The sequence below is a fragment of the Paenibacillus sp. BR2-3 genome (assembly GCF_046529485.1).
In the GTDB taxonomy this organism is placed as follows: domain Bacteria; phylum Bacillota; class Bacilli; order Paenibacillales; family Paenibacillaceae; genus Paenibacillus_AQ.
In genome coordinates, this window is sequence record NZ_CP126311.1 from 4,671,391 (window position 1) to 4,902,076 (window position 230,686).

Below are 230,686 nucleotides of genomic sequence, written 5' to 3' on the forward strand. Positions count from 1 at the left end.
GAGCCATCAAAATGATGTTTGGCGGTTTTACATTCAAATAACGTCTTTAAGCTCACATCTGCTTGGCCGGAGCCGGATAAGAGGTGTTCTTGGGGAATTCCTCTTCAATCTCCTGCCCGTGAAGGCGCACGCTCATTACCAGGCCAATGCTTGCCATATTAATCAGCAGAGACGTGCCTCCATAGCTGATAAAAGGCAGGGTAATCCCCGTTAACGGCATCAGCCCGATAAAGGCGCCAATGTTCTCAAAAATTTGATACAGCAGCATCGCTACAATGCCGACAATCAGAAACGGCCCGCCGCGATCCCTGCTTTCCAGCGCAATCAGAATCATCCGGTGGATCAGTATGAAGTACAGCAGCAGCACCGCTGCCGAACCGACAAATCCGAACTCTTCGGCAATCTGCACAAAGATAGAGTCAGAGTAAGTGTAAGGGACACGATCCGTTTGCACGGAGGTACCCTCCATATAACCTTCCCCGCTCATGCCCCCGGAGGCAATAGCCAGCATGGCATTTTTGGTGTGATAGCTTGCTTTGGCAGTTGCTTTGTCCGGCACGAGCCAGGGGTCAAAGCGCTCCACCCAGTGGGAACGGTTAATATCTGTTAAGAAATTCTTAATCTCATCATGAAAATGAATATAGCTCATAATTCCGGCTGCCGCAGAACCGCCTATGATCAGCAGGCCGATCAGCGCATGCATAAATTTAATGTTGCCGATCCATAACAGCCCGATAAGAATCACAATGTAGGACAGGGCGTTTCCCAAATCATTTTGTGAAATAACGATCAGAAAAGGAAGCAGTGTGATTAGCCCCAGCGGTAAAATGTCATGCAAGAAGGAGAGCTTGTTTTTATTCTTCCGGAAAAGCACGGCCGCCAAAAAAAGAATCAGAACCAGCTTAAACAGCTCGGCCGGCTGAAGACCGACGGAACCGAACTTGATCCAGCCTTGAGCCCCATTCTCTTCCTTTCCGATAAAACTGACGAGCACCAGCAAACCGACGCCGGATATATAGGCATATAAGGCATACTTGACCAACAATCGGTAATCTACAAAGGTTAGTCCGAGGAACGCAATAAACCCGAGCACATAAAACTTGATCATCTTGATCTGAAAGCCGTCCAGCTTGTCTCTTCCATTGGTAACACTGTAGATCGCAAAGATGCTGATAACCATAAGCAATACAAGGATAACGACGATAACGCCGTCAATTTTTTTTATCTTCTGAAGCATGCTCTGCCTCCTTGCTCTGTACTGGCGTCCCGGCGACTTTTCAGGCACCGGTCAACCGTCTTCTATATTGTAAGGGAAGCGTCCGTCAAAATACAATTTTCTCAGGGCATGCCGCTGAATCGGAAACGGGTTCAGATTTAACGCGAAATGCCCAGTACATGGCGCGGAATACCGGCGAGATCGTTAATCGTAACGATCTCGCTCCAGTGGCCGGCCGCCGCAAGCAGGGCGGCCACCTGCTCCGCCTGGCCGAGGCCGAGCTCGAAGCCGACCAGCCGCGGCGGAGCCGGGAGCAGCGCCAGCTGCTCCATCATGCGGCGGTACGGGTCGAGCCCGTCCGCGCCGCCGTCCAGCGCCGTGCGCGGCTCATGGTCGCGCACCTCGCGCTGCAGCCCGGCGATATCGCCGCCGGGAATGTACGGCGGGTTGGAGACGAGGATATCCGTCTCCATCCCCGCAAACGGCCCCAGCAAATCGCCGAGCCGGAAATCCACGGCCGTGCCGTGGCGCAAGGCATTGCGCCCGGCCACGGCCAGCGCAGCCGGTGAGATGTCGCCGGCGCAGACCCGCCACGCCGGCGCTTCCGCCGCCAGCGTGACCGAGATCGCGCCGCTGCCTGCGCCGATGTCGACAGCGGCCAGCGGGCGCGCGGCGCAAGCGCCAGCCGCGACATGGCCGCCCGCGCGGCCGCCCGGCCACAGCTCCGCACCGTAGTTCAGGATCGCCTCTACGAGCAGCTCTGTCTCCGGCCGGGGAATAAGCACATCCGGCGTCACTTCAAAGCTCCGCCCATAGAATTCCTGCTCGCCTATGATATACTGCACCGGTTCGCCCGCCCCGCGGCGGGTAACTGATTCTTCCCAGTCCGGGCGCAGACCAGCCGGAAAGGGATCGGCCTGCGTCATATAATAGGCTGCGCCGGACAAGCCCAGCGCATGCTCCAGCAGCAGCTGGGCACTGCGCTGCGGCTCATTGCAGCCTTGCAGGCTCAAAAAAGAAGAAGCCTCCGCAAAGGCTTCCCGGATGCTTTGCACTTCCGACATGACAAAAGCGCCATATTCCAAAGCATTATTCTCCTTTTTCCATCAATTCCGTCTGCTCTGCAATCGACAAAGCGGAAATGATCTCCGTAATATCTCCGTTCATGATCTGCTCCAAGCGGTGCAGCGTCAAGCCGATGCGATGATCGGTTACCCGGCTTTGCGGAAAGTTGTACGTGCGGATGCGCTCACTGCGGTCGCCTGTGCCGACTTTGCTTTTGCGTTCCCCGGCATACTTTGCCTCTTCCTCTTGGCGTTTCAGATCAGAGATACGGGCACGCAGAACCTGCAGCGCCTTTTCCTTATTGGAGTTCTGTGATTTACCATCCTGACAGGTCGCCACGATTCCGGTTGGAACATGCGTTACGCGTACAGCAGACTTGGTTGTATTAACGGATTGACCGCCCGCGCCGCTGGAACAGAACGTATCGACACGAATGTCTTTATCGTGAATTTCAATTTCGAAATCCTCTGCTTCGGGCATAACCGCTACTGTAGAAGTAGAGGTATGAATCCGTCCGCCGGATTCGGTCGTTGGAATACGCTGCACACGGTGTGCGCCGCTTTCGTATTTCATCTTGCTGTATGCTCCCCGGCCGTTAATGAGGAAGATTACCTCTTTAAATCCGCCCAGGTCATTTGTGTTCACGTCCATGATCTCCACGCGCCAGCCTTGGGTATCAGCATAACGTGTGTACATACGGTACAAGTCGGACGCGAACAACGCAGCTTCATCACCGCCGGCTGCACCGCGGATTTCCACGATTACGTTCTTATCATCATTAGGGTCTTTAGGCAGCAGAAGAAGACGAATTCTCTCCTCCAGCTCCACCTGACGACCGGACAAGTCTTCGATTTCCATCTTGACCATTTCCTTCATTTCATCGTCAAGCTTCTCGCCCTGCATCATTTTTGCGGCTTCGAGTTCTTCCATTACATTTTTATATTCGGCATACGCCTCGTAGGCGGACTGCAGATCGGATTGTTCTTTGGAATAGTCCCTCAGTTTTTTACTGTCGTTTGCAACGTCCGGGTCACAAAGCAGTTCACTGAGTTTCTCATAGCGGTCCGCCAGGGCTTGCAATCGGTCCAACAACAAGGGAATTCACCTCTCCTGATTCAATTTAAATCTTTTGGATACACGACTTTATATTATAGCACCGATTTGACAAAATGGCTACACTTCCCGCCGTCTCTTGTCAAATTTTCCTGCATCGTAAACAATAGAGACATAGAATCCTAAGAGAGCAGGGATACCGATGACCAGCTTTACCTTTGAAGCAGAAATTCTGAAGCATGACGGTATGGATGCCGCCTATATTATATTCCCCTATGACACCAAGGAAAAATTCGGAACCTATGGACAAGTTAAGGTGAAGGTTATCTTTGACGGAACTGCGGAATACAGAGGCTCACTGGCTAAAATGGGGCTGGAGAAACACTGTTTGGGTATAACTAAAGAGATCCGTTCCCTGATCGGTAAAAAACCCGGTGATGTTATTCAGGTGGTGCTTGCTGAAGACACGGAACCCCGAACCGTGGATATCCCGGAGGATCTCCTTAAAGAGCTTGGGGATCTCAACCTTCTGGAGTCATTCTCCGCTCTCTCCTACAGCAAGCAAAAGAAGATGGTGGATGTCATCCTCGGCTCCAAAAGGCCGGAAACCAGAGTTCGCAATATTCAAAAGCTGGCAAAAAGTCTGGTGTAAGAAGGATAGGATGAAACCAAAAAGGGCCATCCCTTCAGTAGAATTGAATCTACCTTTGCGGATGGTCCCTGACTTTCAAAAATATTACTGTGCAGCTTACATTATACGTTAAATCGGAAATGCATAACGTCGCCGTCCTGCACCAGATATTCCTTACCTTCAAGACGCAGCTGGCCGCGTTCCTTGGCACCGTTCATAGAACCCGCAGCTAGCAGATCTGCGTAGGCTACAACTTCCGCACGGATAAAGCCGCGTTCGAAGTCGGTGTGGATTACACCGGCTGCTCCAGGCGCTTTTGTTCCGCGGCGGATGGTCCAGGCGCGAACCTCCTGCACACCTGCGGTAAAATAAGTATACAATCCAAGCAGCTTGTAGGCCGCTTTGATCAGACGGTTCAGGCCGGACTCCTGCAGCCCAAGCTCTTCGAGGAACATCGCCTTATCTTCGCCTTCGAGTTCAGCGATTTCAGCCTCTACCTTGGCGCTGATCGGCACCACTTCGGCATTCTCTTCAGCGGCAAAATCACGTACCTGCTGCACATAAGGATTGTCGTCCGCACTCGCGACTTCATCCTCACCCACATTGGCCGCATACAGCACTGGCTTCAAGGTCAGCAAGTGAAGGTCACGCACGATAAGGCGTTCATCTTCAGACAATTCGACGCTGCGGACAGGCTTATCGTTATAGAGCGATTCCTTGATGCGTTCCAGCAGTTCAACCTCCTGTGCGTATTTCTTGTCGCCGCCCTTGATGTTTTTGCGGGAACGCTCGATCCGCTTCTCCACGCTTTCCAGATCGGCAAGAATCAGCTCCAGGTTAATGGTCTGAATATCGCTGATCGGATTCACTTTACCGTCAACATGTGTCACGTTCTCATCTTCAAAGCAGCGCACCACATGCACGATCGCGTCCACTTCACGGATATGGGCAAGGAACTTGTTGCCAAGCCCTTCGCCTTTGCTCGCACCGCGTACGAGTCCGGCAATATCTACAAATTCAAAAGCTGTTGGTACCGTTTTGTTCGGCTGCACCAGCTCGGTCAGTTTGTCCAGACGTTCGTCCGGCACTTCCACGACACCCACGTTCGGGTCGATGGTGCAGAATGGATAGTTCGCGGATTCAGCTCCCGCTTGCGTGATTGCATTAAACAAAGTGGATTTCCCTACGTTGGGAAGTCCGACGATTCCAGCTTTCAAAGCCATTTATATGACAACTCCTATTTTCACTTGGATTGATCATCTCAATAAGCCACACGATCTAGACCATTATATATTAGAACAAATGGTCCAGCAACACCGGATGTAAAGCGGATGTGCCGGCGTCTGGGCCGCGGGTTTCATTTTGCAGAGAATCACCCCCGGTTATCTCGACGCTTCCGTAACTTTTTAATTGCGTTTTATACAACTATTTGGGGTAGTAACGCTGCTTATTTGACTTTAGGTGTATTCCGTACAAGTATAATGCCACAAGAAGCCGTAAACCGTAGCATTCCGGAGATTTAACTGTACAGAGTACAATTAAAAAGTTTTTCAGGGGAAATACAGCTGTTTTAATTGTACATTTTACAACTAATAACCAAGAAGGCGGCGCACCGGGCCCGCTTAAATAGAAGTAATTAAAGAGGCGACAAAAAAGAGCAGCCCGTAAAGGACGCCCTCTGATATTCTTACCTATGAAATTTGAGGCTACAGCTCCTTGGACATCGTAATATCCGTGACCACGTAGCCCATTTTTTTGTAAAGTTCGAACGCACGGCTGTTCTGTCCGAAGACATGGAGGCCGATTTTGGTTATGTTCATCTCACGGGCTTCTTCGTCGAGTGCAAGCATGGCCTGTTTGCCGTAGCCCTTACCCTGAAACGGTTCAAAAATATAAATGTCATAAATGAAGGCTTCCCGGCCCCCCCGGCCCTCGGTTACATTGAACCAGATATAGCCGGCCTGGGTTTCGCTCTCGACCTCCACTACCGAATATAAATAGGCGCCTTCCGTATGCAGCCCTTTGGGCAGAAAACGCGTCATTTCTTCCTTGGATTGCCTCAGTGCGTTTACCGCATCCCATGCTCCGGCTTTCACCTTGTCTTCCGCATAATCACGGGTGGATTGACCTAAAAAGAATTGAAAAGTTGATTCGTCCATTTGGACCAGTTTGATCATGAGTGTTAGCCCTTCCCTATCCAATTATATTCATCCTCTTGTGATCTGCCGCCGTATCAGGCGGGGAGTCTCGCGCAGCACTGTAAGATCGGGAGCCCCGATACCGAACATTGCCGTCCGCAGTTCCAGCTCAACCTGAGCCAGGGCGGCATCCAGTGCCTCTTCGGACTCTACAGCCGGGCCGAGCAGGCTCCGTCCAAAGCCGGCCAGATCGGCCCCGAGCGCCAGCGCCTTCGCAGCGTCAACGCCATGCTTCAGCCCGCCGCTGCCGATCAGAGCACCCTGCGGCGAAGCTGCACGCACCTCTGCGATGCAATCGGCGGTCGGGATGCCCCAGTCCGCAAATGCCTCAGCTGCGGCGCGGCGTACAGGGTCCTTGCTGCGGAATTTCTCGACCTGGCTCCAGGATGTTCCGCCTGCACCCGCCACGTCAATGAAGGCCGCTCCGGCATTATACAGCCGGATCGCTGTGTCACCGTCGATGCCCCAGCCGACCTCCTTAATGCCAACCGGCACTTCGAGCGTCCGGCATACCTTCTCTATCTTCGAGAGCAGGGAGGCAAAACCGGTATTGCCTTCCGGCTGGAACACCTCCTGAAGACCGTTCAGATGCAGAACGAGAAAGTCCGCACCGGCAATCTCCACTGCGCGTCGGCACTCTTCTACGCCGAACCCGTAGGACAGCTGCACAGCTCCGATATTGGCGATGACCGGAATGCCGGGAGCCTTATCGCGCACATGGAAGGATGCCGCCAGCTCTGAACGCTCGACGGCAGCCCGGACCGAGCCTACTCCCAGCGCCCAGCCGCGGCGCTCCGCAGCTTCAGCCAGCCGCGCATTGATTGCCCCGGTGGCTGCGCTGCCTCCGGTCATCGAGCTGATCAGCAGCGGCGTACGCAGCTGGCGTTCCAGGAAGACCGTGTTCAGTGATATGTCGTCAAAATCCAGCTCCGGAAGAGCATTATGCCGGAAACGGTAGTGTTCAAAGCCTGTTGTAATCCCTGTGCCGCCCACATCTTCGTTCAGACAGAGGCGCACATGCTCAATTTTCCGCTCTCCTGTAGGCGTACGATTCATGATGTCTTCCTCCCGTTCCTTTTCGCAATACGCTTCATTATAACACATCCCTGTGCAGGAATTTACAATAAGAGGATATTGATGAAAGCTGACCTGGATGCTTCACTTTTTAGTTATGGGCGGTAATAAGGGAGTAGGATACTGGCAACAGTACTCCAGAACACTTTCAGGAGGAACTCCCATGAACTCAGATTCTCAGAACCTTTCCGTCTCCACTTTACCGTTGCAGCATTCATCAAAGACAGATCCTCCCACAAAAAATAAGCGCTCACTCACCCGCTTATGGGCATTAAGGGCAGCTGCCCTTCTTGTACTCTGGCTGGTTGGTGTAATGGTCTACCAGACTCACAAGCCTATCCCGCCGGGAATTTCTTATGAAAGTCCGCTTTATCAGGTGAACAACGTGTCCTTTTGGCATGATTTAACTTACCCCGACGGAAGCCCCACCGGGAAGCAGGAGGCTCAGATTTTACAGCGGATCCTGCAAATTATTGAAGAGTCAAGACAGTTCCTCGTTATCGATATGTTCCTTTTTAATGACTATACCCACCAGGATCAGCAGTTTCCGAAAGTCAGTCTGGAGCTGGCCAACAAACTGATCGCCCAAAAGTCGGCCTATCCCGACATGGACATTGTCTTTATCACCGATGAGGTTAACACCAATTACGGCTCTGCTCCAAACCCGCTGCTGGAAAAGATGAAGGCTGCCGGAATCAACGTCATTCTGACCGATGTGGACAGTCTGCGGGATTCCACTCCCGCCTATTCCGCCGTATGGCGCACGTTTATCCAGTGGTTCGGCCAGTCGGGGGAGGGATGGATTCCCAACCTGATGGCTAATGGAGGACCCGATATTACAGCCCGCTCTTATCTGAAGCTGCTGAATGTAAAGGCAAACCACCGCAAAGTGGTCCTTAGCGAAAAAACGGCACTCATCACTTCCGCAAATGTACACGATGCAAGTACCTACAACTCCAATATTGCCCTGGAGGTGCAGGGACCGGTTATTGCCGATATCCTGCATACGGAGCAAGCAGCGGCTAATCTTTCGGGAGCGGGTCCGCTGCTGAGCCAAGATCCTGTATATGCAAAAGAGAGCAATCAGCCATCTTCTGGAGCTTCAGGGGGGCTTCAGGTTCGCTATTTAACGGAGGGAAAAGTATACAAATATGCGCTGCAGGAAATACATGCTGCAGCGCAGGGTGATACGATCTGGATGGGGATGTTCTATCTGGCCGACGACGGAATTATAAAGGCGCTCCTCGAGGCTTCCGACCGGGGAGCCCGGGTGCGGCTGCTGCTGGACCCGAATCAGAACGCCTTTGGCCGCGACAAAATCGGCATTCCCAACCGGCCGGTGGCCATGGACCTTAACCGCCGCTCAGACGGTAAAATCGCCATTCGCTGGTACAATACCACCAAGGAACAGTACCACCCGAAGCTGCTTTTCATCGCTAAAGCGAGCGGCAGCTCCATCGTACTCGGCGGCTCCACGAATTTTACAGCGCGTAATCTGGACGATTACAATCTGGAGAACGATTTGTGGGTAGCGATGGAACAGGACCAGCCGCTGTTCACAGAGCTGGAAACCTACTTCAGCCGGCTGTGGAATAATGAAGGAGCAGAATACAGCCTGCCGCTCGAAGACTATCAAAGCGATATTACCTGGCTCAAATTTATAGTGTTCCGGGTGCAGAAGGTGTTGGGATTCACAACGTTCTAGGAGCTGCTTGCCTGTTACAGAAGCGGAGACATCAGCCGGGCGGCTGATTCGAGCAGCCGCTCATGCAGGCGTTTATCCATAAAGGTCTCCTCCACAATCTGCCGGGTAGACAGCAGGTCACGCTCGAAATCGGCCACGATCCGCTTGACGCTATCGGTCTGCAGCAGCAGCGCATTTACTTCGAAATTAAGATGAAAGCTCCGCATATCCATATTGGCAGTGCCTATGGTCGCGATCTCGCCGTCAACAATAAGCAGCTTGGAATGAATGAAGCCCTTTTCATATTCGAAAATTTTCACTCCCGAATCCAGCAGTGCCGGAAAGTAAGAGTGGGAAGCCAGAAATGGCAGCCACTTATCCGGTTTGGCCGGGAACAACAGGCGTACATCCAGCCCTGACATTGCCGCTACCCGCAGCGCGGTCAGAATATCCTCATCGGGTATAAAATAAGGGCTGGCTATCCACACGGATTTCTGTGCGGAGGTGATCATGGAGAAGAAAATATTTTTGAGTGAACGGCGTTCGTTGTCCGGACCGCTGGCAATAATCTGCACCGCTCCGTCACCCGCCACATAACGCAGCTTCGGCGAAAGATAATCCTGCTCCATAATTTTTTCGCCGGTAGTATGCATCCAGTCTTGCAGGAAGATGATTTGCATCGTCCTTACAGCCTCGCCTCTGACAAGCATATGCGTATCCCGCCAAAACCCGTAAGTCTTACTGCGGCTCAAATACTCATCACCCACATTCAATCCGCCCAAAAAACCTACATCCCCGTCGATGACGACGATTTTGCGGTGATTCCGGTAATTTACGCGGCTGGATAAGAACGATGTAGACTGGCCGTATGCGGCCACCTGCACTCCGGCATCGATTAACTCCTTCAGAAAAGCCTTGGACAATCCCAGACTGCCTACGGCATCATACAAAAACCTGACTGTAACCCCTGCCCGGGCCTTTTCGATCAGCACTTGCTGAATGCGTGTACCGATATGGTCCGAACGAAAAATGTAATACTCCATATGGATATGATGTTCCGCCTGCCGCAGCTCCAGCAGCAGCGTACCAAACGTCTCTTCGCCATTGGTCAGAATACGAGTCTCCGACGTGAAGGATATGGGCGTCCGCGCCAACCGCTGTGCCAGTCCAAGCAGTTTCTGGCGGGCAGGATCAAAGATCGACCAATCCTGATGCATTCGCAAAACGTCATTTTCAATGCGCTCGTAGGCCAACAGATCACGCTGGGCTTTTTTATCAAATTTACGGCGCTTGAACACGTTCTGTCCGAATAAAAAGTAAAAAACGAGTCCCAGCACCGGAATTAAGGCAAGCAGCAAAATCCAGGCCATGGTGGTCGATGGATTACGATTCTCCATAAATATAGCCAAACTAATGGAAATGACGGTCAGAGTTGAAAAAATACTGATAATCGTTCCGCCTGTACTGCCGAATATGCCAAAGCCGAAATAATAAAAAGCAACTAGAGCCCCAATAATGACTAAAGCCTGCAGTCCTCTTCTCATAGACAACCTACCTTCTCTTCTATAGCCAGGATCACGGAATTGACACATTTATATATTACAGGAAGAAGCACATACTTCCTACTTGTATCCCGTCCAAAACTACAAATAATTCAATATTGTAACCTCTTTGCATCGTTATTTGAAATACCGCAGAACTTATAATATAATCGGTCTGACCAATGAGTCAAATCAAGAACCAGCAAGTCAGAAAGGAGTTCGCAGCGTAGTGGCCGACAATACAGTGGATAAAAAAGAGAAAATCATTAAGACCGCTATGCAACTGTTTGCCGTAAAAGGTTCCTCCGCCACCTCCATGCAGGAGATCGCTGAGCTGTGCGGCATGTCCAAGGGCAGCCTGTATCTGGTGTTCAAATCCAAGGAAGAGCTGGAGCGCAGCATTTACATATATTGCTTCCGGATGATTCGTGACCCCCTGCTGCATGAAGAACAGCAAAGCACTAAAACCCCTCAGGAGAAGCTGCGCAAACAGATTGAAATTCTGCTTAATCATGTATATGAGCTGCGTGAGTTTTTGCAGCGGCAAATTCAGGATTTGGCCGGCAGCGGACGTACCGATGCACCCGAATGGGTACGAAAGAGCAGTGTCCCTGTCATGAAATGGTTCAGGTTGAAGCTCGAGACGGCTTATGGCAGAGAAATTCTTCCCTACACCGGTGACTTATGTCTGCTCGTACACGGCATGATCAGCTCCTATGTACGTGTTATTTTTCACCCGGATGCTCCCGTGTCTACAGCCTCCATGGCGGATCATCTCGTAGACATAATGGATATGGTCGCAGCCGGCCTGCTTGCAGGAAAGCCTCACCCGTTAATACCCGAGGCTATTATCTCCAGCTGGATGGAAGATGGCGAAGGCAGTCTCCGCAAAAATCCGCTCCAGCTTATCAAAGAAATGAAGCAGCAGCTCAGTACTTCCTCCACCATAGATCCACGGCAGCTGGAAGACGCCATGGAATCACTTGTTATTTTGGAGAAAGAAATCCTTGTGACCCATCCCCGCAGAGCTATCGTGCAAGGGATGCTGTCGAATCTGCAGTCCTGCCCTGAACTTGCGGAGATCTCCAAAGAGTTGAAGAAGCTGGTTTTCCCGGATATGGACAATGTGTGCCCATCACTGGATAGTGAGATATAAGTATGTGTACCCGAGAGGAGCAAAATGTAATCCATGAAAAACTTTATTCATTTCTCGCTCAGAAACAAATTTGCAGTTTGGCTTCTGACGATCATCATTGTGTTTGCAGGTCTTTACAGCGGCCTGACGATGAAGCAGGAGACGCTGCCCAATATTAGTATTCCCTATCTTAGCATTACTACCATTTATCCGGGGGCTGCGCCCGAGGGTGTCGTTGAAGAAGTCAGCAAACCCCTGGAGCAGCGGCTTCGTAATGTAGACGGAGTAAAGACGCTGACCTCTACGTCTCTGGAGAATGCCTCCAGTATCACGATTGAGTTTGATTACGGCACCAACCTGGATAATGCCACAGCAGCAGTAAGAGAGGCTCTGAATGAGGTAACCCTGCCGGATGAAGTGCAGAAGCCGAAGATTTCCCGCTTCAGTCTTAGCTCTTTGCCCGTTATCTCTCTTAGTCTTACCAGCGGCAGTTCCGAGGGTTTAGAGGGACTGACGACGATTGCCGAGAATGATATCCGTCCCGCTCTTGAGGATCTGGAGGGTGTTGCCTCCGTGCAAATCGCCGGACAATATGTTAAAGAAGTCTCCCTCAAGTTCAATCCGGACAAGCTTGCACAATACGGACTGACAGAAGACACTGTAAAAGGAATCGTTCTGGGCTCTTCTGTTCACGTTCCGCTCGGACTATTCGAGATGGAGCAGTCGGAAAAGGCTGTGGTCGTGGACGGCAATATCACTACTATCGAGGATCTGAAAAACGTTAGCATCCCGCTCGTTCCCGGCGGAACCGGAGCCAGCTCGGGCTCGGGCAGTGCGGGAATGGATTTCGGTGCCGGAGCTGGTGCCAGTGCTGGTGTTGGGGTTAACGAGGCTGCGCCAGCCGGGCTTCCGGATGGCTTAGGGCTGCCAACCGTGAAGCTGGGGGAGCTTGCCTCTATAGAGGTTGTCGGCAAGTCGGATTCCATCTCACGCACCAATGGCAAGGAATCCATAGGTATCCAAATCGTCAAGGCCAATGATGCCAATACGGTTGATGTGGTAAACAACGTCAAGGATACGATTGAAGAACTGAAGAAGCAGTATGACGGAATTGAACTGACCGTGCTGCTGGACCAGGGCAAGCCGATTGAGGATTCCGTTAGTACGATGCTTTCGAAGGCTGCTTTTGGCGCTTTGTTCGCCGTAATTATCATCCTTATTTTCTTGCGGAATATCCGTTCGACGATCATCTCGATCATCTCGATTCCACTGTCACTGTTGATTGCGGTCCTGTCTCTGCGGCAGCTGGACATTACACTCAACATGATGACTCTGGGGGCCATGACGGTCGCCATTGGCCGGGTAGTCGATGATTCGATTGTCGTCATCGAGAATATATTCAGGCGGCTATCGCTGTCTGAAGAGAAACTGCGCGGCAGAGAATTGATCAGTACAGCCACACGCGAAATGTTCGTACCGATCATGTCCTCTACCATTGTAACCATCGCAGTGTTCCTGCCGCTCGCTTTTGTCAGCGGTATGGTAGGCGAGCTATTCATGCCTTTTGCGCTTACTATGGTATTCGCGCTGCTGGCTTCACTGCTGGTAGCTATTACTCTCGTTCCCGCAATGGCACACTCCCTGTTCCGTAACGGCCTGAAGAAGAAACATAATCACGAAGATAAGCCGGACAGAATGGCTGCAGGATATCAGAAAATTCTGAACTGGTGCTTATCGCATAAGCTGATTACTTTCGGAGCAGCCGTAGCCCTGCTCGCAGGCAGCCTGTTCCTGATTAAGCCGATTGGGGTAAGCTTCATGCCCTCCCAAGAAGAGAAGAACATTACGCTAACTTTCTCGCCGAATGCCGGTCAGCGTCTTGAGGATGTTCAGCAGCAGGGTCTAAAAGCGGAGAAATATATTTTAGCCCAAGAGCATGTAGATAAAATGCAGTATTCCATCGGCGGCAGCAGCCCGTTCGGGATGGGCTCTTCCGGCGGGAAGTCAGGATTGTTCTACGTCGCCTATGACAGCGATACTCCCGATTTCGAGAAGGTTAAGGAGCAGTTAATAGAAGGGTTAACGAAGGAAGTTCCGGAAGGCGTATGGGGCGATATGTCCGGTATGTCCGGCGGCGGACTCGGCGGCAGCACCTTGACTGTGAATATATTCGGAGACAGCCTGAAGCAGCTCAAACCGGTTGCCGACCAGATTGCGGGAATTGTCCAAGCGGATACCGCGAACTTCAAGGACGGAGATACAAGTCTGTCAGAGGCTTACGAACAATATACCATCGTGGCGGATCAGGAGAAGCTGAGCGCTCTCGGCCTTACTGCGGGACAAATTGCTATGAAGCTTAGTCCGGTAAGTGCACGGCCTGTTCTGACCGAGGTTGAACTGGATGGCAAAAACTATAATGTTTATATCGAAACAGACAAAGATACGTACGGCAATATCAAGGAAATGACCGAAGCAATGCTTACCTCACCGCTGGGCTTCACCGTGCCTATCGGAGAAGTTGCCACCATTAAGCGGGGCACTTCACCGGACTCTATTACACGTATGGACGGTAAAATGAAGGTCGACGTTACAGCAGAAATTGTGGCGGAAGACGTAAATAGCGCTTCAAACAGCGTGAAAGATAAAATCGACAAGCTGGATCTGCCGGACGGGGTAACTATAACCTTCGGCGGTGTCACAGAACAAATCAATGAAACGTTCGGCCAGCTCGGCATTGCCATGGCAGCGGCCGTTGCCATCGTGTACTTCGTGCTTGTCGTCACCTTCGGCGGCGGACTGGCGCCTTTCGCGATTCTATTCTCGCTCCCCTTCACTGTAATCGGAGCCCTTGTCGCCCTGCTGATTTCCGGGGAAACGCTGAACGTATCCGCTCTGATGGGCGCATTAATGCTGATTGGTATCGTAGTCACCAATGCGATTGTGCTCATCGACCGCGTTATTCACAAGGAAAAGGAAGGGCTGTCCATCCGCCAAGCACTGCTTGAAGCAGGGGGAACCCGTCTGCGTCCTATCCTAATGACGGCACTGGCTACTATTGGTGCTCTGCTGCCACTCGTTACCGGACTGGAAAACAGCGCAGGAATTATCTCCAAGGGGCTGGGCGTAACCGTTATCGGCGGCTTGATCAGCTCCACGCTGCTGACACTTGTCGTGGTACCGGTTGTGTATGAATTCCTGATGAGATTCCGCAGTAAACGGGTTTATGAATAAAGACGAAAGGGGTAAGGTATGATTACAACCGTTACGTTAAATGCGGCCATCGATAAAATATATACCGTGCCCCGGTTCCGCACCAATGAGGTATTCCGGATTGCAGAACCACTGACTGTCCCGGGCGGCAAGGGCGTTAATGCGGCCCGGGTGCTGCATATTCTCGGGTCCCCGGTAACGGCCACCGGATTCGCTGCCGGTTATACAGGCGACCGGCTGCTCGCAGGTCTGGAAGCGGAAGGAATTGCCGCAGATTTCGTAAGAGCTTCTTTTGGTGAAACAAGGCTTGCGCTTACGGTCCTGGACCCGGATCAATCGACACAGACGGAATTGATTGAGGCGGGACCGGTTATCCGGGAGGATGAACTGCTGGCTCTCCGCAGCAAGGTCGAAATGCTGGCCAGCCGTTCGCAATGGGTGCTGCTCTCCGGTAGTCTCCCTACTGGATGCCCGCCGTGGATCTATGCCGAGCTGGCTGAAATCGCCCATATGTGCGGAGCCAAGGTCATGCTCGATACCAGCGGCGAGGCGCTGAAGCTCGGCCTCGCCGGGAAGCCTGAGCTCGTCAAGCCGAACGAGCAGGAGGCTGCTGAACTCGCCGGATTGACCTCCTCCGGCAGTGACAACGATGCGCTCCACTGTCTTGAGGCGCTGCTAACGCTCGGTGCCCGGGCTGCCATTGTCACGCTGGGTGCGCGCGGGGCCGCAGCTGCCGTAGACGGTCAGCGCTACCGTGTGTCGTTGCCGCCCGTTGCTGCGGTAAGCCCGCTTGGCAGCGGCGATGCTGCGGCGGCCGGTCTGCTGGCAGCCATCGTACGCGGTGAAGCTTGGCCGCAGGCGCTAACGTTCGGCATAGCCTGCGGTACAGCGGCTGCACTGCAGCCTGCCGCAGGCGTGATCAATCTCACCGATGTGGAGCGAATTAACACTGGTGTCGAAGTACGCCAGCTGTCCCTCTGACCGCGCTGAGAGTTAGCGCACCGATTGTTTCTGCTTAGATTTGGATGCAAAAAAGCCCGGGAATCTCCCGGGCTTTTTTGCATCCATTACATCATCGCGGCTGAGCTGGTCTCCAGCGCGGTTCTCCATGCCCGCAGCATATGTAAATCCTGCGGCAAAAATTCCTCAAGCATATGGCTAAGTCCCAGATAAAGCGGACTGTCAGTCGCAGCGTTTAGTTCCTTACAGAAATGCGGCGTCCAGCGGAGTAAATGCTCCTCCAGGAAGGTCTCCTGAATGTCCAAAAGCTCCATGGCACTTCTAACAGAGAAGCTGTTGTACAGCATGCGTTCATGCAGCACGGCCATGAACTCCAGTTCAATCGCAATATGATCGTCAGCTTCGCCGTTACATTTATTAAATACGATGCCCGCGGAAGCATACACATCGGAGATTACGTTGCAGAACTCTTCCGTATGGCCCAAATGGGCGGCTTCCCGAGGTACAAAGGCATTTACAGCACCTTCAATCATCAGGCGCTTATACTCCCTGCTCTCTTTCTCGCATATGACCGGAAGACCCTGCGGCTCTTGGCTGCAGAGGTAGCGCTTCAGCTCACGGCCTCCCTCAGTCATCTCGGCAGCAACGCTCATCTGACGGTTGCGGCTCCATTGCGCAACAAGTGAAAGCGAAGGTTTTCGTCCGAAAAAGTCAGTTAACAGCTGATATAATAGTCCTCGGCTTTCCAGCCAACGGCCAAAAGCTTCCGGTACGTTAAGGGTTGCAACAGTCTGTAAGGTCATTTTGCAAATCCTCCTCAAATAAGTTTACCCGGTCTTCTGCATCGTTATTATTAACGCTGCGCAGATCCGGTTTCATAGTTGACTTCGCAAAAGTGAAAACTCTGTACTTAAATTATAACGGACATTGAAAGCGCTTTTCGTGAGCATTTTATGTCGATTCCCTCCAATTGTCGTATTACTGTCAAATTTAATGTTATGCCGATGTTGTCTCCCTTATTAAAAATATCTATCGTCAGGATTGAAAACTGCTATGAGATTCTCCCTTGCTCTTGTTATATAATGAGTCTTTATCACTTCACACATTGACGCCGACGTTCACAATCTTTAAAATTTAAAATATATAACCCGCTGATGAAGGGAGCAACGCCATGAAGCCGTTAACGGACCCTTTTGGACGTATTCACGATTATCTCCGCATTTCGGTTACAGACCGCTGCAACCTGCGCTGTATTTATTGTATGCCTGCCGAAGGAATGCAATTCCAGCCTCAGGACGAGATTATGAGCTATGAGGAAATTACAGCTGTGGTAAAAGCACTCGCACCGCTGGGCCTGCGCAAGATCCGGTTGACGGGAGGCGAACCTCTCGTGCGCAAGGATTTAGAGAAGCTGGTCGCCATGCTGGCAGCGATTCCCGGTATTGAAGATATTGCACTCACGACAAATGGACTGATGCTGCCCGCCAAAGCCCTCCTGCTAAAAGAAGCCGGATTGTCGCGGGTGAATATCAGTCTCGATTCTTTGCGGCAGGACCGCTTTTCCATGATTACACGCGGCGGCGATGTCCATAAGGTGCTTAAAGGAATTGAAGCTGCGGACGCCGCCGGACTGCATCCGATCAAGCTGAATGTAGTGTTAATGAAGGGCATCAACGATGATGAGATTAAGGATTTCATCTCTCTTACGCTGAACAGCCCGCTTAATGTGCGGTTTATTGAATATATGCCGATTGGCAGCGCCAGTGACAGCTGGCGTAAATCCTATCTGCCGCTGGAGACCGTGCTGGCTGCCTGCAATGAAGCCGGCTGGGAGACGGAAGAGGCGGAGGTGCCTGCCGGAAACGGCCCTTCCCGGAACCGCCGGGTTATCGGTGCTCAGGGTACCTTTGGGTTAATCCATCCGGTTAGCGATCACTTCTGCGATAATTGCAACCGGCTGCGCCTCACTGCGGACGGGCATATCAAAGCCTGTCTCTATTGGTCGGACGAATATCATGTGCGGCCGCTTACAGGGGACCCAGAGGCTATTCAGGCCTTATTCCGCAAGGCGCTTGGCAACAAGCCCCAAAACCATGAAATGGCGCTCGCACTGGAGCAGAAAGCTCAAAGCCATACCCCAACAGTGCGGCGGATGTCACAGATTGGCGGTTAACTGCATGCCCATATAAATGGCCACTGCCCAAATGAGCAGTGCGGAAATCTTGTTAAGAAGCCGCACAAACCTGCCGGATGAATCGGCTCTGCCCAGCAATCTGCCGGCTCCGGCCAGACCTGTGAACCATAACCAGGAGACTCCTGCTGTTGCGGCGGCGAACGCCCAGCGTTCCCCGCCGCCATACTGCAGAGAACTGGTGCCGATGACGCCAATCGTATCCATGATCGCATGCGGATTCAAGAGGGAAACCGATAATGCGTAAACGACCTGCCCCCTCATCGAAAGAACCTTCACTTCTCCCTCTTCAGGAATCCCCGTCCACGTCTTCCAGCCCATGAAACTCAGAAAAACTACTCCAGCACCATATAATACAGGCGCCACCCACTCCACCGATAAAACAATCAGCGAGACACCGCCAACCGCGGCAGCTATCAGCAGCGTATCACATAAAGATGCCGTAATGATGACTGGCAGCGCACTGCGGAATTTGGGATGAAGCGCTCCCTGATTAAATACGAATATATTCTGCACGCCCAGCGGCAAAATAAGCCCGAACGATATAATCATTCCATGAATAACAGCTTCCAACATGTTTAGTCCCCCTGCCGAATATTTCCATTCAATATTTTCATGATCTTTCAACTTTCTCATGCTGCACCTGTCAAATCAAGAGTAGATTTTGGCGTTAATCCCTTATCAATATCAAATGACAAATAATATTATTTGTCATTTGTAACTTCATATGCTATATTCTCATTACAGGAGGTGAGAAACAACGTTTAACCGTTGTTGCCCCATGAATAAACCAAGTACATTTTTAAGCAAAACAGAAATCCTGGACGCTGCAGAACAAACCCTGCGCCGCTATGGTCCTGATAAGACATCGGTAACGGATGTTGCCAAGCTTCTCGGGGTTAGCCACGGCACCCTTTACAGACATTTCCCGAGTAAGGCAGCTTTAAGGGAAGCGGTCACCGAAAGATGGTTGGTCGAGAAGATTATTGCCCCCCTATCAGAAATCGCCGGCAGTGAAACCGGGTCCGAAGAACCGCTGCGGCAGTTGCGGAAATATATTTTGAAATTGGTTGAGCTTAAACGCTTTTACGCCGAAGAAGATCCAGAGATGTTTAAGATGTATGCCGCGGTCACAGCCGAAGCTGCTGAGCTTATCGAAGATCATATTGATCGGATTGTGCGACATTTGGGCCTGATCATCTCCAAAGGCTTTCAAAGCAAGAATATTCAAAGGATCAATGAACCGGAAACACTGGCCCGTTCAATCTTTCATGCTACCGCCAGGTTTCATCATCCCGCTCATGCCTACGCATGGCTCAGCCCCAATACCGGGGAAGAATTCAACGGTCTCTGGACATTAATCGAACAGGGTCTCTCAGGCCCGCATAATAAAGGAGGAACATCCAAATGAGTAAATCCTTACAAGGCAAGGTCGCACTGGTAACCGGATCATCCAGAGGCATCGGCCGGAAGGTTGCGGAGCAGTTAGCGGGGCTTGGCGCAAGTGTAATTATTAACTATTCGAGCAGCCCGCAGCAGGCGCAGGAAGTCGTAGAAGGAATTGAGGCAAAAGGCGGTGCTGCGGCAGCCATCCAAGCGGACATCAGCCAGCCTGCCCAAATCGAAAGATTGTTCCAGGAGAGCATCGCTTTGTACGGAAAGCTTGATATTGTAGTGAATAATGCCGGAATCATGATCAATAAAAGCATTGCAGAAGCAACAGAGCAGGACTTCGACAAACAGTTCGCCATCAATGTAAAAGGAACCTACTTCTCCTGCCAGCAAGCGTTCCGCCATCTGGAGCAGGGCGGCCGGATTATTAATTTTTCCACCTCTGTGAATGGCCATATGTTCCCTGCATATAGTATTTATGCCGGAACCAAAGGGGCGGTTGAGCAGTTTACACGCCAGCTTGCCAAGGAATTCGGAGCCAAGGGCATCACGATTAATGCGATTGCCCCCGGACCCGTTAGCACAGAATTGTTCCTGGAAGGGAAATCGGAACAGCAATTGGAGAACCTGAAGAAAAGCAATGCGCTTGGCCGATTAGGCGAGACAGAGGATATTGCCAAGGTCGTCAGCTTTTTGGCGGGACCTGACTCGCAGTGGATTACAGGCCAAACTATCCGTGTAAACGGCGGATTTATTTAAGGCTATTCCAGCCGGTCGGATTCTCGCTGAACAGCTGCACGATAGTCGTCCGGTGTATTCATATTGAGCAGTACGTCATGCTTATCACTATGGGTGCCCGGGAATTGTTCCTCGGGTACATAGATGACGTTCAGTCCTCCGAGCCACTCCATGACCCGGGAACGCTGCTGCTTCAGCGCCTCCTCCAGGCTGGGAACAACATTTCTATGGTAGAGCGCGAACAGCGGCTGGGCTTTACCGCTTGCAGCAACGGGGACGATAGCCTGAACACTGCTCCCGGCTTCCTCGGCTAAACTCACCATGTATTGAAGCAGTCCGCTCGGCGCAAAAGGCAAATCACAGGCGACTACAGCATTCCACTCCGTTTGGGAGTTGCTTAAGCCTGCATGCAGACCCGCTAACGGACCCAGTCCGGGATACAGGTCGGCTGCGATAGGCAGCCCCAGAAAACGATAGAGTTCCCTGTCTTGTTCACTGGAGGAGATAATGACGTTGTCCGCCGCCGCCGACAGCCGGGTTGACACTCGTGTGATTAGTGGAACCCCTCCGATTTCCAATAACGCTTTGTTGACCCCCATGCGCCGGGAGCTTCCTCCTGCCAACACTATTCCACTTATTACCACTATTTTTCCACCTCTTTCCTGGGCTTGTCCTCCCTAAATGCTCTGTTCTTGTATCCCCTTTCAACACGTGTTACAGTGATAGAGGCGGCCTTTGCAGGCCGTATTCAATGAACGATAGGCATTTTGCGGGAAAGGAGTGCCCAATTTGCGGGAGAACTTTGACAAGCAACCTTCTTTCACGTCTTTGAAATGGTTTAACTTTTTTGTATACGGAACTATGGTGCTGTTCACCAGCTTCTTTCAACTATACCTTCAGGATGTCGGAATGAACAAGCTGGAGATCGGAGCCCTCATGTCCTTGGGTCCGTTCGTCTCGATCTTTGCCAATCCGTTCTGGGGAATATGGACTGACCGTTATCAGAATATACGGCGGATCGTGCTGCTTATGCTAACGGGGACATTGGTGCTGTCCCAGCTGGCTTTTCAGGCGAATACATATGAGATGATCTATATCTCCATGATTTTATTCTATTTTTTTCAGACGCCGCTGTTCGCCCAGAGCAATACCCTGATTCTTAGCTATATTGACGGCACAGACCGCCGTTTCGGTTCCTTCCGGCTGTGGGGCTCGCTGGGTTGGGCGCTGACTGCAGTTTTGGCCGGTCCAGTCATTCAATCCATGGGTATATCTGTATTATCTTATCTATTCGCGGCATTGCTAGGTGCGGCTATGCTGGCTTTAGCTGCGCTGCCGAAGCTTAGCCATTCCATCGGGATAGCTCCGCTTCCGTTTAGAGGGTTTAGCAAACTCTTTTTAAATCCGTTTTTCTTATGCTTTATTTTCTTCGGCATTCTGGTGTCGATACCCAATACCATGAACAATACCTTCATGTCTCTGTACATTACGGACCTGGGCGGCTCCAAGGCGATGGTCGGGCTTGCTGTATTCCTCTCTTCTATTCTGGAAATAGGGGTGCTTGTCCTGTGTGGCCGGTTCCTGCGGCGCAAAATATCGATCCTTATCGGCTGTTTGGCACTCGTTAGTGCACTGTTCGTTCTGCGTTGGTGGCTGATGGCAGGGGCGACTACCCCGCTTCAGGTGGCGTTTATTCAAATTCTGCACAGCATCACGTTCGGCGGCTTTTTCTATGTGGGTACCCAGCTGACGATGCTTCTTGTTCCCCGCCCGTACCGTTCTGCGGGACAAGCTCTCTATACGCTGACCTGGAGCGGTGTTTCGGGAATTATCGGCGGTATACTGGGCGGCTTTCTGTTTCAATATCTCGGGGCACAGAGCATGTACCAGTTCGGGGTGTTTCTGACAATGATCGGGTCTATAGGCTTCGCCTTTATGTGGCTTTTCGTAATAAGAGGCGGTTATCGACCCGCTGTAGATATGGAAGATGATTTATCCGACATAGAGCAGTTGTGAACAAAAAAACAGGCTTGGTTTCCGTAAAGGAACGCCAAGCCTGTTTTTTGTTTAAGTCAGCCGGAAAGGGGATTATCCTTGTTTGGGCGGCTGAAAGGAGCTTTTCAATGAAACTACGAGATTGAATACCGGATGTCCCGGAGTAGAGTATCTGCTGTCCACATTGAAATAGCCATGACGGAAAAATTGGAATTTGTCCTGCGGCACAACGTCCCTAAGGCCGGGCTCAACAAATCCTTGCAGGATTTCGATTGAATTCGGGTTGAGCTGATCAAGGAAGCTTGGTTCCGGCTTCTCTGCGGCCCCGTCCAGTCCTTCTGCCTCTAATTCCTGTTCCGGTTCCTCGGCAGAAATCAGCGGCTCATACAGGCGGAATTCCGCCGGAACAGCCTGACTTGCCTCCACCCAGTGGAGGGTACCCTTCACCTTACGGCCGGTAAATCCGCTGCCGCTCTTCGTTTCAATATCATAGGTACAGTGCAGCTCGATAACCTCGCCGTTCTCATCCTTGATCACTTCATTGCACTTGATGAAATAAGCGTGTTTCAGGCGCACCTCATTGCCGGGAAAAAGGCGGAAATATTTACTCGGCGGATTCTCCATAAAGTCGTCACGCTCGATGTAAATTTCACGGGAGAACGGAATTTGGCGGTTGCCCATTTCCTCATTCTCACTGTTGTTTTCGGCTTCCAGCCATTCGGTTTGACCTTCGGGATAGTTCGTGATTACAACTTTAAGCGGACGCAGCACCGCCATGGTACGCGGCACCTTCAGCTTGAGATCCTCGCGGATGAAGTGCTCCAGCATTTGCAGGTCCACCAGACCCTGGCTCTTGGAAATTCCCGCCTCGTACACAAAGCTGCGGATCGCCTCCGGGGTATATCCGCGGCGGCGCAGACCCGAGATAGTCGGCATACGCGGATCGTCCCAGCCATCCACATGTCCCTCATCCACGAGCAGCTTCAGCTTGCGCTTGCTGGTCATCGTCTGGGCCAGATTCAGACGGCCAAATTCATATTGATGCGGTACGAATGGCATTTCGCATTCAGCCACGACCCAATCATAGAACGGGCGCTGGTCCTCGAACTCCAGGGAGCACAGGGAGTGTGTTACGCTCTCAATCGCGTCTTCCAGCGGATGGGCATAGGTATACATTGGATAAATACACCATTTATCGCCTGTGTTATGGTGATGGGAATGGGAAATACGGTAAATGACCGGATCACGCAAATTAATATTCGGGGATGCCATGTCGATTTTGGCGCGCAGCACCTTTTCGCCGTCCTTGAATTCTCCGGCACGCATCCGGCGGAACAGATCCAGGCTTTCCCGGGCACTCCGTTCACGGTACGGACTGTTCTGTCCCGGCTGCGTCAGTGTACCGCGAAGCTCACGGATTTGTTCTGCGCTCAGGTCGTCTATATAAGCTTTGCCTTTGGTTATCAAGAGTTCAGCCCGTTCATACATCTCATCAAAATAGTCCGAAGCAAAGCGCAGGTTATCCCATTCATAGCCGAGCCACTTTACATCCTCCTGAATCGATTGAACATACTCCGTGTCCTCTTTAACCGGATTCGTGTCATCGAAACGGAGATTGGTTATGCCGCCGAATTCGTCAGCCAGTGTAAAGTTAATCCAGATCGCCTTGGCATGTCCGATATGTAAATAACCGTTCGGCTCCGGCGGAAAGCGAGTGATCACTTCCTTTACTTTGCCCGAACGGAGATCTTCGGTAATAATATTTTTGATGAAATTGGAGGGGGTGCTACGGTTCTCCACACATATCAACCTTTCGTTCTGTAATGTTACACCTCTTCAGGGTACAAACATGTTTCCTACTAATATACCCGTTAACCGGGGATTGTTCAATAAAAGCGCCCTTTTGACTTCTCTCCCGGCGATAGAGTAGCATGAGGATTATACAGCCTAGTACCGCAAAGGAGAGGGGTACAGCATGTTCAATTATGTTATTGATGAAGAGTTAATGCTGAAGCCGCTGTCCCCGGAGCATTCCCGTCACCTGTTCCTGCTGGTGGAACGCTCCCGCGACCGCCTCAGGCAATGGCTTCCCTGGGTGGACGGAGCTACCGAACATGCCGACATCGTCAGATATGTCAAAAATGCCATCAAGCAAGCCAGCGATAATGGCGGCTTCACCGCCGGATTGTGGGTTCACGGGGAGCTTGCCGGGATTATCGGGTATCACGAGATCGACTGGCCAAACCGGTCTGTCGGCATCGGCTACTGGCTCGGCCAGGGCTATGAAGGCAAGGGCTACATGACCAGCGCCTGCCGGGTCTTCGTGGACTATGCGCTGCTGGAAATGGAGCTGAATCGTGTCGAAATCCGCTGTGCGACGGGTAATACACCAAGCCGGGCGATTCCGGAGCGGCTTGACTTCGTGTTCGAAGGCGTGATCCGGGAAGCCGAGAAGCTGCCCTCCGGGTACGTGAATCATGCCGTGTACGGATTATTGCGCAGTGAGTGGCGGCTGATGAGTTAACCTTGCAGCAGGCAATGCAAAAGGAAACTGAAGGCCCGGCGCCCTCAGCTTCCTTTTGTTATAGAAGCCATTCCCTGAATTTGGTGCGGATTCCTTCCGCAAGGCTATTCAGCTCGATCAGGTCTGCCAGACCGGCTGTGTCCTTTCGTCCAACTTCCATGAAATGCAGGACTCTTGATACAGAAGCCTCAGCGTTTCCGCTCTGCTTCTTAACGATGGCATTACCAGCTGCAATTTCACCTTCACGCAGTACCCGGAAGTAAAAACCGCTGTACCCGGTGGCCAGCACCTTCGCGGGCAGATCGGCAGGACCGTGCTTTTGCGAGAGCTTGAAGCATGGATAACGAGGCTGGCTAACCTGAAGAAGCGCGGTCCCGATTTCGTAAACATCACCGATGCATACCTCCGTCTCCATCAATCCGGTGGTCGTCATATTCTCCCCGAATGCAGCGTATTCCAACCTCTTCCCAAGCTGCTCCTCCCAGTGGGAATAGTGCTCAAACGGATATACGCAGATGGCCTTGTCCGGGCCGCCGTGGTTAACCAGATCAGCTTGTCCATCACCATATAGTCCATTTACCGAAAGCTGCAGCGGCCCTTCAGCCGGGGTTTTATAAATCCCTGTCTCTACCGGCTTTCCGCGATAGTCCACCGTTATGGGTCTGCCAATATTAAGCGAAATGATCTTCATCGTTATTCCCCCGCTCATCCTTCCGGATGCTGCGCGGCAGCAGGAAGTGCATGAATACCTCATCCACATAACGGCCGCCGAGATAAAATTCCTCCATCAGCCGTCCCTCCTCCTGAAAGCCGCACTTTCTATAGAAAGAGATTGCCGCCACATTGCAGGACAACACCCGCAGCCGAAGCTTACGTATTCCCTTGTCCGCAGCAAACCTCTTTATCGCCTCTATCAACTTCCATCCGATACCTGAGCGCTGACAGCTCGGATGTACTGCAATATTAATTTCGAATACATGCCGGTTGCTCTCCATCCCGGTGGGATGACCAAAGCCGACATAACCGCATAACTTGCCTTCTTCCACTGCCACCAGCTGAGAACCAGGGGGAGCGTGCAGCAAATAATCCTCACGCGAGCACCAGCTTAGGCGGCCCGGAGTGATGTCCTCGGTCCAGATCATATGATCCAGAGTAATCAGGTCACGGGCATCTTTCATCTCCGAAGGACGTATGACCAGACGATCTCCCTTGATTTGCCCCATAGCTTGATTCCCCCTTGTCTTCTCTATTGATCATCCTTAAATAATACCACTAATTCGTTATGATGACTTATGCCGCTGCGGATCTGTCAGTCAAGCTGCTACGGCGATTGCTGTAGGCATGAATCACAAAAAAACCGACAGACAGCAAGGACATGCCGCAAGCAAGCCAAGCCGTAGGCGCGAGTCCTCCGCTGTCATACAGACTGCCCATGAAATAAGGACCGATTACCCTGCCAACCGCACCAATCCCGCCGGTTAACCCCAGGTAGAAGGGAGCGCTGCGGTCTGCATGATCTGAAATAAAAGCCGGCATAGCCGGTGAAATCAACATTTCTCCGAGTGTAGTCAGCACCATGGCGAGCAGCAGCCCCGGATAATTCGGCAGCAGCAGAATCACAGCGTAGCCGCTCAGGTAAAAGACGGCGCTGGCTGTCATTTGTGCTGTTGTCGTTCCCGCAAACCAGCGCTTGATCAGGGTGATTAGCGGTTGGGCGACGAAAATAAGAATACCGTTCAGCGTCCAGAGAAAGCCGTACGATTTCTTGGCCCATCCCTCCGAAATAATAAATGGCGATACTCCAGTGTTCCAGATCGAATTTCCGATCAGCAGGAACATGGCCCCGAGGGCCATATACAGATAAATACGCGTATTGCCCATCAGCTTCCAGTTCGACGAAGGGTGGGACTGCACTTTTTTGTACGCGTTACCCTCAGCAGGAGAGGTTCCGCCAACCTTTTTAAGATAAAGAAAGAAAAATCCCGCAAACACTGCTGAGGTCGCACCGTTCATAACAAAGCTCAGCATATAGGAAATGTCGGCCAGAAAACCGCTTAACGCCGTACCCAGCGCCACGCCAATATTATTGGCTACATAGATGATATTGAACAATTCACCGCGCTGCTTCGCGAAGCGGAAACCGATAAACGCCTGAATGGCCGGCATCGACAGCGAACTGAACAAACCCACAAGTCCCATCATTACCATAAACAGCATCCAGTTGTGACTTGCGACAGGCAAGGCGAACAAAGCCAGCGCATTCATGGCCAGCCCCCCGACTATAAGCCGGTTAACACCAACCTTATGATACAGCGACCCGCCCAGCAACTGTCCGGCAATTCCGCCGAGCGACTGAATAAGAATGACCAGCCCCGCGTCCTTCATACTGCGTCCCAGTTCATCAAAAACATACATCGTAACGAGCGGCCACATCAGCGCACTGCCGGTAGCGTTAATTAGACTTGCAATAAGAAATACCTTAACTTCTTTGGGATACTGCTCCAAAAATTTCATGATTCGTGTACATCCCCTATAATATATATATCGACAATTCCATCCAGTATCATCCAAAACAGGGTGCAGGGCAAGCATTCGCATTAATGCTTTATCGCTTTACCTCAACTGTGGAGGAGAAAAAAGTCGCCCCATTGCCCATATCGCTCAGGCGGTCAGGAGTAAGCACATTGCTTCGCTGCGGCCGGTCTTTGCCTTCCCACCACAGCCCTTGGCTGATAACGGTGCCGGGCAGCATTTTATCTGTTACCCTGGCTCTAATCTTCACTATTCCGCGTCCGTTAAATACGGTTACCTCGTCTCCATCCGATATTCCGCGGGCGGCTGCATCCTCGGGGTGAATCTGCAGCATGGGCCCCTTCTCCAATTCTTGATGCTTCTGCACATTGGAGAAGGTGGAGTTCAGAAAGTTATGGTTCGGCGGCGATATGAACATCAGCGGATAAGCATCGGCAGGCTCCGGCCGCCGCACTCCGTCGTAGCCTTCCTTCAGCGGGCTGTATTCCGGTAATGGAGGCAAGCCCGCGAGTTCCAACGACTTGGAATACAGCTCGATTTTGCCGGACGGTGTAGGCAGATTATCGAGAAAAGTCTCCTTCGGCGTCATATCAAGCTTCACATGCCGTTCCTCCTGAAGCCGCTCCAGCGTCACCCCGTTCAAATACGGATTGCGCGGATAGTCGAGAGCCTCCCGGATCATCTCTTCCTCCGTCTGGCTAAAGGCCTCTTCATCAAAGCCCATCGCCTGTCCAAGCAGGGAGAACACCTCTACGTTGCTCTTGCACTGACCCGGTGCACGCAGTATAGGCTCCTGAAGCTGAATGTAGTGGTGCCAGTAGGAGCTGTACAGATCCGTATTTTCAAAAGTAGAAGTCGCCGGCAGCACGATGTCGGCATAACGGGCTGTATCGGTCATAAACAAATCATGTACAACCGTAAACAAATCTTCGCGCTCAAAGCCCGCGCGTACCCGTTCGGCATCCGGGGCGACAACGAGCGGATTGCTGCAATAGACGAACAGACTCTTCACCGGCTGCTCCGTCATTTCCAGCGCTTCGCCGATCCGGTTCATATTAATGTGACGCGCCCGCGGATTCGCCCGCAGCTCCGGCCGTTCCAAGGCCCGTGAGTTCATGGAGGCATAGCCGCTGTTCGATTTGGACGCACCGCCTCCCGTCTTCAGCCATTGTCCGGTCAAGGCAGGCAGACAGGCAATACTGCGCACATTCATGCCGCCATTATCATGATGCTGAAGTCCGTTGCCGATATGAATATACGAGGTTCCGGCCTCGCCGTAGAGCTTAGCCAGCTTCTCTATATCATCGGCGGATATACCTGTAATAGCCGACACCCTCTCAGGTGTATAGGATGCTGCCTGTTGGCGCAATGCATCGCTGCCTATTGTATACTGCTCCAGAAAAGCATCATCGGTCCGTCCGTCCCGGAAGAGGATATGCATCATCCCCAGCGCCAGCGCCGCATCCGTTCCGGGATAGAGAGGAAGAAACCAGTCGGCCCACTCCGCTGTCCGGTTACGGTGAACATCAATGACTACCACCTTGGCTCCGCGTTTGCGTGCTTGTTCTGCCAGTATGACCTGATGCATATTTGTACTGACGATATTCCCGCCCCAGACGATGATCACATCGGCTTTCACCGTATCTTCCGGACTCGCCCCGCCGTTAAAACCCATGGTAGCCTTCCAGCCTGCGGTACCCGCAGAATTACAAATGGTTCGATCAAGGAGACTTGAACCTAATGCATGAAAAAATCGCCGGTCCATTCCCTCCACACTCAATACGCCCATGTTTCCGTAGAAACTGTAAGGCAAGATACTCTCCGGCCCAAATTCTGCGGAAAGCTCCTTAAACTTACCGGTGATTTCCCGGATCGCTTCCTCCCAGCTAATCACTTCAAATTTGCCTTCCCCTTTGGGACCGACCCGTCTTAGCGGATTCATCAGCCGCTCCGGGTGATGTACCCGCTGCGCCATATACCTGACTTTATTACAAATCGCTCCCCGGGTAATGGGATGCTGCGGATTTCCTTCTATTTTCACAATTTTACCGTTCTCTTTATGCACTAAAAGTCCGCAGGTATCCGGGCAATCCAGCGGGCATACCGCCGGAAATATACCATCTCCATTATGATTCATGACCGCAGTCCTCCCTCTCCATTTTGCTATTTTATATTGTATAGTTGGTGAAGTTTTGCGTAAAGGAATACCTGAAAAATAAAGTGTTTCGATGCCGGTGTGCCCGGGTAAATTAATAATATGAAACACTCCCTAATGCGTTCGCCGTGAATCCGATTTCGTTCCCCCGAGTCGGTATTTCACGGCGAATTATTTATGTGCAGACACAAAAAACACCCCCCGGAGCTTCCCATCAACCCGGCGGGCTGACAGTTAGCGCTTCAAGGAGTGCTGTATATTTTACATAAGTATTAGGCGTGTTTCTTAACTCCGGCAGTAACTCTATTGTCCACCGATTGGATAGCCGAAGGCTCTTTGCGCAGGTAAGCGGCCCAATAAGCTGCGCCTACGAAGAGTGCACCACCTACGAGATTGCCAAGCCATACCGGAATGAAATTCATCAGATACTGGGACCAAGTGAAGTGGCCTTCAAAAATGGCCGCGGGAATCAGGAACATATTCGCTACAACGTGCTGGAAGCCGATGGCTACGAAAGCCATAGTCGGGAACCAGATCCCCAGGATTTTGCCGCTGAAATTATCTGCTCCATAAGAGAGCCATACAGCCAGCGCAACGAGCCAGTTACAGCCGATACCGGAAATGAAAGCCTGAAGGAAAGAGTCATCCAGCTTGTGTTCTGCTATGGATACCAATTTGTCCAGATAGACGCCATCTGCTGTCAGGCCCACGATATGTCCGAAGAAATAAGCGACAAAGAGTGCTCCTGCCAAGTTGCTAATTGTAATAAGAATAAGATTCTTTATGGTTTCCCAAAGTGTAATCTTTCTGGCGATGAAAGCCAGCGGTACGGCCATCATATTGCCTGTCAACAGCTCGCCGCCTGCGAGCAATACCAGAATTAGTCCGAGCGGGAAGATCGAAGCGCCGATAAAGCCTGCAAAGGAACCCCACTCCGCCGGTGCACTGGCAATGACACGAATATCGAGCAAAAATCCGAGAGAGATGAATGCCCCACCAAGAAAACCAAGAATAAGTACAGCGCTGAGCGGATTATGTGCTTTTTTAACTCCGTTTTCAACCGTGACTTCAGCAATTTGCTGCGGTTTATTATAAGCCATGATTCCTATCTCCTTCTATTTCTATTTCTATTTCTATTTACTTCAAATTTGTTCCTTTATGCATTGTAACGCGAGTTAAAACACATTGACGTGACAATTATCACTACTAGAAAACGTAAGTGAAAACTTTCACTAACATGTCAAAATTACAGCACAAAAAAACGAAGCCATATCCAATGGCTCCGTTTTGCTGGGTTTTATTCTATTTTTATACGGTTACGGCTTCTTTCTGCGTTCCCAGCTTCGGCAGCGCTTGAAGTCCTGCTGTATTCAGGAAATTCCAAGGCTTATTGTAATGCGGCTGGAAGAAGAAATCGATAAAGGCGAGCTGGTCTATCGTCATTTTATTCTGTATGCATACCGACACGGTGTTGATCGATTGCGTAAGATCCATCTTGGACATGATCTGAGCGCCGAGAATACGGCGGGTTGCGCGGTCAAACACCACTTTTAAAAGAACCTGCTCGAAAGTCGGCATAAACTCGGGACGGTAATTGTCAGTGATGAGGGCGGTTTCCACATCCATTCCCTCGGCCTTGGCGGCTTCTTCGGTAAGTCCGGTGCCGGCTATGTTATCCTCGTATATTTTGATGCCTGATGTGCCCTGTGTGCCCATATATGGAATTGTGTTGGATACCAAATTACGGGCTACTAGTGTACCCATCCGTACAGCGTTCGTTGCCAATGGGATATAGGCGTGTTTCCCTGTAGGGTTGTAGTGAATGGCACAGCTGTCACCTGCAGCAAAAACATCCGGCATACTGGTGTGCATATAATCATCTACAATTATCGCACCGTTAGGCAGCATATCGACTTGGCCTTTTAACAGTTCTGTGTTCGGACGGAAGCCGATGCATAGGATCACCAGATCAGTCTCATGCTCCCCTTTACTGGTTATCACCTTCGTAACTTTACCGCCTTCTCCGGCAAAAGAGCTGACCTTTTCACCCAGTGCGAGTTTGATTCCATGATCCTCCAGCGATTGCTGGATAGGCGAGGTGAATTCCTCGTCCAGGTATTTGCTCAATATGCGCTCTTCACCATCGATCAGGGTCACCTGCTTGCCGTTCATTTGAAAAGCTTCCACCAGCTCAACGCCGATGTATCCGGCACCCACGACAGTAATTCTCTTCACCTGCTGCGCTTTTTCAATAATGGTGTTGGAGTGGCTATAGTTCTTGGAAAGCAGAATCCCCTCCAGCTCCATGCCTTCCAGCTTTGGAACAATCGGCCATGAGCCGGTAGTCATGATCAGCTTGTCATAGGAATCGTCAAATTCCTGGCCATTGTCCAGATTTCGAGCCCGTAAGGTTTTGCGTTTCGTGTCGACAGCAATGACTTCGTGGCGCATTTTTGTCTCTACTCCAAGCTCAGCCAGCTTCTCCGGCGATGAATAGAACAATCCCTGCGGGTCCTGGATCACTCCGCCCACATACAGGGCAATTCCGCATGATAAAAAGGAAATATTATCATTTCGCTCATACACCGTTATCTCTGCATCCGGGTAAAGCTGGGCGGTATTAACAATTGCGGCGGTTCCGGCATGGGTACATCCTATGACTGCTACTTTCATGATTTCTTCCTCCTCCAGTTTGAAAAGCCTTTATATACTTTGACATGTCCTAATGTGATTTATTTCACTTTGTAACCTGATTATATTGTGATTATTATCACATTGCAAGCCTTTTTCCCTCTATTACCAAATTGTTCACAATTTTGAGTATTTTTCGCCTGCCCTGCCGGACATGATTGCTTTAGCTTTTCCACGCGGAAGTGACATTATGTCTCTTTGCAGCAGGAAGCCGCAGGAAGCTCCGTTTGACCATGCAAAACGGGGCCTCACCGTTCTAACGAACGGCAAAGCCCCAAGCTTATTAAGAGATAAGTTTACACGTTACACGAGCCCCTGAAGCTGGCCCTCTTCGTCAATCCATAGCTGCTCTGCGGCGGGTCTTGCCGGAAGTCCGGGCATCGTCACAATGCTCCCGGTGATCACGACAGCAAATCCGGCGCCCAGCGACAAGGTAATATCACGGACTCCCATCGTAAAGCCCTCCGGCGCTCCAAGCAGGCGCGGCTGGTCGGAGAAGGAATACGGTGTTTTGGCCATACAGACCTGGAGATGATGCAAGCCGAGCCGATCAATAACCGCCAAACTGCGTTTGGCCGCAGGGGAGAAGGTAATATTCGCACCATGATAGATTTCGCGCACAATTTTACTGATTTTTGCTGGGATATCCAGGTTATCTTCGTATAAGGGAGCAAATTCGCTGTTATCGCCGCGGTCCAGCATTTTTTTCAGTTCCTTAGCCAGGTTAATTCCTCCGGCCCCGCCTTCCGCCCAGACCTTGGATAGTGCAGCAGGCACATTCAACCGGCGGCAGGCCTCCAGCACATCATTAATCTCGGACTGGCTGTCGCCTTCAAAGTGATTAATGGCAACAAGAACAGGTACGCCGAATTTCCCCAGGTTCTCAATATGGCGCTCCATGTTCGACAAGCCCGCAAGAAGTGCCGCCCTATTCCCGTTGTAGAGCTCTTCCTTAGGCACACCACCGTTATATTTCAGTGACTTCACGGTTACAACAAGTACGGCCGCAGAAGGCGTAAGTCCAGCCTGGCGGCATTTAATATCCATAAACTTCTCTGCACCCAGGTCTGCCCCAAAACCAGCCTCCGTAACTACAACCTCACCCAGCTTGAGCGCATAACGGGTACCCATTACGCTGCTGCAGCCATGCGCGATATTTGCAAAAGGACCCCCGTGTACGATGACCGGCGTTCCCTCCAGCGTTTGCACCAGGTTCGGCTTAACCGCGTCTTTAAGCAGCGCCGTCATCGCCTCGACCGCTTTCAGCTCCTTGGCGGTTACAGGCTGACCCTGATGGTCATAACCAATAAGCATACGCCCCAGGCGCTTTTTCAGGTCGTCCAGATTATTGCACAAACACAGCACAGCCATGATTTCGGAGGCCGTAGTGATCTGGAATCCACTCTCCCGGACGGTACCGTTGCCATCGCCAAGCCCCGTCACAATGCTGCGTAAGCCGCGGTCATTCATATCCATAACCCTTTTCCAGACGATACGCTGCGGATTCAGGTCCAGCTCATTGCCTTGGAAGATATGATTGTCAATCATCGCGGACAATAGATTATGCGCGGATGTAACCGCATGAATGTCGCCTGTAAAGTGCAGATTAATATCATCCGCCGGAACAATCTGCGACTTCCCGCCGCCGGTAGCTCCGCCCTTCATACCCATGCAGGGACCCAGTGAAGGCTCCCGCAGCGCGGCTACCGTTTTGACACCCGCTGCATTCAGCGCCTGCGCAAGCCCAATCGTTGTTAACGTCTTGCCTTCCCCGGCGGGAGTGGGATTGATTGCAGTGACCAATACCAGCTTGCCATTCGGCTTATTCTTGATTTCATCCCAAAGAGATGGGGACAGCTTGCTTTTATATTTCCCGTACAACTCCAAATGTTTCTCGTCAATGCCTGCTTCTGCCGCTACCTCTGTAATTAATCTCATGCTTGTATAAAACCCTCCTGCCGTTATTATCCTGATTATTTCTCTCTTTATGCAGTACCTGTGTATGTGATGATTCCTATTCAAAGGATACAAGGTCTTTGAAAAGCGTCAAGGATTATTTTCATAGTACAATCCAAAAAATCCTTCCGGGACTTCCTTCGGCTCAAAACGGGCCACTACATTCCCGCTGCGGTCAACAAGAAACTTCGTGAAATTCCACTGGATATCCCTGCTGTCTCCTGATCCTGACTGCTGTCCTTTCAAATATTTAATGAGGAGGCTTGCATCCGGTCCGTTAACATCCACTTTGGCAAACACCGGGAAGGTCACACCGTAATTGAGTTGGCAAAATTGCTTTGCTTCCTCGCGTGTACCGGGCTCCTGTCCGGCAAATTGATTACAAGGGAATCCCAGTACTACAAGACCTTGATCGCCATATTGCTCTCCTGTTCACAGTTCAGAGCATGCAGGTTCGTAAAAAGTCCCCCTCCGCCAAGCCGGAGAAGGACTGCTAAATGCCTTCTATTTCACTTCTTGTGCCAATTTCACCAGCATGTGCGCCAGCTTATGCCTTTCTTCCTTGCTGCCTACCCTCCACAGCTCCAGAAGCAGTTTTTCCTCACTATTACGCGGCTCCTCGTGTTCCGCCAGATAGTCGGCTACCTTTTCAGCCGCAATAGCCAGCTGCTCCTCACTCAATCCGATTTTTCGCGCTAGCTGTATGCGCTTTCTCAAGTAGCTCTGGAAGGTTTGAAAATGCTCCAATATAGCTTCCTTCTGTTCCGGTTCAATTCGTTCCAGTGCCTCGTTAACCCTGTTCATAGCTAAACTTCCGTCTTTGCTCACCACATGATTGTGTTCGGACACGTGATCGCCTCCTTATAAGATCCTTGCGGTTGTCATCTACTTAACCGGAACGGCAGTAATTGAATCAAATTCCGTTACTTCTGCTGCCAGCAAAAAGCAGCCCTGAAGGCCAGGACTGCTTGCTGCTAACTCAGGTTTATGGCTTCCCGTAGAAAGTGAGGTAACTCGTGTTACCGGGACACCGGTATGGCGTCGTAATATTCCTCTAACGTAATGCCTCTCTCCGCAACGGAGCGGGCTATCTCTGTCCCTACATACCGGATGTGCCATGGCTCGTATTTGTAGCCCGTAATCGACTCTTTCCCTTCAGGGAAGCGGATAATATATCCGTAATCAGGTGCGTACTTGGCCAGCCAATCCGCTTCCTTCGTCCCGGCAAAGCAGCTCTCGGCGGCACATTTGCCGTCACTTCCTGAAATATCGATAGCCAGTCCGGTCTGATGCTCACTATGTCCCGGTACAGCGCTGTAAGTCCGTGCTTTGGCCTCTCCATCACGTTTTACGTAACGGTTGAACAATGTGGTTTGAGTGGATTGGGAACGAAAGGCGGACACTCCCGCCAAGTTTACGCCATCCTTCCTTGCACCGGCAAACATTTCCTCCAGAGCCTTTGCCGCAGACTTGCGCAGCATGCGTTTCTCAATCTTATCGCTGAAAATAAACGGAACCTCCGGGTACACGAGATCAGCCGGTTTATAGTTGTCCGGTAATTTGTACAGCTTGTTTACTAGTACAGTAAGACTTTCCGGCTCTGCAGCGGTTTGTTCGGAATCTTCGCTGTTGCCCGTTGAACCTTTGTCTCCGGACGCTGGTTCTGCTGTAGCGGCTGGTTTTGCCGTGGCTGGTTCTGCTGTAGCTGGTTCTGCTGTAGCTGGCACGGCAGTTGGGACTGCATTCGCATCTACACCTTCGTCCTCTACAGGAGATGAAGGCGAGGGGACTACGGCCGAAGGCTCTTGTACAGCGGGCGCTCCTTGCAGACTTGGCTGCTGCGCTATACTTGTCCCTTCTTCCTGCGAAGCAGATGGGGTCGTATACTCACCGATTACCCAACCCGCAGCAATGACGACTATAAAAAGGATGGGAATCCACAATTTTTTGGACATTTAGGCAGGTCACACTCCTCTTGCTGATTCGCTATATTTATCTATTAGACAGGCTTCCGGTCTTAAATGTTTCACATGCCCTTGAACTACTCACCACTTAATCTGTTTGAAGGACCTCCGTCAAGAAAGTGGACACTAAAAAATTAATTATGCAGATTTCTTCTTTTTAAAAGTGGCGGCGAACTGAGCAGGCGATTCGTAGCCTAACGCGCCATGGATTCGCTTGCGGTTATAAAAAAATTCAATGTATTGAATTCATTCTAGGCTTGTTGCTTGGTTATGAACTGGGTGGCCGTGGCAAATTGCTGGTTTAGCAGGTTTGGAGCAATCGGTAAATCATGCTTGGAATCGGTCGTGTTCACTCAAAATTGTTTCGCCACGCACGAACGCAAACCCAGTTCCTGCATGTATTTTCCGACGGTACGTTCGCTCACTTTATGGCCTTCACGCTGCAGGAGAATCGTGATTTTCAGGCTCCCATAACGGCCCTTAGAGTCGTTGAAATGGTAGGTAATTCGTTCGAGTAGCCCCTTCTTGCTGACAGCCTGGGGGCTTTCCGTAGAGCCCCTCCATTTGTAATATCCGCTCCGGGATACTTCGAGCACGCTGCACATCTTCTCCACTCGAAACTCGGAGCGATGATCTTCGATGAACTGAAATCTCAGTTCTTTGGTTTGCTGAAGATGTGCACGGCTTTTTTTACGATCGCGATTTCCTCTGCCATGTCGGCGATTTGCTGCTCTTTCTCTTGTAACAGTCGTTCCAGCTCCCGAACTCTTTCAATGCTGGCTGCGGGCTCATCCGGGAACTGCCGGTACTTTCCTAACCATTGATGCAAGGTTTTCGCTGGGATATCCAGTTCCAGGGCCAGTTCCGCCACCGTATTCGTCTGCTCCTGGATGTACTTTACCGTCTGTCTTTTAATCATCATTATAGTTCTTCCGTGTTCCACTCATGTGGACACCCCTCGTTAATTCTATTATTGTCGTTCTCTTAACGGGTGTCCACTTTTAACTCTACAATCAAAATTCCCGTTAATTGATTTCCTGGGGGTGTTATGTCTCCATTAGAGGGAGAAATTCCCGTTAATTCATTTCCTAGGGGTGTTATGTCTCCATTAGAGGGAGAAATTCCCGTTAATTCATTTCCTGGGGGTGTTATGTCTCCATTAGAGGGAGAAATTCCCGTTAATTCATTTCCTGGGGGTGTTATGTCTCCATTAGAGGGAGAAATTCCCTTTAATTCATTTCCTAGGGGTGTTATGTCTCCATTAGAGGGAGAAAATCCCGTTAATTCATTTCCTAGGGGTGTTATGTCTCCATTAGAGGGAGAAATTCCCGTTAATTCATTTCCTGGAAGTGTTACGTCTCCGATAGAGGGAGAAAATCCCGTTAATTGATTTCCTGAGGGTGTTATGTCTCCATTAGAGGGAGAAAATCCCGTTAATTCATTTCCCGGGGGTATAGCGTCTCCATTAAGAACGATTAAACAATTGTTACCATAAGCACTTAGCTGTAAAAGCTAACGGTGCCTATGGTAACAAGGTTTATCTATGATTGTACTATATCCTTATTTCCCCCGGCCGCCTTGACGTCCTGGACCGTTGCCGCGCCCGCCGCGGGATGGTGCACCGCCACCGCCTCCGCCACTCCGGCTGCCTGAACCAAAACCGCCTTTACCGCCTCTCGATCCGCCTGCACTGTAGCCGCCGCCTTCTTCGGTTCTGGGCAGATTCGCTCTATATTTAGGGCTGCCTTTGGAGCCGCCTGGATTATACCCGCTTCCCTGACCGGCGCCTTTGGACGCGCCTACACTGTAGCCGCCGCTTTCTGCGCCTCTGGCTACATTTGAGCTATAGCCGCTGCTTGGGGCACCTTTTGATGCGCCTCTGAAATCGCCACGCGGGCTCCCGCCTCTGGCTCCACCTGCGGCGCCTCGAGCTCCACCTGCGCTGCTGCCTGGTTGGCTTTCCCCTCTTGCCGCAAAAGTGCCGTAGCCGCCGCCGACTCTTGGTTTGGCCGGGCTGCCGCTGGCCTCGCCGCCTCTTGACGCGCTTGCACCGTAACCGCCGCGTGGATTGCCGCCTTTGGCAGCCTCTGCATCCCTGCTGCGGCCACGGCCGCCGCTATCCCGGCGCGAGGACACTTCCGCGCGCGGAGTTCCCCCGCTGCGCCCTTGACCGCGTCCGCCCGCCTTAGGCCCGCGGCCGGTCCGTGCCGCTTCAGGCGTCCCGCCCGGGCGACCACCGCTCTGACGACCGCCGGTCTGTATAGCAGTGAATTCGCCAACGCCGAATTCATCCTTCTCGTAGCGGCGCCGATCCAGCCGCTGCGAAATCCCATGCTCAATCTCCTCCAGCCCTCCGCGCTCACGCGGGGAAGCAAAAGTAATGGCAAGGCCTTTGCCTCCCGCACGGCCTGTCCGGCCGATCCGGTGGATGTAGCTGTCCACATCAAGCGGCATATCATAGTTGAATATATGCGTAACACCCTCAACGTCAAGACCGCGTGCTGCCACATCGGTTGCCACAAGCAATTGCAGCTTCGCATCGCGGAATCTCTTCATCACGGCTTCGCGCTTGCCCTGTGACAAATCACCGTGCAGCTCGTCGCAATCATAACCCGCTTCACGCAGCGCCTCGTTCAGCTTGGACACCCGACGCTTCGTCCGGCAAAAAATTATAGCCAGGTAAGGACGATCCCGTTCGATTAACTGCTTCAATGCCTCTTCCTTATTGCGGTCCGAGCATTCCACTACCTGCTGACGGATATTGTCGAGCGGAATCGGTGAGCCGCTCTTAATGACGATATCCAGCGGTTCCTTCATATAGTTTGAAGCCAAACGTTTAATTGGGTCCGGCATAGTAGCGGAAAAGAGCATCGTCTGCCGGCGGTAAGGCACCGCCGTAATGATCGTCTCTACATCCTCCAGAAAGCCCATATGAAGCATTTGGTCAGCCTCATCCAGAACTAGCATTTTGACACCGTTCAAATCCAACGTTCCACGGCGCATGTGATCGAGCAACCGTCCTGGTGTTCCAATAATAAGATGTCTGCCGCCTTCCAGCTTCCGGAGCTGCTTCTCGACATCCTGTCCGCCATATACAGCCAGAATCTTTACATCCGTATGCCGGGCCAGCTTCCGTGCTTCTTCCGTAATCTGCAGCGCCAATTCGCGTGTCGGAGCCATGATCAGAGCCTGTGGATAAGCACGCTCCGTCTGGATCTTGTCCATAATTGGCAGCAAAAAGGCCAACGTCTTCCCGGTTCCCGTCTTTGCTCTGGCAATCACATCAAGGCCTTGAACAAGCGGCGGAATCGCTTCCTCCTGTACAGGCGTCGGCTTCACAATCCCTTGGCCCTGCAGCAGTGTATTTAATATCTCCGAAACTCCCAATTGTTTAAAACTCGGCAATTTCTCCACCTCACTATTTCCTCAAAATTGGTTTCTCACACTTGATTTCTACACTTTCAGCCCTTTATCAAAGGCTCCTTCCAAGAAACAATGGCATTTCTTATATTCAAACAAAAGCGGAAGAACCCACTACAAGGGTCCTTCCGTCCCATTAAGAAGTATAGGCCGGGCTTAGAAAGCATCAGTTCCATTGTACTTTATAGAACGCCCTTTGTGTGCACCGCTGAAAGAATATATTTCTAGGAAGGCTGAACCCCTCTAAAATCTGCCCGATTTAATGATCGAGTACAGCAGCCACAGGAACATCAGCAGCGCGATTACCGAGCCGATTTCTACCGTAGGGAAATCCCACAGCAGCGAGGGCTCGCTGCGCAGCGACGAGCCAATAATCAGACCGACCATAATAATGCTGAAAGCCAGCAATACAATACTGAAGGATAAACGGTTGCCGATCCGGTCGAGCTTGCGCTGCAGGCCCTGCAGCTCCGGTAGGCCAACCTCCACCTTCAGCTTGCCTTTGCTGATCAGCGAAGACAGCTTTCTTGCCTGCCCCGGCAGCTCCACCAGGGTCTCGGCCAGCTCGGCCACCCCTCCCCACAGCTTCCTTTGCAGGCGGGTGCTGCTGAAGCGCTCCTTCAAAAGCTGGCGGCCAAACGGCTCCGCCATCTGCACAATACTGAAGGTAGGGTCCAAGCTGGCGACCACACCTTCCAGTGTCAGCATGGTTTTCCCCAGCATGGCCAAGTCCGGGGGAATGACCAGATGGTGTTTGCGGGCTATTCTGAACAGATCATTCAGCGCCTTGCCGATGCTGACCCTGCTGAAGGGAACATCATAGTATTCCTCACGCAGCATATCCATATCATCGTGCAGCGCTGCCCGGTCCGAATCGTCATGCAGGATCCCCAGGCGCAGAATCGCCCGCACCATCGCATCCGTATTCTTGCGCATGAGCGCGATGATGAATGCAGACAGATGATCTCTCATCTCCCCGCTGAGTCTTCCGACCATCCCGAAATCAATTAAAGCCAGCCTTCCGTCATCCATCCGCATCACGTTCCCGGGATGGGGATCGGCATGAAAAAAACCGTCAATAAAAATTTGCCTCAGCATGATATCCACAAGCTGCTCGGCCAGCCGCTTCAGATTAACGCCCTTATCCAGTAGCTCCGCACGGCGGTTCAGTGTCGTTCCCTCCACAAATTCCATCGTCAAGACCCGGGCAGACGTGTAATCCCAATATATTTCCGGTATATATACCCTTCCATTACCTGCCAGCTGCAGAGCTATTTTCTCTGCATTACGCCCCTCGTGGCTGTAATCCAGCTCGGCCAGGAGCGATCTTGAGAACTCCTCTGCCATCCGGGCCAGCCCGTATTGCTTCGCCCAGTCCAATCTTCTCTCGGCAAGAGCCGTCAAATCCTTGAGGATCTCCAGATCACGGCTCATCATCCGCAGAACGCCTGGGCGCTGGATTTTGACGGCCACAGTTTGACCGCTTCTTAGAACTGCACGGTGTACCTGACCAATCGAAGCCGCGGCAAGCGGCACATTCTCGAAGGAAGCGAAGACCTCATCCATCTGCTGATCCAGCTCCTGCTCCACAATACCACGCGCACTTTCCGCCGGGAACGGAGGTACATTGTCCTGCAGCTTTACCAGTTCCTGAATAATGGAATCCGGCAGCATATCCGAACGGGTACTGGCCAGCTGGCCCAATTTAACAAAGGTAGGTCCCAAATCCTCCAGCACCCGGCGAATCCGCTCCCCGAGTGTAACGCCTTCATACACCTCTTGCGTCACCAAACGGCGCGGAAGGGATAAAAGGTTGTATAATCCGAGTTCCTCCACCATATAGCCGAAGCCATGACGCATAAGCGCCATGGCGATTGTCCGGTAACGTCCGGCATATCTGATACGGACCGCCATTTAATCGGTACGCATTTCCGGCAAAGTTCCCTCTAGTTGGGAAATGCCCTCCAGCTCAGCCACACGGCGCTCTAGTACGTCAATACGCGATTGCAATGCGGCTATGTCGCTTTGAACGGGAACCTTCAGATCCTTAAGTACACGCTGTACCTGCTCCTGAATGGCTGATTTAAACACTCCCCGTTCTTCTTCACCTCGCTCCACCAGACGGTCAACCAGTGCTTTTGACTCCGATGGGGCGAGTTCTCCGCGTTTCACCAACTCTTCAACGACTTTCTCCACTTTTTCCTTGCTGACAATGGTGAGGCCCACTCCTAAAGAGATCGCTTTTTTAAACAAATCACTCATGGTATCTTTCCTCCCAAGGATTCCGTTATTGATAAACAGAGTTTATGGTTAAAGTATACCCCACTAGCCAGGCATTTCACAAAGTTCCGCAATTCTCTCTACCTGTTTTGATTCTTATCTCGGTATACGGGCAGCCCATTTGGCAGCCTTATAAATCAGTTCACGGACAGCCTGGTTGTGAAACGAAGGTTCATGATGCCCTGGCATCAAATAGACAACACGTCCAAGACCGTAGCTGTGGCACCATGCAGCCGGAAGCCATTCTCCATCCGCTTCATACTCCAGCAGCAACGTCTTCTCTGTAAAAGGATCGAATTCGAAGCGGTACGGCTCCTCATCCAGCTGAAAATCCTGTATGCCCTCTGTAATATCATGGTCCTGAGTCCGGAAATTCAGTGGACTGTAAGGAGGATGACCTGTAAATCTGCCGCCGATTAATTGGGCCAGCTCGTAACGCTTCGCCAGGGAAACACCCGTATGAAGGACAATGAGGCCGCCACCGCCGCTTACATATGAGATTAATCCCGCTGTTTGCTGCGGAGAAACCGTTTCGTTCCACAGTTCATTGTAAGCAATGCACAAATCGTATCCGCTCAAATGTTCCCCAAGCAGCAGCTTTTTATTCTCCGAGCATTGAACCGTCATCAGATCATTCAAGATCACGCTGATTTGTTTATCCACACCCTGCAGCGGATGAAAACGGGGATGAGTATAGTCTCCAAGCAACAAACATTTTCTCTTGTCCATAAGGTCCTCCTTCATGCGTCGTTCCAAATTAGATAAACGTTGCCTATATTTTAAGGAAAACTGCCCGGAATGTCCATTGATAACGACGTCCAGCCCATCCTTGCAGTCTCCTCATCTTGTAAAAAAAGCATTCCCGCCCTGTGATTCTGCGGGAATGCTTCTGTATTGTTCCCCTGCTACATTCTGACAGCAGCACTTAGCCCTTGGCGGCCAAATAGCGGCCAAGCTCAACGAACATACTGCCCATCCGTTCATGCTCCGGCATCACAATCCGCTGAACGCCCTCTTCCTTCAGCGCCTCAGAGGTAATACGGCCTACCGAAACCGCAAGAACCTTATCTTCGAAGGCCTTTATCATATCTGCAAGCTTACCCTGAGTGCGGGCGTAATCCGCCAGAAAACGGAACTGCGGAGCGCTTGTGAAAGCCACTGCGTCAAGCTTGGCCTCCAGGATCTCGGAGAGCAGCCTTTCCAGCTCTCCGGGCAGTGGAGGCGTGTGCCGATAAGGAAGAACCTGGCGCACGACCGCGCCGGATTCTTCCAGCCAGGAGACCAGCCGGGGAGACGGGTCGCCGTGAAGCTGCAGGACAACTTCTTTTCCCCGCATATCAAAAGATTGGAGTCCGCGAATAAGTCCCGTTGTACTGCCGTCATCATCACGAACCTCGGGCACAAGTCCCCGCTTCTTTAGCGCATTTACGGTTTTATAGCCTCGTGCCGCAATCAGGGAACGGGAAAGTACATCCAGAAAAATGCCGGCGTTTCCTGCGCTTTCCGCCTTCTCAAACAGTGCATCCAAGCCCATGCCTGTAGTTAGGATCGCCCAATCCGGGGGCTGCTCTATCCACGAAGCCAATCCCTTGCGCAGCTCTTCGTCATCAAGAAATACGGTACCCTGGGCTGGCCGGTGAAGCGCAGTACCGCCCATATTGTGCACCAGCTTGGCCATCTCCTCCGCCTTTCGCGGACCGGCTAGGGCGACGATGATACCTTTCAATTGCTCTGCCATGAAGACTCGCTCCTTTTGTAACCCTTATTGTTGTTAATCAGTATACTTGCTAAGGGCGGTAAAAGGAAGGCTGTTTACCTGGACACTGTTGAATCGCCAGCCGGCTCTTCCACAGCTTACAGCTCAGGCGCTCCTGCTTCAGCAGCTGTTTCTGTTGCCTGCAGCTTGAAACGTCCCACAAGCTTCTGCAGTTCCTCAGCCAGATGGCTGAGATCTACGGACGAGGAAGCGATCTCTTCCACGGACGCCAGCTGCTCCTGCGCAGCAGCTGATATCGTCTCCGTATTGCCTGCGGCTACCTCGGAAATCCCGCGGATATCCCCAATCGCCTTTTCCATGCTTTCCGCTTCTATTGACAGGGTGCGTACCGCTCCGTTCATCGCCTCAATTTTTTCCGCTGCACCCTTAACAGCTCTACGGATACGTGAGAAAGATCGGCCGGTGGTATCTACCGCCATGATTCCTTCAGTTACACGTTCTTTCGCCTGTTCCATGGTTTCTGCAGCCAGTTTCATCTCACCGTATATAGAGCTGATCTGATCGGAAATCAGCCGTGCCGATTTCTCGGATTCCTCGGCCAGCTTGCGAACCTCCGCAGCTACAACAGCAAAGCCGCGTCCTTGTTCACCGGCTCTGGCCGCTTCGATAGAAGCATTAAGCGCCAGCAGATTCGTCTGCCGCGCAATGCCGGTGATGATGCCGACAATTCCGACAATTTGTCCGGTACGGTTGTTTAGCTTGTCGATCACATCGCCAAGCTCCTCAACCGTTATTTGAATACTATTGATCTTGTCTACAACACTGATAACCGAATCATTGCCTTCCGAAGCGGACTGAGAGGTTTTGCCCATCATTTCCGAGACCTGCACCATATATTCAGCAATATTGGCTACCTCGCTGGTTGTAGCGGCGGTGCTCTCCATCCCTTTTTGTACGCTTTTAACCTGCTGCTCACTGCCTGCGGCTACCTCTTGAATCGCTATGGTGACATGCTCGATCGCCTTGGTTGTCTGCTCGGCACCTGCCGTCAGTTCCTCTGCTGAGGAGGACACATCATCTGTCATTTCCTGCACACTTGTAATCATCTCGCGCAGGTTCGACACCATGATTCCGAAGTTCTCCGCCAGCATCCCTATCTCATCACGCCGGAAGGAACCGATATCCTTCGATAAATCCCCTTGGCTAATTACTTCTGTCGCTTTACGTAGCCGGCGAAGCGGCTCCAGTATGGAATGGACATTGAAATAAATAAGTACTAGAGCCAGCAATATTGATATGGCAATAACCATGATAGCTGTTGTGCGGATATCCTTTGTGGCATCGACGACCTCATCTTTGCTGATGGTACCGGCAATTCTCCAGCCTGTAAGCTCATTCTTCATATACGTCATTTTCTTAGGAGAATCATTATAGGTATAATCGAAGGAATCTTTTTCTTTCTCGAACATCGTCTTGACAAAATCCCGGGTCGATTCCTGACCGATGGTCTCAGTAGGATGCACAACGTATTTCTTGCTGCTGTCAATGATAAAAATGTAGCCTTCCTTACCTACCTTGATGTTGGTCAGATTTGCCAGCTCGGACAAATTGAGATTCAGCGCCATAACCCCGCTGCCACCCTCAAGCACTGCCGATATCGCGATAGCGGTTTCTTTATTGATCGTTTGAAAAGCCGGTGATATCACCATGCCTTTGCCATTCTTAATTGCATTTACATAGGAATTGTCCTTGCGCGGGTCATAGCCTTCAGGAAACTTCACGTCAGAAGAATGAATTGCTTTCCCTCTGCTGGTACTCACATAAATGTTCAACACATCGGGATGCAGCGATGCATACTCCTTCAACCTGGCCTTTACAACAGCTGAAGCTTCCCCATTAACTTCACTGTTCACTGCCTCGGCTGAAAGCTGCGCCGCAAAATAATTGATATCGTTAATCTTGGATTGGAGATTAGCATTAATGATCTCATTAACCGCCACTACGCTTTCGGTAGCACTGTTCACCAGCTGATCTTCCATTTCATTGCTGGCTGAATTGTATGTCAGCGAGCCGATGATCATACTGGGCACAAGTAATACGAGCAGGTATGTAAGAATTAACTTCGCACGGATGGTCATACGAACATTTTTGTTCATGTAGTGCAATCACACTCTCTTTCTTTCAGTCATAGTAAGTAAAAGGAAATATCCTAGCTAAATATATAATTATATAGCAGGTTTGGGAACCTTTTTTTCTATTGAATTTCTATATGATTCTCATATAATCCTTCAGAATTATGTATTACGCACAAAAAAAGTCCGTTTTTGAAAACGATCTTTTCTTATACGTATTTATTTCGGTTTAGCTCAAGGGTTTACTTGTGCAGGCTTGGCACATTCCTCCAAAAACAACATGGGCATGCCCGATTGTGTACCCGGTCTCCTTGGCCACCGTATTCATCCAGTCCTCAGGAACATGCGTCATTACCTCATCCACCTTCCCGCACACCTCACATATAATGTGCTGATGATCATCCATACGGGCATCGTAACGGCTGGCAGCTTCACCCAGTTTAAGCTCCCGGATCATCTGTTTATCCGAAAGATAGCGAAGAGAGTTATAAACCGTGCCATATGCTAAATTATGTCCCTGCTCTACCAGACGGTTCATTACCTCTGCAGCAGTGGGATGGTCATGGGATTGACGGACGATATCATAAACGGCTTTACGCTGAGAGGTTAAATTCAGGGTTTTCATCTCTGATCATCCTTTTTATTTTTGATTTTAAATAAGTTATTTTTAGATCAAGTATAAATGTCCGGGGTGATCAGGTCAATGAAAATAAAGTGTGATCTTTATCTTAATACATATCTTAAAAATCCAGCTAAAATAAATAGTTAATACACTTTTTCAAGGAGTTTACCGTGCTGCTGCCGGATTCTCCGCTTGCTCAGGCAGCGAAGGCAGGAGAGCAGATCCGTTCCGCTGTGGAGAAAGACAGCTTCTCGCTTCCCTCCGGCATTAAGGTTCAAATCACTGTTTCTATAGGAGCTGCCTCGTATCCCGAAACTGTACCGCAAGCTGATGGTAATCTGTTGAATTATTTTGCAGATCAGGAACTGTATCTGGCTAAAAATACAGGCCGGAACAAGGTCAGTGTAGCTGAGCTGATTTCAGCCGCCAATTAATTCAAAACTTTTAATAACGCCCTTAATCTTGTACCTGCATGTTGTTAGCATAGTTTCTTTTATTGGAACAGTGGTAATAAATGAAAGGAGCATTTACAGATGGAGGGATAATGGTATGAACCCAGAAAACAAATTATCGCAAAGCCTGCCTCAGTTCCCGGAGTCCTTATGGCGGGACACTACAGATTTGCCTTCCTTTCCGAAGCTTGCCGGGGATCATGATACGGATGTTGCTGTAGTCGGCGGCGGAATTACAGGGATTACGACTGCCTATCTTCTCTCCAAAGCCGGTTACAAGGTGACACTGCTGGAAGCGGGAGTACTGCTGAACGGCACTACCGGGTTTACGACCGCCAAAATTACTGCGCAGCACGGCATGTTCTATGATGATCTGATCAAGCATTTCGGAGAGGAGAACGCCCGCCTCTATTACCAATCCAACAGTGCAGCCATAGAATGGATAATAAGTACAGCCAAGGAGCTGAACCTGTCCTGCGGGATGGAGCGCGAGGCGGCCTACCTCTACGCTGATGCTGGGGATGAGAAGACGCTGAAACAGCTGGAGAAGGAGTTTAAGGCCTACGAGAAATTAGGCTTGCCCGGAGAATGGCTGGAGCACGTACCTCTGCCGTTAAGGGTAGAAGGTGCCATAAAGATGCCCGGACAAGCCCGGTTTCACCCGCTGCAGTATCTGCAAGGCTTGATTAAGGCTTTTCTGGACAACGGCGGAGTGATCTATGAGCACACGGTGATTGGTGAAAAGGTGGAACAGGACGGCGGCGGTCTTACCTTGATCACCGAAAAAAGTCAGCATCGCATCTCCTGCCGTCATGCGGTGTCGGCCTCCCATTTCCCCTTCTATGACGGGGGAGATCTGTATTTCACGCGCCTGAAACCCGAGCGTTCCTATGTTCTGGCGATACAGCCCGAAACGGACTTTGAGGGCGGCATGTATTTAAGCGCCGGAGGGCCTACCCGCTCCCTGCGGGCGGTGGAATGGGAAGGAAAAAGGCTGGTTCTCGTCGGAGGCGAGAGTCACAAGACAGGTCAAGGCATCTGCACGTTCGGCCATTATGAGAAGCTGGAGCAGTTCGCAGGCCAGTTGCTTGGCATCAAGTCCATTCCTTACCGCTGGTCAGCCCAGGATTTAGTAACGCTGGACAGAGTCCCCTACATCGGCAGAGTCTCGGAAAAAGAAGAGATTTATATCGCTACGGGCTTCAAGAAATGGGGAATGACCAGCGGCACGATGGCAGCGCTAATGATATCGGATCAAATCCAGCGCAAGGACAACCCTTATACAGAGCTGTATGACCCTTCCCGCTTTAAAGCAAGTCCCAGCATCAAAAATTTCATCGTGACGAATTCCAATGTCGCCAAAGAGTTCGTGGCGGGAAAACTTGATTTTGTACACAGGAAGACAAGTGATTTGAAGCCGGATGAAGGGGCGGTTGTCCGCCATGACGGCAAGCGTGCGGGTGCCTACAGAGATTCGGAAGGCAAGCTGCACCTGGTAGACACAACCTGTACCCATATGGGCTGTGAGGTGGAATGGAATGACGGGGAGCGCTCCTGGGATTGCCCTTGTCACGGCTCCCGTTTCTCCTACGACGGGGAAGTATTTGAAGGTCCGGCAACGATGCCGCTTACCAAGCTGGACCCTGAAGAGTGAAGTCCAACGTTCACGTTTGCTTCCTTATCCCCAAAAAGGTGGAATCCTGAATCCGTCCCTGGGCCGGCGTGATTGTCTCCTTCTACTCAGGTATAATAAGACCTGAAGAAATACCCACATTACTAATAGTCCAAGGGAGAGTGACGCAGGTTATGGATTTAAGAGGGAAAAGTGTTGTAATTACCGGTGCAGGCAAAGGGATCGGGAAATCCTTGGCACTGGCGCTGGCCAAAGAAGGCGCTAATCTGGGGCTGATCTCCAGAACAGAAGGTGATCTCGAGGCCATAAAGTCGGCCTTGACCGAAGTATATGACGTTAAGGTCAGCATTGCCGTGGCCGATATCTCCGTGCGTGAAGAAGCGGAACGGGCCGTTGTATCGCTGCAAAACGATCTTGGAGCATTCGACGCGTTGATCAACAATGCGGGAATCGCCAAGTTCGGTACTTTTGTGGAAATGGACCCTTCGGACTGGGAACAGCACATCAATATCAATCTGTTCGGCACCTATTATGTGACCCGTGCGGCTCTGCCAGCTATGATTGAACAAAACAGCGGCAATATCATTAACATCTCATCTACAGCAGGGGAACGCGGCTTCGCTACAGGCTCTGCCTACTGCGCCTCCAAGTTCGCCCTGATGGGCATGACCGAAGCGCTGGCACAGGAGGTGCGCAAGCACAACATCCGTGTCGTTGCCCTGACACCGAGCACCGTCAATACCGGGCTTGCAGAGAATGCCGGTCTTAAGATCGGCGACGAGGACCGGATGATGCAACCAGAGGATGTTGCCGAGCTGGCGCTTACCGCTCTGAAGCTGCCGGATCGTGTTTTCCTGAAAACTGCGGGAATCTGGACCACCAATCCGCAATAACGTAAATGGATATATGGGAGGAGGCCTTGGAATGCTGGTAGTAACAAACACTATTAAAGTTAAAGAGGGTCAAGGGGAAACTATTGCACAGCGCTTTGGCGGCTCTAACGGCGTACAGGATATGCCCGGCTTTGTCCGTATGGAGGTTTGGCACGGCAGCGCCAAGGAAGGTGTAGAGGAATTGAAGATTTGCACCGTGTGGGAGAACGAGGAGGCCTTCAAAGGCTGGACCTCCAGCGACTCCTTCCGTCAATCTCACCGGGGTGCAGGCGGCAATGAAGCTATCCTCGGAGCTTCGCTCGATAAGTACGAGCTTCTGATCAGCCGTACACCGGGGAACTAGGGCGCTCGTATTAGGCTACCTGTATCTAAATAGCCGGGTGTTCCTCAAGAAAAGCAGCAAGCCTCCGTAGACTGGAGACTTGCTGCTTTTCGATTTTCTATAAAGAGGTGAGGTGCTTTGTACAATTCAGAAGTTCACAGCGCCATTTCGACGTTTCAAGTATGGTTACAGACAAAGACATATTACCGAAATGCTCTTGCACGTCCGCACCGAATCGATTGGCTAGAACAGGTTCGATGAACCCTCCATGGCTGATGAGCAAAATCCGTTTTTCCTTGTGAACCTGTTCCATTTCTTCAAAAAAGGCGTCCCAACGTGCCAGTAAGGAATCGAGCGGCTCCCTTCCAGCTGGCCAAACCCGCGTTCGCGAAGCCGGACATCCGTACCCCAGAATGGGATTTCGGACGAGGAGGACAACAAATCGGCTGTTTCCCTCGCCCGCATCAAATTACTGGACCATATGCCGTCCCACTCGCTATATTTAAGCCGTTTTGCCAATAATTCCGCCTGAGCTCTCCCTGGTTCGGCAAGCGGCGTATCCTTCTGACCCTGCATTCGGCCGAGCAAGTTCCACTCCGTCGTACCATGGCGTATAAAACCAATTCTGTTCATGCTTTTGGTGTATTCTCCTTCACAAGCTCCGAAGCGATAAAGTATTTGGCGTGCTGTTCCAGCATCTCATTGGACTGGTCGGTGATAATAATGCACTCCTCTAGCCCAAACGCTCTGCAGAAATTGATTCTGTCTGCCTTGGAACTATCCGCCAAAACATAAGTGTCCGCAGAATTATTTTTGACGATTTCCTTCTTCTTGGACTCCTTGAGGTCATGGGTGTTAATTCCGCTCTTCAAGCTGTATCCGCTCGCCCCCAAAAAAGCTTTGTCAAAAAACATACTGCCAAGCATCGTTTCGGTGATAGGGCCCGCTATAGAAGCGATGGACTTCGTGATTTCCCCTCCAAGCACAATACAGGAAAATACAGCGTCATCCAGTTCGGCAATGACTTTAGTATTGGAGGTTATCACCTTGATATTTTTATGTTTAAGATATTTGATCATCTCAAAGACAGTCGTCCCCGAATCAATATATATGACGTCACCGTCGTTGACTAAGGAAGCAGCAAATCTTGCGATTTGATCTTTCTTCTCGATATTCAACATTTTCTTGGTTTCAATCGGCGTTTCGTAAGCGTCTTCTTTAATGCGCACTCCGCCGCCTCGAAGCAGCTCGATCTGTCCTTCTTCGGCAAGCGTGCGCAGATCCCGTCTGATGGTGGACAAAGACGTGTTCTCCATCGTTTGCGCGAGTTCTTCCAAGTATACAATTTCCTTCTTCTCGACCTCTTCAAGGATCTGTTTTCTTCGTACATACGGTATCATAATGGGTCTCACCTCAGCTCTGGCACAATTCCTGTTATTGAATAAATATATAGAAAATTATAACATAATGCCTGAATTATAACGAATATTTCGTTTCCAGCTCCGCCATTGTAGGCATGGCGGGCTGCGCCCCGATTCTTGTAACGGTTATTCCGGCAACCTTCGATGCGAAGACGGCTGCTTCCGCAATTTCTTCTCCTTCGAGGAGCTTATAGGCGAACGCGCCTATATAGGAATCTCCGGCTCCAGTCGTTTCAATAGCTTCGGCATCCGCTGCTTTAACGTGAAGCATATTGATCCCGTCATACAGAAGGCTTCCGCCTTTCCCGAGCGTAATGATAAGCAGGCCGCCAATTTTCCGGAACAGATCCCCGCAGTGCAGCATGGCGGAATCCAGGTCGTCGATCACCGCGCCGCAATAGAAGCTCGCTTCCGGTTCATTAACGACCAGGCAATTCACCTTCGAGAGCGCTTCAGACGACAACTCTGCCGCAGGAGCCGCATTCAATATGACGTAGCACCCATGTTCGCAGGCTTTATGGATACCATATTCCACTACGTCAGCAGGCGTTTCCAATTGAAAGATGACGATGGAGCTCTTTTTTAGCAACGGCTCGGCATCCTCTATGTGTTGTCTGGTCAACGTGTAATTCGCACCTTTGGATATGGTGGCCGCGACCGTTCCATCCTCCAAAGCCTGAACCACGCCCACGCCGGTTGTTTCCTCCACTCTGTTCACAAAGTCCGTGTTTACCCCGTATTGCCCCAGGCTGTATAGCAAAAAGTCACCAAATCCGTCACGGCCCACCGCGCCAACAAGATAAGTCGAAGCCCCGAGTTTCGCGCACTGCACCGCCTGATTCGCGCCTTTGCCCCCGCCAGCAGTAGTAAGACTGTCCGCCGCGTACGTTTCTCCTTTTGCCGCCAATCGTTTCTGTTTGAAGATCATATCGAAATTCAGACTGCCAATGACAGTAATGATTTTCTCTTTCATAGTATGGGCTCCTGTCCGATCACAATGCTGCTGATCCCTTTTTGGCAAATAGTTTTTTTCGGATTCCGCCGAACTTCCCTTGGAACGCTTCAAAATAAGCTGCGACCGCAATGATGGCCCCGGTTGCGATATACTGCCAAAAGGTATCGACACCGACCACTACCAGGCCGGTTCTCAGAGCCGACAGCAACAACGCTCCCAAGAGGGTTCCCAGAATGCTTCCTTTTCCTCCGGCAAGACTCGTTCCTCCGATCGCTGCCGCGGCAATGGCATACAGCTCATAGCCTTGTCCTGCGGTCGGTTCGCCCGTACCGAGTCTAGCCAGCATGACCATACCCGCCAGTGCGCCCCCTACGCCGCAAAGCGCATAAGTTACCACTTTATTGAAGTTAACGTTTATTCCGGACAATCGTGTGGCCTCTTCGTTGCCGCCGATCGAAAAGACAAAAGTTCCGAAACGGGTTTTCTTGAGCAGCACATGACCGACAACGGCAAAACCAAGCAAAATCGGTATGGATATGGGGAAGTTGCCTACCAGATCGCCGTCCATAATCCTCCGGAAATCCGGGGGAATATCCAGTACCGGCCAGCCTTTGGTGATGATGTAGGCGACGCCGCGAAAGGCGCTCATCGTAGCCAGGGTGGCTATGAACGGCTGCAGTCTGATTTTGGTAACCAATAAACCGTTCAATGCTCCGATCAAAGCCCCGATAATCACGCCCAGCAGAATAGCTAAATATGGGTTAACCCCGTATTTGGTCAACAAAAGCCCGACGCTGACAATCACAATCGCCATAATCGAACCGATGGACAAGTCGATTCCGCCCGTAATGATGACAAAGGTAATACCGATGGCAAGCAGTCCGTTAATTGTACTTTGATCCACTATATCAAGCAGGTTGCCAGGACTCAAATAAATAGGGTCGATGGCGGTAAAGATAAGAATCATGAGTGCCAACGAAACGACTAATCCCATTTCTCTGCCCATTTTTAATTTAAATCGGTTGAAGTTATTCATGACGTCTGCTCCGTTCCTCCCATGGCATAATGTAATACGGTTTCTTCGTTCAGCTCACTGCGCTGAAGCTCCTTGATCATCTTTCCTTCGTGCATAATGATAACCCGGTCGCTCATTCCGATAACTTCAGGCAACTCCGAGGATACCATAATGATCGATTTCCCCGCTTCCAGCAAGTCTTCCATAAGCCTGTAAATTTCCGCTTTCGCCCCGACGTCCACTCCTTTGGTCGGTTCGTCGAAGATGAGAATATCCACGTCGGTCGTAAGCCACTTTCCGATGACAACCTTCTGTTGATTTCCTCCGCTGAGGTTATAAGTCAAGTAGGAAGGGTCCTTCCGGTTCAGCTTGATCTCCTCGATAAAATGGCTGCAATTCTCAAGCTTTTTCCGCTCATTGACAAACCCGAACGGCGAGAATTTGTCCATAGCGGCCAATCCCATATTATCGGCGTTGTTTAATACGCCCACAAATCCCTGGGTCTTCCGGTTCTCTGGAATGAGTCCGATCCCATGCTTTAAGCCTTGCTTCGGCGAACTGATTTTCACCTTTTTGCCCCGGATATAAATATCGCCCGAGGATTTCCGGTCCGCACCGAACAAGGTTCGTACTACGTCGGTTCTCTTGGAACCAACCAGGCCGGAGAAGCCGAGGATTTCACCCTTCTTCAAGTGAAAGCTCACATCATGGAAAACGCCGTTCTTGGACAATCGCTTGACTTCAAGAATGACCTCATTTGTTTGCAAGCCCGGTTTTTTGCGTTCCGCGAAAGCCGCTACATCCCGTCCCACCATGCTTTGAATCAATTGCTTCCGGGTGATGCTCTCCGTAGAGAATGTCCCCACATACTTGCCATCGCGCAAAACCGTAATTTGATCCGAAATTTTAAACAGTTCATCCAGCCGGTGCGAGATAAAAAGGACGGTTATGCCGTTCTCCTTCAATTCTTTAATGATCTCGAACAGCGCGGCGGTCTCGTTTTCCGTAAGGGCAGCTGTAGGCTCGTCGAACGAAATGATTCGCGACTTATGGAACAGCGCCTTTGCTATCGAGAGCATCTGCATTTCGCCGGTGCTTAATTCGCTTACCAAATCCGTACTCCTGAATTTGCATCTGAGCCGTTTCAGAATGTCATCCACTTTGGCGTGGAGTGCCTTGAAGTCGATAAAGGGTCCTTTCAGCGGCTCGCATCCGAGGGCGACATTCTGCCCAACGCTCAGGTCCGGAATCAGGCTTACTTCCTGATGGACCTTGGATATCCCCAGATTTAAAGCATCCTGTGCATTTTTAAATGCCACTTTCTCTCCTGCAATCCAAACTTCTCCATCATACTCGTTATAGATGCCGTGAAGAATATTCAGTAAAGTCGATTTACCGGCGCCATTCTCCCCGATCAGGGCATGCACTTCTCCCTCTCTTACATCAAAGCTGATGTTGTCGAGCGCCTTTTGCCCCGGAAAAGTTTTCGTTACACCCCTAAACTGGATAATCGGATTCTGATTCATTCTGTTCACCCTTTGATTAAAGAGGGAGCCGGAAAATCGGGATATTGCCTTTCCCGGCTGCTTCTCCAAGATTTACTTGTGCTGTTATTCGAAAGTGGCGGATTCCCAGCCGATAATTTCTTCCGCAGGCGTATTTACATTCGTGCTGTCGATTAATGCCTGCGGTGTCCAAAGGACACGGGGAATTTTTTGACCTCCTAAAATTCGTACCGTAACTTCGACTGCGATTTGTCCTTTATATTTAGGGAAGGAATCGACGGTCGCCGATAATTCCCCTCTTTTGATGGAATCATAAGCCTCTCCAATTCCGTCGACTCCCACAACCAGGATGTCTTTGCCAGATGTTTTAACGGCCTCTACCACACCAAGTGCCATGGTGTCATTGTTCGCAAATATCGCTTTGAGGTCCGGATGCTTTTTGATCCATGTCTCCGCAAGATCCTTTGCTTTCGCGCGATCCCAATCCGCGTTTTGTTTCTCAACGATGGTTACATCCGGAGCGTTTTCTTTCATCCATTGCTCAAATCCAGCTGTCCGCTGACGGGCTGCAAACGCTTTCGGCATACCGATTACGATGGCAACCTCTCCTTTGTTGCTAATCTTGCCGGCAATCCATTCCGCAGCCAATTCACCGTTCTGGATGGCTTTGGGACCTACATAATTGGGAGCGATTGCAATAAGTCCATCATTAACGTTCACCACCGGAATTCCGGCCTTGTTGGCGTCTTCAACACCCGGTGTAAGATTTCCGTCGGAGATCGGAGACAGAAGCAGCGCGGAATACTTTTTGTTAATCATATCCTTGACTACGGAGAGCTGACCTTGTTCGTCACCCTCCCCCTGAGCTGCCTTAACGTCAATACTGACATCGATTCCTTTGGCTTTCATGTCCTTCGCGCCGATCTCCATGCCCTCTTTCAGGGTACGCCAATACTCGTTCTCGAAGGCCTTGGACACACCACCCAGCTTGATCGTACCCGCAGGTTTCGGTACGGGGCCGAATTGCTCCCGCAATTGTTTAAAGTCGATGCCGTCAGAAACCTCATCCGGATTGAATGCAGCCGTATCCGCATTTACAGCCGCATCTTTCCCTTGATTCTGACCGGTTGAATTTGAAGCACAGCCCGTTGCAAAAGTGGTTAGAGACAAGAGTAAAACAAGCGCTTTCAAAATACCTGTTCTTTTCATGTTTATTCCCCCTAAATATAATGATCTAGCGATTGAACCCTTCTTTTACTTCAGACAGGCAAACATGATTTCCTGTGCTGCAATGGCGTCGTTACTGTCCACAATGGACTGGAGTTTTGGCAGCCCCATTTGATCGATCAATGCATCTATTTTTCTATACATGGCGATATTTGCTTTTAGCTCATCGAGCGGGTTCTCTCTTTCAGGGAATGTATCGAAATAAATGACACCGTTGTAATTGTATTTCTTAAGATAAAAGATAAATTCCAGCGATTGCATGAAGTTCACAGATCCCACCATCAATCCATCATCGTTCAACTTATTGCCGTCATTGAGATGTACACCGTACAGTTTGTTTCTCTCTGCGACTAGACTGAGACCGTAAGAGGGGTTCTCCGCCTTCATTAACATGTGGCAAAAATCCAGTGTTACGCCCAGATTGGAAGCTCCTACATCGTTCACCATGAGCAGCGTGTCGCCATAGCTGGAAATAAAAGAATAGGCGCGAGGCTGAAACGGTTTATACTCAATGCTGATTTTAAGATCTGAACCGTATTCGCAGATTTCCGCAAACGCCTCGGTTACTTGTTTCCAGACCTTCGAATAGTTGATTTGAAAAGAATAATCAAACCCTTCGTACCCTAACCACACGATAATGTTGTTCCCGCCGAGCTCGCGGCAGACGTCAATGGATTGTTTGCACAGCTCGATGGCCTTTCGCGAAATTTCGGGGTCCGCGTTGCCAAGCTCTCCGTTGATGAACTGTCCTCTGAATCTCGGGGCGATCGCATTTAGCTTGAGGCTGTTCCGCTCCAATCCCGCTTTGATTTCTTCTACAGAATTGGTTTGAAAATGCTCGGGATAATTAAGGTCCACATGGGTTAGCCCGGAAACCTTTCCGATTTGGTCAAACGTATCAACGATAGACATGCCTTTGAACGAATTTAATCGAGTTGCGAATTTCATTTTATAACTCTCCTTGTCGGTTTGGATCTCTCTTGGCTTCTTAAAAGGAGATAACCGCGATTGAATTAGTTAGCGCTTACAATCACTTGATGAAATTCGGCATCATCTCCTTCACACAGGCTTCGAGACTGTTAAACTTGAAATTTAATGATACTAACTAAAACAAATGGTATACCTATGATCATTTTTTGTCAATATTTTTTATTTATAGTCATAAAATAATGATCTAATTTGGAATTAAATGAATAAAACATTGCATTAATGGTTTTTCGCAGAAAAATAGTGGAATAAAGTGGAAGGTCCGATAAACCACCGATAAACCATTAATCCTGCGCTATAGTTAGGGCATAGAAAAAAGACGTAAAGTGCTCCCCATATATCTGGAGCGTCTTTACGCCATTTTTACTTGAAATCAGTTTTTTACCCTGCCGAAAGCACCGTAATGACTTATAACTCTACCTCTTTAGTTCTTATAGTGGTAAAACAGTTAATCAATGTTATGTAAAAAGGTAAAAATATCGCAAATCCTATCAGGACTAAACCAACTCCAACATAAAATCGAGAAAAAAATACGATAAACATTTACCAGAAGTTCAGCTTGAATAAAAAAGCCGAGGGCATATAAAGCGCTTATGACATTAAGTTTCAGAAAAGTTAAGATAATATAACCACCTCATCCTGACCCATCTACTCTACGCAAAACAGGGTAAATATGGTATACTTGACGTGCGCCAATTCTACCCTCTTTTTTAACTCTATTTTAATAGAGGTTTTAAACATCATTTAGGGGGCATAATTATAACCAAGTGAATAACTACTTGGGAGGTGTGAATGAATGAGTGACAAAGAGGAGGAAAAAGATATGTCAACAATAGCTAATTCACCAATTAAAAATCGGGCAAAACTTTGGGAAAAAGCTAATAAAAATACTGTTAAGAATTCAGACGGTTTGACTGTTGTCTCTAAAGATAGTCCATATCGAAAAGAGTCTGGTTGGGAATCAACCATTAAAGGTTAGAAAAAACTAACTACAATGCCCAAGAATCTAGTTGTCGGAGATGTCTGGTATGCAAAATTCCCTCTTGAAGAGGACTCATCTAAGTATATAGAAAGACCAGCAATTATTGCAGATGTACATTTGCCCGATGTTGCAATTATCAAGGTCACCAAACATGATCCCAGAGAAAATGATCAATACGATACAATAATCGTCCACTATAATCAGGCAAAGTTAAAAAGACAATCTACAGCTAGAGTTTCAAAACTTGTTACGGTAGATATAAGTCAAATTTTAAACCGCAAAGGTACTTTGCATCCAGAGGATTTCAAAAATGTCTTTGAACAATTAGACAAATTCATTGATGAAGAATAAGGTATTAAAGTCACTTCACACGTTGGAGTGGCTTTTTTGATTGTTTATCTCTCTCTTCTTTACCACTATTCATTCGAGTCTAATTTATTATAAAGTTATTTTACTTTGTATATGGTTTGTTCATGGTTATCCCCAGTTTTCTCATTGGTTCGTCTAGATCATTCTTACAAAGAACGCCCCTCTCCTCACATATTAAACATCTGTGAAAAAAGGGGCTCAGCTCTGTTTAACCTACTTCGGGCAGATCTTCCTCGGAGAACTGGCTGTTATAAAGATCGGCGTAGAACCCGCCTTTTTCCAGCAGCTCTGTATGGGTACCTTTCTCAATTACGCTTCCCTGATTCATGACCAGTATGAGATCCGCGTCACGGATCGTCGACAAACGGTGGGCGATAACGAAGCTTGTTCTGCCCTTCATCAGCGTGTTCATCGCCTTTTGAATTTGCACCTCGGTTCGGGTGTCAACACTGCTTGTCGCTTCATCCAGAATCAGAATAGACGGATCAGCCAGGATGGCCCGGGCAATCGTAAGCAGCTGCTTCTGGCCTTGCGAGATATTGGAGGCTTCTTCATTCAGAATTGTGTTATAGCCCAGAGGCAGCGTGCGGATGAAGTGATCCGCATGTGCAGCCTTGGCAGCCCGAACTACATCCGCCTCCGTCGCGCCCTCACGGCCATAAGCTATATTATCGCGGATTGTACCGTTAAAAAGCCATGTATCCTGAAGCACCATACCAAATTTGCTCCGCAGATCACTGCGTTTCATATCGGTAATGTCAACACCATCAATAACGATTTCGCCGCCGCTTAGCTCATAGAAACGCATCAGCAGGTTGATCAGCGTTGTTTTGCCGGCACCGGTTGGGCCTACGATCGCAATGGTCTGTCCGGGTTCAACTTCAATATTCATATCCTGGATCAGAATAGCATCCTCTTTGTATCCGAATTTCACATGACGGAACTCCACAGCGCCTTCTTGAGCTCCCTCTTCCTGCTGCACCAGTGATCTGGATATTTCAGGAACTTCCTCTTCCTCGTCGAGCAGTTCAAACACGCGTTCTGCGGATGCAATAGTAGATTGAATAATATTAGCGATATTGGCTGTTTGCGCGATTGGCATGGTGAATTGGCGCGAATATTGAATAAAGGCCTGAATATCACCGACTTCTATTGCTTTTTTAGTCACGAAAATACCGCCGACTACACAGACAAGCACATAGCCCAGGTTACCTATAAACATCATAAGCGGCATAATCATCCCGGACATGAATTGGGCCCGCCAGCCGGAGTCGTATAATTTATCGTTAATTCCGTTGAAATCACCAAGCGACTGCTTTTCGCGTCCGAAGGCCTTGATAATGCGGTGTCCGGTATACATTTCCTCCACGTGGCCGTTCAGCTGTCCAAGCGATTTCTGTTGGCTGATAAAGTAGCCTTGCGATCGCTTGCTGATCCCCATAATGACAATAAAGCTTAGCGGCAGAGTCACCACTGTAATCAGGGTTAGCCAGGGACTGATGGTCAGCATCATGATAATGACACCAATAATCGTAACAATAGAGGTGATCAGCTGGGTCAAGCTTTGCTGCAGGGTCGTGCTGATATTATCAACGTCATTGGTCGCGCGGCTGAGAATTTCCCCATGCGTCCTGGAGTCGAAATATTTCAGAGGCAAGCGTTCCAGCTTGCTGTTGATTTGCTCACGCATATCATAGACTACCTTCTGCGCTACACCGGACATTACATATTGCTGGATATAGCTGAACAGCGAACTGAACAAATACAGGCCTGCCAGAAGAAGCAGGATATCATTGATATATCCAAAATCAATGAATGCTCCCTCTACGCCCATTAGTTTACCGTAGGCTCCCTCAAAGAGCTTGGTCGTCGCTTTCCCCATAATTTTAGGGCTAAAAATGCTAAAAACGGTGCTGGCGATAGCCATAATAAAAACGATAAGCAGCTGTGCCTGACTCGGGCGCAAATAACGGATCAATCGGCGGAGCGTGCCCTTGAAATCCTTGGCTTTCTCCGCAGGCATCATCATTCCAGGTCCGCCTCCGGGTCCGGGGCCTCTATGCTGCTGCGGTGCGGGTTCAGGGCGCTTGTATTCTCTGTTCTGTTCGCTCATGCTATTTCCTCCTCTGACAGCTGCGAGGACACGATCTCGCGGTACACATCACTGCTCTCCAGCAACTCACGGTGATTGCCCATTCCGGCAATTTCACCATCATCAATAACAATAATCCGGTCTGCATCCATCACCGTACTCACCCGTTGGGCCACGATCAGTACGGTCGATTGTGTAGTTTCTCCTTTAAGGGCGGCACGCAGCTTGGCATCCGTCTTAAAATCAAGCGCCGAGAAGCTGTCATCGAACAGATAGACCTCGGGCTTTCTTACCAGCGCACGGGCAATGGACAAACGCTGCTTCTGACCACCGGAAACGTTATTGCCGCCTTGGGCAATTTGCGAATTAAAGCCTTCCTTCATCGCGGATACAAAATCGAATGCTTGAGCCACTTTTGCGGCATGAATAATTTCCTCATCCGTTGCATCCTCTTTACCGTAGCGGATATTCTCATTAATCGTTCCGGTGAACAGCACGGCTTTCTGCGGAATATACCCAATCTTGCTACGCAGCTCTTCCTGTGTCATATCACGCACATCGACTCCGTCCACGCGTACCGAACCTTGATCCACATCGTAGAATCTTGGAATCAGGCTAAGCAGGGTGGATTTACCTGACCCTGTACCGCCGATAATAGCCGTAACTTCACCCGGACGCGCACTGAAGCTGATTCCCGATATGGCGGGCTGCTCCGCACCTGGGTAGGAGAAGGATACATTCTCGAACTCGACATAACCGTGTAAATGATCCCGCCCGTCTTTACGGGTGGCGGCAGCGGTCGTTTGAAGTTCAGTCTGTGTAGGATCTATAATTTCAGGCTGCATATCCAGCACCTCGTTGATACGCAGGGCGGATGCAGAGGCACGGGGAATGAGCACGAACATCATGGAAACCATAATCAGGGAAAACATAATCTGCATGGCATATTGAATGAAAGCCATCAGCGAACCAACCTGCAGGTTACCGTTGTCAATCCGTATTCCGCCGAAATAAAGAATGCCGATCATGGAAAAGTTCATTACAATCATCATTAACGGCATCAGGCCAGCCATAATCTTATTTACTTTAATAGCCGTCTCCGTCAGATCACGGTTCGCTTCGTTAAACCTATTATTCTCAAGCCCGATCCGGTTGAAGGAGCGGATGACGCGAATACCGGTCAAATGCTCGCGCAGCACGAGATTTAATTTATCCAGCTTGATTTGTATCGCCTTGAACAGCGGCAAGCCCTTCATTCCGATCAAAAGAATCGCCCCGACGAGCAAGGGAATGACGACCACAAAGATCAAGGAAAGCTTGGCATCCTCCGATACCGCCATAATGATACCGCCGATCATCATCATCGGAGCACCGACCATCATGCGCAGCATCATTGTAAGCACAGTCTGCACCTGCGTAATATCATTCGTCGTCCGCGTAATCAGGGACGCTGTACCCAGCTTGTCGAACTCATGCAGTGTAAAATTCTCTACATGGTTGAACATACGCGACCGGATATTTTTGCCGAAGCCTGCAGCGACTTTAGCCGAAAGAAAACTGGCAATCACGGAGCACAATGCGCCTCCGCCCGCTACAAGCAGCATGAAAAAGCCAATTTTCCAAATAAAGCTGCGGTCCCCCTGTACAATCCCTTTGTCGACAATGTCGGACATCAAGGTAGGAAGGTACAAGTCGCCCATGGACTGCAGGAATACTAGGATTAGTACAGCCGTAATAGCGAGCTTAAAGGGCTTCAATTGTTTAAATAACTTAATCAAGCTTATCATCTCCGTTCAGTTGTAACCGGTCCAAATCAGGGGGCGGATTCTCTTGCGCAAAGGCATGCACCTTCAGCAGCAGCTCGGCAAGCTGATTGCTCTCCTCTTCACCCAAATATTCAACCAGTTTGTTTAAAGAAGTGTCCATATGGGCTTTGGCCCTCCGCGTAACAGCTTTACCCTGCTCTGACAAAATGACGCGAACGACTCTCCGGTCCGAAGAATCCGCCTGTCTCTCCACCATATTTTTGGCTTCCAGACTGTTTATCAGCTGGGTGACGGTAGGGGGCGTAAGACCAAGATAGCGGCTGATCTCCGACACCTTAGGCCCCTCTTTTTTGAAATGGTTATGCTTCGCAATACATAGCATCAAAGTCATCTCGCTCGGCTTGTTGCCATCCATGGAATGCTGCCATTGCGCTTTATGCAGTTTCCGGAGGGCGGCCATCAGCTTGTGAGCGACTGTATTTTCTTCATTTATCCCAATGTCTGCCACCTCAAGTTTAGTTAGGTTTACTAATTAATAAACACTATATTAATTAGGCTACCTAATTATATTTTCGCCACAGTGCTTTGTCAAATAAGGGAGTACTCTCTCAGCTATTACAGACAAGCAAAAAAACTCCCCCGCCTCATACGGCAGGAGAGATCAATTACCACTTATATTTTAAAAAATACCAAAGCGGCGGTCATGGTCAACAGCATTTTTTTCAAAGAGTCTAACTTCCTTTATGAGTTCATGATATTCATCCCGCTGCTTCGCGGAAGCATACCGTCTATTCAACTCAAATAAGGTGATACATTGTATGAGCCCTTTACCGTTGTTCATGGAAATGGACATTCCCATACACAGTAAAGCATAATCGACTCCCCGATCATACTGCTCTTTATCCAGCAAATAGATCGCTAATTGATAGTTCAGTCTGAACCTGCGGTCCACATTAATCGGGTCCTGGAACCGTTCGAATCTTAGCATTTCCCTAGAAAACCGCAACAATATTCCGTCAACTGAATATCCATAACGGTTGGCCGATTCTATAATTGTAACGAGTCCAGGCAGAATCTCGCCCGGATGCGCACCCAAAAAATCAGCATAGCTGGACAAAATCCCGGTATTGCCCAATAACAATTCCAGCGTATAGCTGTTTGCCTCAGCAAACAACCTGAACTTGTCCACCTCCACCCGGCCCTGCTCATCCAGCAGCTCGAACCAGCTTAAGTCGGCGTAACCGGCGGTGTACTTCTTGGCTTCCTCATAATTACCTTGTTTGGTAAGCGCTACTGCCTTTAACAAATAGCTTTGCCCATAATACAGTACCAGGGGCTTCATTAACTCCCGCGATTCGCTGCGTCTGCCATTTCTGCGTTTGCTGACTTCTTCGCGGTAGATCCCATTCGCCAGCGCCCTTAATTCATCAGCGTATTTCTCTACCTCTTTCCATTTGTACAGTGTGAAGCTGACGTTCGCCAATTTAAGCAGGCCATCGAGTGCCAAGTTCTCCGGGAGACGGCTGCGAAAGGGTTCAAAGGTAATTACCGCGCGCAGTTTTTCCTCCATATCCACCACAGCCTGGAGAGATTCGAAAATACGGTACTGGCTGATGGCCAAACGTTCAGAATAGCTGTCCGGCTCGTTCTCCGTTACGGTCGTATAGAAAATTACAGATTCCTGAATTTCCCCTTGTGCGAACAGCTTCTCGGCGACAGCAAATACAAGTTCAAGCGGCTTGGGGTATTCCAAAATTCTATTTAGTGTTTCCTCAACACACTGTGTTTTGCCCATTTCAGCGCATCGGATCAGAAAAGGCTCCGTCCTCCGGCGTGATATCTTATTTTCGTGGAAACACTCCTCAATATAGAGAGGATACAACCAGCCTTCCGGATAACCAAAGGCTCTGGTGAGTGCATCCAGCTGTCCCAACGAAATAGGCTTAGGGGGATTGGCATGCAGAATAGCACTTAGACTGCCCCGGTTCAGGCCGGAAACCTTCGCAAACGAAGCAAGATTATGACCGGAGCGGGACAGATGTCTCTCGATCTCTGAGCGTATAGTCGTTAGGTTAGCCTCCACCCGGTTCTCTCCCTCTGCAGGTCATAGATGACTTGAATATATTTACATAATTATAGGGGAAGCCTTGTGAAAGCACAACAAAAAGGGGAGCTTCACCCCCTCCTCATGCGGTACCTCTATATGTTATTTAAGGTTGTTTTATGGAGGGCAGTTTTGTTTCTGGGGTTCATCTTCTTCGAAGTCGTACCGTGAGCAGGAGCTGCAGCCTTCCGGCTGCGCAGGCCTTCCATCATCTTGGTCTGTGCAAGCAGGATATATCTGTCTAGACGCTCGCTCAGTTCCACAACGGTGCGGTCGCTGAGACTACGCTGCTGCGCCACCTCAAGCAGTTCGCATCTGAGGCTCTCTATCGTCATATACAGTTCGTCTTCTCTGTAGTCTCTTCGATGTTCGTCACGTGAAAAAGCCGGAACAAGCATCACGTTCACCTCTCTCTATCACCTTCGTTCTTTTATCATAAATGATGATACCAAAAATCATATTTTGCAAATAAAGAAAAAAATGTCGATATATCAATCATTGGAGGAAAGATACTGCTCTTCCAATAGCCCCCGGGCAAAAGATACCCATTCCCGGGCCGCAAAGGAAAGATATCGATCCCTGCGCCAGATCATCCCCAGCTGCCATGGTATAGCAGGCTCCGTCAAGGGAATTACAGCTATGCGCGAGCGATCCATATCCCGGCAGATGGTCTCTGGCAGCAACGCGATTCCAAGCCCGGCAGCAACCATCCGGCTGATCAAATCCCACTGCGAGCTTTCATACACAACCTTCGGCTGGAATCCCGCCTTCACACATTCCGTAATAATCCGGTCATGAAGCGTAAAATCCTCACGGAACAGAACGAACTCCTCCCCGGAAAGTCCGGACATGGGTACAGACTTTGCTTCAGCCAGCCGGTGCGATAGGGGGACGAGCAGCTGCAGCTTCTCTTGAACAAAGGAGAAATAATGAAAGCGGGCACTGTTCACAGGAAGTACGACTACACCAATATCGAGCAGACCGGTCTCCACATCATTTTCTACTTTCTTGGCTCCATCCTCATGCAGCCGGATCGTAACCTCCGGATATTTCTTGTGAAATTGGCCAATCACGGCCGGAAAAAAGCTTGCCCCCACCATTGGCGGGAGTCCGATCCGTATATGACCCTTTTTGAGATTGCGCAAGCTGTCCAGCTCAGAGGAGAGGCTGTGAAACGATTCTACAATATTTTGGGCCTTCGTTAACAAAATTTCTCCGGCATCCGTCAGCCGGATGCTTTTCCCCTCGCGGTAGAACAGATCAGCCCCCAGCTCCACCTCCAGATTACGGAGCATTTTGCTGATGGTAGGCTGGGTTATATATAAGGATTCTGCCGCCTTTGAGAAGCTGTTCAATCTCGCCGCTTGCACAAAATACTCTAATTGCCGGATATCCATTCTCCAACCTCCATACATAGACAAAAGGAATGTCATTTATTCTGTATATTCATTTTACCTATGAAAACAATTGATGTAAAATTTCATTATTATGAAAGGGGCGGAGCCTTATGAAAAAACTAGCTATAATTTTACTGCAAATCGCAGGGCTGGCCGCATTCTCTCTACTAATAAACGGTCTAACGTCCTTACTGCATCTGCCTATTCCCGGTAGCATTTTTGGCATGGTACTGCTGTTTATTCTGCTTGAGCTTGGTGTCGTCCGCCTGAGTTGGGTGGAAATGGGGGCATCCTGGCTGCTTGCCGAACTGCTGCTCTTCTTTGTTCCTTCTGCAGTCGGGATCATGAAATATGTTACCGTGCTGGAAACCGACGGCCTGCGTGTGCTGGCGGTTGTCGTTATAGGAACCTTTGTGGTCATGTCCTGTTCCGGGCTGCTTACGGGCGCTATTTATAAAGTAAAGGAGCGTAAAACATTATGACGATCGGCCTGCTGCTTCTCGTACTTACTGCCGGTATCTACCTGGCGTCCAAACGGGTTTATGTTCTAAGCTCCAAAATGTATGCATCCCCGCTCATCATTACGCCGCTGCTTATTATAAGCTTTTTGCTGATGACAGGGATTTCCTATGATTCTTACAATGCGGGAGGTAAATGGCTGACCCTGCTGCTGCAGCCGGCAACTGTCGCCTTTGCGATCCCTTTGCATAAAAACTTCAAGGTACTTAAAAAGCACGCCGCCGAAATTGCGGCAGGCGTGCTCTCGGGCTCGGTAGCCGCGGTAATCTCCTCGGTATTTTTGGCCAAATGGCTGCATCTCAGCAGTGATTTGGCTAACAGCCTTGTACCTCGTTCGGTTACTACACCGATTGCCATGAGCATTTCGCAAAGTATCGGCGGCGTTCCGAGTATTACGGCAGTTTTCGTCATTTTGACCGGGATATTAGGGACGATGATGGGGCCGTCTGTTCTGCGCCTTTTCCGCATTGACAATGAAATCGCACGCGGTGTATCGCTGGGAACCGCTGCGCATGGTACGGGCACCTCCAAAGCCTTCGAGCTAAGTTCGTTGACCGGAACCATCTCCAGTATTTCGATGATCTTGTCGGCGGTGTTCACGCTTGGCGTGACCCCGTTCCTGCTGTCGGTTTTCCTCTACTAGATCGGCCGCCCCGGCTTGGGCCGCAGACACGTCCTTCAGCTTATAGCTGAGGGGGCGTGTCTTTTTTTTAGAGCTTTACAGGCATTCCCGATTGAGCGGAATCATAGGCTGCACAGGTAACCTTCAGTGTTTTATAGCCGTCCTCGTAGTCACTTAGAATTCGTGAGCGGTCGCCGGTACGGACAGCGTGCAGAAAGGCCTCGCTTTCTTTCAGATACGGGTTTCCCGTGCTCACATGCTCGGTGCTGTCACCGCTGCGCACCTCCAGCAGCCGCTCCGGATTCCAGTCCAGCAAACCACGATCATTGTAGAAGCTGAGTCCTACACGGCTTACTTCTCCCGGCAAGACGCATGTATTGGAAATATTGGCGACAATTCCGCTCTCTAGCTTAAGGGATACCGTGCCTACATCCGCCACGCTAACGCCTTCATGCTGCTCGTGCATAACCCGGTTTCCGAACATGCCATATACCTCGGCAACCTCGCCCCCCAGGTAGCGCAGCAAATCTACAATATGTGTGGTCTGCTCCGTGAACTGCCCGCCGGATTGCTCCTGATTGCGCCACCAGGCTACCCCCGGCATACTGCCCATCCACTGCCCTACGATCATGCCGACCTTGTCCCCGCGCAAGAGCTCCTTCAGCCGGGCAACATTCTCCTGATAGCGGAAATGGTAACCAACCGAGGTCAATAATTGGCGTTCCTTAATGTCCTGAAGAAGACTGGCTGGAATCTCCGTGCTTACACCCAAAGGCTTTTCTATAAAGAATGGAATGTTCCGGCGTATAATGGTGCGTTCGATGGCTCCATGCGAATGCGGGGGGACACAAATATAAACAGCATCCAGCTTCTGACCTTCCAGCATTTCCGTTACATCCCCGTATCCTTGTGCCCCATAGGGGCGGGCCATGTCCTCGCCTTTTTCTGTACTGGTGCCGCACACGGCCTGCAGTTGCACGCCATCCATACCTGCCAGTAAATCCGCGTGTACTTTCGAAAACCAGCCTGTACCAATGATTCCGATGTTAAGTGTCATCGTTGTACCCTCCCGTAAACCTGTGATGAATGCCTTTTCATAGATTATACGACGTTATTTCCAGACCCGGTAGTGTCTCCATTCCTCCGGCATCAGCTGCCGATAAGGATGATGCAAAAAACGGTCATCTGCGAGCAGAATCACACCGGTATCCGACAGCTCAAATGGACAGACACTATGCTTTCTTGCATACCGTGCTATAGTATCCCGCGTCATCAGGGTTTCCTGACCCAGCAGGTCCAGCAATGCTTCGTTAATCCGATCATAATAACCATCCGCAAAAGGACAGTACTCCTTTGTACAGAGACCTTCCTCACGGAAACATGCCTTTTCTTTGGCAGTAATAGTAATGGCGTGCAGCCACAGTCCTTGAGACAGGAGCAGAGAGATGGCCTCCTCGGCCGCGAGGCGGGTAACTGTTTTCGCTGTCAAATAGAACAGCATCCGTGCCTGGCCCTCGCCCATGGCCTTGATGACCGGGAATAACGTAGAGATCGTCTTGCCGATACCGGTCGGCGCCTGGGCGAACAAATTCACACTTTCCGATACCGACTTGTACACCGCCCCTGCAAAATGCCGCTGCCCCTGCCGGTAAGAGGGGAACGGAAAGGTTAAATCACGGATGCTGTTGTCCTTGCGTATATTATGGCGCAGTAATAACTCCGCATAGCGGGCATATCTGGATACAGTCTCGGCTGCAAAAGCAGTCAACTCCTCCATGTAGAGTGTCCTATTCAAGCTTCGCTGCTCTTCACTCCCGCTTTGTACGTAGGTAAGCCTGACCTCGATAGCAGGGAGATTCTCTTCTACTGAAATCATATATGCGTACATAAGCGCTTGGGCCCAGTGGACAGGGCGCCCTTCGCCCATCTTGTCCAGAGACTCCGAGGTAGACTTAATCTCCTCGACGACCAGGCCTCCTGTCTCCGAATACTGCTTCTGTACCTTTTGGTGAATGCGTGTTCCTTCAGCCAGGGAAGCAGTGGTGCGGAATCCGGGTTCTATGCTGCCGCTGCGGTAGGCATACTCCACGAGCGCTCTTACCGGGATCGTTACGGTGTGGTTTATGCCCTTCCCCTCCCTCCATATGCTGGTAGAACAACTCTAATTATTGCAAAGGTGGATTTAGCTCTAATAATTTTGACATTCAAGGGAATGCACTTCATAATAAATTTATTATTGTGGAGTGCTCTGTCTTTTCATCATGTAGAAAGAAGGCGAAGCCGTGTTATTGATTAACGGTAAACGTTGGATTGTGAAGCCCTTTATATTTTTTACGCTTATTTTTATTCTGAAAAGCTTTTTGGCCTGGGGAGTCATCTTTGGAGATATGCTGCCCTGGAAATCATTGCTTACCGAGATCCCCTTTGTTTGGGCCCTCTTTTGTATTATTGAGCGCTTCTCTTCCAAACGTAAGCTCGGATACTATATGACGGTTAATTTGCTGGTAACTGCGATATTTTTTGCCGCCATTATGTACTTTAAATATTATGGGGTCATTGTCACTTACCATGCACTGGAGCAGGTGAATCAGGTTACGGCCGTCAGCAACAGCGTATTCTCACTGATGGATCCTTACTATCTGCTTATCTTTATGGACATCATCGTGCTTGGCTACTATTTCTTCCGCAATAAGAAGGGCCGTGACTTGAAAAAGAGAATCAACCGTTCGGGCCGCAAAGGCTTCGTAACCGTTTTGTTCATACTCTCACTGGGTCTGTGTCTCTTCAATGTACTACCCAATAAGGCCAGTATGAATGAGATCAAGAAGGCTCAGGAAATGGGTATCCTCAATTATGAGGCTTATACCATTTTTGCTCAAGACAAAACAGAGGTTATCAACACACGTGACATTACGCAGGATACGATCGATAAGCTTAAAGGAACCCGTCCGCTGGTCAACCCGCAGCTGCAAGGTGCGGCTAAAGGCAAGAATCTCATCATTCTTCAGCTGGAATCCTTCCAGAATTTCCTGCTGGGGCTTAAGCTGGACGGCAAAGAAGTGACACCCAACCTGAACCGTGTCATGGAAGACAGCCTTTATTTCACTAATTTCTATCAAATGGTCGGTCAGGGCAACACCTCTGATGCCGAGTTTGTGGTGAACACTTCTTTCTATATTCCTCCGCGCGGGGCAGCTACGATGTCGTATGTAGATAAGGCACTTCCGAGTCTGCCTCGTTTGCTGAAGGCGAACGGCTATCAGACGGCGACGTTCCACACCAATGATGTGGAATTCTGGAACCGCGGTGAGCTTTACAGCTCACTTGGCTGGGACCAATATTATGACCATCAGTTCTTTGGTGAGGAAGATGTTTTCTTCTTCGGAGCCTCCGATGAGGTGCTGTATCGTAAAACATCCGACAAGCTAAAGTCAATGAGTATGGAAGGCAAGCCTTTCTATGCTCAGATCATTTCCATGTCAGCCCATCATCCATTCACAATCCCGGAAGAAAAATACCGGATGAAGCTGCCCGAGCGTTATGAAGGAACCTTTGTCGGGGACTATATTCGTGCCCAGAATTACGCGGATGTAGCGTTCGGCCAGTTCGTAGAGGAGTTGAAGGCGAACGGCCTTTGGGATAACAGCGTGATTATGATTTATGGAGATCACATGGGTCTGCCGATTTACTCCCTCGATCATGACGACAAACAGCTGATTAATGAGATTTACGGCCATGAATACGGCTACGCCAACATGACGAATATCCCGCTCATTATCCATGGCGGGGGCAATACAGAGCCGCAGACTCTGGAGCAGGTTGGCGGAGAAGTCGACATCCTGCCAACGGCAGCCGGGCTGCTGGGCATCTCTCTGGAGAACCACCTGCATTTCGGCCAAGATTTGCTGAACCAGACATACAATATTCTGCCGGAACGATATTATTTGCCTTCCGGTTCCTTTATCGGAACCTCGGGATTGCTTATCCCCGGCATCAGCTTTGAAGACAACACCCAATATCCTATCGCTGCCGGAGGCAAAAAGCCTGCTGCAACCGAGGATGAATATAACCGGGCTTTACGGCTGCTTCAGCTGTCTGACAGCTATGTCACTCAACTGCCGGACAAATAACAATGTATCTAAGAAGAAACGGCTTTGCCGTCCTTAAAGGGACGGCACCCGTTTCTCGTAAAAATATAAGGAAAAAGTATGGAGTGAAACATATACTTTCTTATATTTTTAAAAAGACGGCTATGCTCCCGGTTCGGGGCATGGCCGTCTTTTTGTTTACAGACATGGACTCTAACGTTCTTGCCTTTCCAGCATATCGAAATACTCGGCGAAGCTTTTCAGCTCCTCCGGCTTCAGGATGGACAAATGTTGACCCAGCAGCATCGTGGAGCGTCTCTTCCCTTCAGCCTGTACGCTGCGGCCTTTGTCTGTAATAGTAACCACAACGGCTCTGCGATCATTCTCATCTATCTCGCGGCTGATCAGGCCCAGAATTTCCATCCGGTCCAGCATTACAGTAACTGCACTGGATTTAACCTCCATCTTCTCAGCGAGCTGCACCACCCGCGATTTGTCTGCTTGGGCAATCATGCTAAGCAAGGAAAACTGCGGGAAGGTAAGACCCAGCTCTTTGTTTGTGGCCATTTCGGATATAATTTTTCGCTGCACCCTCCACATGGATAATCCGATACGTTCGACCAGCGGATCGATTTGTTGCGACATCCTGCTCAACTCCCGATTACATGTCATACGCTAAGCGTACCATCAAACCTGACATGGATTCAATGTTTTAGCCTTATTTTAATTTGTTCCAGATATTAACTGCGCTTATTGATATTCTATATACTTTGAGTGAGTGTTTCCCTTATACTTAAGGTACAGTTTTCTTACATAAAAGAGCAAAATCCGACACAAATATACCACATCCAATTATGCTCTCTTACACTGATGCACAGAAATAGCAGCAGTGCTTATAAGAACCACTGAAAATTAATGGATCAAGGTTGGTGGAGTAAAGGATGAAATTGGCAACTAAATTAACGTGGATGATGCTTATTGTTCTGCTTCTCGTAGGTTCATCCATAGGCTTCTTCGGCTACCGGACTGCACATAATCAGGTCGATGAAGCAGCCGGAATTGAATTGGTAGGATGCGCCAATATTACAACAGGCCTTATTGACCCGGCTGATATTTCCGCACTGGTTGGGGGAGATACCAGCAAGCTTAGCGCTATTGAAGACCGGATCGGCTGGATTATCAAAAATAAGCCTATCTTTAAGGAGGCCTTCATCCTGTCTTTGGATGGAAAAGTGCTGGCTGCCGACAGCAACTTCCAGAAGAGAGGGTATAAGGCCGGAGACACCTTCTATTTCAACGAAGAAGACAAAAAAATGATTACCACCAAGAAGCATTCAACCTACTCCAAAATGTACACCTATGAAGGCACCTCGCTCAAAACAGGCTATGGCCCCATCTATCAGGATCATGACCCCAATAAACCTATCATTGCTTTGATGGCTATCAGCTTCGATGGTCCCCTGATTCAGGAACGGACTATGGATATCATTGTTCAACCCTTTATTATTGGAACATCTATCTTAATCATTGCTATTCTAATTGCCTACCTGATGATACGGCGTATGGTTAGTCCACTGTCCAAGCTGTCGAATTCCGTCAATCTTGTAGCGAAGGGCGACCTTACCCATGATCCGATTTTATTTAAAAGCAAGGATGAGATCGGTACTTTGGCTCGTGATTTCAATGATATGACACTCAACCTGCGCAAGCTCATCAGGGAAGTAAACGATACGTCCCTGCAGGTGGCCTCCTCGTCAGAGCAGCTGTCCTCAAGTGCCCAGGAGACGAATCGGGCAGGAGAACATAGCGTCAACATTTCGATAGAGCTTGCTGAAGGGTCACAGACTCAGCTGCAGAATCTTGAGGGCAGCTATCAGGCGGTGCAGAACATGTCAGACTTTATTACCCAGATCGCAGGAAATGCCGATAATGCCATGAACAATGCTGCCAGCAACGCCGATAAAGCACGAACCGGCCGGGAATCCATGGATTCCACTACAGGCCAAATGAGAGTAGTAAGTGAAAGCATCACCGATCTTTCCGGCATTATAGTAACCTTATCCAGCCATTCCAAGGAAATTGAGAGCATTATCGGTACGATTGCAAGTATTGCGGAAGAAACGAACCTGCTATCGCTGAACGCAGCCATTGAAGCTGCACGTGCCGGCGAAGACGGCCGGGGGTTTGCAGTTGTTGCCAACTCCGTACGCAAGCTGGCTGAACGTTCCGCTAATTCTGCGGGACAAATCGGCGAACTGGTCAGCTTGATCGTGAACCAGATGGATAAAGCGGGGGAAACCATGAAACGCTCTACGGAAGAGATGGAGCAGGGCAAGGACATGATTATGGCCGCAGGCCGTTCATTCTCCGAAATCGAGGCATCCGTATCGGATATGGCTGCCCAAAGCCAGCAGATATCCGCAACGGTCCGCCAGCTGTCCGACATCTCTGACGGACTCGTAGAATCCATTCAGAACATCGTGACCGTATCCAATCAAACCGCTGAGGGTGCCGAGAGCCTGTCTGCTTCTTCGCAAGAGCAGCTTGCCGCTATGGAGGAAGTGGAGGCATCGGCTGCCTTTCTGTCCTCACTGGCGGATAAGCTTCAGATTCTGGTGGACCAATTCAAAGTGTAATTAGCCGTACTCACCTAATAGCGCAAGAATCAAAAAAAGCAAGCCCCCAAGATCTGGGGACTTGCTTTTTTTGCATGGCCGGACTTTGGCAGTAAAAAGGTGCCCCGGCCATCACGGCTTGGGGCACCTTCAAAGAGTTATGTATTAGACATACTTCAGACAGCAGCCTTGTTGTCCGAAAACCACTGCCCCAGTTCATTCACGGGCATAGGTTTACCGTAGTAATAGCCCTGCATGACCCGGCAGCCCAGGGACTGCAGCAGTTCAATTTGCTCTGGCGTCTCTACGCCTTCGGCAATAACCTCCATATTGAGATTAGCAGCAATTGCAATGATATTACTGATGATCGCTTTCTTGGAATGCATTTTACTTTTGCGGATGAACACCTGATCAATCTTAAGCGTGTTTATCGGTATTTCGTCCAAATTCCCCAGTGATGAGAATCCTGTGCCGAAGTCATCCAGGGACACTCTTACTCCGAGCTTCCGGAGCTTGGTCAGCAGTGCCACCGTCTCTTCCATATTGTTCATGGCTATCGATTCGGTAATCTCCAGCTCCAGAAAATGAGGTGCAAGACCCGAACGAGTCAGAGCCTCTTCCACAATGTCATACAGGCTTTCACCCTCAAACATTCTTGCTGACATATTGATCGAGACCGCAACATTCGCTATGTCTTCCTTATGCCAAAGCATATTCTGGCTGCACACCTCATGCAGCATCCAATAAGTGATCGGTACAATAAGGCCTGTCTCCTCCGCAATCGGAATAAATTCCACCGGAGAAATAATACCGTGCTCGGGATGCCTCCAACGGAGCAGCGATTCAAGTCCGACCGTAACATTCATAACGGAATCCCATTTGGGCTGGTAGACAACCATGAACTCGGAGCGGGCCAATGCTTTGCGCAAATCCTTCTCCAGCGACATTCGGCGCAGCTGGTGCCGGTTCATCTCCTGATCGAACACGCTGAATTTATTCTTGCCGGAATCCTTTGAGGTGTAAAGCGCAGTATCCGCAGCTTTCATTAGAGCAGAACGGTCGATTCCATGGGCAGGTGTTAGGCTAATCCCAATACTTGCAGTAACATACAGCTCATTATCCTGGATACTGTAGAATTTCTTGATCTCCTGTAAAATGCACTGTGCGCTCGCCACGGCCGCTTCTATCGTGCAATGAGGCAGAGCGACCAGAAACTCATCGCCTCCCAGCCGGAACACCTTCCCGCTGTTACCGATGCTGTCCCGCAGCCTTACTGCAACCTCCTGCAGCAGTACATCGCCAATATCATGGCCCAAGGTGTCATTGATGGACTTGAACCGGTCCAGATCAAGAAAAAATACCGCACCCGAAGTCCCGCTGAAAAAGTCACTGTCGAAGTACCTTTCCAATCCATGCCGGTTCGGCAGCCCTGTCAGCGGGTCGTGATAAGCCATCCGCTCCAGAACATGACGATCCAGAAAAACGGCTCCGCCGGAAATCGCGAACATAAATAGCGTTACAACAGAAACACCCGTCAGCAGAATAATATCCGTCGGCATTAGAAACGGCTTGCCCCCCAGCCACGCGTCATACTCAAAATGACTGGCCTGAATACTGGTATAGTGCATACCGGTAATAGCAATCCCTATTAAAAGTGCGGAATACAGCTTCCATTTGCTGAACCCGCAGTAGTCCTTGAACCTTCTAAATAGATAAAGAGCAACATAGGAAGCCAATACCGCGATCATTACAGAAAGCGCCTGTGTCAGCAAATAATAATGGATGGTCGCCTCCATCTTCATGGAGGACATGCCTACATAATGCATTCCAGAAATGCCGCCCCCGAGCAATAAAGCACTGGCTGCAAGACGCCAAAACCCAGGACGCGGTGTGAGGGCGAACCGGAGCGCCAAATAGCAGGACAACATGCCAATAAGCATCGACAGAACAGCTATCCCCGGGTGGTATCCAACATCAAACGACATACGGCTTGCCAAAATGCCGGCAAAGTGCATCGCCCAAATGCCGCTTCCAAGCACACACGATCCCGTCAAAAGCCAAAAACTGCGAATTCTGCCTGTCGATCGGGCAAACTGCGAGATCAGATTAAGTGCGGTATAAGCTGCCGTTACCGCCAACGCAAAAGATAATATAACAATCCAAATATTGTAGTGGATTTCCATTTGATCCATCTGTCAACCTCTTCACCAGTGATATAATTATCATGATCGCTGCAGTTCTATTTCTTAGTAGAATCAGTACACGAACATATTGGATAAAAGGAAGAGTGTGTAAAGATTATAGTTTTTTGAAATACAAGAAAGTATAAGTTTCACTCCATACAGAAAAGTCACTTCAGGTGTATTCTACCTTGTATTTGCCGGGCTGTCTAAGAAAAAACTGGATTTTGCACCCTTTTTTTAATGTCGGCAATAAATGTCCATATTTGAGGACACTTACAGGCCGATCAGGCAGGTTTTGACATGTTTTTGGGAATGGTGTTCTATCCGTCCTTTTTACAGCAGACTTATTCGCATCCGTTCTTTGGCTGAGAGTAGACAGGCTTCGACCAGACTCATATTGCGCACCGCATCCTCCGGCTCAAAGAGCGGTTTTGCTCCAAAAACTGCAGCTGCGAAATCATCCACCTGTCGGACATAGGGATTTGCGCCGGCGGCTTTTACCAGACGTTCAGCGCCCCCGATATGTACAACGAAGTCAGCATCCTCTTCTCTGGCATTGAACGGCATCGGAACCTCTATCCTGCCTTCCGTTCCGGTGATCTCCAGCAGCTGACGGTTATACGCCCACATACCGCAGTCAAAAATCAGGCTCAGTCCTCCCGGAAACTCCACCAGACCCGATGCCATCATATCCACGTTATCATGCTCCGGGGAAAAGATCGCATGAACGGTAACGGCTTCGGGTTCGGTTCCATACAGCAGTCTTGCAGCACTAAGGGGATAGCATCCGATGTCATACAAAGAACCTCCGCCCCATTCCGACCGGAAGCGTATATTGGTCGTATCTGCCGCAGCATTATAGGTATAGGTACCCCGGATCGAGCGGATATCTCCGATTTCACCGCTAATCATTTTCCCAAATTATTTAGCAGTACTGCTGCACCGAGAACCGCGATACGCGCGGCATTCATCAGCACGAAATTTTTAACAGACAGAATAAAGGTTGTTGCTTTATCAGGGTTCTGTGTAAAAGCGGCTATATTTCGGCGAAGGGGAATCAGTGTCAGCAGCAACAACAGCACTAGGCAGCACATTCACCCAGAGTAGAAGCAGTACAACAAGATCAATATAGGACACATAATAGAGCAGCTTGAACAGCAGGAGCGCATTGTTTTTGCCGATGTAGACAGGAAGTGTGTACCTGCGGTTCTCGATATCAACTTCAATATCGCAAATATTGTTGGCGAGCATGATCCCTGCAATCTCCAGAATCGCCGGAACTGAGAACCATAAAAGATAGATTACCTCCACAATATTAATATGCAGCTGGACCCATCCCAACTGGATCAGCAGCGCCACCGACACTATCATCCGTATGGATATACGCCGAGATAAAAATAATCACAAACCCCATAAACAGTCCCGAGAACAGCTCACCAAGAGGCATCCGCGATATAGGGATCGGCCCGAACGAATATAGGATTCCAATCAGAAACGATAACCCCCCGAGCAGGAAAACAAGCATTCCGGTCTGTGTAACGAATGCGATTCCTGCACCCGCCGCGAGCAGCAGCAGCGTCACAATGGTGGCCACTACAACGCTCTCTTTCAGTTTGTGATGGACAATGGCGTTATGCGTTTCATAACCGTAGCCAGGCGTTTTGGACGCTTTTTTGAAGTCATAATAGTTGTTGATCGCCGTTGTCGCCATTTTCATCAAATTTCACCCGTTTGGGATGATTTACGATGCCAATTCAGCCTAATCATGCTAAACTAATTTAGTTGGAACTATCTTCCTACTACGTCAGGATTTGAGGGGAATCTATGAAGCTGCGCAAAAAAATTGCTCTATTTATCGGTATTATTGCCTTGCTCGGATTAGGAGTTACCTACCTCTTTTTGCATCTTATATTATTGAACCGCTTTGACCGTATGGATGAGGCTGATCTTCGCAGGGCAATGGATGATACACTCTCTTCCTATCAAAATGAATTGAACATGATGAAGACAAGCTTGCTAAATTATTCATTTCGGGATGATCCCTACATTCTGAGCAACTATGATATCTCAACTTACCAAATCAACCGTTTTCATATGATAGCGCTTTTAAACAGCAAGGGAGAGGTGGTTTTTGGTGGTTCTTATCACCCCGGGGATGAGGCCGTCTCTCCCCTGTCAGCCGAAATGCACAGCCTCATCTCATTGGTTAACCTCAACCTCCCCGCCTTTGCCGGATGGGATGACAGCAAGTCAGGGATTATTACTTTGGATGAAGGTCCAATGCTTGTTACCTTATTACCCATTATTAACAATAATAAAAGCGGACCGATCCTTGGAACAGCAATTGCCGGCCGAATGCTTAACGAGGAAGAAATTCAGTTGATTGGCAGTCACAGCCCTCTTGGCATCCGTATTGAAACCGCTTCATCGGAACGGCTCGAACCAAGTGGAGGCAAAGATACCTGGATGTCAGCCAAAACCGGGGACATCCTCACTATTCATACCGTTATTAATGACCTGTTCGGAAACCCCTCTATCGTTATTTCATTGGATCACCCTCGTCAGATTTACAAAAGCGGGCTAAAATCGGTTGTAAGCTTCCGCCGGACCTACTTTATAACTACACTACTGATGTGTATCGCCAGTCTCATCTTTGTAAACCGCTTTATACTAAAGCGCATGGCGTCGTTGATCCGAAATATTCGCACCATCGGCAGCAGCCATGATTTATCCTTTCGGATCAAGAACATCGGCAGAGATGAATTCAGCGATGTGGAGCATGAATTTAACCGGATGATTTCCTCTTTACAATCCGCCCAGGAGAGGCTGAAGCTGCAAGCCACGCTCGATCCTCTCACCCAACTGCCCAATCGATCCTTCTTTTTTGCGAAGCTGAATGAAGCGATAGAAAAAGCACGAAAGAACAACTTGCAAATTGCGCTATTATTCATTGATATAGATAACTTTAAAACGGTTAACGACAGCTGGGGTCATGATTACGGCGATGCCATCCTGAAGGAAATTGCCAAACGTATAACATCTGCAATGGGCGATAATGATTTGGTCTCCCGTCTGGGCGGTGATGAGTTCACCATTCTTTTGGCTGATATCGGGGAGAAAGGGGATATTACGGCCCATTTGTCACGGATCCAAGAGGCTCTATCGGCTCCGCATATGATTCACGATCATCTTTTATATATTACTGCCAGCATCGGTGTAAGTGTTTATCCCCAAAACGGCAAGGATGCCGATTTTCTGGTCAAGCAGGCGGATTTGGCCATGTTTCATGTGAAGCAAACCGGTCGTAATAATTTCTTCCAGTATTCAGACACCTTGGAGGAAAGCGTACGCCGGAAAAAAGTACTTGGGCAGCAGCTATTGTCGGCAATAGCCAACCAGGAGCTGGAGATTCATTATCAGCCCATACTTTCTGCCGGTACGCTTGAGGTTATCAAGGTGGAAGCACTGTTGCGCTGGAATAGTCCAACCTACGGCTCTGTCTCTCCTGCTGAATTTATTCCGCTGGCTGAATCAAACGGTTCAATCGTAAACATTGGCCGTTGGGTATTTAAGCAGGTATGCGCGGATCTGTGCAGCTTTCATAAGCAGGGCCTTCCATTAAAAGCCGCTGTTAACATCTCTGCTATGCAGTTGATGCAGCCCCGATTGCTGGATGAACTACTGGAAGCGCTAGAGGAAAGCGGTCTTACCCCTTACAGTCTGGAACTCGAAATTACGGAAAGTATTCTAATGTCGGGTGACAGCTTCTTTACGACCTTGCAGCAGCTTAGAGAACACGGCTTCCGGATTTCTCTGGATGACTTTGGCACAGGCTTCTCATCATTAAGCTATCTGCGCCGCTTTCCGGTAGATGTAATCAAGATCGACCGTTCCTTCATCTCAGAAATCACGCCCGGGCAATCCGATGATACGCTGGTCAAGGCGATTATTGAGCTTAGTCATAATCTGGGGCTGCTGGTTGTATCCGAGGGTATAGAGCTGATGACACAATTCGACATGCTGCGTAGTCTTGGAAGTGATGAATTACAGGGTTACTTCATAAGCAAACCGCTGAAAATATCAGGGATTATTTCCTTTTTGTCACAGAAGACTCCAATTTACGTCAAAACGCGATAGTATCTCATAGGCAAATTTATGGTGTTATGATATAATAGGCAAGCCTATAACAGCGCCCGCAGGGGTGCTGTTATTTCGAGCGGACACTTTTAATGATATTGGAGGCTTTTACTTTTATGTCATCGCAATCTGCACAATCCGTCAAAATTGTCAGTGCCGACCCTAGTGCTATCGGCCTATTCGGACTGGCTATCGTTACCCTGGTTGCTTCTTCACAAAAACTCGAAATCACAACAGGACTTAGTTACGTCATTCCTTGGGCAATCTTTCTCGGCGCCTGCGCCCAGTTGTTCGCCTGCATTCAGGATGCCAAGCACAACAACACCTTCGGCATGACCGCATTCGGAGCCTATGCTTTCTTCTGGTTCAGTATGGCCGGCAGCTGGCTCATCAAGCTTGGCGTATTCGGAACAGCACTGGCTGAAGCTGTTGATCCCAAGCAGCTGGGTTTTGCCTTTCTGGGTTATTTAATCTTCACATTGTTCATGACGATCGGTGCAGTAGAGACCAATACAGTACTGCTCACCATCTTTGTATTGATTGATTTTCTCTTTCTTGGCCTGACCCTCGATTCCTTCGGAATCGCTCCAGAAGCATTCCATAAGCTTGCTGCTGTTTCAGAGCTTGCCATTGCTATTGTTTCGCTTTACGGCTGCGGCGCATCGGTGCTTAATGCTCATTTCGGACGTACCTTCCTGCCGATTGGGGCCCCGCTTCGTATTTTCAAGAAATAGTAGAGAGATATTGCAGATTAACGGATTCTCGTGGAATCGCACGATTGTGCGAACCTCGTGTATCCTTTTTTATTTTATAAGGCTTAATAACTATGATTTTTCTTGCGCAAAGGCAAAAAAAATGACATGCTAGACTCACCTACGACAATACTCGACATATTTCTTGCAGCGTGGGATAGGTTCCTTAAAAGTGACGGCAATTTAATGTTGATATTTTGTATATCGGAGGAAATTCATGGCTTTCATTAATAAAAAGCCTTTAACAATCATCCTCGGCTTCATAGTCGTTCTTCAAATCTCTCTACTCTACTACTACAACTTATCGGTGGATCGTGAATACCAGGCCCTGCAGTCCGATTTGTCCTCACAGGCAATCATGCTAACATCGAATCTTGAAGAGAGAGTATCGATTGTCAAAGGTGTCAGTTCTTTCATCCATACGGTTGGCTTTGACGCTGATCCTGACGTTATTAACCGTTATCTCGCCGTGGCCTACGGTAACTCAAACCATGTAATGAACATTATGGTGGCCCCGAATGGGATTATAAGCTACCTCCATCCCCTCTCCGGCAATACAGCGATTAAGAATAAAAGCCTGTTTCTGGACCCTGAGCTGTCTACACCCGGCCTTATCCAAGAAACGATCCGATCCCGGATGATTACGGTAGATGGTCCACGAATCCTTGCTCAGGGAAATAAGGGCATGGTGATCCGGCAGGCGCTGTTTAAGGACAACAAATTTTCCGGTATTGTATCGGTCACTTTGCGTATTGATGACATTGTGCAGCAGTTCCTGCAAAAGGATTCAAAAGTAATAGTTACAAAGGAGGACGGCACCTACCTTTTCGGCAATAAGCAAAGGGTGAACGGCAAGGAAATCACGGTTCCCATCCGGCTCTATAACCAGCACTGGTTAATGGGGATGACAATGGATCCGCAAAAGAAACAGGAAGTACTAAAAAGCGTTCTGGCGATCGACGCAGCCCTTATGCTTGTTCTCGCCTTCATATTGTATATATTGTGGCATCAAAGCCGGTTTAACCGGGAGCTTGAGCGCATTGTCAGCATCCGGACCCGTGATCTTCGGGTATCCGAGCGGTTATATGAGAAGCTGGCCTATTATGACAGCCTGACGGAAATTCCGAACCGGCGTTATTTCATGGATGAATTTGACCGGCTGCTGCAATCTGCGGAACCTACGCAGACATACACCCTGTTCTTTTTCGATCTGAATAAATTCAAGGAAATTAACGATACGCTTGGGCACTCCACAGGTGATCAAGTACTCAAGACGCTGGCAAAGAGGATCGTGGACGGGAAATTGCTTTGCAGAATGTTCGCGCGTACGGGCGGCGATGAATTCGTTATGCTGTTCGAGGATTTGCCGCGGGAGAGCATCTCCTTGATCGCCGGACTAATCAGCTCGCTTATTTCACAAACGCTGTATATTGCCGGCACACATCTTAATGTATCCACAAGTATAGGAGTTTCCCTGTATCCGGAGCACTCTTTGGACAAAGAGGATCTGCTGAAATTTGCCGATATGTCTATGTATCAGGCTAAATCCCAGGGCATTACGGACTGTTTTGTATTCAACCGGGAGCTTGCGGAGAAGCTCGAACAAAAAACGACGATAGCCAAATTCCTGCATTCCGCTTTGGAGACCAACGAGTTCGTGCTCCATTATCAGCCTCAGGTGAACGGCATCACCGGGGAAATCATAGGCTTGGAGGCACTAATCCGCTGGAACCACCCCGAGAAGGGGCTGATCGGACCGGGTTACTTTATTGCCGCTGTAGAAGAGGCCGGACTTATGATTCAGCTTACGGACTGGGTCATCCGTGAGGTATGCAGGCAGCTGTGCCAATGGCGGGCAGACGGTATGCCTTTGCTGCGGACATCCATAAACATTTCGAATAGCTGGTTCTCGAACCGCAATCTGATTGAGGATCTGTTCTCCATTTTGGAGCAGTATCAGTTAGAGACGGATGTTCTGGAATTTGAGATTACGGAGAGCATCGTTCTTCTGGAGGAGCACTATCCGCTCCTGCAGCAGATGCGCGAGCGCGGCATTATCGTATCCATTGATGACTTTGGCACAAAGTATTCTTCTCTGAATTATTTGAAGCATTTTCCCGTGGATAAGATTAAGATCGACCGCACGTTCATTACCGGTATCGGAGTCAGTCCTATTGATGAGACGATCATCAAATCCATTGCTTTTGTTGCATTCCAGCTAGGGTATGATCTGATTGCTGAAGGTGTAGAGACACAGGAACAGGCGGATTTTCTGATAGGGCATGATTGCAATCATATCCAGGGCTTCTTCTTCTTCACTCCGCTGCCCGCGGATGAAATTCGCAAGCTTTTCAGGTAAAGAACTCTTGCAAGTTGGTAAACAACGAAAGTCCGGCTATAATATAAATTATAATCCAATGGAACATAGAAAGGACTTTGAAAGAAGATGAATGTCTTTACCACTTCCGAACTGATCGGGACAGCGATTTTTGCTCTGATTCTTGCAATTCTTGCTTATCGTATCATTCGTGGCATGCCCACGATGACTGGAGATATTTCGGCCTTGCGCAAAAGAACTCTCATCTGGATGCAGGTTGCACTGGTGCTGACCGTCCTTCAGCTGAATTTTAAAGCAGGCGATTGGCGGTTTGCCATTATCCTGGGAATGATCGTGATATTTACCGGCAGCGTCTGGCTTGCGGCCCGCCACTATGATTTGCAGCGCCCGGCAGAGCCGGAACAGCCGACAAACACGGAACAGAAATAACGGAACTGTGTGATTTGTTCTCAATAATAAAGGGTGTACCCATAAGCCAGTAAATGGCTCTGGGTACACCCTTTGCTACGATTACATCATCTTCTCGCCGGGCACACGCCGGGCAAAATCAACAAATTGAAACTTGTCCAGCCGGTGCCTCGACTCGGTATACTGGAACAACGTCGTATCTACCAGGTATACATAATTGCGGACGACGACGACATGACTTTGGCCGTGCAGCTGGAGCAGCTGCTTGTCTTCCTCTTTGGAGGGCTCCACCGAGATCACTTTTTTGGCATAGCTGATATGAAGGTGGAGCTGGCCTTCCAGGTATTCATAAATCGATCCGCCGGAGATTTCCGCGCTCAGCACAGGAACGATTTCCGGGAGGAAGTAGTCTTTGTCCAATATAATACGTTCCCCTTCAATCTCCCTGGCCCGGATCACCTTCCATACAGGATCGCCTTCTTTAATATTCAGCTGAGCTGCAATTTCCGCCGGGGCTGGAATCCGGCCGGTTTCATAGACGATGGTGCGGGAGGGCCGGCCGATTCGTTCGGACATTTCCTTGAAGCTGATCAGTCCCGTCACAGGAAAATCCATACGGCCGATATCAAGCACGAACGAGCCCTTGCCCTGGATTTTGTGAATATATCCGTTCTGGGCCATCAGATGGAGCGCTTTGCGGACTGTCTCCCTCGACGTCCCGTAATCTGCGGCAAGCTCACTTTCGGAAGGCAGCTTCGTCCCTGGAACCAGCGAGCCCGCTTCTATTTTTTCTAAATATTCATTATAGATTTGCAAAAATATATTCTTCTGCAACCTTCATCACCGCGCTCTATAAAATCAATTCGCTCTATTATAGCATATCGCAGCAGCTTTACCCTTTCAGATGAATTCTCAGGATGGTCTCCCGGCTCCGGGTTGCATCTCCAGCGACTTCTTCCACGCGCTCGATCATATCCTGTCCGTCCGGAACGATAATAGGCGTAATGAGCGGATACCCCGCCTGTCCAATAATATCCCGGTCGAAGGCAAGCAACTGCTGCCCGGCCTTGACTTCGTCTCCGGTCTCCACATAGGCGGTGAATCCTTTGCCTTTGAGAGAAACGGTGCCTATTCCGACATGAATCAGGATCTGTACGCCTGTAGCATGCTCCAGAATAATTCCGTGCTTGCTGTTGATGAGGGCTGCGACCTTGCCGTCAAATGGCGCAAATACTTTTCCTTCGCCAGGTTCGATGGCAATTCCCTGTCCCATTTGCTTCTCTGCGAAGGCCGGATCGGGAACCTGCTCCAGCGAAACCGCTTTGCCGAGGATCGGAGCGGGAATATCCAGCACATTCAGCAGACGGCTTGGAGCCGTCCGGGCCGAAACAACAGATACAGCGGCGTCCTCTTCCGAACCCATGCCGTCCCGTTTGCTGCGGAGCTTGCCATAGATAACGGTTAATACGAAGGGAACCACCAGCACAACAGCCATCCCCAGGAAGAAGGTACCCCATTGATTAGGGAAAATCGACAGGAATCCGGGAATTCCGCCTACCCCGATGGAGGATGCAAGCACATCACCGACAGTCAAAATGACACCGGCGATAGCAGAGCCGATCATGCTGAAGATAAACGGATATTTATAACGGATATTCACACCGAATATGGCCGGTTCGGTAACGCCGAGAAATGCGGAGACGGAAGACGTAACCGCCAGGCCCTTGCTTTTCTGATTGTTCACGACAAACATCATCGCCAGAGCAGCCGCGCCTTGGGCAATGTTGGAAAGTGCGAGCATCGGCCAGAGGAACGTTCCCCCTTGGCTCCCGATCAGCTGCACGTCCACCGCCAGGAACGTATGGTGCATACCGGTAATGACCAGCATTGAATAGAAACCGCCGTAAATGAATCCGCCCAGTGCCGGAAAAGCATCAAAAACATAAATGAGTCCTGAAGTAATCGCATTGGCAATAGCAAAAGTAACCGGGCCAACGATTGTGAATGCCAGAAATCCTGTAATCAGCAGTGTGACCGGAGCCACGACAAGCAGCTTGATTGAATCGGGCACCCGTTTATTGAGAAACTTCTCGATGGTCGCCAGAATATAGGCGGATGCGAGCACCGGCAGCACCTGGCCCTGATAACCAATCTTTTCGATGTGCCAGCCGAACAGGTTCCATGTCGGCACCGTTCCCTTGAGGGACGCGTCGGCATAACCGTAAGCGCTGAGCAAATCGGGATGAACCAGTATCAGACCCAGAACAATGCCGAGCAGGGGGCTTCCGCCAAACCGGGTGACCGCCGACCAGCCGATTAATGCCGGCAGGAACGCAAAGGCGGTGCTTGCAATTGTGTTGATAATGGAGGCAAAGTCCTTCCAGTGCGGATACACCTCAACCAGTGATTTGCCATCAAAGAAAATGCCGGGGCCGGTCAAAATATTATTGATGCCCAGAAGCAGACCAGCGGTGACGATAGCCGGCAAAATCGGAATAAAGATGTCTGCCAGCGTCTTGATCGCCCGCTGGAGCGGGTTTTGCTTTTTGCCCGCAGCATTCTTCACATCTTCCTTCGAGGACCGCTGCCCTCCGGTCAGCCCGATCAACTCGTCGTATACCTTCTCAACCACGCCGGGACCGATAACAACCTGGAATTGACCCTGATAGGAGAACTGCCCTTTAACCAGGTCATTCGCTTCCAGCGCCTTTGCATCGACCTTGTTATCATCATAAAGTGCAAACCGCAACCGGGTAACGCAGTGAGTAACGACTTCAATGTTTTCTTTCCCGCCAACGGCTTGAAGGATTTGCTCTACATTTCTTTTGTCGATAGCCATGATCATCTCTCCTTTATATCTCTTTTTCGGTAAGCCGTTATCCTAACGAATGACCCACATATAGGAAGCGTAAGGCGTAAGCTTGATCTCCTGCGCAAGCTTCGGAGTATGTTCCGCATTGCCAATCAGCAATTCGCTGCTTTTGCCGTCAATCTTGCTGCTCCAGAAAAGTTCTTCAAAGGTAAAGACGGTGTCTGTTTCACTGAAATTGGAGATGACGATTAGCAGTTCCTTCGCGTTGTCCCGCGCATAGGCGAATACCTGCGGATGGCCGATGTCGAGTCTTTCATACGCTCCGTCGATGATAACCTGCACCTTCTTGCGCAGCGCGATTAATTTCTTGTAATGGTTGTAGACCGAATTCGGATCGTCCAATTGGGCCTTAACATTAATTTCAGGATAGCGCTCATCGACTTTGATCCATGGCGTACCTGTGGTGAATCCGGCGTTGTCACTGTCGTCCCACTGCATCGGTGTGCGCGAATTGTCGCGCGAGCGTTCGCATATGATGTGAAACGCTTCTTCCGGCGACTTGCCCTTCTCCAGCAAAATGCGGTACATATTCGTGGATTCGATATCCCGGAACTCGGATACATCGTTCCACACTGGATTCGGCATCCCGATTTCTTCCCCTTGAAACACATACGGGGTACCCTGCAGTCCATGCAGTGTCGTAGCCAGCAGCTTGGCGCTTTCGGTACGGTACTCCCCATCATGGGTGAACCGGGACAAGGCCCGGGGCTGATCATGATTATTGAAAAAGAGAGCGTTCCACCCTCCTCCTGCACGCATCCCCACCTGCCACTCTGAGAACAGGACTTTCAACGCTTCAAAATCGTAAGGCATCAGTTCCCACTTTTGTCCGTTGGGATAATCCACCTTCAGATGATGGAAGTTGAAGGTCATCGAAAATTCGCGTTCTTCCGGATTCGAATACTGGATGCAGTGCGCCATTGTCGTAGAGGACATTTCACCTACCGTCACCAGCCCGTAACGCCCGAATACACGGTCGTGCATGAGCTTGATATATTCATGAACCCGCGGCCCGTCCGTATAATATTTCCGGCCGTCGCCCGGGGATATGCTCCCGTCATCGTCGGGAAAGTCCTGATTTTTGGAGATCAGATTAATGACATCCATCCTGAAGCCGCTGACACCCTTTTCAGCCCAGAACGTCATCAGCTTGATCACTTCTTCTCTGACCTTTTCATTTTCCCAGTTCAAATCGGCCTGGGTTTTATCGAACAAGGTGAGGAAATATTGACCTGTCGTCTCATCGTATTGCCAGGCTGTTCCGCCGAACTTCGACTGCCAGTTATTCGGAAGCCCTCCGCCTGGAGCTGGGTCCTTCCAGATGTAATAGTCCCGGTAAGGGTTATCCTTCGACTTCCTGGACTCCTGAAACCACGGATGCTCCGTTGAAGAATGGTTTACTACGATATCCAGCATTAAATGCATTCCCCGGCTGCGGGCCCCGGCGGAGAGTTCATCGAAGTCGTCCATCGTGCCAAATTCGGGGTTAATGCGACAGTAGTCGGCGACATCGTAACCGTTATCATTTTGCGGGGAGACATAAACCGGCTGAAGCCAGATAATATCAATCCCGAGCCCTTGCAAATAGTCCAGCTTGCCAATCAGCCCGCGAATATCGCCGGTACCGCGGCCCGTTGTATCGTTGAAGCTTTTGGGATAAACCTGATAGACCGTAGATTTACGCCACCAGTCGATTTCCTGTTTATGATTCATACGTCTGCTCCTCCATTGTATGGGTTGCTATCTGAAAGCCCTTTCGTTTCTATCAATTCTTATTGATTTATCTGTATATACAAGTTTACACTTGTATATACAGGATGTCAAACACACAAAGATTTCCTTTGTTCTACTTCTGCATACCTTCCCTCACCCTGACTCATACTAAACCTTACTGTTGAAATTTTCAGGCGAAGGAAGGGACGTAAAATGGCTAAAAAGATGAATCTGCTGATGTTCAGCGGGGAGTACGACAAAGCAATGGCAGGACTGATTCTGGCAAATGCAGCCAGGGATATCGATGTGGAAGTAACAATGTTTTTTGCCTTCTGGGGATTATTTCTGGTGCGTGACCCGGAGTCGATGACACTGGAGGACAAAACGATCTACGAAAAGATCATGGATGTTGTTACTCCGAAAGGTCCGGAGCATCTGCCGCTCTCGCGTATGAATTTCAGTGGGCTCGGCCGAATGATGCTGGAGGAAATGATTGAAGATCAAGGCGCGCCGAAGCTTATTCACTTTCTGAAGGGCGCCCGCAAAAAAAACATCAAATTCTACGCCTGCAAGCTATCGGTGGAAATTATGGGCTTCAAGCCGGAGGAGTTGCTCCCCGAGGTAGAGATCATTGAGGCTTCCGCCTATTTGAAGGACGCGCTGGAAAGCGATATGCAGCTGTTTATATAGTCTTTCATGGGCATTAACCTATTCCCTTAAGCGGGCATATACTGAGGCCAAGAAGAAACGGCTTCGCCCTTTCTTATATCTCAAGAAACCGCTGGCTGGAGGGACTGTCCATGCTGAATATCATCCCCGCCTCAACCGCTCAGACGCCGACTTCGCTGCAAGAGCATTTTGGGACTTTTCGTGAAAATACAATTGGCATACGGCAGCACATTTCCACTCCATATGGCCGTCTGCCGATGCTGTATGCAGACTGGACCGCAAGCGGACGCCTGTATGAGCCGATTGAACGGAGGCTGCAGGAGGCATTCGGCCCTTATGTCGCCAACCCGCATACGGAGTCCAACACGACGGGTCTCACCATGACTTTGGCTTATAACGAAGCCCGCAGCATGATCAAAAGGCATGTCAACGCCTCCCCGCAGGATGCCCTGCTCTTCTGCGGTTATGGCACGACCGGGGCCATTAATAAGCTGCAGCGGGTACTCGGTCTGAAGAAGCCGGAATGGCTGCGGGAACAGGGCATGATGCCGCAGGAGAACCGGCCGGTTATTTTTATCAGCCATATGGAGCATCATTCCAATATCCTGCCTTGGCAGGAGAGTATCGGAGACATGGTTATGATCCCCCCGGGGAAAGATGGGAATGTAGATCCCGAGCAGTTGGAGGCCTTGCTGAAGCTTTACCGGCACCGCCGCTGGAAAATCGGCAGTTTCACGGCCTGCTCCAATGTGACGGGTATCCGAACCCCTTATCACAAGCTGGCTGCTGTCATGCACAAGCATGGCGGTTATTGCTTTGTTGATTTTGCCGCCAGCGCTCCCTATACGGCTATCAACATGCATCCTCCATCTCCGCTGGAGAAGCTAGATGCTATTTTTTTCTCGCCACATAAATTCCTGGGGGGTCCGGGTGCGGGCGGAATATTGATTTTTGATGCACGGCTGTATAACAGCCGGTTTCCGGATGAGCCTGGCGGAGGTACAGTCGTTTGGGTCAACCCTTGGGGCGGAAGATGTTATACAGGGGATATTGAAACACGCGAGGATGGGGGAACTCCGGGATTTCTGGGGGCTATTCGGACGGCGCTTTGCCTCAATTTGAAAGAGGCCATGAATATTAAATATATAATGACCCGGGAGCGGCAGCTCTGCCAAATGCTGCTCCAGGGCCTGGTCACAATCCCCGGCGTCGGGCTGCTCGCGAGTCACCACCCGCAGCGCCTGGGTATTGTATCTTTTAATATAAAGGATATTCACTACAACCTCGTTGTCCAGCTGCTCAATGACCGCTTCGGTATTCAAGCCCGCGGGGGATGCTCCTGCGCCGGTCCGTATGGGCATTATCTCCTCGACATTGACCAGGAGCTGTCCTCCCATATTTCGGAAACCCTGAATACCGGTGATCAGTCGGAAAGACCGGGTTGGATACGTATTTCCCTTCATCCAATTATGACGGACAGGGAAATCCACACGATTATATCTGCCATCCGGTCGATTGTCCTTCATATTCAAGAGTGGAAAGAGGAGTATCGCTACAACGCCTCAACCAACAGCTGGGTTCATAAGAACGCTTGCGCCGGTGGTGAAACCGAGGCGAAGATCAGAAGTTTTTTCAAATTGTAGCCTTGACCATATCCAAATCAGCAGCCTCGGCGTTGGAAATCACCTGCTCCACATTCTTGCAGCCCGGAATTACACTGGTCACTGCGGAATGCTGAAGGCACCAGGCCAGCGCCCACTGCGCCATATTAATGCCTGACGGTACTTCATTCGCAGCAATTTCAGCCACAGCCTGCAATTGCTTCTGCTTGGTATCTTCATTATGGTTAGCCCGGACATCGCCCGGCTGGAACACAGCATCCGGCTTATACTTGCCGCTCAAATAACCGCTCGCCAGGGGAACCCGGGCCAGTACGCCCAAATTATGCTCTTTACACAGCGGAAAGATCTGTTCTTCGGGCTTGCGGTCCAGCCGATTATACACCACCTGTATGACCTCTGCCTTAACATCCGGCGCCGAAGAAGTCTGAAATACACCCTGGTTGGAGGCGCTGATGGAGACGCCCAAATGGCGGATTTTACCTGCCTGCACTTGTCTGTCCAGCATGCTCCACAGCTTGTCGTTGTTAAAATCCTGATCCGTTCCGGAGTGGAATTGATACAGATCAACATACTCACTCTGCAGCGCACGCAGGGAATCGTCAAGCTGCTTCAGGACGTCCTCTGCGCTCCACAGCTGCTCCCGCTCCAAGTGCCCCTGGAAATGATGGCCAAACTTCGTGGCAACTACCCAATCCTCACGGTTCCGGCGGGCCAAATAATTGCCGATGAATTTCTCCGACAGGTGGTCCCCGTAGCACTCTGCTGTGTCAATCAGATTGATGCCAAGCTCCCCGGCCTTATCCAGCATGGCATCCACTTCAACCTGAGCAAAGTCTTTGCCCCACTCCCCGCCAAACTGCCAGGTGCCCAGTCCGATTACCGACACATTCATTCCCGTACTTCCAAGCTTGCGAAATTTCATAAGTCACCTCTTCTATTGGTTTTTGTGCCGTTCTGTGCCGCTCTGGCGAAACGGGCTTCTATCGCCTTAACGCCCCATAGTGACAATCCGACAAACAGCAATACATAGATTACTTCCCAAGGGTGGCGGATGAATCGGTCCACGTCATTACCGATGTACGAAACAGCGAATACCATGATGGCTTTCCCCGCACATAGCGCAATTAAGTAGGTGCGCAAACGCATACCGGCAAGTCCTGCAGCCATATTAATAACAACGAAAGGCCCCACCGGAAAAAGACTGAACAGAAAAACATAACTAAAACCGCTCTGCCGCACCCAGACCATGCCTTTTGCCACTTTGGGCCGCAGCGCCCATGTCCGCAGGTACCGGTGGGAGGATATCTTACGTATAATCAGAAACGTTGTCAAACACCCCGCCACAAGTCCGAGCCAGGAGTACAAAAAACCAAGCCATAATCCATATACAGCAGCATTTAATCCTACGAGCGCTATCGTCGGTAGCGGCGGCACGAATGACTTCATAAAAGTAAGTCCGATCCCGGGAAGGGGTCCAAGCAAACGGTATTGTTCCAGCATCTGCCGCAGATTGTCCTCTGTCAGCCATGACATGATATCCAGTGGGTACATAAAATCGGTCTGCTCCTCATCCGTTTATATAAGATGAACTAAAGATTTTACTCTTAGGGGTCGTTCGTAACTACGGAGACTGTTTGGACTTCCGGCCGCTGTTGTCTCCCGATTTCTTCAATTGTACCGCTGTTCGCGGTTGAAATCCGGAGACAAAGGCGGTCGCTATCGCTCCTACAGTTCCAAACCTCTCCTTCGTTACTCCTCACCCTAATATCTTTTTTTAGTTCATCTTATAAAGTAATCTCGATATCTCTATTATACATGATTGGCTGAGAGATTCCCGTGGTTCTCTTCTCTTATGCATCCCTCTGACGATAGATATCCTGCAACGCAAAAAAATCCCCTCCAGTCAGCAGCGCCTGAATTCATCGTCTAATGAACTCTTTTTCACTGTCTGCCATGAGGGGATATCGTCATGTTAACTTACTGGCGGCACCTTAACCGATGGAAGCTCTGAAGGCCTCCACATATTGAGCCGATTTTTGGGCAATCAATCCGTAATCCTGCAAGCGGACAGCTTCAGACGTTAAATCGGAGCCGATCCCGACAGCAAAGGCACCTGCCTTCACCCAGTCTTTAAGGTTGTCGAGGTTTACGCCGCCTGTCGGCATAATGTTGGCTTGGGGAAGGGGGCCTTTGATGGCGCGGATCATGGACGGCGAATATAAATTCCCCGGAAACAGCTTCACCACATCCACACCAAGCTCCAGCGCTTCCTGAATTTCCTTGGCTGTCATAACGCCCGGCATCACCGGAATACGGTACCTGTTGCACAGCTTCACGGTCTCGGGATTCAGTGACGGTCCGACTACGAATTCCGACCCGCTTAATATGGCAGCGCGAGCGGTTTCGGGATCGAGTACCGTTCCCGCACCAATAACGGCATACTTTTGCGGGTCCTGAGCGGTGCTGGAATAGATAGAAGCCAGCTTCTCAATCGCTCTCAGGGCGAACGGAACCGTCATGGTTATTTCTATAATTTTAATACCGCCTGCTATGGCCTGCTCCGCCATCTCCACCACTTCTTCGGGAGAGTCTCCGCGGAGAACCGCTACGACACCCTCCTCATGGATTTGGCGGATAATTCTAAGCTTGTTCATGTCCTGTTCCCCTTTGCACTGGTAATATTTTATTTCTTAACCGGAAACTTTGGCTGCTCTCCGGACAGTACCCGGATCACTTCCTCCGCAGCCATGCGGGCCATACGGTAACCGGCCTCTACGGTGTTGGAGCCGACGTGGGGCGATGTCACAACATTGGGCAAACCGACGATATTGAGATTTAACGGCGGCTCTTGAATAAAGGTATCCAGACCCGCGCCTGCGATTACCCCTTTGGACAAGGCTTCGTATAAATCCTCCTCGACGACCAGATCCCCCCGGGCAGTGTTGATCAGGTAGGCCGTTTTCTTCATTTGGGACAGGGAATCCTTGTTAATCATCCCTATGGTTTCGGGAAGAGCGGGAGCGTGCAGGGTAATGATATCCGACTGCGCGTACAGCTCCGGAAGAGTTACATACTTCACGCCGTATTGATCGATCAGATCCTGACGGGGATAGGCATCGTAGGCAATGATCTGCATATCAAAAGCGGCGGCGCGCTTCACTACCTCGGCGCCGATGGCTCCCAATCCGATGATGCCCAGCACCTTTCCTCCAAGCTCCGTACCGGTGATGCGATTCCATCCGCCGTCTTTTATGCCGGCATTCATCTGGGGAATATGACGCGCTACACTCAGCATCAGACTCAAAGCCAGCTCTGCAACCGAACGGGTAGGCGCCCCCGGTGTAATGGTCACCGGAATGTTCAGCTTGTCAGCCGCCGCAACGTCAATGTTGTCGTAGCCAACGCCGTATTTGGCGACAATTTTCAAGGTCGGAGCTCCGGCTTCCAGCACCTTCCCGGTCACCTCGTCGATACCGGTTATGAGCGCATCGGCGCCCTGAATGGCTTCCAGCAGCTCCGACTCTTTCAAAGGCCGTCCTTCCGAATTCCAAATGATTTCAAAACCGGCCTGCATAAGCAGTTCCTTCGCTTCTTCCGAACGGGAGAATGAACGCGGCAGCGCAACTACTTTTGGCATAATTACAGTTCCTCCTTAAAGATACGGACTCCGCCGCGGGCGGCCGAAGAGGCATGCTCCGCGTACAGGCGTAGAAATTTGCTCGCTTCACGTTTGACTTGCTCCAGCTTCTTCGCGCGCTCGGCCAGTTCTTCCTCCGAAACGTGCAATTGAAGCTTACGGGACGGTACGTCGATTTCTATCCTGTCCCCATCCATAACCAGGGCAATGGTTCCGCCTTCAGCCGCTTCAGGGCTGGCATACCCGATGGACAAGCCGGAAGTAGCTCCCGAAAAGCGGCCGTCTGTAATTAACGCGGCGCGTTTGAACTTGCCAAGAATTTCTGTGCACCGGTGAAGCTCGCGCATTCCCGGTCCGCCTTTCGGCCCCTCGTAGCGGATAACAACCGCATCGCCTTCCTCAATAAGTCCAGCTTCATAAGCATCCGAGAATGCCTCCTCGGAATTGAAGACCTTGGCCGTTCCCGCGAAGCTTCTAAGCTCCGGAGCTACTGCCGATTGTTTGATCAGAGCGCCGTCCTCCGCCAGATTTCCTTTCAGTACAGCAACTCCGCCTTCCTTGTCAATCGGCTGATCCAGCGTACGGATAATCTCACGGTCCAGTACAATGGCATCCGCGATATTGACCCCTACGGAGTTACCGGTAACGGTCATAGCCTCCGTATGCAAGTGAGCACCCAATTCCTTCATCAAAGCAGGCATCCCTCCGGCACGCTGCAGATCGTTGGTCGTGTATTCATTGTTGTTGGGAGTGACTCCCGCCAGGAAAGGCACACGGCAACTGATGTCGTCAAACATGGACATCGGCAGATCGATTCCGAGCTCATGGGCGATAGCTGGAAGATGCAGACAGGCATTCAGCGATCCTCCCATGGCAAGCAGTACGGAAATGGCGTTCTCAAAGGCTTCAGGCGTCATAATCTGCTTCGGCGTCAAACCCTGTTTCACCAAGGCCACTGCCTGCCGGCCCGCTTCCTCCGCAGCGTCCAATTGTTCATCGGACAAGGCCTGCATCCAGGATGTGCTCGGCATAGCCATGCCCAGGGCTTCAGATAACCCCTGCATCGTGTTAGCCGTGCCAAGGAACGGGCAGGCTCCAGGACCGGGATAATACTGGTTCGTAACTTCAACCAACCCTTTTTCGTCCAATTCCCCGTCCAGAAACTGTCTTCTTGCCGCTTTGGATTCTTTGGGTTTAATATGGTTCGGCATCACTCCGCCCAGAACGACCAGGCCCGGGAGATTGAGGCGGGCCGCCGCCATCAACATGCCCGGGACAATTTTGTCGCAGGAGCTTAAGACGACCATTCCGTCAAAAATACCATGGGCCTCCACCATTATTTCAACGCTGTCGGCCACGGTTTCCCGGCTCGGCAGCGAATATTTCATTCCTGAATGACCTTGGGCGATACCGTCGCAAACCGCGATGGTATTGAATTCCAGTGCCAACCCCCCGGCCGCTTCGATCCCGGCCTTGACCCGGTCAGCAAGCTGGCGTAAATGAACATGTCCCGGCACGATTTCGTTCCAGGAATTTGCGACTGCGATGACGGGCTTATCCATTTTGGAATAATCCACCCCGCAGGAACACAGATGTGCCTTCAATATGGCTCTTGTGAAAGGTGATATTGTAGAAATACGGTTACTCATCGTAACTCCTCCTGTACAGCTCTATTTATCTATGGCTCCGGTTCTGCGTAAGCTTCCCCGGAGCCTCTGTTTTTGTATGATTTGAGATTAAGCCGCCAGTTTACCGTTAGGTACCGTGCTGGACGGAGTTTTGACCACAATAGTCATAATTACCGAGACAACCAAAGCGACTGCCATGAACATGTACGATGCATCTGGAGAACCCGTGGAATCGTTCAAATATCCGACTATATAAGATCCGACAAACGAACCGAGTGCGCCAAAGCTGTTAATGAGTGCAATTGCACCGCCGGCAACGTTGCGCGGCAGAAGCTCGGGAATAATGGCGAAGAAGGGTCCATAAGGCGCGTACATTGCACCGCCTGCCACTACAAGAAGAGCGTAGGACAACCAGAAATTAGACGGTCCGATCAGGTATGAGCCATAGAAGCAGATCGCGCCGATCAGCAGGCAAATCCATACGATGCCTTTGCGGTTCATGGTACGGTCCGCATAATAGGAAACGGACAGCATCGAAATTACGGCGAGCAGATAAGGAACAGCGGAGAGCCAGCCAGCCGCGACAATCCCGGTATTGCCTGCATTCTTGATAATGGACGGGAGCCACATCACAAATCCGTAAACGCCGATGCTCCAGAAGAAATATTGAACGGAGAGCATGATTACCTTCGGGTTCTTGAACGCCTCGCGGTAGTTTTTAACTTCTTTCATGCCTTGCTGTTCTTCCAATAGAGCGGTCTCGAGCTCTTTCTTCTCACTCTCGGACAGCCACTTTACGTCTTTCGGCTTATCCTTAACAAGCTTCCACCAGAAAAATGCCCAGATAATAGAAGGCAGGCCTTCCACGATGAACATCATGCGCCAGCCTAATCCTTGTACCAGGTATCCGGAAACGATGGACATCCATAATACGGTTACCGGATTGCCCAGGATAAGAAAAGTATTGGCCCGGGAACGTTCGCCTTTCGTAAACCAGTTGCTTAAAAAGATCAGCATAGCGGGCATAACAGCGCTTTCTACCACGCCAAGTGTGAATCGAATAATATATAAGAATTTGATATCGGTAACCATCCCGGTTGCGGTCGCACAGAGCCCCCAAAGGATCAAACACCAGAACACCAGCTTTTTCGCACTTTTATTAGCGGCATAGGTTGCCCCCGGTATTTGAAAGAAGAAGTAGCCCAAAAAGAACAATGCTCCCAGTAAAGATGACGATGCTGCGGTAATGTTCAAGTCTTTGGCCAAGCCCGATGCCGCGCCGAAACTGTAGTTCGCCCGGTCAAGATAAGCCAAGCTGTAAGTAATAAATACCAAAGGAATGATTTTCAGCCACCGGCTGGGCGCCAGTTTTTTATTTTCCATGTTATTTTCTCCCCTTATTAATTGGTACAGGCTGATGTCATAAACGCTTCCAATTGGGCACGGGTCGGCAGACCTTCCGCATCACCCGCTGCCGTCACAGCCAAGGCTCCGATGGCATTTCCCCGCCGAACCGCTTCTTTTACCGGCAGTCCGTCCAATAATCCGCTGATCAATCCGACCGCAAAACCGTCTCCCGCTCCGACTGTATCCACTACCTGAACCGGGAAGCCATCGACAACCCCTTCTTCAGTCGGCGTACGATAATACGCGCCATCCGGACCCAGTTTGACCGTTACAAGCTTGACGCCCTGCTCCAGATAAAAAGCCGCGATATCCCTAGGCTCGGAGTAGCCGGTCAAAATCGTGCCTTCTCCAGCTCCCGGCAGAACCCAATCTGCCTGGCAGGCCATGGAGTTCACGACCTCAACCATTTCCGCCTGGCTGCTCCACAGTTTGGGACGGAGATTGACATCAAACGATATGGTCCGGTTCGCTTCCCTCATGATCGTAAGAGCCTCATAAGCCAGCTCCCTGGCGCTTGCAGAAATGGCCGCAGGAATCCCGGTCAAATGAAGATGCTTCGCGCTTGTAAAAGCTGCCGGATCGACATCGGCGGGACAAATCGTGCTTGCCGCAGATCCTTTACGGAAATACTGCACCTGAGGGTCGCCATTCTCGACCTTTGATTTCAATTGAAACCCGGTCGGGTACCGTTTGTCTGTGAGGACAGCATCTACATCCACATTTTCTTTGCGAAGAGCTTCAATGATAAATTTGCCGAAGGAGTCATCCCCGACCTTGCTAATCCACCGCATGTTAAAGCCCAATCTGGCCAACCCGGTGGAAACATTCGTTTCTGCTCCGGCTAGCGCCTTGGTAAACTGCTCTATGAGATGCAGCTCCCCGGGGCGGTCAGCGATAAACATGGCCATGGCCTCGCCGAATGTTACAACATCACATGCCTTCATACTTAAGTCCTCCTATGCTTCCGCTATCATCGCTACGTACTGCTTCAAGGCCTGAATCAGGTCCTCTCCTTCGACCGGGAACTCAATCGTCCGAGGTACGTCCTGGGGAAGCAGGCTCAGAATACTCCGCCATAAGCTTCCGGATTCTTCCGGCAGGGCCAGAGTAACGAACTTTCCGTTTACGGTCTCTACATGCTTCAAGTGAATATACCCGACGTAGTTCCCCAGTGCAGCCGCAGCTTGCAGCCCTTCTTCACCGGTCCAGTTCCAATTACCGATATCAAAGGTCATGCAGATCGGCAGCCCAGCCTGCAGGCAATCCCCAAAAAAACGCTGGAGCTTGCGCACATTGCCTCCGTGGGGCGTTTGATCATTTTCAACCGTCAGTTTTAAAGCGCTTTCTGCGGGAACATGGCTTGCCCAATATTGCTCCAGTTCAGCAAGGTCGGATGTTCCGGGCTGATAATGGCCGAGCGAGGTTTTGAGCCACACCGCTCCGATGACCAGCGCTTCGGGAATGACAACATCCAGTTTCTCCGTATTCAGCGATCCATCCGCATTCCATAATTCCACCGGAGCCGAATAGACGCTCACGAGCCGCCCTGTTTTGATTTCCTTCTCCAAAGCAGCCAGACTGGGGTTTTCCTCCTGAAAGAGCTCTCTTCGGATTTCAATTCCGGCACATCCTGCAGCCTTGGCTACCGGAACACAACATTCCTGTCCATGACCGCTGGCCAATGGGCCGAGAGAAGCTGTAGTGGTAAAAACCTGAATCATTGCAATTTCTCCTTTAATCTACAAAGTCATTCCGAGCTAAATGGAAGCGTTTTATGGTACCGATAAACGGAATCGGTTCCATAAATGGCCTAAAGGGAAGCCGCCTTATATATAGGACGACTTCAGTTGGTTTATACATCAATTTGCGCAAAATTGATTGTTGATGAAACCGTTTTACGAAATCGGTTCCATTGGCATAAACATACAATAGGTACAAGGTCTCCGTCAATACATTTCACAAGATGTTTTAACTTTTTAGCGGAGTTGAGCCTCTTATGATTAAGTTCGCAGACAACGCAAAGTGACTCTCCGGAGTTTTATCGCCGGCGATACGTTCAAGAACTCTTTCCATCGCCTTTTGTCCGATTTCATAGGTAGGCTGGGCTACAGTTGTGAGACCTGCACCGATTACGGGAGCCCAATCCGAATCATCAAAGCCGGCAATGCCGATATCTTCAGGTATGCGCAGCCCTCTCTTCTGCAGAGCATTAATCAATTTGAGCTGCGTGACTGCGTTTACCGCGAAGAGCATGCGGAATTTGCCTGCGGTTTCGATAAGAAACTGATCCAGCTTTGCCTCGAACTGCTCCTGATTGCGGATTTCGAACTCATAAATATCATTTACACTGGGATGTCCCGCTGCTCCAAGCACCTCCGTAAAAGCCTGGGCACGTTCGTAACGCGAGCTGACATGCTCGATAGGCTGGGAGAAAAAACCGATTCTTTGATAGCCCTGCCCCAGAAAGAAACGAGTGGCTTCAGACATTGCGTTAATATTATCCGTTGCGACGGTGTCAAATCCCAGACCCGGAATACTGCGGTCGATAAATACGATAGGAATTTGGTCCTCAGCCATTTCCTTCAGAATGTCCTGGTTATAGCCGGTAGGATGGATAATCAGACCGTCGATGCGGTGCGCCTGCATCATGGCGATATAATTTTTTTCTTTTCCCGGATCGTTATCCGTATTGCATACAATCATGCTGTACCCCTGTTTGGTGCATACGTCCTCAGCCCCCCGGAGTACGGAAGTTGAATACGGATTTGAAATGTCAGCAAAAATCATCCCTATGGAATAGCTCCGGTCCGCCCTGAGCCCTCTGGCCAACCGGTTCGGCCGATAACGAAGCTCGGACACCGTCTGCTTGATTCTCGTAAGGGTAGTCTCGGAAATCGATTTATAATCTCCGCTCAAATAGCGGGATATCGTTGTTTTGGAAACACCCGCTGCCTTGGCCACATCGGCAATCGTTGCTTTATGCGGCGGCTTAGGGGGCTGGTTCATCGTGTCCATGGCTTGTCCTCATTCTTGGATAGGTTGTAAAGATGCTTTATTATATCATACCAGAATATCACTTAATGCAGCGTTCTCCCTATTCTAGCAGCAGATGGATGACCATAGGGTCCGCTTATAATATAATTTATGGAATACATATGAGCGAGAGGGGTAAAAACAGTGATATTTTCAGAGTTAATTAAGCTGAGAGAGTCGGCGGAGCAGGATTTGGAGTTCGTACTCGCTGCAGAGCAGGGACAGCACAATCGGGCTTTTATCGGCCAATGGACCAAAGAACAGCACCGTGCCGCGTTCCAGGACGAGGATATGCTGCATCTAATTATTGAAGACGCCGCAGGTAAGCGGGTTGGATATGTCATAGTGACAGGCCTGCTAGAACCCAATCTGGCGGTTTGCATCAAACGTATTGTGATCGAGTCCAAAGGGCTTGGCTACGGCAAAATGACGCTGAGGCTTCTCACGGATTGGGTGTTCCGGAATACGGAGACTCACCGGCTCTGGCTGGATGTCAAGGATCATAACAGCAGAGCGCGGCATGTGTATGAGGGAGCGGGCTTTATTTTTGAGGGTACGCTGCGGGATTGTGTGAAGGTCGCGGACGGCTTCGAATCCCTGCAAATCATGTCCATTCTCCGGACAGAATATTTAAGGTAATAGGGGGGTCAATCAGCTCTCCAGATACTCAAGTCCAGCTTTGCACAAGAAAGGCTGCAGGAAAGTTATCCCGCAGCCTCGTTGTCATAGCTATTACAGCGCATCTGTCTTCTGTCCTGCAAAAACGAGAGTTGTTACATACTTCCGGGCATCCGCTGTCAACAGGTTAAGCTTTACACTCCCCGGCGCCGGTTCTCCCCTGACAAACTTGACTGCGGCACCATCCAGATTCTCCACAATGCTGGCGACGGCATAGCCTTTGAAGAGAAGGTCGTTGATTTCCTGCTGTTCTTTTGCAAACTCTGCATAGGCGGACATCACACCACTCCCTCACTGACCTTCGGCTTGGAAAGCCCGGGGGCTGCCGTTTCAAACCGTTTCCGCTGCAGATATCTCCCTGATCCTGCTTTACCGACGAATTGCTTGTCACGGATGACAAATTCGCCCCGGCTGAGGACGGATACAGGCTCTCCTTTTACCTCGAAGCCCTCAAAGGCATTGTAGTCCACATTCATATGGTGCGTATCTGCGGAAATAGTTCTTTCTGCATTCGGATCAAAAATAACAAGGTCAGCATCGCTACCTACGGCAATGGTGCCTTTTTGCGGAAATAATCCGAACAGCTTGGCGCTGGAGGTAGAGATTATGTCTACAAATTTATTCAGGGAGATCCGGCCCTTTTGCACACCTTCGGAATACAGGATGCTGAACCGGTCCTCTATGGTAGGGCCGCCGTTCGGGATTTTGGAGAAGTCGCCCAGCCCCAAATCCTTCTGACCCTTGAAATTAAAAGAGCATTGGTCGGAGCCGATCGTTTGCAAACTGCCGTTCCAAAGCGCATCCCACAGAACATCCTGATTCCACTGCTCGCGCAGCGGAGGAGACCATACGTATTTGGCACCTTCAAAATTCGGCTTCTCCAGATCCGTCTGGTCCAGCACCAGGTACTGCGGACAAGTCTCACCGTAAATGCGCAGCCCTTTTTTGCGGGCTTCGGCAATTTTCCATACCGCTTCCGCGCAGGTAACATGCACAACGTACAGCTGCGAGTCGGTTAACTCCGTCAAATAGGCAGCCCGGCCCGTAGCCTCGCCTTCCAGCTCCGGCGGACGGGTCAACGCGTGATAGATGGGATCTGTGTTCCCTGCGGCCAAGGCCTGCTCCACCAAATACTCAATCACATCGCCGTTCTCGGCATGCACCATGACGAGTGCGCCTTCTTTTTTGGCAGCCTGCAGGGTCTTGAACAAAGTACCATCGTCAGCCTGGAAGGTATTCTTATAAGCCATGAACACCTTCAGTGATGTGATGCCTTCATTCTCGATAATTTGCGGCAGTTCTCCCAGCACGGCATCGTTTAATTCGGAAACCATCAGGTGGAAGCTGTAGTCAATGACCGCCTTATCCTGCGACTTCTTATGCCAGGTATCCACAGCCTGCTGCAGCGGCTTTCCTTTGGTGGTCAGGCAGAAATCAATAACCGTTGTCGTACCGCCGAAAGCGGCAGCAATCGTCCCCGTCTCGAAATCATCCGCTGTAACCGTGCCGCCAAATGGCATATCCAGATGGGTGTGAGGATCAATGCCGCCAGGAAATACGAAACAGCCTGCCGCATCAATAATTTCAGCACCCTCAGCCTCCAGATTTAGACCGATCGCCGTAATGATTCCGTTCTCAAGCGCAACATCACCCGTGTAGGTATCCGCTGCGGTAACGATGGTTCCGTTCTTGATTATTTTTTTCATGATTAAACCACCTCCGCTTTCGAATAGGAGCCGTTCAACGTACTGATTACCTTCTGCCGTTCATTCCAGGTCATCGGCGCAAGTCCGCTATCCAGAGAAATCATATCGATCGCACCTTCAGCCGGGCACACGATAGAACAGAGATTACAGCCGACACAGTCTTCTTCCCGTACCTGCACAATCCCTTTGCCCTCTGCATTCGTCAGCATATCGATACATTGATGCGAAGCGTCCTCGCAGGCAATGTGGCATTTATTACAGTTGATGCAGTTCTCCTGATTAATTCGCGCTACAACCTTATAGTTAAGGTCCAGATCACCCCAGTTGGAGTATTTGGGTACCGATTTACCGATCAGCTCGGTGACAGAGGCCAGACCCTTTTCATCCAAATAGTTATTCAGGCCGTCAATCATCTCCTCGACGATCCGGAAGCCATGATGCATAACCGCTGTACAAACCTGGATGCCTGTGGCTCCCATCAGCATGAACTCAACGACATCCTGCCAGGTGGAGATGCCTCCAATACCGGAAATCGGTACGCCTACGGCTCGGTCACGTGCGCATTCGGCCACCATGCTCAGCGCAATCGGCTTCACAGCCGGTCCGCAGTAGCCGCCATGTGCGCCTTGCCCGCCGACATGAGGAATCGTATTCCAGCTGTGAATATCCACGCCGGCGAGGCTGTTGATCGTATTGATCATGCTGATCGCATCGGCACCGCCCTTAACGGCATGCCGGGCAACAACGGTAATGTCGGTAATATTCGGCGTAAGCTTGACGATAACCGGCGTGGTCGCCACTTCCTTGACCCATGTCGTCTGCGCCTGCACCAGATCGGGCTGCTGCCCGGAAGCCGCGCCCATACCCCGCTCCGCCATCCCGTGCGGACAACCAAAGTTAAGCTCCAGCCCATCTACGCCGATGGCTTCCACACGCTTGACAATTTCATGCCATGCCTTCTGCGTCGGCTCTACCATCAGGGAGGCGATAACCGCATGGTTTGGGAATCTTTTTTTCGTTTCATAGATTTCTTTCAGGTTCACTTCCAGCGGCCGGTCCGTGATCAGCTCGATGTTGTTGAACCCGGCTACCCGCTGTCCATTGAAATGCACGGCGGCAAAACGGGATGAGGTGTTAATGATCGGATCGCCAAGCGTCTTCCATACGGCGCCTCCCCAGCCGGCTTCGAATGCGCGCTGCACCTGATAGCCTGTATTTGTAGGCGGCGCCGAGGCCAGCCAGAACGGATTGGGTGACTTGATTCCTGCGAGATTAATACTCAAATCTGCCATGTATAGTTCCCTCCCTATCATTAATCGCCATGCTTAAAAAAATAAGATCGGTGACTGTCCGCAACTACGGTGAATGTTTGGACTTTCGGCCGCTGTTGTTCCCAGATTTGCCTACACAGCCGAGCCGACCACACTGTCCTGCTGCGGCAGAAACTTCTGAATAATAGCGTGGGCGGCATCCTTGCCTTGCTGGGCGGCGGATACGACCATTGCCTCGCCTTTGCCGGAGCCAAAGACAATATCTCCAGCCGCATAGATTTGCGGGTCGGAGGTTCGATATGTTGTCTCATCGATCTGGACAACACCCCACTCATGCCGGAGGCCCAGGGCATCGATCAGGTCGGTGCGCCGTTGTTGCCCGATAGCCACAACAACCGCATCCACCGACATTAAGAATTCAGAGCCTTCGACAGGCATCGGGACTAGCCGTCCATCCTTGCCAAGCTCACCGGTGAGCTTCATCTGAACACATTCAAGACCGACGACTTTACCCAGTTCATCGCCGACAATGCGCTTGGGCAGTGTAAGCCAACTGAATTCCACGCCTTCCTGCTTGGCGAATTCATATTCGAAATCATAGGCCGTCATTTCTTCCCGGGTCCGGCGGTAGACCATCTTCACGTTTGCTGCTCCCAGGCGCACCGAGCAGGTAGCCCCATCAATCGCTGTATTGCCCGCGCCGATTACCGCGACACGCTGACCCATCAGCGAAAGTGTCGGAACACCGGTTTTGGTGGTCTCTACCAATTGGATAGCATCATACACGCCTGTTAACTGCTCACCCTCAATACCGATTGGAGGGACATAACCCATCCCTGCAGCCAGTACGATGGCATCATAGCCCGACTTAAGCTCCTCTACGGAAACATCCACACCGACTTTTACACCTGTACGGATTTCTACACCCAGCTTCTCCACCTGTTCTACTTCCCATAGCGATACGGACTGCGGCAGCCGAAACGATACGATTCCGTGCGTATCCAGTCCTCCGGCCAGCGGCTTTGCTTCATAGATAACAACGGAGAAGCCCTCCCGGGCCAGCTCGCGCGCTGCGGATAATCCGGCAGGTCCGCCGCCGATAATCGCGACTTTTTTACCATTGGATTCTCCCGCTGTAAATAATTGAACTCCGCTATGGATTGCCCAATCCGTCGCATAACGCTGCAGCAAACCGATCTGAATCGGCGCGGAAGCGTCATTCAGCACACAAGCACCCTCACACAATTCTTCGGTGGGACAGACACGGGCACAGCTTGCGCCTACGGGGTTGGAATCCATAATCGTTTGAGCCGAGCCTTTTAGATTATCCGTGGCAATTCTCTTAATAAAGGAAGGAATATTAATACTGGTCGGGCAGGCTTTGATACAGGGGGCGTCATAACAATAGAGGCAGCGGTTAGATTCATCAATGGCACCTTTACGGGTCAATCCCGGCTGGGCCTCGGTGAAATTACGCATAAACATATCCGGTGAAAATGTGGTTAACGGAGAATCATGTCCCATCAGCTATCCCTCCTTCATGTATAAGTTATTTCTATGCCGCAGCACAGGGCTTTCTGTCGATACGCTGCAAATTCCCATCCGCATACATGCTGTAATGCCGCATATTATCTCCCCCAAATCAGGTTTGTGTTATATAATATAACATAATTACGATATACGCCTTAATTTTTTGCTCACTCAAGCTCATTATTATAGTAGAATAGATAACAACACGGGCTAATTTATTCAACTTCTATCCGTTTGGGTTATATATTCTAACACGTTATATACAAACTATAGTCAATTCATAATTTCGTTACATTAGACATATTGTCTAATTTCAAAAGTTTATTTTTTACGAATTCGGAAAGCGAGGGGGAACCACATGGATTGGGAGCTTGTATTTACAATTCGCGACGCGCTGAAAAGACCGTTATTTGAAGAAGCAGAGTTAATCGGAGGAAAAAATGGCCTTAACCGGTCGATTCGTTGGGTGCACGTGCTGGAAAGTGCCAGCTTCGAAAGTCTGATTCATGGCGAGGAAATGATTTTGACTACCGGTATTGGAATCGGTGTCGATCTGCCCTCTTCCTTGGCTTTTATGGAGAACCTGATCAACAAAAATGCAGCCTGTCTGTGCATTGAGATAGGCACCTATTTCAGCACAGTTCCACGAGAGCTGATCGAGCTGGCTAACCGGCACGATTTTCCGCTGATCATCTTCACACGGACCGTCCGCTTTGTCGACATCACACTCGATCTGCATTCACTCATCATCAATCGTCATCACCGGATGCTCCAGGAGCTGGAGAGTATTTCCCGCGAATTTCACCGCTTGACCCTGACCTCGCAAGGGGCACTCAAAGTGCTGCAGCTGTTATGCAAAAGCACCCGAACACAAATCGCCTACATGCAGTTGCAGGGCAAGCCTCTATTCTTTCCGGCGCTGTCACCCGAGGATCAAGCTCCTCTTCTGCGTGCCTTTGCCGCCTTCAGCGAAGAGATGGAGGGCAGCCAGCCCGATGCTGCACCTTATATACGTGAATACGGAAATAAAACGATGATGATAAAGCCGGTGGGGGCACTGGATCAGACCTGGGCGTATATCCTGATGGTTTGTAACCACAAGCCGCAGGAATTCGACTGTCTGCTTCTGGACTCTGCATCATTGTCCATCGCTCAGGAGCTGCTTCGTACGCGTTACATGGAGGAGCGCAAGCTCTTTTCCGAAAATCTGTGGGTGGATGAGCTTATTAACGGCCGTATTGAAGATGATAACCGGCTAAAAAGCCTGATCGGGCCGGATTTCAATGTCGCGAACGAATTCCCTTACCGCGTATGTCTGGTCGAACTCGAGAATCCCCGGGACGTCAAATGGAACAGCTCGGAAAATGATTGGGAATCCATCACCTTCCATCTGTCGCTCATCCTGCGTTCCATTTTCGAGAAATATTCCCTCCGGCCGCTGATCACGCTCAAAAATAACCGTCTGACCGTCATTGCGCTGGATATCCAGTCCAAGCTTCCGGGCAAGCCAAGACTTCAGCAGGCACTCGATTCCCTGCAGCATATCCGTTCCGACGAGAAACTAAAGGACCTGCAGCTCATCATAGGCGTCGGCAAGTCCCATACCGGTCTCAAGCACGCTTATGCCGGCTATCAGGAAGCCGTTCAAGCGCTGTCTCTTTATCCCTGCTACCAAAAGTCACTGTTATTCTATGAAGAGCTCGGCGTCTTCCAGCTGCTGCTCAGCTTAAATGACGGCCACACCCTTCAGGCCTTTATCCGCAGCTACCTCGGCCCTCTGATCGATCACGATCAATCCAAGGGCAGTGAGCTGATGCTTACGCTGCGCGTCTATTTGGACCACGACGGCTCCAAGCAAATCGCAGCCCGGAATTTGTTCATTGTCAGACAATCCCTTTATTACCGTCTGGACAAAATCACCGAGCTGCTCGGTGAGGACTTCATGTCACCCGAGAACCGAATTTCCGTTCAGGTTGCTTTGCGCGCCTACCAATTTCTTTATCCGGAAAAATTCGCGCTCCCTAGCTCCCGCTCATTACAGATTTAAAGGTATCTATGATAAACTGTAAATCCTCATCGGTCGATGAAAGCGGCGGAGCAAAGGTCAGCACATTATTAAAACCTGCGACGGTATCGCCATTTTTACCGATAATAAGCCCCTTGGCTTTGCACTGGGCAATGATGCCTTTTACCGTATCCAGATCGACCGGTTTTTTGCTGACCTTATCTTCAACAAGCTCAATCCCTGTTACCAGTCCGAAGCTGCGGATGTCACCTACAAGTCTATGATCCAGCAGTTCAGACAGCTCACTGTTCAATCTTGCGCCCAGAATGTCGGCTCGCTCCACCAGATTCTCCTGCTCTAGGATCTCAAGATTACGCAGCGCTAACGCACAGGAGGCCGGGTTTCCTCCAAAGGTGTTCACGTGGCGGAAATAACCGTAATCATCACTGTTATCCTTGAACACTTCATAGATGTCCTTGCGGACCGCCGTCGCAGACAAAGGAAGATAGGCACTGGTCAGCCCCTTGGCCATCGTCACGATATCAGGCTTCACATTGAAATTGTGATGGCCGAATTTACGTCCGGAACGCCCAAAGCCGCAAATCACTTCATCAATAATGAGCAGCACGCCATGCTTGCGGCAGATTTCCTGTACCCGGTCCATATAAACCTGATGGGGAACAATAACGCCCCCACCCGTGATTACCGGCTCCATAATAACCGCTGCAACCGTCTCGACACCTTCCCATACAATCGTATCCTCAATGGCCTGGGCGCACTGGAGATTGAATTCCTCTACCGTTTGACCGGCAGGCCGGCGATAGCTGTCCGGCGGGGCTACATGCAGAAACCCGCCGCTAAGCGGCTCGTACTTATACTTCCGCTGTGCCTGCCCTGTTGCGGACAAAGCACCCATGGAATTTCCGTGATAACCGCGGTAGCGGGCAATGAATTTATGCCGGTAATGCTGACCGATCTGCTGCTGGTACTGGCGGGCCATTTTGAAAGCAGCTTCGTTCGCTTCCGATCCGCTGTTGGAGAAGAAGATTACATAATCGTCTCCCAGCCATTCGTTCAGCTTCTCCGCCAGCGCTATAGCAGGCAGATGGCTTTGCGTCAGCGGGAAATACGGCAGACTCAGCAATTGATTGTAGGCAGCCTCCGCCAGCTCTTTCCGGCCGTAACCGACATTTACACACCATAAACCGGACATTCCGTCCAAGTATTTGTTGCCATTGATATCCGTAACCCATGAACCGCTGGCCGAAGTTGCGATCATTGGCGGGTTGGTTTCGCTGTAAGGTGTGATATTGTGCCATAAGTACCTCTGATCTTTCTTAATCGCCAGCTCACTCTCAGTCCCCACGCTTTGCATGCCACTCTCTCCTTTCAAACTCTGTTTTAGCTAATAACGGGCGGTGATCATTTTTTTGCGGGTATAGAATTCAACGCCATCGCGGCCGTTCGCATGCAGATCTCCGTAGAACGATTTCTTGTAGCCCGAGAACGGGAAAAAGGCCATGGGGGCCGGTACGCCCAGGTTGACACCCAGCATCCCCGCATCAATCTCTTCCCGGAACTCGCGGATCGCCTTGGCGCTGTCCGTATAGATGCAGGCTCCGTTGGCAAACGGCGATTGATTCGTTACGGCTATGGCCTCACCCAGATCCTTAACGCGAATTACCGCCAGCACAGGCGCGAAGATTTCATCCTTCCAAATCACCATACCCGGCTTCACATGATCAAAAATCGTCGGACCGATGAAATAACCCGTGCCGCTTGCGGCGGCATCCTTTCTTCCATCCCGTACCAAGGCGGCATTCTCACGCTCACCCGCCTCGATGTACGATAAGGTTCTTTCCTTATTCGATTGCCGGATAACAGGGCCAAGGAATACGCCTTTCTCCAAGCCGTTTCCGATTTTGAGCTCATCCGCCGCCGATTTCAGACGGTTCACCAATTCATCAGCGATGTCTTCATGGACGACCACTACCGAACAAGCCATGCAGCGTTCACCCGCAGAACCGAAGGCGGCAGAGATAATGTTCTTCACGGCATTATCCAGATCCGCGTCCGGGAGTACAATAGAATGATTTTTGGCGCCCGCCAACGCTTGAACCCGCTTGCCATGGGAGGTTCCCGTCTTGTAAACGTATTCCGCCACAGGCTGCGAGCCGACAAAGGAGATGGCCTTAACCTCGTCATGCTCCAGCAAGCCGTTCACAACCTCATGCGCGCCATGCACAATATTAAGCACTCCCGGCGGAAACCCGGCTTCCGCAAACAGTTCTCCGAGGCGGTTTACCAGCAGCGGCGTGCGCTCCGAGGGCTTCAGTACAAAAGTGTTGCCACAGGCGATCGCCAGCGGGAACATCCAGCACGGCACCATCATCGGAAAGTTGAACGGGGCGATGCCGCCGATGACACCCAAAGGATAGCGGTACATGCCCGACTCCACTCCGGTAGCAATATCGGGCAGTTGGCTGCCCATCATAAGGCTAGGAATCCCTGCAGCGAATTCCACACACTCAATGCCGCGCTGCACCTCGCCTTGCGCTTCCTCCAGACTTTTGCCGTTCTCGAGTGTAATCAGCTCCGCCAGCTCATTCCAATGCTCCACCAGCAGCTGCTGGTATTGGAAGAAGTAGCGGGCGCGCCGCGGTACAGCTACTTTTTTCCAGGATTGATAGGCCAGCCCGGCAGCCTCTACAGCAGCGTCCAGCTCTTTCCGTCCGGAGATCGGCACATAGGCAATCACTTCACCCGTCGCCGGATTGAACACCTCTTCATCCCGCCCGGAGGCCGATTCCACCCAAGCTCCATTCACGTAATTCTTAACCCTCGCCACATCCGTGACCAATAGAGACATTCCTGGCACCTCACTTCTCTATTTTGATGTAAAATAGTCGATGATTGTAAGAGATGACCGCCAAAATGACGGCCATCCACTGATAAATATGCTGCGATTAGAACTTACTTGCCAGCCATCTCCACAATCTCATTGGTGTAGGCCTCATCAACTTTGGAAGCCGTTTTGATAACACCGAATTTAAGGGCAATATCGGCAGTTTGCTGGAATGAAGCAGCATCGGTATAACCCATCTTGCTGCTGTCAAAGCCTTCCGGCAGGATCAGCTTGGCAACTTCGTTCATCATGGTCAGCTGATGCTCCTTCGTTGTACTGCCCGCCTCCGCCAGCTTCATCACGCTATCTACAGCAGCCTCAGGATCAGCAATGGCATCCTTCCAGCCCTTGAGTGAAGCACGGACGAATTTTGCTGCAGTTTCCTTGTTCTCCGCCAGCCATTCCTTATTGGCGAACAGGTTATCTTCCAGCATCGCTACGCCTTCAGTATTCATATCAATAACATTCAAGTCCGCAGCCGGGATACCCGACTCCAGCACCACCTGATACTCGTTGTACGTCATAGCCGAAGCGGCATCAATCTCCCCACCCAGGAACTGGTCCATCGTAAAGCCCTGCTTCGTGAAGTTAAGATCCTTATTGGAATCCAGCTTATATTTATCAAAAAGGGCCAGAATTTCAAACTCATTGCCGCCCATCCAGTTGCCAACCTTCTTACCTTTCAGATCGGCAGGAGTACTAATGCCTGCCTCTTTTTTGGAAACCAGTACAAGTCCGCTCTTTTGGAAGATTTGCGCAATCTGTACCAGCGGCATTTCCTGTTCCTGGCTGGTCAGCAGGCTCGCCACCCAGTCCACGCCGATGTCAGCTGATCCGCCTGCCACCTGCTGCTCCGGTACAATATCAGGACCGCCCGGCAGAATTTCTACATTGAGACCTTCTTCAGCGTAGTACCCTTTCTCTTGGGCAACAAAATAGCCGGCAAATTGCGCCTGCGGCACCCATTTGAGCTGCAGCTTGACTGTTACGGGTTCAGCAGCCGGTTCAGTCGTTGCACTTGCACCCGGCTCGATTGAGGCAGCAGCACTTGGCTCCGCTGATGGAGCGGCATTATTATTCCCTCCACAGCCAGCCATTACAGTCATCACCAGCATCATAACTGCCAGCAGCACCACACCACGAAACTTGCGATTTATTACGTTCATTAACAATCTCCCCCTACCGTAAATTTTTCTTCTCATGTCTTTAAAAGCACGGACAGTATGGTTACCATTGTGGTGCCTATGCAAACGGCCGAGGGAGACTTCTCTGTCCTTATCCACTGCGGCCGGATGTACTGAAGTGAGCTCTTACATTCAGGATCTCGCGGACGAATGCCACTTGATAAAAACCTTCTCCAATCTCTCCACAATCAGGTAAAACAGCACACCGGCGATCGCAGCCAGTACAATACAGGACCAGCCCAGCGGCATTTTCGCTACCTTAATCGAGTTGGAAAGCAAATATCCAAGACCCCGGGAGGAGAAGAAAAATTCCCCGACAATCGCCCCGATCATACTGGCCGTAGCATTGATCTTAAGCGCAGTGAATACGTAGGGCAGACTGTTTTGAATCCGTAAATACCGGAACACAGCCGACTTGCTCGCCGCATAGGAATGCATAAGGTCGAGCGCCAGCGGGTCGACGGCGGCCATCCCCTTGTACGCATTAATGGCCATTGCAGCCATAGTAGTGGCGGTTACTATCGCAATCCGCGAACCGATGCCGTCCCCGAACCACAGATTCATGATAGGGGCAAGCGCCACTATGGGCACGGCATTCAGGGCAGCTACGAGCGTAAGACTGCCGCCTCCCCAGCGGGGCCAGGCCGTTGCGGCCAAAGCGATCAGGAAGCCGATGCCCGAACCAACCAGCATTCCAAGAACGGCTTCAGCCAGCGTGTATCCGGTGTAGGACAACAGCAGACTGAAGTTCTCCTTCATGGTCTCCGCTATCGCGGACGGCAGCGGCAGCTGATATTTCTTCAGGTCAAAAATAGAGTGAAAGAACTGCAGCTCCCACAGGACCAGGAACAGGATTCCGGCCAGCAGCGGCAATGTCAACCCGGGACTCAACCATCTCATCCAACCTCCGGGCTTGCCACGTTTCCCGGACTTCACTTCAGCATCCGGCTGTAAGACGGAGTTTTTCTGCTCGGTTACAGCCGAACGCTGTGCTCCATCTTTGCCGGGAGAGGGAATAAATGCCGTCTCCCGTACAGAGTTGCTCTCCATTAGCGGCTGCCTCCTTTCGGGCGGAATTCAGGCTGCCAAGGCGCAGCTACACGCTCAATCAAACCCATTAACCAATAACTCAAGATACCCAGCAATGCTCCGACAATCACCGTTGACCAGAACATGTACGTGTGAGAGGGACCATAATAGAGATTCCGCAGCATGATGACGCCAATTCCGTGCTGGGCACCCATCAGTTCAACCAGAATGGCGCCGGTTACCGCAAGCGGAGCGGCAATTTTCAGTCCGCTGAACAGTCCGGGCAGCGCTGCCGGAAGGCGCAGCTTCCAGTATACAGCCCACGGTTTGGCCGCATAGGAATGCATTAATTCCAGCGCCGAGAGATCCACACTGCGCAATCCGCGCAGCATATTAAGCGAGACGGGGAAGAAGGTGATATAACCCGAGATAATGATGCGTGAAATCTGCTCATCCCGCACAATCCCGTAGATAATCGGAGCGAGGCCCAGAATGGGAATCATCTGTGAGGCCACCGCATAAGGAAAGGTCAACTTTTCTATGATCTTCGATATACTCATCAGTACCGCCAGCACAACTCCGGCTGCAGCGCCGAGCAGAAATCCGACACCGGCATTGCTGAAGGTCGCTCCGCCCTCTTTAAGAAGCGTGCCCCCATACTGCCAGGAGGTTGCTAGCACTTCATGCACATAAGGCAGCTTGGACTGAGCCAGCGGCGTCTTCGTTACATTCAAGAGCAGCCAGGAAACAGCTTCCCATATCAACAGCAATCCAAATATCCATACCAACAGCGGCAGCACGCGGCTTCGCATAAACAGGCTGTTCCCTCTCATAGCTACACCCCTTCGAAACTATCGCGGATTCGTGCGATCAGTTCAAAAAACTGCGGACTGTTTCTCATCTCGGCGGTACGCGGACGCGGCAGAGGAATATCAACCACCGAGGACAGCCGTCCCGGATGCGGGGATAACACAAATACCCGGTCAGAGAGAAAAATAGATTCAGGAATACTGTGTGTAACGAATACTACGGTGCTTTGAACCTTGCTCCATACAGACAGAAGCTCTTCATTAAGCCGTTCGCGGGTAAACTCATCCAGCGCCGAGAACGGTTCATCCATTAGCAAAATCTCAGGTTCCATGGATAAAGCTCTGGCGATGGCAACCCGCTGCTGCATGCCTCCGCTGAGCTGCCAAGGATATTTATCCGCAAAGCTCTGCAAGCCGACCAGCTCCAGCAGCTCCAGCGCCTTCTCTTCACGCACGGATTTCTTGATCCCCATCATTTCCAGCGGGAGTGTAATGTTGTCTTTGACCTTTCTCCAGTCATAGAGTACAGGACTTTGAAAGACGATGCCGTACTTCTGGGCCAGCCTTGCTTCTTTAGCACTTTTACCGGCCACAGTGAGGCTGCCGCCTGTCGGTTCAATGAGATCAGCCATCAGCCGCAGAAGTGTTGTTTTGCCGCATCCGGAAGGTCCGAGCAGCGACACAAATTCTCCCTTGGCAATATCAAGACTAACCTGATGAAGCGCCAATACATCTGCCGTTTCCGTTTGATACCTCATTTCAATATTTTCCAATTTAATTTCAGGAATTTCCGTCACTATTGTTGACATCCCTACTCCCCCTATTCCTGAATCAATTAATAATGTTACATTATATAACGCAGTTAAGCTTTAATTTCGAGATATACTCCCTTTCATGTAGCTTTAACTAACATGTTACACTTTGCACTCCATTCTCACATTAGACAAAAAGTAAAATACCTCTGCCGAAATTCCGTCATTATGTCCATAGCTACATGTTTTAGGAGAACACGAGTACTTCGACATCCATCCCCATCGCGGAATGGAGACCGTTACGTATGTAATTTCCGGCCAAATTGAGCATTATGATACGCATAGTGGTGAAGGCGGGGTGCTGAAACCCGGGGATGTGCAATGGATGACAGCAGGAAGCGGTGTCGAGCATAATGAAGTACCTTCAGAGGGAGTTACCGCGCATTCCCTTCAATGCTATACAGTGACGCAGGATTTGCCTGGCACCTACAATGGATTTATTTATGTTCTTGAAGGCAGTGGGACATTTGGGCAAAATAACATCATGGCTTCCAAAGCCCAGGTATTGTGGTTAGAAGAAGGCGGCAGTGGAGAAAGCGAAGTTGACATCACCGCCATCAACCCGCTGCGGGTATTGCTGTATGCAGGTGAACCACTTAAAGAACCGGTGGTCGCAAGGGGGCCGTTCGTAATAATATCACTTCATCCCGGCCATGAAATATTCCAGTCCCTGAAGTAAATCCTTCGGGAGCTCTTCCACCTTCAGATATGCCTTCATCTCGAGCACAACCCGCTCGCGGTCATGCCCGAATACATCTACTATGCGGGCCAGCCGCTCCCAAGGGGACAGGTCTTTGCGGAATTCCTCCTCATTCATGGGGATTCCGTGAGACTCTACATACCACGCAGCCTTATAGTTGTACGCCAGCCCGAGCAGCTTCAGGAAGCCGGTACTGCTGTATTTACGCGGGCCGCCATAAACAGAGGGACCAAGGGCATCTCCAAGGAACAAAATACGCTCCTCTTTAACATACAGAAAACAGGAATCCCCCGCATGATCTCCACCTACATGAACCAGCTCACAAGCGATTCCGCCAAGGTCAATCGAAATGCTGTCTTTAAACAAAATATCCGGCTCCAAAATAGTGATGGCCCGCTTCTCCCCGAATTCCTTGCGGATATCGGCAGCGCTTTCGTTACTAAGGATGCCTTCTGCAATAAGCTGCTCCAGACAATCATCCGACCAGTCCAGCCCCACCAGGTAGGCAAGTGCTTTAGCGGTCTTTTCATGAGCTACTGCGGGCAAATTCCAGGCCGACATGCCAAAAGTATGATCCCAGTGCCAATGCGTCAGCGCCAGTATATCCGGCTGTTTATATCCCCTTTTGGACAACTCATCCCGGAACAGCTCCGCGTGAGCCGGAGAATTGCCCGCATCCATCAAAAGCGTACGTCTGTCCCCCATCACCGCTGCCAAAATAGGACGATCCGTATCATGCTCTGCGTGCATAATCATTACGCGCTTGCTCAACTGCTGAAACTTATGCTCCATAGGTAGCTCCCTTTAACGGTAAATTTACCTTCATGTTGCATGAATCCGGGGCTGAAATCAACTGCGATGTTTTTCAGACCTTGCTTTCAGTTTAATAAGGAATAGCTGAACTTTCATACAGATTCTATGACATGCAGAAAAGAGAGATAGACAGTTCTTTTTATGCGGTGCAGCCCGTTAAAAATTATGCCAAATGGGTAGACCAGACACCGGACGGCTTCAGCTTCATTGTTAAGGCCTATCAGGGAATGACCGGACATTTGCGCGGCAAGAAAAATTATTTCGAGACCCAAGAGGAAATGTTCAAAGCCTTCCACACCTCCATTCAACCGGTTATAAGCGGCGGCAAGCTGGCGATGGCCTTATTCCAGTACCCGCCCTGGTTCGATTGCACCAGAGAAAACGTTGAAATCCTGCACGAAACGAAGGAAATGATGCTGGATGTGCCCTGTGCGCTTGAATTCCGCAATAGCAGCTGGTACAGCCCCGAATTTCGGGACAAGACACTTCAGCTCATGGAACGGGAAGATTGGATTCATACGGTTGTGGATGAACCGCAGGCAGGGTCAGGCACCGTGCCTATTGTCGCTGTGGCTACTTCGCCGGAGACCACTTTGGTGCGCATGCATGGCCGTAATGTCAGCGGCTGGCATCAGAACAGTCATCCCGACTGGCGCAAGCTGCGTTACCTGTACCGATACAGTACCGAAGAGCTTCAGGAGTGGCGGGACCGTCTGCTCCAGCTTGAGAAATCCTCCAAAAATGTGTATGTAGTGTTTAACAATAATTCAGGCGGCGATGCTACTGATAATGCCAAAGAACTTCAAGGGATGCTGGGGATTGACGACGATGGGACGGCCCCCCGCCAGCTGGACTTATTTTAGAGAAAGCCCTTTTTACATAAAGGTTGCCTGAAGGAGGCCAATGTTGTGAAACGAAACCATACGATGATGCAATTTTTTGAGTGGCATGTTGTCGCGGACGGCAATCACTGGAAACATCTTAGCGAGCTTGCGCCGGAGCTGAAAGCAGCGGGAATTGATTCGGTGTGGATTCCTCCGGTTACAAAAGCAATCACCGCAGAGGATACGGGGTATGGCATTTACGATTTGTATGATCTAGGTGAGTTTGATCAAAAGGGAACCATTCGTACAAAATACGGGACAAAGCAGGAACTGATTGAAGCGATTGCCGAGTGCCAAAAAAATGGCATTGCCGTCTACGTCGATCTTGTTATGAATCATAAAGCGGGTGCAGACGAAACGGAAGTCTTCCAGGTGATTGAGGTGGACCCCAATAACCGCATGGAAGAAATCTCCGAGCCTTTCGAGATCGAGGGCTGGACGAAATTCACCTTTCCTGGACGGGGGGATGAGTATTCCGCCTTTAAATGGGATTTCACTCATTTCAATGGTACCGATTTCGATGCCAAAGAGCAGCGCAGCGGCGTCTTCCGGATTGCGGGCGAGAACAAATGCTGGAATCCAAATGTCGATAATGAATTTGGAAACTACGATTATCTCATGTTCGCCAATATTGATTACAATCATCCGGATGTTCAACGAGAAATGCTGGAATGGGGAAAATGGCTGGTCGATACCCTTCAGTGCAGCGGCTACCGGTTGGACGCGATCAAGCATATCAACCATGATTTCATCAAAGAGTTCGCAGCGGAGATGATCAGGAAGCGCGGGGAAGATTTCTATATTGTCGGTGAATTTTGGAATTCCGACTTAAACGCATGCCGTGAATTCCTGAATACCGTCGATTATCAGATTGATTTATTCGATGTGGCGCTACATTACAAGCTTCACTCCGCTTCCTTAGGTGGCAGGGATTTTGATCTTACCCAAATTTTCGAGGACACTCTAGTACAGACCCATCCCTCCCATGCCGTTACCTTTGTCGACAATCACGACTCGCAGCCTCATGAGGCCCTCGAATCGTGGGTAGAGGACTGGTTCAAACAAAGCGCCTACGCGCTCATACTGCTCCGTCAGGATGGGTACCCTGTTGTTTTCTATGGCGATTATTTCGGGATCGGCGGACCCTCACCCGTGGATACCAAGAAGACAGCCATTGACCCCCTGCTCTGTGCCCGCTATCAAAAGGCATACGGTGAACAGGAGGATTACTTCGATCATCCCAACACGATCGGTTGGGTTCGCCGCGGAGTTGAAGAATTCGAGGGCTCAGGCTGTGCGGTCGTTATTTCCAACGGCGACGAAGGCGAGAAGCGGATGTTCGTAGGCGAACACCGTGCCGGTGAAGCCTGGATGGATTTCACCCATAACCGGGAGGGTGCCATAACCATTGAAGAGGACGGCTGGGCAACCTTCACGGTGAACGGAGGCAGTGTCTCGGTTTGGGCTCTTCCCGCTCCCCTCGAAGAAGATGGAGCCTGCGTGAAGAATGATGAGGTAAATAATACAGCAGAGGTTAAAGAGTAATCTTACACTGCCAGATGAAAAGCCTCCTATCTGCTAAAGAACAAGCAGATTAGGAGGCTTCACGATGAATACAGCTTCTTATTGTGACTCTATTTAACGACGACCAGTCAGCGTCTCCTCATCCGCAGACCAAACAACTGCGTTGCTGTTCAAGATGCGTTCTATAGGATACACCTTCCACACAGCCGTTACGACGGCTGCACTCAGGACGGCTTTTATCAGATCACCCGGCAGGAAAGGCCACATTCCCGCAGTCAGCGCTTTCGACAGAGAGTCCATATGCGTGGCGTAAGCCAGCCAGGCCACCCCGCCCGGATACACCAGCAAAGAGCCAAAGACAAAATGGACGGCAAGCAGCTTGAAGAAAGTATACTTATTCTGACCCATGCGCTGAGCAAACCATCCGATCAGAAAGGCTGCGAATGGCCAGGATAAAATATATCCGGCCGTTGGTCCAGTCAGTACGGACATGCCGCCTCTACCGCCCATAACCGGAAATCCGGTGGCGCACAGTCCGATAACGATCAGCACGGCTAAAGTCCCGTAGCGGGCGCCAAGGATCGATCCGATCAGCATAACCGCCAAGGTCTGCATCGTAATCGGCACAGTTGTAAAGGGCAGAGTGATTTTCAAATAGCTCAAAGATATCATAACTCCGGCGAATAAAGCACTAAATATTAAACCCCGAATAGACCATTCTTTCATAGTAGAGTAATCCCTCCATTTTTTAAGGATCACTATATCATCCCTCATTACATACATCAATCAATAAATATTTGCTATAATCGAAAACAAATGTTGATTACAGCTACAGGGAAGCAGGCACAAAGATGATTCAAGCACACAACCTAACGTTATTCTTCCGGGACGGACAGCAAAAGCTGCCTGTCCTGCAAGGAATCGATCTGCATATCCGGCGGGGTGAATGGCTTGCGCTTACCGGCGCTAACGGGTGTGGGAAATCGTCGTTCATCCGCACCTTAAATGGTCTGCTCACGCCTTCCGGGGGAAGTCTGACCGCTGCCGGCCTTGATATGCGTGCTCCCGAAAACCGGAGGGCTGTCAAAGAGCGCATTCAGCTTGTATTCCAGAACCCGGAATCGCAATCTATCGGCTCCACACCTTCCGAAGACATCGCATTCGGGCTGGAGAACCGGGGCGTACCCCGGAAGGAGATGCGGGAGCGAATCGGGGTGCTTTTGGAACAAGTGGGCTTGGCTCACAAAGCGGGGGACGACATTGCCACCCTTTCCGGCGGGGAACGCCAGCGGCTTGCCGTTGCCAGCTGTCTCGCTCTGGATGCCGGGATGATTATATTCGATGAGGTTACATCCATGCTCGACCCTGCCGGACGCAGGGACATCTTCTCCCTCGCCCGCAAGCTGTGGAATCAGGGAACAACCGTGCTTTGGGTTACCCAGCGCATGGAGGAACTGTGTGAAAGTCCGCGAATTGCAGTGATGGAGGCAGGCAAACTTATTTATGACGGAGAACCTCGTACGTTATTCTATGAATCTTCTCTTCCGGGTAGCCTGGGCTGGGATCTCCCGCCTGCCATTGGCATTGGGCACTTGCTTAAGGCTCAGGGCTGGGCCGACGAGCTGCTGCCCCTAACAGAAAATGATCTTGAGGGAATACTATGATGATTCAGTTAGAGGATGTTTCTTTTTCTTATGATCAAAAAAGGGTGCTGCATAACATCAGCCTCGACATCGCCGAAGGCGGACTAACCCTGGTCTGCGGTGTGACCGGCAGCGGCAAGTCAACCCTGCTCCGCCTGCTGTCCGGGCTGGAGAGACCGGCTTCCGGCAGTATTATCTATCGGCAAAATGATGAAAATCCCTTCGTTTCCATGGTGTTCCAGCAGCCGGAGACCCAGCTGTTCGCCAGCAGTGTATATAAGGATATCGAGTATGGCCTGGAGCAGCGGGAAGTGCCTAAATCCCGGCGGCCGGAGCTAATCCGCAATGCCATGGAGCAGGTGGGACTTCCGTATGATCCATTCAGCCAGCGGTCTCCCTTTCTGCTAAGCGGCGGCGAGAAACGGCGGCTCTGTATCGCCGGAGCTATTGCCTCACCCCCAGGTTTGCTTGTACTGGATGAGCCCACAGCAGGCCTCGATCCCCCGGCAGTCCGCGGTTTACTGGACACGCTTCAGGATTTGCGCCGATGCGGGCTGACCCTTGTCATCGGCACCCATGATTTGGACAGTTTCTTCCCGATTGCCGATGAGGTCATTGTGATGACACAGGGTACCGTTCATTATCAAGGTCCTGTGGCACCACTAACCGCCGATCCGGACAAGCTGGGTACTGCCGGTCTGGAAACTCCGGCTTATGCCCGAATGGGTCAAAAGCTTATTGCACAAGGACGCCTTTCGTTTATTCCGGATAGCCCCGAGAGCTTGCTTAGGGAGCTTGAGTCCCAGACTTTTCCTGTTCCATGCAGCAGCAACAGAAAGTTGGCTGAGGATAAGTACAGCAAGGAATACATAACATTAGCACGGAATGAGAGGGACGGGGAGCTTTCTGCTGCGGAACCGCCGAGTAACATTTCCGGACGGATATCGCGCTGGCAAGGTCTTGATCCACGCGTAAAATGGCTGGGAATGGTATTATGGTCGCTGGTGATTCTGGGGATGAATTCTCTGCCGCCCCTACTGCTTGCAGCAGGACTTATTGCCGCATTGATCCGGTCTGCCGGCATTTCCTGGAGAAGAACAGCGGAATTCTTTCAGCCGTTTCTGATCATGTTTCTGTTTCTTTGGCTTCTGTCGTCCGTTTCCTTTCAAAAAGCCGATTGGCAGCTTGGTCCCGTTGGTATTTCCTACTCGGGTGCTGTTCAGGGGGGACTAAGCATTCTGCGGTTTGTGCTGCTGATTGCGCTCGGATTTCTCTTTACGGAGACGACCACCGGCGCCCCGCTGCGCGAAGCCTTGGAGTGGGCGATTACCCCTCTGAAAAAGCTAGGTATCCGCACGCGGAATTGGTCACTCGCCGTCTCGGTCACCCTGCAGTTTGTTCCCTGGATTCTCCGCAAATTATCCCAGCTGCAATTGGCGCTGAGATCGCGCGGACGCCAGAGGAACACGTCCAAACGCTGGACGCCAAGGCAAATCTCCCTGTTAATGGTGCCTCTGCTTATTCTGGTCATCGGAATGGGCGATGAGCTGGCGACAGCCATTGAGTCGCGCGGCTATGATCCCGCGAAGGAACGAACCGCCTGGTATGTCCTGATCTGGCAGCGCAGCGATACATTGGCGCTGATCTTTATCCTGCTGACAGCAGCCGTATTGTGGTTAATCTCCTGAGTGGCTGCTGCCTGGACTCAAGCTCCAGCTGGCAATATACTCGGTATGTTGGTCTTTAACGTTTAACTGCGGGTCGTTTATGACCCAGGAACCCTTGATTCCCAGTTCGTAACGGACCAGATCGAAATTACAGGCGGCAATACCGATGTCGATCCGCTGCATCTCAAATCCCAGCTTATTGCCGCTGTAGTTAGGGGTATGAACCAAGTAAAAGTGTACCGTCCTCCGGTCTCCGGACAGCACTATTCTCCAAGGCTGCTTGTTGGAGGCAGACGGCCCCAGCCTTACCATTTCCAGCGGAGATACCAAAGCTCCGGCCGCTTCCCGGGTCAATGGCGTCTCAAAGTCAGAATCATAAAAAAGCTGCTCCCATGGCTTCTTGTTGTCGGCTTTGACTACATAGCGCAAGGTAGTATCTAGCAGCCGCTGTTTCTCCCGGGCATAACCGACGGGGGTGATGCAGGGGATAATTTCATCCTGTCCCAGTTCAATCTCACGCGCGAATGAATTGCGGTTAAACGTCCCGCCAACCCAGCAGGTACCCAGGTTGAGTCCGGTCAGATACAGAATAAGCTTGTGGAAAATATAACCGAACTCTACCAGCGCCTTTTTCTCATTTTTGATCCGGCCAACCAGATATGCCTGCGGATTCTGTATTAATCCGTACGCTCCAAGCTTGATTCCTTTTTCCCCGTTATCGCCTTTGGCCCAAATCCATTCGATATTCGCTTTCCCTCCGAACAGTCCGGTCAGATTCTCTTCAATCTCCAAATAAGCCAAAACCGCATGGTAGATTTCCCCGTCAATAGGCGTGGACTCATAGGCCCTTACAGATTTACGCTTTTCAATAATTTCGATGACCGAGCTTCCCATACGTTCACACTCCCCTAGTATTATTTATTATACAAAAAGATGTCCCCGCATAACGCAGAAGCCATCTACTAAGTATCTATAGTATTTATTCCTCGATCTTAATTGCGGCCGGTTTAGTATCTCCGATTGAGCCTGGGGGAGCAGCTGCTCCGCATGCCCTGAGCCGTATACATCGGCTGTATCAAAGAAATTAACGCCGCTGTCTATCGCCTTCTCCAGGCCTTTTAACGCATCGATATCGCTGGAGCCTCCCCAATCCTCGCCGATCCCCCATGTCCCGAAGCTGACCTCACTGATTGAAAGTTCTGTATCTCCCAACTGCCGGTAATTCATGTCTCCGTTACTCCTGCTTACGGGTTCTGCGATTGACCAAAGTGACACTCAGTAGAATAATAACAAGTCCGATGATAGTGTTCAGGTAGAGTGCTTCCTTCAGAAAAAGGACGCCCCACAGGATGCCGAAGATCGGAACAAGGAAGGTAACACTCAACGTCTTCACGGCACCTACATTTTGAATTAGACGAAAATACATTAAATAGGCCACAGAAGTACAGAGCAAAGATAAGCCAAGTACGGATAAAACGGCAGAAGCAGGCGGCAGGTGGCGCGGAAAATAAATTACCGCGAGCGGCAGCAGCACAACGCTGGCTCCGAGCTGCTGTCCGATGGCAAGCGTCAGCGGCTCTATTCCTTTACCGGCATGCGAAGCATATAAACCGCCGAAGCCGTAAGATAAGGCGGCCCCGAGCGAAAATACTACGGAGGCAAGGATTTTGCCCTCCATAGGGACCGGACTCCAGCCGACCAGAACAGCGACTCCGGCAAGCCCGATGACAAGACCTGCGCTCTTGGACCAACCGGGTTTTTCCTGTCCCATACCCCAGGCCGCAAGCGCCGTGAACATCGGTGTCGTTGCATTGAGGATGGCAGCCAGAGAAGCGCTCAAATGCAGCTCAGCCATACTAATCAGCGTGAAGGGAAGCGCGGCATTCAGCCCGCCGAGAATAAGGAAGGCCTTCCAATGCCTCAGGATTCCCGGCTTAAGCCCGCGCAGAAAAGCAAATAACAGCAGAGCAGCCGCTGCCAGACTTACACGCAGCTCCGTCGTAAAGACCGGACCGAAGGCCGGAGAAGCAATTCTCATGAATAAGAAGGAAGCGCCCCAAATCAGGGCCAGTGATAATAAGGCAGCCAAATCTTTACCTCTCATATCAGGCTTTACCCCCTCTTACCAGAAAACTATACGCCGCAATGGAGCAAATGCCCGCAGAGGCAATGACAATCGCCATCGGGAGCGCGGTTTCTCCACCGCCAAGACCCACTAACGGAGCCACACTACCGCCAAGCAGCAGCGGCAGCAGTCCAAGCAGCGCCGAAGCGCTTCCTGCGGTGTCCCCTTGATCCTGCATCGCCAGTGAGAAACTGGCCGCCCCAACCATGCCTACACTGGAAACAACGGCAAACAAACAGATGAGGATGGGCGCAAGCCCTCCCCCGGCCAAAACCGTAACCAGCAGCAGCACACCGCCGGATGTACAAAGCAGCAGGCCGCTGAGCAGGAGTTTGCGCTCACCCACTCGACCGGATAATCTGCCGGCAACCTGCCCGGACAGAATAATGCCCACTCCATTCATGGCGAAGATCAGACTGTACATTTGGGGCGAGACGCCAAAAATATTCTGCAGAACGAAGGAAGACCCCGAGATATAGGCAAACATTGCAGAAGTAACAAAACCCTGCGATAAGGCATAGCCCATAAATTTCGCATTGCCCAGCAGGGAGCGGAAGGTTCTGAGAGTGCCTTTCAACCCGTTACTGGACCGCCTCTCCTTCGGCAGTGTCTCCGGCAATCGCAGTAAAATAGTAGCAAAAAAGAGAAGTCCGGCCACAAACAGCACCACAAACACACCCTGCCAGGAAGTTACCCGCAGCAGTTGTCCACCGAGAACGGGCGCCAGGATGGGACCGAGTCCGTTCACTATCATCAGGAGGGAGAAAAACTTGGTCAGCTCAGAGCCGGTATACAGATCCCGGACCGCCGCCCGTGAGATAACCACTCCTACAGATCCGGCCAGTCCCTGGACGAAACGAAGTGCAATAAGAAGCCCGATCGAAGGGACAAAGGCGCAGAGCAGCGATGAGATTGCATAAATCATCATTCCAATGAGCAGCGGAAGCCGGCGTCCATATACATCGCTGAGCGGTCCGGCGATCAGCTGTCCGAGGGCCAGTCCCAGTAAAAAAAAGGTCAAACTTAGCTGCACAAGTGCAGCTGTCGTACCGAAATAGCTGCTGAGCGCGGGCAGCGCAGGCAAATACATATCAATCGACAAGGGACCGATCGTTGCTATGGACCCCAAAATGACTGCCAGCTGCAGTCTCTGCTTCCGTGAAGGAGCAAATGCGGCAGCAGCGTTCCTATCATTCAGTTTCTCTATCATGCAGAATACTTCAACCTTTCTCATGCAACCCTTACGGCCGTTTTTGTATTCTTCATACTACCTGAAAGGGGCTGAAAGATTCAATCCTTTTATCCCCATCCTTTGAGTGTATTTTCAGCAAATGCTATTCATAATAGAGTGCATACTTAGCTTCGTCCTGTTGTTATCCTTGGGGCTATTATTAGATAGATACTTTTTTCTATATAAGTTGAAATTATGAATTTTCTAAAATGGCTTACTCGTAACTACAGTGAATGTTGAACTTCTTGGCCGCTGTTGTCGTAAGAAATTCTTGATGTGTACCGCTGTCCGCGGTTGTAATCCGGAGATCCATGCAACCGCTGCCGCTTTTCGGCAATCGTCCCATCCTCTCTGCTTGGTTCAGCGTAACCCTTAAGGTCCATCTCAAGCATTGCTCTTTGGTTTACTGGCCTTGCCTTGGCGTATGAGCATTAGCAGGAAAAACTCCTTTTAATTCACTTCGTGGGGGCGTAACGTCACCGTTAGAGGGAGAAACTCCCTTTAATTCAGGTAATAAACCGTTCCCAAGAGAATTAAAGGGAAATTATACCACTAAATCCGGCCATAATGAGGAGAACACTCACATTAGAGGGAGAAAATCCCGTTAATTCATTTCGTGGGAGAGTTACGTCTCCATTAAGAGGAGAAATTCCTCTTATTTAATAACCCGCCAACACAGCGGAGGGCCCTACGGGATTCTGGGGCTACGATAGTTTTCGGCTATAACCGCGATCGGAAGACTCCTCCGAACCCTTAGCAGCATGATTCACGATCGGTTAGCCGCTGATTTTGGTTTTGAGCCGGTATTCTAAAATGGTTTTACTCATAATTACAGTGAATGTTGGACTTCCGGCCGCTGTTGTTGTAAGAGGTGGTGAAGGTTATGTGGGATCTGTCCCGCAAAACCAGGTCAAATGAGACACTGCTCCCTGCGGGTACGGCTGCCGCCAGTTAAAGGATTACAACAAGAAGGACCTCCATTATCACTTACTTCAAGTGATAATGGAGGTCCTTTTTAGATTAATGCAGGCAATGAACACAGTTATGCTTATATTAGGTTCCGGATTCACTCCGCTTTTGCAGCCAATGTCTGGCCGCTTCGGCTTCCGCCGCGCTGAGCCGGTGACCCTGGTTGTCCCAGTGCATCGACACCGCTGCCCCTGCCCCTTGCAGCAGTTCCTCCAGCTCCTGGGTCTCCTCCGAAGGAATGAGGGGATCATTCAGGCCCGCTCCGATGAAGACTGCAACCCCGCTCATAGAAGGAAGCGCAAGCCCACGCAGCGGAACCATCGGATGCAGCAGAACCGCAGAGCGGAAGATATCCTTATAATGAAACAGCAGGCTGCCGGCGATATTCGCACCGTTAGAGTAGCCGACAGCAGCCAGTTGATTGGCATCGAACCCGTACTCTGCCGCTGCCTGATCGAGGAATTCCTTGGTCTCACGGGTGCGGAAGATCAGATCTTCTTCATCGAATACCCCTTCGGCCAGGCGCCGGAAGAAACGGGGCATGCCATTCTCCAGAACATTGCCCCGGACGCCCAGTACAGACGAGCCAGGAGACAGCAACTCCGCGAGCGGCAACAGATCATTCTCATTCCCTCCTGTGCCGTGGAACAACACGAGCGTTGGCTTGGTTACGTCCGTACCCTTGCGGAATACATGAATCATCCTTACTTCACCTCTATTTCACGTATTTGAATAGGACTCAGATTCTCTTCGATAGCCGCGCGGTGCGGCTCGAACCAGGACGGTAGCATCAGCTTTTGTCCCAAGGCATCCGGCGCTTCATCACGGGCAAAGCCCGGAGGATCGGTCGCAATCTCGAACAGGATTCCGCCTTCCTCGCGGAAGTAGATGGCATTGAAGTATTGACGGTCCTGAACAGGGGTTGGCTGATAGCCGTGACTTTGTACGCGGCGGCCCCACTCCAGCTGCTCGGAGTCATCTTTTGCCCGCCAGGCGATGTGGTGGACCGTACCTGTGCCTCCTGATCCCTGCGGAACAGCCGCCGCCTTCAGATCTATAATATTACCCAAATCTGCAGTTGTTCTATAACGGATATACCCGTCTCCTTCAGCGATCCGTTCCATTCCCAGCGTACGGCTGAGGGTATCCGCTGTTTTCAGCGGGTCCGTACTGTAGAGGACAGCACCGCCAAAACCTTTGATCGCATGCTGCACAGGAACTCCGGCGAAGGACCACTGGCTAAGCGGACCCTCCTCCCGTTCCACCAGCTCAACCCGCAAGCCGTCGTAATCCGCGAAGGAAAGATAGGCTTCCGAGATTCTGTTTACTTTGGTAACCGCAATCCGGTACCCGGCAAGCCGCTGCTCCCAGAACTCCAGTGAGCCAACAGGCACCGCGTAAGTCGTTACGCCAACCTGACCGCCGCCGATTCTTCCTTTGCGCCCTGTCGACCAAGGGAAAAACGTAATAATGGTTCCCGGTGCGCCGCTTTCATTCCCGAAATACAGATGATACACCTCGGGAGCGTCGAAATTAATTGTCTTCTTCACGAGCCGCAGCCCGAGAATACCGGCGTAGAAATCCGCATTCCGCTGGGCATCGCCAACGAAAGCCGTAATATGATGTATGCCTGCACTTTGAAGCGTCGTCATTATGATTAATCCCCTTTCTTAGTTGAAAAAGAGTGCGTCGAGTGAAATCGAACCCGGGCCTGACAGCGCCACGCCAGCCGCGACCACCAGCAGAATCAGCGGAAACTCATACCCATTAGACGTAGACCAGAAACCGTTGGGACCGTGAACCTTAACAATAGCGCCAAGCATAGTAGCGATAAGCAGCACTGCCGCAATTGGAGTCAATAGACCGGCTGCGAAAAGCAAGCCTCCAACCAGCTCCATCAGACCCGCCAGCACGGCCATGGTAACCCCGGGTTTAATGCCGACCGACTCCATCCAGCCGCCGGTACCTTTCGGGCCGTAGCCACCGAACCATCCGAACAGCTTTTGTGCACCATGCCCAATAAATGCAACCCCGATAACCAATCTTATCAACAATAACCCTACACTAACCATTTTTAATCCTCTCCATTCTCTTTGATTTAATTATCTTAATGTTAAGATATTAGGTAAAAAATTTTTGACTTAGATCCTATTGTATAAGTTTAACTGAAGGCGTGAGTCTTATTGAACACTCTATACGCCTTTGCCCAGCTTTTTCAGCAGCTCTATAGCCTGGTCCTTCTCTTCGGTGTTTAACCCGCCCATAAGCCCATGAATGGAAGAGACATGACGGGGAAATATTTCGTCAAAAAGCTTCCGGCCCGCTTCTGTAATCTCAGCATAAGTAACACGCCGGTCTTCACTGCAAGGCACGCGCTTCAGCAATCCCTTATTCTCCAGCTTATCGATATTGTACGTAATACTTCCGCTCGTAACGAGAATCTTCTCCCCGATCTGCTGCAGCGGAATGCGGGTGCGGTGATACAGCACTTCCAGCACCATGAACTCTGCTGAGGATAGCCCGTGACTCTTCATATCCTTGACCGCCTGATCCATCAGACTCTTGTACGCTTTCGACAATACCACAAATAATTTCAGCGAAGAAGCCTGATCCTTGTCGCTCATTGTTCCACCTCCGATCCTATGTTTGCATGTAAACCTTATGAGATACTTCGGATAATTAATTATCTTTAAGTTAATTATCTTTAAGTTAAGATAAATATATACCTTTGCAGGGGTATTGTCAACGGCTTTTTTGCAAAAAAATGACCTTCGTTTGACCTCGCCTCCAAAACGGCGTATCCTTTTCCTTGCGTATCCAAGCTAAGGGTGCCCATATTTCAGCAGATATTATTCTTATGTATATAAAAGGGAGGCGGAGAATGGACTCACACTTTGGCGATTCCACCGGAGAAGCGGTGGAGGGACGTCGTGTGCTGATCGTGACGGCAGTCGCGGCGGAGCGGGACGCGGTCCTTCGCGGCCTGCAGGGCAGCGACAGGTTCCACGTTGTCGCGGCGGGCGCAGGCACCGCAGCTGCGGCGGCGGGAACCGCCGCGGCGCTGGCAGCCGGGTCCTACGGCTGCGTCATCAGCGCCGGGATCGGCGGCGGGTTCCCGGGGCGGGCGCCCGTAGGCTCGCTGGTCGTAGCCAGCGAGATGATTGCCGCCGACCTCGGGGCGGAGACGCCGGAGGGCTTCCGCAGCGCTGCCGAGCTCGGCTTCGGCAGCGTGTCCGTGCCGGCCGACCCCGGCACGGTGCAGGCGGTTGCGGCCGCGCTCGCAGCGGCCGGGCTTGCGGTAAGCACGGGACCCGTGCTTACCGTCTCGACGGCGACCGGCACGGCAGAGACGGCCGCCGCTCTGGCCGCGCGGGTACCGGGCGCGGCCGCCGAGGCGATGGAAGGCTACGGCGTAGCCGTCGCCGCCCATGCGCTGGGGCTGATGGCGCTGGAGCTCCGCGCCATCTCGAACCCGGTCGGCCCGCGCGACCGGGCCGCCTGGCAGATCGGCGAAGCATTGAATGCACTCGCGGCAGCCGCCGCTACACTATTGGAGGTGCTCAAATGACCGTAACAACCAGCGAGCTTAACATTGCATTCTCTCCTTGTCCCAACGATACCTTTGTATTCCACGCCTTGGCTCACGGACTTGTGCCGGGTGCTCCCAAGCTGAATGTCACCTATGCCGATATCGATATTACGAACGGCCTTGCTGCCGAGGGCAAAGGTCCCGAAGTACTCAAAATCTCCTATGCCGCCCTGCCCTGGGTGCTGGAGCGGTACAAGCTGCTGCCTTGCGGCGGAGCGCTTGGCCGGGGCTGCGGGCCTCTGCTGCTGACCAATGGCGGCTCCAGATCAGCGAAACGTCCGGAAGGGCTGGCCGGACGCAGAATTGCCGTGCCAAGTGAGCGTTCCACCGCATATTTGCTGTTCCGCTTATGGGCAGCACAGCACGTAACGGACGGGATCGGTGAAATTGTCGTCATGCCTTTCGATGAGATTATGCCTGCCGTGCGTGACGGCCATATAGATGCGGGACTTGTTATTCATGAAGCCCGCTTCACCTATCCTTCCTACGGTCTCCATATGCTGACCGACCTCGGCAGCTGGTGGGAAAGCGATACCGGCCTGCCGATTCCGCTCGGCGCCATCATTGCCCGCCGCGATCTCGATACGGAGGCCATTACGGGCTGGATTCGCAGCTCCCTTCAATATGCCTGGGATCATCCCCAGGATTCCAGAGAGTATGTGCTGAGCCACGCACAGGAGCTGGCCCCGGAGGTAGCAAAATCACATATCGATCTTTACGTGAACGACTTCTCCATGAACCTAGGTGACAGCGGCTATGCGGCGATATCCGCCCTGCTGGATCGTGCCGCCGCTGAAGGACTTGTGCCTGTGGTAGATCCCGCGCTGCTTCGGTAGTTGGAAGCTTATAGTGAAACAAAAGAAACGAAGAACGTCCCGTATCCACTCCGACAGAGTGGGCACGGGACGTTTTCTATTTTTCCGGAAGGAATGATCCGATACAGTAGTCCGGTGGCGGCAAGTGATGTGTACAAAAGGCCTGGCTGCTCCCCTCCTATCTCGGCAATCAGGAACGCATTGTCCAGTACGAGTGCGCCTCTCGGCGTGTGTTGGATTATTTTACTTTACAGGAAAAATTCCCTCTAATTCGCTCAATTTCGACGATTTAAGTGAATTAGAAGGAAAAATTCCCCTTAATACTATTAATTTCGGCTGATACCTCGATATAGAGGGAAATATCCCCGTTAATTTTTCTAGGCATTCTGCCCAAGCCTAATTAAAGGGAGAAATTCCATCTATTTTTGCCGAATACCTTAGGGGAGCCCGTTGGTGAGCAGGCGAAGATACCTTGCCTCGCAATGTGCGCCTTACGAAAAAAGGGACTCCCCCACAAGCTTACAGCCCAGGAACAGCCTGCATTCCATCGCGATTTTACATTCCTGCACGCGCGGTACCTTTACCGCTTGTCCGGGAACGGTTGTCAGCCCGGCGAGACTGATTTCACTGATGCCGCTTGGAGCATTGATGGAGGTATGATTCACCTTTTCAATATTCTCCTCATCCACAATATGAACCGCAAACTCCTTGCTGCCCAAAATATTGCGGGAGGTATCCTTCAGCTCCCCGTTCTTCAGCCGTCCACACGAGAACATAATCATGGGCGGATCATTATTGACGATGTTGAAGAAACTAAACGGTGCTGCGTTGACGATCCCATTTTCATCCACCGAAGTCACAAAGGCAATCGGTCTGGGCACAATACTGCCGATCAGCAATCTGTAATTATCATGCGCCGACTGCTCATCCGTACGGATAAACATAATAATCCCCCTTAGTTACCTTTAGTACTCAGCCTGCTTTTCCAGGACTGGACGTCCAATCTTTACATTCACCAGAATAATACTGCACACAATAAGCACCAGCCCAACAACAAGATTCCAAGTGATCCGCTCGTTCAAAAATACCACACTTGAGCCTATGGAGATTAACGGGATCAAAAAGGTGAATGAACCCACCTTGCTCGCTTCCCCCTCATTAATCAGCTTGAAATACACCAGCCAACCCAGGGCAATTACAAATATAGCAATAAATAACGTATTCGCTATAAATTCAGAGTTCCAGCTAATATCGGACCACTGCTCCGAGAAGCTTCCGGTAATCAGTAAAAGCACGCCTCCGATCAGAATCTGCATTGCAGTCATCCACAGCCTATCGACACGGATTGCGTTTCTCTTCATATACACGGTTCCGAGCGCCCAGCTCAGGGCACTGGCCAAGGCAAGCACAATCCCCCATAAGGAGACACTTCCTGTAAATCCCCCCATGCTAAGTGAAACTACGCCTAAGAAGCCAATCAGCAAACCGGCAATTTTCAATCCATACATCGTTTCCCCAAGCCACATCCAGGAAAATACACCGAGCAGAACCGGCTGCAGGAAGACAATCGCGGAAAAGAGTCCGGCAGGTACGTACTGCAAACCGATCGTCTGAAATCCATAATAAAAGACGATGCTTAATATAGCGGAGGTTAAATAGATTGGCCACCGCTCTTTTAAGTGAAGCTCCTTAATCCTTGGCAGGGCAAACAAGGTGAGAAGAATTCCTCCTATAATCGTTCTGAGCCCCGCAAACAATATAGGTGGTGCATAAGCTAAGGCGATTTTGGATATAGGCCAATTAATACCCCATACCGTTACTAGAAATGTAAGATAAATAACCGTTTTTCTTTGGGACTGCGGCATAGGGACACTCCTTGTCTTAAGTTTATCCCCTATGATACGACAACTTCCGTCATAAACAAAATAAATGTTCCCCAAAATGAATTATACTTGAGATATCATACCGGATTTGCTATGCCTACTAAAAAGGAGTGATTCCCCTGAAATTTCATCAGCTTGGAAACAGTGGACTTGAAGTATCCCTGCTTGGACTTGGTACCAATGCCTTCGGGAAACGGGCCGACCCAAAAACTTCGATACAGATTATTGACGCTGCTCTAGATCAGGGCATTAGCTTTATGGATACGGCCAATATTTATGCAGGATCAGAATCCGAGAGAATTATTGGATTGGCTCTGGAAGGCAAGCGTCAGAAGGCAGTTCTGGCAACCAAAGCCGGACTGGTCAAAAACCCGGGCCCGAACGGGAGCGGCTATTCACGTTATCATCTCATGCAGGAGCTGGAAGACAGCCTCCGCCGCTTAAAAACGGACTATGTAGACCTGTATCAAATCCATACTTTTGATCCCCGTACTCCACTTGAGGAAACGTTGCGGGCATTAGACGATATGATCTCCTCAGGGAAGGTACGCTACATTGGCGCCTCCAACTATACGGCCTGGGAATTGATGAAAGCCCTCAGTATCAGTGAAGCGAGAAACTTCTCCCGGTATATATCCATCCAGTGCAGCTACTCCCTTGCCGACCGTACTCCTGAAAATGAACTCCTCCCGCTCTGCCAGGATCAAGGTGTCGGTATAATTCCCTATTTTCCACTTGCCGGCGGCATTCTGACCGGAAAATACAATACTGGCGGAGCAGCTCCCGCTGGGTCCAGAGCGGATACAGACCCCAACTTTTCCAGATTCCTCTCCGATAGCCGCATTCAGCTGGGGGAGACGGTAGGGCAGATCGCCACAGAGCTTGGGCATTCTCCTACCGCCCTGTCATTAGCCTGGCTTATGAGCAGACCTGCCGTTTCCACTGTTATTGTGGGCGCCACTAAGGTCGCACAACTCCAGGAAAACTTAAAAAGCGTCTCTATTGCATTGGATTCGAATACACTGGAAAGACTCGATCAGGCCAGCAGCTCCTTTCGTTATGGCGAGCCGTTCGCCTTTTACCGTCTGCCGAAATAAGGCAATCCCAACGCCTATCCAAATAGTGAATGGAGTGTTTTTCAGTGTCACAACTGACTTCCCGTAATATAGAGGACATGCTTGAGGAACATAAGCAGTTTTTTGATGGCGGCCATACCAAAGAAGCTTCCTTTCGGATTCAGCAGCTGCAGAGATTGAAGGATGCCATCCGCCGCAATGAAAGCCGAATCATTTCCTCCTTGAATCAGGATTTGCATAAAAGTGAGTTTGAGGCCTACGCCAACGAAATTGGCTTTGTGCTGGACAGTATCGGATCTGTGCTCAAGAAGCTGAAACGGTGGATGAAGCCGGTGAAGGTCCGATCACCGCTGCATTTATTTCCGTCCAAAAGCTATACACTTAGCGAGCCTTATGGAACCGTCCTTATCATAGGCCCTTATAATTATCCGTTTCAATTGCTCATGGAACCGCTGATCGGAGTTATGGCCGCAGGCAACTGCGCTGTCCTGAAGCCTTCGGAGAGCACACCCACGGTCTCGGCTGTCATTCGGGAAATGATCGGTGAAACCTTCGATAAGGCATACATACGGGTCGTGGAAGGCGAGAAAGAAACGACCTCTCTGCTTATTCATACTAAGTTTGATTATATTTTCTTCACCGGCAGCGTGCCTGTGGGCAGGATAGTGATGGAGGCTGCAGCCAAAAACCTCACTCCCGTAACCCTGGAACTCGGCGGGAAAAGCCCTGTCATTGTCGATAAGAGTGCCAATCTGGATCTGGCGGCCAAACGCATCGTCTGGGGGAAGCTGATCAATGCCGGCCAGACCTGCATCGCCCCGGATTATTTACTTGCCCATCAGGAGATCGCAGGTGAGCTTATCACCAAAATAAAGCACTATATCACTGCTTTCTACGGTTCGGATGCGCAGAACAATCCCGATTACGGCCGGATCGTGAATGCCCGGCAAGTCCAAAGACTCGCCGAAATCCTGAAGCGTGATCAGGAGAAGGTAATTATGGGCGGTAAAGTCGTACAAGAGGATCTTTATATCGAGCCGACGCTCCTTTACCCTGTGAACTGGGATAATGCCGCTATGGAGGATGAAATTTTCGGACCGATTCTCCCCATTTTGGAGTACCGCCATCTGAATGAAGCCATCCAGACCATTAAGGATCATCCCAAACCGCTGGCGTTATATCTGTTTACAGAGGACAAAGGCGTTGAACAAGAGGTTCTGAGCAAAGTTTCATTCGGGGGAGGTTGCATTAACGATACAATCTCCCATATAGCCAGCCCTAACCTGCCCTTCGGCGGAGTTGGCGGCTCGGGAATTGGCGCTTATCACGGCAAGCACAGCTTCGATCTCTTCTCCCACCGCAAAAGCATCGTAAAAAGAAGCACAAAGATTGACTTCGGGGTCGTGTATCCCCCTTACGGAAACAAGGTGAAGCTTGCGCGTAAACTATTGAAATAAAAACCAAGCAAAAAAGGCCATCCCATCGGATGGTCTTCTGGTCTTCTACCTTTAAGAGACTGCAGCTTCACTCTCTGGCACTTCGGATTCATGTAGAATTCTTATGTATTTAGGAAATATATATCCGTAAAAGACGGAAAATCCGATCAGCATGAAGCCTAAAAATAAGAATAGCGATCCGACAGATACGAAAGCCGGAAAAACAAAATAGAGAACCAATAAACTGGTAACCTGTGACATTACGATAAGCGGAGTCATGAGCCCCCCGACTCTCCCCATTTTCTGAGGTTCAACAAGGGCAGGCAGCCAACCCCCAATCCCCATATTAATTAAGGGAAGAAAGAACGCTATAGCGAACATGCACAGTAGAAACATAATAACATGGGTCGAAAATGCAATCACTACAGTAAACAAGCCGGTAGTAAATAATCCCAGAATAATTAACTGGTATGGTTTTAACCTTCGCGCCACTAACGCAACTATGTAGCTACCTAGAATAATCCCCAAGCCTACAGCAAAACCTTCATACATCACGATCGTTTCATAATTGCCGGGCGCTAATTTATATTTCAACAAAAATATAGGCAATAGCGCAAAAAAGGAATTCAGCACGCCAAACACCAGGCAGCCGGACAAAAGTATTTTGATCACCTTGTTCCCCAGCGCATATTGCAGACCTTCTTTATAATCACTTACTATTGAGGATAGATGAAGATCCTTCCAAGTGGATTCACCATTAGGCAACAGCAGTTTTTTATCAAATGTACAGGACAGAATCAGCGAACCGGCCAGAATAAAGGAAATGGTGTCTATCAATATAGCACCCGTTACTCCGCACAACCAGAATATAAAAACCCCCAGAGATTTCCCGAATAGATCAAGTGAGCTCTTTAACATTTGGTTTAGCCCGGATGCCACAATATAATCCTCTTTCGATAGAACGCCTTGAACAAGCGACGCTTGCGCAGGGTTAAAGAAGAAGTGGACCGAAGTTCTTAGGAACAAGCATATAAAAATGAACGGAATAGATTTCAAGATAACAGCAAGCATCAAAAGTACCGACACACCTGCACTACAGTACAGACTGTAGGCGGCAAGCTTTTGACGATTAAACCGATCCGTTACGACTCCCACAAAGGCAAACACTAGCAAAATGGGAAGAGCGGACATAAGCTCTGAAAGTGTGGTCAAAAAAGGCTTCTCAGAGAAACTCCGCAATAGATAAACTATAAAAGCCGTAGCCCCAATCATCGTACCCATCTCCGAAACAAAGGAGGCGAAGAGTAGACGGCTGTAGTTTTTGTTTTTTAATAGCTTGATGAATTGTTTCATAAACAAACTTACCTTCCTAAAGTCAATATGTATAAAATAGTCTTTATTCCCATTTATACTATAATATCTTAAAAAGGGTTTGATTACCATTAGTTAATTTGTCGTCGAATGGATATCGTCATTACACAAAAAAAGCCACCCGCTGGATGGACTTCTTTGTCTATTTCTTTAAAATCCCGTCTAAAATCAATGCTTTTTCGAAGAGATCAACAAGGTGCGAATCATAGTGAATTCCGGACAATCTCTTTAATTCTGCCATAGCTATGGTAGGATCAAGCCCTTTACGATACGGTCGGTCGGATGTCATTGCATCGAAGGTGTCAGCGATTCCTATAATCTTTGCCTCCAGCATAATATCATCCTCCTTAATACCGTAAGGATATCCTGAACCATCCAACCGCTCATGATGCTGAAGAATAATATGGCTAATATTAGTGTAGTAAAGATCTTTAACCATAACGTATCCATCATAGGAATGCCTTTTTATGATGTCAAACTCCTCTTCCGTTAAACGTCCGGACTTATTGAGTATCTCCTCCGGAATATTAATCTTCCCCACATCATGAAATACGGTTGCTAAATATAGATCCTCCAGACGATCCTTTGAGAGCTTTAGCATTCTGGCTATCTTGAATGAATATTCCTGCACTCTGCAACTATGTTGGTACGTGTAATTATCCTTTTCCTCAACTTGCTTAACAACACTGGTTAATTTCACTATTCTGTGGCTAAGCAAATGAAAGGCAGGTTGAGTAGTATACCACAAAATTTTCATATCTGTTAGCGCACTAAAAAAAACCGATTCCTGCAAATGTTGAACATAAAAATAATCGCTTTGTTTTAATGTTATATTTTCATCATCGTTTTTATAGATGCACTCGCCTTCAAGTATGTAGAAAAATTCCATCGTTTCAGCTTCTTCAGCAGGATGCACATAAAACATTTTGCCTTGCTTAATCGTTTGGAAAATCACTTCCGAGCCATCACCTCTTGCTAATAGTGAAAAGTCGGAGTCGCCATGCTTTTCTGTTTCAATTCTATCTCCGCCTTTTCCTAGTTTCAGGCCCGTCATGTGCAAATTCCTTTCTTATAAGCCGACTACCAACGGATCAATCCAAACACTCTGATCGGCCAGCTTCACCAATACCCAAGTGCACTCTGCCTTAACACCAAGTTCAGCGGCTTTTTGGATCGCTTCGTTGGAGATTTCCAAGGTTTCATCATATAGCTTTGTAATGATTTCGTTTAATTGTTCGTTATATTTCTCTGTGCGTTCCGCCAGTTTTGAAGGCTCAATGTCCTTGATATCGTTCAAATATTTTTTCTGCAGCGAATCGGCCTTTTCAACCGCCTTTTCGATCTTCTGGTTGATTTCATTGTTAGCTTTCTCAATAATCTTTAACGCTTCCTGCTGATCTTTAGTAGGAGCTTCATTTGTTGCAGCAAACACGGAAGTACTCACTAGAAATAAGGCCAAAATCATAATGGAGCCGCTTGCCAATAATTTTTTTAACATATACGCCATCCCTTCTAATTATCAAACTCTTTTTATATTATTATAGTATGGGTTGGGCATGTTTACCAGTTATAAACCTCCTAATTTATAATAATCTTTATGAATATTTATGCTAGATAAATTGAACTGGAGATTAACTATAAGGAGTCGGCCGTAACTGCGGGGAATGTTTGGACTTCCGGCCGCTGTTGTCTCCAAATTTCTTAAATTATCCCGCTTTTCGCGGATGAAATCCGGAGACAAAGGCGGTCGCTACCGCTCCTACAGTTCCAAACTTCCCCTCCCGTTACTTCTCACTCTGTTGTCGTTTTGCCAGTTCATTTTATATAGAACTTAGTTTTGATAATTCGTTGCCACCCGTTTCTTGATCCAGCCCTCAACCTCCGGTTCGGGAATCGGTTTGCTGATATAATAGCCTTGGACTTTATCACAATTCGTCCGTTTGAGAAAAGCAAGCTGCTCCGCCGTTTCAACACCTTCGGCAGTAACTCTGAGACCCATATTATGGCCAATGGTTACGATCGAGCTGGCCAGTGACATGTTGTTCGGCGCATCGATACGGTCGATAAAGGATTTATCTATTTTCAAGGTGGTTATCGGCAGCTCCTTCAAATAACTAAGCGAGGAGTACCCTGTCCCAAAGTCATCCAGAGCAATTCTAATTCCCTTATCTCTTAACATCTTGAGCTTCTTACTGATCGCTTCAAAGGACTCCATAAAGATAGACTCCGTAATCTCCAGCTCCAGATATTGAGGAGACAGCCCTGTATCCTCCAGAACCGCAAGGACGCCATCCGCGAAATCCTCCAGCATTAATTGAATGACTGAAATATTAACCGAGATACGATATCCCGCATAGCCTTTGTCGTGAAGGTCTTTCATAAAGCGGCAGGCCGTCCTCAGCACCCATTCCCCGATCGGAATAATCAACCGGCAATCCTCGGCAATTTTGATAAAAGAAAGCGGGGACACAAATCCGAGCACCGGACTATTCCAGCGCAGCAAAGCTTCAAAACCCCAAATTTCTCCTTTACCCAGGTCAATAAGCGGCTGATAATGCAGGGTAAGCTCATTATTGGCTATTACATTTCTTAGGTGCTTCTCAATAATCATCCGCTCATCGAAATGCTGCTGCATGTTTTGTCCATAAACGACATAGGTTCCTTTGCCCGCCTCCTTCGCTTTGTACATGGCGATATCGGCATTTTTCAGCAGCTCTTCCGCATTGCCTCCATTCTCAGGATAGGCAGCAATTCCTATGCTTGTTGAGATGTGAACAGTGCTCGCGCCCAGCTGGAAAGGCTCTTTAAAGCCCTGAATCAAAGCCTCCGCATAAGCGGTGGCCTCTTTGGAGCCTGTAATATTCTTAAGTAAAATGACAAATTCATCGCCGCCGAAACGAAAATGCTTGCCTCTTCCATTGTTCAGTCCCAGCAGGCGTTCCCCGACTTTAACAAGCAATTGATCGCCAAAGGTATGCCCCATCGTATCATTGATATACTTGAAGTTATCAACATCCAAAAAGAACAGAGCTGCATGGCCGCCTGAGCGCTTCTCAATGAAGGTTCTCAGCTCCTCCGACAAGGACAGCCGGTTCGGCAGGCCGCTTAACACATCATTATAGGCCAGAAGCCGGTAATTTTCCTCGCTATTCTGTAGCAGTCCCTGATTCTCGACCACCTTGTTATACTGCTCCAGCAGCTCTTCCTGCAGCGCCGTAAGCTCCTCGTAAGTCGATTCCAGCTCCTGATAGCTCATTTGCAGCTGACTTTCATAGACTTTACGATCCGTTACATCAATCATCGACCCGGCAAAACGGATATATTCCCCGCTTGGGCTCCGTAATACTTTACCTCTGGCCTGAAACCATTTATATTCTCCCGATTTGCCAAGCATCCGGTATTCACTGTAGTAGTAGGCCGAGCGTCCCTCCAGATGCAGGGTCCGCTGGCGGTCTTCCTGTTCAATATCTTCAGGATGAAGTATTTTTCTCCACCCGCCATGGGATTCATCCACCTCATCCTTTTCATAGCCAAGCAGCTCATACCAGCTATCCGAAAAGTAGTAGACCATCGTGGACATATCCACATCCCAGATCACCGCATTGGATCCATAAGTTGCCAATCCAAAACGCTCGTTGCTCTTCTCCAGGGTTCTTCTCATCCGCTTGACCAGTCCCACATAGAACAGAAGAATGGCAATGAACGTTATGAGAATAACAAAAGCGCCTATAATACTGAGCACAAGAGCCCGATACGTTTCATAGAAGGAGAAAGGCTTGTTAATGACCTCACTGCCCTCCGGCAGCTTCTTTAAAGAAATTTGGAACCGCTGCAGTTCATGATAATCAAACACTTTGCGAACTGTATTTTTGGAGGCCAAAGGTATGTTATTGGGTGTTTCTCCCTGTAGAACACGCAGTGCCATTTCAGCGGCCTTCTGGCCCTGGATTCTTCCGCTGATCATACTCCCGCCAAAAGCCCCATGATTCAAGCCGAAATCATAAATATGATATACCGGAACGCAGCTGCTCTTGCTAAGATCACTGGAAAAACGGTCAAACTCGGTAATTCTTCCTGTAGAGTCACTATAGTATGTAGTCATTAGTATGATGCTGTCCGAAGAGAGCGAGGAGGCTTTGACCATAATTTCTTCTCTGGACATGCGGTTCATCGGAAAAGCCTGCAGCCCAAGATCCAGGTTGAGAATTTTATCGATCACCATTTTGCCCGTGGATAAGCCGCTCTCTGAATTGTCAAAAACCACATAAACACGCTTAACAGCAGGATTGATCTCCAGAGCCATGTCTATCGTTGCAGTAGGGTCAATTTCTTCCAGGACACCTGTAATGTTATTGCGGTCGTTAATGTTGTCCACGCCCACCTGATTAATACCGCTAAAAATAATAGGCGCGTCGCTTAGCAGTTCCTCCCGATATTTCATGGCAAAATCCAATGCGCTATTATCGGTGGCAATGATAACGTCAATATGTATGGTCTGATATTTGGCCTTGATCATGGTATAGAAATTATTCAGGTTTTCATTCGTTGGGTAACGCTTCCAGTCCATATATTCGCTATAGATAGTTGGGATCGTATCTGCGCCTTTCAAGCGCTCTTCCATACCCTCACCCTGTTCATCGGTCCAATCAAAGCCTTTATGGTATGAATTGAGGATCAATACATTCTGTACGGGTTTTGTTTCCGCGCTGGCTGCTGCCGGTTTGTATAGTGTCGATATGAGTACGATCAGTACAACAGCGAGGCAACAATTGGACAACTTGAGACGGTCTCTATCTTCGCCCATAACTACACTCCTATTCATCTATGTTCCAGGTCATACTTTATACCATAAATCGGGAAAATTCGACAATATATTAATTCGTTGCCCTATTCCTGATTCCTCTTTTGCGCAAAAAAAGCTTTGAATTTAGAGAATTCTTCTTAAAAAAATATTTACGCCACTATGTCAACCGGTTGACATACGGCTAACAGCTTCATTATAATGGGATTGTAAGGGTTATCATAATTACTAAATCCTATATGACAGGGGAGTATGAAATTGACGATTAACAATAAGGTTATGCTCATTACTTATGCAGACAGTATGGGCCGCAATTTACAGGAAACTGCGGAGCTGCTGGAGAAGCATTTTACCGATACCATTGGTGGCGTACATATTTTGCCGTTCTACCCGTCCTCTGCGGACCGTGGGTTTGCACCATTGACTTATGAGGAAGTAGATCCTGACTTTGGCTCCTGGGATGATATTGCCTTGATGAACAAGAACTTCTATCTGATGTATGATTTCATGATTAACCATATTTCCCGCAGCTCCGAATACTTCGCCGATTTCCAGAAGAATAAGGACGAATCCCGCTACGCCGATCTGTTCATCCGTTATAAGGATTTCTGGCCCGGCGGCGAGCCGACTCAGGAAGATGTGGACGCTATCTATAAACGAAAGCCACGCGCACCCTACATTGACGTAACCTTTGCCGATGGAAGCAGCGAGAAAATCTGGTGTACCTTTGACGAAGAGCAGGTTGACCTGAACCTGTACACAGAAACCACCAAACAGTTCGTGAAGCACCATCTGCAGGGGCTGTCCGAGCGCGGGGCTTCCATTATCCGTCTGGATGCATTCGCCTACGCTACCAAGAAGGTTGGCACCAGCTGCTTCTTTATTGAACCGGATACCTGGGAGATGCTGGACGAGGTAAAAGCCATTCTTGAACCCTACGGAGTCGAGCTGCTGCCGGAAATTCATGAGCATTACAGTATTCAAATGAAGCTGGCGGAGAAAGGCTACTGGGTATACGATTTTGCCTTGCCTATGCTAGTGCTTCACGCGCTTTACAGCGGCAAGTCGGAACGTCTTGCCCACTGGCTGACCATCTGTCCGCGCAAACAGTTCACCACACTGGATACGCATGACGGCATCGGCATTGTCGATGTAGCCGACCTGCTTACTCCTGATGAAGTTGAAGAAACGAAGAACAACCTGTTCTCTCAGGGCGCCAACGTCAAAAGAGTATACAACACCATGGCCTACAACAATCTCGATATCTATCAGCTGAACTGCACCTACTATTCGGCTTTAGGCGACGATGACGACGCCTACGTGCTGGCACGGGCGATCCAGTTCTTTACACCCGGCATTCCGCAGGTGTATTATGTCGGCTTGCTGGCCGGCAAGAATGATATCGAGCTCCTGGAGGAGACAAAGGTCGGCAGAAATATTAACCGCCACTACTATTCCAGAGAAGAGGTTGAGCAAAATCTGGAGCGCCCGGTGCTGAAAAGACTGTTCAGTCTGATGAGATTCCGCAATACCTATCCTGTCTTTGACGGAGAGCTTACCGTTGTGGACACCGGTGTGCCTTCCAAGTTAGAATTAACCTGGAATCACGGGAAGCTGCGGGCAACCCTGCAGGCTGATCTGGTTACGCGTCAGTTTTCGATTCATTATGCCGACGAGGTTACTGGAGAGGAATCCCTCCTTAAGGAAGTATAATTTTGAGGAGACGACTGAAATGCCTACAATAAAAGATGTTGCACTGAAGGCCGGCGTTTCGGTCACCACCGTATCCAGAGTGCTGAATAACAGAGGCTATTTGAGCGAAGAGTTAAAAACATAGGTGTACGGAGCTATGGAGGATCTGAACTATCGTCCGAACGAGCTGGCCCGTTCACTTAGCCTTTCCAAGTCCAATATTATCGGGTTAATTATTCCTCACGTATCCCATCCGTTTTTCGGTGAATTGGCAGGCCATATTGAAGATCACGCTTACCGTAAAGGGTATAAGCTGCTGCTATGCAATTCCCTATTGGACAAAAGCAAGGAAATGGACTACATTGACATGCTGCGTGCCAGCAGGGTAGACGGTATCATTATGGGCAGTCATACGCTGGAGGTTGAGGCTTACCAGCAAATTCATTTACCGGTTGTTTCGTTCGACCGGAAGATTTCGGAGGATATTCCCTATATTTGTTCAGATAACTATAATGGCGGAATACTGGCGACTGCCCTGCTGGCAGACAAGGGCTGCCGGAAGCTGGCGCATATCGGTGGACATCCGCACTTGAATTTATTGTCCCAGGGGAGATATAAGGCGTTCCAGGATATCGCGGAGCAGCGGGAAATTTGGCACACCTCCCTGCATACGGATATCAACGGCTTTAACTTTCAAGAATATGAGGTATTGCTGGAGCAGCTGTTTCTGGAGCATCCTGATGTGGACGGCATATTTACAAGCAGCGATATGATTGCCGCCTATGCACTTAAAGCGTGCCGCGAAAGCGGTCGAAGGGTACCTGAAGACGTGAAAATTGTGGGATATGACGGAATTTCTCTGCGCAGCCTGCTGACCCCTTCCATCACGACCATTCGCCAGCCTATTGAGGAAATGGGCAAGCTGGCCGTAGATTTAATCCTTGAGCAGGTGGAAGGTAACGCTGTTGCTATGGAGAATGTTTTACCGGTTGAGCTGATAGAAGGCGGTACTGCTTAGGGTTTCTGAACGGGCGCTCCGCGGGACAGGTGCAAAGGCAACCACACAAATCGAGTAAGAAGGGGAGGCAAGCCCCCGCCTTCTCACACCACCGTACATGCGGGTCCGAATACGGCGGTTCCAAAAGGTTAACCAAGCTCCAGATAACGAGAAAGCAAACTTTTCAGCCCTTTCGATTCCCAATAGGAATTCGGAAGGGCATTATTGGTGTTCCGGGACAATTTCCATGCGCCTTGCCGGGAGTTTGCCATCTTGAAGCAAGCCCACACGGGAACGCCGAGCACTCGCAGTTCGCGAATGCGTGCCATTGTTTCCACAGGCACATCCGAAGTCTTCTCCGAATCCACTGGTCCAGGTTTGGAGGTGCGTCTTTGCCGAGGTTAGACGGAAATAACTCACCCATCCATCAAATAGCGGTTTAATCGGCTAATTCTCTCCTCCATAGAAATTGACCATGTCCGGTTCATTAGTTCTCGAATCTTCTTTTTCAACTGCGAGATCGACTTCGGCACTAAGCAATCATTGCATGTTTCTGGATGAGGAAACTAAATTTTAAGAACTTTCCAGCTTGTTCGGGCAAGTAGAGGGATATTATCCCTCTACTTGCCAGGGTGACCCTGCTTCAGAGTGTGTTCCAGGGATATTACAGGGAGGAATTCCCTCTAATCCACGCCGTATGAGGTGAATTTGCTGATTTACAGGGAGGAATTCCCTCTAATCCACGCCGTATGAGGTGAATTTGCTGATTTACAGGGAGGAATTCCCTCTAATCACGCCGTATGAGGTGAATTTGCTGATTTACAGGGAGGAATTCCCTCAAATCACGCCGTATGAGGTGAATTTGCTGATTTACAGGGAGAAATTCCCTCTAATCACGCCGTATGAGGTGAATTTGCTGATTTACAGGGAGAAATTCCCTCTAATGCACGTCGTATGAGGTGAATTTGCTGATTTACAGGGAGGAATTCCCTCTAATCCACTCCGTATGAGGTGAATTTGCTGATTTACAGGGAGGAATTCCCTCTAATCACGCCGTATGAGGTGAATTTGCTGATTTACAGGGAGGAATTCCCTCTAATCACGCCGTATGAGGTGAATTTGCTGATTTACAGGGAGAAATTCCCTCTAATCACGCCGTATGAGGTGAATTTGCTGATTTACAGGGAGAAATTCCCTCTAATGCACGTCGTATGAGGTGAATTTGCTGATTTACAGGGAGGAATTCCCTCTAATCCACTCCGTATGAGGTGAATTTGCTGATTTACAGGGGGAAATTCCCTCTAATCCACGCCGTATGAGGTGAATTTGCTGATTTACAGGGAGGAATTCCCTCTAATCACGCCGTATGAGCTGAATTTGCTGATTTACAGGGAGGAATTCCCTCTAATCACGCCGTATGAGGTGAATTTGCTGATTTACAGGGAGAAATTCCCTCTAATCCACGCCGTATGAGGTGAATTTGCTGATTTACAGGGAGGAATTCCCTCTAATCCACTCCGTATGAGGTGAATTTGCTGATTTACAGGGAGGAATTCCCTCTAATCACGCCGTATGAGGTGAATTTGCTGATTTACAGGGGGAAATTCCCTCTAATCCACGCCGTATGAGGTGAATTTGCTGATTTACAGGGACAAATCCCCTCTGATCAACGGTTCCAGGTTCTGGCTACCGCGCTTTTCTCCTGGTTCACCTTCAGTTTCAGCTTTCCTTCTACAAATCTACTTACCGACTCCATAACACGTTCACCTGCACGTTTGCTCGCCACAAAGATCTGACAATCGTCCGCATAGCGGACGAATCCCTATCCTCGTCTGGACAGTTCTTTATCCAAGTCATCCAGCAAAATGTTGGCTAAAAGGGGACTGAGAGGCCCACCTCGTGGCGTTCCTTCTTCCGTCTTCTCTAGCTCTGCCATTCCTCCGGCTTTCAAATAGGCGCAAATCAGTTTCAAGACCTCTTTGTCAGTTACCTTTTGCGCGATTCTAGCCATCAGACTTACGCACTATGGCCTCTGCTGACACCTGCCGGTTCAGCGCAGCCTCTCGGCTGCGGTTACGATTTTTTTCTACGCTTATCCGGCAGGCCTCCTAAGAATAAGAACGTCATCTGTCTGCCCGCGGCCCCCCAAGTTTACAGAGCTAGCCTTTGGCGGCTCGGGATTTCGTTGTGTAGTGGCAACTCATCCAACTAACCCTGCCTCGAATTGGGTTCGTGTACCTTGACCCGTGCATTTGCCTCCGGTTCCCTTCAGATTCCACCTCGCGATGGACACCCTTGCCCTTGGCTAACGGTTGGCGCTCGCCAGCCCCCGTTCGGGACTTTCACCCTAAAGATGACGCCCATGCTGGGCGTACACCAAAAACAGCAAGTCTCCAACAATCGGAGACTTGCTGTTTTTCTAATATATTGCAAATATTTAGATCAACCTATTTACCTTCTTCCATCAGCCTCAGCAGCTTCTCTACAGTCAGCTCAGAAGTGGAAGAAAGCAACAGGTCGGCAGCTCCAAGCTGCTCCAGGGACCCGATACCCACCGCTTTCATGCCCGCGCCTTTGATCGCGCTCACACCGGCTTCGGCATCTTCAACACCGATACAGTTCCCGGGGTCCACACCCAGCATTTCTGCAGCCTTCAGGAAAATCTCCGGATCAGGCTTGCCCTTACGGATACTTCCCGGATCGGCTACAGCCTGGAACCAGTGACCAGCCTCTAATCTGTCCAGAATTAACGGGGCATTATGACTGGCCGAGGCTAATCCGATAGAAATCCCGCGTGACTGCAAACCTGTCAACAGCTCACCAATCCCCGGCAATAAATCCGCAGGCGTAATGCGTTCAACCATCAGCTTGTAGTTGTCATTCTTCTTCGTAGCCAAAGCCAGTTTCTCTTGCGCGGATAAATGGAATCCGCTATTCTCCAGCACAATTTCCAGAGACTCCATTCGGCTGACACCTTTAAGCCGCTCATTCTTTTCCCGGTCAAAGACAAGTCCGAGCTCTTCAGCCAGCTCTTTCCATGCCAGATAATGATATTCCGCAGAGTCCGTAATGACACCGTCGAGGTCAAAAATTACAGCCTCCAGCTTCTGCGCTAGCGAAATCCTTACCGGCTCCTGTAGTGTAAGCGTCAGAGGATGTCCCTTATGTTTGATCATAAGGCCGTCCCCTTCCAGAAGGGTGTAGACCACTTCTTCACGGCTGACAAAAATATCAACCAGTTGACCCAGACTTACAATCTTGAAGCGGTAGCTATCCCACTGGGCCGGAAGCGCCGGTTTAAAGCCTAACACTCCATCGTTAAGCCGCATTCCCCCGAATCCATTTACAATAGACATCCACGAGCCCGACATCGCAGCCGTATGAAGTCCGTCTTTGGCGTTCCGGTTGATATCATCGAGATCCATCCGCACTGTGCGGTCGAAATACGAGTAGGCCCCTTCCAAATCTCCTATTTCCGCAGAGACAATACTATGAATGCAAGGCGACAGCGATGAATCATGGGTCGTTAGCGGCTCATAATAGTTATAGTTCCTGATTTTATCCGCCAAGGTGAATTTTTCACCCTGCAGGAACATGGCCATAACCAGGTCCGCCTGCTTCAGCACCTGATGCCGGTAAATGACAAGCGGGTGGTAATTCAGGAGCAGCGGGTACTTATCCGCAGGTGTATTGTCGAAATCCCACTTCTTCTTGGTAAGGAACGTATCATCCTGCGCGTAAATTCCAAGATCCTCATCAAAAGGAATGAACATCTGCCGCGCCGCTTCCGCCCAGCCTTGAACTTCTTCCTCAGTCAGACCGATGGACTGCTGGAGGCGCTCATAGTCCTGCGGATATTGCGTGCGCAGCAGCCCTGCAGTCTCAACCGCAAAATTCAATTGATCCTGCACCATCAAATTGGTATAAGCATTATTGTTAACGATAGCTGTGTATTCGTCCGGACCTGTCACCGCATCGATGCAGAAAGCCCCGCCGCGCGCCGGGTTGAAATGACCCATGTCGGCCCAGAAACGGGAGGTTTCGAACAGAATCTCCGCGCCCTTGGCGGCCAGAAAATCATAATCCCCTGTAGCTTGTACGTATTGCTTCAGCCCATAGGCGATATCGGCATTGATATGCGCCTGTGCCGTGCCTGCCGGGAAGTAGGAAGAGTTCTCTTCTCCGTCAATCGTGCGCCATGGAAATAACGCGCCTTTCTGGGACATAACCGCAGCCCGCTCCCGCGCCTTGCCAAGAGTGGCATAGCGGAAATCCAGCAGTGCCCGGCTGATCTCCGGCTGGGTATAGGTGAAGAAAGGCAGCACGTACATTTCGGTATCCCAGAAGTAATGACCTTCATAGCCTTCACCGGTCAAACCCTTGGCTCCAATATTCGTAACTCCATCTCTTCCCACCGATTGCAGCAGCTGGAATGCATTAAAGCGTATCCCCTGCTGCAGCGCAGGATCACCGTTAATTTCCACATCCGTCCGGCTCCAGAACGCATCCAGGTATACCTGCTGTTCAGTAGCAAGACCGCCGAAGCCGAGATTCTCCGCCATCTGCAGCACATCTGCAGTCCGGTTCATCAACTCGCCTTCCGGATAATCCTTGGAGGTATGATACGAAATATATTTGGTAAGCGATACGGTCTCCCCTTTGAATACCGGCACTGCAAATTCGGCGGAGATGCGCTCTCCCTCCTGCTTCTCCGTCATTTCATGACCGGATGCAGAGTGAAGTCTATGACTCATAGCGGTTAACAGCGCAAATTGGGTATGCCGCGTACGCTGCTTCATCCATATAAATGACTCACCATGGCCGGCACCTTCCGGGAGAAGGCTCGGTTCTGCACTCCCAGCCCCAAGCCGGGGATCGTCGGTAGCCTCTTGCTTGGCGATTTTGCCGTCCATAACCGAATGGAACGTAACCGTACCGTCAAAATTCAGCGCGGTAACCTGATAATCCACAGCCGCCAAATGCTTATGCTGCAGGGTGATCATCCGCCGGATCTGCAAGAGTACCCGGTGGCCCGCAGGAGACTCCCATTCGACCTGACGGTGCAGAATACCATTTTTCATATCGAGAGTCCGCTCATAACGATGCACTTGCCCGCTATTTAAATGAAAGAGGTGACCTTCGATACTGAGTTCAATAATTTTGGCATCGGTAACGTTGAGCATAGCCTGGTTGCGGGAAGGATATCCGTACGCACCTTCGGGATAAACAATCGGTTCAGAATCGAAAAATCCGTTCAGATAGTTGCCGGTGACCGACGCCCCTGCAATCCCATGATATCCTTCTTCAAAATTGCCCCGCATGCCGATATATCCGTTGCCGAGTGCAAACACACTCTCGCTTCTTTGGTTGTTCTCATCATCATAGGCATCTTCACCCAGGCTCCATTCATGGTATGGGTATAAGGCTTCTGGATGTTCGTATGGTTTCATCTTCATCTGTAAGTGGCTCCTCCTAGCAGCAGACTGCTCCTGTTCATGTTTTCTTTTAATTCTGTTTATACGGCCGCCATTAACCTTTTACCGATCCGCCCATCAAACCTCTTACGAAGTACTTTTGCAGCAGGAAGAAAATAGCCAGCGGCATCAGCATCGAGATAAACGCAGCCGAGGTGAGCAAATGCCAGTCATTGCCGCGTGATCCAACGAGGTCAGCGATTTTCATAGACATAACCTGTACGCCCGGCTGATTTCCGATAAAGATAAGAGAAACGAGGTAATCATTCCATACCCACAGGAACTGGAAGATTCCGATGGATGCCAGCGCCGGCACGGACAAGGGAAGAATCAGTCTGCTGAAAATAGTAAAGTGGCTCGCTCCGTCAATAAATGCCGATTCAAACAAATCTTTTGGCAGTTGGCTGATGAAGTTGTACATAAAGTAGGTGACCAGCGGTAAACCAAAAGCGGTATGCGCCAGCCAAATGCCTAAATAACTGCCGTTCAGTCCGAGCGATGTATAATCCTTCAGCACCGGAATCAGTGCTACCTGAATCGGGATTACAAGCATTGCAATAATAATGACGAACAATGTTCTGCGTCCCGGAAACCGCAGCCATGCGAAGGCATAGGCGGCAAAAGAAGCGATCAGTACCGGTATTACGGTTGCTGGAACGGCTATCGTGAGCGTATTCCAGAAGGCTTGGGACAGACCCGAACCCTTTTGCACAGTTTCACTGCCGTCTGCTTCCTTGAGTTTGTACTCTTTGCCGGAAAGCACATTGTTATAATTATCGAGCGTAAGCTCAGGCTTCGTTACCCAGCCTTGCACCTGCTCATTCACCGTCCGCGCTCTGCGGTTCTCCCACATGAGACGGCTGCCGTCTACGGTAACACCCGCTTTTAACTGATCATCACTGTAGGTCTTGCCGTTCACCTCTATAGGCTGCCGGAGATCCACATCTTTGGATAATTGCACTGTCTTGCCTGACTTCCATTCCTGATGCGGGAATACCTTCCACCAACCGGTGTGCAAAATATCTGCCGCAGGCCGGAAGGATGAGATGAACAGCCCCAGCGTCGGAAGCAACCAGATAAAGCAGATGATTCCCAGCGCAATATTAACAACTGTCTTGCTACCTTTTCTTTTCTTCTTGCCGACCATTAGAATCCCCCCTGCTTGCGGAACTGACGCAGATTAATAATAATTACAGGCAGGACTGCAATCAGCAGAACGATAGCCAGCGTTGAGCCGTAACCGAAATTACGGTACATAAAGAACTGCCGGTAGAACTGAGTCGCTACCACCTCTGTATCGTATTGACCACCCGTCATCACCATGACGACGTCAAATATTTTCAGCGTAAAGACAATAATGGTCGTTGTGACCGTCAGGATCGTGGTTGAAATGTATGGAATCATAATACCAAAAAAGATTTTGATCTCAGTCGCGCCATCCACACGTGCTGCTTCCATGATATCTTCGGGAACACCCTTGATTGCTGCGGAGAAAATAACCATCGCAAAACCCGTCTGCATCCAAATCAGAATGACAATGAGGAAAAAGTTGTTCCACGGCTGCAGCATACTGGTCCATGCCTGCGGCTCGCCCCCGAAAAAGGTTACGATCGCATTAAGGAAACCAATCTGTTCTTCACCCGGCTGGTAGTAGTAAACAAATTTCCAGATAACCCCTGCCGCAACAAAAGAAATGGCCATTGGCATGAAAATGATAGATTTGGCAATTTTCTCATAGCTGCTGCGGTCCGCAAGGATTGCAATTAATAATCCAAAGGTTACGCAAGCCAGGGTCCCAACGAACACCCATAGCAGATTGTTACGCAGCGCAGTCGCCATGAGACGATCGCTGAATATTGCCGCATAGTTGCTCAGACCGACAAATTCCTCTGAAGAGGCATTGAAAAAGCTTAAGTACAGTGTCCGCAGTGCAGGCAAAATCAATAACCAGCCCAGGATGAGAACTGCGGGTCCGATAAAAATGTAAGGAAGAACCTTCCTGCGGATATAATCAGGGTACTGTTCAACCGCCCATGTCAGGGTATAGTAAATCAGATAAACGCCTAGAACGCCCCAAAGGACGGCAAGAATCGCAGTTACCAGCGGATTTAGCGTCGAATCCCGGAAAAACATGAAAATCAGCCCGTTAATTACGATATTGGCTAATAATACGACCAGGGATAAGAGAACCGCTTTTATGCTGATTCTTTGCTTTGCTTGTGCACCCATATTAGCTCCTCCTATAAGTTTTGCTCGGCAAAACTCTCTTCGTAAGCATGTTCACAACCTTAATTTGGAAAAATAAAAAGAGGGGCAGTTTTTCCTTCAAATTCTCGCTGCCCCTCTTCATGTGTAGTGCTAATCGATCAAAAGATCATTGTTGCCTGATCCTTTTTTATTAGTTCTTCCAGCCCGACTGAATTTGCTCGAGTGCTTGATCCAGGGTAGCTGTTCCACTCACATAGTCGGTCATGCCTTTCCAGAACGTTCCTGCGCCTACTTTACCAGGCATCAAGTCAGAACCATCAAAGCGGAGTGTGGAAGCATCTTGAACCAGCTTCGCCATACGGCGGTCGGATTCGGAGGCGTACCAGTCAAGAGAAGCATCTTTCATTGGTGCGATCATACCACCGGATTGAACCCAAGTCTTAACGGATTCGCCTGTAGTGAAGAATTCCATAACCGCACGAACCTCAGGACGGTCATTGAACATAGCGTAAATGTCGCCGCCTACAAGTACTGGCTTGCCGTACTGCGGATCAATAGATGGCAGGTAGAACCAGTCATAATCCACATCTGCTTTAACTGTTTCAGGGAAGAAGCTTGTAATAAAGTTGCCTTGACGGTGGAACCAGGCTTTCGGCGGGTTGTCGAACATTGGTTTTGGAGCATCGCCGAAGGCAGTAGTTACGATGGATTTCGTGCCGCCATATACATAATCTTTGTTCATCCAAATTTTGGACATCACTTCAACCGCATTTTTAACCTCTGGGGAAGTGAATGGAAGCTCACCCTTAACCCATTTGTCATAGTTCTCAGGGGTAGTTGTACGAAGCATAATATCCTCTACCCAGTCCGTTGCTGCCCAGCCTGTTGCTGCGCCGCTTTCAATACCAATAGCCCATGCAGGGTCGCCGTCTTTAGCAATTTGCTCAGTCAAAGCTAACATTTCATCCCAAGTTTCAGGAACTTTGTATCCGGCTTCCTCAAATTGTTTCTTAGGATACCACACAAGGCTCTTTACGTTACTGCGGCTCCAGATACCGGACAAGATCTTACCGTCTTTGCCGTCCATAGTACCCATATCAAGCCAGCTTTGGTTGTAGTTCGCTTTCAATTTCTCCTGATCCAGAACATTGGTCAGATCGACTACTTTGCCGGTCTTTGCAATGGCTGCCAGCAGACCCGGCTGCGGGAAGTCGGCAATATCCGGAGCGTTGCCTCCGTCAACACGAATGTTGATGGTAGCTTCGAACTCTTTGGAGCCTTCATATTGAATATCAATGCCTGTTTTAGCTTCGAAATCCTTAATGCTGTTCTCAAATTTCACTTGGTCGGCATCTACGAACGGGCCGAACATCGTTACCTTTGTTCCTTTATAGTCACCCTTCATCGCCAGTTCCAGTGGTGAGCCAGCTGTTTCCTTACTGGCATTATCTGTCGATGGCTGGTTGTTAGCTGCTGAGTTGTTCGTTGCTGCTGGAGGATCTGTCGGCGCGGCGCTGTTATTGCCTCCATTACCGCATGCGCTAAGTATCATTGTGAATGATAGACCAAGCACCAAAGCTAACGACATTTTACGTCCTGAAGCTTTTTTCATCTTTTCATACATCCCCTTTAATTGGTTTGGAAAATTGCAGCTTGATTCGATCTGCTAATCTGGATGCCAGAGCCTCGTGTGGCTGATCACCTCCTTGCAAAGCTTTTCAAAAAGATTCATATACATCGTTAAAAATTTGAATCTGCTCTTGGAACGATAATAATAACGCTTTCATTCACATGATAACACACCGTGAATGCGTTTCCAATACTATAATTGATATATATCCCCTTTAATTCTCAATCTTTACATCTCGCGAATCTATTAATAAAGGGTTAAATAACATTGGAACTCGACTATGGTGAAAAGCTTTTCAAATTGTTCAGAAAAGAAAATGAGAGATTCTCATTTTTCCCGTGATGATTCTCTTACAATTAATTTATGCTCCATCTTCTCGCGCTTTACCACAACGGTCCCTGTAGAGAGCAGTTCATGTATCTTCTCGGCTGCGCGGTATCCCAGTTCATAAATCGGCTGGGCGATGGTAGTCAGCTTCGGAATAAACATACTGGACATGCGCAGGTTATCAAATCCTACGACTGACACTTGCCCTGGAACAAGGATGTTCCGGTCTTTCAGATAAGAAATAGTGCCCATAGCGAATTCGTCAGCGACGCAGAATACGGCTGTTACATCCGGATGCTCGGTGAATAACTCATGCGCTGCTTGATAGGCATGTTCAAAGCGGTGATTGGCGTATTTGATCTTCTCCACGTTGTGATCCAAGCCGAATTCAGTCAAAGCTCTTACAAATCCATCGTAGCGAGGCGGACCAGATATGGAGTTATCATGGTTAAAACCGATCATCCCGATTTGCTTGTGGCCCAGCTCAATCAGAAATTTCACCGCATCGTAAGCTGCAACCTCATCATCGACTTCCACACAAGGAATCTCATCAAATTCATCAGAGTGGGAGGAGAGAAGCACAAAGGGAATCCGGCAGCCTACCAGCTTGTCATAATACTCAGGGTACAAAACATCACTGGCGAACACAATTCCGTCTACCTGTTTCTCATGAAAGGCATCAATGTAAGATAGCAGACGCTCCTTGTCACGGTCCGTATTACAAATCATCAGACTATAACCGAGCTTGATGCACGCATCCTGCATTCCCCGGATCACACCTGCAAAGTACAGGTTCTCAATATCCGGGATGAGCAAGCCGAGCGTGAAAGACTTCTTGTAGATCAGACCCCGTGCAAATGCATTGGGCTGATATTTCAGCATCTCAATTGCATTTATTACCCTGCTGCGTTTACTTTCCACCACGGTTTCCGGTGCATTCATCACACGTGATACGGTGCTGATGGATACTTGGGCCATCTTGGCGACATCTCTTATTGTTGGCTTCATAAGTGTTTACTTCCTTTTTAGAAAACCTTTTCAAGGTGATTATAGCAAGGTGCCCACAAAAGCACAAGCACTTTTTAAAACCGCTTACAATTGTTTTTTTCTCCTAAAAAATAGAACTTTATCTATACCATGACGGCATAATATGCACCGCCAAATAATAATGATAGGAAATTGGGCAAATTTTCATTCCGTTAACCCTACTACTTACGACCTGCTATGGCTTAATTTGAAAACCTTTTCACCAGTACATTCATAGATGATTGCAGTACAGTAATTTTCCGCGATGTCAGAGGTCCTCCAACTTACTTAAAGTATGTAAATGATTTAATTTCATGTTATACTAGCGGTGTAGATCAGTTCCAAGCTGCAAATACTGCTTAAGATATAGAAGTATTATTACAGGAGGGATCGTATTGAAGCAATTGCACGACATTCCTATCTCCGTACTGGATCTGGCTCCCATAGTGGAAGGCGGCACAGCTGCGGAATCACTTCATAACACACTCGATTTGGCCCGTCATGCCGAGGTGTGGGGATACCACCGATACTGGCTGGCGGAACATCACAATATGCCCGGTATTGCCAGCTCTGCTACTTCGCTCGTAATCGGGCATGTAGCCGCCGGAACGAAAAGTATCCGCGTGGGTTCAGGCGGGATCATGCTGCCTAACCATGCGCCGCTTGTTATCGCCGAACAATTCGGCACACTGGAATCCTTATTTCCCGGGCGCATTGATCTTGGACTCGGACGGGCTCCGGGATCCGATCAGCCAGCTTCCCGGGCACTTCGCCGGGGTCTTGGCAGCGATGGCAGTGATTTCCCGGAGCAGCTTAGCGAGCTGCGTGCGTATTTTGACCTTGCCGGGGGCGGCTCCCGTCCCCCGGGTGTTCGCGCGATTCCCGGTGAAGGCCTGAATATTCCCATTTGGCTGCTTGGCAGCAGCGGGTTCAGCGCACGTCTGGCTGGCCAATTGGGTCTGCCCTTTGCCTTTGCCAGCCATTTCGCGCCCGATTATCTGCTTCCCGCTCTGCATTTATACCGGAGCAGTTTTCAGCCTTCAGAGCATCTGGATAAACCACATGTTATGGTCGGACTAAGCATTACTGCAGCGGAAACGGTCGAAGAAGCCCGCAAACTGGCTACCTCTCAGCAGCAGCAATTTCTAAATATCATCCGCGGCCGTACCGGCAAGCTGCAGCCTCCTGTCGAAAGTATGGAAGAATTATGGTCTCTTCAGGAGAAAGCCATCCTCCAGGATAAACTCCAGTATTCCATTTCCGGAGATAAAACGGCGGTACGCGCAAGAATACAGCAAATCCTTACGGAAACAGATGCCGATGAATTTATCATTGCGTCACAGATCTACGACCATTCTGCCCGCTTGCGCTCCTATGAGCTTGCTGCAGCAGCAATTAAAGGGGAATAATTCCTTGAACTAACCAAATTATAAGTAAGGCTGACCGCCGGAAGAGAGGGACCGCTTCTCTCCGGATGTCAGCCTTACTTTTATTATGAATAATAGCCATAAAAGTATCCGTGGTTCTCTTGACCACCACTATTCGACAAAATTCCACACTAAAAAAAGGGAGGAACAACGATGAAAGCGCCATAATCATCTGTAAAGAACCTCCCCGAAAGCATGAAGATGAGACTAATCGCAGAAAATGATACTATATATCTACGACTATACAGAGGAGATGGGTAAGTTGAAGCAAGAGGTTATGAACCGTTTTATTTCCTACGCCAAAATTGACACACAATCGAATGAGGATAGCGAAACCTGCCCCTCAACGCCAGGACAGCTGGTGCTTGCCCGCAAGCTCGTAGAGGAGCTTCAGGAAATTGGCATGCAAGAGGTTAGTATGGATAAAAACGGGTATGTGATGGCTACTCTTCCCGGTAACAGCGACAAAGAAATTCCGGTCATCGGTTTCTTGGCCCATTTGGATACGGCTACCGATTTTACGGGCAAAGATGTAAAGCCGCAAATCGTGGACAACTATGAGGGTGGGGACCTGATTTTAAACCAAGATTTGAACATTGTCCTTTCCCCGGTAAGCTTTCCTGAGCTTAACGAATATAAGGGTCATACACTGATCACAACAGACGGCACTACCCTGCTTGGTGCGGACAACAAAGCCGGGATTGCTGAGATTATGACCGCTATGGCTTATCTCATTAACCATCCTGAAATCAAGCACGGCACCCTGAGAGTGGCGTTCACTCCCGACGAGGAAATTGGACGCGGACCGCATAAATTTGATGTTCCGGCCTTCGGTGCGACTTATGCGTATACCGTGGACGGCGGACCGCTGGGCGAGCTGGAATATGAGAGCTTTAATGCGGCGGCGGCTAAAATCACTATCCGTGGTGTAAACGTCCACCCAGGCACCGCCAAGGACAAGATGCTCCATTCCACCAAAATTGCCATGGCGCTGCACCTTAGACTGCCTGCCGGAGAAGCTCCCGAGTTCACAGAGGGGTATGAAGGATTCTACCATCTCATTTCTATGCAGGGCAATGCGGAACAGAGCAAGCTGCATTACATTATCCGCGATTTCGACAGGGAGCATTTTGAGAGCCGGAAAGCTGTTGTTGCCAGTCTTGTGGATGAATTCAAGAGCCTCTACGGCCAAGACCAAATTTCGCTTGAAATGAATGACCAATATTATAATATGCGTGAAAAAATCGAACCTGTACGCCAGATCGTTGATATTGCCCATGAAGCCATGGAGAATCTGGGAATCGTACCGGTTATCCGCCCCATTCGCGGGGGAACCGACGGCTCACAGTTATCCTATATGGGAATGCCGACTCCTAATATCTTTACCGGTGGAGAGAACTTCCACGGCAAGTTTGAATATGCCTCTGCGGACAATATGGTCAAAGCAACGAAGGTCATCATAGAGATTGCCAAGCTGTTTGAGCAGAAGGCCTAATAGCTGTAACAGTCAGATTCGCCTTCACAACAAAACACCTTTGCCGGAAAATCCCCAGGCAAAGGTGTTTTTAAGTTTCCTGCTCTGATACGTTCGTTAGCCCTTGATCGGCAGCCATCCAGGTGTATGGATCAGCGCACCCCAGAGAGGATCGGGGATCACAAGGTCAGACTGTGCTGAAGGGTCCAGCTCTGTCTGGATTTCTTCTTCATTGCCTTGCTCTACCTTTTGAACCCAGTCCGGATCAATCAGGAGCGGGCGGCCCAGGGCCACAAGTGCAATACCGGTCTCCAGAGCCTTCAGCGCATCGTCAGCACTGTAGAGTGACCCTACGCCGATGACCGGCACCTTGCCGGCAACACGGTCGAGAATCTGCTCGATGCGCGGACGCGGATCTTCCGTCCCGCGGCGGGGAAGAGCCCAGAAGTCCTGCAGTGAAACGTGCAGATAATCCAGATCTTTCTCCTTCAGCGCATCAATCAGTGCAAAGGTCTCCGCCATTGTAATGCCCGGTGTCTCAGGCTCCTCCGGCGAAAAACGATAACCGACGAGGAGTGAAGAATCTGCATGCTCCGATACCGCGTGTTTCACTGCGTCCACAACAGCTAACGGGAATGTCAACCGTTTCTCCAGACTGCCGCCCCAGCAGTCATCACGAATATTCGAATGCGGGGAGAAAAACTGCTGAATCAAATACGTGTTGGCGGGCAATTCTGCCGGAACTGCGCTGGCGCTGACCGTTTGACCGTCAGGAAGCAGTACAGGGGGACACTGGCGGCCGCCGTGGAAAATTTGCAGGATGGCCTTTGCCCCCTGGCCCTTGATGGCCTCAGCCAATTTCCGCAAGCTTGGAAGCAGTTCATCCCTGTCGGCGCCAAATTCACCATGAAATCCTTTGCCGCCCTCATTTACGTATACACAAGCCGTAATTACCATACCCACGCCTTGTGAGCGGCGGATATAATATGCTTCTTCCTGTTCGGATACCATTTTCCTATATATCTCATTCTTTGCAAGCTGTCGGATTATCTTTCCAGATCACATTCTCCCCGTAGTTCTTGCCCCAATCATACATCATACGCAGCACGGGAAGCAGGCTTTGACCATATTCCGTTAAAGAGTATTCTACTCTGGGCGGGACCTCCGCATACACTTTACGCAGGACAAGCTGATCTTCCTCCAACTCCCGCAGCTGGTTCGTGAGCATTTTTTGCGTAATATGGGGAATGAGCCTTTTCAGCTCGCTGAATCGCTTCGTACCTTCAAGTCCGAGATGCCATAGAATAATCAGCTTCCATTTGCCGCCGATTACAGCAAGCGTAAGCTCTTTCTCGCAGTTGATTTCCTTCAGGTTAATCCGATCTTTAATTTCCGTAGCCATCTTGAGCAGCCTCCTCTCCCCTACATCATACTACACTTCGTGTGCAGTTCCGAGGCTACTCCAAATTGGCGTGTTTGCCGAACATCTGCTTGGTAGTCTGTCCCGTCTTCTCCATCATGCGAAGAATAACTGCATCATAGAATACCAGCATCGTTTGCTCGAATAACGATGCCATGGGCTGAATGGTACTGTAATCTCCACTATCCTGATCCTTGGGAGAGCCCGGCAGTTTTACAATGTAGTCCGCCAAGGTTCCAATCGTCGATGTCGGTGTTATCGTTACAGCAACCACTGCTGCACCGAGAGATTTGGCCTTCTCTGCCATGGAAATCAGACCCTTGGTCTCTCCCGAACCCGAACCGAGAACCAGTACATCCTCCTTGTCGATACCTGGCGTAACGGTCTCTCCTACGACATATGCTTCTTTCCCGGCCTGCATCAGCCGCATAGCGAATGCCCGTCCCATCAGTCCTGATCTTCCCGCACCGGCTACAAAAATCTTGTTCGAACGAAGAAGAAGCCCCGCAAATTGCTCGGCCTCTTCTTCTTCAAGCTGTAACACTGAACGTTGAAGCTCATTTACAATTTGCTGCGCATACTGTACGGTCTCCATAAAATCTTATGCCTGGCTGACGAGGCGCTTCATTTCCGCTGCCGCAGCCTTCATATCCGCTTCGCCGGTAATGCCGCCGCCAACAATAACCAGATCCGGGTTCGCACGAATAACTTCAGGCAGAGTTGCAAGCTTGATCCCGCCGGCAATGGCTGTTTTGGCATTTTTCACAACACTTTTGATTGCGTTCAGATCATCGAAGGAATTTTTTCCCTCCGCTTGATGATCGTAACCGGAATGCACACAGATGTAATCTACGCCAAGTGCATCAACCTCTGCAGCTCTGGCCTTGATATCCTTGACGTTGATGAGGTCCACCAGAATTTCCTTGTTTTGTTTTTTGGCTTCTTCTACAGCACCTTTGATCGTGGAGTCATCGGATACACCCAGTACAGTTACAATATCCGCGCCGGCTTCGACAGCCTTCATTACTTCATAACCGCCGGCATCCATAATCTTCAGATCCGCCAGGACAGTCAGTGAAGGAAAGGTATCTTTGATTGCTTTTACCGCATGCAGTCCTTCGTTAATGACAATCGGTGTTCCAATTTCGACAACATCTATATATTCGGCGACCTCGGCCACCACTTCTTTTGCTCCGGCAATATCTACAAGATCTAGCGCTAATTGCAGCTTCATAGGTTTTAGTTCTCCTCGTCGATATATTTTTGTAAGTTCTACACTTATTGTAGTTGCTTACATTCCAAAACGGAAGTAGGCACTTCATTGTGCTGTAGTTACCTGTAGGATACTATTGGGTAGCTGCAGGCTCTAACACTGCGTAATATTATGCTTTATTTGAGGAAAACTGATGCATTTTTATAAAAGCTGTGCTAACATTACCCTTTGTTTAAAACATCCACTGCAATCAAGTATATTTTATAAGAAGGTGCAATTTTGAAACCTAAAGAAATGAATCTTGTGCGGCTGACCTGGCCGATCTTCCTGGAGCTGTTTCTGTTCATGCTGATGGGCAGTGTCGATACCTTTATGATCAGCTCCGTTTCGGATAATGCCGTTTCGGGCGTCGGGGCAGCGAATCAGATTATTGCCATGGCCATCCTGGTGCTAAGTGTAATCGGAAATGGCGCAGCGATTGTCATATCCCAATATCTCGGTTCGAAAAGGCCGCTGGAAGCCGCCAAGGTGATCGGCAATGCCTTAACTCTAAATTTGGCCGTGGGCCTTATTCTTAGTGCATTGTTGTTCCTGTTCGGAAAAAACCTGCTGCTCGCTTTAAATGTGAAGGGTGATATTCTCGTTCATGCCCAGTCCTATATCAAGATCGTTGGGGGCTTTATCTTTTTTCAGGCCTTGATCAATGCACTGGCTGCCACCATCCGCACCCACGGATTTACGAAACAGACCATGGTGGTTTCCCTGCTGATGAACATCATTCATGTAGTCGGCAATTATGTCTTAATCTTCGGCCACTTTGGCTTTCCAGCGCTTGGAGTCCAAGGGGCGGCAATCTCAACCATAACCAGCCGCTTTATCTGTCTAATCCTGTTCTTTCTGCTGCTGTACAACATTATGGAGGTAAGGGTACAGTGGAGCTATTACCTTCATCTTTCCAAAAAATATGTGCTTCAGATTCTGAAGATAGGCATTCCGTCTGCTTTCGAATCCATAACCTATCAGTCCTGCCAGCTTGTATTTACATTGTATATTACGTATTTGGGGGCTGAAGCTATGGCTGCACGCCAATATGCGCTTAACATCTCCAGCTATATTTTTCTGTTCAGTGTAGCGGTATCCATGGGTACTTCCATCATCGTCGGCCACCTCGTCGGGGCAAAAAGGCCGCAGGAAGCCTATACGCGTGTGTTTTCCAGTGTAAAATGGGCACTGCTTGCTACGGTCATCATCGACGCTCTCGTCATTATTTTCCGGGTACCCCTGCTTGGCCTCTTTACGGAAAATGAGAACATCATCCTGATGGGAGCGCAGGTTATTCTGCTCAGCTTCTTCCTGGAATCGGGCCGCACCTGCAATTTGGTGATCATCAACTCGCTGCGCGCCTCGGGTGACGCCAAATTCCCCGTCTATATGGGGCTGCTCTCCATGGTCTGCATGAGCCTGCCGCTAGGTTATTTTCTGGTTTTCCAGCTTCACCTCGGGTTAGCGGGTGTCTGGCTCGCTACGGCTGCGGATGAATGGGTCCGTGCTGTTATTATGTACTTCCGCTGGCGGAGCCGGGCTTGGGAGAAGCATTCCCTGATCCGGCATGAGGCTGAAGAGGAGCAGGGCAACACTGCCCCTGCCGCAGGGTAATTATTATTTCAGTTCGCACACTAAAATAAGGCTGCTCCCGTTGTCCATGAGGACTTGGGAACAGCCTTATTTGCTGACAAAAAAGGATTAGCCAATCATTATACTCTTCTTGATTGCCTTGATATCGGTGTTCTTGTTCACAAGCATCGGCAGAATCTTCATACTTCTGATCATAGGAGAATTACATTGCCAGCAGGTAGGCACATGCTCAAATGCAAAATTATCGCGCATCCAGCCGATGCAACCCTCCTGTGTACAGGACCAAATAGCCGTGTCCTCAGTCGGAATATCCTCTAATGATTTTTTACGAAAATACATACATTCCCCTCCTTGGTTCGAATCGAGACGAGTTCACTTCCCCTAAGGGATAGGCAGGACATGCTGATACGAGAATTATTGAGAAGGAATAAAAAAACGGCCCTTAACTCATGTTAAGGGCCGTCTTGCTTTCAAATTACAGTTTTACTACGTTTTCGGCTTGTGGTCCACGAGCGCCTTGAGTTACGTTGAACTCAACGCGTTGGCCTTCGTCCAAAGTCTTGAAACCGTCGCCAGTGATTGCGCTGAAGTGTACGAATACGTCGCTTCCGCCTTCAACCTCGATAAAACCGAATCCTTTGTCTGCGTTAAACCATTTTACTGTACCTGTTTGCATGATATTACCTCCAATATTTTATTTAACACATGTCCTTTTATTCCTACGTATTGTACGAACAAATAAAAATTCACACATTGTGTAAGGTTCCACAGACACAAATGATAACCTTTTACAATATGTGAATTAAGGTTTAAATTTGATTAATTTCATTGTAGCACACTTATTTATCAAAAGCAAAGAACTCACCCATAAAATTCGATTTCGGCTCATTGCCTATTACACCAGGCTCTGAGCCGAGGCATAACCTATTTAATCCACATATCCTGCGAGCCCTTTGTCCATCAGATAATCCATTTCTGCATCAAGGATGGTTTCCACAGTCAATTCGTCCAATTTAACATCACGCTGGCCTGTCACATAATCAACCAGATCGTCATTGTCGATATCGACCTCTCCCTTGGCATTCGCCTTGGAATTATTAATAAAGGTCTGCTCATGTTTCAGCACCAGCATGATCAGCTTGGGATCTACCTTGGTCTTGCCGGCTATAACCGCTATCAATTCCTGCTCGTTTACTTTATCGCTCATGCGGGTTGTCATCTCCTTCTGTTATGGCAAAACTATTGTAGCATATATGGCCGGGATCACGCCTCTGACCTTATCCTTCAGCTATGGATAGAATCATTAACAAGAGGGTCATAATGGTCATAAAACAGTTGTGGGAAGCGTTGACTTATGCCAAGATAAATATATTTCCAGCGTAAAATCAAATCCACTATAAGTAAAGGCGGCTGAATTCAATGAGTTTCGTCCCTACTCTTGATACTGACAATAATAGCAGCAAAGCCCTGCGCTATATCGAAGATGTATACGCTCAGCTTGTTGCCCGCAATCCGCAGGAGCCTGAATTTCATCAGGCGGTCAAGGAAATCCTGGCGTCCCTTCTCCCTATTCTTGCCGCGGAACCGAAATATCAGAACCAAGCCATTCTGGAGCGGCTGGTCGAGCCGGAACGGATGATTACATTTCGGGTTCCGTGGACGGATGACACAGGCAAGATCAGGGTGAACCGGGGCTATCGAGTGCAATTCAACAGCGCCATCGGCCCTTATAAAGGCGGACTCCGCTTTCACCCTTCCGTCAATGCCAGTATCATTAAATTTCTCGGCTTTGAACAAATATTCAAGAACGCACTTACCGGCCAGCACATTGGAGGGGGTAAAGGCGGTGCTGACTTTGACCCCAAAGGAAAATCGGAAGGCGAAATTATGCGGTTTGCCCAAAGCTTCATGACGGAGCTGCAGAATTTCATCGGGCCGGACCAGGATGTCCCCGCAGGCGATATTGGCGTAGGAGCGCGTGAGATCGGATACCTGTTTGGACAATACAAGCGGATTCGCGGCGGATATCCAGCCGGCGTACTAACCGGGAAAGGCATCCTCTACGGCGGAAGCCAGGCGCGTACAGAAGCTACCGGTTACGGCACTGTTTATTTTGTGAGTGAAATGCTCAAAGCCAAAGGGCTTTCCGTTAATGGAAGCAGGGTGGTCATTTCCGGATCAGGAAATGTAGCCATTTACGCGATGCAGAAGGCCGCCCAGCTGGGTGCCAAAGTCGTTGCCTGCAGCGACTCGGCAGGATATGTCTATGATGAAAACGGCATTCAGATGGATACGGTCCGGCGTTTGAAGGAAGTGGAAAGAAAACGAATAAGCGAATATGTGAAGGAGCATCCTCAGGCAACCTATTTCCCGAGCTCCTCACAAATCTGGACGATTCCATGTGATATTGCGCTTCCGTGCGCGACCCAGAACGAAATTGATGAGAAGATGGCCCGGACGCTTATAGCTAACGGTGTGAAGGCTGTAGGGGAAGGTGCCAATATGCCATCCACCTTGGAAGCCATTCATCTGTTCCAGCAGGCGGGAATACTGTTCGCGCCAGCCAAAGCAGCCAATGCGGGAGGCGTAGCCGTATCGGCGCTGGAAATGGCACAGAACAGCATGCGGTTATCCTGGAGCTTCAATGAAGTGGATGCCAAATTGCAGGAAATTATGGGTAGTATCTACCGCCAATCCGTAGATGCCGCTCAGCAATACGGACAGCCCGGCAACCTTCTGGCCGGCGCCAATATCGCCGGGTTTAAGATGGTGGCAGACGCCATGCTTGCCGAAGGTGTTGTTTAACATACAAGGGCGGAGCTGAACACAGCTCTGCACTCATCATAGGGATTTTAACAGGAGGCCAGTCGATCGGCCTCCTTTCCTATGTTCGGTTCAATTTCCGAATCAGAACAATAATAAGCAGCAACGATACGGTAATGATAACACCGTTGAACACTATTTTACTCTGATACCAGTTGGATTTAGCCGAGATATCGGCTGTCTCCCCAGGTGCAGCACTCTCCGCTCGCACAAAAAATCCGCCCTAAAGCAGAAATTCTCTGCTCCAGGACGGATCGCTGCATTCAAAACAAATATTAGAACTTGATTATACCTGCAGAGTGCAAAAAGACGAACAGCACAAGGATTGGGGCCACAAAACGGAGCATAAACAGCCAGACACGGAACCAGCCCGCCGTAAGGCCTGCCTCTTTGCCGACACCCTTCCAGAAGTAACCCGCAAACACAGTTACGATCAACCCGCCAAGCGGCAGTAGAATATTGGAGGCCAGGAAGTCCATCCAATCAAAGAATGATTTACCGCCAAAGGTCAACCCCGGAATCAGTCCAAAGGACAGCGCCGAAGGGAGACCGAGCAGGAAGCAGCCTGCGATAATAATCCATACTGCCTTGGAACGCGACAAGCCCCAACGTTCCATGGAGAAGGCAACAGGAACTTCTATCAAAGACACGGTCGAAGTTAATGCAGCTATGGCTAGCAGTACAAAGAATAAACCGCCGAACAATGATCCAAGCGGCATGGCCGAGAAGGCGGCCGGCAGCGCAATAAATACAAGCGTTGGTCCCTGCGCCTGGTCTATGCCAAAGGAAAAGGTGGTCGGGAAAATAATCAAGCCGGCAATAAAGGCGTAGAACAAATCTCCCCCGCCGATAGCAAGCGTTGCCGAACCCAAGGATTGTTTACGGTCGACATAAGAACCGTAGGTCATCATGGCTCCCATACCGAGGGAGAGAGAGAAGAAAGCGTGGCCCAAAGCAACCAGTGCAGATTCAGGAGTCAGCTTGGAAAAGTCAGGCTTCAAAAAGAATTCAACCCCCGCAGCAGCTCCCGGCAGGGTCAGCGCACGAACCATCAGAATAATCAACAGGAGCAGCAGTCCCGGAATGAGGACCTTGTTGAATTTTTCGATTCCCCCGGAGATTCCTCTGGCTACTATCCAGCCTGTAATCAGGAGCACGACAGCCTGCCACAGAATCGGGGTATATCCTGAAATGAATCCGCCGAACTGGGCTCCAAAATCACTATTCGAAAACAATTTTCCGCTAAAAGACCGGATCGCGTAATGAAATGTCCAGCCCGCTACTATGGCATAAAAGGACATAATCATAAAGGACCCGATAACAGACAGCATCCCCATACCGCCCCATGCCTTATGTCCGCCAACCTTGATAAAAGAACTCGCCGCGCTTCCCCGGCCTCCACGGCCGATTGCCAGCTCTGCCAACAGCACCGGCAGGCCAACAGCCACCAAACAAACGATAAACAGCAGGAAAAACGCCGCTCCGCCGTATTGTCCCGTAATGTACGGAAACTTCCACATATTACCCAGACCTACTGCACTGCCGATGGCAGCCAGTATGAATCCCGATTTGGAAAACTGGTCTGCTTTGCCCCCCGGCTGGTTTTTATTCATTTTCTCTGTATTCATGATGTCCTCCCCATTCATTCTTCTTTCATTAGCTTGTCTCACAGCCTTTCCTAGTATACTAATGGAGATATGATGGAGTACAGTGAAAAATTATAAAATTCACAAGGAATTACACATCATACTCCAGCTGCTTCTTGGCTTTCACAATGAAATCAAGCGGTGATTCAATCGTTTCAGGGTGATACTCCACTGCGCCTATTTTGAGTCCCAGGCTGACCTTGTATTTTCCGGTTAATCGGGAGTCGTTCAGCTCATCCAGCTTGACCTTAATCCGCTCGATAACGATTTTGGCCCCTTCACGGTCCGTGAACAGCATAAGTCCCCATGTCGCATCCTCTTTATCCAGCAGATATAGCGCATCATTGGTCCGGATACTGGACTTACTAAGCTGGGACACATCATATATCGCCTCTGACAGCTGCTCCTCCGGAATCAAACGCCGGATCTCATTCCAGTACTTCACTTTAACCACAAGCAGCGTTAACGGAATTTGATAGCGTATGGAGATTCCCGTGAACAGGCTGGCATCCTTTTGAAAGGACACGATGTTCCGAAGATCGGTATTCTGGTCCACCGCAGCCATACTGACGCTATGCTTCCGCAAGCGTTCATTCTCCAGTTGCAACTGACGGTTCGTGAACGTAAACAGCCAAGTGGCCACCGTCATAAGCGGGGTCATCAGCAGCCAGAAATACGTATTCACGCCAATGGTTTCACCCTGCGACACCGTTTGATAGAGGATGAAGAAGCCGTAGCTGAAGATAAAGACAAGATTCAGAACAAGCCCTGCGGTCACATTCGTAAAATAAGTAACCATCGCCAGCAGAAAAGCAGCATTCAGGATCATGATGTTCTGGAGGTATTGATCCGGATTTCCGGCTATAAACACAATCGAGATATAAATAAGCACAAGAAACAACAGGAAGGCGACATCCGACACCAGACCGCTGCGGTTACGTCTCACGCTTATCACCACGTTTCTTGAAATGTTTGCGAAGCAGCAGGATTAGGGATAGCAGAACCAAAGAAAGGGTTAAGACTGCGGCCACAACGAAGCCGAGGACATCGGGGCGGTCCATAACCTCTTGAAGGGCAGAATCCTTTTCTCCCCCGGTAATCGTCTTGAAACGGTAGGCATTCACATTGCCGTCTTTATCCGTAAGTACGCCGTCTCCGAACACCTTCCACTTGTCTTTCTCGCTGGCGATCAGCTTGGAGGCCAAATAGTAATTTTCGGAGCGAACCCCCGTTACTGCAAGCAGCCCCAGACCGGTCTTAAACGGTGATCTGATCAGCTGCAGCGTTCCAATCTCCGCGCCGTAACCCGTGTCGATACTCATTTTTTCATTGGATTCCATAGTCGTGCCTTCGGAGTTATATTTGAAAAACAGCTGATCATTATGCTCACGGATCACCTTATTGTTCTTGTACGTGCCTATGGCAATGATATTATTGTTCTTCAAATGATCGTCGTCTACATTGTCGGAGTAGAAGTGAACGTCCCCTGTATTCCCGCGGGTGTAATGCCCCAGCAAATTGAACACATTGGATAAGCTCTGATACGTATAATCATCCATATTCTGCGGCAAAATCACCGCGACATGGTTATAGATTTCATCACGCAGGAACGGGTAAGGATAATTGCTCAGCAGCAAATCCGTGCGGTCCTTGGTATTCAGCCTCATCGTGGAATCCTTATCTATGTACGCCCATGGCATTTGATCCCTGTTCGGTGTACACAAAGCGCCCGCAAGCTCCAAATCAAAGCCTACCTTAACGGTAAAGTTACCGGAGAGGTTCAGGTTTTGCGGAATCGCCAGATTCAACTGATCTCCATCCGCCAGCTCCCGGGTCAGCTTCTTGCTGCCGATCGGCGTCTCATTAATGCTCACCGTAACCAGCGAACGGTCAAAATCGAGATTTTGCGCATAGCGGAAATCAAGTCTGATTTTGCTGGAATCGGCGATGGAACGGTTGGACGGCAGGGAAGCGAAATAGGTCTGCTCCTGGTGATACGGTCCGGTGAGCTTATCTCCGGTTTCAGTGAAGGTTACATTAGAGTTGATTGAAATTTCAGGCGTGGCGGTCTCGGTCGTTTCATCAACCACTTTAAGATCACCGCTAAGCTGTTGCATCAGTTCCCTGTTAGCAACCAGTCTGCCTGCTTTGATTAGCAGGCTTTCGTCCTTGGAGGTAATGACCAAGGTAGGCTTGGCATCTTTATTGACCAGTTGAATAACAGCGTGCGCGGCTAAATCCTCTTTACTGCTTACCAGTGGCTTCAGTTCGTTTGGCACATGGTCATACATCGCTATCAGTACTACAGCCTTCTTATTCTTTAAGGTATCGCTCCGGTAAGGAAGCAGCGGAATGGTCTTGTCGCCGAGCGTGTTGGCACTGGCAAATCCGGAGAGGGCATATACCGCCGACTCCAGTTCAACACCGGTACTATTCTCGGGAACAGTCAGGACACTTTCATTCTCCCTAACCGTGTCGATGCCCGTAAATCGGCTGCTGAAGCCGCCGATCCCTCCACTCAGGGCTGTAGTCGAATAAGTCACACCGATACTGGACGTATTGAACAGATGCAGCCATTGATCCGGGCTTTGATCTACCGAGCATAGCTGCTGATCGGCGGTTGACCGCAAGGAGCCTTGGACGGTTAGCGTATTTGACCCATTGCGCAAAAGTTCTTTAGGGGCAGGAATAGCAAGCTGCTGCTCCCCGTTATTTTGCAGAGAGGGCCTGAAGGTATAGAACGGAGTTCCGTTCAAGGACAAGGTAACGCTGGACACTTTATCCGCGGTGATTTGGGAGATTTGGAAATGGAGATTAACCGTCACTTTCTCCACATTCCAATAATCCATAATCTGAAAATATTCCTGTCTAAAGCTTGTCCCGGTCAAAGAATGATCCGTCCCGGCGAAGGAAGTCTCATAGACCCGGTTGTTGTCCTGAACCACAACTGCGGCAGCAGCAGAATCCAGGGGGATCAGAAAAAGGAATAAACAAAGTATCCATATGGCCAGTTGTTTTTTTCTCATCGTTTACTTCTCCTGTGCTCTGATTTCACTTTATGGCGGCCCGTTAATAACGCTCGGTCTTGTACCATTTGGCTTCACGTTTAAAGATGAGATCCCTCATGTAGTTATAGAGCCCATAAGCAGCGACAACCATCCATAGCTGGCAATAGGAAACGTACATCAATAGAATCATCCAGACGTTGGAGAGACTCATCTCGCCTTTCTCGGTCGTAAGGGTAATAAAGGTGCCTACTACAAATAAAATGATGGCAAGCAGCCACAGAAAGCTGCTGAGACCGGCAATGGTAGTGTGAACATATCCAAGCGCATGCAGGATAAGAAGTAAATCCGAGGTCACAAGCGACGTCAGCAACAGGAAGTAAATGGACAAGAAATAAAAAATATCGAAGCGGACGCGGACGGCGGAGGGGTCGAAGAGGAGCGGGATGTTCTTGACAATGACATAGATGTTTCCCGTGGCCCAGCGGGTACGCTGCTTGAACCAGACCTTCAGAGTCTGCGGCTCCTGCTCCCACGTTACGGCCTTCGGCTGGAATTTAATCCTGTAGCCGAGCTTGTAGATACGGAAGCTGATTTCCGTGTCCTCCGCAATCGCCCTGATATCCCAACCCCCTATGTTCTCTACAATTGACCTGCGCATGATGAAGTTGGTTCCGGGAATCGTACATAGCTTGAACAGCTTCCAGCGCCCGGCTTGGGCCATCCATTGAAAAGACAGTGTCTCAATATTAATGAACCGCGTCAGCAGGCTAGCCTCACGGTTGCGGGTCCGGAATTTACCGATGACCGCGCCCAGGCTGGAATCATTGGTGATTTCAGCCACTAGATAACGCAGAGCTGTTCTTTCCGGCGTGTTGTCGGCATCATAAATCGCAAGGAGCTCGCCTCTGCTGCCGGCAAATCCGATATTCAGCGCATTCGATTTACCTTTGCCGCCCGTAATGCTATCTGTATTGATCACAATTAGGTTGCGTTCGGGATACCTGGCCTGGATATTTCCCAGAAGAACACCGCTGTTATCGGAGGAATTGTCATTAATAACAATGATCTCATACCGGTCATGCGGGTAATCGAAGGCGAGCAGGGCTTCCACCGTCTGGCTGATCACCATCCCCTCATTGTGCGCCGGAACCATAATGGAGACAAACGGCAGCTCCCCCATGATCTCAGGTACGACCTCATTCTCCGATTGGATGTAATACAGGTACCCGGCAATAATGAGAACGACATTTACAAGCAGCAGTGACCAGATACAGACCACCGCGATCACCATCAGAACGTCTGCGATTGTCATAAGGTTCTCCTAATACCCTTTATTTTCTTGCCCTCATATACTTCTGCCGATAGAGCCGGAAGCCGACTGCGAACAATCCGCCAAACACCAATAGGGAGAGGATAATGACCACGATGAAAAATTGATTTTGCACACTGAACAGCTTCGTGAAGCTCTTCTTCTGCTCTTCTGTGTACTGGTAGTCGTTATTCACTTTTTCCGGGGTATGCTGAAGGTTCAATTCCTGTCCGTTGATCGAGATAACGCCATGTGACGAGGATATGATGTCTGTACCTGTAACCACCTGATGGTCAGCCTGTTTATAGTCGGCAAAAGAAATCCAGGCCTCATCCAGACGCTGCAGCAATTCCGCAAGCCCCTGCTTGTCCTTCGGGAAATCCACCGTGATCGCCGTATTGAGCGGATAACCGGACTTCGCTTTGTCCGGGCTTTGCATCTTCTGGAGCAGGCTAAGCGGCAGGCTGTAGAGGGAGGAGGCAAACGTGGCAGCTGTATGGCTCTGTTCCATGTAAATCACCTTCTCATCCGGGAACAACACCGCGGAGTCAAAAAAGCTCATTCCCGTTCCCGCATACTCCTTGTCATACGTCCAGTACATTTCCGCACCGATGCCAAGCGGCGCAATCCCGTTCTGCACCAGCAGCGAGATAAAGCCCTCCATCTTCTCCTGCAAGGTGTGATCCTCGATGTAAATGGTGGGCATCACCGCCGGAGCGTTGACCAGAATACTGCCGTTGCGGAATTGTACAACCTTCAGAGCCTCCAGATACCGATCCATAGCCGGATAGTCCGTATTGCTGAACACCGGGCGGATACTGACCACAAACGGAATGCCGGAGCGATATAATGAATTGGCCAGATCCTCCAGCAGCTCCAAATCGGAGAAGGGATAGATTTCTTTGACGACAAGATAGGTGCGAGGTGTGGCGGCAACAGGCAGCCAATCCTTCAGCACATAGGCCATCGCCAGCTCACTGAGGTTGCCCTTTTCCAGATAAGGCGCGTAGGTATAGTCTTCTTTTCGGACGGCGTATGGAACATCAAGCTCTCTGCCTGTAAAAGATATACTGCCGTAGGCCTGCGACCCTACTCCCTTGGAGGCAATATAAGGTATGTTTTGGACTCCAATCCCCTTAGCCGAATACGATCCTATGTTCAAATCCATACTTCCGCCGCTTATGATTTTGGTTACAGCCTGCAGCTCCAGACCTGCCTTTGCCGGAAGATTCGCCCCGATGTGCAGATACTGCCCCTGGTATTTCTCCCAATCTTCTATATAGGATTTATTGTTAATATCGAGATCAGGACTGTTGATGACTGTAATGACATGGGTATACGAATCCATCATTCCCCGCTCATATTGATCCAGGCTAACCAGGGTTACCTGGGCACTGTAGGCTGCCAGCAGCTGCTGAAGCACCGTCACATCCCCTTCTTTAGAGGTTTCTTTTGCCAGACTGTCGTACAAAAGCAATACCTGCGGGGAATCCGCAGCGGCAGAATGAACATATGCACCCGAGGGCAGCAACAGGAAGCAGACAACAAGCAGCATTTGCACGGCTTTTTTTGTCAAATACTCACTCCCTTTTCAGCCTTCACATATGGAACTGCAGGTCCTTTCACCGGTAGTTTGCTGTTTGCGAAGAAGCGGCTAATCACACTTGAAAGAGTTAGCAAAGAGACCAGATCGAACGATAACGTGAATAAGAATTCGTGCTTGGAAATGTCGGCATCTCCCGCCCCGATGATGGAAACCAGGATGCCGGATAGCCCTATGCCCATCGCGGTCAAGATCAGCACCATTTTTTGCATCCCTCTGAAATCCCCGAACTTTACCGCTGTCACAAAGGAGGGCATGTACAAGCCGATTACAACAATCATCCAGAGGACAATGAAGCCGAAGGTTTTGGGCGCAAGCTTATCCTTGAGCAGACTGTACACCGAGAAAAAGTGGCTTTGCTGGCCAAAAGCTTTTCCAGCCGATTGCTCGTAATTCCCCATAGCCGCAGGTTTAATCGTAAAAGCATTTTGGGCGGCTTCATTCAGAATGGAGCTGAGCTTGTCCGGGTGAGTGACATAGAATTTAAGAATCGAGCCGAAGCCGTACTTGCTGTAGAAGCTCTCTTCCAGCAGGGGTGAATGAACATCCACGGTTCCATATTGCTCGTAATAGATGCTGTCTTTCAGAAGTGAATACTGCTCATCGATCCCGAATGACTTCAGCGTAGTCTCCGGATTTGCCGACCCTTTCAGGACCCCCCTGGTCATGCTGTGGTATTGGTTAATATTCACAAACTCTTTGGAAATATTCAGATAGGTAACAATACCCGCGATCATCATAAGAACGATGGAACACAAGGTCAGCAGCCGGAACAGCTTGTCTTTGCGTACCCAGATCAGAGAAACGGCCATGCAGGCAATGAGGATTCCCACTGGCGCATTTTGCTGCTTGGAGGTTGTCAGGATAATGCTGCTAATGACAAACAGTCCGAGCAGGACGTAATCGTTGTATCTTTTGCGGTATAACAACAGCCACGAGGCGAATACAAAGATCATCATTATCAAAACCAGGCTCTCGCTGTAAAAAGAATTGAAATATGCCGTATACCCGGTATCCCCGAATATAAATATAGCCAGAATAGCGATGATTATCCCCTGTCGCCGCGGCAGCTTCCATGTAATGCCCTCGATCAACAGATAAACTGCAAGCACATATACAATCGTATACATAGCAGCCTGAAACCGGATATCGAACACCTGACTGCTGAACAGCAGCTTATTAAGACCTATAGCCAGCTTGATAAACAACGATTGGGAGGAACCCAGTGTTGCGCCATTTTCGTTAAAATATTGATAGATACCGTACTGCTTCACAAAATAACCGAAATATTGCGCATCGTAATCCGGTGCGTTGAAGTAAAGGCCGTTGCTGTAAATGCTGCGGAAGAAATCCCCGTTATCCGCCATTCCCACATAAGGAGCGGTGAATAGAGCCATAACCGTAATCATCAGAACCCCGAGAGCGGTCAGCAGGGCGGGTGACCCTACCGTGCGGTGAACGGCTGCAGTTTCCTGGAGAAGCATTTTCCTTACCATCGTGTTGTTAATCATGCCCATTCACCTTCACTTCGTACTTTTCACTTGGAACTAATATCTGTAGGCCAATAAAGCCATCAGATTGTCAAAAGAGTAGGCCTGCCCACTGTTTGCGTCACCAAACCCGCCGTATAGAACACTGCTTGTATCAACGACCCTGAATTCTTTCATTCTCTCTATGCTCCTGTGATAAAGAGCGTCGTCTCCGATCTCCGAACCGATCATCGCAGCAATGGCATATATCGCCGTGGAGCGAATATCTGTCGTCGGCACTCCTTCTCTGGTGTATTGCCCATACAACGTTCCGTCTGCCACCTGCCGCTTAATGTAATCAATACTGGTAGATCTCGCTGCACCCACTTCCGCCAGATTTAAAATAGTTAAAAGTGACTCCACCGTATGAATGTTTTCCGAGCTGTATTTTCCGGTATCATAGTTGAACCTTGTTTCATAGAAGGGGAATTTATCAGATAAATAACCCTTATCTGTTATATTTTTCATATTTAGTTGCAATAAATGACTTGAATTCCTATTAATCGACAAATTTTGCAAAGTACCTAAATTAATATAGCATAAAGTAACGAAGCCATTTGTGATTTTGTTGTTTTCATCATAAAAATCATACATATATCCATTATTTACATTTTTATTATAAAATCGTTCACCATACTTATCCGCTTCATCCGTATAATGGGGTTCCTTAAAAACTTCGCCCGCTTCATACAGGGCACGGATGATGCGCAAATCATCTACGGCTGCGTTAACAGGAAACTTCTTCCCGTTCTTGGGACTGTAACGGTAACTGAAGCCGTTCTTCATATTGAAGGTGGCACTGGCAAGTTTCCACTGGGTCTCGAACAATTCCCTCTGCCCGGCAAGCGCTGCGTACCTCATCATCAGGGAAGAGGATTCGCTTAGCACCTCATGCCCGGTTGCTGTCTCCTCCGTCTGGGGGGTATCTTGCAAATTCGTATATATGCCATAGGGCCCTGTCATCTTCCTGGAGATGAAACGGTAAACCTCTTCGGCATTCTCTTCCGGATGACCCGAGGGCAGCAGTGATTCACTACGGGACGGGGAGGGCAGGCTAGTGACTCCAGCTTTTTCATAAATCAAAAAGACCAATACCAGCGCTGCCGCCGCTATTAACAGTCCGGCGGCCGTTTTCCTGTTCAACTGATCACTTCCCCAAAAGACAGATTATTGTTGCCGTTAGCATCCTTACCCTATTTAACGGAAATTTTTAACTAAAGTTCAAGGTTTTATTCGTCCGACATTTCCGCGCAAATCGTTACGTTGCACTTTTATAAAAAAAGCTGTCCCGGAAAGTCCGTTAAGACCTCCCAGGACAGCCCTATCGATATTCCTGCGCTAAAGGTATTGCAGAATCGCCTCTTTACTCTCTAGTTTCCGTTAAGCACGATCGCTTGCGCCTGGGAAGTGGGCACGGAATTCGTCTGGATCAAAACCTTGCCGACGCTCGAATCGTTGAACCACACATCCGTGCCCGTATTGAATTCGTCGAACGAATTCACCTTCCTGAGCACGGTGCCATTACGCGTTACCGTATTCACGGTGAATCCTTCAACCTTCACTTCGGAGCGCCATTGCCGGTTCGTCACCATCCCCGGGTACGAGCCCTGAATGGCTCCGATCGTAAGATTGATCGAATTGCCCGACTTGTTTACGGATACTTGGGTTGCCGCGCTGCTGCCGCTCTCATAGCCGTAGGTTTTCCCGTCATCTTCAAACATGGAGTAGCTGGTGGTGACTCCGGACGCTAGAGGATACACCTTTAAATTGATAAAGTCGTCCACGACTTCCCCATCGTAGTTTTTGTCTTTTCCAACCGGTACGATTGAGCCTTCCTTAACGAACACCGGAATGGTGGCAAGCGGCGCAGAATATTGAATCGTTTGTCCGCCAGTGAACTTGTTCCCGCTGTTCCAGTCGTGCCAGATCCCGTCCGGCAAATAGACGGAACGGCTGATCGCACCGGGGACATGAACCGGCGCCACCAGCAGGGAAGGCCCGAACATCCACTGGTCCTGGAGATTGGCCACGTTTGGATCGTTCAGGTAATCCAGAACAAGCGCCTTCATCATCGGTGTGCCTTTCTGCTCCGTTTCACGCGCCGCCGAATAAATGTACGGCAGCATCCGGTACCGCTGCTTGATCGCTTCCTTCACGATCCCTTCCGCTTCCGGGCCGAATGCCCACGGCTCGCGAATGTTGGTCGGGTCGCTGCCTTCCGCTCCGTGCGCCCGGAATACGGGCATAAACGCGGAGGACTGCATCCACCGGGTATACAGCTCCGGCGTAGGCTTGCCGTTAAAGCCGCCCGTATCATGCGATACGTACGGCATACCGGACAATCCCGCGCTTAGTCCCAGCTGTAGATTATGCGTGAAGGAATCCCAGGAAGCGTCCACGTCCGCCGTCCATACTGTTGTTCCGTATTGCTGAATGCCCGTAAAACCGGAGCGTGCCAGATTCCATACCCGCTCATTGGTATAGCTGCGCTGCGCATCGTAAAACGCTTTTGCCTCGTTCAGCGCGTACACATTGTGAATTTTGTCGGCCGTGCCCCCGCTGAATGCGTCCGCAGGGTTCGTGGGTGTCTCCGGTTCATTCAAATCGATCCACCACCCGCGCACGCCATCATCCCAAAGCTTCTTTACGTCCATGGTCGAGTTTGGATCGTCTGTGTACCAACGGGCCGCAGCGGGATTCGTAAAGTCGATCAGACCAGCCGGGCCGTACCAGGCCTGGTAGATTTTCGTCGACCCGCCACTCTTGGCAAAATACCCGTTCGCATTGCCGCCGCTGAAATTATTGGCCGTCTGCTGGATGTACGGATCGACGATATTAGTTACCTTAACCCCTTTATTGCGCAGGCTCAACAGGTTACCGGCCGGATCGGCAAAACCGTCTGCGGTATTCCATTCGAAATCAAAATAATGATTGTTGGCTGCCCAATAGACGTCGAGCACCATACCGTCCAGCGGGATGCCCTTCGCACGGAACGTATCGACCACCTGGTGCACTTCGCTCCAACTGTCATAGCCGTATCTCGACTGGATATAGCCGAGCGCCCATTTTGGCGGCAAGGGGGCTTTTCCGGACAAGTCGGCCAATCTGGAGTACAGATCGCCTATTGCCGGGCCGTTGATGAAATAATACACCATCTCGCCATTCGGCGCGCTGAAGTAGTAGTAGTCTGGACTCTCCTGCCCCATATCGAAGGCTGCGTGCTGATATGTGTTATCGAAAAATATCCCGTAGCCTTTTGTGCTTGCAAAGAACGTTCCGGAGGTGTCGGCCGTGTTGCCGCCGAAACCGCTCACCATTGCGTTATCCATCTCGACACGCTTGCCCCGGCGGTCCAGAGACTGCGCATGGCGGTCGATCCCGAGGCCGTAGAAATGCTCACCGGGGTCCATCGCCATATATTCGAATACGTCCGCTCCGGTGGAATGGCCCAGTCCGCCCGTCACGCGCTCTCCGGCGATATAGTTAATATTCGCCGCGTCATAATAAGAAATGCGGAACGGTGATTTGTTGACCCTTACCGTCAGACCGGAAGACTGCAGACGGATATAATCGCCCTGGTCGCTAACCGTATAGCTCACCGTTCCGAAGGATTCGTTATCCACGACAAACGACGCGTCCTTCGCGAACGTGCCGCCCGGTTCCATCCAAATGCGCGCAATCTCCGGCTTCACGAACTCCACACGAACTTTAGGTATGTTCTGGAGCGTAAATGTAACGGCATTGCCGGACTGAACGTGGGAGGTATAGTCACCCAGGAATTGCTGTGACGGCTCATTCCGTATCAAGGTCACATCGTCTATGTGCACCCAGCTGCCCGGATTGGCATCCGTCCAGAAGCCGAGCTTGACGGCTTCTCCGTCGCTGCCGACCGTAATTCCGGATAGCCTGATCGTCGTCCAGTCGGTTGACGCGGATGTCGCTGCCGTCCTCGTCTGCCCCCCGAAATCCGCGTACATGACACTGTTCACAAATGTTCCGCTTCGGCGCACCTTCGCCTGCAGGGTATACTTTCCTGCGGTCAGGTTCATGTTCTGGAACAAATCCATTTTGTACGCGCCGGCGGAGTACAGGTCGGCATATTTGTTCCCGCTGCCTTCAATCCCGATTTTCGCAGCGGCCAAGTCGCCCGTACGCGACCAGTCGGCATAGTCGTTTGTGAAGCTGGCGTTTAGTAAAGGAAGTTCGGCCTGCTCGACGCGCACGTCGTCGATTTGCAGCGATGTCCCTCCCGAAGATGCAACGTAAAAGCCGATGTCAAGCTTGCCCGTGGTCACCGGCACGGTCGCTGTTATTTGACGATAACCGTCCGTATTCGAAATATGGACATCGATCCGCGGCGTGCCGTTCTGCGACAGTTCCATTCGCGATGTATCCGGGACCGCATATTGCTGCTTGATCCAGGCGGATACAATGTAAGTTCCGTTCACAAGCCCGCTCATTGTCTGGTGAACACTCTGCTCGTATTTGCTCCCGGCATAGAAATACAATTTCTTTGAACCGAAGTGCGGATCATTGGAATCGACCCCGAAAGACGCGGCTTGCCCGGCAGGATGCCACTCGGTCCAGTAATCGAGGCCTCCCGTCTCGAACCCGGGGTTCGACACCGCGTTGTCCATGGGACCCGCCGCCGCAGCGCCGGGTGTTGTTACCACCGCGAACAGCAGGGAACCGGCGGCCAGAAAATACTTCCACCAGGATCTTAAACAGACTAATGTTTGCTTCGAAGCTTTCCTGTGCAGCTTGGCATTTTTGGCATTCATATACACACCACCTGTATCGGATTAATTCTTCTCCACCCATACCTGGTCGACATGCAGCCAGGCGTTAGCGCTACCTTCGGCGTAAACTCCGATTTTCACGACTTCGTCGCGCGTCAGCGTAATGTTGCCGACCGACACTTCGTTCCAGTTCGAGTTGGCCGGGAAGTTGGCGTTGCCGGCCAATACCCCGCCCTTATCAACATAGAGGCCGGTTGTGGCGAATATGCCGCTGCGGCGGATCTTGGCTTTCACCGTATAGGTGCCTGCCTGCAGCGACTCGAAGCGGAACAGATCCGATGTGAAGCCGGTTGACTTCGTAATGTCCGCATAGGCGTTGCCATTATCGGTGCCGATCTTCGTCACGGCATTATCCGTTCTCGACCATCCCCGGTAGGCGTCCTGGAAGCCGCCATTTTGCAGCGATACACGTGTCACTTGAACGTTGTCGATCTGCAGCGAAGTACCTCCCGGCGAATCAACGTAAAAGCCGAACTTGATCTGGCCGTTCGTTACGTTCACGGTGGCGGTTACATCCTGGTATCCCGTTGTACCCGGAATATCGACGAACTTATCCGCGCCCCCGTACTGCTGAACCTCCAGGCGGGATGCGGTCGGAGTCGTACCCGTGCGCTTCACTTTGGCCGTCACCGTATAGGTGCCGTTATCCAGACCCGTTAATGTTTGGTGCGCACTTTGCTTATAGGCGGAAGAAGCATAGAAATACAGCTTTTTCGTTCCTTCGTTAACATCATAGCTGTCGACTCCGTAAGCCGGCGTTTGTCCGGTTGGATGCCATTCGCTCCAATCGGAAAGGCTGCCGGTTTCAAATCCGTAGTTCTTCGCCACATTACCTGCATTCGGGTTGAGCTCGATATAATCCAGGTTAAAGGCTCCCGCATCGGAAGTGTTTCGCTGAACGGTAATGAGGTTCAATCCCTTAACCAGTTTCAATTCGACGTTCTTATTGGCCCAAGTTGACCAGCTTCCCGTAGCTGAGAACGTTACGGTCGTGTTGCCCGTAATCGTACTGTTATACCCGTCCTTGACGCTGATGGTCGCTGAACTGTTCCCGCCGGTACCGTTGGCATACTTGAGGTTAACCCCATACGACCCTGCTTCGGGCGCTTCAACGGCAAAAATCGCTTTCGGGCCTTCGCCGTTAAGGGCGGCGGCCGCTTCGAACTTGTCGATGAATCCAAAGCCTGAGTAGCCGGCGTGGTTGTTGTTGAATTTCGTGCCGATCCAGGAGGCGGCTTCGGCTTCATATTTTTTGGAGTTGCGCGGCGTAACCCTTAACAGCTTCACATCATGCGGTGCTATGCTCGCCGAGTAGCTGTTCATATAACCCAGATCCTCGTGTTCCCAGATGTCGCGCACGGCCGCTTCACCGGTTAGTCCCAGCTCCCCAAGGAAATCGATGCTCTTCGTCACGCTCTGATCCGATCGGTTAAAGAGACCGACGACCCATTCCCCGTTCGGCAGTTGGCCGACCCAACGTTCGGTATCACGGCTGGTCCCTTCCTCATACCCGATGCCCGGATAGAACGGGTTGGAATTGTAATAGATTGGCTTGCCAACGAAACCAAGCTTGTTCAGCTCAATAAGCTCGGAATTCTGATAGAATCGTTCGTTGTTCGAGCCGGTCAGGTTAATCGTATCGTATTGATCCGCGATGGCGATCGGCGCACCGCCAAGCGTATACAGCGAGACGGTTGATCTTCTTTCGTTATCGTCGATCACGCTTGAGCCGTACCGGTTCATGCGGATAAAATCGGCGTCCATGATCATCTGTCCGCGTCCGGCGATATCGGAGAATCCGGTCAAGCCCTGGAACGGATTCCTCCATTGGGACCATGCATCCTTCCAGGTCTGGCTCCGGCCGCTGACATGCTCCCAGTCACCGGTGAAAACGTCTTCATCAATGCGGATCATGTCCCCGTATTTCAGTTCCGTCTCCGCATGATTCTGCAGATAGGGCATAACCAGACTGACAATCAGGTCCTCACCGGCGGCTTCATGAATCCAGCGAAGCGTCGTTTGGTATTCATTCCAGTGTGCATTTCCGACCCCGATTATACCGCCCTCCATACCGGTTTGGTACCAGGACAGGAAGTCGATGCGGAGGAAGCTGGCGCCTGCATCCTTGAAGTGCTGTACATAGCCTTTAATGTAGGCTTCCGCCCCCGGCTTATTGACGTCGACCCAGTACAGGGATTTGTCGCCCTGGTCCGTGACGAACCTGTCGCCCGGCAGCGTGATGCTGGACAGATCCGAATGGGTCGTTGTCGCTGTATTGACGATATCGCGCACTTTAATGCCCGGGTTGTTGATTACGGTTTTGGAACTGTCGTTGACCGCTGTCGGCGTCACCCAAAGCGGATTGTAATATACGCCGAACTTCAACCCCTTGCTTGCTGCGTAATCCCCCGTTTGTTTCCATGTGTTCTGCCAATTGTCACTATGCTTCAGCACATAACCGTTCGGGGTGGTTTGGGTGGACCCTTCGATCCAACCGTCCAAACTGACCATATCATAACCATACGGCAGAAATTTGTCGGCTACCCAATCCACATTCGCTTTCCAGCGGTCTTCCGGAATGGCCACGTTTGTCGTATACGGATTCTCGTAAGCCATCCAATACATCGGTCCTGAACCTTGGCGTGTTGACTTGCTGTCCCTTGCTGAAGCTCCACCGGCCAGCATTGCAGTAACTAGCGTTATCGCTAGGGTGGCTATGGCAATTCGATTGCAGCGTTTTTGCACAAAATCCCTCCATCCATTTTTTCGTAGCTTGAATTATTGGAGTGAAAAGAGACGTATCCTGTTATTAATCGTATTATAAACGAATGCAGAGATTGAAGTAAACGCTTTCTCGATGAATTTTACTGCTTATTTCGCTGAATTTCACATATAAATCGACTGTTATTGTCCATTTCTTCTTTCGATGAATTAAATAGGTAATGAGCTTTCCTTAAGAACTCTTAGGCTAGGGTTAATCTTTGTCCGTTCTACTAATTGTTCACATAGATATTCCGGTAAATCGGCGCCTTAAAAACCACACTTTCCACCAATGCGCATGCGCCGATCAGCCAGGCGTCTTCTCCCAGCCCGGAAAGATGAAAGGCAAACCTCTGCCGGAACTTGGAATTGCCAAGCTGGCTTTGAATGCCTTCTACCAGATACTCACCGCCACCGAGTCCCTCTCCGCCAAGAATAATTGCCTGGGGATTAAAGAGATTAATCAAGTTGCGAATGCCGATTCCAAGATTCACACCTTGAGCTTTCAGTATTTGCCGGGAATAATCATCACCTTCTCCCGCGAGCCGGTAAATGTCTTCAGGCGTAATCACTTCCAGGTGCCTCAACCGTGTGCTCCCGTTTCCATAGATTACTTCCTGATGGGCTTCGCTTAGAATATATTTATCCGACGAATATAATTCCAGGCATCCGCGTTGCCCGCAATAACATTCTCTGCCATTTCTATCGATTACGGTATGTCCAAATTCGCCTGCGTTGCCGCACTCCCCTGTATACAGCAAGTGATCCATAACAATCCCGGAGCCAATTCCGGGTCCTACAGTGATCACGATATAGCTGGAATAGTTTTTACCGACGCCCACCCAATTCTCGGCCAAGGCAAAAACATTGGCGTCGTTGTCCAAATATACGGGAACGCCAAATGCTTCCCGAATCTTAGTGAATTCCAAGTTCTCCCACGACAAAAAAGGCGAACTGACTACTTTTAACCCTGCTTTGTCAATCAGGCCCGATCCGGCGATGCCGATGCCCAGGCATTCCATACCCTTCCGGAGAAATGGCTCCGTCAGTTTTCGAATGCTTTGAATCATAAGCTCATTTACAATATCCGATTCTGTCGGCAGCGTTGAGAAATCCATTTTACTCTTTTCCATGATAGCTCCGCTCAAATCCGAGCAACAGAACTCAATACAGTGTTCTTCAATTTTGACACCAACGATGAGGTAGCTTCCGCTGTTAAATTGCAGTAATACCCTTCTTCTGCCGCTTGAAGACGAGGCCGTCCCGACCTCCCTGATTAAATTTTCCGCAAGCAGCTCATCGACAATATATGTTATCGTAGATAACCCCAGTTCCGTCCGCGCTGAAAGATCCGTCCTCGAAACCGGTCCGTATTTTCTGATCTGCTGGATCACAATGGAGCGGTTTAACTCCTTAACCAGCCCCATATTGCCTTTTCTAAGCTTTCCCATGAGTCCTCCTGCGATATGTGGCGTTTATCCAGTCGTATTTTGGCCCGGTATTGCATTATTTCTCAGTAATCCGCCGGAAAGTCTCCTGATCCGAGACAATATACAATCGGGCATCTTTCGGGATCGGCTCGGTAAGCTTGCGGTTAATGCCAAGGTCATGACGGTCGGCCAGCAAAGTTGCACCCTGGCTAAGCAGAGCCTGAAAAGCATCTCCGTAAGTCTTCCAACTGCTGTTAACCGGCACTTCATAGATATCGTCCCCATGCTGGCGGCTGAGAAGCTGGCTGATGACCTCCGAATTGCCCTCCTGCAGAGCCGCGCGGACAGCCAGCCTGGATATGGCATCATGTGATAAGACGAATTCGTTTACCCGGACATGCCTGAAATTCTGAATGTTCTTCTCCTGCATGATTTCAACCGTTGTATGTACATGCGGGGCAATACGCTCAATACTGGAGGCAATGAGCAGCGATTTGCCGTCGATGAGCGCAGCTTCATCAATACGGGCATCCCCGAACACAATAGCTGCTTTAGCTTCTTGGATATTAGCTTTGCCAAGGACATCATCCGCAGAAGGGTCACCGCTTATGAAATGAACCTGCTCCATCTGCTCCAGCGGATGGCGATTGGACTCATCAATAACAACAATGTGGCATTTCGGTGAGTAACTTAGAATCTCATCCACCGCAGACTGTGTTTTTTTATTCCAATTGATAAGAATGACATGCTCCTTGCCGCGAAAGCTCAATGTTCCCGCCCCTCTCTGTCTTTGAAGTTCTGCTATAGCGTCGATGACTTTACCGATAACCAAGCTTAACAGACCAATTCCAAAAATATATAAGAACATCGTAAAGATCTTGCCTGCCACCGTTTTCGCAAAATAATCCCCATAACCAACCGTAGCCATCGTAGTCATGACCCAGTAGAAGGCATTGAACCAGCTATTGAAGGTATCCGGCTCCAGCAGATAAGCGATAGTTGCGCTTACAACGATAAAGACCAGGATAATCAGCCCGATCATTTTTTTGCTCATACGCATCATTTTGGTCGATACTCTAAGGAAGAAATGCACTCTTTCCCCTCCTTCGGATTTAATAAGGCTGCCGCTCGATCGGTTCGAGGGCAGCCTGTAACTTTAGATATGCGGACCTTTATCAGATAATCAGGCTGCTAATCGCAAAGGCAGTCCCGATAAACACCATGCACAGCATAATTCCTACAGCCACATTCCCCTGCTTCAAATGCTCGGAAATGGTGAATCCCGGTGTGACCAGCTCGAAAATCCAGTATGCCGCCACCAAACAGACGTAGCCCACGGCAAACCACAGCATCATAAACCAGATCGACGTATTCGTAAAAGCAGCTACTCCCAAAATGATTGCCGTTGCCATAAATTTGCCGCCCAGTGCCAGGGCTACCGCTACATTGCCATTCTTCAGTTCTTCCATATCACGGAAAGGGGTCATCCAACTGAAGATAATCATACCCAAGTATTGAAGCAGAATGATTACAAGAACACTCACTACCAAATTAATAACGATCGTCAATTCGCCCACCCCCGAAATTTCGCATAGGCCGAGTCATAGTCGGCAAAATCATGCACTTCCTCCAGTACAACGGAAGCGGTCTTCTTCTTCTCCATAGCCGTGTAGCGCTTATCGTCAATCGGCTGCTTGACCCGGTTGCCGGAAGGCAGTTCAATCACGGCGAAATTTCTCGTCTTGTCCTTGAACTTCGTCTTGTATACCCCCACTAGATCTACATCCGTCGTCACCGATACCTTCAGATTGGCGAGATCCTCCGCAGCCGTTTTCTGGTCACCGTAGGACTTAATCGTAGTCCAGGAGGACAATCGGATTTCATTGCGCTGATCAGCGTCTGTAACCAGCTCGGCATCCATAAACTGCAGGGTCCAGATTTTGTCCCCGGTCGCATAGTTGCCGTCGTTCGGCAGCAGCTCATTATCTGGCAGCACGGTCATATCACTGCCGATCAAATCACCCACCGTACTTTCAACCACCCGGTAATCCCAAGGAACCCGTGATACGCTGGCCGTCGTCTCCGCTGAAGGATCTGTACGGAAAACACTGTCTTGATTACTGGAACAGGCGCTCAGCAGGAGCACCATAACCATAAGAACCATCAGCCCCAACGTGCGTCCGCCACGAGCTTTATTGGGCAGGGTCTTCGGAGCAGCTTCTCTTTCCGTATTTACTGGCAATTATCTCACTCCCAACGCGATAAAATGACTGGCATTGCCTGTGATAAGCCCACCGGCACGCCCGAGAACCCCGCAGGGCTTCCCGTTAATGACAAACATGCCGGTCAGCAGATGGAGCTCGCCCTCTGACGTTTGGATCCGGCCCAGCTCGGCTCTCTTTTGATAAACCGAGGGAAAAAGCACACTGCTGTCATAACCATCCTCATCCTGGATTTCCAGCGTTCCGTTATTGTCAAACAGACGCACGGAGCCGCCCTCCCGGCCGAACATGGACTTTGACACAAAGTTTCCCGAGAATACCGGCTTGTTATAAGCAGGCAATATATAACTGGCAATCGCCTCACGCTCTTCTTCATCAAAAAGCAGGCCCAGTTCATACATCCCCCATACCACCGCCAGCAAACCTTTGGACTGCAGGAGTATACTGTGTGGAGGGTTAAACAGCTGAAGGCGTCCCGTCTCCACCGCGTAAGCAAGCGCATCGCCGCCTTCGTCAACGGCCATCCATTCCTTCGGGTACAAGGCGAACATCCGCTCAATGACACGGTCCTCACTGTCTTTTACAACACCCTCATCTACCCACAGATCGAGACAATCCACGCATTGAATGTCAAGACCACTGTGCCGTACCAATGCTTCAATCGTGCCGGAATCCTCTTGGTGGGAACCGTAAGCGACGCAAGCTGCCGTGTCAGGCTGTTCTATTCTCCAGGCAGCGGCAAGATGTTCTTTCATTGCTTCATTAGGACTAGAAATGCCCGCCTCTCCACATATCCACGGAGTCGCAATGGAGGCCTCCACATAACCGGTAGGCGTATCGGCGTTCAGCTCCAATAGCTTGATCGTGCCATCATTAGCCACCGCAAAGTCAAAACGGGCATACCGGCTGATCAACCCCTCCGGAGGAAGCGGTTCATCAAGCATTTCCCATAGAATAGGGGGGATACCCATCAAATCGTACAGATCATGCTTACGATGAACATAGCGCACAGCTTTGTCGAGGACAGCCCACAGCTTCGAAGAGGCCTCTTCAAGCTCCTTATACGTCTCTTCGGGCATCACCACAATTCCGTCCAGCCAATACTCCTCATCCTCCAGATCAGCCCAAGTAAAGCCAAGCTCATAAAGCTGCTCTACCCTCGGCGCACGCTGGAGGCCCGAATGATCCACAACCTCAAAGATACTCTCCGGGTTACTCATCCGCCAAAACTACTTTTACTTGAGCTTGATTTCGAGCCTGAGGACGATCCCAGTCCACTGGATGTGCCGCCGATGCCGCCGGCTTTGGAGGAAGTCCCGCGTCTGGTGATGGAACCCGTTGATGAAGTAGACGTTCTCGGTTTGACTACAGAGCCGGCAACGGTCTTATTCTGAAACTTATCGCTGCCATAGGTACGGGGTTTATATAGATTTCGGGTGCCCCCATAATAGGTGGGGCGATTGTTATACCATCCTCTGGAAGAGTAGAAGGAGCCGCTGTTAAACAGCATGTGGTACAGCAGCAGATCATCCCACCCGAACCCGGAGTTATAACCGCCGTAGTTATTGATTACGGTTGTTCCGTTCGATGTTACGACTCCCTGAGCTTCCTGTACTACTTCCTTAGTTCCTTCTTCCGGATAGGGAATATTCCAGTCTACATTTTTGTCGAAATAAGCCTTTACCTCATCAGTCGACCACGAAACCAATTGCGGTTCATCCCCCGGGGTGCTGTCGCTGGAAGCCGAGGCCGGAGCCCCTGGAATCAGCAGCGCGTTAGCAAGCAGCGCAATCCCGAGCGAGGTCGATAATACACGAACCGGTTTCCCTTCCGGGGTAAACAGTTTGGAGCCTGCCAGTTCTTTTTCCTTTTCTTCTTTAGCCAAGAGATAATCTCTCCTCTCTAACCTCTATTCTTCATGCCGCATCGGAACGAGAAGAAGCTCTAATTTGCCCTCATCCACATTCAGTCTTCCTTCAACGGTCTCGAATTCCCTGCCGCCCACTACCAGATAGTTGACATGCTCCAAAGCAGCAACCATATTCATATTCCATACACGCTCTTCGATGACCTGAAGCTCGCCATCCGGCTTTTTCTCAAACAAAGTCACACTCATGCCGTTCTCCATAATCCTCCCGCCCTTTCCTTATCACTATTCTATTTCTGATACGTTTTACTTGGAGCAACGTTTCATTGCAGCACCAAGAGGTATTTGTAAAACCTTCCCATAACAGAATAAGACCTATGCTATTGAAACGCAATGCGGGATTCTATGGAAGCACGGACAAAACCCCCTTAATTCCTATCGTGGGGGTGTTACGTTAATTCATTACGCGCCAACACAGCGGAGGACCCTACGGGATTCTGGAGAAACGATAGTTTTCGCCTTTAACAGCGATCGGAAGATCCCTCCGAACCCGTAGTAGCTGATTCAACGATCGGTCCACCGCTGATTTTGGTTTTGAGCCGGTATTCTTTAGTTCAACTCATATAACAAGAAGAAACGGCTTCGCCGTCCTGAAAGAGACGGTATCCGTTTCTCGTAGAAATATAAGCAAAGTATAGTGAAAACTTATATTTCTTTCTTATATTTTAAAAAAAGGAGCAACCATACAGGCAATGTCATTAAGTTAAGGCGCAAGGCCAAAAATCAAGAAAAAGAGTAGGTTATCGAAAAGATAGCCCGCTCTTTTTTTTGCACTAAAAAAAGAACTTGACAAGCAGATGGAAATGTGTGGCGAAGCCCCTTGAAAAAACGAGGAGGTTACGCCAATGGATGAGTACGCGATCTCGCTAAAAAAAACGCTGACATCCCTCATACGAAAAATGTCAGCCGCACCCGCTCCTTTTGTCAAAAACCCTGAAAAAGATTTTACCCGAAAGAAAAAGCTGCCCTTTGAAACGGTCATGCAACTCCTGATTTCCATGGGAGGAAACAGCCTTTACAAGGAACTCTTGGAATCGCAGGGCTATGACGTAAACACCGCAACCACTTCTGCTTTTGTCCAACAGAGGAATAAAATCCTGCCGTCTGCTGTGGAATTCTTGTTTCACGAATTTACGCAATCCTATACGGATATCAAGGACTACCGAGGGTATCGATTACTTGCCATTGACGGTTCGGATTTGCATATCGCAACCGACCGGGCGGACACGGATACCTATTTCCAAAGTCAACCGAACACGAAAGGCTACAACCTTCTGCATTTGAATGCAGCCTATGACTTATGCAACAGACTTTACGTGGATGCCATTATTCAGCCACGGAGGTTGTGCAACGAGGGAAGGGCGCTGGCTGCCATGGTTGACCGTTCCCCCATTCAAGGCAAAACCATTGTTACTGCCGATAGGGGTTATGAAAGTTACAACAATTTCGCGCATATGGAACGCAAAGGGTGGAGCTATGTCATACGGGTTAAGGATTTGGATTCGAATGGCATTCTTTCGGGCTTGCATCTGCCCTCTGGCGGAGCGTTTGATATGGACGTTCATCTGACACTCACCAAAAAACAAACCAAAGAGGTCAAGGCTCATCCTGAGATGTACAAGTTCGTCCCTTCCACGTCTACCTTTGATTTTTTAGATTTGCACGAGAACTTGTTTTACCCGATTTCCTTTCGGGTTGTCCGTTTCGTCCTGCCGGGTGGCGCTTATGAAACCGTCATTACGAATCTTTCTGCCGCTGATTTCCCACCCGATGAAATCAAGTCCATTTATAACATGCGATGGGGCATTGAAACCTCTTTCCGGGCATTGAAATACACCGTCGGCCTGACGAATTTTCACGCAAAGAGACAAGAGTCCATCACCCAAGAGATTTTTGCAAGAATGATCCTGTACAATTTCGCTGAAATGATGACCTCGCACGTCGTCATTTCCCAAATGGATAAACGGCACCCCTACCAAGTCAACTTCACGGTTGCCGTTCACGTTTGTAGACATTTCCTGCGCTCACGGGACGATGAACCCCCGCCCGATGTAGAAGCACTGATTCGCAAGAACATTTTGCCGATTCGACCCATTCGCCCAGGGCAGAAGAATACGCGCAAAATCCGCTGGAAATCAGTCGTTAGCTTCGTCTACAGAGTAGCATAATTCGTTTCGTATGAACATTTTTTTAAGCGGATATTCCGTCCGCTTGTTTGCTGTGCGCTTTTTTCTTGCTTGCACCAAAAAAACAAACGGCACAGGGCTTTTTCCCATGCCGTTTCGGATTCCATTTTTATTCCCAGTCTTATCTTTGAGCTTATCTTAATGACATTGACCATACAGGCTGCTCCCTTAAATCGAATAATTCAGAATGTGTCGCCACCCGTAAGGCTTAAGAAGCTTTCTGCGAAGCAGCAGGCACCGCACTCTCTTTGGTTTTGGACAGGAAAATATTCATAATAATCGCCGTAAGCGAACCGGATACGATACCGTTCTGCAGCAGCATTTTGGCGAATTCCGGCAGCTGGTCGAACATCGAAGGCAGGGTAGCCGAACCCAGGCCGACAGCGATACTGCAGGCAGCAATCAGAAGATTGCCATCCTTGCGCAGATCAACCTCGGACAGAATCGCCATTCCGGAAACCGCAACCGAGCCGAACATCACGATCATCGCGCCGCCCAGCACCGCATTCGGTACAACGGTCGTCAGAGCAGCCAATTTAGGCAGCAGACCCAGCACCACCATAATACCGCCTGCCGCAAAAATAACATTACGGGTCTTTACGCGGGTCAGCGAGATCAAGCCGACATTCTGGGAAAATGCAGTATACGGAAATGCGTTAAAAATTCCGCCCAGCATGATTGCCAGTCCTTCAGACCGCAGTCCGTTAACAATCTGCTTCTTCTCTACCTTTTGCTCCGTCGCTTTTCCAACGGCGAAATAAACTCCGGTAGATTCCACCATGCTGACAATATTCACAATAATCATCGTGATTACTGCTGTCAGGTTAAACTGAGGCGTGCCGAAGTAGAACGGCTGGGCAATGCTGACCCACGAGGCAGATCCGACGGATGAGAAATGAACCAAACCCATGGCATAAGCAACGATCGTACCCACTACTAACCCTACCAGCACGGAAACCGAACGAAGGAATCCTGTCGCCCAACGGTTCACCGCCAGAATGACGAGCAGCGTGATCAGCGCAAGCAGCAAATTGCGGGGCTGGCCGAATTCAGGGCTGCCTTGGCCGCCGGCAACGTTGTTCATGGCAACCGGAATGAGGGAAAGACCAATAATAGTGACGACAGAACCCGTTACTATGGTCGGGAAGAACTTCAGCAGCTTGCCGTAGAGCGGGGCTGCCAATACAACGAAAACACCGGATATAATAATGGCACCATAAGCTGTTGCCAGATTAGAGGTTGAAGCAATGGCGATAATCGGGCCAACCGCAGTAAAAGTACAGCCGAGAACAACCGGAAGTCTGCTGCCAAAGTATTTGGTGCCCATTACCTGCAAAAGGGTAGCCAGTCCGCAAGTAAAGAGATCAGCTGCGATGAGATAAGCCATTTGTGTGCCATTCAGCCCGAGTGCCCCGCCTACAATCAGCGGTACGATTACAGCTCCGGCATACATAGCTAATACGTGTTGAAGTCCTAGAGCAAATACCTTTTGTTTACTTAACATCCTGCTACACTCTCCTTAATCAATTCGCCAGTATTATGATCCTCTATAAAATTCACGTGTCCAGGGGACATGGAGGCAATCCGGGCCAGCGAGTGGACCGTAACCCCCATGTCCTCCAGCAGCCCGCGACCTTCCTGAAAGCTCTTTTCAATTACACAGCCTACCCCGGCCAGTCCTGCTCCGGATTCCTTCACAATATCAACCAGACCCACAAGCGCCGCACCCGTAGCGAGAAAATCATCCACGATCAGCACATGATCGTCAGCTCCAAGGTATTTCTGCGAAACGCTGATCTGGTAATGCTCGCCCCGGGTGAACGAATGAACAGGTGCGGAATATACGCCCTCGGCCAGTGTGACTACCTTCTTCTTTTTGGCATAAATAAACGGAACGCCCAGGGCAATGGCTGTAGCCATCGCAAACTGAATGCCGCTTGCTTCAATCGTTAACACTTTTGTGATAGGACGATCACCGAAAATCGATTTAAATTCCTGCCCGATGGCCAGCGCCAGCTCCGTATCGACCTGATGATTGAGAAACGAGTCCACCTTCATCACGGTATCGGACAGAATCAACCCCTCTTGCCTAATGCGTTCTTCAAGTACCTTCATGTTTGCGTTGATCGCTCCTTCTAAATAATGAAAAAAAGGACAGATTCCCTGAGCTGTTTCTCTCAAGTGAATCTGTCCTTCTGGGTTTTTGTCCCTTGGTGGTGTAACACACGAAATGTGCCCGCAACGCTCGGTCCTGTCCTTCCTTGCCGGGGCGGCAAAGAAGCGGAACCCTAGATGCGCTATTTCACTCATAGTCGGATAATTTCATTGGTTATCCGGTAGAAACTTATGGGCCCTATTCCCAAGATTATATGAGTTATATGAATGGTGTCTTTTTAAATACTTGTATATATTACACGCAATGTACTGTCGTTACAAGGAAAAGTTTCACGTTAATACTGAATGTTTTCAGAGTGGTTTCATGAAGTACATTATGTTCCATTTAATTTGTCATTTCCAACATTCGCTGCGCTGTTTCTTGTGTTGTAACCAGCACATTCATATATCCCCCGTTCAAAGCACCAATGATGCCCGAGACTTTATCAAGCGATTCGGCCACACCCACGGAATAGCGCGCTTGCCGGATTTGCTCCAGCTTGATCGTAAGGGTTCGATGGGATATCCCCGTATGGACAGGGTTACCCTGTATATCAAAAAAACGTGAGCAAATGTCCCCGACCACTTTTCCGTATTCCAGCTCCCCTATGACCGCATCCCCATAAAAGCCGCGCCACACCTCCTGTCCCTGCATTTCAAGCGAACCAATTCCGAATATAGCAATGTTAAGATTATCCCACAGCTCCGCAATGCCCTTCAGATGCTCTGTTTCCATAAGCTGATCCCTGGTTTCCCTGCGCTCTGTGATGGCGGGCACATCAATCATCAGCGAACGGGCACCCCATTTCAATGCCGCCTGATAGCAGATATTGTTCACATGATATTGGCTCTCCACTTTTCCGGACGGCCCTCCAACGGTAGGCACACAAGTTACCAGCGGCTTCTTGGAGGGTTCGAGCGCTTCTACTACCGCCGCCAGACTGCTCCCCCAGGAAAATCCAACCACGTCATCCTTCTGAACGACCCGATCCAGCCATTTAGCACAAGCCTGTCCTATCGCCTTGCGTTTTACACGACCCGATTCCGCCGGATCAACCTGTGCAACTATGACTTCTTTAAGACCGAAACGTTCCTTTAACTGCTGCTCCAGCGTAATATGATCATTTCCGTCATAATTAATCGTGATTGTGACAATGCCCTCTTCCCGCACCCTTTTCAGCAATCTGCTGATTGTTGTCCGGTAGATACCCAGTTCCTTGGAAATCTCGCTTTGTGTCATATCCTGCTCGTAGTACATTTGGGCAATTTTAATTAATACTTTCTTATCCTCGTTCCGTCCCATCATAATACCTCCGCTGCATCTCTGGTTTGACAGATATAAGGGTCCACTATATACTAAAATCAAATTCTGCACATATTATATCATAATGCACAAACGTGCTAAATATCAATACGGGATGGAGATGAAACGAAATTGAATAGTGATGATATCAAGAAAAGCTGTGCCAAGGAAGCTCTCAAGTATATCAAGAACAACACAATTATCGGTCTGGGCGGCGGCAGTACCATTTCTTTTTTGATCCAATATATCAGGAATGATGATTTGAAGGTTAAGATCGTTACCCCTTCCTTCACAACACGAAAACTTTGCCTGGAGAGCGGGCTGGAGGTCCTCCCTTCCTCTTCGGTACACCACATATCCGTAGCTTTTGACGGCTGCGATGAGGTGGATGAGGATTTGAATGCGCTCAAAAGCGGCGGCGGCATCCATACGAAAGAAAAATTGATTGCCAGCATGGCGGAACATTACATATTGCTTGTTGATGAGAGTAAATTTGTTGAGCGGCTAACCTTCAGGCACCCGGTCGTGCTGGAAATTTTGGAGGATGCCTTAGGGTATGTGGAGAATACCGTTATAACCTTGGGCGGCAAACCGGCCCTTAGAACAAGCACGGCCAAAGACGGATATACCGTCAGTGACAACGGGCATCTGCTGCTGGATGTCTTTTTTGAACAAGTCACCGACACTCCAACTCTGCAGAACCGCCTGAAGAACATCTGCGGCGTAATCGAGACCTCTCTGTTTACCCATGAAGTGACAGACGTCCTTGTGGCCGGAGCAGAAGGCATCAGGGTCGTGACTAAACAAGAACGGGGTGCTATACATGGATAACTTGAAATGGGCCATCATCGGCCCGGGCAATATTGCTGCAGAATTTGCGGCCGCTCTTCAGGAAATGAATGGAACTCTGTATGCGGTAGGCTCACGCAGTCTGGAGAAGGCCCGGGATTTTGCCAAGCAATATGGTGCGGAGAAGGCCTATGGCAATTACAGCGAAATGCTGCAGGATGCGGAAATTGATGTCGTCTATATCTCCACGCCGCACAGCAATCACTATGAATATATTATGGAGAGCTTGCGCAACCACAAGCATGTCCTGTGTGAAAAAGCGATTACCGTAAACAGCAAGCAGCTCCAGGAAATCGTTCATCTCGCAGAAGAGAATGGGCTGGTGGTTGCTGAAGCCATGACCCTCTATCATATGCCTCTATACAAAAGGCTGCGTCAGATCGTTGATGAAGGAAAAATCGGCCCGCTCAAAATGATCCAGGTCTCCTTCGGCAGCCATAAAGAATATGATGTGACCAACCGGTTCTTCAGCAAAGATCTCGCCGGAGGAGCTCTGCTGGATATCGGTACCTACGCACTGTCCTTTGCCAGATTCTTTCTGTCGAAACAGCCGCATGAGATCCTGACTACAGTAAAACCCTTCGAGACCGGGGTGGATGAACAATCGGGAATTATCCTGAAGAACGATGTCGATGAGCTCGCCGTTATTTCCCTGACAATGAGAGCAAAAATGCCCAAGCGGGGCGTCGTTGCCGGAGAACTGGGATTCATTACGGTCGACAATTTCCCGCGTGCCTCCGCAGCAACCATTCAATATCTGGACGGTACCCTTGAAACCATCGAGGCCGGTGAAACCGCTAAAGCCCTGCAATATGAAATTGAAGATATGCAGCGGTATATTGCCGGCCGGAGCAGGGAAACCCTGGATCTGTCTGTGGATGTAATGGATATTATGAGCCGGGTCAGAGAGCAGTGGGGGATTAAATACAGCTTCGAATAAGTCGTACTGGCTTCAGCATATTGCAGCTATTGGAGCGTTCTCCCGGGCAATCGTTTGTTTTCAGGCCTAAAACGCCCTTATTGCACACCCTTTCTTCCATGCTGCATTAATGGTAAGGGAAACCTTATCAGGGAAGGATGGATTGCGGTGGCGAACAGGAACGACAGGATTACTGTTATTATCCAAAAAGGTAGACGACGCGTAATCACCAAGACTCCACTGGCGGGAATTGATCGGCTTGTATACGTTATTAATAACCAATATACCAATGCGCCTAATACCACACAGATTGCCAGCGGAGCTGGACGAAGCAGTGCCAGCGGCAATAATGCGGCTATCGCCTCACCCTATACACGCCAGCAGCAGAGTGTGGGAGCCGGCGGAGATGCGACTAACCTGGGCAGACAAGGCAAGCACGGCAGACCGGGCAGACCACGCGGCAGGTATATGAACGGCTCAGGCTTTCCCGGTGGCAAGGAGGTTGTGGTCGTTGTCAATACTCAGACCGTCAAACTCTCCAAGCGCAATAAGAGCTCTTCGGCTACCCAGGTGGCCAGCGGCGGGGGAACCTACAGCACAGGCGGAACCAACTCCGCGATTGACAGTCCCGGCACCAGGCAGCAGCAGGCCGTTGGTGGTGGAGGGCGCGCCTTAAATAAGGCCACACTCAACCGCCGCCGGAAGACAAGAAAAAAATCCCGCTAAACCATCGCCGATTTATCCAGAAAATTATACTCCAACATGAGAAGCGTTGGCATTCCTGCTGAAATCAGGAATTGCCAACGCTTTGTCTTGTTCTCCGGAATTACCATTCAGGCAAGTGTGGATGAGACGCATAAGGAACGTTAAAAGTCCGACTAGGAGGTACCTGTATTTACGTTTATAATGAGAAGGTACCTACAAAAAGGGCGGGTGAACCCCATGTTTCGGTTAAATGGCGTACGAACAGGCTTGACGTTGGGTGTTTCTTTAGTGCTGGCAGCGATTATCTATTTCTTTGCGGCGAACTGGGGCGGATTGGACCGGATAGAGAAAGTTTTTGTTTCTGCGGGACTGGTGCTGATGTTTTACGTTGTATCCTATGCTCTAACCCGTTTCAAGGCACTGCCCGCGCTTCATGCTTTTCTCTCCAATGTATTTCTATTGGGAGGCTACATCTCCTTTGGTACGGCTGTAGCTTTGCTTCATCAGATTTATAACTCCCATGCCGATAGCTATACCATTTTCATGATATGGGCAGTACCTGCGATATTATTCGCTTGGATTACCCGGTATAACCCGTTTTATGTCCTGTCCTATGCGCTGGTACACCTTAGTTTATGGTTGTATTTCTTTCCCTCATCCATGTTTGTTGTTCATAGTGAAGAGACGCTCATGTTCATTGGTATATTATTTGCTGTAATTAATCTCATCCTGTTTGCTCTTACGGAAATGAACAGGTTAAAATCTGCACCGCTCCGGGTTATTAGCTTTATCATCTTCCACGTTTCACTGCTGGTATTAACGAATTCATGGGAATTTGAGACCTATGGCGGTTGGATGAATATCGCCTGTGTGGCGGCAATCGGAATGGGTTTCTATTATTTCATCCATATCCGGCTGAATAAATCCATTCTTACCCTAAATGCTCTGGCTGCATCTGCTTTCGCTGTATTTAAATTTATCGAGCTTGCTACCAGACATGCCTCTATCGCGTTTTTCTTCTTTGGGCTGGTGTTTGTTGCTTTATTACTGACCTGCAATGTATGGTTCTTCCGCACCTTGAACAAGCTTGGAAATCAAAGTCCCGAGGATGCCGAAGAAACTCCCAGGAAGAAATCCGGGGATCACAATCATGTGCTGGTGGGCAGGGTGGTCTCCGTGATCGTTACCATAGTTGGGGTATTCATCGGAAGTGTTTCTCTAATAGGAATTGTATTGGTGGCTTCAGATTTAAATTATCCTGAGTATTCCTTGCTGGCTCTGGCCTTGCTGTTTATTATTCCCATGATATTACTCCCGCGGCTCAATCCTGTTGTAAGGTATACGGTACTTACTATCGGTTATATTACCGGCATGATATCCATTGTATGGATTGACAAACTGGGCTTATCCGTCTTTTTCATAGTCCTTTCAATCGCTGGGTGGATCAGGCTGAAAGGAAGCAAACAGCGTTTTTTCATCTATGGGCTCCTTAATGTCAATGTTGCCGTCATTCTGTTTGAACTGCTTGAAGCATTCGAGACTTTGAGCAATGAGTTCACTTGGGTCATACTCCTGCTGTCCCTCCTGAACGCAGTTTTGTATGCTCTTCATTTTACCTTCCCGGAAAGCCCGCTACGCCAGCATGTCAGAACCGGTGCTCTTTTCTTCAGCTTGCTGTTCTTGTTCTGGCTAACCTTTCTGGGAGACATCTTCCCCTATTCGTATGAGGTGTTCAATATCCTCAATTTCACTGTGGTTACCCTCTTGGTCTTCGGATTTCTGCGTCGGGAGCAATCCTTGGAAACCGGACTGAGCCTGATATTCTGGTTCGCCTTTCTGGTCTACAAATATTACGATTTATTCTGGTCGCTATTGCATAAATCGATAACACTGGCTCTATTAGGGGTTATCGCCATTACGGTAAGCTATATCATTGCCCGGCGAACCGATGTTGCCGAGATTGGCGGGATGCAGAATGGATTGCTGCGGAGAAATGTGGTGCTGATTGCGATAGTAATTCTGGTACAGTTCGGATTTCTGGGGGTTCAGGCGGTACGAAGCGAGGTATTATTAACAACAGGCACAACGGTTAAGCTGGAGATCACACCCCTTGATCCCAGATCCCTTCTTCAAGGCGATTATATTGTTCTGAATTACAGTATCTCTAATCCCCCGGAGCCCTTTGCAACCGAATTGGAAGACTACCGTGGACAACATAAAGTAAAGGTAGTGCTCTCACGGGATGACAGGGGCGTTTATGTCTTGAATCGCTTCTATAAGAGTGGGGAAGCCTTGTCTGACGCAGAAGTCGTAATTAACGGAAAATTAAACGGGTGGGGTTCCATCCGCTATGGTATTGAGACGTTTTTTGTTCCGGAAGGAACCGGACTTGACGTTCAATCCAAAGCCAAATTTGCTACCATTCGCGTCAATGCTCAGGGTGATGCTCTAATAGAGGCGTTGACAGAGCAATAGCCCTTATGACAATCCCCGGCCGGGGCGGGATGCGCTTATATAGATGCCAGTGCATTATAAGTCATTTCTACTGCTCCGGCCCGGGTGATGTTGTCTTTAGGGATTAGCTGATTGACAGCATTATCAAAACCTTATATATTAGTTGTACATACAAAATAAACATTAAAAGAGGTATCTCTTATGGCCCAGGAATTTCTGCACAGCTGCCTGTTTTTCAATGCCAACCGTTTGAGCCGCGTGATTACAAAAATGGCCGAGGAAGAATTTGCCCCAACCGGATTGACCCCTATGTATGGTTACCTTATTCGTCTTGTTAACGGAGCTCCTGGTATTTCTCAGAAAGAGTTATCGGAGAAGCTGTACATTGCACCTTCTACCGTTACACGATTTGTGGACAAGCTCGAAGGCAAGAAGCTGGTTGAACGCAAGGTACAGGGGAAGACCGTGCTTATCTATCCAACGGATAAAGGCAAGCAGCTGGAGGAGACGATTGTTCGCGCATCCAGAAATCTGCTCCTTAGATATGAGGCCATTCTTGGCATAGAGGCTTCCGGACTGTTGTCCCGGCAAATTGAAGATACAAGCGATAAGCTGGAGAGAGAATAATTTTTTTAAGTTTTATTTTGTATGTACACACAAAATATTGTTGAGGAGTGGTTCTATGTCAAATCAAGTGAAAACACTGGTTATTATGGCTCATCCCGAGCTTAATCAATCCCGAATTAACAAGCGCCTGGCCGCAGAAGCAGAGGAAAGAGCCAACGTCACCGTGCATCATCTGTATACAGCCTATCCCGATGAAAACATTGACGTTGTCCATGAGCAGCAGTTATTGGAGGCCCATGACCGCATCGTGCTTCAGTTCCCCTTCTATTGGTACAGTTCACCCTCCTTACTGAAAAAATGGCAGGATACCGTACTTCAGTACGGATGGGCCTACGGTACAGGTGGCTACAAGCTCCACGGCAAAGAGCTAATAATAGCTATCTCCTCGGGTGGTCCTCAGGAAGCTTACCAGGCTGGAGGGCCTAATCATTACACCTACAGTGAACTGCTGCGGCCTTTTCAGGCAACAGCCAATCTCTTGGGCATGACCTTCCGGAGACCCTTTATTGTAAGCGGAATTCGGGGGATCAGCGACGAACAGTTAGAGGAATATGCATCGCAATACGGTAATTACATTCAAGGCCCGCCACTAGATTAACCAAACAGACAGCAACAACAAGACTGCTTATTCCCTGCCTATTTATTAAGTATATTATCCTCCAATACAGCAAACTTATCGCCGTATTCTTTGATGATATGATTCTCCCCCCAGGCACATAAGGAGTCTAATATTGATGTCAGGCTGTTCCCGTACTCACTCAGCTCGTATTCCACCTTCGGAGGAACCTGGTTATAACTGATCCGGTTCACAATCCCGTCCTGCTCTAATTCTCTGAGCTGCTGCGTAAGCATTTTTTGTGTAATCCCTGGCATAAGACGCTTCAGATCGCTTGTCCGCTTCTTTCCATGCGTTAAATGACAGAGGATTACGCATTTCCACTTTCCCCCGATCACTTCCAGGGTCGCTTCTACAGATATATTATATTTCTTTTTAATCATCATCTCTTACCTCCAAATTCTGCTAATGGGTACTTTTTAGTACCTATAGTACTTACAAGTACGTACTGTCTATTTCCACCCGGCTCATTCATAATAACACTTACCGGCCGGTAATTACCATAGTGTAGGAGTGGTGGAAATGTCATTAGATAAAAAACGCAGCACCCTGGCGCTGCTTGCATTGGCTGTAAGCGCCTTTGCCATTGGAACCACTGAGTTCATCAGCGTAGGGCTTCTTCCTCTAATTGCTGAGAACCTGAATATATCCGTGACAACAGCCGGATTAACCGTTACTTTATATGCTTTGGGAGTAACCTTCGGGGCTCCTGTCTTAACTTCCCTGACCACGGTCATCTCCCGCAAGGCCTTGCTGCTTGCACTAATGATCGTCTTCATAGCGGGCAACGGTCTTGCCGCCGCTGCGGATGGAATTACTGTACTGCTGACAGCCCGCGTCATATCTGCACTGGCACATGGACTATTCATGTCGATTGCTTCGACCATTGCCGCAGATCTCGTACCCGACAACCGCAGGGCTAGTGCCATATCGATTATGTTCACGGGACTTACAGTAGCAACCGTTACCGGAGTTCCCCTGGGTACCTTTCTCGGACAACAGCTTGGTTGGCGTGCCGCCTTTATCGGAATCGCTGCTGTCGGTATTATCGCCTTCGTAGCTAACATTGTTTTGATTCCTTCAGGTCTTCGCAAGGGAACCAAAACACCGCTGCGTGAGCAGGTTAAACTGGTAACCAATGGACGCTTACTGCTTGCCTTTGCGATCACGGCCTTGGGATACGGAGGCACATTCGTTGTCTTTACTTATTTATCTCCCTTACTGCATGATATAACCGGATTTGAGGAAAAGACGGTCGCCGGCATCCTGTTGATCTATGGAATTGCTATCGCCATCGGGAACGTAATTGGAGGAAAAGCTGCAAACCACAGGCCCATGACTGCCTTATTCTATATGTTTGCCCTGCAATCCATCGTACTTTTGGTTTTGCTATTTACCGCTCCCTTTAAAATCGCCGCGTTGATAACGATCTTCTTCATGGGATTGTTGGCTTTTATGAATGTGCCCGGATTACAGGTATATGTGGTCATGCTGGCAGACCGGTTTGCGCCGAGTGCAAGAGACGTGGCGTCTGCCGTCAATATTGCCGCCTTTAACGCCGGGATTGCGATTGGAGCATACCTGGGCGGTGTCGTTACAGACTCCATCGGTCTGATTCATACCACCTGGGTAGGTGCTTTAATGGTGCTTGGTGCGGTAATCCTGACCGCATGGAGCCGTGCCCTTGAGAAGAGGGATGAAACCAGTATTCAGAGTGAACCCGTTTATCAATGAGACTTATATCAAAAAACAGACGCCAGTCCTTTCATTCGCGAAAGGACTGGCGTCTTGGTTTATATCATCTATTTTACCGTTAGAATTAAAATGCCCGTATTTCAAGCAGCTCGTATTTGATGATTCCCATGGGTGCGTTGACATTGATAATGTCGCCAATTTTTTTCCCGATAAGTTCCTTGCCGAGCGGGCTCTCATAGGAAATTTTATTATCCAGCACATCTGCTTCCGCCGGTCCCACAACCCGATATTCAATCTTCTCGGAGTACTCCAGGTCATTCAGAATCACAACACAGCCGACACTGACAGCTGTCATATCCATACTCTTTTCATCAACGATCCTGGCCTTGGTCAACATCTTTTCCAGAATCATAATCCGGGTTTCCATGAAGGACTGGTCATCCTTGGCCGAGTGATACTCACTATTCTCCTTCAGATCCCCATAACTGATCGCTAATTTTAGACGGGCCGCCAATTCTTTGCGTTTGACCGTTTTTAACTCCTTCAATTCATCCTCAAGCTTTGCCAATCCTTCTTTGGTCAGGAACACTTCATCATTTGACATTTCTACAACTCCTATTTAACTGCTTTATTGTATTCTACCCTATAATCGATAAAGATGGCAAAAATAAGGGCGCTTTATCCGCGCAGGACAACCCGGAAGCTGAGAATAACATGTATGACGGACGCCTATAATATGCCTACACTTTCGAATCTAAATATGGAGTAGGAGCACGGTAAATGAAATTCAGGTTTACGAAGATGCGGTTGTCCCTTAGCCTCGCAGGAATACTCATTACTGCCTTTATCTTGTTACTGCGGGCAACCTCTTCAGTCCCGGTAACCGTACATACCAAGGCTTTAACCGCAGCAGCCCCCAATAGCTATGATGTTGTTGTCATCGGAAGCGAGATTCAAGGCGTGCTGCTGGCAAGGGAAGCGCGTGCGCTTGGCTTAAATGTGCTGATTCTGGACCCGCGAAGTAAACCGGGCGGCGAGCTGGTTCAGGCGCAAATGTTCTTTCTGGATGATGTTAATGACAACAAACATAAAAGTCTTGTTCAGGGGGAGATAAAGAGACTTTTCAAGAAATATAAAGCCGGAAAGATCCGGAAGACTGCAGATTTCCAGGCCTATTATGACAAGATCAGTACAGGGATACCCATCAAAAGCGGAATTGTCATTGACTCGCTGAATACACTCTCGGGTACGAATAACAAGACACTGAAATCCATGACATTTCATACCAAAGACGAAGCCTCCTTGACGATCCAGTCCAAGTATTGGGTTGAAAACACAGACTTTAGTGCCTTAACCGGCAGACTTGGGTGCAGACGTATTCCCGGAATGGAGAGTCTCTATAAGGGCAAGCAGCCCCATTATATGGCCGCTACTTATATGCTGAAATTCAGGAAAGTCGATTGGAAAAAGCTCCATAAGACAGTCCTGAAACATTACCCCTTAACAAATGTCCGCAAAAAATATGGCCCCAATACCTATGTGGACAAGCGCTTTGCTACCGGATTCAGCTATATTACAAAGAATTATACTTCGCTGGACAAGCAGCTAAGTCTGAGGGGGCTAAATGCATTCCACCAAAAGAACGGACAGGTCATCATTAACGGTCTGTTACTATATGATGTTAATCCCTCCGATCCTAAGTCGGTGCACTCAGCCATTACAAAAGCCCGGATTGAAGCGCCTGGCATTCTGGCTTTTTTGCGTAAGAACATGCCCGGCTTTGCCAGAGCTGAATTGAACGGCTTTCCAGAATATTTATATATCCGCGACTATAACCGGTACGAAACCGAGTATGTACTTGATTATCCAGATGTAATGGGAAGCAGGATGTTTTGGGACAACGTCAGTATCGGCGGCTATGCGATTGATCTCCAGGGAACAAGTGTGATGCCCAAAGGCATTGACTTTGGTAAGCCTGACCGCTACGGTCTGCCACTACGGTCCTTTGAGCTGAAGTCCTATACGAATGTGCTTGTTGTGGGCAAGAATGTGGGAGCTGCCATAAAAGCTTACGGCAGTGCCCGGATCATGCCGACAACAGCCCTAGCCGCTCAGACCATCGGTATTATCTTGGGACATGAGAAGAACAAGCTGCTTATGGAGCTGAACGAAAACGATTTTAAAAGAATTCACAACTATCTAAAGAAAGACTACAAGATTATACTGCAGCAGTAAAAAGGCTGATCCTCTTGGGGATTGGTTGTCCCAGCAATAAAAAAAAGCCTCAGGTCATGCTTGAGGCTCTTGTGCATTATTCGGCCGGCAAATGCTCTTTGCAAAAAAGAATTACAGCCTCTTCCTCGTCAGCTTCCATATCGAAGTCAAGCAATTGGTTCGTCCCTCTCTCCAGCAAATCATTGCTGATTATGCTGAACTGTTCCTCGTCTACCTTAACGATTACCCGTGCGCATACTCCATTCTCAGAGTGGAGCTCATCCTCCTCCGGAATATCCAGATCAAGCAAAAACTCATACCGCTTGCCGGTTAAAATGCCGAACGGGTCCTTCAACTGCTCAACGCTGTAGTCCGTGATTGTTAACATCTTTTTATCAGCCTCTCTTGTGAAAAATCCCCATCATCGTACCACATTTTGTTCAGCAATGCCTTTATGGAGAACCGCGGAGGCTTTAATTTGTTTGCTTCTTAGCTGTCCGCACGCTGCGTCAATATCCGTACCGTGTTCAAGACGGGTGCTGACACTAATCCCCTGTTTCTTGAGCGTATCATAAAACGCCCGTACCGACTCCCGTTCACTTCTCTGGTATTGGCTGTGTTCATCGACGGGGTTGTATGGAATCAGGTTCACATTGGCGAGCTGTTTTCTGCTGCTTAGCAGTTCAGCAAGCTCCAGCGCATGCTCTTTCCGGTCGTTTACATCCTTAAGCAGAATATATTCGATTGTAATTCTCCGGTTCGTTTTTTCCAAATAGTAATCAATGGCCTGCATTAACTTCTCTATAGGAATGGCACGGTTGATTTTCATAATCCGCGTCCGCAGCTCGTTATTAGGCGCATGTAAGGAGACAGCCAGGTTTACCTGCAAATTGGCATCCGCAAATTCAATGATTTTGCCGGCAAGGCCGCTGGTGGAAACGGTAATTCTTCTTCCCGCAATGGCTAATCCCTTGTTGTCTTTAATGATCTGTAGAAAGTCAACGAGGTTAGCGTAATTATCAAACGGCTCGCCGATACCCATGACCACGACATGGCTCACCAATTCATCTTTTTGCGCTTGATCCAGATAAAGCTGGACCTTCATAATTTGTTCAACAATCTCGCCGCTGGATAAATCACGGCTCTTGGCCAGCAGCCCGCTCGCACAAAAACTGCAGCCGATGTTGCAGCCAACCTGGGTGGTAACACATACAGACAATCCGAACTTCTGTCTCATCAGTACCGTCTCGATCAGATTGCCATCGTTCAGCTTGAATAAGAACTTAACGGTTCCATCAGCTGATTCCTGCATCGTATGTTCTTCCAAGGTTTGAATTACAAAATGATCGGCCAGCAATTCGATACACCCTGCATTCACATCCATCATTTCTGCAAAATCGCTTACCCGCTTATTATAAAGCCAGTCCCAGACCTGGGAGGCCCTGAATTTCTTATGACCGTATTGGAGCAGCCATGAGGTCAGCTGATCAAAGGTCAATCCATAGATGGATTCTTTATTCATTGTTAATCCTCTTTTCAAAACTTAATAATCCACGTTTCATTGTCTCAAATTTTTTCTATTAAAACAAGGGGATAAGTCCTGCCTCATGTGTCAAACGTTGAAGTATCAGCCCGAAATAAACGTAGTTATTAAGAAGAAACGGCTTTGCCGTCCTTAAAGGGACGGCACCCGTTTCTCGTAAAAATATAAGGAAAAAGTATGGAGTGAAACTTATCTTTCTTATATTTAGAAAAAGGCACCTTTTCAGGTGCCCTTGCTCTTATTATTTAAACGACTTGGGAAATTGCTTGATAATTCCTGCTGTAAGGGTGTCTGCCAGCTTGATCATATGCTGTTCCCCTTTATCAAAGGCATGGATGTCAGCAACCCAATCCTTTCCGATTCTGGCCACGACAGCATCTGTTACCAATTGTAAATGCACATGCAGTTGTTCCCGCAACTCCTTCATTGACCAATTAGGGTTCGCACTGCTGAGAAACCGAGCGATATCATCGGCATTTCTATACCACTCTTTATTGTACTTTTCTACATCCCCCTGATTTCCGCTCTTCGCGGCACCTACTATTTTTCCTGCAATAAGAATATGCTCTTTCAGAAGTTCTGCCAGCTTATTCCCTGCTGCCTCTCCATAATAAGGCTTTATTGCATTCCCGAGGTCCTGCTGATTCTGCAAAAGCCTTGCTAATACCTTCTCCTGATCCTCCATACCCGCCACGGCGCTTACAATGTAGTTCCTCGTCCAAATCACATGGTCGATCCAGAGCTTCCTTAGATGGCTATTCAGCTCCACCGCTGACTGGCTCAAATATTGATTTTGCGAATGGATCTCTTTGTTCTCTGCTGCTCCTGCTTCCCCCGGTATCATAACCGACACGAGAAACATGCCTAACAGGGTTAGCTTTAAAAAACGGCTGTTCATGTTACCTTCTCCTTTTAATCATAAATTTAACATCCTGTTTATTGTGGACTATTCAACTCATTTCATTCATTAGAAAAAGCTAAAAAGGATGCCTTCAGCCCTATGGCTATTAAGACACCCTTCGTTTGTTGAAAACCGGCAACTGCATTTACTTATATAAAACTTTTTCCACATTGTATTTGGCCTTCATTTTATTCACAATATAGGTCTCATAAATTTCTCTATGAACGGGATCCTCGATAAGACAAACATCAATTCTGGTGACTTCATCCCGATGGTCTTTCATAACCGATACGGTATCCTCAAAATGCTTTTTGATGCGGGGTCTCAGCTTTCTTGCTTTGCCCACGAACAATAACTCATCCGCGTCGTTGTAAAACATAAAAATACCACCCATATCACGAGGGATCTGGATAAAATCGGTAAATCCATAAATATGGCTTAGCACAGGATTCTCCTGCTTGGTAATGGTAACGTCCGGTGTTGGAATGGTTATGGTTATCACGGGTAGCTCACTTCCTCTTTGTATATAGGAGTAAATAGTATCACAGATCCCGGTGCAACACCATTTCTATCTCCTAATACGCAAAAGACACCTCTCCTTTCAAGGTGAAAGAAGCGGCGTCTCTTTTTTTCGTACACATCCCTTATAGCAGGGTTATAAAAAAATAAATCAATTGGAGCATTCTCCAGTTTAAATTGTCGGTGATCCCTTGCTCAGGGCAGAACCCTCATGCCTCGGGAAGAAATCCGGTGCCCCCGAAGATTCCTGTTATTCTTTTGGCTAACATCGTTCTTCGCGCAATCCCCTTTCGTTTAGCCCCATTCTGCAGTACTTGCAGGTCTCCGATTAAAATCAATTCTCCCCGCGCACGGGTTATCGCGCTGTATAAAGAATTTCTGTACCACATCGAATGCCGGGGGGTTGCGCGGGTATACCGTATTTAGGATATAGAGAACAGCCTGTGAAGCACTAAAAACTTCACAGGCTGCAGCAGGAACATTTAGCGTTCGGAAGATCTCTCCTGCTTGTTCAGTGCGTCAAGCCTGCTCTTTTCCTCCGCCAGCATCTCCTCGGCCAGTTCTACGCCTTGATTGCCCAATGACGGGTCCGTCTGGCGAACCGCCCGTTCGGCATGCAACAGACTATTCTCGGCTTGTTCTATAGTCTGTTCGGTCGGATGGCTTAAGGCCTGCGATACGGAGAAATGGAGCGCGTCAACTGAATTATGAGCCTGAGATACAAAGTTATTCGCTATCGGATTGGAATTGTAACGTGTCATGAATGTATACACTCCCTTCAGATATGCTCCTGTTCGCTTTTAGCATGGTTAAGGTGAGGTATTATTATGCATGGTTACCTTTTAACTTCAACTATCGTTTGTAGGGACGAATTCCAGCGCCAGCGCGGATAATCCCCCTGCAGATGCACACCGCCATACCATTCATCTATTCCTATACCGGAAATCCGGTTCACCTGTCCATCCATAACGTTCTTTCCAATCTCTGTTAAAATAACCTCGCTATCACTCAAGGGTTGGTTGTAGGCGGGAATGGCCTTTACCCCGTTTATTTGCAGCAATGGATACGGAGATTGGGACATTTTTCTTAGAATATGCCAGTATTCCAGATCCCCCATCCCTAAAACGTGGAGCTTATTCCCCACCTGATCAAACAATTCAAACGGAGAGTTTATTCCGGCATGGAGCATCTCCAGGGTTGTCTGCTCAGCGATGCCAAGTCCATTTACTGTAGAGGGGAACCGTGATAGATGGGCTTGGAATGCAGCATGCGCAAAGGGCAGCGCTGACGTATCTGTTTTTAGCAATTGCTGCAGCAATTCCGGATCCCGTGAGGTGTAGGCCTGCCAAAATCTTGCGCCTAACTCCAGCTCCGGGTCTCCGATAGGCTTCCACGTTCCGGCTAACGTCCCCAGTTGCTCGACAGACAGCTGTCCCTGCCCCCGGAAACTCTCCGATACACAACAAGCTTAGCTTTGTTTTCAATAGGGGTTGTCCCGATGAGGATATACCTCCCTCCAGACCAAAATATCACCCTGGACAATCCCCTGCCGCAGCTTGTTCCCCACTGAATCCCCGTTCACTATATGGAGCATGCTTTTTCCCCCTTCGAGATTAGTACCTCTTATTCTATTGGTGTAACACAAATAACTTTATTTCTCTATGGAAATTTTGGAGTATAATAGGTAAAACGCGGGGCAGGGAAGGAAAGTAAAAGGCTATGCTGAAAGCAAGAATATTTGATTTTTTATTATTTCTCACTTCAATAGTTGTTGCCTTTGGTTCAGAGGGCATTATCGTCCATAACCATATATATTTAAAAGCATTGCTTGTGTACTTGATATTCTCCAGCATTTATTATCATCTGCGTATAGTAAGCAAAACCGGGAATTCAAACATTGAATATGGCATTAGCTATAGCTCGTCCTTCGGGGTGTTTACCGGTCCGCTCGGAGTATTCATTTTTGAAACCCTCTATAGATTTACTGTCTATTTCTATAAAAAGTGGACCAAAACCGCAGATCCCGAAGAATTTCTCGATACCTTTTATAACATAGGCTCATTTACCCTTTGCAGCTCGATCGGCTACTATTTGTACCAGTATCTATATCCCGGTTTTTCGGGCATCCCCTTTGGATTTTGGATTCTGATGTTTCTGCTGATTGTTGTTATTACCCTGCTGTCTTCTTTTTTTCTGATCATTACTTCCTATTTTTCGGGGGACATCACAACACGCTGGGAGGCTTTCAATCTTATTATCAGAAACAGAAGTCTGCTCGATATCACGAAAATAGCCATATCAAATTGCCTGTTGCTGCTTTTCCTCCAAGAAGGCAGATGGGATATATTAATTAGCGTATTCCTGCTTAATTACATCGTCAGCCGCTCCTTTTATTCCAAATCTCAAAGTATCCAGAACAAGTTCGAACGGGACAAATTCAAGCAAATGGCATACAAAGACTTTTTAACGGGCTCTTACAACCGCGCCTATATGGATAAAAAGATGAAGGAATTGGATCAAACCGAAGAATGGATCGGAATCGCAGTTGCTGACATCGATAAATTCAAAAAAATTAACGACGAATATAATCATGCAGTGGGAGATCAGGTCATCCGGCATTTTGCCGATACTTTAACCTCGCTATTACATGAGGACGATCTCTTGTTCAGAAGCGGCGGAGAAGAATTCACTATTTTCCTCAGAAACAAAAGCTTCGAGCAGACCGCCGGGCTGATGGAACAGATTCTTCACGGAATTCAGAACAGTTCGGTGAAGGTAGAGTATGGCGAAACTAGTGCGCATATTACCTACACCGCTTCATTCGGGTTGTACTACTATAAGATTAACCCTAATGTATCCACGGAAAAAGGTTATGTCAATGCGGATAATTTGCTGCTGGAGTCCAAGAAGCTGGGAAGGAACAGGGTATCAGTGAAATATGAAAGGGTAGAGCAGGAAATGAATATCTAACTTTAAATGATGAAAGACGACAAAGCCATTCCCTCTACCGGGTAATGGCCCTGTCGTCTTTTGTACTTAATTAATGGCTCATGGTTGATAGCCTTGTTGCTCCGCTTACTCTTGAACCGCCTTCACCTTCCACCACTTGCTTGCGTAATCATGATGAAATAGAGGTAGATGGAGCCCTGCCTGCATGAGCAGGTCTCCTCCGTGAAGGCTGTCCAGCCCTTCAACGCTATAGGTCCATTCGGGATTCAAACCCTTCAAGTTCAAGCGTTTCATAGGAGCATTGGGCACCGCAAGCACTTGGAAATAAAATACCAAGGCCTCTGTACGGTCTTCGGAAACAAACATCCATGCTGTCTCGTTCCCCTTCCCGGTAAAGGGACTTCTTAAGCGATAGAAATCACCTTGCTGCACCAGAGACCGGATCTCCTTATATACAGACACCTGCTCCCGGACGATTGCTTTCTCTTCCTCCGTAAATACAGTCAGATCCAGCTCATAGCCAAAGTTGCCGGACATGGCTACGTCTCCACGTGTCTCCAGAGGGGTTACCCGGCCTACCTGATGGTTCGGTACAGCCGACACATGGGAACCCATCGTGCTGATTGGATAAACTATGCTGGTGCCGTATTGGATCTTGAGGCGCTCTACTGCGTCGGTATCGTCGCTCGTCCAGGTCTGCGGCATGTAATACAGCATTCCCGGATCGAAGCGGCCTCCCCCACCGGAGCAGCTCTCGAACAAAACTTCGGGGAATTTATTCGTTAACCGCTCAAGGAGCTCGTAAAGTCCAAGGATATACCGGTGGGCTGTCTCGGACTGCCGTTCCGCGCTTGCCAATGCCGAACCGATCTCCGTCATATTCCGGTTCATGTCCCACTTGACGTACGAAATAGGAGCTGATTCGAGGACCGCGCTTAACGATTCAAACAGATAATCTCGGACATCCTGCCGTGACATATCCAGAACCAGCTGCTTCCGGGCTTCCGTCCGCCGCCGCTCTGGAGCGTGCAGACACCAGTCCGGATGCTTCGTGTACAGGTCGCTGTCGGGAGAAATCATCTCCGGCTCGAACCAGAGGCCGAATTGCAAGCCTTGGCTTTTGACCCGCTCGGCCAGATCTCCCAGCCCCTGGGGCAGCTTGTTCCGGTCCACAATCCAGTCCCCCAAAGAGCTGGTGTCGTCATCCCGCTTGCCAAACCAGCCGTCATCCAGTACAAAGAGTTCAATCCCAAGTTCAGCGGCCGATGTAGCGATAGCTTCGATTTTGTCCGCGTTAAAGTCGAAATAAGTCGCTTCCCAGTTATTGACCAGAATCGGACGCTCCCGGTCACGGTACGCACCTCGGCACAGACGGGTCCGATACAGCTTATGATAAGTCCGGGATAGGCCTCCGAGCCCTTCCGGCGAATAAACCATCACGGCCTCAGGCGTTTGGAAGCTTTCTCCCGGCAACTGAAGCCACGAGAAATCAAAAGCATTCATCCCGATGGATACCCGTGTTGTATCGAACTGGTCCACTTCCGCCTCCGCCTCGAAGTTGCCGCTGTATACCAGGCTGAATCCGAACACATCGCCCTGGTCCTCATCCGCATTCGGCCGGAGCAATGCAACAAAGGGATTCATCTGGTGGCTGCTGGCGCCCCGGCGGCTCTGGGCAGTTGTGCTGCCATGACCCAAGGGTCTTCTTTCCATGTGACGCTCCCGGGTCCAGGAACCGTGCAGGTTGAGCCATTCGAAATCGGCATCCTGGAAATTCACGCTGGCACTCATTGCCTTCAGGATACGGAACGGCTCCTTCCCGTTGTGGATAAACCGTACGGATCGTGCCATGGCGCTGAATGCCCCGAACACGGTATAGCTCAGTACAACCGTAAGCCCCAGGTGTTCATCCCTGAGCTCCAGTTCAAGCGTCTGCACATCGTCGCCATCTTCCGCATATACCGCCGGGAGCCCTTCGAGAGCAGGCTTGCCTTGAACAATACGGTGGGTACTATATTTAAGCTCCGTTACCCGGGTGCCGTCTTTTAGCTGAATCTGATAAGCCGGAGTTCGGAAATCACCCGTTCCATACTGAGGGTATTCCTGGGGCAATGTATCCAAGGATATGCTATTGTCCTCCGGCACCGAATTAGGAATGAACGAACAACGCTCTACGTACCGAATCAACCCCGTCAGGTTCCCGTGCTGACTTAGTCTTTTTCCCCAATACGCATGGGCCGGATAGCCATGTACTAATTGGATCACGTAGCTCATGTCCTTGGACTGAAGATGAAACAACCCCTCTTGTTCATGATAAAAAATAGCCATAGTATGCTCTCCTTTTTCTTTGTATGATAGTACGTTTATCTCTGTTTTTTGGCAGTTATTTCACTGCCCCGCGTGTAACACCGCTAATAATCCATTTTTGCGCCAGCATATATACAATCAGCATGGGTGCCATAGCCATTAAGTAGGAAGCAAACGCAAGGTTCGTCTCCTGTCCGAATTTCGATTGGAAAATGAATTGTGCCAGCGGCAAAGTGGCTTGCGATTCTTGGTCCAGCATAATAAGCGGCAGCATAAAGTCGTTCCATGCCCATACCGTTGTAATAATAGCAACCGTAGCATTAATGGGTGCCAGCAGCGGAAATACAATCTTCCAGAAGGTTTGCCATATCGAAGCCCCATCCACGACTGCCGCTTCATCCAGCTCTTGAGGCAAGCTTCTTAAATATCCGACATACAGCAGGACATTAAAGGACAAGCCGTAAACAATATAGAGTACTATGAGGCCATACAGATTATCCAAGCCGAACTTGGCTGTCAATTTTACTACAGGGAGCATGATAATCGGGAATGGAACAAACATCGCACTGATGAAGTAAAAATACAGGCTTTTGAAAAACTTGTGGTCAAAATTTTTCTTTATCGCATAGGCGACAAAAGAATTGGTTAATAGCGTAAGGGTAACGGTTAATACGGTGATTATGGAGCTATTCCGAAACTTTTGCCAGTAATCTACCTGTTCAGCAGCGATGCTGAAATTTTCCCATCTCCATGCTTTCGGAAAAGCGAGCAGGCCGTTTGCTATTTCCTGGTTATTTTTTACCGCCAGCATGATTGTCATATACAAGGGAAACAGCAAGAATATAGATCCGGCAATAAGAAAACAAGTGGCCAGCCAATTGGTCCGGTTTAAACGCATTATAAATTCAGCTCCCTCTTCTGCAGATAACGAAGCTGGATAAATGAAATCGCCACAATGACCACAAAGTAAATCACAGCGTTGGCCGATTGGAAAGCAAATTCATTACCCGAGAATCCGTCCTTGTAAATCAAAAACGCAATCGAACGGGTTACTCCGAAAGGACCTCCGCCCGTCAGTGCAAGAACCTGATCGAAGACTTGTAGAAATCCCTTGAGAGAGAGCACCATGTTTATTGTAAAAAATGGAGCAATCATCGGGAACGTTATGCCCCAAAACTCCTTCCATTTATTGGCTCCATCCAGAGCTGAGGCTTCGTATAGATCTTCAGAAATTGTTTGCAACCCTGCCAGGTATAATACCGTGTTAAAAGCCGCAGATTGCCATACAGTAACGAAAACAATGGCCAGCCATGCGCCTTTCTCATTTCCGAGCGGGTTGACCATCCATTTCTCAATACCCAGGTACCCCATCATATCAATCCAAAAGTGTGCAAAGAAATAATTGAAAATATAAGCAACAATCAACATGCTTAAAATATAGGGCATGAAATAAAGACCTTTAAAAAAGTTTTTAAATTTAATATTACTATTCAGGGCCAGCGCTATGGCTAAGCTCAGAATATTTACTATAATCGTCGTTACGATGGCGAATTTGAACGTAAACAGGTATGCACCCATAACATCCGTATCTTTAAAAACATTGAGATAGTTTACGAACCCCACGATTTTGTAAGTAGGCCGAAGTCCGTTCCAATCCGTAAAGCTATAAAATATCCCCATTAATGCCGGTATACTATGGAAGACAAAAAACAATATCGAAGCGGGCAAGACCAGTAACAAGTAGGTTCCCATATTTTTTCTTTTCAACATGCATTCCTCCTGCTCCCCATTAAAATAGGAATGAAAAGCGACATCATGCTTTTCATCCCTTTTTTATAATGCTATTTAGGTTTAACGATTAGCCAATTTGTCATACTCTGCGTCCATTTTTTTCAGGGCATCATCGACATTTTTCTTCTGCATCAGTTCTTGAAGAATGATGTCAAGCGCCATACCGTTAATATAGTGATCCGGGAAGTCAGCTACACGGCCTTCTTCAAATACAGGCTTAAGGTCTGCATAGACTTCATCGTTCTGGAACACATCTTTAATAGCGGAGAATGATTTTTGCTCGTCTACATACTGCTGGGCGTTATCCGGCTGCATCATGAAGTCGATAAATTTCGTCGCTTCCTCCGGAGCTTTGGACGAGGCGGAGAGAGCAAACAATACATCGACACCAGATACAAGAAAGTTTTTAGATTTATCATTGGTTAACGGGTAAGGGAAAACGCCAAGTTTAATATCAGGATTAGCCTTCATGATTTCTGGAATGGCCCAAACGCCTTGAAGATACATCACGGAGGACCCTTTAGCGAATTTGGTATTCCCGTCATTATAGCCGTCGGCGAAGCGGTCTCCAGGCTGGCCATTCTGCATAAACTCAACATATTGAGTCATCAGATCTTTGTGGCCGGCTGCGAAAGTTGTCTTGCCCTCTTTACGATCTGCGTAGAACGTAGCAGGCTGTAAGTCCGCTACGAACACATTCCAGGCAGGCAGGGGTGTCCAAGCGTCTTTGAAGGCCATATGAAATGGCACTTTACCTGCTGCTTTAATCGTAGCCAAGACCTTGTCCATCTCGTCTTTAGTCGTCGGGACCGATAATCCCAGGGCTTTGAATTCGTCTTTATTGTAAATGATACCGTTTGCATTCGCGGCAAAAGGCACTCCGTAGAGCTGTTCAGAGCCTGTAATCAATTGCAGGGTTTTCTTGTAGTTCTCGATTACATTAGCCTGACCCGGGTAATCCGTAAGATCGGCCAGAACACCGTTTCTGGAAAGATCTTCGAACTGCGCATCTCCGCCCACCGAGATGATATCCGGCACATCGCCCTTGGCTATACGGGTTTTCAGCACCGTAGCAGCTTCAGGAACGTTAGTCTGAACAATGTCGATGCCCGGGTTAGCGGCTTCGAATTTGTTAATCAATGCATCATAGGTGGCAACCGCTTCAGATTTATATTGGAAAAACTCGACCTTTACCTTTTTGTCTCCGCCGGAAGCTTCTTCATTCTTGCTGCCCGATGCATCTTTATTGCCGCCACATGCGCTAAGAGTCGAAATAACTAACAATAATGCAATAGCAAGAGATAATGGTTTTTTCATTGTATTGCCCCCCCAAATTTGAGTTGAATGCGAACTTCATTTCCGATACAATAAAATTGGTGTTTTTTCTAAACCGGCCTAGTCATTGCAGTGACTGGGTCTTTTCTTTTTACTTGTTCCATACATCACCTCCCCATAGAATCTATAAATCTATTTGCTCATTTTTCGCGTGCTCCGCAGCTTTCCCGGACCTCCAGCTCTGTTTCGATCGTGACATGAATGGCAGTTTCCCTTCCTTCCAAACGCTCCATCAAAAGCTTCACAGCCGTTCTGCCAATTTCCTCGGGATATACTCTCACACTGCTCAGAGGCGGATTCATAAAGGCCGAGACCTCAATATCATCAAATCCTATAATTGCCATCTCCTCCGGCACCTTCACCTGCTGTTCATGCAATGCCCTAAGGGCGCCAATGGCCATCGGATCACTGGCAACAAAACACGCTCTCGGACGGTTCGGCCTGGTGAGCAGTTCTTTCATTTGCTCGTAACCGCTCGCCGTACTCCAATCTCCCAGGAGCATATAATCTTCATTGAACAGCCCCTTTTCATTCATTAGCTGCTCAAAATAAACTTGGCGTTTATCGACTACAGGATCTCCTTCATGTTTGGGCGATAGCTTATAAAGATAATCCCGTCCTCCAATCATGCCGATATCCCGGTATCCGAGAGCTATAAAGTGTTCAACCACATCTTTTACAGCCTGTTTAAAGTTGATGCTGACCGAATCATAACCCCTTAATTCTTCAAGGGTATGGTTGACCAACACGATAGACTTATGATTAGGAAAAAACCTGCGGATATCCTCCGGATCAATAGAACCCACTACGATCAAACCATCCATTTGCTGGCTAGCTGTTGGATCTACTTCATTTCCTCTGATCACCCTCCCGATGGGAATCCCAAGCTCATCGCATCTTTTTTCAATGCTGATACGAATTTTGGAGAAATACGGGTCTTCTTTTTCATCATCGGCAGAAATCCATATGAGCAAGCCTACCTGCTTACTGGATAAATCGCTTTCTTGTTTCAACCGTTTCACACGGTTTGGCTTATATCGCATCAGCTCTGCAATTTGAAAAATTCGTTCGCGCGTTCCTTCGCTTACAGAAAGAGTGGCATCATTATTTAATACACGGGAAACCGTCGCCGGAGATACATTGGCTTTTATCGCTATATCTTTTAATGTAGCCATCAGAAGCAACACCTTTTAGTTAATATATTTACTTAATAATTGAATTTTAACACACGGATACCCCAATTGCAAACCCTTTCATTGTAGATTTCGCCTAAAATAGCGTCTGTATTTAATATTCTTCAGTCAATACTGTTATTAAATTTATTATTTATAAGATTATTCAGGAAATTTATTAACTTAAAAATCTTTTTGAAACAGAGCAGTATAAGCAGTTAAAGATAAAAAGGACAGAGTTGGGCAGCGGCCGGAAGTCCAAACCTTCATCGTAGTTATTACCGACACCTGTAAAGGAAATTCCTAAATTCAAATTATCGGGTTGTTAGCGCACCACGACGAACAAGCATGGGTGTGGGGGTAAGGCAAATCCACAAGACCTTTTTGGCGGACTCAGGAGACGCTACCCGACTTGAAATACCCCCGATTTCGTATTTGGCGGACAGAGAAGCCCTTATTTAGTTGAAGGTGGGCTGAAGAAGGCGTTGAATCCACAATTAGCGTCACCTCAGTCCGCTTCTGTTCTCTTTTAGTACATCAGCACGATATAAGGGCTATGCAGTCCGCCCAACGGCTCGATTCCGTACATACCCGCATGCAACATTTTATCAAGCACTGATTCTGGTGTTGATCGAAAAATTCAATGCCTTCTTAGATTTGAAAAGCGTTGACAGCTTCTCTAACTTCTCAGCCAAATTCTTCAATTCCTGCATGTTTGCAACGATTTGATTAGCAAAAACCCTCACCTGGACCACGCCGTTTTCCGTCTCATTGGCTGGTCATTTGAGCTTCTTGCAATCTCTTCAACGGATACGGCTACCTCGTTAATCGAAATGGTCGTATCGAAAACAATGTTCTCAAGTACCTGGGAAGAGCTTAAGACAACATCGGCGGAGTCCTTAACGGAACCGATTAGTTCATTTACGTTCTTGGTCATGATCCGGAAGGAGTCGTTCAATTGACCGATCTCATCTCTATTCAGCTCTTGCACATTCAGATTACCCAATGCCACCTCATCCACTGCCTTGGTAATTTTCTTGATGGGCCCGGAAATATGCTGCGCAAATAAGACAATGACGACTGAACCCAGTACCAGCACGACCAGAACCTCGCGCAATCGCTGTGCATGACTCATCACCTCACCGGTTTGAACATCCGGCGATGTCTCTAGTAAACGTGCTCACACCAATCTCCACTTCATGTCCCTCCTTTGGTCTCGTCGGCTGCTTCGTAAGCGGATGGCATCAATCGCCGATGTCTTTAATTTTAACTTTTACACTGCCTTTTACAAGTTGTTTGAAATCCTCATTCAAATATCATTGATCGGGACCGAGGACGAATTAGTAAATCTTGAAAACTATAGTACTAGTGTGTCACAATCAATAGGGAAAGTTACCCTATTAGAATTAAGGAGGCTTAAATCATCGTGAGAACAATCAATCTTGGAAACAGCACGTTAGAAGTGCCGGTCATTGCAGTCGGCTGCATGCGTATTAATTCACTGGACAAAGCCGAGGCTGAGCGTTTTGTCCAAACAGCGCTCGAAGAAGGTGCGAATTTCTTCGACCATGCGGATATTTATGGCGGCGGCACATGTGAGGAAATATTCTCGGATGCCATTCAGATGAATGATGATATTCGTGAAAAGATCATCATTCAATCCAAATGCGGCATTCGGAAAGGATCGTTCGACTTTTCCAAAGAACATATCCTGGAGTCGGTGGACGGCATCCTGAACCGGCTGAGAACCGATTACCTGGACATTCTGCTATTACACCGTCCGGATGCATTGGTAGAACCGGATGAGGTGGCAGAGGCCTTCAATAGACTTGAAAGTTCCGGGAAAGTGCGGCATTTCGGCGTCTCCAATCAGAATCCGATGCAAATACAGCTGTTGAAAAAGTCGGTAAAGCAGCCTTTCGTTGCAAACCAACTGCAATTAAGCATCACCAACGCCAATATGATTTCCAATGGAATCAATGTGAATATGGAGAATGATCCGGCTGTGAACCGTGATGGCAGTGTGCTTGATTATTGCAGACTGAACGATATCACCATTCAGCCTTGGTCGCCGTTCCAATACGGATTCTTTGAAGGCGTATTCCTAGGCAGCGACAAATTCCCGGAGTTGAATCAGAAGATCGATGAAATCGCAAAGAAATATGAAGTCAGCAATACGACCATTGCCACTGCGTGGCTTTTGCGCCATCCGGCAAAGATGCAGCCGGTTATCGGTACAATGAATATAGAGCGGTTACAGGATTGCTGCAAGGCTGGCGATATTTATCTGACGCGTGAAGAATGGTATGAAATCTATCGCGCAGCTGGAAATGTGCTTCCGTAACATGCGTAAACATTTATAATTAAACAGCTCCGACACGCCACTAAAAAGCAACCTCCAGTCATCAGTGACCAGAGGTTGCTTTAATTTTTTATGGCATCGATCGTATTTATACCTTTTTAACAAACTCGGACTTTAAACTCATAGCTCCAAAACCATCGATTTTGCAATCGATATCATGATCTCCGTCCACCAAACGTATATTTTTTACTTTTGTGCCGATTTTTACGACGGATGAACTTCCTTTGACTTTAAGGTCTTTGATTACCGTTACGGTATCACCATCGTTTAAGACATTTCCATTTGCGTCTTTGATGACCTTTTTATCATCACTATGTTCGGCGTCTACATCCAGGGTCCACTCATGAGCACATTCCGGGCAAACTAACAGACTCCCATCCTCATAAGTGTATTCGGAATTACATTTGGGGCAATTTGGTAAAACATTCATAATTTCATAATCTCCATTCGCTATTATTATATTTTGAGATCATTTCCCGGATTTCTTCTGCCGGTGCCGGCTTGGCAATATAGTACCCTTGTATCTGGACAGTGAAAAGTTCTACAACTTTAAGAAGCCAGAGAATCGTGCTCAACATGAGTGTTCTCCTGCTTGGATTTAATTATTTTCGTTATGGATAAGTGCGGATTTTGCACAAACAAGCGAAAAATAGACTTGCGTAAATAAGCGGCAACGGTAGCCTCAGACACCACGGCATGGGACGGCGTACGCAGATAGCGGAAAAACAGCCCCGGCGTCCGGCCTGAAAAATGCAGGCTAACCAGCTGCAGCAATCCCATCGCGATGCACTGGCACATCACGAATCCCTCGATCGCCTGAAGCGTCCGCTGAATTCGCTGCCGGTCTTGTTCGTCCTTTACCGCTTTGAGTGGGTGAGCTTCCTCTTTTTTCAGAAACCGGTTCAGCTTCGGCATGGACTTGCTCCAGAAGCGGTAGCCGAAGGCGCCGATGACCTGCTTCATTTCCCGAAACGTACACTCGATCTTGAAGCGATAGCCATACAAGCGGATGATGTCTGTGGCAGCTAAGGTCAGATCGGTACTGACCAAAATGGAGGGGCGGCCCTGATGCACCACCAGCACAAAGCGCAATTCCTGATACAAGCCCTGTCCCCAAAGCAGATCCAGGCATAGAAATTGCACCTTCTCTTCTTTGCCATACAGGGGAACGGTGGCGGTTTGAAAATCGGCAGCGCGAGTCGTGAACCACTCCTTCAGTTTGACCGCCTTGCCTTTTTTCGCCGGTCGGCCACGTCCTGGCTTCTTGGCCGCAGGGCGTTCATAGGCCACCACGTTGGATTTGGCTTTCGTCACCAGATGCATCCGGGCTTCGGAGGCGAGATGGCACGCCTGCAACCGCTTCAAGGCCGGAACCGACAAGAAGTAACGATCCAAGAGCAACAGCGCTTGACCGAAGCCTTTCGCAGCCTCGAACCCTTGTTCAATCATCTGAACGACGTGGGAAGGCGGCTCCGGCTCGTTGTCCGCTTTCTTCCAGCCCAGGATGGTCTGGACGCCGTCTTGCAGATTCATGAACAAGGGCAAGCAGAACCATTTCCGGGAATCGCCGACCAGAATGCCGATGGCCCCAAACAGGTGACCGAAAATATAATTGCCCTTGGAGACGTTTTCGGATTCCTGATGGAGCTTCTTGACGCCCGGCATCCGGCGACCTTCCTTGGCTTGCTTCATGCCATCGCCGACGAGTACCACGCGATCCTGAATCACCAGCAGGGGCGCAGACTGGCGAACGACCTGAAGCCACATCCGCCGTAAGGATGACGGAGACCAAGCCGAAGAACGGAAGAAGTGAATGAGCGTCTCATAGCAGCCGCCATTCAGGGAGAGGTCCCGAATCACAGAAGTCACGCCCAGATGGTCGGAGCGCAGCATAAAGCCGATGACCAAAACAACGAACCACTCGAAAGTGGCTTGTCTGGAGAAGCACGAACGGAAGGGAAGTAAAAGTTCATTCACGTATTTGAGCATAGGTATGGTCAATCGCTCGGAAATGAGGTACACTTTTTGTCGTAACCCATTTAGCGATTGGATCTCCTTTCTGTGTGAGAACTAAAAGGATACCATACCATCGTCTGATTGGGTTATTTTTCTATGTTACGATTTTTCGACAAGAACTTTTGACTGTCCAGCCTTGTATAACATCACAATGTAATTCTTCAAGCAATTTCAGTTGTTCCTTTGTTTCTACTCCTTCCGCAACGACTTTGATATTCAACTTATGTCCCAAGCTGATCATTGTTCTAACTATGGCTGCATTATCCCTGTCGTTAAGAATATCTCTAATAAAAAACCGATCAATCTTCAGCTCATCCACCGGAAATTCCTTGATATATCGAAAAGAGGAATAGCCCGAACCGAAATCATCAATGGATATTCCGATCCCTAAACCTTTTAATTGTTGAAGCTTGGAAATGGTCTGGTTTTCATCCCCCAAAAATAAATTTTCCGTTATCTCCACTGTGCATGCATTTAACCGCTGGGAAACATTCTTTAATAACAGGTCGCCAATTTCATGGCCTAAGGTATCGTTTACATATTTGAACCGGTCCAGATCAATCAACATAATGGCTACTTTGTGGTTCTCCTTTTGTGCTTTTGACATCTCTTGTTTGAGATGCTCGTAGAACATTCTTCGATTCGGCAGTTCGGTTAATGAATCATGATAAGCCATATGTTGAAGTTTTTTATTATTCTCTTCTAATTCGGTTGTCCTTTGCTGCACCTGAGACTCTAAATTGGAAGACAACTTCCGAAGCTTCCCTACTATTTTTTCATTTTCCCGTAACGTAAGGATTTGCCTTACAATAATCAGGGACATCGTAAAATATAATCCAGTCTGCAAATCTATTAATTTATCGAAATGTTGGCTTACCAATATGATCAGTATGAACGCACTGGCGTATGGAATCCAGCTGTCACATTTTCTCTTTAAGCGTATTCTTCGATCCGATTCGTATTCTTCCGGCAAATTTAATTCATCTGCGGCATGTAAACCTGATACCCCTTTTAACAAGAGGGTGATTCCCCACAAAGGGTCGACATATCCAGATACGTAGGAACCTTGGGACGATAAATAAATATAGACTAAATCCGCGATAATTTCACAGCTGAAACCAACAATAAGAATAGACAAGCCTTTCTGGTGAACCGTATATCGTGAGATAAAATATAAGCTGATCACAGCAAATAAAAGCCCTAAATCCAATATAGGATAAACCAGTAAAACCAGATCACCCAATTCAGAACCTGATTCCGAGCTTAATAAAGGCGAGACAATATAATGCCAATACAGGGTTGCGGTTACCATCATAAAAATGCCTGTGTCAAAAATAAACCGAACCATCGGAAAAGAACGGTCGTTTTTAATGATTTTCATTTTATAAATTAATGCAGTCAGAAATACGCAAAGCATAATGATCCAGAATAAATCGGCCAAGCTGGGGAACGGGGTTATTTGTAAAACAAATTGATAATAGATCCAAGTCCCTTGTCCGGCGAGGAAGAATACAAATCCAATGAGCAGCAGCCAAAACAGTCATGGAACGATATATTTCTACTAAAAACAACAATAATATCCTACTATTCGCATGCTATGGAATCAAAGCTCTAATCTGTTCGTTAACCCTGTTTGTACATAGACCTCCATGGAAACAAATCACTTTATCTATATCATAATCAAGAAATTCACTTAATGATTTTAGAGCCAGAGGCAAGTCTGGTGTAGTCTGACTGGTTGGAGCTTTTAACTCGCCATTCACACTATGCAAAGCATCGCCAGCAATCAGAATCTTACTCTGTTTTAAGTACAAACTGATATGGCCTGGGGTGTGACCCGGCGTAAATATTACTCGAATGCCACCAAAGCAAGGAAGCTCGTCGCCTTCATTCAAGATGTGATCAATCTTTATTTTAGGTGGGTTATCAACTAAATGCTGCAATTCTTCTGGCAGTTCTAATTTTAAAAGCGGCCTTTCTCCTTCAATATATGGCTTGTCAAATTCGTGAGCGTATACAGTGAAACCAGTACCTAATTCATGAACTAGGGCGGGTAAAGCTCCTATATGATCCATATCTTGATGAGTAAGAATGACTGAATGTATTCTCTCCATGGGTACTCCTATTTTACTAATAACCTCTTTGATTTGTTCACTTTGACCTGGCATGCCAGTATCTATTAAGATAGCCGTACTGTCGTCCCATATTAAAGTGGGATGGAGCGTAAACCCCCCGATTTTCAACGGAATCATAGATACGCCTTCTGCTACCAACATGTTCATTCCCCCTTTGAAAGATTTATTTAATCCATCGTTGAGCATGACAACTCATTTTTATAAAGATCAATGACATTCCTAGGGCAACTACCTTTCATATTATCGGCTATTTCAAAGAAACTAATGAAGTCTTGAGGCATCCACAGGAATATTAAGATAAAAAAGTCGTTACTCCCGATTCGTTCAACCAGGTTACGTTGCCTGTGATCTCAAACTCTATCCGTTTATTGCTGATGCTTCCCATGAACTGAAGATACCTCTAGCCATCACTAACACCATGCGGAAGTGGCTCCACTATATCAAATCGGAAACGGAAAGAATGACAAGACTGACCAATGATCTTTTGTACTTGACCCAAATGGATGTCATTGGAGAATGACCGAGGGATGGCCCCTAATTCACCCTTTTGAAATAGTGATATATCCTGTTCAGCTTTTCTTTATGTCTGCCCCGCGGACTCTCCATGCTGCCGAACTCAAAGAACTTCACTTTCTTGATGCCAACATAGCTAAACAATGCTTTTCGCATTAATGTTTTGTGGGCATTATGTAGCCATAGCAACGGATAATGAGCAGGCCCCTTCATACTGGAGATACAAACTACTGACTTCCCCTTTAGAAGCCCCTCAGGCAGAATCTTCCCCGTATCCCTATACGCAAATCCAGAAGAAAACATCTGGTCAATATACCCCATAAGCATAGCCGGAGGACGCCCCCACCAAATCGGATACACCAAAACAATCTTGTCGGCCCACATCAGCTGATCCCTGTATAGCGCAAGATCCGGGTCCGTATGCATATCTCTCCTGCGCTTGGTCTCGTTAAAAACCAACAGCGGATTAAACCCTTCCTCATATAAATCCAATACCTTTACCTCTTTAATAAGAGGATTCTCTTTACTGCCCCGGAGCACTTCCTGCAGAAAAGCATAGCTTAAGCTCTGATGATTCGGATGTGTATATATAACTAACAATCTCATCTTAAAACCCCTTTACTTATCATTTGATAAGCAAAGGGTAGCATGCACAAGAATTAGTTGTCAAATGATAATTGTTTTGTGATAATTATTTTGCTATCGTGTCAGTTGAGGTGATCCTGTGGACAAGAACGTATTGTTTCAAAAATTTGTGGCCTTCACAGCCGCCGTTCATCAAACAACGAATGAGATAACAAAAAATGTGAAATCCGAAACAATTACGCCCCTTCACTATAAAATTCTTGAATACATTGCAGTCAGTCAGCCTGTTACGCTCAGTGAAATCAGTGAATGTATGCATATGTCCATGCCGAATACGAGTCGTGAGCTGAGAAAATTAAGCGAAAAGCAATTCCTCGAAAAGGTTGCTGATGATGAAGACCGGCGCAAGCATATTATTCGACTTTCCAAAAAAGGGGAGGCGATGATGAACGAGTCTTTTCAACGCATTGAGTCCCGGTTTATTGAACGAATGGAACATGTTTCGGAGGAAGAGTTAAAAGAAATAGAGCGTGCGCTCGATCTTCTTCATAGCAAGGTGTTTAATTGAGGATTCTTGAAGGCCCCTCCAAAGTTAAAGAGCACCCCGAAATAGGGTGCTTGATTCACGTACCGCAAAAGGTCCGGTAAGGACATTGTGATGGTTCAGGCAGCGCGGAGTAATCAGCCTGTTCGGGGGAGTGTGCGTAGGGACTCGCAAGAACTTCAAGAAGCTGCTCCATGACGCTATAATCTCCCGGTTGTACTGCGGCTTCCAGTGCGGCTTCTACCCGGTGGTTGCGGGGGATTACCGCAGGATTGCTGCTGCGCATCAACTGATGCGAGGAGGCTTTTGATTCCTCTTGCCTGCCTAGTCTCGCCTGCCACAGCTCATGCCACTGAGCAAATTCCGTGGTGCCAATAAGAACTGTATCCTCCGGCTGATCAAAAGTTAATGCGCGGAAGGTGTTGGTGTAGTCCGCATGATATTTCTGCATCATACCGAGGAGGTCTTCAATAAGGGATTCATCCTGCAGCTCTTCGTTAAAGATTCCCAGTTTTGCCCGCATTCCTGCAAGCCAATTACGGTGATACAACTCTGCAAAATCTGAAATCGCATCCTCGGCCAGTTCAACAGCCTGCGCCTCGCCCACATGCAGCAGCGGCAATAGCGTCTCAGCAAATCTCGCGAGATTCCACGCGGCAATATTAGGTTGATTGCCATAGGCATAGCGGCCATGAAGGTCAATGGAACTGAATACCGTTGCCGGGTCATAGGCATCCATGAATGCGCAAGGACCATAATCAATGGTTTCACCGCTAAGGGCCATGTTGTCGGTGTTCATCACCCCATGAATAAAGCCAACGAGCTGCCATTTGGCAATCAATGCAGCCTGACGCTTAATCACTTCCTGAAGCAGGACAAGATAGCGGTTCTCATCACCGTCAACTTCTGGAAAATGTCTTTGCAAAGTGTAATCAGCCAAGGCCCGAAGATCCTGGGGAGTTCCCCATTTAGAAACGTACTGAAAAGTGCCGACGCGCAGATGACTGGCCGCCACGCGGGTCAGAATTGCACCCGGTTGCCCGGTTTCGCGGATTACGGACTCGCCGGTTGTCACCACCGCCAGGCTGCGGGTGGTAGCAATACCAAGCGCATGCATGGCTTCGCTGATAATGTATTCGCGCAGCATCGGTCCAAGTGCCGCTCGACCATCGCCCCGGCGGGAGTATGGCGTCCTGCCTGAACCCTTAAGCTGAATATCAACCCGCTCACCCCGGGGAGTGATCTGTTCGCCAAGCAGCAGAGCCCGGCCGTCCCCTAACATGGTAAAATGCCCGAATTGATGCCCTGCATAAGCCTCAGCAAGAGGCAAAGCACCTTCGGGAATCTGGTTGCCGGCAAGTACTGCTGCCCCATCATTACTTTGCAAAGCTTGGATATCGAGCCCCAGGGATGTTGCCAATGGCTCATTAAGAATGATCACCTTCGGTGAGCTTACAGGTGCGGGGTTCAGCCTGGTAAAAAATAATTCCGGCAGACGAGCATAACTGTTGTCGAAGTTCCAGCCTGCTGCTGATATTGGTGCTTGTCCCTTTGTCATCGTAACTTTATCACTCCTTCTTAATAAAAATCATAGGCCAGTGTTTGATACTTTTAGTTATCTATATCTCTATACCCACATAAGGAGCCCCTTTAGTGTCTGCTTCTGCCAATTTATTATGCTTTTCTACAACTAACGCTCGCTATATTCTCAAACAATTGAACCACTAACAGGTTCCGTATATGATTGCTTTATTATTATGTTCAGAGGAGGCTTCATTTACATGGCAGTATTGATCAATGAGCAGATTAGAGCAACCGAGGTGGTGCTCACCGGACTCAGAGGCGAGAAGCTCGGCATCATCTCCAGAGAGGAGGCGCTGGCTATGGCCCGATCAGCCGGGGCGGATCTGGTCTGCACCTCTTTGATGAGCAATCCGCCCCCATGCAGCCTGATGGCGAAGGGCAAAGGAAAAGCGACCGCACAGAAGGAAGCGGCAACGGCTCGCAAGCCGGTCTCTGGCCGGGCCGCGGGAGCGATTGGTAAGGAGAAGGTCAAGGAACTCCGCTTCACTGCCCATATCGAGGAGCATGATTACGACACGAAGCTGCGCCAGGCGGAAAAGCATCTCCGCGCCGGCAAGCCGGTACAGTTAGTCGTAAAGGCGTCCGGCGCGAAGGAAGGGGCCGCTGCCAAGGCGGTGCTGGAGCGGCTGCTTGCCGATCTGAAGGAAGCCGGCATTAAGGAAACCGGCATCCAGACGGGAGGCAAGGGCTCACAGGTTAAATTAAATCCGCGTTGACATAGGAAATAAATTTATGCGTACAAGAGGTGGATATGCCGTGACCCTATCCTATCTAGGACATATTGTAGTATGAGAATTTTCTCGAAAAACTCATATGAGGGGTTGGTTAAATGAATGCTGAACCGTCTAAATCAGCAACCCTACAAGGTGTTTCCATTATCACCTGTACGAATCGTCAAAGCTATTTAAGCAACCTGTTTCAGAATTACAGCAGACAACGTTACGCCAAGAAAGAACTCATCATCATTGTCAACAATAATAAAATCCCGCTGTTACCCTATCAAAATTTAGCTAAGAAATATAAAAACATAAAAATATTTCGTAAACCTGAACATCATTCCCTTGGCGCATGTTTAAACTACGCTGTAAAGAAGACCCAATACAGTTATATCGCCAAATTCGATGACGATGATTATTACGCTCCCTACTATCTGACAGACAGCTTACAAACCTTTAAAAGAACAAACGCGGATATCATCGGAAAACGGGCGCATTATATGTACTTACGTGGGTCAAAGACTCTTATCCTGCGTTTTCCGCAAGATGAAAATCGATTCGTTACCCAACTTCCTGGTGCTACGCTGATCATTAAACGAAACGTATTCAACCATGTTGGATTTCCTAATCAAAGTGTAGGCGAAGACGATCTTTTTTGCATGAGAAGTAAGAAGAAGGGGTACAAGGTTTATTCTGCAGGTAAACATAATTTTGTCGCCATACGCAGGAAAAACTCCTTAAAACATACATGGATCATCAGCGATAATAAACTAATAACCAATCACAAAGTAGTTCCTAATATTAAAAATTACAGGAAATTTGCGCAGAGAAGTCCAAAGGGTGCTTTATGAAATCAAATACTGATTCTGCTCCATATGCGGTTTCCATTCTAACGTGTACCAAACGACCTGACTGCCTGAATACACTATTCGAAAATTATCGAAGACAGAACTACAAGAATAAAGAGCTTATTGTCATATTAAATAATAATAATTTGAAGATGAATGATTATATCCATGCAGCAAAAAAAGATAAAGACGTACGGATTTTTAGACTGCCCGAGAACCTTTCACTTGGTCATTGCTTAAATTTCGGAGTGCGATTATCTAAATACAGTTACATTGCTAAATTTGACGATGATGATTACTATTCCACAAATTATTTAACCGACAGTATGCAATGCCTTCGTACAACTAACGCTGATATTGTTGGAAAACGGGCTCACTATATGTATCTAAACGATAAAAAATTACTTTTACTCCGTTATAACCGGATGGAGAATAAATATGTTTCCCTTGTTCAAGGAGCGACCCTTCTTGTCAAAAGTCATGTGTTCCGTCAGATCTCTTTTCCAGATCAGAACAGGGGTGAATGCATCAAGTTTTGCTCCGATTGTTTAGCACACGGCTTTAACATTTATTCTGGAAATAAATACAATTTCGCTGCGGTCCGTAGAAAGAACTCTAAAGATCACACATGGATCGTTAGCGACAAGAACCTCCTAACAAAAAATGTTAAAGTGTTAAGGGTGAACAACTTCAAAAAGTATGTAAGCCGAAATTGAGATGCTTTCTATTACTCCATTGACTTTCTTTCCTGGGGCTAAAACATGCTGTTATTTGTGATACGGTTCATCGCGCTGTCTGTAACGGCAAGTTTTTGTCAGCAATTAGATTTTTCTGGCAATTAAATGACATGTCATATAATATTAGCATTAGTTCGTTATATACTGGACAGTCAAAAGTTCTTGTCGAAAAATCGTAACATAGAAAAATAACCCAATCTGGCGACGGTATGGTATCCTTTTAGTTCTCACACAGAAAGGAGATCCAATCGCTGAATGGGTTACGACAAAAAGTGTACCTCATTTCCGAGCGATTGACCATACCTATGCTCAAATACTTGAATGAACTTTTACTTCCCTTCCGTTCGTGCTTTTCCAGACAAGCCTCTTTCGAGTGGTTTGTTGTTCTGGTGATCGGCTTTATGCTGCGCTCCGACCATTTGGGTGTGACTTCAGTGATTCGGGATCTCTCCTTGAATGGCCGCTGCTATGAGACGCTCATTCACTTCTTCCGTTCTTCGGCTTGGTCACCGCCATCCTTACGGCGAATTTGGCTTCAGGTCGTTCGCCAGTCTGCGCCTCTGCTGGTGATTCAGGATCGCGTTGTACTGGTCGGCGATGGTATGAAGCAAGCCAAGGAAGGTCGCCGGATGCCGGGGGTCAAGAAGCTCCATCAGGAATCCGAAAACGTCTCCAAGGGTGACTATATCTTCGGTCATCTGTTTGGGGCGATCGGCATTCTGGTCGGCGATTCCCGGAAATGGTTCTGCTTGCCCTTGTTCATGAATCTGCAAGATGGCGTCCAAACCATCCTGAACTGGAAAAAAGCAGATCGCGAGCCAGAGTCGCCTTCCCATGTGGTTCAGATGATTGAACAAGGGTTCGAGGCCGCGAAAGGCTTCGGTCAAGCGCTGCTGCTCTTGGATCGTTACTTCTTGTCAGTTCCGGCCTTGAAGCGGCTAAAGGCGTGCCATCTCGCCTCCGAAGCCCGTATGCATCTGGTGACGAAGGCCAAAGCCAACGTCGTGGCCTTCGAACGCCCTACGGCCAAGAAGCCAGGACGTGGCCGACCGCCGAAAAAAGGCAAGTCGGTCAAACTGAGGGAATTGTTTGCGACTCGCGCTGCCGATTTTCAAACCGCCACCGTCCCCCTGTACGGCAAAGAAGAGACGGTTCAATTTCTATGCCAGGATCTGCTTTGGGGACAGGGGTGGTATCAGGAATTGCGCTTTGTGCTGGTGGTTCATCAAGGCCGCCGTTCTATTTTGGTCAGTACGGATCTGACTTTAGCTGCCACGGACATCATCCGCTTGTACGGCTATCGCTTCAAGATCGAGTGCACGTTTCGGGAAATGAAGCAGGTCATCGGCGCCTTCGGCTACCGCTTCTGGAGCAAGTCCATGCCTAAGCTGAACCGGTTTCTGAAAAAAGAGGAAGCCCACCCGCTCGAAGCGGTAAAGGACGAACAAGACCAATACCGGATTGAACGTACGCTTCAAGCCATTGAAGGATTCGTGATGTGCCAGTGCGTCGCTATGGGAATTTTACAACTGTTCGCCTTGCGTTTTTCAGGCCGCCTTCCGGCTCTATTCTTTCGTTATCTGCGAACGCCATCTCACGCCGTGGTATCCGAAGCCACCGTTGCCACTTATTTACGAAAGTCTATTTTTCACCTGTTTGCTCAAAACCCGCATTTATCCATAACGAAAATAATTAAACCCAAGCAGGAGAACGCTCATTTTGAGCACGACTCTCTGGCTTCTTAAAGCTGTAGAACTTTTCACTGTTCAGGTTATATAGATGACACATCATTTAATGAGGAGTGATGCTTATGACATCCATTCATGTTTGGCACACTGGAGAGGTCTACATTGACCGTGCACTTTCTTTTCGGGAGAAGACATTTCATCCCGCTCCATTCACCGGTTTATTCCGCTCGAAATCCAAGAAGCGATGGGTTCCCGTTTCGACGTATCTCATCGAGCACCCAAAAGGGAACATTCTAGTCGACACCGGTTGGAGCGAAGAAATGCGCATTAATGCAAAGCGACATCTGGGATGGATATCACATGCGATGTTTAAGGGCAATCTGCCACCAGGACAGTCCGTGCGAGAGCGGTTGTCTTCAATAGGGTTGCAGGATAAAGATTTGGATTATGTCCTTCTTACACACCTTCATTCCGATCATGTAAGCGGACTAAAAGATATCCGCGGTGCAAAAAAAGTACTAACCAGTTCCCAGGAGTGGAAGGCAGCGAATAAGGATTTCGGCTATATCCCTTCCATGTGGCAAGGCGTTTCTATCCAAACCTTTGAACTAGAAACCATTCCATTTGGACCTTATAATAAGGGAATGGATTTGTTCCGTGACGAAACGCTGTACTTAGTACATACCCCCGGACATACTAAAGGACAATTTTCTATTATGGTGAAGACCGACAGAGGGTGGGTGTTACTAGTCAGTGATGTTGGGTATGCCGAACGTTCATGGAGTGAATTTGTGCTGCCCGGCATAACAACGAATCTCGAAGAAGCTACCGATTCCTTGCGTTGGGTGCAGAAATTCTCTTTAAGGGACGATTGTCGGTTTGTTTTTGCCAACCATGATCCGAATATATCGCCGCAAATCGTTACTTGACCTGAACCCGTTGGAGGTTTTTCTATGACGTTATCTCACTTTGAAGTCGAACGTTTCCGCTATTATATTCTCGCCGCCCAAAGATTAGGGAGCCGCCAACTGAGCGAGTACATGAAAACCGTTGATTTAACCCCTTCTCAATCTGAGGTCATCCAAGTCTTGAAACAGTGGCAGCCCATCTCCTTAAAGGATTTGGGCTCACTGCTTATATGCGAAACGGGAAGTCCATCTCGATTGATCGAGCGAATGTTCAAGGAAGGACTTGTCGATAAGGTCGTGAACCCCTCTGACGCTAGATATGTCCTTTTACAATTAACTGAATTAGGATTGGAAAAAAGTCAACAGATTCGTTATTTCGAAGAAAAGATACACGATGACCTGGGAAAGTTATTTTCCGATGAGGAATTATCCTTAGTAAGTACCACGCTTGAAAAAATGCTATCCCACTTTCCCATTGCTGTAACTTTACACAAGCGCGGTTTAATGAAGGGCCAGAAGTGAAGTCGATGGATGCCCATCTGAAATAACTTGCCGTTATTTGTGATACGGTTCACCGTAACATCTCTAGGGCGAAATTTAAGGGCACCCAATTGGGTGCCCTTCGGTTATTAGTTTGGGTGAAGAGTTAAACTCAGCGAACCGCATTAAAGCATTGGCTAGTTACTTATGTGATTATTTTATCCCTGAACTCTACGACCCTTAATAAACTTTACATCCCACCACACCAGCCCAACACCACTTTTACAGCTTGTAAACCGCCGCCTCATACGGACGCAAAGTAAAGCCATCGCCGCCTGCCCACGGATCATCCCCATAATTGCCAAGCAGCAGTTGCCGCGCCTTGCTGGTCAGCTCCAGGGGAAGCGCAACCGGTGCAGGTTCGCCGAAGAAATTGAGAACCACCAAAACCTTTTCCTGGGTGGAATTTTCTACGGCGCGTGTCCGCAAATAGGCAAATACATGCTCATCATCCTTGAGCAGAGCTTGATAATCGCCATAGACGAGAACATCATGATCTTTGCGCAACTGAATCAGTTTTTTGTAATAATGATAAATCGAGTTAGGGTCTTGCACCATTTGCTCGACATTGATTTCCTTGTAATTCGGGTTTACCTGAATCCACGGCGTTCCCGTAGTAAACCCCGCATTAGGGCCGTCGCCCCACTGCATCGGAGTGCGGGAATTGTCCCGGCCTTTGTTGTGAATATATTTCCAGGCTAAAGACGCGTCCCCGCTCTCTGTGCACTCCCGGTACAGGTTCAGGATTTCCACATCCCGATAATCCTCAATGGAGTTGAACTTCACATTGGTCATCCCGATTTCCTGCCCCTGGTAAATATAAGGTGTCCCTTGCAGCGTCAGGAAGAACGTCGCAAGCATCTTGGCCGACTCCGCATGATACTTCCCTTCGTCCCCGAAGCGGGAAATGGAGCGCGGCTGATCATGATTTTCCAGATAGGAAGTGTTCCATCCTTTATTGTGCAAGCCCGTCTGCCACTTGGCCATGACGTCCTTGAAATCGCGCAGCTTCCACGGCACCACGTCCCACTTCCCGCCAGACCCGCTGTCCAGATTCATATGATCGAACTGAAAGATCATGTTGAACTTCCCGTTCTCCTCATCCGTATAGAGCGAGGCGGCTTCCTCCAGCGGCACGCCGTCCGCCTCCCCCACCGTCATAATATCGTACTTCGCAAGAACCCTTTCCTTCATTTCCCCGAGAAAGTCATGGATGCCCGGCTGATTGCGATGGCAATCCCAGGCCGGAGCATAGCGCTTGCCCAACAGATTCGGGGCATCCGGCAAGCCTGCTTTCTTCTTGATGAACGTAATCGCGTCGATGCGAAAACCATCGATTCCTTTATCCAGCCACCATGTAATCATCTTGTACAGCGCTTCGCGAACCTCAGGATTCTCCCAGTTGAGGTCTGGCTGCTTGCGGCTGAACAAGTGCAAATAGTATTCGTCGGTGTGTTCATCGGATTCCCAGGCGGACCCTTTAAAAATGGACTCCCAGTTGTTCGGCTCTCTGCCGTCCTTGCCGGGACGCCAGATGTACCAGTCCCGCTTTGGATTATCTTTCGAGGAACGCGATTCAACAAACCACGGATGCTCATCCGAAGTGTGATTGATGACGAGGTCCATAATGAGCCGGAGTCCTCTTTGGTGCAGCCCCGCAAGCAGTTCTTCCCAATCTGCCATCGTGCCGAATATATCCATGATCGACATATAATCGCTGATATCATAGCCGTTATCGTCATCCGGAGACTCATAAACCGGGCAAATCCAAACCACGTTCACTCCTAAATCCTTGAT

The 230,686-nt window shown here is 49.3% G+C and carries 202 protein-coding genes, 8 pseudogenes and 1 riboswitch (1 of these 211 cut by a window edge); of the genes and pseudogenes, 66 read left to right on the forward strand and 144 right to left on the reverse strand.

What is annotated here, in order from left to right:
* Positions 1–52: 52 nt before the first annotated feature.
* The 3 genes from PaeBR_RS22470 to prfA all read right to left on the reverse strand — a co-directional run bounded on the left by PaeBR_RS22470 (position 53) and on the right by prfA (position 3,373).
* Entirely contained in the window at positions 53–1,237 is a 1,185-nt protein-coding gene (locus PaeBR_RS22470; RefSeq protein WP_410512653.1) for an FtsW/RodA/SpoVE family cell cycle protein, read from the reverse strand.
* A gap of 137 nt (positions 1,238–1,374) precedes the next feature.
* Entirely contained in the window at positions 1,375–2,301 is a 927-nt protein-coding gene (gene prmC / locus PaeBR_RS22475) for a peptide chain release factor N(5)-glutamine methyltransferase (protein ID WP_410512654.1), read from the reverse strand.
* A gap of 4 nt (positions 2,302–2,305) precedes the next feature.
* Positions 2,306–3,373: a peptide chain release factor 1 gene (prfA, locus tag PaeBR_RS22480; protein WP_410512655.1), complete on the reverse strand. Its 1,068-nt coding sequence runs from the start codon at positions 3,371–3,373 to the stop codon at positions 2,306–2,308.
* A 163-nt stretch (positions 3,374–3,536) separates the two neighbouring features.
* Here prfA and PaeBR_RS22485 point away from each other — a divergent pair, with 163 nt between their 5' ends.
* Complete coding sequence (locus tag PaeBR_RS22485) at positions 3,537–3,986, forward strand: YdeI/OmpD-associated family protein (protein ID WP_410512656.1); 450 nt, start codon at positions 3,537–3,539, stop codon at positions 3,984–3,986.
* Between the two features lie 101 nt (positions 3,987–4,087).
* On the opposite strand, the gene ychF is transcribed toward PaeBR_RS22485, so the two are convergent.
* From ychF to fni, 3 genes are all read right to left on the reverse strand, one after another.
* Complete coding sequence (gene ychF / locus PaeBR_RS22490) at positions 4,088–5,188, reverse strand: redox-regulated ATPase YchF (protein WP_410512657.1); 1,101 nt, start codon at positions 5,186–5,188, stop codon at positions 4,088–4,090.
* A 483-nt stretch (positions 5,189–5,671) separates the two neighbouring features.
* Positions 5,672–6,142, reverse strand: coding sequence for a GNAT family N-acetyltransferase (locus PaeBR_RS22495; protein ID WP_410512658.1), 471 nt, complete (start codon positions 6,140–6,142; stop codon positions 5,672–5,674).
* Between the two features lie 30 nt (positions 6,143–6,172).
* Positions 6,173–7,219, reverse strand: coding sequence for a type 2 isopentenyl-diphosphate Delta-isomerase (fni, locus tag PaeBR_RS22500; RefSeq protein WP_410512659.1), 1,047 nt, complete (start codon positions 7,217–7,219; stop codon positions 6,173–6,175).
* A gap of 181 nt (positions 7,220–7,400) precedes the next feature.
* Between fni and PaeBR_RS22505 the strand changes: the two genes are divergently transcribed.
* Entirely contained in the window at positions 7,401–8,942 is a 1,542-nt protein-coding gene (locus PaeBR_RS22505) for a phospholipase D family protein (protein WP_410512660.1), read from the forward strand.
* A 14-nt stretch (positions 8,943–8,956) separates the two neighbouring features.
* Here the strand turns inward: PaeBR_RS22505 and cls are convergent, their stop codons facing one another.
* The gene (gene cls / locus PaeBR_RS22510; protein WP_410512661.1) at positions 8,957–10,465 is read right to left on the reverse strand and encodes a cardiolipin synthase; all 1,509 of its coding nucleotides are present in this window, start codon (positions 10,463–10,465) and stop codon (positions 8,957–8,959) included.
* Positions 10,466–10,604: 139 nt separating this feature from the next.
* Between cls and PaeBR_RS22515 the strand changes: the two genes are divergently transcribed.
* From PaeBR_RS22515 to PaeBR_RS22525, 3 genes are read left to right on the forward strand one after another with little or no spacing between them, the layout of a single operon-like run.
* Entirely contained in the window at positions 10,605–11,618 is a 1,014-nt protein-coding gene (locus tag PaeBR_RS22515) for a TetR/AcrR family transcriptional regulator (protein ID WP_410512662.1), read from the forward strand.
* 33 nt (positions 11,619–11,651) lie between these two features.
* Entirely contained in the window at positions 11,652–14,828 is a 3,177-nt protein-coding gene (locus PaeBR_RS22520; protein ID WP_410512663.1) for an efflux RND transporter permease subunit, read from the forward strand.
* Positions 14,829–14,846: 18 nt separating this feature from the next.
* The gene (locus PaeBR_RS22525; protein WP_410512664.1) at positions 14,847–15,788 is read left to right on the forward strand and encodes a 1-phosphofructokinase family hexose kinase; all 942 of its coding nucleotides are present in this window, start codon (positions 14,847–14,849) and stop codon (positions 15,786–15,788) included.
* Positions 15,789–15,874: 86 nt separating this feature from the next.
* Here the strand turns inward: PaeBR_RS22525 and PaeBR_RS22530 are convergent, their stop codons facing one another.
* Positions 15,875–16,570 (reverse strand): molecular chaperone, encoded by a 696-nt coding sequence (locus PaeBR_RS22530; RefSeq protein WP_410512665.1) that lies wholly within the window; start codon positions 16,568–16,570, stop codon positions 15,875–15,877.
* A 368-nt stretch (positions 16,571–16,938) separates the two neighbouring features.
* Between PaeBR_RS22530 and moaA the strand changes: the two genes are divergently transcribed.
* On the forward strand, positions 16,939–17,940 hold the full coding sequence (gene moaA / locus PaeBR_RS22535; protein ID WP_410512666.1) for a GTP 3',8-cyclase MoaA: 1,002 nt from the start codon (positions 16,939–16,941) through the stop codon (positions 17,938–17,940).
* On the opposite strand, the gene PaeBR_RS22540 is transcribed toward moaA, so the two are convergent.
* Positions 17,923–18,534, reverse strand: a complete 612-nt coding sequence (locus PaeBR_RS22540; protein WP_410512667.1) for a LysE/ArgO family amino acid transporter — start codon at positions 18,532–18,534, stop codon at positions 17,923–17,925. The genes moaA and PaeBR_RS22540 overlap by 18 nt on opposite strands.
* Before the next feature lie 205 nt (positions 18,535–18,739).
* Here PaeBR_RS22540 and PaeBR_RS22545 point away from each other — a divergent pair, with 205 nt between their 5' ends.
* Positions 18,740–19,369 carry a TetR family transcriptional regulator gene (locus tag PaeBR_RS22545; protein ID WP_410512668.1) on the forward strand — a complete coding sequence of 210 codons (630 nt, stop codon included), beginning with the start codon at positions 18,740–18,742 and terminating at the stop codon, positions 19,367–19,369.
* Positions 19,366–20,109 (forward strand): SDR family oxidoreductase, encoded by a 744-nt coding sequence (locus PaeBR_RS22550; RefSeq protein WP_410512669.1) that lies wholly within the window; start codon positions 19,366–19,368, stop codon positions 20,107–20,109. The genes PaeBR_RS22545 and PaeBR_RS22550 overlap by 4 nt, the downstream gene beginning before the upstream one ends.
* A 2-nt stretch (positions 20,110–20,111) precedes the next feature.
* On the opposite strand, the gene PaeBR_RS22555 is transcribed toward PaeBR_RS22550, so the two are convergent.
* Positions 20,112–20,732 carry a molybdenum cofactor guanylyltransferase gene (locus PaeBR_RS22555; RefSeq protein WP_410512670.1) on the reverse strand — a complete coding sequence of 207 codons (621 nt, stop codon included), beginning with the start codon at positions 20,730–20,732 and terminating at the stop codon, positions 20,112–20,114.
* 145 nt (positions 20,733–20,877) lie between these two features.
* On the opposite strand from PaeBR_RS22555, the gene PaeBR_RS22560 reads away from it, so the two are divergent.
* Positions 20,878–22,104: an MFS transporter gene (locus PaeBR_RS22560; protein WP_410512671.1), complete on the forward strand. Its 1,227-nt coding sequence runs from the start codon at positions 20,878–20,880 to the stop codon at positions 22,102–22,104.
* Between the two features lie 72 nt (positions 22,105–22,176).
* On the opposite strand, the gene PaeBR_RS22565 is transcribed toward PaeBR_RS22560, so the two are convergent.
* Positions 22,177–23,883: a glutamine--tRNA ligase/YqeY domain fusion protein gene (locus tag PaeBR_RS22565; RefSeq protein WP_410512672.1), complete on the reverse strand. Its 1,707-nt coding sequence runs from the start codon at positions 23,881–23,883 to the stop codon at positions 22,177–22,179.
* A 175-nt stretch (positions 23,884–24,058) separates the two neighbouring features.
* Between PaeBR_RS22565 and PaeBR_RS22570 the strand changes: the two genes are divergently transcribed.
* Positions 24,059–24,607, forward strand: a complete 549-nt coding sequence (locus PaeBR_RS22570) for a GNAT family N-acetyltransferase (protein ID WP_410512673.1) — start codon at positions 24,059–24,061, stop codon at positions 24,605–24,607.
* 58 nt (positions 24,608–24,665) lie between these two features.
* On the opposite strand, the gene PaeBR_RS22575 is transcribed toward PaeBR_RS22570, so the two are convergent.
* The 13 genes and pseudogenes from PaeBR_RS22575 to PaeBR_RS22635 form a co-directional block, all read right to left on the reverse strand.
* Entirely contained in the window at positions 24,666–25,298 is a 633-nt protein-coding gene (locus PaeBR_RS22575) for an MOSC domain-containing protein (protein ID WP_410512674.1), read from the reverse strand.
* A complete protein-coding gene (locus PaeBR_RS22580) occupies positions 25,279–25,830 on the reverse strand; it encodes a GNAT family N-acetyltransferase (RefSeq protein ID WP_410512675.1) in 552 nt (183 codons plus the stop codon). The genes PaeBR_RS22575 and PaeBR_RS22580 overlap by 20 nt, the downstream gene beginning before the upstream one ends.
* A gap of 67 nt (positions 25,831–25,897) precedes the next feature.
* Positions 25,898–27,121, reverse strand: coding sequence for an MFS transporter (locus PaeBR_RS22585; RefSeq protein ID WP_410512676.1), 1,224 nt, complete (start codon positions 27,119–27,121; stop codon positions 25,898–25,900).
* A gap of 91 nt (positions 27,122–27,212) precedes the next feature.
* Positions 27,213–29,276 (reverse strand): molybdopterin-dependent oxidoreductase, encoded by a 2,064-nt coding sequence (locus tag PaeBR_RS22590; RefSeq protein WP_410512677.1) that lies wholly within the window; start codon positions 29,274–29,276, stop codon positions 27,213–27,215.
* A gap of 290 nt (positions 29,277–29,566) precedes the next feature.
* A complete protein-coding gene (locus PaeBR_RS22595; RefSeq protein WP_410512678.1) occupies positions 29,567–30,394 on the reverse strand; it encodes a formate/nitrite transporter family protein in 828 nt (275 codons plus the stop codon).
* Positions 30,395–30,602: 208 nt separating this feature from the next.
* A complete protein-coding gene (locus PaeBR_RS22600; protein WP_410512679.1) occupies positions 30,603–31,967 on the reverse strand; it encodes an FAD-dependent oxidoreductase in 1,365 nt (454 codons plus the stop codon).
* 321 nt (positions 31,968–32,288) lie between these two features.
* Complete coding sequence (locus tag PaeBR_RS22605; RefSeq protein ID WP_410512680.1) at positions 32,289–33,923, reverse strand: formate--tetrahydrofolate ligase; 1,635 nt, start codon at positions 33,921–33,923, stop codon at positions 32,289–32,291.
* 108 nt (positions 33,924–34,031) lie between these two features.
* Positions 34,032–34,367, reverse strand: a pseudogene (locus PaeBR_RS22610) (glutathione peroxidase); the annotation flags it as partial.
* A gap of 78 nt (positions 34,368–34,445) precedes the next feature.
* Positions 34,446–34,790, reverse strand: coding sequence for a DUF3243 domain-containing protein (locus PaeBR_RS22615; protein WP_410512681.1), 345 nt, complete (start codon positions 34,788–34,790; stop codon positions 34,446–34,448).
* A 170-nt stretch (positions 34,791–34,960) separates the two neighbouring features.
* A complete protein-coding gene (locus PaeBR_RS22620; RefSeq protein ID WP_410512682.1) occupies positions 34,961–35,896 on the reverse strand; it encodes a D-alanyl-D-alanine carboxypeptidase family protein in 936 nt (311 codons plus the stop codon).
* Positions 35,897–36,043: 147 nt separating this feature from the next.
* Positions 36,044–36,151: an IS3 family transposase gene (locus PaeBR_RS22625; RefSeq protein WP_410515282.1), complete on the reverse strand. Its 108-nt coding sequence runs from the start codon at positions 36,149–36,151 to the stop codon at positions 36,044–36,046.
* Positions 36,152–36,258: 107 nt separating this feature from the next.
* Positions 36,259–36,411, reverse strand: coding sequence for an IS3 family transposase (locus PaeBR_RS22630; protein WP_410515283.1), 153 nt, complete (start codon positions 36,409–36,411; stop codon positions 36,259–36,261).
* A gap of 53 nt (positions 36,412–36,464) precedes the next feature.
* Positions 36,465–36,614 (reverse strand): annotated as a pseudogene (locus tag PaeBR_RS22635) (IS3 family transposase); the annotation flags it as partial.
* Positions 36,615–36,953: 339 nt separating this feature from the next.
* Between PaeBR_RS22635 and PaeBR_RS22640 the strand changes: the two are divergent.
* On the forward strand, positions 36,954–37,295 hold the full coding sequence (locus tag PaeBR_RS22640; RefSeq protein WP_410512683.1) for a hypothetical protein: 342 nt from the start codon (positions 36,954–36,956) through the stop codon (positions 37,293–37,295).
* 170 nt (positions 37,296–37,465) lie between these two features.
* Here the strand turns inward: PaeBR_RS22640 and PaeBR_RS22645 are convergent, their stop codons facing one another.
* The 7 genes from PaeBR_RS22645 to PaeBR_RS22675 form a co-directional block, all read right to left on the reverse strand.
* A complete protein-coding gene (locus tag PaeBR_RS22645) occupies positions 37,466–39,310 on the reverse strand; it encodes a DEAD/DEAH box helicase (RefSeq protein WP_410512684.1) in 1,845 nt (614 codons plus the stop codon).
* Between the two features lie 258 nt (positions 39,311–39,568).
* Positions 39,569–41,239 carry an ABC1 kinase family protein gene (locus PaeBR_RS22650; protein ID WP_410512685.1) on the reverse strand — a complete coding sequence of 557 codons (1,671 nt, stop codon included), beginning with the start codon at positions 41,237–41,239 and terminating at the stop codon, positions 39,569–39,571.
* Positions 41,240–41,587, reverse strand: a complete 348-nt coding sequence (locus PaeBR_RS22655) for a phasin family protein (RefSeq protein WP_410512686.1) — start codon at positions 41,585–41,587, stop codon at positions 41,240–41,242. It abuts the gene before it with no gap.
* A 114-nt stretch (positions 41,588–41,701) separates the two neighbouring features.
* Complete coding sequence (locus PaeBR_RS22660) at positions 41,702–42,334, reverse strand: ThuA domain-containing protein (protein WP_410512687.1); 633 nt, start codon at positions 42,332–42,334, stop codon at positions 41,702–41,704.
* 196 nt (positions 42,335–42,530) lie between these two features.
* Complete coding sequence (locus tag PaeBR_RS22665) at positions 42,531–43,343, reverse strand: uroporphyrinogen-III synthase (protein ID WP_410512688.1); 813 nt, start codon at positions 43,341–43,343, stop codon at positions 42,531–42,533.
* A gap of 116 nt (positions 43,344–43,459) precedes the next feature.
* Positions 43,460–45,478 carry a methyl-accepting chemotaxis protein gene (locus PaeBR_RS22670; protein WP_410512689.1) on the reverse strand — a complete coding sequence of 673 codons (2,019 nt, stop codon included), beginning with the start codon at positions 45,476–45,478 and terminating at the stop codon, positions 43,460–43,462.
* A gap of 205 nt (positions 45,479–45,683) precedes the next feature.
* A complete protein-coding gene (locus tag PaeBR_RS22675; protein WP_410512690.1) occupies positions 45,684–46,079 on the reverse strand; it encodes a Fur family transcriptional regulator in 396 nt (131 codons plus the stop codon).
* A gap of 167 nt (positions 46,080–46,246) precedes the next feature.
* On the opposite strand from PaeBR_RS22675, the gene PaeBR_RS22680 reads away from it, so the two are divergent.
* The 4 genes from PaeBR_RS22680 (at position 46,247) to PaeBR_RS22695 (ending at position 49,397) form a co-directional block, all read left to right on the forward strand.
* Entirely contained in the window at positions 46,247–46,510 is a 264-nt protein-coding gene (locus PaeBR_RS22680; protein WP_410512691.1) for a GGDEF domain-containing protein, read from the forward strand.
* 115 nt (positions 46,511–46,625) lie between these two features.
* Positions 46,626–48,182, forward strand: coding sequence for an FAD-dependent oxidoreductase (locus PaeBR_RS22685; RefSeq protein ID WP_410512692.1), 1,557 nt, complete (start codon positions 46,626–46,628; stop codon positions 48,180–48,182).
* Positions 48,183–48,334: 152 nt separating this feature from the next.
* Positions 48,335–49,054 (forward strand): 3-ketoacyl-ACP reductase, encoded by a 720-nt coding sequence (locus PaeBR_RS22690; RefSeq protein WP_410512693.1) that lies wholly within the window; start codon positions 48,335–48,337, stop codon positions 49,052–49,054.
* Between the two features lie 31 nt (positions 49,055–49,085).
* Complete coding sequence (locus tag PaeBR_RS22695) at positions 49,086–49,397, forward strand: antibiotic biosynthesis monooxygenase (RefSeq protein WP_410512694.1); 312 nt, start codon at positions 49,086–49,088, stop codon at positions 49,395–49,397.
* Positions 49,398–49,494: 97 nt separating this feature from the next.
* Here PaeBR_RS22695 and PaeBR_RS22700 read toward each other — a convergent pair.
* The 7 genes and pseudogenes from PaeBR_RS22700 to PaeBR_RS22730 all read right to left on the reverse strand — a co-directional run bounded on the left by PaeBR_RS22700 (position 49,495) and on the right by PaeBR_RS22730 (position 56,447).
* A pseudogene (locus tag PaeBR_RS22700) lies at positions 49,495–50,009 on the reverse strand (histidine phosphatase family protein).
* Positions 50,006–50,776, reverse strand: a complete 771-nt coding sequence (locus tag PaeBR_RS22705) for a DeoR/GlpR family DNA-binding transcription regulator (protein ID WP_410512695.1) — start codon at positions 50,774–50,776, stop codon at positions 50,006–50,008. The pseudogene PaeBR_RS22700 and the gene PaeBR_RS22705 overlap by 4 nt, the downstream one beginning before the upstream one ends.
* Positions 50,777–50,852: 76 nt before the next feature.
* Positions 50,853–51,770: a ribokinase gene (locus PaeBR_RS22710; protein ID WP_410512696.1), complete on the reverse strand. Its 918-nt coding sequence runs from the start codon at positions 51,768–51,770 to the stop codon at positions 50,853–50,855.
* 19 nt (positions 51,771–51,789) lie between these two features.
* The gene (locus PaeBR_RS22715; RefSeq protein WP_410512697.1) at positions 51,790–52,788 is read right to left on the reverse strand and encodes an ABC transporter permease; all 999 of its coding nucleotides are present in this window, start codon (positions 52,786–52,788) and stop codon (positions 51,790–51,792) included.
* Positions 52,785–54,293: a sugar ABC transporter ATP-binding protein gene (locus tag PaeBR_RS22720; protein WP_410512698.1), complete on the reverse strand. Its 1,509-nt coding sequence runs from the start codon at positions 54,291–54,293 to the stop codon at positions 52,785–52,787. The genes PaeBR_RS22715 and PaeBR_RS22720 overlap by 4 nt, the downstream gene beginning before the upstream one ends.
* 84 nt (positions 54,294–54,377) lie before the next feature.
* Entirely contained in the window at positions 54,378–55,481 is a 1,104-nt protein-coding gene (locus PaeBR_RS22725) for a substrate-binding domain-containing protein (RefSeq protein WP_410512699.1), read from the reverse strand.
* 45 nt (positions 55,482–55,526) lie between these two features.
* On the reverse strand, positions 55,527–56,447 hold the full coding sequence (locus PaeBR_RS22730; protein ID WP_410512700.1) for a sugar phosphate isomerase/epimerase family protein: 921 nt from the start codon (positions 56,445–56,447) through the stop codon (positions 55,527–55,529).
* A gap of 835 nt (positions 56,448–57,282) precedes the next feature.
* Here PaeBR_RS22730 and PaeBR_RS22735 point away from each other — a divergent pair.
* Both PaeBR_RS22735 and PaeBR_RS22740 read left to right on the forward strand, forming a co-directional pair.
* Positions 57,283–57,465, forward strand: a complete 183-nt coding sequence (locus PaeBR_RS22735; protein ID WP_410512701.1) for a hypothetical protein — start codon at positions 57,283–57,285, stop codon at positions 57,463–57,465.
* Positions 57,466–57,480: 15 nt separating this feature from the next.
* Positions 57,481–57,819, forward strand: a complete 339-nt coding sequence (locus PaeBR_RS22740; protein ID WP_410512702.1) for a type II toxin-antitoxin system PemK/MazF family toxin — start codon at positions 57,481–57,483, stop codon at positions 57,817–57,819.
* 226 nt (positions 57,820–58,045) lie between these two features.
* On the opposite strand, the gene PaeBR_RS22745 is transcribed toward PaeBR_RS22740, so the two are convergent.
* The 6 genes from PaeBR_RS22745 to cidR form a co-directional block, all read right to left on the reverse strand.
* Positions 58,046–59,950, reverse strand: a complete 1,905-nt coding sequence (locus PaeBR_RS22745; RefSeq protein ID WP_410512703.1) for an ABC transporter ATP-binding protein — start codon at positions 59,948–59,950, stop codon at positions 58,046–58,048.
* Positions 59,947–61,707 carry an ABC transporter ATP-binding protein gene (locus PaeBR_RS22750; RefSeq protein WP_410512704.1) on the reverse strand — a complete coding sequence of 587 codons (1,761 nt, stop codon included), beginning with the start codon at positions 61,705–61,707 and terminating at the stop codon, positions 59,947–59,949. The genes PaeBR_RS22745 and PaeBR_RS22750 overlap by 4 nt, the downstream gene beginning before the upstream one ends.
* Positions 61,700–62,110, reverse strand: a complete 411-nt coding sequence (locus tag PaeBR_RS22755; protein WP_410512705.1) for a MarR family winged helix-turn-helix transcriptional regulator — start codon at positions 62,108–62,110, stop codon at positions 61,700–61,702. The genes PaeBR_RS22750 and PaeBR_RS22755 overlap by 8 nt, the downstream gene beginning before the upstream one ends.
* A 264-nt stretch (positions 62,111–62,374) precedes the next feature.
* Positions 62,375–63,778 carry a DNA-binding protein gene (locus tag PaeBR_RS22760; RefSeq protein ID WP_410512706.1) on the reverse strand — a complete coding sequence of 468 codons (1,404 nt, stop codon included), beginning with the start codon at positions 63,776–63,778 and terminating at the stop codon, positions 62,375–62,377.
* A gap of 116 nt (positions 63,779–63,894) precedes the next feature.
* Positions 63,895–64,197 carry an aspartyl-phosphate phosphatase Spo0E family protein gene (locus PaeBR_RS22765; RefSeq protein WP_410515284.1) on the reverse strand — a complete coding sequence of 101 codons (303 nt, stop codon included), beginning with the start codon at positions 64,195–64,197 and terminating at the stop codon, positions 63,895–63,897.
* A gap of 93 nt (positions 64,198–64,290) precedes the next feature.
* Complete coding sequence (cidR, locus tag PaeBR_RS22770) at positions 64,291–65,196, reverse strand: cidABC operon transcriptional activator CidR (RefSeq protein WP_410512707.1); 906 nt, start codon at positions 65,194–65,196, stop codon at positions 64,291–64,293.
* Between the two features lie 110 nt (positions 65,197–65,306).
* Between cidR and PaeBR_RS22775 the strand changes: the two genes are divergently transcribed.
* Both PaeBR_RS22775 and PaeBR_RS22780 read left to right on the forward strand, forming a co-directional pair.
* Positions 65,307–65,678, forward strand: coding sequence for a CidA/LrgA family protein (locus tag PaeBR_RS22775; protein WP_410512708.1), 372 nt, complete (start codon positions 65,307–65,309; stop codon positions 65,676–65,678).
* Positions 65,675–66,358 carry a CidB/LrgB family autolysis modulator gene (locus PaeBR_RS22780; RefSeq protein ID WP_410512709.1) on the forward strand — a complete coding sequence of 228 codons (684 nt, stop codon included), beginning with the start codon at positions 65,675–65,677 and terminating at the stop codon, positions 66,356–66,358. Before PaeBR_RS22775 ends, PaeBR_RS22780 begins: the two co-directional genes overlap by 4 nt.
* Before the next feature lie 67 nt (positions 66,359–66,425).
* On the opposite strand, the gene PaeBR_RS22785 is transcribed toward PaeBR_RS22780, so the two are convergent.
* The gene (locus tag PaeBR_RS22785) at positions 66,426–67,394 is read right to left on the reverse strand and encodes a Gfo/Idh/MocA family protein (protein WP_410512710.1); all 969 of its coding nucleotides are present in this window, start codon (positions 67,392–67,394) and stop codon (positions 66,426–66,428) included.
* A 54-nt stretch (positions 67,395–67,448) separates the two neighbouring features.
* A complete protein-coding gene (locus tag PaeBR_RS22790) occupies positions 67,449–68,426 on the reverse strand; it encodes a hypothetical protein (RefSeq protein WP_410512711.1) in 978 nt (325 codons plus the stop codon).
* A 193-nt stretch (positions 68,427–68,619) separates the two neighbouring features.
* Here PaeBR_RS22790 and PaeBR_RS22795 point away from each other — a divergent pair, with 193 nt between their 5' ends.
* Positions 68,620–70,467 carry an LTA synthase family protein gene (locus tag PaeBR_RS22795; protein WP_410512712.1) on the forward strand — a complete coding sequence of 616 codons (1,848 nt, stop codon included), beginning with the start codon at positions 68,620–68,622 and terminating at the stop codon, positions 70,465–70,467.
* Between the two features lie 171 nt (positions 70,468–70,638).
* On the opposite strand, the gene PaeBR_RS22800 is transcribed toward PaeBR_RS22795, so the two are convergent.
* Positions 70,639–71,070: a MarR family winged helix-turn-helix transcriptional regulator gene (locus tag PaeBR_RS22800; protein WP_410512713.1), complete on the reverse strand. Its 432-nt coding sequence runs from the start codon at positions 71,068–71,070 to the stop codon at positions 70,639–70,641.
* A gap of 296 nt (positions 71,071–71,366) precedes the next feature.
* Here PaeBR_RS22800 and PaeBR_RS22805 point away from each other — a divergent pair, with 296 nt between their 5' ends.
* Entirely contained in the window at positions 71,367–73,061 is a 1,695-nt protein-coding gene (locus PaeBR_RS22805) for a methyl-accepting chemotaxis protein (RefSeq protein WP_410512714.1), read from the forward strand.
* A 155-nt stretch (positions 73,062–73,216) separates the two neighbouring features.
* Here PaeBR_RS22805 and PaeBR_RS22810 read toward each other — a convergent pair whose 3' ends face one another.
* The 3 genes and pseudogenes from PaeBR_RS22810 to PaeBR_RS22820 form a co-directional block, all read right to left on the reverse strand.
* Positions 73,217–75,232, reverse strand: a complete 2,016-nt coding sequence (locus PaeBR_RS22810) for a putative bifunctional diguanylate cyclase/phosphodiesterase (protein WP_410512715.1) — start codon at positions 75,230–75,232, stop codon at positions 73,217–73,219.
* A gap of 324 nt (positions 75,233–75,556) precedes the next feature.
* Positions 75,557–76,135: a Gfo/Idh/MocA family protein gene (locus PaeBR_RS22815; protein ID WP_410512716.1), complete on the reverse strand. Its 579-nt coding sequence runs from the start codon at positions 76,133–76,135 to the stop codon at positions 75,557–75,559.
* A pseudogene (locus tag PaeBR_RS22820) lies at positions 76,132–76,934 on the reverse strand (UbiA family prenyltransferase); the annotation flags it as partial. The gene PaeBR_RS22815 and the pseudogene PaeBR_RS22820, both read right to left, overlap by 4 nt.
* A 113-nt stretch (positions 76,935–77,047) precedes the next feature.
* Between PaeBR_RS22820 and PaeBR_RS22825 the strand changes: the two are divergent.
* From PaeBR_RS22825 to PaeBR_RS22840, 4 genes are all read left to right on the forward strand, one after another.
* Positions 77,048–79,360, forward strand: coding sequence for an EAL domain-containing protein (locus tag PaeBR_RS22825; protein WP_410512717.1), 2,313 nt, complete (start codon positions 77,048–77,050; stop codon positions 79,358–79,360).
* A 116-nt stretch (positions 79,361–79,476) separates the two neighbouring features.
* On the forward strand, positions 79,477–80,094 hold the full coding sequence (locus tag PaeBR_RS22830) for an acetate uptake transporter (RefSeq protein ID WP_410512718.1): 618 nt from the start codon (positions 79,477–79,479) through the stop codon (positions 80,092–80,094).
* Positions 80,095–80,329: 235 nt separating this feature from the next.
* Positions 80,330–82,471: an EAL domain-containing protein gene (locus PaeBR_RS22835; RefSeq protein ID WP_410512719.1), complete on the forward strand. Its 2,142-nt coding sequence runs from the start codon at positions 80,330–80,332 to the stop codon at positions 82,469–82,471.
* 87 nt (positions 82,472–82,558) lie between these two features.
* Positions 82,559–82,879, forward strand: coding sequence for a hypothetical protein (locus PaeBR_RS22840; RefSeq protein ID WP_410512720.1), 321 nt, complete (start codon positions 82,559–82,561; stop codon positions 82,877–82,879).
* Between the two features lie 81 nt (positions 82,880–82,960).
* On the opposite strand, the gene treR is transcribed toward PaeBR_RS22840, so the two are convergent.
* From treR to treC, 3 genes are read right to left on the reverse strand one after another with little or no spacing between them, the layout of a single operon-like run.
* A complete protein-coding gene (treR, locus tag PaeBR_RS22845) occupies positions 82,961–83,692 on the reverse strand; it encodes a trehalose operon repressor (RefSeq protein WP_410512721.1) in 732 nt (243 codons plus the stop codon).
* A gap of 58 nt (positions 83,693–83,750) precedes the next feature.
* Positions 83,751–85,697, reverse strand: a complete 1,947-nt coding sequence (gene treP, locus PaeBR_RS22850; RefSeq protein ID WP_410512722.1) for a PTS system trehalose-specific EIIBC component — start codon at positions 85,695–85,697, stop codon at positions 83,751–83,753.
* A 42-nt stretch (positions 85,698–85,739) separates the two neighbouring features.
* Positions 85,740–87,443 carry an alpha,alpha-phosphotrehalase gene (gene treC, locus PaeBR_RS22855; RefSeq protein WP_410512723.1) on the reverse strand — a complete coding sequence of 568 codons (1,704 nt, stop codon included), beginning with the start codon at positions 87,441–87,443 and terminating at the stop codon, positions 85,740–85,742.
* Between the two features lie 213 nt (positions 87,444–87,656).
* Between treC and PaeBR_RS22860 the strand changes: the two genes are divergently transcribed.
* Together PaeBR_RS22860 and PaeBR_RS22865 are read left to right on the forward strand one after the other, a co-directional pair.
* Positions 87,657–88,133 (forward strand): DsrE/DsrF/DrsH-like family protein, encoded by a 477-nt coding sequence (locus tag PaeBR_RS22860; protein ID WP_410512724.1) that lies wholly within the window; start codon positions 87,657–87,659, stop codon positions 88,131–88,133.
* A 110-nt stretch (positions 88,134–88,243) separates the two neighbouring features.
* The gene (locus tag PaeBR_RS22865) at positions 88,244–89,755 is read left to right on the forward strand and encodes an aminotransferase class V-fold PLP-dependent enzyme (protein ID WP_410512725.1); all 1,512 of its coding nucleotides are present in this window, start codon (positions 88,244–88,246) and stop codon (positions 89,753–89,755) included.
* Here the strand turns inward: PaeBR_RS22865 and PaeBR_RS22870 are convergent.
* From PaeBR_RS22870 to PaeBR_RS22910, 9 genes are all read right to left on the reverse strand, one after another.
* Positions 89,745–90,656: an aldo/keto reductase gene (locus tag PaeBR_RS22870; RefSeq protein WP_410512726.1), complete on the reverse strand. Its 912-nt coding sequence runs from the start codon at positions 90,654–90,656 to the stop codon at positions 89,745–89,747. The genes PaeBR_RS22865 and PaeBR_RS22870 overlap by 11 nt on opposite strands.
* On the reverse strand, positions 90,653–91,267 hold the full coding sequence (locus PaeBR_RS22875; protein WP_410512727.1) for a TVP38/TMEM64 family protein: 615 nt from the start codon (positions 91,265–91,267) through the stop codon (positions 90,653–90,655). Before PaeBR_RS22875 ends, PaeBR_RS22870 begins: the two co-directional genes overlap by 4 nt.
* Positions 91,268–91,725: 458 nt before the next feature.
* The gene (locus tag PaeBR_RS22880) at positions 91,726–92,388 is read right to left on the reverse strand and encodes a bifunctional 2-keto-4-hydroxyglutarate aldolase/2-keto-3-deoxy-6-phosphogluconate aldolase (RefSeq protein WP_410512728.1); all 663 of its coding nucleotides are present in this window, start codon (positions 92,386–92,388) and stop codon (positions 91,726–91,728) included.
* 29 nt (positions 92,389–92,417) lie between these two features.
* On the reverse strand, positions 92,418–93,371 hold the full coding sequence (locus PaeBR_RS22885) for a phosphoglycerate dehydrogenase (RefSeq protein ID WP_410512729.1): 954 nt from the start codon (positions 93,369–93,371) through the stop codon (positions 92,418–92,420).
* Positions 93,372–93,373: 2 nt separating this feature from the next.
* Positions 93,374–95,020 (reverse strand): dihydroxy-acid dehydratase, encoded by a 1,647-nt coding sequence (gene ilvD, locus PaeBR_RS22890; RefSeq protein WP_410512730.1) that lies wholly within the window; start codon positions 95,018–95,020, stop codon positions 93,374–93,376.
* An 87-nt stretch (positions 95,021–95,107) separates the two neighbouring features.
* Positions 95,108–96,382: an MFS transporter gene (locus tag PaeBR_RS22895; RefSeq protein ID WP_410512731.1), complete on the reverse strand. Its 1,275-nt coding sequence runs from the start codon at positions 96,380–96,382 to the stop codon at positions 95,108–95,110.
* A 17-nt stretch (positions 96,383–96,399) separates the two neighbouring features.
* A complete protein-coding gene (locus PaeBR_RS22900; RefSeq protein ID WP_410512732.1) occupies positions 96,400–97,350 on the reverse strand; it encodes a sugar kinase in 951 nt (316 codons plus the stop codon).
* A 12-nt stretch (positions 97,351–97,362) separates the two neighbouring features.
* The gene (locus PaeBR_RS22905) at positions 97,363–98,127 is read right to left on the reverse strand and encodes a sugar phosphate isomerase/epimerase family protein (RefSeq protein ID WP_410512733.1); all 765 of its coding nucleotides are present in this window, start codon (positions 98,125–98,127) and stop codon (positions 97,363–97,365) included.
* A 247-nt stretch (positions 98,128–98,374) separates the two neighbouring features.
* Positions 98,375–99,421, reverse strand: coding sequence for a LacI family DNA-binding transcriptional regulator (locus tag PaeBR_RS22910; protein WP_410512734.1), 1,047 nt, complete (start codon positions 99,419–99,421; stop codon positions 98,375–98,377).
* A gap of 162 nt (positions 99,422–99,583) precedes the next feature.
* On the opposite strand from PaeBR_RS22910, the gene PaeBR_RS22915 reads away from it, so the two are divergent.
* The gene (locus tag PaeBR_RS22915; protein WP_410512735.1) at positions 99,584–100,078 is read left to right on the forward strand and encodes a GNAT family N-acetyltransferase; all 495 of its coding nucleotides are present in this window, start codon (positions 99,584–99,586) and stop codon (positions 100,076–100,078) included.
* Positions 100,079–100,171: 93 nt separating this feature from the next.
* Here the strand turns inward: PaeBR_RS22915 and PaeBR_RS22920 are convergent, their stop codons facing one another.
* The 4 genes from PaeBR_RS22920 to PaeBR_RS22935 form a co-directional block, all read right to left on the reverse strand.
* The gene (locus tag PaeBR_RS22920; protein ID WP_410512736.1) at positions 100,172–100,396 is read right to left on the reverse strand and encodes a hypothetical protein; all 225 of its coding nucleotides are present in this window, start codon (positions 100,394–100,396) and stop codon (positions 100,172–100,174) included.
* Positions 100,396–101,823, reverse strand: a complete 1,428-nt coding sequence (gene hydA / locus PaeBR_RS22925; protein ID WP_410512737.1) for a dihydropyrimidinase — start codon at positions 101,821–101,823, stop codon at positions 100,396–100,398. The genes PaeBR_RS22920 and hydA overlap by 1 nt, the downstream gene beginning before the upstream one ends.
* 2 nt (positions 101,824–101,825) lie before the next feature.
* Positions 101,826–103,115: an NAD-dependent dihydropyrimidine dehydrogenase subunit PreA gene (preA, locus tag PaeBR_RS22930; RefSeq protein WP_410512738.1), complete on the reverse strand. Its 1,290-nt coding sequence runs from the start codon at positions 103,113–103,115 to the stop codon at positions 101,826–101,828.
* A gap of 111 nt (positions 103,116–103,226) precedes the next feature.
* A complete protein-coding gene (locus PaeBR_RS22935) occupies positions 103,227–104,618 on the reverse strand; it encodes an NAD(P)-dependent oxidoreductase (RefSeq protein ID WP_410512739.1) in 1,392 nt (463 codons plus the stop codon).
* 364 nt (positions 104,619–104,982) lie between these two features.
* Here PaeBR_RS22935 and PaeBR_RS22940 point away from each other — a divergent pair, with 364 nt between their 5' ends.
* Positions 104,983–106,671 (forward strand): PucR family transcriptional regulator, encoded by a 1,689-nt coding sequence (locus tag PaeBR_RS22940; protein WP_410512740.1) that lies wholly within the window; start codon positions 104,983–104,985, stop codon positions 106,669–106,671.
* Here PaeBR_RS22940 and PaeBR_RS22945 read toward each other — a convergent pair.
* The 6 genes from PaeBR_RS22945 to PaeBR_RS22970 all read right to left on the reverse strand — a co-directional run bounded on the left by PaeBR_RS22945 (position 106,646) and on the right by PaeBR_RS22970 (position 113,365).
* Positions 106,646–108,004, reverse strand: coding sequence for an aspartate aminotransferase family protein (locus tag PaeBR_RS22945; protein ID WP_410512741.1), 1,359 nt, complete (start codon positions 108,002–108,004; stop codon positions 106,646–106,648). The two genes, PaeBR_RS22940 and PaeBR_RS22945, sit on opposite strands and share 26 nt — an antisense overlap.
* A gap of 30 nt (positions 108,005–108,034) precedes the next feature.
* Positions 108,035–109,498: a CoA-acylating methylmalonate-semialdehyde dehydrogenase gene (locus tag PaeBR_RS22950; RefSeq protein WP_410512742.1), complete on the reverse strand. Its 1,464-nt coding sequence runs from the start codon at positions 109,496–109,498 to the stop codon at positions 108,035–108,037.
* A 104-nt stretch (positions 109,499–109,602) separates the two neighbouring features.
* Positions 109,603–110,700, reverse strand: coding sequence for an ABC transporter substrate-binding protein (locus PaeBR_RS22955; RefSeq protein WP_410512743.1), 1,098 nt, complete (start codon positions 110,698–110,700; stop codon positions 109,603–109,605).
* Between the two features lie 150 nt (positions 110,701–110,850).
* The gene (locus PaeBR_RS22960) at positions 110,851–111,768 is read right to left on the reverse strand and encodes an ABC transporter permease (protein ID WP_410512744.1); all 918 of its coding nucleotides are present in this window, start codon (positions 111,766–111,768) and stop codon (positions 110,851–110,853) included.
* On the reverse strand, positions 111,768–112,580 hold the full coding sequence (locus PaeBR_RS22965) for an ABC transporter permease (protein ID WP_410512745.1): 813 nt from the start codon (positions 112,578–112,580) through the stop codon (positions 111,768–111,770). Before PaeBR_RS22965 ends, PaeBR_RS22960 begins: the two co-directional genes overlap by 1 nt.
* A gap of 2 nt (positions 112,581–112,582) precedes the next feature.
* Positions 112,583–113,365 (reverse strand): ABC transporter ATP-binding protein, encoded by a 783-nt coding sequence (locus tag PaeBR_RS22970; protein WP_410512746.1) that lies wholly within the window; start codon positions 113,363–113,365, stop codon positions 112,583–112,585.
* Between the two features lie 214 nt (positions 113,366–113,579).
* On the opposite strand from PaeBR_RS22970, the gene PaeBR_RS22975 reads away from it, so the two are divergent.
* Complete coding sequence (locus PaeBR_RS22975; protein ID WP_410515285.1) at positions 113,580–114,047, forward strand: pirin family protein; 468 nt, start codon at positions 113,580–113,582, stop codon at positions 114,045–114,047.
* Here PaeBR_RS22975 and PaeBR_RS22980 read toward each other — a convergent pair.
* Complete coding sequence (locus tag PaeBR_RS22980; RefSeq protein WP_410512747.1) at positions 114,006–114,860, reverse strand: MBL fold metallo-hydrolase; 855 nt, start codon at positions 114,858–114,860, stop codon at positions 114,006–114,008. The two genes, PaeBR_RS22975 and PaeBR_RS22980, sit on opposite strands and share 42 nt — an antisense overlap.
* A gap of 131 nt (positions 114,861–114,991) precedes the next feature.
* Between PaeBR_RS22980 and PaeBR_RS22985 the strand changes: the two genes are divergently transcribed.
* Together PaeBR_RS22985 and PaeBR_RS22990 are read left to right on the forward strand one after the other, a co-directional pair.
* On the forward strand, positions 114,992–115,744 hold the full coding sequence (locus tag PaeBR_RS22985; RefSeq protein ID WP_410512748.1) for a DUF72 domain-containing protein: 753 nt from the start codon (positions 114,992–114,994) through the stop codon (positions 115,742–115,744).
* 45 nt (positions 115,745–115,789) lie between these two features.
* Entirely contained in the window at positions 115,790–117,310 is a 1,521-nt protein-coding gene (locus PaeBR_RS22990) for an alpha-amylase (protein ID WP_410512749.1), read from the forward strand.
* A gap of 93 nt (positions 117,311–117,403) precedes the next feature.
* On the opposite strand, the gene PaeBR_RS22995 is transcribed toward PaeBR_RS22990, so the two are convergent.
* On the reverse strand, positions 117,404–118,015 hold the full coding sequence (locus PaeBR_RS22995; RefSeq protein WP_410512750.1) for a biotin transporter BioY: 612 nt from the start codon (positions 118,013–118,015) through the stop codon (positions 117,404–117,406).
* A 125-nt stretch (positions 118,016–118,140) separates the two neighbouring features.
* On the opposite strand from PaeBR_RS22995, the gene PaeBR_RS23000 reads away from it, so the two are divergent.
* The gene (locus PaeBR_RS23000; protein ID WP_410512751.1) at positions 118,141–118,953 is read left to right on the forward strand and encodes an ATP-binding cassette domain-containing protein; all 813 of its coding nucleotides are present in this window, start codon (positions 118,141–118,143) and stop codon (positions 118,951–118,953) included.
* Positions 118,950–120,620 carry an ATP-binding cassette domain-containing protein gene (locus PaeBR_RS23005; RefSeq protein ID WP_410512752.1) on the forward strand — a complete coding sequence of 557 codons (1,671 nt, stop codon included), beginning with the start codon at positions 118,950–118,952 and terminating at the stop codon, positions 120,618–120,620. The genes PaeBR_RS23000 and PaeBR_RS23005 overlap by 4 nt, the downstream gene beginning before the upstream one ends.
* Here PaeBR_RS23005 and PaeBR_RS23010 read toward each other — a convergent pair.
* The 9 genes and pseudogenes from PaeBR_RS23010 to PaeBR_RS23050 all read right to left on the reverse strand — a co-directional run bounded on the left by PaeBR_RS23010 (position 120,609) and on the right by PaeBR_RS23050 (position 127,548).
* A complete protein-coding gene (locus tag PaeBR_RS23010) occupies positions 120,609–121,493 on the reverse strand; it encodes a nitroreductase family protein (protein ID WP_410512753.1) in 885 nt (294 codons plus the stop codon). The two genes, PaeBR_RS23005 and PaeBR_RS23010, sit on opposite strands and share 12 nt — an antisense overlap.
* A 129-nt stretch (positions 121,494–121,622) precedes the next feature.
* Positions 121,623–121,826: pseudogene (locus PaeBR_RS23015) on the reverse strand (aldo/keto reductase); the annotation flags it as partial.
* 7 nt (positions 121,827–121,833) lie between these two features.
* Complete coding sequence (locus tag PaeBR_RS23020; protein ID WP_410512754.1) at positions 121,834–122,703, reverse strand: DMT family transporter; 870 nt, start codon at positions 122,701–122,703, stop codon at positions 121,834–121,836.
* 1 nt (position 122,704) lies between these two features.
* A complete protein-coding gene (locus PaeBR_RS23025) occupies positions 122,705–123,958 on the reverse strand; it encodes a multidrug effflux MFS transporter (RefSeq protein ID WP_410512755.1) in 1,254 nt (417 codons plus the stop codon).
* Between the two features lie 221 nt (positions 123,959–124,179).
* The gene (locus PaeBR_RS23030; protein ID WP_410512756.1) at positions 124,180–124,347 is read right to left on the reverse strand and encodes a hypothetical protein; all 168 of its coding nucleotides are present in this window, start codon (positions 124,345–124,347) and stop codon (positions 124,180–124,182) included.
* Positions 124,348–125,008: 661 nt separating this feature from the next.
* Positions 125,009–125,626, reverse strand: a complete 618-nt coding sequence (locus tag PaeBR_RS23035) for an alpha/beta hydrolase (protein WP_410512757.1) — start codon at positions 125,624–125,626, stop codon at positions 125,009–125,011.
* Positions 125,627–125,628: 2 nt separating this feature from the next.
* Entirely contained in the window at positions 125,629–126,576 is a 948-nt protein-coding gene (locus PaeBR_RS23040; protein WP_410512758.1) for a ring-cleaving dioxygenase, read from the reverse strand.
* An 18-nt stretch (positions 126,577–126,594) separates the two neighbouring features.
* Entirely contained in the window at positions 126,595–126,996 is a 402-nt protein-coding gene (locus PaeBR_RS23045; RefSeq protein ID WP_410512759.1) for a DoxX family protein, read from the reverse strand.
* 120 nt (positions 126,997–127,116) lie between these two features.
* A complete protein-coding gene (locus PaeBR_RS23050; protein ID WP_410512760.1) occupies positions 127,117–127,548 on the reverse strand; it encodes a MarR family winged helix-turn-helix transcriptional regulator in 432 nt (143 codons plus the stop codon).
* A 257-nt stretch (positions 127,549–127,805) separates the two neighbouring features.
* Here PaeBR_RS23050 and PaeBR_RS23055 point away from each other — a divergent pair, with 257 nt between their 5' ends.
* Positions 127,806–128,492, forward strand: a complete 687-nt coding sequence (locus PaeBR_RS23055) for a futalosine hydrolase (RefSeq protein WP_410512761.1) — start codon at positions 127,806–127,808, stop codon at positions 128,490–128,492.
* On the forward strand, positions 128,489–129,349 hold the full coding sequence (locus tag PaeBR_RS23060) for a 1,4-dihydroxy-6-naphthoate synthase (RefSeq protein ID WP_410512762.1): 861 nt from the start codon (positions 128,489–128,491) through the stop codon (positions 129,347–129,349). The genes PaeBR_RS23055 and PaeBR_RS23060 overlap by 4 nt, the downstream gene beginning before the upstream one ends.
* A 470-nt stretch (positions 129,350–129,819) precedes the next feature.
* Here PaeBR_RS23060 and PaeBR_RS23065 read toward each other — a convergent pair whose 3' ends face one another.
* Positions 129,820–130,272, reverse strand: a complete 453-nt coding sequence (locus PaeBR_RS23065; protein ID WP_410512763.1) for a flavin reductase family protein — start codon at positions 130,270–130,272, stop codon at positions 129,820–129,822.
* A gap of 21 nt (positions 130,273–130,293) precedes the next feature.
* Positions 130,294–131,193, reverse strand: coding sequence for a DMT family transporter (locus PaeBR_RS23070; protein ID WP_410512764.1), 900 nt, complete (start codon positions 131,191–131,193; stop codon positions 130,294–130,296).
* 137 nt (positions 131,194–131,330) lie between these two features.
* Here PaeBR_RS23070 and PaeBR_RS23075 point away from each other — a divergent pair, with 137 nt between their 5' ends.
* Complete coding sequence (locus tag PaeBR_RS23075; RefSeq protein WP_410515286.1) at positions 131,331–132,308, forward strand: aldo/keto reductase; 978 nt, start codon at positions 131,331–131,333, stop codon at positions 132,306–132,308.
* Positions 132,309–132,337: 29 nt separating this feature from the next.
* Complete coding sequence (locus PaeBR_RS23080; protein WP_410512765.1) at positions 132,338–133,744, forward strand: aldehyde dehydrogenase; 1,407 nt, start codon at positions 132,338–132,340, stop codon at positions 133,742–133,744.
* 51 nt (positions 133,745–133,795) lie between these two features.
* On the opposite strand, the gene PaeBR_RS23085 is transcribed toward PaeBR_RS23080, so the two are convergent.
* From PaeBR_RS23085 to PaeBR_RS23100, 4 genes are all read right to left on the reverse strand, one after another.
* Positions 133,796–135,076 (reverse strand): MFS transporter, encoded by a 1,281-nt coding sequence (locus tag PaeBR_RS23085; protein ID WP_410512766.1) that lies wholly within the window; start codon positions 135,074–135,076, stop codon positions 133,796–133,798.
* Between the two features lie 160 nt (positions 135,077–135,236).
* Positions 135,237–136,148, reverse strand: a complete 912-nt coding sequence (locus PaeBR_RS23090; RefSeq protein ID WP_410512767.1) for an HD domain-containing phosphohydrolase — start codon at positions 136,146–136,148, stop codon at positions 135,237–135,239.
* Positions 136,149–136,163: 15 nt separating this feature from the next.
* Complete coding sequence (locus tag PaeBR_RS23095) at positions 136,164–136,592, reverse strand: hypothetical protein (RefSeq protein WP_410512768.1); 429 nt, start codon at positions 136,590–136,592, stop codon at positions 136,164–136,166.
* 333 nt (positions 136,593–136,925) lie between these two features.
* Positions 136,926–139,898 (reverse strand): ABC transporter substrate binding protein, encoded by a 2,973-nt coding sequence (locus PaeBR_RS23100; protein ID WP_410512769.1) that lies wholly within the window; start codon positions 139,896–139,898, stop codon positions 136,926–136,928.
* Positions 139,899–140,153: 255 nt separating this feature from the next.
* Between PaeBR_RS23100 and gtfA the strand changes: the two genes are divergently transcribed.
* Both gtfA and PaeBR_RS23110 read left to right on the forward strand, forming a co-directional pair.
* A complete protein-coding gene (gene gtfA / locus PaeBR_RS23105) occupies positions 140,154–141,608 on the forward strand; it encodes a sucrose phosphorylase (RefSeq protein WP_410512770.1) in 1,455 nt (484 codons plus the stop codon).
* Positions 141,609–141,627: 19 nt separating this feature from the next.
* Positions 141,628–142,605 (forward strand): annotated as a pseudogene (locus PaeBR_RS23110) (LacI family DNA-binding transcriptional regulator).
* 128 nt (positions 142,606–142,733) lie between these two features.
* Here the strand turns inward: PaeBR_RS23110 and PaeBR_RS23115 are convergent.
* A pseudogene (locus tag PaeBR_RS23115) lies at positions 142,734–143,167 on the reverse strand (group II intron maturase-specific domain-containing protein); the annotation flags it as partial.
* A 171-nt stretch (positions 143,168–143,338) separates the two neighbouring features.
* Here PaeBR_RS23115 and PaeBR_RS23120 point away from each other — a divergent pair.
* The 3 genes from PaeBR_RS23120 to PaeBR_RS23130 all read left to right on the forward strand — a co-directional run bounded on the left by PaeBR_RS23120 (position 143,339) and on the right by PaeBR_RS23130 (position 144,057).
* Entirely contained in the window at positions 143,339–143,542 is a 204-nt protein-coding gene (locus PaeBR_RS23120) for a hypothetical protein (RefSeq protein ID WP_410512771.1), read from the forward strand.
* 53 nt (positions 143,543–143,595) lie between these two features.
* Positions 143,596–143,799 (forward strand): hypothetical protein, encoded by a 204-nt coding sequence (locus PaeBR_RS23125; protein ID WP_410512772.1) that lies wholly within the window; start codon positions 143,596–143,598, stop codon positions 143,797–143,799.
* A 105-nt stretch (positions 143,800–143,904) separates the two neighbouring features.
* Entirely contained in the window at positions 143,905–144,057 is a 153-nt protein-coding gene (locus tag PaeBR_RS23130) for a hypothetical protein (protein ID WP_410512773.1), read from the forward strand.
* Between the two features lie 196 nt (positions 144,058–144,253).
* Here PaeBR_RS23130 and PaeBR_RS23135 read toward each other — a convergent pair.
* The 6 genes and pseudogenes from PaeBR_RS23135 to PaeBR_RS23160 all read right to left on the reverse strand — a co-directional run.
* Positions 144,254–144,598 (reverse strand): annotated as a pseudogene (locus PaeBR_RS23135) (reverse transcriptase domain-containing protein); the annotation flags it as partial.
* Between the two features lie 433 nt (positions 144,599–145,031).
* Entirely contained in the window at positions 145,032–148,040 is a 3,009-nt protein-coding gene (pgmB, locus tag PaeBR_RS23140) for a beta-phosphoglucomutase (protein ID WP_410512774.1), read from the reverse strand.
* Positions 148,041–148,113: 73 nt separating this feature from the next.
* Positions 148,114–149,205, reverse strand: a complete 1,092-nt coding sequence (locus tag PaeBR_RS23145) for a carbohydrate ABC transporter permease (protein ID WP_410512775.1) — start codon at positions 149,203–149,205, stop codon at positions 148,114–148,116.
* Positions 149,205–150,287 (reverse strand): carbohydrate ABC transporter permease, encoded by a 1,083-nt coding sequence (locus tag PaeBR_RS23150; protein WP_410512776.1) that lies wholly within the window; start codon positions 150,285–150,287, stop codon positions 149,205–149,207. Before PaeBR_RS23150 ends, PaeBR_RS23145 begins: the two co-directional genes overlap by 1 nt.
* Positions 150,288–150,456: 169 nt before the next feature.
* Positions 150,457–151,878 (reverse strand): ABC transporter substrate-binding protein, encoded by a 1,422-nt coding sequence (locus tag PaeBR_RS23155; protein ID WP_410512777.1) that lies wholly within the window; start codon positions 151,876–151,878, stop codon positions 150,457–150,459.
* Between the two features lie 345 nt (positions 151,879–152,223).
* The gene (locus PaeBR_RS23160) at positions 152,224–153,231 is read right to left on the reverse strand and encodes a LacI family DNA-binding transcriptional regulator (protein ID WP_410512778.1); all 1,008 of its coding nucleotides are present in this window, start codon (positions 153,229–153,231) and stop codon (positions 152,224–152,226) included.
* Positions 153,232–153,644: 413 nt separating this feature from the next.
* Here PaeBR_RS23160 and PaeBR_RS23165 point away from each other — a divergent pair, with 413 nt between their 5' ends.
* Both PaeBR_RS23165 and pepT read left to right on the forward strand, forming a co-directional pair.
* Positions 153,645–154,658, forward strand: a complete 1,014-nt coding sequence (locus PaeBR_RS23165; RefSeq protein ID WP_410512779.1) for an LLM class flavin-dependent oxidoreductase — start codon at positions 153,645–153,647, stop codon at positions 154,656–154,658.
* Positions 154,659–154,929: 271 nt separating this feature from the next.
* Positions 154,930–156,171 carry a peptidase T gene (gene pepT / locus PaeBR_RS23170; RefSeq protein WP_410515287.1) on the forward strand — a complete coding sequence of 414 codons (1,242 nt, stop codon included), beginning with the start codon at positions 154,930–154,932 and terminating at the stop codon, positions 156,169–156,171.
* Positions 156,172–156,267: 96 nt separating this feature from the next.
* On the opposite strand, the gene PaeBR_RS23175 is transcribed toward pepT, so the two are convergent.
* From PaeBR_RS23175 to hxlA, 4 genes are read right to left on the reverse strand one after another with little or no spacing between them, the layout of a single operon-like run.
* On the reverse strand, positions 156,268–157,161 hold the full coding sequence (locus PaeBR_RS23175) for an NADH-dependent flavin oxidoreductase (protein ID WP_410512780.1): 894 nt from the start codon (positions 157,159–157,161) through the stop codon (positions 156,268–156,270).
* 13 nt (positions 157,162–157,174) lie between these two features.
* Positions 157,175–157,552, reverse strand: coding sequence for a winged helix-turn-helix transcriptional regulator (locus PaeBR_RS23180; protein WP_410512781.1), 378 nt, complete (start codon positions 157,550–157,552; stop codon positions 157,175–157,177).
* Between the two features lie 55 nt (positions 157,553–157,607).
* Positions 157,608–158,165, reverse strand: coding sequence for a 6-phospho-3-hexuloisomerase (hxlB, locus tag PaeBR_RS23185; protein WP_410512782.1), 558 nt, complete (start codon positions 158,163–158,165; stop codon positions 157,608–157,610).
* A gap of 6 nt (positions 158,166–158,171) precedes the next feature.
* The gene (hxlA, locus tag PaeBR_RS23190) at positions 158,172–158,804 is read right to left on the reverse strand and encodes a 3-hexulose-6-phosphate synthase (protein ID WP_410512783.1); all 633 of its coding nucleotides are present in this window, start codon (positions 158,802–158,804) and stop codon (positions 158,172–158,174) included.
* Positions 158,805–159,077: 273 nt separating this feature from the next.
* Here hxlA and PaeBR_RS23195 point away from each other — a divergent pair, with 273 nt between their 5' ends.
* Entirely contained in the window at positions 159,078–160,439 is a 1,362-nt protein-coding gene (locus PaeBR_RS23195; RefSeq protein WP_410515288.1) for an MATE family efflux transporter, read from the forward strand.
* Between the two features lie 87 nt (positions 160,440–160,526).
* Here the strand turns inward: PaeBR_RS23195 and PaeBR_RS23200 are convergent, their stop codons facing one another.
* From PaeBR_RS23200 to PaeBR_RS23210, 3 genes are all read right to left on the reverse strand, one after another.
* On the reverse strand, positions 160,527–160,757 hold the full coding sequence (locus PaeBR_RS23200; RefSeq protein ID WP_410512784.1) for a cold-shock protein: 231 nt from the start codon (positions 160,755–160,757) through the stop codon (positions 160,527–160,529).
* Positions 160,758–160,893: 136 nt separating this feature from the next.
* Positions 160,894–161,094, reverse strand: coding sequence for a cold-shock protein (locus PaeBR_RS23205; protein WP_249901232.1), 201 nt, complete (start codon positions 161,092–161,094; stop codon positions 160,894–160,896).
* Positions 161,095–161,346: 252 nt separating this feature from the next.
* Positions 161,347–161,625 carry a hypothetical protein gene (locus PaeBR_RS23210; protein WP_410512785.1) on the reverse strand — a complete coding sequence of 93 codons (279 nt, stop codon included), beginning with the start codon at positions 161,623–161,625 and terminating at the stop codon, positions 161,347–161,349.
* Between the two features lie 212 nt (positions 161,626–161,837).
* Here PaeBR_RS23210 and gdhA point away from each other — a divergent pair, with 212 nt between their 5' ends.
* Positions 161,838–163,223 carry an NADP-specific glutamate dehydrogenase gene (gene gdhA / locus PaeBR_RS23215; RefSeq protein ID WP_410512786.1) on the forward strand — a complete coding sequence of 462 codons (1,386 nt, stop codon included), beginning with the start codon at positions 161,838–161,840 and terminating at the stop codon, positions 163,221–163,223.
* A gap of 79 nt (positions 163,224–163,302) precedes the next feature.
* Here the strand turns inward: gdhA and PaeBR_RS23220 are convergent, their stop codons facing one another.
* The 17 genes from PaeBR_RS23220 to PaeBR_RS23300 form a co-directional block, all read right to left on the reverse strand.
* Positions 163,303–163,452, reverse strand: a complete 150-nt coding sequence (locus PaeBR_RS23220) for a hypothetical protein (RefSeq protein WP_410512787.1) — start codon at positions 163,450–163,452, stop codon at positions 163,303–163,305.
* A gap of 64 nt (positions 163,453–163,516) precedes the next feature.
* Positions 163,517–164,869 (reverse strand): sodium-dependent transporter, encoded by a 1,353-nt coding sequence (locus tag PaeBR_RS23225; protein ID WP_410512788.1) that lies wholly within the window; start codon positions 164,867–164,869, stop codon positions 163,517–163,519.
* 109 nt (positions 164,870–164,978) lie between these two features.
* The gene (locus PaeBR_RS23230) at positions 164,979–165,833 is read right to left on the reverse strand and encodes a diguanylate cyclase domain-containing protein (RefSeq protein ID WP_410512789.1); all 855 of its coding nucleotides are present in this window, start codon (positions 165,831–165,833) and stop codon (positions 164,979–164,981) included.
* Positions 165,823–167,913, reverse strand: a complete 2,091-nt coding sequence (locus PaeBR_RS23235; RefSeq protein WP_410512790.1) for a cellulose biosynthesis cyclic di-GMP-binding regulatory protein BcsB — start codon at positions 167,911–167,913, stop codon at positions 165,823–165,825. Before PaeBR_RS23235 ends, PaeBR_RS23230 begins: the two co-directional genes overlap by 11 nt.
* 43 nt (positions 167,914–167,956) lie before the next feature.
* On the reverse strand, positions 167,957–169,207 hold the full coding sequence (locus tag PaeBR_RS23240; protein ID WP_410512791.1) for a glycosyltransferase family 2 protein: 1,251 nt from the start codon (positions 169,205–169,207) through the stop codon (positions 167,957–167,959).
* Between the two features lie 19 nt (positions 169,208–169,226).
* Entirely contained in the window at positions 169,227–170,780 is a 1,554-nt protein-coding gene (locus PaeBR_RS23245; RefSeq protein WP_410512792.1) for a hypothetical protein, read from the reverse strand.
* On the reverse strand, positions 170,777–172,318 hold the full coding sequence (locus PaeBR_RS23250; protein WP_410512793.1) for a hypothetical protein: 1,542 nt from the start codon (positions 172,316–172,318) through the stop codon (positions 170,777–170,779). The genes PaeBR_RS23245 and PaeBR_RS23250 overlap by 4 nt, the downstream gene beginning before the upstream one ends.
* A 36-nt stretch (positions 172,319–172,354) precedes the next feature.
* Positions 172,355–173,479 (reverse strand): hypothetical protein, encoded by a 1,125-nt coding sequence (locus PaeBR_RS23255; RefSeq protein ID WP_410512794.1) that lies wholly within the window; start codon positions 173,477–173,479, stop codon positions 172,355–172,357.
* A 227-nt stretch (positions 173,480–173,706) separates the two neighbouring features.
* Positions 173,707–177,117 carry a TIM-barrel domain-containing protein gene (locus PaeBR_RS23260; protein WP_410512795.1) on the reverse strand — a complete coding sequence of 1,137 codons (3,411 nt, stop codon included), beginning with the start codon at positions 177,115–177,117 and terminating at the stop codon, positions 173,707–173,709.
* A 21-nt stretch (positions 177,118–177,138) separates the two neighbouring features.
* Positions 177,139–179,880: a carbohydrate-binding protein gene (locus tag PaeBR_RS23265; protein WP_410512796.1), complete on the reverse strand. Its 2,742-nt coding sequence runs from the start codon at positions 179,878–179,880 to the stop codon at positions 177,139–177,141.
* 248 nt (positions 179,881–180,128) lie between these two features.
* Positions 180,129–181,346, reverse strand: coding sequence for an ROK family protein (locus PaeBR_RS23270; RefSeq protein ID WP_410512797.1), 1,218 nt, complete (start codon positions 181,344–181,346; stop codon positions 180,129–180,131).
* A gap of 55 nt (positions 181,347–181,401) precedes the next feature.
* A complete protein-coding gene (locus PaeBR_RS23275) occupies positions 181,402–182,418 on the reverse strand; it encodes a potassium channel family protein (RefSeq protein ID WP_410512798.1) in 1,017 nt (338 codons plus the stop codon).
* An 82-nt stretch (positions 182,419–182,500) separates the two neighbouring features.
* Complete coding sequence (locus PaeBR_RS23280) at positions 182,501–182,893, reverse strand: DUF350 domain-containing protein (protein ID WP_410512799.1); 393 nt, start codon at positions 182,891–182,893, stop codon at positions 182,501–182,503.
* Positions 182,890–183,489 (reverse strand): signal peptide protein, encoded by a 600-nt coding sequence (locus PaeBR_RS23285; protein ID WP_410515289.1) that lies wholly within the window; start codon positions 183,487–183,489, stop codon positions 182,890–182,892. The genes PaeBR_RS23280 and PaeBR_RS23285 overlap by 4 nt, the downstream gene beginning before the upstream one ends.
* A 78-nt stretch (positions 183,490–183,567) precedes the next feature.
* Complete coding sequence (locus PaeBR_RS23290; protein WP_410512800.1) at positions 183,568–184,767, reverse strand: glutathionylspermidine synthase family protein; 1,200 nt, start codon at positions 184,765–184,767, stop codon at positions 183,568–183,570.
* Positions 184,764–185,432: a hypothetical protein gene (locus tag PaeBR_RS23295; protein WP_410512801.1), complete on the reverse strand. Its 669-nt coding sequence runs from the start codon at positions 185,430–185,432 to the stop codon at positions 184,764–184,766. The genes PaeBR_RS23290 and PaeBR_RS23295 overlap by 4 nt, the downstream gene beginning before the upstream one ends.
* A 24-nt stretch (positions 185,433–185,456) precedes the next feature.
* Entirely contained in the window at positions 185,457–185,675 is a 219-nt protein-coding gene (locus tag PaeBR_RS23300) for a hypothetical protein (RefSeq protein WP_410512802.1), read from the reverse strand.
* Positions 185,676–186,319: 644 nt separating this feature from the next.
* Here PaeBR_RS23300 and PaeBR_RS23305 point away from each other — a divergent pair.
* Positions 186,320–187,642, forward strand: a complete 1,323-nt coding sequence (locus PaeBR_RS23305; RefSeq protein ID WP_410511435.1) for an IS4 family transposase — start codon at positions 186,320–186,322, stop codon at positions 187,640–187,642.
* Positions 187,643–187,868: 226 nt separating this feature from the next.
* Here the strand turns inward: PaeBR_RS23305 and PaeBR_RS23310 are convergent, their stop codons facing one another.
* The 3 genes from PaeBR_RS23310 to PaeBR_RS23320 all read right to left on the reverse strand — a co-directional run bounded on the left by PaeBR_RS23310 (position 187,869) and on the right by PaeBR_RS23320 (position 191,117).
* Positions 187,869–189,164 (reverse strand): nucleobase:cation symporter-2 family protein, encoded by a 1,296-nt coding sequence (locus tag PaeBR_RS23310; RefSeq protein ID WP_410512803.1) that lies wholly within the window; start codon positions 189,162–189,164, stop codon positions 187,869–187,871.
* Positions 189,158–189,775 carry a xanthine phosphoribosyltransferase gene (locus PaeBR_RS23315; RefSeq protein WP_410512804.1) on the reverse strand — a complete coding sequence of 206 codons (618 nt, stop codon included), beginning with the start codon at positions 189,773–189,775 and terminating at the stop codon, positions 189,158–189,160. Before PaeBR_RS23315 ends, PaeBR_RS23310 begins: the two co-directional genes overlap by 7 nt.
* A 174-nt stretch (positions 189,776–189,949) precedes the next feature.
* A riboswitch (purine riboswitch) is annotated at positions 189,950–190,053 on the reverse strand.
* A gap of 107 nt (positions 190,054–190,160) precedes the next feature.
* On the reverse strand, positions 190,161–191,117 hold the full coding sequence (locus PaeBR_RS23320) for a sugar-binding transcriptional regulator (RefSeq protein ID WP_410512805.1): 957 nt from the start codon (positions 191,115–191,117) through the stop codon (positions 190,161–190,163).
* Positions 191,118–191,249: 132 nt separating this feature from the next.
* On the opposite strand from PaeBR_RS23320, the gene rpiA reads away from it, so the two are divergent.
* The 6 genes from rpiA to PaeBR_RS23350 all read left to right on the forward strand — a co-directional run bounded on the left by rpiA (position 191,250) and on the right by PaeBR_RS23350 (position 197,269).
* Positions 191,250–191,948, forward strand: a complete 699-nt coding sequence (gene rpiA, locus PaeBR_RS23325) for a ribose 5-phosphate isomerase A (protein ID WP_410512806.1) — start codon at positions 191,250–191,252, stop codon at positions 191,946–191,948.
* Positions 191,941–192,906 (forward strand): Gfo/Idh/MocA family protein, encoded by a 966-nt coding sequence (locus PaeBR_RS23330; protein WP_410512807.1) that lies wholly within the window; start codon positions 191,941–191,943, stop codon positions 192,904–192,906. Before rpiA ends, PaeBR_RS23330 begins: the two co-directional genes overlap by 8 nt.
* Positions 192,907–193,086: 180 nt before the next feature.
* Positions 193,087–193,611, forward strand: coding sequence for a hypothetical protein (locus PaeBR_RS23335; RefSeq protein ID WP_410515290.1), 525 nt, complete (start codon positions 193,087–193,089; stop codon positions 193,609–193,611).
* A 216-nt stretch (positions 193,612–193,827) separates the two neighbouring features.
* The gene (locus PaeBR_RS23340) at positions 193,828–196,065 is read left to right on the forward strand and encodes a GDYXXLXY domain-containing protein (protein WP_410512808.1); all 2,238 of its coding nucleotides are present in this window, start codon (positions 193,828–193,830) and stop codon (positions 196,063–196,065) included.
* 180 nt (positions 196,066–196,245) lie between these two features.
* Entirely contained in the window at positions 196,246–196,671 is a 426-nt protein-coding gene (locus tag PaeBR_RS23345) for a MarR family winged helix-turn-helix transcriptional regulator (RefSeq protein ID WP_410512809.1), read from the forward strand.
* Between the two features lie 55 nt (positions 196,672–196,726).
* Positions 196,727–197,269 (forward strand): NAD(P)H-dependent oxidoreductase, encoded by a 543-nt coding sequence (locus PaeBR_RS23350; protein ID WP_410512810.1) that lies wholly within the window; start codon positions 196,727–196,729, stop codon positions 197,267–197,269.
* A 38-nt stretch (positions 197,270–197,307) separates the two neighbouring features.
* Here PaeBR_RS23350 and PaeBR_RS23355 read toward each other — a convergent pair whose 3' ends face one another.
* Entirely contained in the window at positions 197,308–197,670 is a 363-nt protein-coding gene (locus tag PaeBR_RS23355) for a winged helix-turn-helix transcriptional regulator (protein ID WP_410512811.1), read from the reverse strand.
* Between the two features lie 139 nt (positions 197,671–197,809).
* Here PaeBR_RS23355 and PaeBR_RS23360 point away from each other — a divergent pair, with 139 nt between their 5' ends.
* Positions 197,810–199,021 carry an MFS transporter gene (locus PaeBR_RS23360; protein ID WP_410512812.1) on the forward strand — a complete coding sequence of 404 codons (1,212 nt, stop codon included), beginning with the start codon at positions 197,810–197,812 and terminating at the stop codon, positions 199,019–199,021.
* A gap of 85 nt (positions 199,022–199,106) precedes the next feature.
* Here PaeBR_RS23360 and greA read toward each other — a convergent pair whose 3' ends face one another.
* On the reverse strand, positions 199,107–199,586 hold the full coding sequence (greA, locus tag PaeBR_RS23365; RefSeq protein WP_410512813.1) for a transcription elongation factor GreA: 480 nt from the start codon (positions 199,584–199,586) through the stop codon (positions 199,107–199,109).
* Positions 199,587–199,762: 176 nt separating this feature from the next.
* Between greA and PaeBR_RS23370 the strand changes: the two genes are divergently transcribed.
* Complete coding sequence (locus PaeBR_RS23370; protein ID WP_410512814.1) at positions 199,763–201,217, forward strand: FAD-dependent oxidoreductase; 1,455 nt, start codon at positions 199,763–199,765, stop codon at positions 201,215–201,217.
* 76 nt (positions 201,218–201,293) lie between these two features.
* Here PaeBR_RS23370 and PaeBR_RS23375 read toward each other — a convergent pair whose 3' ends face one another.
* The 6 genes from PaeBR_RS23375 to PaeBR_RS23400 form a co-directional block, all read right to left on the reverse strand.
* Positions 201,294–201,584 (reverse strand): DUF6509 family protein, encoded by a 291-nt coding sequence (locus tag PaeBR_RS23375; protein ID WP_410512815.1) that lies wholly within the window; start codon positions 201,582–201,584, stop codon positions 201,294–201,296.
* A gap of 33 nt (positions 201,585–201,617) precedes the next feature.
* Positions 201,618–202,718, reverse strand: coding sequence for a 23S rRNA (adenine(2503)-C(2))-methyltransferase RlmN (gene rlmN, locus PaeBR_RS23380; protein ID WP_410512816.1), 1,101 nt, complete (start codon positions 202,716–202,718; stop codon positions 201,618–201,620).
* Positions 202,719–202,980: 262 nt separating this feature from the next.
* Positions 202,981–203,637, reverse strand: a complete 657-nt coding sequence (locus PaeBR_RS23385; RefSeq protein WP_410512817.1) for a glycosyltransferase — start codon at positions 203,635–203,637, stop codon at positions 202,981–202,983.
* A gap of 148 nt (positions 203,638–203,785) precedes the next feature.
* Entirely contained in the window at positions 203,786–204,142 is a 357-nt protein-coding gene (locus PaeBR_RS23390; protein ID WP_410512818.1) for a nucleotide excision repair endonuclease, read from the reverse strand.
* A 499-nt stretch (positions 204,143–204,641) separates the two neighbouring features.
* Positions 204,642–204,920 carry a hypothetical protein gene (locus PaeBR_RS23395; protein ID WP_410512819.1) on the reverse strand — a complete coding sequence of 93 codons (279 nt, stop codon included), beginning with the start codon at positions 204,918–204,920 and terminating at the stop codon, positions 204,642–204,644.
* Positions 204,921–204,994: 74 nt separating this feature from the next.
* On the reverse strand, positions 204,995–205,477 hold the full coding sequence (locus tag PaeBR_RS23400; RefSeq protein ID WP_410512820.1) for a hypothetical protein: 483 nt from the start codon (positions 205,475–205,477) through the stop codon (positions 204,995–204,997).
* Between the two features lie 401 nt (positions 205,478–205,878).
* Here PaeBR_RS23400 and PaeBR_RS23405 point away from each other — a divergent pair, with 401 nt between their 5' ends.
* Complete coding sequence (locus PaeBR_RS23405; protein ID WP_410512821.1) at positions 205,879–207,129, forward strand: GGDEF domain-containing protein; 1,251 nt, start codon at positions 205,879–205,881, stop codon at positions 207,127–207,129.
* Between the two features lie 105 nt (positions 207,130–207,234).
* Here the strand turns inward: PaeBR_RS23405 and PaeBR_RS23410 are convergent, their stop codons facing one another.
* The 6 genes from PaeBR_RS23410 to PaeBR_RS23435 form a co-directional block, all read right to left on the reverse strand.
* Positions 207,235–209,436 (reverse strand): alpha-galactosidase, encoded by a 2,202-nt coding sequence (locus PaeBR_RS23410; RefSeq protein WP_410512822.1) that lies wholly within the window; start codon positions 209,434–209,436, stop codon positions 207,235–207,237.
* A 55-nt stretch (positions 209,437–209,491) separates the two neighbouring features.
* Entirely contained in the window at positions 209,492–210,313 is an 822-nt protein-coding gene (locus PaeBR_RS23415; protein ID WP_410512823.1) for a carbohydrate ABC transporter permease, read from the reverse strand.
* Positions 210,313–211,185, reverse strand: a complete 873-nt coding sequence (locus tag PaeBR_RS23420; protein WP_410512824.1) for a carbohydrate ABC transporter permease — start codon at positions 211,183–211,185, stop codon at positions 210,313–210,315. The genes PaeBR_RS23415 and PaeBR_RS23420 overlap by 1 nt, the downstream gene beginning before the upstream one ends.
* A gap of 81 nt (positions 211,186–211,266) precedes the next feature.
* Positions 211,267–212,523, reverse strand: a complete 1,257-nt coding sequence (locus PaeBR_RS23425; protein ID WP_410512825.1) for an ABC transporter substrate-binding protein — start codon at positions 212,521–212,523, stop codon at positions 211,267–211,269.
* Positions 212,524–212,681: 158 nt separating this feature from the next.
* Positions 212,682–213,716: a LacI family DNA-binding transcriptional regulator gene (locus tag PaeBR_RS23430; RefSeq protein WP_410512826.1), complete on the reverse strand. Its 1,035-nt coding sequence runs from the start codon at positions 213,714–213,716 to the stop codon at positions 212,682–212,684.
* A gap of 739 nt (positions 213,717–214,455) precedes the next feature.
* Positions 214,456–214,848 carry a HAMP domain-containing protein gene (locus PaeBR_RS23435; protein WP_410512827.1) on the reverse strand — a complete coding sequence of 131 codons (393 nt, stop codon included), beginning with the start codon at positions 214,846–214,848 and terminating at the stop codon, positions 214,456–214,458.
* A gap of 291 nt (positions 214,849–215,139) precedes the next feature.
* Between PaeBR_RS23435 and PaeBR_RS23440 the strand changes: the two genes are divergently transcribed.
* Positions 215,140–216,057 carry an aldo/keto reductase family oxidoreductase gene (locus tag PaeBR_RS23440; protein ID WP_410512828.1) on the forward strand — a complete coding sequence of 306 codons (918 nt, stop codon included), beginning with the start codon at positions 215,140–215,142 and terminating at the stop codon, positions 216,055–216,057.
* Positions 216,058–216,163: 106 nt separating this feature from the next.
* On the opposite strand, the gene PaeBR_RS23445 is transcribed toward PaeBR_RS23440, so the two are convergent.
* The 4 genes from PaeBR_RS23445 to PaeBR_RS23460 all read right to left on the reverse strand — a co-directional run bounded on the left by PaeBR_RS23445 (position 216,164) and on the right by PaeBR_RS23460 (position 220,367).
* Entirely contained in the window at positions 216,164–216,505 is a 342-nt protein-coding gene (locus PaeBR_RS23445; RefSeq protein ID WP_410512829.1) for a zinc ribbon domain-containing protein YjdM, read from the reverse strand.
* A gap of 119 nt (positions 216,506–216,624) precedes the next feature.
* Positions 216,625–218,064, reverse strand: coding sequence for a transposase (locus tag PaeBR_RS23450; protein ID WP_410511969.1), 1,440 nt, complete (start codon positions 218,062–218,064; stop codon positions 216,625–216,627).
* A 121-nt stretch (positions 218,065–218,185) separates the two neighbouring features.
* Positions 218,186–219,472 carry an EAL domain-containing protein gene (locus tag PaeBR_RS23455; protein ID WP_410512830.1) on the reverse strand — a complete coding sequence of 429 codons (1,287 nt, stop codon included), beginning with the start codon at positions 219,470–219,472 and terminating at the stop codon, positions 218,186–218,188.
* Between the two features lie 214 nt (positions 219,473–219,686).
* Positions 219,687–220,367, reverse strand: a complete 681-nt coding sequence (locus PaeBR_RS23460) for an MBL fold metallo-hydrolase (protein ID WP_410512831.1) — start codon at positions 220,365–220,367, stop codon at positions 219,687–219,689.
* Between the two features lie 226 nt (positions 220,368–220,593).
* Here PaeBR_RS23460 and PaeBR_RS23465 point away from each other — a divergent pair, with 226 nt between their 5' ends.
* Positions 220,594–220,746, forward strand: a complete 153-nt coding sequence (locus PaeBR_RS23465) for a hypothetical protein (protein ID WP_410515291.1) — start codon at positions 220,594–220,596, stop codon at positions 220,744–220,746.
* A gap of 14 nt (positions 220,747–220,760) precedes the next feature.
* On the opposite strand, the gene PaeBR_RS23470 is transcribed toward PaeBR_RS23465, so the two are convergent.
* Positions 220,761–221,345 carry an NAD(P)H-dependent oxidoreductase gene (locus PaeBR_RS23470; protein ID WP_410512832.1) on the reverse strand — a complete coding sequence of 195 codons (585 nt, stop codon included), beginning with the start codon at positions 221,343–221,345 and terminating at the stop codon, positions 220,761–220,763.
* A gap of 118 nt (positions 221,346–221,463) precedes the next feature.
* Between PaeBR_RS23470 and PaeBR_RS23475 the strand changes: the two genes are divergently transcribed.
* A complete protein-coding gene (locus PaeBR_RS23475; protein ID WP_410512833.1) occupies positions 221,464–221,892 on the forward strand; it encodes a MarR family winged helix-turn-helix transcriptional regulator in 429 nt (142 codons plus the stop codon).
* A gap of 55 nt (positions 221,893–221,947) precedes the next feature.
* Here the strand turns inward: PaeBR_RS23475 and PaeBR_RS23480 are convergent, their stop codons facing one another.
* Complete coding sequence (locus tag PaeBR_RS23480) at positions 221,948–223,426, reverse strand: protein adenylyltransferase SelO (RefSeq protein WP_410512834.1); 1,479 nt, start codon at positions 223,424–223,426, stop codon at positions 221,948–221,950.
* Positions 223,427–223,649: 223 nt separating this feature from the next.
* Between PaeBR_RS23480 and infC the strand changes: the two genes are divergently transcribed.
* The 6 genes from infC (at position 223,650) to PaeBR_RS23510 (ending at position 228,871) form a co-directional block, all read left to right on the forward strand.
* Positions 223,650–224,168, forward strand: a complete 519-nt coding sequence (infC, locus tag PaeBR_RS23485; RefSeq protein WP_410512835.1) for a translation initiation factor IF-3 — start codon at positions 223,650–223,652, stop codon at positions 224,166–224,168.
* A 113-nt stretch (positions 224,169–224,281) separates the two neighbouring features.
* Positions 224,282–225,019, forward strand: coding sequence for a glycosyltransferase (locus PaeBR_RS23490; protein WP_410512836.1), 738 nt, complete (start codon positions 224,282–224,284; stop codon positions 225,017–225,019).
* Positions 225,016–225,732: a glycosyltransferase gene (locus PaeBR_RS23495; RefSeq protein WP_410512837.1), complete on the forward strand. Its 717-nt coding sequence runs from the start codon at positions 225,016–225,018 to the stop codon at positions 225,730–225,732. The genes PaeBR_RS23490 and PaeBR_RS23495 overlap by 4 nt, the downstream gene beginning before the upstream one ends.
* Before the next feature lie 326 nt (positions 225,733–226,058).
* Positions 226,059–227,498 (forward strand): transposase, encoded by a 1,440-nt coding sequence (locus PaeBR_RS23500; protein ID WP_410512838.1) that lies wholly within the window; start codon positions 226,059–226,061, stop codon positions 227,496–227,498.
* 65 nt (positions 227,499–227,563) lie between these two features.
* Positions 227,564–228,370: an N-acyl homoserine lactonase family protein gene (locus PaeBR_RS23505; protein WP_410512839.1), complete on the forward strand. Its 807-nt coding sequence runs from the start codon at positions 227,564–227,566 to the stop codon at positions 228,368–228,370.
* Positions 228,371–228,394: 24 nt separating this feature from the next.
* Positions 228,395–228,871 carry a MarR family winged helix-turn-helix transcriptional regulator gene (locus tag PaeBR_RS23510; RefSeq protein ID WP_410512840.1) on the forward strand — a complete coding sequence of 159 codons (477 nt, stop codon included), beginning with the start codon at positions 228,395–228,397 and terminating at the stop codon, positions 228,869–228,871.
* Between the two features lie 240 nt (positions 228,872–229,111).
* Here PaeBR_RS23510 and PaeBR_RS23515 read toward each other — a convergent pair whose 3' ends face one another.
* Positions 229,112–230,686 carry the 3' portion of a glycoside hydrolase family 13 protein gene (locus PaeBR_RS23515; protein WP_410512841.1) on the reverse strand. Its footprint extends 117 nt past the window's final position, so 1,575 of the gene's 1,692 nt are visible here — the last part of the coding sequence; its start codon lies off the right edge, out of view; it ends in the stop codon at positions 229,112–229,114.

Coding starts and splice junctions, on each gene's coding strand:
- PaeBR_RS22885 (WP_410512729.1), bottom strand. CDS start 93,371: ATGCCAAAAGTAGTTGCGCTGCCGCGTTCATTCTCCCGTTCGGAAGAA.
- PaeBR_RS23385 (WP_410512817.1), bottom strand. CDS start 203,637: ATGAACAGCCGTTTTTTAAAGCTAACCCTGTTAGGCATGTTTCTCGTG.
- PaeBR_RS23050 (WP_410512760.1), bottom strand. CDS start 127,548: ATGAGCGACAAGGATCAGGCTTCTTCGCTGAAATTATTTGTGGTATTG.
- PaeBR_RS23250 (WP_410512793.1), bottom strand. CDS start 172,318: ATGATTAACAACACGATGGTAAGGAAAATGCTTCTCCAGGAAACTGCA.
- PaeBR_RS22730 (WP_410512700.1), bottom strand. CDS start 56,447: ATGAAATTCGCAACTCGATTAAATTCGTTCAAAGGCATGTCTATCGTT.
- PaeBR_RS23430 (WP_410512826.1), bottom strand. CDS start 213,716: ATGGCTACATTAAAAGATATAGCGATAAAAGCCAATGTATCTCCGGCG.
- PaeBR_RS22985 (WP_410512748.1), top strand. CDS start 114,992: ATGCAGAAAAGAGAGATAGACAGTTCTTTTTATGCGGTGCAGCCCGTT.
- PaeBR_RS22815 (WP_410512716.1), bottom strand. CDS start 76,135: ATGATTAGCGGTGAAATCGGAGATATCCGCTCGATCCGGGGTACCTAT.
- PaeBR_RS23510 (WP_410512840.1), top strand. CDS start 228,395: ATGACGTTATCTCACTTTGAAGTCGAACGTTTCCGCTATTATATTCTC.
- PaeBR_RS22780 (WP_410512709.1), top strand. CDS start 65,675: ATGACGATCGGCCTGCTGCTTCTCGTACTTACTGCCGGTATCTACCTG.
- PaeBR_RS22540 (WP_410512667.1), bottom strand. CDS start 18,534: ATGTTGGAAGCTGTTATTCATGGAATGATTATATCGTTCGGGCTTATT.
- PaeBR_RS23410 (WP_410512822.1), bottom strand. CDS start 209,436: ATGGCTATTTTTTATCATGAACAAGAGGGGTTGTTTCATCTTCAGTCC.
- PaeBR_RS22860 (WP_410512724.1), top strand. CDS start 87,657: ATGGCTAAAAAGATGAATCTGCTGATGTTCAGCGGGGAGTACGACAAA.
- PaeBR_RS23090 (WP_410512767.1), bottom strand. CDS start 136,148: ATGACGGGCCTGAAACTAGGAAAAGGCGGAGATAGAATTGAAACAGAA.
- PaeBR_RS23100 (WP_410512769.1), bottom strand. CDS start 139,898: ATGGGCGAAGATAGAGACCGTCTCAAGTTGTCCAATTGTTGCCTCGCT.
- PaeBR_RS22665 (WP_410512688.1), bottom strand. CDS start 43,343: ATGGCAGAGCAATTGAAAGGTATCATCGTCGCCCTAGCCGGTCCGCGA.
- PaeBR_RS22600 (WP_410512679.1), bottom strand. CDS start 31,967: ATGAAAGTAGCAGTCATAGGATGTACCCATGCCGGAACCGCCGCAATT.
- PaeBR_RS22575 (WP_410512674.1), bottom strand. CDS start 25,298: ATGAAGATCATTTCGCTTAATATTGGCAGACCCATAACGGTGGACTAT.
- PaeBR_RS23435 (WP_410512827.1), bottom strand. CDS start 214,848: ATGAGTCATGCACAGCGATTGCGCGAGGTTCTGGTCGTGCTGGTACTG.
- hxlB (WP_410512782.1), bottom strand. CDS start 158,165: ATGGAGACCGTACAGTATGCGCAGCAAATTGTAAATGAGCTTCAACGT.
- PaeBR_RS22825 (WP_410512717.1), top strand. CDS start 77,048: ATGAAGCTGCGCAAAAAAATTGCTCTATTTATCGGTATTATTGCCTTG.
- PaeBR_RS23460 (WP_410512831.1), bottom strand. CDS start 220,367: ATGTTGGTAGCAGAAGGCGTATCTATGATTCCGTTGAAAATCGGGGGG.
- PaeBR_RS23305 (WP_410511435.1), top strand. CDS start 186,320: ATGGATGAGTACGCGATCTCGCTAAAAAAAACGCTGACATCCCTCATA.
- PaeBR_RS22835 (WP_410512719.1), top strand. CDS start 80,330: ATGGCTTTCATTAATAAAAAGCCTTTAACAATCATCCTCGGCTTCATA.
- PaeBR_RS23395 (WP_410512819.1), bottom strand. CDS start 204,920: ATGACACGTTACAATTCCAATCCGATAGCGAATAACTTTGTATCTCAG.
- PaeBR_RS23005 (WP_410512752.1), top strand. CDS start 118,950: ATGATGATTCAGTTAGAGGATGTTTCTTTTTCTTATGATCAAAAAAGG.
- PaeBR_RS22660 (WP_410512687.1), bottom strand. CDS start 42,334: ATGGACAAGAGAAAATGTTTGTTGCTTGGAGACTATACTCATCCCCGT.
- PaeBR_RS22505 (WP_410512660.1), top strand. CDS start 7,401: ATGAACTCAGATTCTCAGAACCTTTCCGTCTCCACTTTACCGTTGCAG.
- PaeBR_RS22980 (WP_410512747.1), bottom strand. CDS start 114,860: ATGGAGCATAAGTTTCAGCAGTTGAGCAAGCGCGTAATGATTATGCAC.
- PaeBR_RS23310 (WP_410512803.1), bottom strand. CDS start 189,164: ATGTTAAGTAAACAAAAGGTATTTGCTCTAGGACTTCAACACGTATTA.
- PaeBR_RS23205 (WP_249901232.1), bottom strand. CDS start 161,094: ATGCAAACAGGTACAGTAAAATGGTTTAACGCAGACAAAGGATTCGGT.
- PaeBR_RS22805 (WP_410512714.1), top strand. CDS start 71,367: ATGAAATTGGCAACTAAATTAACGTGGATGATGCTTATTGTTCTGCTT.
- PaeBR_RS23450 (WP_410511969.1), bottom strand. CDS start 218,064: ATGCTCAAATACGTGAATGAACTTTTACTTCCCTTCCGTTCGTGCTTC.
- PaeBR_RS23070 (WP_410512764.1), bottom strand. CDS start 131,193: ATGCCGCAGTCCCAAAGAAAAACGGTTATTTATCTTACATTTCTAGTA.
- PaeBR_RS22875 (WP_410512727.1), bottom strand. CDS start 91,267: ATGTCATGGCTGACAGAGGACAATCTGCGGCAGATGCTGGAACAATAC.
- PaeBR_RS23210 (WP_410512785.1), bottom strand. CDS start 161,625: ATGAGCGATAAAGTAAACGAGCAGGAATTGATAGCGGTTATAGCCGGC.
- PaeBR_RS22520 (WP_410512663.1), top strand. CDS start 11,652: ATGAAAAACTTTATTCATTTCTCGCTCAGAAACAAATTTGCAGTTTGG.
- PaeBR_RS22840 (WP_410512720.1), top strand. CDS start 82,559: ATGAATGTCTTTACCACTTCCGAACTGATCGGGACAGCGATTTTTGCT.
- PaeBR_RS22525 (WP_410512664.1), top strand. CDS start 14,847: ATGATTACAACCGTTACGTTAAATGCGGCCATCGATAAAATATATACC.
- PaeBR_RS22550 (WP_410512669.1), top strand. CDS start 19,366: ATGAGTAAATCCTTACAAGGCAAGGTCGCACTGGTAACCGGATCATCC.
- PaeBR_RS23320 (WP_410512805.1), bottom strand. CDS start 191,117: ATGGGACGGAACGAGGATAAGAAAGTATTAATTAAAATTGCCCAAATG.
- PaeBR_RS22970 (WP_410512746.1), bottom strand. CDS start 113,365: ATGTCAACAATAGTGACGGAAATTCCTGAAATTAAATTGGAAAATATT.
- PaeBR_RS23490 (WP_410512836.1), top strand. CDS start 224,282: ATGAATGCTGAACCGTCTAAATCAGCAACCCTACAAGGTGTTTCCATT.
- PaeBR_RS23270 (WP_410512797.1), bottom strand. CDS start 181,346: ATGGGAAAGCTTAGAAAAGGCAATATGGGGCTGGTTAAGGAGTTAAAC.
- PaeBR_RS22920 (WP_410512736.1), bottom strand. CDS start 100,396: ATGTCCGCCTATGCAGAGTTTGCAAAAGAACAGCAGGAAATCAACGAC.
- PaeBR_RS22640 (WP_410512683.1), top strand. CDS start 36,954: ATGTCTCCATTAGAGGGAGAAATTCCCGTTAATTCATTTCCTAGGGGT.
- PaeBR_RS23355 (WP_410512811.1), bottom strand. CDS start 197,670: ATGATTAAAAAGAAATATAATATATCTGTAGAAGCGACCCTGGAAGTG.
- gdhA (WP_410512786.1), top strand. CDS start 161,838: ATGAGTTTCGTCCCTACTCTTGATACTGACAATAATAGCAGCAAAGCC.
- PaeBR_RS23040 (WP_410512758.1), bottom strand. CDS start 126,576: ATGACGACGCTTCAAAGTGCAGGCATACATCATATTACGGCTTTCGTT.
- PaeBR_RS22590 (WP_410512677.1), bottom strand. CDS start 29,276: ATGAATCATAATGGAGATGGTATATTTCCGGCGGTATGCCCGCTGGAT.
- PaeBR_RS22960 (WP_410512744.1), bottom strand. CDS start 111,768: ATGGAGAGCAACTCTGTACGGGAGACGGCATTTATTCCCTCTCCCGGC.
- PaeBR_RS23345 (WP_410512809.1), top strand. CDS start 196,246: ATGGCCCAGGAATTTCTGCACAGCTGCCTGTTTTTCAATGCCAACCGT.
- rlmN (WP_410512816.1), bottom strand. CDS start 202,718: ATGAATAAAGAATCCATCTATGGATTGACCTTTGATCAGCTGACCTCA.
- PaeBR_RS22620 (WP_410512682.1), bottom strand. CDS start 35,896: ATGTCCAAAAAATTGTGGATTCCCATCCTTTTTATAGTCGTCATTGCT.
- PaeBR_RS22545 (WP_410512668.1), top strand. CDS start 18,740: ATGAATAAACCAAGTACATTTTTAAGCAAAACAGAAATCCTGGACGCT.
- PaeBR_RS23300 (WP_410512802.1), bottom strand. CDS start 185,675: ATGGAGAACGGCATGAGTGTGACTTTGTTTGAGAAAAAGCCGGATGGC.
- preA (WP_410512738.1), bottom strand. CDS start 103,115: ATGGCAGATTTGAGTATTAATCTCGCAGGAATCAAGTCACCCAATCCG.
- infC (WP_410512835.1), top strand. CDS start 223,650: ATGGCAGTATTGATCAATGAGCAGATTAGAGCAACCGAGGTGGTGCTC.
- PaeBR_RS22570 (WP_410512673.1), top strand. CDS start 24,059: ATGTTCAATTATGTTATTGATGAAGAGTTAATGCTGAAGCCGCTGTCC.
- PaeBR_RS22895 (WP_410512731.1), bottom strand. CDS start 96,382: ATGGAAAATAAAAAACTGGCGCCCAGCCGGTGGCTGAAAATCATTCCT.
- PaeBR_RS22785 (WP_410512710.1), bottom strand. CDS start 67,394: ATGACACTTAACATCGGAATCATTGGTACAGGCTGGTTTTCGAAAGTA.
- PaeBR_RS22940 (WP_410512740.1), top strand. CDS start 104,983: ATGGATTGGGAGCTTGTATTTACAATTCGCGACGCGCTGAAAAGACCG.
- PaeBR_RS22720 (WP_410512698.1), bottom strand. CDS start 54,293: ATGAATCAGAATCCGATTATCCAGTTTAGGGGTGTAACGAAAACTTTT.
- PaeBR_RS22950 (WP_410512742.1), bottom strand. CDS start 109,498: ATGTCTCTATTGGTCACGGATGTGGCGAGGGTTAAGAATTACGTGAAT.
- PaeBR_RS23035 (WP_410512757.1), bottom strand. CDS start 125,626: ATGATTCATGTATTCCGCAAGGGTACGGACGTAACCAAGCCAACGCTC.
- PaeBR_RS23145 (WP_410512775.1), bottom strand. CDS start 149,205: ATGGTCGGCAAGAAGAAAAGAAAAGGTAGCAAGACAGTTGTTAATATT.
- hydA (WP_410512737.1), bottom strand. CDS start 101,823: ATGAAAAAAATAATCAAGAACGGAACCATCGTTACCGCAGCGGATACC.
- PaeBR_RS22675 (WP_410512690.1), bottom strand. CDS start 46,079: ATGAAAACCCTGAATTTAACCTCTCAGCGTAAAGCCGTTTATGATATC.
- PaeBR_RS22755 (WP_410512705.1), bottom strand. CDS start 62,110: ATGGATGGCAACAAGCCGAGCGAGATGACTTTGATGCTATGTATTGCG.
- PaeBR_RS22690 (WP_410512693.1), top strand. CDS start 48,335: ATGGATTTAAGAGGGAAAAGTGTTGTAATTACCGGTGCAGGCAAAGGG.
- ychF (WP_410512657.1), bottom strand. CDS start 5,188: ATGGCTTTGAAAGCTGGAATCGTCGGACTTCCCAACGTAGGGAAATCC.
- PaeBR_RS22670 (WP_410512689.1), bottom strand. CDS start 45,478: ATGAACAAAAATGTTCGTATGACCATCCGTGCGAAGTTAATTCTTACA.
- PaeBR_RS22715 (WP_410512697.1), bottom strand. CDS start 52,788: ATGAATAACTTCAACCGATTTAAATTAAAAATGGGCAGAGAAATGGGA.
- hxlA (WP_410512783.1), bottom strand. CDS start 158,804: ATGAAGCTGCAATTAGCGCTAGATCTTGTAGATATTGCCGGAGCAAAA.
- PaeBR_RS23175 (WP_410512780.1), bottom strand. CDS start 157,161: ATGGTATCCGAACAGGAAGAAGCATATTATATCCGCCGCTCACAAGGC.
- PaeBR_RS22470 (WP_410512653.1), bottom strand. CDS start 1,237: ATGCTTCAGAAGATAAAAAAAATTGACGGCGTTATCGTCGTTATCCTT.
- PaeBR_RS23445 (WP_410512829.1), bottom strand. CDS start 216,505: ATGAATGTTTTACCAAATTGCCCCAAATGTAATTCCGAATACACTTAT.
- cidR (WP_410512707.1), bottom strand. CDS start 65,196: ATGGATATCCGGCAATTAGAGTATTTTGTGCAAGCGGCGAGATTGAAC.
- PaeBR_RS23180 (WP_410512781.1), bottom strand. CDS start 157,552: ATGGCTACGGAAATTAAAGATCGGATTAACCTGAAGGAAATCAACTGC.
- PaeBR_RS23195 (WP_410515288.1), top strand. CDS start 159,078: ATGAATCTTGTGCGGCTGACCTGGCCGATCTTCCTGGAGCTGTTTCTG.
- PaeBR_RS22900 (WP_410512732.1), bottom strand. CDS start 97,350: ATGAAGGCATGTGATGTTGTAACATTCGGCGAGGCCATGGCCATGTTT.
- PaeBR_RS22705 (WP_410512695.1), bottom strand. CDS start 50,776: ATGATACCGTATGTACGAAGAAAACAGATCCTTGAAGAGGTCGAGAAG.
- PaeBR_RS23095 (WP_410512768.1), bottom strand. CDS start 136,592: ATGTTAAAAAAATTATTGGCAAGCGGCTCCATTATGATTTTGGCCTTA.
- PaeBR_RS23045 (WP_410512759.1), bottom strand. CDS start 126,996: ATGGTTAGTGTAGGGTTATTGTTGATAAGATTGGTTATCGGGGTTGCA.
- pepT (WP_410515287.1), top strand. CDS start 154,930: ATGGGTAAGTTGAAGCAAGAGGTTATGAACCGTTTTATTTCCTACGCC.
- PaeBR_RS23060 (WP_410512762.1), top strand. CDS start 128,489: ATGACCGTAACAACCAGCGAGCTTAACATTGCATTCTCTCCTTGTCCC.
- PaeBR_RS22830 (WP_410512718.1), top strand. CDS start 79,477: ATGTCATCGCAATCTGCACAATCCGTCAAAATTGTCAGTGCCGACCCT.
- PaeBR_RS22650 (WP_410512685.1), bottom strand. CDS start 41,239: ATGGCGGTCCGTATCAGATATGCCGGACGTTACCGGACAATCGCCATG.
- PaeBR_RS23315 (WP_410512804.1), bottom strand. CDS start 189,775: ATGAAGGTACTTGAAGAACGCATTAGGCAAGAGGGGTTGATTCTGTCC.
- PaeBR_RS23285 (WP_410515289.1), bottom strand. CDS start 183,489: ATGGTTCTTATGGTTATGGTGCTCCTGCTGAGCGCCTGTTCCAGTAAT.
- PaeBR_RS22935 (WP_410512739.1), bottom strand. CDS start 104,618: ATGGGACATGATTCTCCGTTAACCACATTTTCACCGGATATGTTTATG.
- PaeBR_RS23155 (WP_410512777.1), bottom strand. CDS start 151,878: ATGAAAAAAGCTTCAGGACGTAAAATGTCGTTAGCTTTGGTGCTTGGT.
- PaeBR_RS22745 (WP_410512703.1), bottom strand. CDS start 59,950: ATGAGCGAACAGAACAGAGAATACAAGCGCCCTGAACCCGCACCGCAG.
- PaeBR_RS23235 (WP_410512790.1), bottom strand. CDS start 167,913: ATGAGAAAAAAACAACTGGCCATATGGATACTTTGTTTATTCCTTTTT.
- PaeBR_RS22740 (WP_410512702.1), top strand. CDS start 57,481: ATGCCCAAGAATCTAGTTGTCGGAGATGTCTGGTATGCAAAATTCCCT.
- PaeBR_RS23470 (WP_410512832.1), bottom strand. CDS start 221,345: ATGAGATTGTTAGTTATATATACACATCCGAATCATCAGAGCTTAAGC.
- PaeBR_RS22800 (WP_410512713.1), bottom strand. CDS start 71,070: ATGTCGCAACAAATCGATCCGCTGGTCGAACGTATCGGATTATCCATG.
- PaeBR_RS23150 (WP_410512776.1), bottom strand. CDS start 150,287: ATGGGTGCACAAGCAAAGCAAAGAATCAGCATAAAAGCGGTTCTCTTA.
- cls (WP_410512661.1), bottom strand. CDS start 10,465: ATGAGAAGAGGACTGCAGGCTTTAGTCATTATTGGGGCTCTAGTTGCT.
- PaeBR_RS23415 (WP_410512823.1), bottom strand. CDS start 210,313: ATGCGTTTAAACCGGACCAATTGGCTGGCCACTTGTTTTCTTATTGCC.
- PaeBR_RS23055 (WP_410512761.1), top strand. CDS start 127,806: ATGGACTCACACTTTGGCGATTCCACCGGAGAAGCGGTGGAGGGACGT.
- PaeBR_RS23080 (WP_410512765.1), top strand. CDS start 132,338: ATGGAGTGTTTTTCAGTGTCACAACTGACTTCCCGTAATATAGAGGAC.
- PaeBR_RS22775 (WP_410512708.1), top strand. CDS start 65,307: ATGAAAAAACTAGCTATAATTTTACTGCAAATCGCAGGGCTGGCCGCA.
- PaeBR_RS22655 (WP_410512686.1), bottom strand. CDS start 41,587: ATGAGTGATTTGTTTAAAAAAGCGATCTCTTTAGGAGTGGGCCTCACC.
- moaA (WP_410512666.1), top strand. CDS start 16,939: ATGAAGCCGTTAACGGACCCTTTTGGACGTATTCACGATTATCTCCGC.
- PaeBR_RS22735 (WP_410512701.1), top strand. CDS start 57,283: ATGAGTGACAAAGAGGAGGAAAAAGATATGTCAACAATAGCTAATTCA.
- PaeBR_RS22810 (WP_410512715.1), bottom strand. CDS start 75,232: ATGGATCAAATGGAAATCCACTACAATATTTGGATTGTTATATTATCT.
- PaeBR_RS22685 (WP_410512692.1), top strand. CDS start 46,626: ATGAACCCAGAAAACAAATTATCGCAAAGCCTGCCTCAGTTCCCGGAG.
- PaeBR_RS23375 (WP_410512815.1), bottom strand. CDS start 201,584: ATGTTAACAATCACGGACTACAGCGTTGAGCAGTTGAAGGACCCGTTC.
- PaeBR_RS22965 (WP_410512745.1), bottom strand. CDS start 112,580: ATGAGAGGGAACAGCCTGTTTATGCGAAGCCGCGTGCTGCCGCTGTTG.
- PaeBR_RS22495 (WP_410512658.1), bottom strand. CDS start 6,142: ATGATCAAACTGGTCCAAATGGACGAATCAACTTTTCAATTCTTTTTA.
- PaeBR_RS22765 (WP_410515284.1), bottom strand. CDS start 64,197: ATGCTTGTTCCGGCTTTTTCACGTGACGAACATCGAAGAGACTACAGA.
- PaeBR_RS23260 (WP_410512795.1), bottom strand. CDS start 177,117: ATGAATGCCAAAAATGCCAAGCTGCACAGGAAAGCTTCGAAGCAAACA.
- PaeBR_RS22905 (WP_410512733.1), bottom strand. CDS start 98,127: ATGATTCAGGTTTTTACCACTACAGCTTCTCTCGGCCCATTGGCCAGC.
- ilvD (WP_410512730.1), bottom strand. CDS start 95,020: ATGAGTAACCGTATTTCTACAATATCACCTTTCACAAGAGCCATATTG.
- treP (WP_410512722.1), bottom strand. CDS start 85,697: ATGGCTATCGACAAAAGAAATGTAGAGCAAATCCTTCAAGCCGTTGGC.
- PaeBR_RS23160 (WP_410512778.1), bottom strand. CDS start 153,231: ATGAAGCCAACAATAAGAGATGTCGCCAAGATGGCCCAAGTATCCATC.
- PaeBR_RS22945 (WP_410512741.1), bottom strand. CDS start 108,004: ATGCAAAGCGTGGGGACTGAGAGTGAGCTGGCGATTAAGAAAGATCAG.
- PaeBR_RS23225 (WP_410512788.1), bottom strand. CDS start 164,869: ATGAATACAGAGAAAATGAATAAAAACCAGCCGGGGGGCAAAGCAGAC.
- PaeBR_RS23240 (WP_410512791.1), bottom strand. CDS start 169,207: ATGACAATCGCAGACGTTCTGATGGTGATCGCGGTGGTCTGTATCTGG.
- PaeBR_RS23000 (WP_410512751.1), top strand. CDS start 118,141: ATGATTCAAGCACACAACCTAACGTTATTCTTCCGGGACGGACAGCAA.
- PaeBR_RS23405 (WP_410512821.1), top strand. CDS start 205,879: ATGCTGAAAGCAAGAATATTTGATTTTTTATTATTTCTCACTTCAATA.
- PaeBR_RS23030 (WP_410512756.1), bottom strand. CDS start 124,347: ATGCTTGAGATGGACCTTAAGGGTTACGCTGAACCAAGCAGAGAGGAT.
- PaeBR_RS22605 (WP_410512680.1), bottom strand. CDS start 33,923: ATGAGATTAATTACAGAGGTAGCGGCAGAAGCAGGCATTGACGAGAAA.
- PaeBR_RS22880 (WP_410512728.1), bottom strand. CDS start 92,388: ATGAACAAGCTTAGAATTATCCGCCAAATCCATGAGGAGGGTGTCGTA.
- PaeBR_RS23290 (WP_410512800.1), bottom strand. CDS start 184,767: ATGAGTAACCCGGAGAGTATCTTTGAGGTTGTGGATCATTCGGGCCTC.
- PaeBR_RS22695 (WP_410512694.1), top strand. CDS start 49,086: ATGCTGGTAGTAACAAACACTATTAAAGTTAAAGAGGGTCAAGGGGAA.
- PaeBR_RS23085 (WP_410512766.1), bottom strand. CDS start 135,076: ATGAAACAATTCATCAAGCTATTAAAAAACAAAAACTACAGCCGTCTA.
- PaeBR_RS23200 (WP_410512784.1), bottom strand. CDS start 160,757: ATGTATTTTCGTAAAAAATCATTAGAGGATATTCCGACTGAGGACACG.
- PaeBR_RS23480 (WP_410512834.1), bottom strand. CDS start 223,426: ATGACAAAGGGACAAGCACCAATATCAGCAGCAGGCTGGAACTTCGAC.
- PaeBR_RS23500 (WP_410512838.1), top strand. CDS start 226,059: ATGCTCAAATACTTGAATGAACTTTTACTTCCCTTCCGTTCGTGCTTT.
- treC (WP_410512723.1), bottom strand. CDS start 87,443: ATGAATCATAAACAGGAAATCGACTGGTGGCGTAAATCTACGGTCTAT.
- PaeBR_RS23330 (WP_410512807.1), top strand. CDS start 191,941: ATGGATAACTTGAAATGGGCCATCATCGGCCCGGGCAATATTGCTGCA.
- PaeBR_RS23425 (WP_410512825.1), bottom strand. CDS start 212,523: ATGAAAAAACCATTATCTCTTGCTATTGCATTATTGTTAGTTATTTCG.
- PaeBR_RS23020 (WP_410512754.1), bottom strand. CDS start 122,703: ATGAGAGGTAAAGATTTGGCTGCCTTATTATCACTGGCCCTGATTTGG.
- PaeBR_RS22710 (WP_410512696.1), bottom strand. CDS start 51,770: ATGAAAGAGAAAATCATTACTGTCATTGGCAGTCTGAATTTCGATATG.
- PaeBR_RS23360 (WP_410512812.1), top strand. CDS start 197,810: ATGTCATTAGATAAAAAACGCAGCACCCTGGCGCTGCTTGCATTGGCT.
- PaeBR_RS23370 (WP_410512814.1), top strand. CDS start 199,763: ATGAAATTCAGGTTTACGAAGATGCGGTTGTCCCTTAGCCTCGCAGGA.
- PaeBR_RS23340 (WP_410512808.1), top strand. CDS start 193,828: ATGTTTCGGTTAAATGGCGTACGAACAGGCTTGACGTTGGGTGTTTCT.
- PaeBR_RS23505 (WP_410512839.1), top strand. CDS start 227,564: ATGACATCCATTCATGTTTGGCACACTGGAGAGGTCTACATTGACCGT.
- PaeBR_RS23495 (WP_410512837.1), top strand. CDS start 225,016: ATGAAATCAAATACTGATTCTGCTCCATATGCGGTTTCCATTCTAACG.
- PaeBR_RS23010 (WP_410512753.1), bottom strand. CDS start 121,493: ATGGGAAGCTCGGTCATCGAAATTATTGAAAAGCGTAAATCTGTAAGG.
- PaeBR_RS23350 (WP_410512810.1), top strand. CDS start 196,727: ATGTCAAATCAAGTGAAAACACTGGTTATTATGGCTCATCCCGAGCTT.
- PaeBR_RS22585 (WP_410512676.1), bottom strand. CDS start 27,121: ATGAAATTTTTGGAGCAGTATCCCAAAGAAGTTAAGGTATTTCTTATT.
- PaeBR_RS22725 (WP_410512699.1), bottom strand. CDS start 55,481: ATGAAAAGAACAGGTATTTTGAAAGCGCTTGTTTTACTCTTGTCTCTA.
- PaeBR_RS23455 (WP_410512830.1), bottom strand. CDS start 219,472: ATGAAAATCATTAAAAACGACCGTTCTTTTCCGATGGTTCGGTTTATT.
- PaeBR_RS23420 (WP_410512824.1), bottom strand. CDS start 211,185: ATGTTGAAAAGAAAAAATATGGGAACCTACTTGTTACTGGTCTTGCCC.
- greA (WP_410512813.1), bottom strand. CDS start 199,586: ATGTCAAATGATGAAGTGTTCCTGACCAAAGAAGGATTGGCAAAGCTT.
- PaeBR_RS22530 (WP_410512665.1), bottom strand. CDS start 16,570: ATGACCTTACAGACTGTTGCAACCCTTAACGTACCGGAAGCTTTTGGC.
- PaeBR_RS22995 (WP_410512750.1), bottom strand. CDS start 118,015: ATGAAAGAATGGTCTATTCGGGGTTTAATATTTAGTGCTTTATTCGCC.
- pgmB (WP_410512774.1), bottom strand. CDS start 148,040: ATGAAGATGAAACCATACGAACATCCAGAAGCCTTATACCCATACCAT.
- fni (WP_410512659.1), bottom strand. CDS start 7,219: ATGAATCGTACGCCTACAGGAGAGCGGAAAATTGAGCATGTGCGCCTC.
- PaeBR_RS22870 (WP_410512726.1), bottom strand. CDS start 90,656: ATGAAATTTCGCAAGCTTGGAAGTACGGGAATGAATGTGTCGGTAATC.
- PaeBR_RS22955 (WP_410512743.1), bottom strand. CDS start 110,700: ATGAACGTAATAAATCGCAAGTTTCGTGGTGTGGTGCTGCTGGCAGTT.
- PaeBR_RS23065 (WP_410512763.1), bottom strand. CDS start 130,272: ATGTTTATCCGTACGGATGAGCAGTCGGCGCATGATAATTACAGATTG.
- PaeBR_RS22580 (WP_410512675.1), bottom strand. CDS start 25,830: ATGGGGCAAATCAAGGGAGATCGTCTGGTCATACGTCCTTCGGAGATG.
- PaeBR_RS22485 (WP_410512656.1), top strand. CDS start 3,537: ATGACCAGCTTTACCTTTGAAGCAGAAATTCTGAAGCATGACGGTATG.
- PaeBR_RS22865 (WP_410512725.1), top strand. CDS start 88,244: ATGCTGAATATCATCCCCGCCTCAACCGCTCAGACGCCGACTTCGCTG.
- PaeBR_RS22910 (WP_410512734.1), bottom strand. CDS start 99,421: ATGGACACGATGAACCAGCCCCCTAAGCCGCCGCATAAAGCAACGATT.
- PaeBR_RS23025 (WP_410512755.1), bottom strand. CDS start 123,958: ATGAGAAAGGTTGAAGTATTCTGCATGATAGAGAAACTGAATGATAGG.
- PaeBR_RS22595 (WP_410512678.1), bottom strand. CDS start 30,394: ATGGCTTATAATAAACCGCAGCAAATTGCTGAAGTCACGGTTGAAAAC.